Origin of the sequence: Streptomyces sp. NBC_01306 (genome assembly GCF_026340465.1) — a bacterium.
In the GTDB taxonomy this organism is placed as follows: Bacteria; Actinomycetota; Actinomycetes; order Streptomycetales; family Streptomycetaceae; genus Streptomyces.
Window position 1 is genome coordinate 4448984 of sequence record NZ_JAPEPC010000001.1, and the last position, 201017, is coordinate 4650000.

Sequence of the window (201017 nt, forward strand, 5' to 3'; positions counted from 1 at the left end):
CATCACCGAGCTGACGCCGGTGGCCAGCACCCGGTCGACGACGGTCGTGAAGCCCTCCGGGTCCAGATCGCCGTTGTCGCGGAAGGGCACTTCGAGCACGGGCGAGACGCCGCGGACCAGTGCCTCGGTGTTCTTGGGTGTGTCGGTCATGGCGGACAGCTCCTCAGAAGGCCTGGCGCGGCGGGGCGGAGTCGGTCGAGCCGACCAGGAAGTCCAGGTCGACGCCGGTGTCGGCCTGCGTGACGTGCTGGGTGTAGAGGTACGTCCAGCCGCGCTCGACGGGCGGCTTCGGCGCCGTCCAACCGCTCCTGCGCCGTGCCAGCTCGGCATCGTCCACCAGGACGTCGAGACGACGGCCCGGGACATCGAGACAGACCTGATCGCCGGTCCGTACGAACGCGAGCGGGCCGCCGACGGCTGCTTCTGGCGCTACGTGCAGCACACAGGTGCCGAAGGCGGTCCCGGACATCCGGGCATCGGAGATACGGACCATGTCGCGCACGCCCGCGTCGAGCAGCTTCTTCGGCAGGGCGAGGTTGCCCACCTCCGGCATACCGGGGTAACCCCGGGGGCCGGTGTTGCGGACGACCAGGACGGTGTCGGCCGTGACATCGAGATCCGGGTCCTCGACGACGTCCAGATACTCCTCCAGTGAGTCGAAGACCAGAGCGGGACCGGTATGGCTGAGCAGCCGCGGCTCGGCTGCGGACTGTTTGATGACGGCGCCGTCCGGGGCGAGATTGCCGTGCAGCACGGCCGTCCCGCTGCCCGCGGGCAGCACCGGATTGCCGAAGGAGCGGATGACCTCGCGGTCGTACACCTCGACGCCTTCGCAGTTCTCCAGGAGAGAGCGGCCGGTGACGGTGACCGTGTCGCGGTGGAGGTGTTCGCGCAGATCGTTGATGAGGGCGGGCAGGCCACCCGCGTACGCGAACTCCTCCATCAGGAAGCGGCCGGACGGCATCAGGTCGATCAGCAGCGGAAGTTCGGCGCCCAGCCGGTCGAAGTCGTCGAGGCTGAGCGGCACGCCGAGCCGTCCCGCGATGGCGAGCAGATGCACGACGGCATTGGTGGAACCGCCGATGGCCGCGTTGACGCGGATGGCGTTCTCGAAGGCGTTGCGCGTCATGATCCGCTGGGGGGTGAGGCCGCTCGTCGCCAGCTCGACGGCGCGGGCGCCGGTCTCCTCGGCGAGCGTGCCGCGCCGGGCGTCGACCGCGGGGAGACCCGAGCCGCCCGGCACCATCATGCCCAGGGCCTCGGCCAGACAGGCCATGGTGGATGCGGTGCCCATGGTCATGCAGTGACCGGCCGAGCGGTTCAGCGAGGACTCGAACTCGGTGAACTCCTCCTGGGTGATCGTCCCGGCCCGCAGCTCCTCGGTCATCCGCCAGATGTCCGTGCCCGAACCCACGTTGCGGCCCTTGAAGCGGCCGTTGAGCATCGGGCCGCCGGTGAAGACCATCGAGGGCACGCCCGCGCTGGCCGCGCCCATCAGCGCGGCCGGCGTCGTCTTGTCGCAGCCGGTGAGCAGGACGACGGCGTCGATCGGGTTGGCCCGGATCTGCTCCTCTATCTCCATCGCGGCCAGGTTGCGGTAGAGCATGGAGGTCGGACGCAGGAACGGCTCCCCGAGCGACATCGCGGGAAATTCGAGGGGGAACCCGCCGGCCTGGAGCACCCCGCGCTTCACCGCGTCCGCGAGGAGCTGGAGATGCCCGTTGCAGGGCGTCAGCTCGGAGAAGGTGTTGCAGATGCCGATGACCGGCCTGCCGTCGAAGTTGTGGCCGCCGCGCCCCATGGCCCGCAGGTGATGGCGCGAGATGAAGCCGTTCTTGCCGCCGTCCCCGAACCAGGCGCGGCTGCGCAGCTGCGGTGCCATGTGGTGGTCCCTTCAGTGCCGTCATCTATGCGGTGGAGAGCGCTGACCCAGCCGTTCTGTGACCTAGTCGTGTCGTGCCCGCTCTTAATGGTGCTATCAAATCACGATACGGTCCATGCGTGTCCCGAGGACGCACCGAAAGGGTCAATGATGATCGCCACACCCGGGAGGAACGCCATGGAGACCGGCCCAGAATCCGGCACGGAGACCGGCTCAGAGCCCGGTATGGAGACCGGCCCAGAGTCCAGCACGGAGACCGGCACGATGAAGGCGGTGACCTGGCGGCTGATGCCGTTCCTGGTCCTGCTCTATCTGGTCGCCTATGTGGACCGCTCGAACATCGGCTTCGCCAAGCTGACGCTCCAGAACGAACTGGGCCTGTCCAATGCCGCGTTCACCCTCGGCCAGGTGGGGTTCTTCGTCGCCTACGCGATCTTCGAGGTGCCCAGCAATATCTTCCTGGAACGGTTCGGGGCCCGCCGCTGGTTCACCCGCATCCTGATCAGCTGGGGCCTGGTCACCGCCCTCACCGCGCTGGTCAGCACCGGCTGGCAGTTCTACACCGCCCGGTTCCTGCTGGGCGCGGCCGAGGCCGGCTTCTATCCGGGCGTCCTCTACTTCCTGACCAAGTGGTACCCGTACCGCTACCGCGCCCGGATGACGGGCTGGTTCATGATGTCCACACCGCTCGCCTTCATCATCGGCAATCCGCTGATGGGCGCACTCGGCGGCCTCGACGGCGTGCTCGGCATCAAGGGCTGGCAGTGGATCTTCATCGCGACCGGTGTTCCCGCGGTGCTCCTCGGCTTCCTCACCCTGCGGGTCCTGCCCGACGGCCCCGAGCGGGTCGGCTGGCTCAAGGACGGCGAGAAGAAGTGGATCGCCGACGAACTGGCCGTCGAGAGCAGCACGCTGGGTGGCACCCATGAATCCCCGCTGAGGACCCTCCGCGACAAGCGCGTGGTCCTGATGTCCCTGTACTTCCTGTGTTTCCCGCTCGGTGCGTACGGACTCAGCTTCTGGCTGCCGACGATCGTGGACGGCTTCGGCGGGCTGTCCGGGACGGCCGTCGGCTTCGTCACGGCCATCCCGTACGTCTTCGTGGCCATCGGCCTGTACGTCGTTCCCAAGCTCGCCGACCGCAGCGGCTCCCGCTACCCGTGGATCGCCGGTAACGCGGCGGTCGGCGCCGTCGGGCTCGCGGGCTCCGCGCTGGTCCCGGCGGGCGACCATGTGCTCCAGATGGCCTTCATCAGCCTCGCCGCGATGTGTATCTTCGCCGGTCAGCCGGTGCTCTGGTCACTGCCGTCGCGGTTCCTGACCGGGGTGCAGGCCGCCTCCGGCATCGCCATGATCAACGCGGTCGGCAACCTGGGCGGTGGATTCGGCCCGATGGGAATCGGTGTGATCGTGGACCGCACCGGGTCCGCGGTGGCCGGACTGTGGTTCCTGGTGGCCGCGATGGTGGTGGCCGCGGTGGCGACGTACGGCATCAAGCGGCTGATCGAGAACGGCAGGGTCGTCGACCACGTGCCGGACGTGCCGGTGGAGAGCGGGCTGTAGCCGAGGAGGCTCAGGCCGTGTCCGCCGGTGCGCGCCCGGCGCGCGGTCGGGCGTGATCCACCGGACAGCCCCTAAGCCGCCGTATGCAGCATCAGCCCGATACCGACCACCATCAGCCCGGCCGCCGCGATCCTCGGCGCCCCGAACTTCTCCTTGAAGAAGAGCGCGCCGATCGCCGCGCCCACGATGATGGACGACTCCCGCAGCGCGGCGATCGGGGCGAGCGGGGCGCGGGTCTGGGCCCACAGGACCAGCCCGTACGCGACCACCGACATCGCCCCGCCGACCAGCCCGGTGGCGGCGTACGGGCGTAGCTGGGCGGCCAGTTGGCCACGGCGCCGGTACAGCGCGTACGCCGGGATGGCGATTCCCTCCAGGATCATCAGCCAGGCGATATAGCCCAGCGAGGAGCCGGAGTCGCGGACACCGACGCCGTCGACCGTGGTGTACGAGGCGATGGCCAGGCCGGTGGCGAGGGCCGCGATGATCGCCGGCCACTGCGGGCGGGACCCCTTCAGGCCCCAGAGGGCCACCCCGACGAGTCCGGCGCAGGCGACCGCCACCCCCGCCAACTGCCAGCCGTTCGGGATCTCATGGACGAAGACCGCGGCCAGCACGGTCACCACGAGCGGCGCCGTGCCGCGCGCGATCGGGTACATCTGGCCGAAGTCGCCGAGGGTGAACGACCGCATCAGCAGCAGCATGTACGTGACGTGCAACGCGGCCGAGACCAGCAGGAACGGCCACGCTGCGGCGGCCGGGAAGGGGACGAACAGCGCGCCCAGCACCCCGACCAGCAGCCCGCCTCCGGAGATCAGCGCGAAGGAGACCAGCTGATCCTTGATGTGGTGGGCGATGGCGTTCCAGCTGGCGTGCGTTATCGCCGCGATGACGACGGCGAGGATGACCGTGGGGGTCACGCGGCGGACTCCAGGACATCGGTGGGGGCGGCGCCCGGGTACTCCGCTGGTTCGCGCAGCGCATCGGCGAACCGGGGACTGACAGTGGGTTCGGAAGTACTCATGGCCCGTAACGCTAACGTCCGGTGTAGGTACCACGCGAACCCGTTAACGGCTCCCGGCCGCTGCCCCCAGGACCCCGCCGCCAGAACTAGGAGCCCGCTGCGAGCACTGCCGCGACCACCGGACCCGCGGCGTCCCCGCCGTGGCCGCCGGACTGGACGACCGCTGCGGCGGCCAGGTCGTTGCTGAATCCGGCGAACCAGCTGTTGGACTTGCCCTGGGCGTCGACCTCTGCGGAGCCGGTCTTTGCGCCCTTGTACCCGCCGACCCCGGACATCGCCACGGTGCCCGTCCCGTACCCCGCCGTCGCCGTCGTGTGCATCATGTCGCGCAGCTGCTGTGCGGTGTTGGCGGGCAGGGGCTGCGCGGTGGCCGTGTCCCCGTCGCGCAGTGAGCCGGGCACGATCACCGGCTGGTGGAACGCGCCGTTGCGGGCGGTCGCGGTGACGGACGCCATGTTGAGCGGGTTCATCTGGACCAGCCCCTGACCGATCATCGCCGCCGCGGTGTTGGGGCCTGTCGTCTTCGGCACGCTGCCGTCGAAGGTCGGGATGCCGACGTTCCACTCCGAGCCGATGCCGAAGTACTTCTTCGCCGTGTCCGGCAGGGCGGTGTCCGCGATACCGCGGTCATTCAGCTTCCCGACCGGCTTGATGAAGGCGGTGTTGCAGGAGCGGGCGAAGCTCTGCTCCATGGTGCCGTTGGCTATGGAGAAGTTGTCCAGATTGTGGAACGTCTGCCCCTGCCAGGTGACCGACTCCGGGCAGAGGATGGGGCTCTTCTCGGCGGCCAGGCCGTTGTTGATGAGCATCGTGGCGGTCATGATCTTCATCGTGGAGCCGGGCGCGAGCTTGCCCTGCGTCGCCGCGTTGAAAGCGTCGTCACGGTTGTTGGCGATCGCGCGTATCTCACCGGTGCTCGCCTTGACCGCCACCACCGAGGACTCGCTGAACTTCTTCACCGCCGTCTCGGCCGCCGCCTGTGCACCCGCGTCGAGCGTGGTGTGCAGCAGCGCCGGGGTGCCTTTGGAGAGGGTCAGCAGGGTCTTCGCCGGAGCGGGGCTGTCCGAGGATGAGGTGCTGTCCGAGGATGTGGTGCCGTCCGCGGAGTCGGCGGCCCCGATGTACGTCTCGATGCCCGGTTTGCCGCCCGCCTTGTCACCGTACTTCTGCCGCAGCGCGTCGAGCACCGGCCCGAGCGAGGGGTACTTCTCCTTCGTCAGCTCGGCGCCGTTGTGGTCGACGGCCTTGATGGGCGCCGACTCCGCCTCGCCCGTGGTGAGCGTCTCGCCCTTCTTCAGGTCCGGATGGATCACCGACGGATCCCAGTCCACCAGCGCCCGGCCGGTCGTCAGCCCCCGTACGACGCTCAGCGACGACGTGTACGACCAGGGCTTGGTCTTCCCCTCGTACGAGATGGTGGCCTTCACCGTGAACGGCACCTTCGCACCCGAGGCTGCTCCGGGCGTCAGGGTCACCCTGGTGACGTGCGCGTCCGCGCGGTAACCGGCCAGCAGCGGCTGCGAGTCCGCCGCGTTGTTGGTCAGCTGCGACGCCTTGTCCGCGTCGCCCTTCGCCCAGGCGGCGAGGAAGTCCTTCGCCGCACCGCTGATCTCGTCCGCGGTCGGCGGGCCGGTGCGGGCGGGCGCGGCCTGGGCCGTATCCGTGGAGCCGCCGCCGCCGCCGTCCGAACCGTTCAGCCCGTTCCAGATGTTGTACGCGCCGTAGCCGACCCCACCGGCCACCACCACGAACGCCCCGCCCACGATGCCTATCTTTACCCCGTTGCGCACTGCCGCGTCCCCTCCCCAGGAGCCTCTTGGGACATGTCTCTTTGAACATGTTCAAGAGAGTTACGTCCAGCAGCGTACGGGACCCGGGTGGCCCCGGGGGCGTCGTTACCCGACCGGGACCATGGGGCGCACCACAGGGGGGAGTTGCCGGAAACGGGGGTCCGGACCCGGCATCAGATCCAGGTACTCAGCCACATCCGGTTGTTCCACTGGCTCAGCGGGATCGCGTCGCCGGTGAACAGGGGCCAGAAATAGATGAAGTTCCACACGATCAGCAGCACCAGCACACCCGCGCCGATCGCACCCACCGCCCTGCGCCGCTCGCTCGACCCGGGCGGCCCCAGGATCGCGCCGATCATCATGGCGACGGCCAGACACAGGAACGGCACGAAGACGACCGCGTAGAAGAAGAAGATCGTCCGCTGCTGGTACATGAACCAGGGCAGATACCCGGCCGCGATCCCGCACGCGATGGCCCCGGCCCGCCAGTCCCGGCGGAAGGCCCAGCGCCACAGGATGTACAGGACAGCGAAGCACGCCGCCCACCAGAGCAGCGGGGTGCCGATCGCCAGCACCTCACGGGCGCAGCTCTCGGTGCCCTGCGGGCAGCCGTCGACGCCCGGCTTCGGGGACTCGTAGAAGTACGAGACGGGGCGGCCCACCACGAGCCAGCTCCACGGGTTCGACTGGTACTGGTGCCCCTCGGTCAGATTGACGTGGAAGCTGTAGACCTCGGCCTCGTAGTGCCAGAAGCTGCGCAGCGACGCCGGGACCCAGCTCATGTCGAACTGCGGCAGATGGACCGTGCCGAGCACCGGCAGCTTGACGTGGTCGGGGGAGAGCCCGGCGCGCTGGTTCGCCCAGTCGCGGAAGTACCCGCCCTTGGTCACGAACCAGCCGGTCCAGGACAGCATGTACGTCACCACGGCGACCGGCACCGTCGAGACGAAGGCCGGCAGCACGTCGTGGCGCAGGACGGCCCGGTGCGGGCGGACGGCGCCCGCGGTGCGGCGGGCGCCCACGTCCCAGAGCACCGTCATCACCGCGAAGAAGACCAGGACGTAGAGGCCGTTCCACTTGGTCGCGGCCGACAGGCCGAGCAGCACACCGGCGGCGATCCGCCAGGGCCGCGGACCCAGCCGCAGCGTGCTCGCGACACCGCTGTCGGGCCGCAGCCCGCCCTCCTCGCCCACCGGAAGGGCCTCCGCGAGCCGGGCCCGGCTTCTGTCCCGGTCGATCAGCAGCGCCCCGAAGGCCGCCACGACGAAGAACATCACGATGAGGTCGAGCAGCGAGGTGCGGCTCATCACGAAGTGCAGTCCGTCGACCGTCAGCAGCGCTCCGGCCAGACACCCCAGGAACGTCGAGCGCAGCAGCCGCCTGCCGATCCGGCAGATCATCAGCACCGAGAGCGTGCCGAGCAGCGCGGTCATGAAGCGCCAGCCGAACGGAGTGAACCCGAAGAAGTGCTCGCCGATCCCGATGAGCCACTTGCCCATCGGAGGGTGCACCACATAGCCGGGGTCGGACGGCACCGAGACGTGCGAGGGGTTGGCCAGGATCGCGTTGTTGATGTTGTCCGGCCAGTGGCCCTCGTACCCCTGGTGGATCAGCGCCCAGGCGTCCTTCGCGTAATACGTCTCATCGAATATCACGGCGTGCGGGCTGCCGAGATGCCAGAACCGCAGCACCCCGGCGACCAGCGTGACCAGCAGCGGACCGCCCCAGGCCGACCAGCGCAGCAGCCGCTCCGCGAAAGCGGGGGAGAAGCCGAGCACGCGCCACAGCTGCGGGCCGGGCGAGGCGTAGGGCGGCACCAGCCGCTCGCGCAGGCCCGTCTCGCGCGGGCCCCCGTACCCGAACCGGCGCAGCCTGCGCCCCCAGGCGGGCGGCTGTTCCCCGGCGTCGTGGCCCTTCAGGGCTTGAGGCGCTGTACTCGTCACCGCGCCATCGTAGGGAACCCGACTGTGAGAGTGGTGTGCACGGGGCTGGGAGAATGGAGTCGTGACAGGAATGCTGGTACTCGCAGGGACCCCCATCGGTGACGTGTCGGACGCGCCGCCCCGGCTCGCCGAGGAACTGGCGACGGCCGATGTCGTCGCCGCCGAGGACACCCGGCGGCTGCGCCGGCTGACCCAGGCGCTCGGCGTCCAGACCACGGGACGCGTCGTCTCGTACTTCGAGGGCAATGAGACGGCCCGCACCCCGGAGCTGGTCGAGGCGCTGACCGGCGGTGCGCGGGTGCTGCTGGTCACGGACGCCGGGATGCCGTCGGTCTCCGACCCCGGCTACCGGCTGGTCGCCGCGTGCGTGGAGCAGGACATCAAGGTCACGGCGGTCCCCGGCCCGTCCGCGGTGCTGACCGCGCTGGCGCTCTCCGGGCTGCCCGTGGACCGCTTCTGCTTCGAGGGCTTCCTGCCGCGCAAGGCGGGCGAGCGTCTTGGCAGGCTCCGGGAGGTCGCGGCCGAACGTAGGACGCTGGTGTACTTCGAGGCCCCGCACCGGCTGGACGACACCCTCGCAGCGATGGCGGAGGTCTTCGGCGACGACCGCAGGGCGGCGGTCTGCCGTGAGCTGACCAAGACGTACGAGGAAGTGAAGCGCGGGCCGCTGAAGGCGCTCGCCGAGTGGGCGGCGGACGGCGTACGGGGCGAGATCACGGTCGTGGTCGAGGGCGCCCCCGACACCGGGCCGCAGGAGCTCGACCCCGTTGAGCTGGTGCGCAGGGTGCAGGTGCGCGAGGAGGCGGGGGAGCGGCGCAAGGAGGCCATCGCCGCGGTCGCCGCCGATGCGGGACTGCCGAAGCGGGAGGTGTTCGACGCGGTGGTCGCGGCCAAGAACGCGGCCCGCACGGCGCCCGGCGGCGGTCCTGTGCCACCGGGAGGCAAAGGACCCGCGTGATTGGCAAAGCGGGCAACGTGGCCACGGGCCCTTTGGCCACGAGCAGGCCAAAACCGGTCCAATAGTAGGCAGCACCTGATGCATTCCGGGAGCCGGAGGCGTCCACTGGGAAGTGGGACGGAATCGCCCCACGGAAGGCTTGTCCGTCGGACAAGAGGAGCTGGCATGAGTGAGATAGTTGAAAGCACCGCCCATGAGGCGTATTCCTTCGCCTGTATGCGGTGTGGCCATGGCTGGGAGCAGTCGTACGATATTGAGCACCACGTCGGCGCTTCCGGTGAGGCCTTTGTTGTATACCGGGCCGACGGAGAGCGTGTGCCCTCGCCCCTTTCCGATCCGAACTGTATGAACTGCGGCGGCCACGTCGTACGCATCATGAGGTCCGGTCGGGTCTCATCGGTACAGAATCTGCTCCATTACTCGGACAGCGTCACGTCCGTGCCGGCCGGAGCCGTCACGTCCGGGGCTGACCGGAGCACCGCACACCGGGGGGCCGGGTCCGCGGCGGCCGCCGCGACCGTGGGCGGGGCGACCCCCGCACCCGGCGAGCGCCACCACTGGCAGCTCCGGGACCTGCTGCACCCCTTCCATCGCGGCGAGTAGGCCGCTGCCACCGCGGCTCGGTCCCGCGCGCGGCGGCCCTCCCCCAGCCCCGGTGGGCCGGGAGGTGCCCCCATAGGATCGGGCCCATGAGCAAGGACACCGCCCCGCCGCTGCCCGCACCGCTCGCCGTGCCGGTGGCCGACTCGCACACCCATCTGGACATGCAGGACACCACCGTGGACGAGGCCCTGGCCAGGGCCTCGTCGGTCGGAGTGACCACGGTGATCCAGGTGGGGTGCGACCTGAAGGGATCCCGCTGGGCGGCCGAGACGGCCGCCGCGTACGAGAACGTGCACGCGGCGGTCGCCCTGCACCCGAACGAAGCGCCCCGCATCGTGCTCGGCGATGAGGGCGACTGGTCGCGGCAGGGGGCGCGTGCCGCGGGCGGTGACAGCGCCCTGGACGATGCGCTCGGCGAGATCGACCGGCTGGCCGGGCTCCCGCAGGTGCGGGCCGTCGGTGAGACCGGCCTCGACCACTTCCGTACGGGACCGGATGGCGTGGCTGCCCAGGAACGCTCGTTCCGGGCGCACATCGAGATGGCGAAAAGGCATGGCAAGGCGCTGGTTATTCACGACCGCGAGGCCCATGCCGACGTACTCCGCATTCTGGCGGAGGAAGGGGCTCCGGACCGCACCGTATTCCACTGCTATTCCGGTGACGCCGAAATGGCCGAAGTCTGCGCGGACCGGGGCTATTTCATGTCCTTCGCGGGAAACATGACCTTCAAGAACGCCCAGCCGCTGCGTGACGCACTCGCCGTCGCCCCGCTGGAACTCGTCCTTGTCGAAACGGACGCGCCTTTTCTTACCCCCGCCCCCTATCGGGGAAGGCCGAATGCGCCGTATCTCATTCCGGTGACGGTCCGGGCAATGGCGGCGGTGCGGAACATCGGCGAGGACGAACTGGCCGCCGCGATCATGGCCAACACGGTCCGGGCGTTCGGCCTGGACGGCGACACCGTGTGAGACCGGCGCGCGCGGGTGCGAGTGGGGTGCGAACGGGGTGCGCGCCCAGCGCGCGCCCCGGGCCCTCCGCACGGCCGTAGGCTTGACGGGTGAGCAGCACTGAACCCGAGGTATCCGAACCCGCGGCCTCCGAAGTCTCCGACGCCCTGCTGGGCCCCGCCGACATCCGTGAACTGGCCACCGCGCTCGGCGTACGCCCGACCAAGCAGCGCGGCCAGAACTTCGTCATCGACGCCAACACCGTGCGCAGGATCGTCCGGACCGCCGAGGTGACCAGGGACGACGTGGTCGTGGAGGTCGGACCCGGCCTCGGCTCGCTGACCCTGGCACTCCTCGAAGCGGCCGACCGGCTGGTCGCCGTCGAGATCGACGACGTGCTGGCGGGTGCGCTGCCCGCGACGGTCGAGGCCAGGCTGCCCGCCCGCGCCGACCGTTTCACGCTCGTCCACTCCGACGCGATGCAGGTCACCGAACTCCCCGGCCCGCCGCCCACGGCGCTGGTCGCGAACCTCCCGTACAACGTGGCGGTCCCGGTCCTGCTGACGATGCTGGCCCGGTTCCCCTCGATCGAGCGGACGCTGGTGATGGTCCAGGCGGAGGTCGCCGACCGGCTCGCGGCCGAACCCGGCAGCAAGGTGTACGGGGTGCCCTCGGTCAAGGCCAACTGGTACGCGCACGTCAAGCGGGCCGGATCCATCGGCCGCAATGTGTTCTGGCCCGCACCGAACGTCGACTCGGGCCTGGTGTCGATGGTCCGGCGCACCGAACCGGTCGCGACCACGGCCACCAAGGAAGAGGTCTTCGCGGTCGTCGACGCGGCGTTCGCACAGCGCCGCAAGACCCTCCGTGCCGCGCTGGCCGGCTGGGCGGGGTCGGCGCCGGCTGCCGAGGCCGCGCTGGTCGCCGCCGGGATCTCGCCGCAGGCGCGCGGGGAGTCGCTGACGGTGGAGGAGTTCGCCCGGATCGCGGAGGGCAAGCCGACCGCGCAGGGCAAGCCGGCCGCGCAGGACAAGCCGACCGCGGAGGGCACGGCATGACGGTCCACGAAGGTACGGGCCACGAAGGTACGGTCCACGGCGGTACGGCCCACAGCAGTACGGGGAGTACCGCGGGCGTCACCGTCCGCGTCCCCGCCAAGGTCAACGTCCAGCTCGCGGTGGGCGGCGCGCGCCCCGACGGCTTCCACGATCTGGCCAATGTCTTCCTCGCGGTGTCGCTCTACGACGAGGTCACCGTCGCCCCGGCCGACACCTTGCGCATCACCTGCACCGGCCCCGGCGCCGACCTGGTCCCGCTGGACCGTACGAACCTGGCGGCGCGGGCGGCCGAAGTGCTCGCGGCCCGGCGCGGTATCGAGCCCCGTGTGCACATTCACATCGACAAGGACATCCCCGTCGCGGGCGGCATGGCGGGCGGCAGCGCGGACGGCGCGGGCGCCCTGCTGGCCTGTGACGCCCTCTGGTCCACGGGCGCCTCGCGCGACGAACTCCTCGGCATGTGCGCCGAGTTGGGCAGTGATGTGCCCTTCAGCCTGGTCGGCGGAGCGGCGCTCGGCACCGGCCGGGGCGAGCGGCTGACGCCCCTGGAGGTGGGCGGCGCGTTCCACTGGGTGTTCGCGATGGCCGACGGAGGGCTCTCCACCCCGACGGTCTTCCGCGAGTTCGACCGCCTCACCCCGGACGCCGGCCCGCCGCAGGCGTCACCGGCGCTGATCGACGCGCTGCGCACCGGCGACACGGTGGCCCTGGCGGGCGCCCTGTCCAACGACCTCCAGCCGGCGGCGCTCTCCCTGCGCCCGTCCCTGGCGGACACACTCGCAGCGGGCACGGCGGCCGGCGCACTGGCCGCACTGGTCTCCGGCTCCGGCCCGACGACGGCGTTCCTGGCGAAGGACGCGGACGCGGCGGAGCGGATCGCGGCGGAGCTCCTGGAGTCGGGGACGTGCAGGTCGGCGCGGGTCGCGGCGTCGGGGGTGGCGGGGGCGACGGTCCTCTGAGCCGCCCGGAACCGGCTCCGCAGGGGGACGGAAGCGACAGAGGGGGATGGAAGCGACAGAGGGGGGCGGAAGCGACCGGAGACCGCCCTGGCTCCCGATCTGAAGAGGCCGGTCAGCGCCCGTAGTGGTAGCGGCAGGCGCCGATCCTGACCTCGTCGTCGACCACCTTGTAGATCAGCCGGTGCTCTTCAGCGACTCGTACTCGACCAGGGCCACCAGCACGACCGGATCGTGCCCGGCCCGGGGACGAGGAGGTGTCGCAAAGAGCCCGCCCGCGGCGCCGTACCCTGGGAGATCGATCTACCCCCGTCCCAGGAGCGTCAATGGCCGTCAACCTCGTCAATGTCGAGGCCGTCAGCAAGGTCTACGGCACCCGTGCCCTGCTGGACGGTGTCTCACTCGGCGTCTCCGAGGGCGACCGTATCGGCGTCGTCGGCCGCAACGGAGACGGCAAGACGACCCTCATCCGGATGCTCGCCCGTCTTGAGGAGCCCGACAGCGGGCGGGTCACCCACAACGGCGGCCTGCGCAGCGGTGTCCTCACCCAGCACGACTCCCTCGACCCGCAGGCCACCGTCCGGCACGAGGTCATCGGTGACCTCGCCGACCACGAGTGGGCGGGCAACGCCAAGATCAGGGACGTGCTGACCGGCCTGTTCGGCGGGCTCGACCTGCCCGGATTCGCCCAGGGCCTGGACACCGTCATCGCCCCGCTCTCCGGCGGTGAGCGCCGCCGGATCGCGCTGGCGAAGCTGCTCATCGCCGAGCAGGACCTGATCGTGCTCGACGAGCCCACCAACCACCTCGACGTCGAGGGCATCTCCTGGCTCGCGGGACACCTCCGCGCCCGCCGCTCCGCGCTCGTCGTCGTCACCCACGACCGCTGGTTCCTGGACCAGGTGTGCACCCGGATGTGGGACGTCCAGCGCGGCGCGGTCCACGAGTACGAGGGCGGCTACAGCGACTACGTCTTCGCGCGCGCCGAGCGCGAACGCATCGCGGCCACCGAGGAGTCCAAGCGGCAGAACCTGATGCGCAAGGAGCTGGCCTGGCTGCGGCGCGGCGCCCCCGCCCGTACGTCCAAGCCCCGCTACCGCATCGAGGCCGCCAACGAACTGATCGCCGACGTGCCGCCGCCGCGCGACACCTCCGAGCTGATGAAGTTCGCCAACGCGCGGCTCGGCAAGACCGTCTTCGAGCTGGAGGACGTCACCGTCCGGGCCGGCGACAAGCTGCTGCTCCAGCATCTGACCTGGCAGCTCGGTCCCGGCGACCGGATCGGCCTGGTCGGGGTCAACGGCGCGGGCAAGACCTCGCTGCTGCGGGCGCTGGCGGAGGCGGCCCGTACCCAGGGCGACGCCCAGCCCGCCGCCGGGAAGGTCGTCGTCGGGAAGACCGTTAAGCTCGCCTACCTCTCGCAGGAGGTCGCCGAACTCAAGCCCACCCTGCGGGTGCTTGAGGCGGTGCAGCAGGTACGGGACCGGGTCGACCTCGGCAAGGGCCGCGAGATGACCGCGGGTCAGCTCTGCGAGCAGTTCGGTTTCTCCAAGGAGAAGCAGTGGACGCCGGTCGGCGACCTGTCCGGCGGTGAGCGGCGGCGCCTGCAGATTCTGCGGCTGCTGATGGACGAGCCCAACGTCCTGTTCCTCGACGAACCGACGAACGACCTGGACATCGAGACCCTGACCCAGCTGGAGGACCTCCTCGACGGCTGGCCGGGCTCGATGATCGTGATCTCGCACGACCGGTTCTTCATCGAACGCACCACGGACCGCGTCTTCGCACTGCTCGGCGACGCGAGCCTGCGGATGCTGCCGCGCGGTGTCGACGAGTATCTGGAGCGCCGCCGGCAGGTGGTCGACGCCCAGACCCCGGCCGCCGTGCAGGCCGTGGCCAAGGAGGCCCCCGGTGCGGTGTCCGCCAAGGACGGCCGCGCCGCGAAGAAGGAACTCCAGAAGATCGAGCGGCAGCTGGACAAGTTCTCCGACCGGGAGAGCAAGCTGCACGCACAGATCACCGAGAACGCCACGGACTTCGGGAAAGTGGCCGAACTGGACGCCGAGCTGAGGGAACTGGCCGGTCAGCGCGAAGAGTTGGAGATGCGCTGGCTGGAGCTCGCCGAAGACGCGTAGGTCCGCCGCGCGGGCCGCGTAACGGAGGCATTACAGCCCGGTTCTCCCTTGGGCACAGGGGCGGACCGGGCCCTCTCACGCCGTTCTTCGGGTGATAGAAAGAACTCCCGCTCGACTGACGTTGATGTGTGGGATCCACACCCGATTCGCTCCATTCCGACGGCCATGGCTGCCGGAATTGCGGGGGAGGCCGGTCGGGCAGTGGACCCCGCGTAAAGAGGTATGTGCTGATGACTCAGCCGCCCGACCAGCAGCCGCCGCAGGGCGGTTTCGGGGCCCCGCAGGACCCTCCACCGGGTGGTTTCGGCGCTCCGCCGCCGCCCGCCCAGCCGCCGCAGATGCCGCCGCCGCCCCAGGCGCCGCCGGGGCAGCCGTCCACACCGCCGCAGGGCCAGCCGCAGGGACCGCCGTCCGGGCCGCAGCCCGGTTACGGATATCCCCAGCAGGCCCCCCAGCAGCCGCAGTCCGGCCCTTACGGGCAGCCGCAGCAGCCCGGCCCGTACGGCCAGCCCCAGCAGCCCGGCCCGTACGGCCAGCCCCAGCAGCCCGGTCCGTACGGACAGCAGCCGCCGCAGGGCCCGTACGGCCAGCAGCAGGGCCCCTACGGCTACCCGCAGCAGCAGTACCCGGGTGCGCCGGTCCCGCCGCAGGGCGGGGGCAAGAACCCCTTCAAGGGCAAGCCCGGCGTCATCATCGGCGCGGCTGTCGCGGCGCTGCTCGTCGTCGGTGCCGGTGTCTTCTTCGCCGTCGGCGGTGGTGACGGCGGCGACAAGAAGCCGGTCGCGAGCGACAGCAAGAACACGGACGGCAAGCCGTCCGTGTCCCCGAGCGTCGACCAGGGCGACGGAAACGGCGACGGGCGCTCCGGCGACGACAACCTCAACGCCGGACGCAAGCCCGGCGAGGACAAGGTCCTCTGGCTCCAGACCAACGACGTCGCGCTGCCGCAGGACGGCGCCCAGAACTACGGCATGTGGTTCTCCGGCGATGTCGTCGTCCGCGCGATGTACAAGAAGGTCACCGCGTACGGGGTGAACGACGGCAAGGAGAAGTGGAGCGTGCCGACGCCGCACGCGATCTGCGCGGCGCCCCGCCAGACCACTCCCGACGGCAAGATCGTCATCGCGTACAAGAGCAACGACACCGACAGGGCCGACTGCAACCAGATGCAGGTCATCAACCTGAAGACGGGCAAGCCCGGCTGGAAGAAGCCCATCCCGAAGGAGGGCGCCTTCGACATCATGAGCTCCCTGGAGCTGACGATCGCGGGCGACACCGTGACCGCCAGCCGGATGGGGCCCTCCAGCGCCTTCTCGGTCAGCGACGGGCACAAGATCTTCGGGAGCATGCAGGGCGCGTGCCAGCCCGACGCGTTCGCGGGCGGCGCCAAGCTGATCGCGGTCGAGTCGTGCACCAAGAACAGCCAGCCGGACGCGACCGAGCAGGTGCAGGAGCTCGACCCGTCGACCGGCAAGTCCAAGTGGACGTTCCCGCTCCCCGCGGGCTGGCAGGTCAAGAAGGTCTACTCGCTCGACCCGCTGGTCATCTACTCGACCAACGAGAAGAAGAAGTCCTGGAACATCTCCGTCCTCAAGAGCAACGGAACCCGGCGCTCCCAGCTGACCACGAAGGACAGCTTCCAGCCCGAGTGCGGTCTGTCGATCATCGACCGTGACCTCCAGGGCTGTGTCGGCACGGCGGCCGACGCCAACACGCTGTATCTGCCGACCGAGGTGAAGAGCGGCGCGAACGACGTGGTCGCGTTCGACCTGAACACCGGCAAGGAGAAGTGGCGGGTCCCCTCGGGCAGCGACCGTACGATGCTGCCGCTGCGGATGGACGGCTCCAACCTCATCGCGTACAAGGAGCCCTCGTACGACGGGGGCGGCGCGGTCGTCAGCATCCCGTCGACGGGCGGCAAGGCGAGTGTGCTCCTCCAGAACCCGGAGTCGACGTCCACCATCGAGAACTCCTTCTTCTCGAAGCTGGTCGACTACCGGGACGGCCGGTTCTTCCTGATGTCGGGCCAGGTCAGGGGCAAGAAGGGCGACACCACCGAGAAGACGATGCTGGTCTTCGGCAAGTGAGCTGTCCCCGGATCCCCAACTCCCCCTCAGCGAAGGCATAACGATGACTCAGCCACCACAGCCACCACAGCCGCCTCAGCCACCCAACGGACCGCCGCAGGGAGGGTACGGCGCGTCCAAGCAGTCCCCGGCAGGCGGATACGGCGCCCCGACCCCGCCCCCCAACAACCCGCCCGGCAACACCCCGCCCGGCAGCGCCCCTTCGGTCCCGCCGCAGATGCCGCCCCAGGCACCGCAGATGCCGCCGGCACCGCAGTCCCCGCCGCCCGGTGGCCCGCCCGCCGGTCCGCCGCAGGCGGGTCCCCCGCAGGGCGGCCCGGTGTACGGCTACCCGCATCCGCAGCAGCCCGCCCAGCCCGGCTACGGCTATCCGCAGCAGCAGCCCGGCCCCGCGTACGGCTTCCCGCAACAGCAGCAGCCCGGCGTACCGGCGCAGCAGCAGTACGCGACGCAGCCCATGCCGCCGCAGCGCGGCAGCCTGGGAGGCGGCGCGGGCGGGAAGTTCGGCATCGACGCGAAGATCATCACGGCCGCGGTCGTCGCGATCGTGCTGATCGTCGGTGCGGGCTTCGTCTACTCGTCCAGCAAGGGCGACAAGGAGCCCAACGTGTCGAGCGCGGGCCCGACGGGCGGCGGCGACAAGAACGGCGGGGACACCGCCAAGGGCGCGGGCGGCAAGGAGAAGGTGCCCGCGAACACCAACTCCAAGGTGCTCTTCCAGATGCCGGCCCCGAAGGTCAGCGACGTCACCGGCGTCAACGGCTCCTGGACCACCGACAAGCTGTACGTGAAGTCCGGCGTCAACGCGGTCTACGGCTATGACGCGGTCACGGGCAGCCAGGTCTGGAAGCTTCCGCTGCCGGGCCCGCTCTGCGCCGCGACGAGCCACGTCAGCAAGGACGACAAGACGGCCATCGCCTTCCAGCCGAAGGTGCCGACGAAGGCCAAGCAGTTCTGGGGCTGCTCGGAGGTCGCCGCGCTCGACCTCGACAGCGGCAAGCTCCTCTGGCAGAAGTCGTACAAGGACGGCGACGGCAAGGTCAGCGTCGACGAGGTCACCCTCGGCGGCGACACCGTCGCCACCGGCAGCACCAACGGCGGCGCCGCCTGGGGCCTGGAGAAGGGCGAGGTGCGCTGGCTGCCCAAGGTCAGCACCGACCAGTGCGAGGACGCCGGATACGGCGGCGGCGCCACCACCCTGGTCGCCGTCCGCAAGTGCGGCGACTACGACAGCCCGCAGGTCAGCGTTCAGAACCTGAACCCGAAGACCGGCGCGCCGATCTCCTCGTACAAGATGCCGTCGGGTGTCGAGTACGCCCATATCGTCTCCACCGACCCGCTGGTCGTGGCCGCCGACGTCGGTGACACCGCGGGCGACGGCAGCGGCATCTCGGACTACTTCTCCATCGACGCGAAGACCGGCAAGCTGCGTGCCCGGATTCCGGCCGACGCGGACAAGTACGCCGGCAAGTGCGACAGCACCACGGTCGAGCAGTGCAACGACCTGGTCGTCGGCGACGACCGGCTGTACGTGCCGACGGAGCAGCACGACGGCGTCGGCGACGCGATCGGCCAGACCAACGAGATCGTCGCCTTCGACCTGGCCACCGGCAAGCCGGTCCCGGGGCGTGCCGACGCGGGCGCGGGCTACTCGGCCTACCCCGTACGGATGGACGGCTCCAACGTCATCGCGTACAAGACGGGTCCGTACAACAAGGGCGGCCAGGTCGTCTCGATCAACGGCTCCACCCTCAAGCAGACGCTGCTGATGAGCAACCCGGGCCAGGAGTCGGTCCGCGGGGCCGAGTCCAGCTTCCTGGCGGACAGCGCGGAGATCCGGTTCACCGACGGCCGGCTCTATCTGGCCGACGACACACTCAGCGACTACACGTCCGACTCGGAGAAGCACTACCTGGCCATCGCGTTCGGCACCAGCTGACCGCAGCGGCCCGGGGCTCTTCCCGGACACCCGATGGGGGCGCCACCCGGTGACGGGCGGCGCCCCCATCGTCGTGCGCCGGGCGCCTTCCGGCGGCAACAGACCCTCGCACTATGCCCGTCCGGGGCGCGCGGCACCGGACAAGCGTGTAACTTGCCGGGGCAGGAAAGCCGGGCCCGCTCCCGGCGGGGGAACAGGGGGGACTGCTCCATGGGCGTGCGGTTGATGGTGGTCGACGACCACCGACTGCTCGCCGAGGCACTCGCCTCGGCGCTGAGACTCCGCGGGCACCGGGTGCTCGCAGCGGCCGCGCCCACCGGGGGCGCGGCCGACCTCGTGGTGAGCCGGGCGCCCGACGTCTGCCTGTTCGGGACGGCCGCGCCCGCCGAGCCAGGGGTGTTCGACCCGGTCGCGCGGATCAGGAAGGAACGGCCGCAGGTGGCCGTGGTGGTGCTGGGTCCGGTGCCCAACTCACCCGGTATCGCCGCCGCGTTCGCCGCGGGCGCCTCCGGCTACGTACGCCACGACGAGCGCATCGAGGGGGTCGAGCGGGCCATGGCGCAGGCGTGCGCGGGGGAGACCGCGGTCGCGCCGCAGCTGCTGCAGGCCGTCTTCACCGAGCTGCTCAACCCGGTGGCGCAGCCCGACGACGAGGGGCAGCGGCTGCTGGGTCTGCTCACCCCGCGCGAGGCCGAGGTACTGGCCCGGATCGCGGAGGGCGAGGACACCCGGCTGATCGCCGCCGGGATGTGTATCGCGCCGAGCACCGCCCGTACGCATGTGCAGCGGGTCCTGGTGAAGCTCGGCGTCGGCTCCCGCCTTGAGGCGGCCGCGCTCGCGGCCCGCACCGGGCTGCTCGACCACGCGGCGGCGCGGGGGCTGCTGACCGGGATGCCGAAGGGGCCGGACCCACGGGAGTGAAGTCCGGCCCCTCGGAAGGCCGTTGCGGGATCTCCCGCAACGGCCCGTGGCCTACGGCGTCTTCTGCTCGGCCGGTGTGGCATCCGGCGTGGGCGGCGCCACCGGGCGCAGCCACAGCCAGACCAGGAAGAACAGGCCGAGTGCGAGCATCGCGAGCCCGGTCCAGAGGTTGATGTTGATCCCCTGGGCCTTCTTCAGATCCGCGTCGGACGCGGTGAACCCGGCGATCGTCACGATGATCCCGTAGACCACGAACAGTCCGCCGATGATGCGCCGGATGTCGAAGAGGCGGGCCGCCGTCGCGGACTTCTGCTCCAGTTCGGAGACTTCGTTCTGCATTTCAGACATGGTGGGTGCCTCCGATCAGAGCGAGTAGGGCAGGTAGCAGAGGGCCGCGAGGACGATCGCGCCCCAGCCGAGCAGGGCCGGCTTGCGGTACCAGGCGTCGTCGCCCTCGGCCGGCACCTCCGGCGCGTCCGGCGACTCCGTTCCGTATACCAGACCGGCCAGTTCGGCCACCGGCTTGGGTGCGGTGAAGAGCGTGACGAGCACCATGACGACCGCACCGGCGACGAAGCCGACGATCGCCGAGACAAAGTTGGCGCCCTGGTCGGTCGGGATGTCGATGATGCCCTGCTTGTAGATCCAGAAGTAGTTGATCATCGCGGCGCTGGTACCGGCGAGCAGGCCCCACACACCGGACTTCATCGAGGCGCGCTTCCAGAACATACCGATGATGAAGACCACGAACAGCGGGACGTTGAAGAAGGAGAAGAGCGTCTGGAGGTAGCTCATGATGTTGGAGAAGCTGGCGGCGATGAAGGCCGTGCCGATGGAGGCCAGCACACCGACCGCCGTGATCATCCGTCCGAAGCGCAGGTAGTACGCGTCGGGCTTGTCCTTCTTCACGTACCGCGCCCAGATGTCCGTCGTGAAGACGGTGTTGAACGAGGAGACGTTGGCGGCCATACCGGCCATGAAGGCGGCCAGCAGACCGGTCACCGCGATGCCGAGCACACCGTTGGGCAGCAGTTCCTGCATCAGCAGCGGGATCGCGTCGTTGTACGTGAGGTCCGAGCCGGGGGTGCCGATCTTCGGGGCGATGACGGCGGCGACCAGGCCGGGGATCATCACGAGGAAGACGATGAACATCTTCGGGAAGGCGGCGATCAGCGGGGTGCGCTGGGCGGCCGAGAGGTTCTTCGCGGAGAGCGCGCGCTGCACCTCGGCGAAGTTCGTCGTCCAGTAGCCGAAGGAGAGCACGAAGCCCAGGCCCAGGATGATCGTCAGCCAGTTCGCGCCGAGCGGGTTCGCGTGGCCGATCGAGGTGCCGCCCCAGGCGGTCATGAAGTCATGGCCGTGGCTCTTGGTGAGGGTGTTGGAGAGGCCGTCCCAGCCGCCGACCCGCTTGAGGCCGAGGATGGTGAGCGGTATCAGCGCGGCGAGGATGACGAAGAACTGGAGCACTTCGTTGTAGATCGCCGACGAGAGCCCGCCGATGGTGATGTAGACGAGGACGAAGAGGCCGGCGACGACGATCGCGACCCACTGCGGCCAGCCCAGGAGCGCCTCCACGACGATCGACAGGGCGTAGAGGTTCACGCCCGCGATGAGGATCGCCGAGAAGGCGAAGAGTATGGAGCTCAGCAGGTGCGCCGACTTGTCGAAGCGGTGCAGCAGGAACTCCGGTACGGAGCGCACCTTCGACTTGTAGTAGAAGGGCATCATCACCAGGCCGAGGAAGACCATGGCGGGGATGGCGCCGATCCAGTACCAGTGGACGACGGCCACACCGTACTGCGCGCCGGTCGCCGCCATGCCGAGGATCTCGGTGGCGCCGAGGTTGGCGGCGACAAAGGCCAGGCCGGTGACCCAGGCGGGCAGTGAACGGCCCGACAGGAAGAAGTCCAGGCTCGTCTTCACGCTCGCTCTGGCGGCGAATCCGATGCCCAGGACCACGATGAAGTAGATCGCCAGAATCGTGTAGTCGAGCCCGTTCGTGGGGAGCCGGAGTCCGGCAGCCAGGTATTGCATGAGTACTCGCTTCGTTGCCAGAACTTTTCCGCTGCGGAACCTACGCTCCCGTGTTCAAAAAATGAACACTTGGCTGGTGTTCTTTGTTTGATTGTGATCGGGCTGGTTGGTATGTCCTGATGAAAGCGCTTGCTCCCGCTCCATTGACTGTTCTGTTGACTTGTGGTTTGTTGTGTGCGGTTCTGTTTGGGTAGGTAGCAGTGGGCGAGGAGCGCCAGAGTGAAGAAGACATCGACCCGTCTCGCCGACGGTCGTGAGCTGCTCTACTACGACGGCCGGGACGACGTGGTCCGCGACGCCGTGGACCGGCGCCCCCTCGGCCCTGTCGCCACCGCGTCCGAGATCCGCACCGACCCGCTGCTCGGCGACGCGGTCGCCATCTCCTCGCATCGCCAGGAACGCACCTACCACCCGCCGGCCGACGAGTGCCCGCTCTGCCCCTCGCGCGACGGACGGCTCAGCGAGATCCCGGACTCGGAGTACGACGTCGCCGTCTTCGAGAACCGCTTCCCCTCGCTCGCCGGGGACTCGGGCCGCTGCGAGGTCGTCTGCTTCACCTCCGACCACGACGCCTCCTTCGCCGACCTCACCCCCGAACAGGCCGCCCTGGTCCTGGAGGCCTGGACCGACAGGACCGCGGAGCTTGCCGAACTCCCTGCGGTCAAGCAGGTGTTCTGCTTCGAGAACCGCGGCGCCGAGATCGGCGTGACCCTCGGCCACCCGCACGGCCAGATCTACGGCTATCCCTTCGTCACCCCGCGCACCGCGTTGATGCTGCGCTCCGCCGACGCGTTCCAGGAGAGCAGCGGCGGCCGGAACCTCTTCGATGAGACCGTGGCACGCGAAGTGGCCGACGGCTCCCGGGTGGTGCTGGAAGGTGAACACTGGGTCGCGTTCGTCCCGTACGCCGCGCACTGGCCGTACGAGGTGCACCTCTACCCGAAGCAGCGCGTCCCCGACCTGCGCTTCCTCGGCGACGAGGCGCGCACAGAGTTTCCACAGATGTATCTGGAACTGTTGAGGCGCTTCGACCGGATCTTCGACGGGCCGGGCGGCGGGAAGGGAGGGGCGGGTGAGCCTCCGACGCCGTACATCTCCGCCATCCACCAGGCGCCCTTCGGTGAGCTGGAGGGATACGGCATTAACCGGGACGAATTCGCCCTGCATCTTGAGCTTTTCACCATTCGCCGCACTTCGGGCAAGCTGAAGTTCCTCGCGGGTTCCGAGTCGGGCATGAACGTCTTCGTGAATGACGTGCCGCCGGAGACCGCGGCCGAGCGACTGCGAGAGGTAGCGAGCAAGTGAGCAAGAAGTATCTGGTCACCGGTGGCGCGGGATACGTCGGCAGTGTCGTGGCCGCCCATCTCCTGGAGGCCGGTCATGAGGTGACCGTGCTCGACGACCTCTCCACCGGCTTCCGGGTGTCCGTCCCCGAGGGCGCCGCGTTCATCGAGGGCCGCATCCAGGACGCCGCCCGGTGGCTCGACTCCTCGTACGACGGGGTGCTGCACTTCGCCGCGTCCTCGCAGGTCGGCGAGTCGGTCGTCAACCCCGAGAAGTACTGGCTGAACAACGTCGGCGGCACCACCGCGCTGCTCGCCGCGATGCGGTCCGCCGGCGTCCGCACCCTGGTGTTCTCCTCCACGGCCGCGACCTACGGCGAGCCCGACACCGTACCGATCAGGGAGAGCGCCCCCACAGCGCCGACCAACCCGTACGGCGCGACCAAGCTCGCCGTCGACCACATGATCAGCGGTGAGTGCGCGGCGCACGGCCTGGCCGCGGCCAGCCTCCGGTACTTCAACGTCGCGGGCGCCTACAAGACGTACGGCGAGCGCCACGACCCCGAGTCGCACCTCATCCCGCTGGTGCTCCAGGTCGCCCAGGGCAGCCGGGACGCCATCTCGGTGTACGGCGACGACTACCCCACCCCGGACGGCACCTGCGTCCGCGACTACATCCATGTCGCCGACCTCGCGGAGGCGCACCTGCTCGCCCTGGACGCGGCCACCGCGGGCGAGCACCTGATCTGCAACCTCGGCAACGGCAGCGGGTTCTCGGTCCGCGAGGTCATCGAGACCGTACGCAAGGTCACCGGCCACCCCGTCCCCGAGCGGGCCGCGGGCCGCCGCGCGGGCGACCCGGCCACGCTCGTCGCCTCCGCCGACACCGCACGCGAGCGGCTCGGCTGGACCCCCTCGCGCTCCGACCTGGCCGGGATCGTCTCCGACGCCTGGGCCTTCGCGCAGAACACCGCGCAGAACACCCGCACATCCGCTCAGACAGTGTTGTCCGACAGTGTTGTCCGACCCCAGGGGAGTTGCTGAGGAATGAGTTTCGAGGAGCTGTACGGCGGTGCCCCCGAGGGCACCTGGGCCGCGCCCGGTCGCGTCAACCTCATCGGTGAGTACACCGACTTCAACGACGGCTTCGTCATGCCGCTCGCCCTGCCGCACACCGCCGTCGCCCAGGTCTCCCGGCGCACCGACGGCGTACTGCGGCTGTACTCGGCGGACATCGAGGGCGGCATCGTCCAGCTCCGCACCGACGAACTCGAACCGCTCACCAACACCAGCTGGGCGGCCTACCCGGCGGGCATCGTCTGGGCGCTGCGCGAGGCGGGCCACCCGGTGACGGGCGCCGACATCCACCTCAGCTCCACGGTCCCCACCGGCGCCGGACTCTCCTCGTCCGCGGCCCTGGAGGTCGTCACCGCGCTCGCCCTCAACGACCTGTACGAACTGGGCCTGGACTGCGGCCAGTTGGCGCTGATCGCGCAGCGCGCCGAGAACGCCTTCGTCGGGGTGCCCTGCGGCGTCATGGACCAGACGGCGTCGGCCTGCTGCGCCGAGGGCCACGCGCTGCACCTCGACTGCCGGGACCACTCGGTCCGCCAGGTCCCCTTCGACCTGGCGGCGCAGGGGCTGCGGCTGCTCGTCGTGGACACCAGGGTCAAGCACGCCCTGGGCGACGGCGCGTACGCGGAACGGCGCGCGGGCTGCGAGGAGGGCGCCCGGATCCTGGGCGTCCCCGCGCTGCGCGACGTGCCGTACGAGCAGCTGGCCGACGCGCTGGCGAAGCTCTCCGATCCGAAGGTGCGCGGTTACGTCCGCCATGTCGTATCGGACAACCACCGGGTGGCGCGTACGGTCGCGCTGCTCGACGCGGGCGACGTACGCGGCGTCGGGCCGATCCTCACCGACGGCCACGCCTCACTCCGCGACGACCTGCTGGTCTCCTGCGACGAGCTGGACCTGGTGGTGGCATCGGCGAACGCGGGCGGCGCGCTGGGTGCGCGGATGACCGGCGGCGGGTTCGGCGGTTCGGCGATCGTGCTCGTCGAGGAGGTGCACGCGGAGGCGGTGGCCAAGGCGGTGACCGAGGCGTTCGCCGCGGCCGGGCACACGGAGCCGCGGATCTTCACGGCCACGGCATCGGCGGGTGCGCGCCGGCTGTCCTGAGGTAAGCCTGTCGAGCTGAGAAGCCGTATTCCTCCCGGTCCACGTCAACGGCGGCGCCTTCACCACGGGCCGGCGCATGCCGCCCGGCGCGGCAACCCCACCCAGATGCGGGCCGCGCCCCCCGGTGCAATGGTGGGGTGAGACCGGAAGCGCGGGTGACGGGGGAATCTCAAGGCCGGGACGGCACGCGTCGCCGTGCGTCGCCGACGACGACGCCGCGGGCTCCGATCTCGCCGCACCGTAACGGGGCACGCACCCCGCGCACCGGCTTTTCGCCGCTGCGCGGGGACACAAGCCGACCCTCCCTCCATCCCGATGCCGCACATAAGTGCGAGGAGGAGCTGTGAGCACACCCTCCGACGTCAGACTTGCCAACACCACGGCCCTGTCGGGGGGTGACCAACTGCTCGATGTCTTCTACCGGGCGGACGACGCCTCCCTCCACCACTGGCAGTACGCCCAGGGCAGTTGGCAGTTCGAGAACATGGGCGGTCGCCTGCTGTCAGCTCCGGTCGGCATGGCGCTGCGGCCCGACTCCCTGCACCTGTTCGTCACCGAGCTGGACAACGACCTGAACCACGGCCTCTACAGCCGTACCTCAGCCGAGGGTTTCTGGGAGCCTGAGGAGATCGAAGTCAGCTGGGTCAGTCACGATCCGGTGGTCCTGCCGATTACGACGGACCGCTACGAGCTGTTCTCCGCCTCGGTCGAGGGTGCGTTGCGGCATTGGAGCTTCTCGCCGGGCACCCGGTCGCACAGGGCCGACATCGTGGGCGTCGGAGCAGAACTCGGCGCGGTCTCGCGCACCCCCAACCTGCTCGACGTGTTCTACCCCGGCGACTCCGGGAAACTGCAGCGCTCCACCTTCTCCGGTCTGGTGACCGACGACGCGCAGGCGTGGACCGCTCCGGTCGACATGGGAGGGCAGCTGGCGGGAGCGCCGGCTGTCGCGTCCTTCGGACCGGAGCGCCTCGACATCATCGGGCGTCAGCCGGACGGACGGTGGGTGCACTGGGGCTGGAACGGCGGACGGTGGTTCGGGCCGGAGAACAACGCCGCAGGCCAACTTGCCTGCGACCCGGTCGCCGTGACCCGCGTGCCGGAGCACGTCGACGTCTTCGCCCGTGACACGGACGGGTTCCCGGTGCACTGGCGCTTCAACTCCGGTTCGCAGGTGTGGGAGGGGCCGGAGCGTCTCGGCTCGGACCAGATCCTGGGATGTCCCAGCGTGGTGTCGTGGGGCCCGGACCGGCTCGACGTCTTCGCCCGCTCGGCTGCGGGCCCGCTGCTGCACTGGTGGTCATCGGACGCGGTCACCTGGGGTTCGGAGCAGCTGGATGCCTCACTCCTGCCGGCGCGCCCGCCTCCCCCGGGGCCTCGGCTACCCGATGCTCAGTTCCTTCTGGTGCGGCCCGATGACCTGGTCATTCTGGGAGTGCGGTTCTCCGGGTTCCAGCAGCAGGCGAGCCGCACAGGCGGCGGAACCGAACTCGTTTCCATGGATGACAACGCACGGCTGGTGCTCACCTTTCCGCCCCAGCACATCGGCGAACAGACCTGGCCTGCGATCGGCGGCCCCCAGGACCTCAGCGAGGGGCGCCTGGCAGGGCCCAGCCAGCTGGCGTTCTCGGTGCCGGCCGGCACCGTCGTCACCCCCACAGCCGAGCGGGTGCTCGATGTGTGCACCGCGCTGGCCCGCTCGGACGGCCAGTGGACGCCCGACGACTCGGCCGTCGAACTGCCGTGGCGGCTGCTGTCGGCGCCGGAGAGCCGCGACAGCGCGGCAGGCGTCGTATCCGACCACCGCTCGCAACCTGTCGCCACCGACGTCGGCGCCGTCGGGCTCTGGCGCAGCCGCCTGCTGGCGGTCGGCCGGGCCGACGACGGTTCGGACGCGGGGCTCGCCCTGCGCCCCCTCGACGTCGAACTCGCGTCCCACACCGACGAGTTCACGGCGCCCCTGTCGGTCGCGGAGCGGCTGACCATCGCACAGCAGGGCGACCCCGCGGCAACGCAGCGGCTGGAGTTGAGCTCTCTCGGCGGCTCTTTGACGGTCCACCAGCAGTGGGAAACCTTCGGCTGGGACCACGAAGCGGTGCTCGGCCGCGACGAAGTGGTCCGTACCGTGCAGCATGGCGTGCTGTTCCCGCTGGGGCATCGCGCCCAGTACGAGCGGATCACCCGCCGCGTCGTGGACCCCGGCTCCGGTATGCCCGCCGAGCTGGTCACGCAGCAGATCCTCACCGTCACCGAGCCGGTCAGACACGCCCCCAGCGATCCCCAGGCCGCCCGCGCGTTCCCTTTCTCCGACGTGGAGATCACCACCCTGCGGTTCACGGACCTCGAAGCCGACTGGCACACCGTCGACCGCACGGCCTCCGACGTCGAAGAACTGGAGCAGGAACTCGCGCAGGCGGACTACAAGATGAGGACTCTCAAGGCACGGATCTACGGCGGGGACATGGGCTGGCAGCCGGGCACGCCGACAGCCGAGGACATGGCGCCCGGCAGCAGCGACGCGGCCGACTACCTCAGCCAGATCGTCACGACCGACCAGCTCAACGCGGAGATCCAGGCTGCTGAGCAGCACCCGGCAACGCGTCCCGTGCCGCTGTACTTCTGGCCGCTCAGGCAGACCGGCGACGAGAGCGAGCCCATACGCTTCCCCGTCCGGTGCCAAGGCGCCGCCGGAGAGGTGCACTTCGAACTGCCACTGGTCTTCTACGCCGATGTGCGGTTCCCCCGGGGATCGGGGTACCCGGCGTTCACCTCGTTGCGGGACTTCTCCGCACAGTGCGAGGTGATCCGTGCCTACGAGAACTCCCTCCAGGGCATCGTCGAACTCCCCGGCGTCACGGTCGACCTCATCGGCGCCGCCACACCGGCCCCGGGGGACCTGCACGAGGTTCACGCCCTCCACATCGCCGGCGTTCCGGACCCCGTCGAGGACACCTTCCGGCCCCGGCTCGGGACGCCGGATCCCGACCCCTACGCGCTGCCGCCGGCCGCGACGACGGCTACGGAAACCGCCGCCGCCCAGGCCTGGGGCGTCCGCGTCGGCATGCCCGCCCTGCGCACCATCATGGGCGACGCGCCCCAGCCTCCGGCGGTCCTGGCGCAGTACGCGAAGGACACCGCCCTGTCCTACTCCAAGGACTACCTGGCGCAGGGAAGCGATGCGGTGGACGCCGTGCTGGAGGTGGCCGGAGGCACACTGCCGATCACGTTCTCGGGCGTCGCCGACCGCTCGGGCGGACTGGTGACGCCCGATCTGGTCGCCGACGGAATCTCCCGCAAGCACGGGCCCGTCCAGCTGGCCGGGCTGACCACATCCGACCCCAAGGACGTCCTCGCGGACGGCGCCACCCTGCTCGGGTTCGACCTGCGGGACGTGGTCTCGGGACTGACTGGTCCTCCACAGATCCTCTCGGACCTCACCCACACGCCACCGACGACCAAGATGACCTGGGGCGACCTCACGCTGCAGGACAAGCCCCCGTTCAAAGGCGGACCCCAGTCGACACTGGAACTCACCGTGGAGCGTTCGGCGGACAGCGTCACGACCACGTGCGACGTGACGGACTTCGACCTGGAGATGCCCCCGGGCGCGGCTGCGCTGCTCACGCTGCACTTCGGAGAGCTGAAGTACAGCCAGGTCGCGGGGAAGGCACCCGACCTGGCCGTGAACCACGTGACCGCCGCCTTCGAGGGCCAACTCCTGCTCCTGCAGAAGCTCCAGGAAGCCGTGGACCTCGGCAAGGCCGGTCCGGACATCCGAGTCACCGGGACGGACATCGTCGCGAGCTACCAACTCCCCGTACCTCCGGTGGAGACGGGTGTCTTCGTGATGGACGGGATGGTTTTCCGGGCCGCGGTTCTCGTGCCCTTCGACGGGCGGCCCGTCTCGGTGATGCTGGGCTTCGCCAGCCGCGAGCACCCGTTCACCTTGAGCGTGTTGGCCTTCGGCGGGGGCGGCTACGTCGAGCTGGAGATGGACAAGTCGGGGCTGCGGAGGCTGGAGGCGTCGCTGGACTTCGGGGCGGCCGTCGGCGTGGACTTCGGCGTCGCCCGGGGCGAGGTGCACGCGATGGGGGGTGTGCGCTACGAGTTGGCCGACGGAGAGGCCAAGTTGAGCGGGTTCTTCCGCATTGGTGGAACAGTCGAGGTGCTGGGCCTGATCTCCGTGTCCGTGGAACTGGTGGTGACACTGGCCTACGACGACACCACCAACGTGCTGTCCGGCCGGGCCACCCTCGTGATCGACATCGATCTCACCCTGTACTCCGACTCGGTGGAGCTGGACAGCGGGGTGTGGGTCCTCGCAGGTGATCCGAACGCCGCGCACCCCGCCCCGCCTCCCCTGCCACCGTCCAGGCCCGTGGCCGGCGAGCCCGGAGAGCTGCGCCCGCCGGGCGGAGCGTTCACCGAGCCGCCGACGCAGGCACGTGCCGCGGACGCGCCGAACGCGGAGGACGCCGATCCGGCATCTCTGGCCGCTTCGTGGACGGCCTATCGAGCCGCCTTCGCCCCCACCCCGACGGACGCACTCACCGACCGGAGGACCCCATGAGTCGACTGCTGTGGATCGCGGTGCCCGGCGGTGCGGTCACCGGCGGGCAGGCCACCCTGCGCATCCTGATCGTCCCGCAGCTGACCGAGGGCACGCTCAAGGACAACGGGCTGGCGGACTGGCCGGCGGTGCTGGGCCACGCGGAGCTCTCGGTGGAGGTGCGCCAGCCCGACGGCAGCGGCAGTGAGGTGCCGTACACGCTGGTGAGCAGCGGCAGTTCGGACGTGTGGCAGCAGTTCTTCAGTGCCGTCGACGTACGGGGCTGGCAGCAGCCGCCGACCTATGACCCGCCCACCGTCGAACCCTCCACGGTGCAGCACGACAACATCCGGAAGACGTATGCCACTTCCGCCAAGGCCGTCGCCACACCCGACGTCGTCCACGACCAACTGGCGTCCTGGCACGCCGGCTCCCCCGACGGGGTCGCCTCGGACGGAGCTCCTTCGCCGCCGCCGCGCACGGGGCGGAGCGACGTGGACTTCCACCGCGCCGTCGCCATGCTGCGCGAGCACCCGGCCGTCCTGCGCGAGCTCGGCCTGATCGCGGAACTCACCGTCGGCACCGGCGACAAGGGCCTGCCGCCCGCCACCCCGACCGCCCCGGGCGCCGTCCGGGTCCGTTGGCCCGCCTCGACGATCGCTCCCGAGGTGGTCTCGCCGTGGACGGCCTACGAACTCGACAGCGGACTGTTCCTGCCCGCGTCGACCGCGACGATCAGCTCAGGCCTGGTCGACCTGGACGTGAAGGACCCGGCCGGGAATCCGCGTTGGCAGGTGGCCACCGTGGACATCGACGGTGCCGTGAGCCGGCTGCGGGACGCCGCACGCACCTACGCAACGGACAGGACGGACGGGCAGACCCCGCCGGCCAACGACGCGACGCTTCCCGCCCTGCGATCGGCGGGGCTGCTGCTCATGCGGCGCGACCGGGCCGAGCACTTCGCCGCGCGCTCCGACGCGGCGCGGGCCAACGCGGCGCGCGACGACCTCAGCGACGGGCCCCCGTTGACCGCGGACGACCTGGTGCTCGGATACCGGATGGACGTCAGGCTCCATGGGGCCGGTGACTCGCTGTCACTGTGCCGGCGGAACGCAACGTACTTCCTCAACAAGAACCCGATCGGTCCGCAGCAACTTGAGGAAGGGCATGTGAAGGCCAACGCCGCCATCCGCGACGAGCGCACCGGCGAGCTGCGCGCCGACGAGGTCGTCAGCCGCTGGAGCGGCTGGAGCCTGGCGGTGCCGCGCCCGGCCCTGGGCGCACCCCTGCCCCCGGCCCCGAACCCCGCACCGGCCCTTCCCTTCGACTTCTCATGGCAGTTCGAACCCGTGCCGGGGTCGCTGCCGGAGTTGCGCTTCAACACGTCGTACAGCGTGCGGCTGCGCGTCGCCGACATCGCCGGGGGCGGTCTGGAACACGATGACCCCGCCGCAGACCGCTGCTTCAGTGACTTGACGCCGTACGCCCGCCATGAGCCGCTCTCGGCACCGCAGATTCCACCCCCCGACGGCCTCGTGGTCACCGGGGCGGACGGGAAGCCGGTCGTCCACCCGGACGCGCTGGGCCCCGGAGGCAGCATCGACCAGTTGGTCATCCGCAGTGATCTCGGAGCGACCTCCTACGTGGACAATGCCGAACGCACGCTCCTGCCACCGCGCACCACCGTCGATCTGGCCGAGCAGCACGGCAGACTCGACGGATCGGACGAGGAGACGACGGGCCTGGTGCAGCGGGCCGTGCAGGCGGACGGCACGGGACTGCCGGAACCGCTCGCCGCCGGCGTGGCCGTGTACTTCGTACGCGAACAGCCCACCGGGCAGGACGACCAGATGACGGACACGAGGGACTGGAACGGCATATGGCCGGACTTCGCCGCCAAGTCACTCCGCTTGGTCCCGGGCGCCGCCGGCAGCGATCCTGAACTGCGCTGGGCCAATGACGATGGTTTGCTGGCCCTGGCCCCCGGACGACAGGTCACCGTCGAGCTGGCCTCGTACCTGAAGCTGCAGGACCTCGACAACTTCGTGATCAAGAACTGGCTCTCCGACTCGTCGGTCCCGGATCCGCCCGGCGACCACGATTCGCCCGAATCGGCGGTCCTCAACGGCCGCCACCCGATGGTCACCCCACCCCATGTCGTGACCCTGGTCCACGCGGTACGGCATCCGCTGCAGGCGCCGGACGGCGACCTCGTCCCCGTACGCAACGAAGGAGATCCCTTCGCCGTGCTGGCACACGACCAGGCGCCGCTGCTCTCCCTCGATGCGGGGAGCACAGCACAGCTCGACATCGTCGCCTCCTGGCAGGAGGTGAACGACAGCACCGCCCCGCAGCAGGTGTCCCAGGGGCTCCCCTCGCTGGCGATCGGCCGTCGTGACTCCGAACTCGCCACGATCAGGCACGAGTTCGGCGACACGCGACACCGGCGGGTGAGCTACACCATGACCGCCGTCACCAGGTTCCGGCAGTTCTTCGCGGCTGAGGAACCCGACGACGCCTTCGTCAGGACGCAGACCCTGGGGCCGGTGAGTGTGCCGAGTTCGGCCCGGCCGGTACCGCCCCAGGTCCTCTCGGTGCGCCCCGCTTTCCTGTGGCAAGGTGAGGTGCCCGACCAATGGGACGTGGTCGAACGGACCAGGCTCGGAGACAGGCTGCGGGTCGAGCTCGCCCGCCCCTGGTTCACGACCGGGGAGGGCGAACGGCTCGCCCTGGTCGTGTGCCCCGACGCGGCCGGCGCCGGCGATCCCGTGCTGACGGTCCCGGAGTTGCTGACCTGCACGGCCAGAGATCCGCTGTGGTCCACGCCGGGACCGTCCGGGATCGTGCGGACCTCGTCGTGCGTCACACAGGCAGCCGGGGCCAGGAGTGTCCACCCCGCCGGCCGGCCCGACCTCGACGTGGACGTGGTGGGGTTCCCGGTGGCGGAGGAAGGCGGGCACTGGTTCAGCGATGTGGTCCTGCCGGGAGTGGCCGCGGCCTCGTACAGCCCGTTCGTGCAACTGGCCCTGGCCCGCTACCAGGAGGAGAGCCTGGCGGGGCTGGAGCTGTCCACGGTGGTGCGCACGTCCCTGGTGCAGCTCCTGCCCGACCGGACCCTGCGGCTCGAACGCGGCCCCGACGGAGTCCTGGTGACGCTCTCGGGCCTCGCTCCCCAAGGCCCTGCAGCCAACCGGGTCATCGCCACGCTGGAGGCGTACACCGAGCAACCGGGCGCGGGAGCTGACTCCGTCCAGCTCACCTCGCTGGCGGCGGACCCCGGTACGGCGGGCCTGCCGGCCTGGACGCGCGTCCAGGGATGCCAGGTCGAGGGAACACTGAACGAGACACTCACGCCGCTGCCCCCCGTGCCTGCCGGTCCGCAGACCGGGACGCCCTCGCGCGCGCCGGGGGCCGGGCGGCTGCGGGTGGTCGTACGCGAGGTGGAGAGCATTCCCGCCGACCGCACGGACATCGACGTCTCCGTCGAACTGACCGAACGCACGGTCTTCGTGGACGCCATCCCCCTTCCCGTGAACGTCTGACCCTTGTGAACGTCTGACCCTCGGACACCAGGAGGAGAACAGCCATGGCCACTGTCACCACTTTGGTCGCCGCAACCGTCACCGGAATGAGCGAAGCCAACGGCCTGAACGCCACAGGTTCCGTCGTGGGCCAGGAAGACACCGTCTTCGCCTACGTCTGGAACCCCACCCAGCCCAACGGCACGACCGGAACACCGACCCAGCTGCCGGCGCTGCCGACAGTAGGTGCGCCCGGGAAGGCGCGGGCCCGCTCGATCAACGCCAACGGGGTGATCTGCGGAGAGTCCGAAGGGCTCGACGCCTCCGGAAACCCGGTCACCCGCGCTGTCCTGTGGACCTCGGCGGGGATCCAGGACTTGGGGACCCTCATTCCCGACCCCGGCAATCCCGGGTTCTTCGTCGGAAACAGCCGAGCTCTCCACATCAACGACAACGGCCAGATCGTGGGGGCTTCGGATTCCGCGACGGGTGCAGAGCACGCCTTCCTCTTCGATCCCACAACGGCGTCCATGACTGATCTGGGCGCCCTGGTCCTTGCCGGGGCGTCCGGAACGACCGATACGAGCCGGGCCACGAGCATCAACAGCCAAGGTGACGTCGTGGGCGTCAGCAACTCCCTGGACACGAGCGGAACCCCGGTCGAGCGCGCCTTCCTCAGCACGGCGGGATCGGGCTTCCTGGCGGATCTCGGTACTCTGCTCCCCGACCCCGCCAATCCGGGCAGCTTCCTCGGCAACAGCAGCGCGTTCGGGATCAACGACAACGGCACGATCATCGGAACCTCGGACGGTGGAGGCGGGCTCACCGGCGTAACCCGGTTCTTCAGCGGGTCGCCTCCCGCGCCGGTGATCCCCAGCGACAGCGCAGGATCCGATGTGGGTCCCAACGACGACATCGTGGGGTCCATCGGCAGCCCCGCCGTGGGCTTCACGGAGAACAACACCAGCGGCCTGGTCGATCTCACCACTCTCGCCGCCACTGCCGGCATGACGGTCGACAACGGCACAGGCGTCAGCGCGTCGGGCCAGATCACCGCGAGCGCGACCGTCGGCGGCTCCAGCGTCGGAATCCTCATCACGCCCTGACACGGCCGCCCGACCGCGATCCATCACGGATCGAGCTGGCAGAGGGAGCCGGGCCGGAAGTCCTGAGGTACGCGGCCACCAATACCCGTCACCCACTGGCGCCCGTCACCCACCGGTGTTCGCCAATCACCGGACGCGCCCGATGTACGCCCGTACGCTGAATCAGAGTCACCGGTGGGGGCCGGTGCGCGGGCGTGGGGGTACCTATGGGTCATATCCGTGTTCTCGTCGTCGACGACCACCGCATCTTCGCCGAATCGCTCGCCGCGGCCCTCGCCGCCGAACCCGACGTGGAGGTCACCGCCGCGGGCAGCGGACCGGCCGCGCTGCGCTGCCTGGACCGGGCCGCGGCGGACGGGCGCGCCTTCGACGTGCTGCTCGTCGACGCCGACCTCGGGGTCACCGCGGGGTGGGGCGCCCGCCCGGCGGTCGTCCCCGCCGCAGGGGAGAGCGCCCCGGCGGACGGCATCTCGCTGGCCGCCGCGGTGCGCGCGGCCCGGCCCGCGCTGCGCACCGTCGTCCTCGCGGTGCGGGACGACCCGCGCCGGGCCGCGCTGGCCCTGCGGACCGGGGCTTCGGGGTGGGTCGCCAAGGACTGTTCGCTGCAGCGCCTGCTCGCGGTGGTCCGGGGTGTCCTGCGGGACGAGACCCATCTGCCGCCCGCCCTGCTCACCGGTGTCGTACGGGAGCTGACCGCGGCCCACCGGCACCGCTCCGAGGGTGAGGTGCTGGTCGAGGCGCTGACGCCCAGGGAGCGCGAGGTGCTGCGGTGCATGGTCGCGGGCCTGGGGCGCAAGGCGGTGGCGGAGCGGCTCTTCCTCTCCCCGCACACCGTCCGTACCCATATGCAGAACGTGCTGGGGAAGCTGGGTGTGCACTCCACACTGGCCGCGGTCGCCCTGGCGAGACGGGCGGGCGTGGGGCCTGCCGATCCGGTACAGCCCCTAACCGGGGATGTTGTCGAACGGGGCAGTCAACTGGCGTAGCAGGCTGGCCAGTTCACCTCGCTGGGTGCGGGAGAGCTCGGCGAGCAGGGCGCGCTCCTGGGCGAGCAGTCCGGCCAGTGCCTGGTCGGCCCGGTCGCGCCCCTCGGCGGTGAGCCGGACCAGTACCCCGCGCCGGTCGCTGGGGTCGGGCAGCCGCTCGACGAGGCCCTTGGTGGCGAGCCGGTCGATGCGGTTGGTCATGGTGCCCGACGTGACCAGGGTCTGGGTCAGCAGCTGCCCGGGGGAGAGCTGGTACGGGTCGCCCGCGCGGCGCAGTGATGTCAGGACGTCGAACTCCCACGGCTCCAGGCTGTGCTCGGAGAACGCGAGCCGGCGGGCGCGGTCGAGGTGGCGTGCCAGCCTGGACACCCGGCTGAGGACCTCAAGTGGTTCCACGTCGAGGTCGGGGCGCTCACGGCGCCACGCAGCTACCAGCCGGTCGACCTCATCCTCCATGTGGATCAGTGTAGAGGGTCTGTCGACATGAAGTCTCTTGGTATCAACTATCTCGGGAACAACTATCTTGACATCAAGAGATTTTCGGGGGAATGCTGGTTCCATGACCGCACCCACCTGGGATCCGCAGCAGTACCTGCGCCACGCGGACCACCGCACCCGCCCCTTCCACGACCTCCTCAGCCGCATCCCCGGCACCCCGGCCACCATCGCCGACCTCGGCTGCGGCGCCGGGAACGTCACCGCCCTGCTCGCCGACCGCTGGCCGGACGCCCGGATCACCGGCTTCGACAACTCCCCGCAGATGCTGGAACAGGCCCAGCGGTACGCGGGGCCCGGGCTCGGCTTCGCCCACGCCGACGCCGCCACCTGGACCCCCGCGGTCCCGTACGACCTGCTCGTCTCCAACGCCCTGCTCCAGTGGGTCCCCGGCCACGCGGACCGCTTCGCCGACTGGCTGGACGGCCTCGCCCCCGGCGGCACCTTCGCCTTCCAGGTGCCCGGCAACTTCACCGCCCCCAGCCACACCCTCCTCGCCGCGCTGCGCGAATCCCCGCGCTGGAAGTCCCGGCTCTCCGGCGTCGGCGACCGCGCCGGAGCCGTCCTGGAACCCGCCGGATACCTCTCCCGCCTCACGGACCTCGGCTGCACCGCGGACGTCTGGGAGACCGCCTACCTCCAGCTCCTCACCGGCGACGACCCGGTCCTCGACTGGGTCAAGGGCACCGCCCTGCGCCCGGTCCTCACCGCGCTCGCCGAGGACGAGGAGGCCGCGGCGGCCTTCCTCACCGAATACCGCGACCTGCTCCGCGAGGCGTACCCGCCGGGCCCGCACGGCACGGTCTTCCCGTTCCGCCGCATCTTCGCCGTCGCCCGCAGGGGGAACCAGTGATCACTGCTCTCGACCACGTACAGCTGGGCGCCCCGCCCGGTACGGAGGACGAACTCCGCGCGTACTACACAGGAGTGCTCGGCATGACGGAGATCCCCAAGCCCCCGGTGCTCGCTGCCCGGGGAGGCTGCTGGTTCCAGTCGGGCCAGGTCCAGCTGCACCTCGGTATGGAAGAGGGCCACCGCCCCTCGGCGAAGGCGCACCCGGCGCTGCGCGTCACCGGTATCGAGGCGTACGGGCAGTTGCTGGAATCCCGGGGCGCGAAGATCACCTGGGACACCGGCCTGCCGGGCCACCGCCGGTTCTACTCGTGGGACCCGGCGGGAAACAGGATCGAGTTCCTGGAGCCGGTGGCCTGACCCGGCCGCCCCGGCCCGGCTGCCCGGCTGCCCGGCTGCCCGGACGGCCGGGCAGCTCAGTGCCCTGAGCCGCTCACTGGCCGGCGCCGCCCGGCGTGGGACCGGAGTGGGTCTTCGACATGAGGGTCACCAGGTCGAAGGCCACCGTGGCTGCCGCCAGGCACGTGATCTCGGCATGGTCGTAGGCCGGCGCGGTCTCGACCACGTCGCCTCCGATCATGTTCAGTCCCTGCAACCGGCGCAGGAGGTGCAGCAGTTCGCGGCCGGTGAAGCCGCCCATCTCCGGTGTGCCCGTGCCCGGCGCGAACGCGGGGTCGAGCACGTCGATGTCGACCGACACGTAGACCGGGGCATCGCCCACCCGCCGGCGCACCGCGTCCGCCGCTCCGTCGATGCCGAGCACGTCGAGATCACCGGCGCGGATCACCCGGAACCCGAGCTTGGCGTCCTCGACGAGGTCGAGCCGGTCGTAGATGGGCCCGCGGATGCCGAGGTGGATCGACTTGTCCTGGGCGAGCAGGCCCTCCTCGGCGGCGCGACGGAACACGGTGCCGTGCGTCGTGGGAGCGTCGAAATAGGTGTCCCAGGTGTCGAGGTGCGCGTCGAAGTGGACCAGGGCGATCGGTCCGTGCTGCTGGTGGGCCGCCCGGAGCAGCGGCAGAGCCACCGTGTGGTCCCCGCCGAGCGCCACGATGCGCCGGTTCCTGTTCCCGGCGACGTCACGGGCGAAGCCCTCGATCGAGCGGAGCGCGGAGGTGGTGTCGTACGGGGTGCACGGCACATCACCCGCATCGACGACCTGGACCTGCTCCAGCGGGGCGACATCGAGGTCGACGTGGAACCGCGGCCGAAGGTGCCGTGACGCCTGACGGATCCCCATCGGACCGAAGCGGGCACCGGGGCGGTACGACGTACCGCCGTCGAACGGGACGCCCAACAGCGCGATGTCGTAGTCGGAGACGTCCCTGATCTCCGGGACGCGGGCGAAGGTTCCACGACCCGCGAACCGGGGCACCTGGGTGGCGTCGAGCGCGCCCATGGGGGTGAAGTCGGTCATGCTGTCTTCTCCTGTCGTGCTGGGGGTGGGTGTGCTGCTGCGGGCCCATGAGGATCGGCCGGACAGGCCCTAGTCGAGCGCCGCCAGTTCCACGTCGGTGTCGAAGGCGGGAGGGTCCTCCACCGCCGATTTCCTGGCCTGGTACCGCTTCATCACGAGGTAGTAGACGGGTGACGCGACGACCAGGCCGACGCACCACGAGATGTCGACACCGCCGAGCTTCGCGCCGAGGGGACCCGTGTAGATGGTCGTGACGAGGAACGGCACCTGCACCGCGGCGCCGACGAGGTAACACAGGACCGCCGGCCAGTTGATCCGGCCGTAGCGGCCGCCGTCGGCCTTGAAGAAGTCCTCGACCACGTAGTCGCCGTGGCGCACCAGGTAGTAGTCGACGAGGTTCACCGCGGTCCACGGGACCAGGGCGCTGAGCAGCAGGACGATGAAGTTGTTGTAGCTCGCCAGGAAGCCCTTCTCGCCGAGGAGGGCGATGGCCAGCGCGATCCCGCAGAGCACCGCGGCCACCACGGCGCGCTCGCGAGCCCGGGCGGACCAGCGGGGAGCGAAGGTCTGCGCGACGGTGATCGTCGACAGGGTGCTGCAGTAGAGATTCATGGCGTTGGTCGCCGCGATCCCCACGGTGAAGACGACAACGATCGGGACGGCGAAGACGCCGGTGAGCTTCGTGAGACCCGCGATCACATCCGCACCGGGCAGCGCAAGACCGACGGATGCACCGAGCAGCATCGGCAGGATGGAGCCGATGGTGCTGCCCCAGTAACTCATCCAGAAGGCCGGCTTCGCGCCGGTGCCGGCCGGCATGTAGCGCGAGTAGTCCGAGACGTACGGCGCGTACGCGATCTGCCACACGGCGGCTGCCGACACCGTGCCCATGAACCCTGCGAGTGTGGCGCCGCCGGTACCGAAGAAGTCGTGCGGCAGCGGGTGCACGAACAGGACCCACACAAAGGCGAGTGCCAGCATCGCTCCCGAAAGGTAGGTCATGATCCGGGTGTAGGCGTGGATGAGCCGGTAGCCGTAGATGGTCGCGATCAGGCTCGCGACCGCGATGATGGTGATGCCGCCCTTGGTACTGATCGGCGTGATGGTCGCCAGAGACTGCCCGCCGAACACCAGGTTCGCCACGAACCAGCCGATGTACATCACGATGACGACCAGGATGATCAGCACGGACCCGTAGGAGCCGAACTGGCCTCGGGTCTGCACCATTTGCGGGATGCCGAGGGTCGGGCCCTGTGCGGAGTGCAGCGCCATGAAGACCGCGCCGATCAGGTTCCCGACGACGACACCCAGCACCGCGGTCCAGAGCGGCTGACCGAAGAGCGTGGTCGACAGTCCACCGGTGACGATGGACAGCACCATGATGTTCGATCCGAACCAGATCGTGAACAGGTCGCGGTTCGTGCCGTGGCGCTCGCTGTCAGGGATCGGCTGGATGGTTGCCGACTCAATGGTCTTCGCCGAGTCGTGGTGAGGTTCAGATGTCCCACTGCGAGGTTCAGATGTCCCGCTCATTGCTCTGTCCTTCCGAAGCAAGGTCCATGACCTGCCGGCGCAGCTGCCGAAAACCGGTGTGGGGAGCGGCCGTTGACGTGAGCCATGACCAGGGATCCCGGTGTGCGCGCGGTGCGGATCACCCGAGCAGCGGGCGCAGGTGATCGTTGAGAAAGAGACCCCTGGGGTCGAACTGCTTGCGGATACCGATGAATCTGTCGAGCTCGGGAAACATCTGCTCCATACGAGCCCGGGTCGTGAAATGCAGCTTTCCCCAGTGGGGACGGGCGTTGTACGGCTGCAGGACGGCATCGACGTCGGAGAGGTAACCCCAGTAGTCGGTGCCTGCCGTGACGGTGATGGTGATCACCGTGTTGTCCCGCTTGTACTGCTGCGAGAGGTAGGCGTCGTCGGCGGCCACCCAGCGCACCTCGACGGGGTAGGTCTCGTTCGGGTACTTCCGGTGGATGAGTTCGCGGATCTCGCGGAAGGCGTCGAGCCCCTGCTCACGAGGTACGAAGTACTCCAGCTCGTTGAAGATGCGCCCGAAGCCGTCGGGGTAGATCCGGTAGGACCGGTCGGCACGGTGGCCCTCGGTGGTGTCGATGCCCTCCGGCTCACGGATCTCCGCGAGGTCGTACACCTTGGTGTACGCGCGGTCCGCCATGGGCCGGCCGGCCGGCGTGGGCAGCTCGAAGAGCTCGGCTCCTCCGTCCGTCGGGCACCACAGGAACGAGAAGTGCCGGTGGGCGTCAGGGTTGACGTCCCAGCCGCTGATCAGCTCGTCGACGTGCGGGTAGGTGATCGTCTCGCGCAGGTGGTACTTGGGCGACACTTCGAGCTCCACCTCGATGACGACGCCCAGCGAGCCCAGCGACACCTGTGCGGCGCGGAGCACGTCGAGGTCGTCCTCACCGATCTCCACCACATCGCCGTTCCCGTCGATGAGCCGGACATAGCGGACCGCTGCCGAGAAACTCGCGAGACCGGACCCCGAGCCGTGGGTGCCGGTGGCGATCGCACCGGCGATGGTCTGCTTGTCGATGTCCCCCTGGTTGGACAGTGCCAGTCCGGCCTCCCAGAGCGCATCGCCGAAGGCACTGATCGGAGTACCGGCCAGGGCCCGGGCCCGCCGCCGGGTCACATCCGTGCCGGTCACGCCGGAGAGATGCTTGAGGCTCAGCAGCAGGCCGCCGGTCTGCACCAGCGGTGTACTTGAGTGCCCGGTGCCGGCGACCCGGACACTGAGCCCCTCGGCGATCGCCCGGCGTACGACAGCCAGCAACTCGGCCTCGTTCGACGGCTCGGCGTACTGGGCCGGGCTGAAGACCTGGTTCTCTCCCCAGTTCTGCCAGACGATTCCGCGCTTGAGGCCGGTGCGGATGCCGCTCATCGTGCGTCGGCCCCTTCGCGTCCATCGGCCGCCGGGGCTTCCGGGCGTGACCGGTTCACCATCACGTGCTTGGTGCGGGAGTAGTCGTCGAGTGCGTAGGCCGACAGGTCCCGGCCGTAGCCCGACGCCTTGAAGCCGCCCCAGGGCATCTCGGTCGCGAACGTCAGATGGTCGTTGACCCACACCGTGCCGAAGTCGAGCTGCCGCGGCAGGTCGGCGGCGCGTCGCGCGTTCTCCGTCCACACCGATGCCGACAGGCCGTACGGCGTCGCATTGGCCGCCGTGACCGCGGCCTGCTCATCGGTGAACGTCTCGACGGTGACGACGGGACCGAAGATCTCCTCCTTCGTGCACTCGGCGCCGGCCGGCACGTCCACGAGAACCGTCGGAGGAAAGAACCATCCGGGCCCCTCGGGGGCGTGGCCGCCGATCGCCGCACGCGCGCCTTCCGCGACCGCGCGCTCCACGAACCCGGCAACGGTCCGGTGGTGCGCCTCGGACACGACGGGGCCCATCTCCACCTGGTCGCCGGCGGCGGGGTCACCCACCACGAGCGTCCCGGCCCGTTCGACGAGCGCGTCGACGAAGTCGGCCGCCACCGACTCATGGACCAGAACGCGGCAGGCGGCGCCACAGTCCTGGCCGCTGTTGCCGAAACCGGCGAAGCGCAGGGTCTCGGCAACAGCCGCGATGTCGGCATCGGGGAAGACCACGACCGCGGCCTTGCCGCCGAGCTCCAGGTGCACCCGCTTCACCGAGTCGGAAGCCGCCCGTGCGACGGCCTGGCCGCTGCGCACCGAGCCGGTGACCGAGATCATCGCGACCTGGGGGTGCCTGGCCAGCGCCTCACCCACGACAGCCCCTTCGCCCGTGACGACGTTGAGCACTCCCGGCGGTAGTACGTCGGCGAGGAGTCCGGCGAGACGGAGCGAGGTCAGGGGCGTGGCCTCGGACGGCTTGAGCACACAGGTGTTGCCGGCCGCCAGGATCGGCGCGATCTTCCAGAGCCCGGTCAGCAACGGGTAGTTCCAGGGCGTGATGGCGGCGACCACCCCCACCGGCTCGCGGACGATCATCGACGTCCGGCCCTCGGCGTACTCACCGGCGCTGAGGCTGAGCTGCGCACGGACGGCGCCCGCCATGAACTGCATGGTGTCGATCGACCCGTCGACGTCCTCGCGCGCGAGCCACAGCGGCTTGCCGGTGTTCACCGACTCAAGGGCAGCGAGCTCCTCCCGGTGTGCCTCCATCACCGACGCGGCCTTGAGCAGGAGACCTGCCCGGTCCTTGGGGGTCTGAGCCCGCCAGGTGAGGAAGGCGGCCTGGGCCGCTTGCACGGCGGCGTCGACGTCCTCCGCGGTGCCCCGGAGGACTTGGCTGATCCGGCAGCCGGTGGCGGGGTTGTACACCGGGATGGCATCGACACTCGCCCCCGAGGTGGAGACACCGTTGATGAAGTGCTTCATGGGTGCAAGCAGCTCCGTGGGAACCAGCGCCGGAGCGTCCGGTGAGGGACGGACCAGATGAGTCCCATTCGTGGTGTGCAGAGCCAGAGACATGGACGAAGCCTTTCTGCAGGTGCTGACCCCACCCGGCAGGTGAGGCCTTGCCCACGATGGTGCGCGCCACCGCGCTCATGAGCTCTGCTCAATCCGTCAAAGCGATGACATCGGATTTGTGCAGACGCACAGTCCTGTGGACTGGCTGCGGCTGCCACTTCTGTACAAATAGGTGATAACGATCGCCGCGTGAACTACCGTCCTGGCATGACGATCACCGTTGCAGAACTGCTGGAGATGCCGCACCTGCGGCTCCGTCTCCTGTCCGGCCGGGACGGGCTGCAACGGGAGGTCAGCTGGACGCACACCTCCGACCTGCCTGAGCCGTGGCAGTGGCTGACCGGCGGGGAGCTGCTGATGACCAACGGCATGTCGTTTCCGAAGACGGCCGGCGAGCAGGAGGAACTCCTGAGGCGGCTGATGGGAGCGGGCGCCAGCGCTCTCGCCATCGGCGAGAAGATGTACTGCCCACCGCTCACCGCGCGGTTCACCGAGGTCAGCGAGTCACTCTCGCTCCCGGTGCTCCTGGTGGACTATCCGATGCCGTTCATCGCGATTTCCCGCGCGGTGGCAGCCGCCAACCTGCTGGAACAGTCGGACCGGCTGATCCGGACCGAGCGAATATATTACGCACTGCAACGCGCGGTCACCGAAAAACGTAAGCCGTCCCAGCTGGCCACCGCGTTGTCGCAGCAGCTGGGCTGTGCGCTGCATGTGTGCCACCGCGAGTCCGCCGAACCGTGGTTTCCCGACAGCCCCGGACTCGACGAGAGGCTTCGCCAGGCCCTGTCGCAGGCCCACCTCGGGTCCCGGCAGGTCAGCGCCGGGGCGTTCGTCACGTATCTGGGCGACGGCCGGGAGATGCGGCTGGCGGACATTCCCACCCAGCCCGGTGCCGTGCTCGTCCTGGTCTCCGACGGGCAGAGCGTGCTCGACGCCATCCTCATGCAGCACGCCGCGACCGTGATCGCCCTGGAGATGTCCCAGGCCCTGGTGGACCTGGAGCACCGCCGCCGGCAAGGTGCCGAGTTCCTGGCCCGGCTCATCGACGGCAGCGCCGAGCCCAGGGGCGGCCGCAGCCAACTCCTCGAAGCCGGGATCGATCCGGCGTCCGCGGTCCTGTACGCCGTCTCATCCGACGACAGCGCCCGGCTGCGTGAAGTGCACGTCGCTCTGTGGCGCAACGGGATTCCGCATCTGGTCGTGCACCGCTCCGGGGTGCTCTACCTGCTGGCGCACGACAAGGAGAGGGTGCTGCGCATCGTCCATTCCCACGTCGGCCCCTCCGCGTCGGTGGGGGTGAGCAGCCCGGTCAAGACCATGGACCGCATCCCCGAGGCGGCACGGGAGGCACGCTGGGCGAGCCAGTCGGCCGAGCACAACAAGACGCCTACCTTCCGCTACGGGGAGGCCACGCCGTTCCTCGGTGTTTCCGGCATCGACGACGCGATGGCACTCGTCGACCGTGTACTCGGGCGGCTCCTGGAGCATGAGTCCAAGCACCGGGGTGAGCTCCTGCCCACCCTGGAGAGTTTCTTCGACCATCAGCGCTCCTGGCAGAAGACGGCGAATGCCTTGCATGTGCACCGGCAGACAGTGCTCTACCGGATCCGCAAGGTCGAAGACATCACCGGGCTCAACCTCGACCGCACCCGGGACATCGCCGAGCTGTGGCTTGCCCTGCAAGCGCGTTCGATGCTGCCGGGCGCCGCTGAACCGGCAGGCACCGGCAGGAACGCACATCGCGCTCGGGGGAGTGATGACAGGGCCGGGGACGACCGATGATCCCGGAACGGGGGGCACTTGACGGCCGCGTTGCGAGCTCGTATGTTCCTCGCAAGATCCGGCCATCCGCCGGCAACTCTCCGGCGGACTCCGGAAGAGCAGACGCTCAGGCGTCTCACCCACGGTGCGGGCCGCGGCATCGCGGCGAAGCTCTCAGGACCGTTCGGCACATGAGAAGTGACGAAGGATCCCGTCGCCGGCCCTGTGCTCGCATCCGCAAACCGCACCTCACTTCACCTGACCTTTCGGTCAGGCCCGACAACTCCACATCGTGCCGTTCGAACCGAAGCGGGAGAGCCCTCGCCCATCCTTGGCGAGGCGCCGAAGGAGCAACCTTCCCCAGAATCTCTCAGGCCCAACTACCGCTTCGGTGAGGCAACTCTGGAAAGTCAGGACCGCGTGTCCTGCGCCCACGGTGCAAACCGCCCGACCCGGCGGTGAAGCTCTCAGGTACCGATGACAGAGCGGGGAGGTCACCCATCCACGGCGCCGCTTCCGCGGTGCCCTCATGAGGGAGCCTCCCGCCATGACCTCACCCGGTGCCTCCGCGTCCGGAGAGTTCGCCACCCGTCACATCGGTGTCAGCGAAACCGACCAGGCCAAGATGCTGGCCGAAGTCGGTTACCCGACACTGGCCGGCCTCATGGACGCCGCCGTTCCGGGCGGCATCCGGAACACCTCCGAACTGAACCTGCCCGCCGCCGCCACCGAGGCGGAGGCACGCGCCGAACTGCAGGAGATGGCGAGCAGGAACACCGCGGCCGTCCCGATGATCGGCCTCGGCTACCACGCGACCACTACGCCCGCGGTGATCCGGCGCAACGTGCTGGAGGACCCGGCGTGGTACACCGCCTACACGCCGTACCAGCCGGAGATCAGCCAGGGGCGGCTCGAAGCGCTGATCAACTTCCAGACCATGGTCGGCGACCTCACCGGGCTGCCGACCGCCAACGCGTCGCTGCTCGACGAAGGCACCGCCGTCGCCGAAGCCGTCACCGTCATGCGCCGCGCCGTACGCGGAGGCCGCCCCCGCGTCCTGGTCGACCGCGACACCCTGCCGCAGACCCTCGACGTCCTGCGCACGCGCGCCGTCGCGGTCGGCATCGAGGTCGTCGGGATCGATGTCGACGAGCCGCTGCCCGATGGGGACTTCTTCGGAGTGGTGCTGTCCTACCCGGGCTGCTCGGGCGCCGTCCGCGACCTGCGCGAGGTGACCGCTGCGGCACGGGCCCGCGGGGCGCTGGTCACCGTGACCGCCGACCTGCTGGCGCTCACCCTGCTCGTGCCACCGGGTGAGTTCGGCGCCGACATCACCGTGGGCTCGTCCCAGCGGTTCGGTGTCCCGCTGTTCTACGGCGGGCCGCACGCCGGCTACATCGCCGTCCGCGCAGGGCTGGAACGTCATGTGCCCGGCCGGCTCGTGGGCGTGTCCGTGGACAGCGCGGGCCGGCCGGCGTACCGCCTCGCCCTGCAGACCCGAGAGCAGCACATCCGGCGCGACAAGGCGACGTCCAACATCTGTACCGCGCAGGTGCTGCTGGCCGTGGTCGCATCGATGTACGCCGTCCACCACGGCCCCGAAGGCCTGGCCGAGATCGCCCGGCGAACGCACCGGCACGCCACGCTCATTGCCGCCGGCCTGCGGACGGCCGGGATCACGGTGGTGCACCGTGCGATCTTCGACACCCTGCTGGTACGGGTCGACGGCCGCGCCGAAGAGGTCGTCGCGGCTGCGCACGGCAAGGGCCTGCGGCTGCGGCTGGTGGACGGCGACCACGTCGGCGTCTCCTGCTCCGAGGTCACGACCGAGGACCATGTCCGCCTCGTACTCGATGCGTTCGCCCGGTCCGGGGGCGACCAGGAGGAGCCGGCGGCCGACGCTCCGGTGACGATTCCGCCGGGACTGCGCCGTACCTCCCCCTTCCTCACCCATCCCGTCTTCCACCAGCACCGTTCCGAAACCGCGATGCTTCGCTACCTGCGCAAGCTCTCCGGCCGCGACTTCGCGCTGGACCGCGGCATGATCCCGCTCGGGTCCTGCACGATGAAGCTCAACGCGACCACAGAGATGGAACCGGTCAGTTGGCCCGGCTTCGCGGACCTGCACCCGTTCGCGCCGGTCACCGACGCGGCCGGGTACCTGGCCCTGATCGCGCAGCTGGAGACATGGCTGGCCGAGGTCACCGGCTACGCCAAGGTCTCCGTCCAGCCGAACGCCGGATCACAGGGCGAACTCGCGGGCCTGCTGGCGATCCGCGGCTACCACGGCAGCATCGGTCAGGCCGGACGCGACGTGTGCCTGATACCGGCAAGCGCCCACGGCACCAACGCGGCGTCCGCCGTCATGGCCGGGATGCGTGTGGTCGTGGTGGCATCACGGCCCGACGGCACGGTCGACCTCGACGACCTCAAGGCGAAGTGCGCCGAGCACGCCGAAGCCCTGGCCGCGATCATGGTGACGTACCCCTCGACGCACGGTGTCTACGAGGAGAGCATCACCCGGCTGTGCGAGCTGGTGCACGAGCACGGCGGACAGGTGTACGTCGACGGGGCCAATCTCAACGCGCTGCTCGGCGTCGCCAAGCCCGGTGAGTTCGGTGGCGACGTGTCCCACCTCAACCTGCACAAGACGTTCTGCATCCCGCACGGCGGCGGCGGGCCAGGCGTCGGCCCGGTCGCGGTGGCCGAGCACCTCGCGCCGTACCTGCCCACGCACCGGCTGCACCCCGACACCGGGAGCCGCGCCGGGACCGGACCGGTGAGCGCCGCACCGTTCGGCAGCGCCGGCATCCTGCCGATCCCGTGGGCCTACATCCGGATGATGGGCGGGGAAGGGCTGACCAGGGCGACACAGACAGCCGTGCTGAGCGCCAACTACGTCGCCCGCCGGCTCGCGCAGCACTTCCCCGTCCTGTACGCGGGGGAGGACGGCCTCGTCGCTCACGAGTGCATCCTCGACGTACGCCCGATCACCGCTGCGACGGGTGTGACGGTCGACGACATCGCCAAGCGGCTCATCGACTACGGCTTCCACGCGCCGACGATGAGTTTCCCGGTCGCCGGCACGCTGATGGTCGAGCCGACGGAAAGCGAAAGCCTGGCGGAGCTGGACCGCTTCTGCGAGGCGATGATCGCGATCCGCGCGGAGACCGACCTGGTGGACAAGGGCGTCTGGACCCTTGACGGGTCCCCCCTGCGACAGGCACCGCACACCGCGGCCGCGCTCGCCGGTCGGTGGACCCACGCCTACTCGCGCGAACGGGCCGTCTTCCCGGCGGGCGTCACACCGGACAAGTACTGGCCGCCGGTCGGCCGGATCGACCAGGCACACGGCGACCGGAACCTGGTCTGTTCCTGCCCGTCCCCCGAGTCGTTCGAGTCGATCTGACCGGTCACGGTCCGAGGGGAAACCACCATGTCCACCCTGTCCAAGAAGTCACCACTGCACGACGTCCACACGGAGCTCGGTGCGCGGTTCACCGACGTCGCCGGCTGGTCCATGCCGCTGTGCTACGCCTCCGGACCGGCTGAGCACCACGCCGTACGGACCACCGCCGGAATCTTCGACCTCACCCACCTGGGCGAGATCGAACTGTCCGGCCCCGAGGCGGGCCGGGCCCTCGACCACGCCCTGGCCGGGGAACCGTCGAAGACCGCCGTCGGCCGCACCAGCAGCTCCACGCTGGTCCACGAGACCGGCGCAGTACTCGACGACCTCCTCGTCCACCGCCTGGCCGGGCAGCGATACCTCGTCGTGGCCAACGCCGCCAACACCCTGATCGTGCTCTCCAGCCTGCGTGACCGGATCGACGGCTACGCCGCCACGATCCGGGACGCGTCCGGCGACTGGGCACTGATCGCGGTCCCGGGCCCGAAGTCGCCGGAGATCGTCAGCGAACTGGCCGACGTCGACGTGCCGTTGCTGCGGTACGACGCGATCGGACCGGTACGGCTGGCGGACCACGACGTGCTGCTCGCCCGCACCGGCCGCACCGGCGAGGACGGCCTGGAGATCTACTGCCGCCCCCAGGACGCGGTGCCCCTCTGGCGGGCCGTCAGCGCGGCGGGCGCGGAACACGGCCTGGTCCCGTGCGGCCTGGCCTGCCGCGACACGCTGCGCCGTGAGGCCGGCCTGCCGCTGTACGGCAGGGAACTCACCGTCCGCACCACGCTGTTCGACCCAGGAACCGGCCGCCCTTCCACCGCCGCCGGGCCTGACCATTTCCGGAGGGAACAACCATGAACCTGCCCACCGACCTCATGTACACCAGCGACCACGAGTGGATCGCGACCGACGGTGACCTGTCGACCATCGGGGTCACCGCCCACGCCGCCGACGCGCTCGGCGACGTCGTCTACCTCGACCTGCCCGCCGTCGGCGCGACGGTCAAGGCCGGCGACGTGTGCGGAGAGATCGAGTCGACCAAGTCGGTGAGCGACCTGTACGCGCCGGCCGACGGCGAGGTCGTCGAGATCAACGAAGACGCGGTCGCCGACCCCGGCCGGGTCAACGCCGCACCTTTCGGGGCGGGTTGGCTGTTCCGGATGCGGATCACCGGCTCGCCGGACCTGCTGGACGCCGCCGCCTACGCGGCCCTCACCGCAGGAGCCTGAGATGTCCGTACCGGACCTCGGCCCTCCCGCTTCCCCCGACGGCCGCAGGCTGCTGCGTCTTGAGGTGCGGAACAGCCGGACCCCCGTCGAGCGCAAGCCCGAGTGGGTCAGGACCCGGGCCAGGATGGGCCCCGAGTACACGAAGATGCGAGCCCTGGTGGAGTCCGATGGGCTGCACACGGTCTGCCAGGAGGCGGGCTGTCCCAACATCTACGAATGCTGGGAGGACCGCGAGGCCACCTTCCTCATCGGCGGCGACCAGTGCACCCGGCGCTGCGACTTCTGCCAGATCGACACCGGCAAGCCCCGGCCCCTGGACCGGGACGAGCCGCGCCGGGTGGCGGAGTCCGTGGCCGCGATGGGGCTGAGGTACGCCACCATCACCGGGGTGGCCCGCGACGACCTGCCCGACGGGGGTGCCTGGCTGTACGCCGAGACGGTCCGGCAGATCCGCGCACTGAACCCCGACACCGGGGTGGAGAACCTGGTCCCGGACTTCAACGGTGTCCCCGAACTGCTCACCCAGGTCTTCGAGTCCCGTCCGGAGGTGCTGGCGCACAACGTGGAGACGGTGCCACGGATCTTCAAACGGATCCGGCCCGCGTTCCGCTACGACCGGTCGCTCGGTGTGCTCACCGCGGCACGGGAGTCCGGGCTGGTCACCAAGTCGAACCTGATCCTGGGCATGGGCGAGACCCGGGACGAGATCTCGACCGCGTTGCGGGACCTGCACGACGCCGGATGCGACCTGATCACCATCACCCAGTACCTGCGGCCCTCCGTACGGCACCACCCGGTGGAGCGGTGGGTCAGGCCCGAGGAGTTCGCCGAGCTCAGGGAAGAAGCCGAGGAGACCGGCTTCGCCGGAGTGATGTCCGGCCCCCTGGTCCGCTCCTCCTACCGCGCCGGACGGCTCTACCGGCAAGCACGCGACAGGAAGCACCGGCAGGACCCGGCCGGCTGAACACCGCTGACGACGCTGCGCGGGGGGCCACGCCCACGTCGCACCTGCATCCCTTTCCCTCCGCCCACCCTTCACTTCCACAGGAGGCACCGCCATGCCCATCTCCGTCTTCGATCTCTTCTCCATCGGCATCGGCCCCTCCAGCTCACACACGGTGGGCCCGATGCGGGCCGCCCGGATGTTCGTCGGCCGGCTGAAGGAGGACGGTCTGCTCGCGCAGACGGCCTCGGTGCGGGCGGAACTCTTCGGCTCGCTCGGCGCCACCGGCCACGGCCACGGCACACCCAAGGCCGTACTGCTGGGCCTGGAAGGCCACGAGCCGCACACCGTGGACGTGGACAGCGCCGACGATGAGGTCACCCGGATCCGTACCGCCCGGCGCCTGCGGCTGCTGGGCACCGACCTCGGCGACGCCCACGAGATCGCCTTCGACCCCGACACCCAGCTGGTGCTGCACCGCCGCCGCTCCCTGCCCCACCACGCCAACGGCATGACCCTCTCCGCCCACGACCACGGCGGGCCACCGCTGCTCGACAAGACCTACTACTCGGTCGGCGGCGGCTTCGTCGTCGACGAGGACGCGGTCGGCGAAGACCGGATCAAGCTCGACGACACCGAGCTCAAGCACCCCTTCCACACCGGCGACGAACTGCTGCGCCGCTCCCGCGAGACCGGGTTGTCGATCTCCGCCCTGATGCTGGAGAACGAGAAGGCCTGGCGCACCGAGGACGAGATCCGCACCGGCCTGCTGGAGATCTGGCGCGTCATGCAGGCCTGCGTGGCACGCGGCCTGTCCCGCGAGGGCATCCTGCCCGGCGGGCTGAAGGTCCGCCGCCGCGCGACCACCTCCGCCCGCGCGCTGCACGCCGAGGGCGACGCGGCCGGCCGGGCCATGGAGTGGGTCACCCTGTACGCCATGGCGGTCAATGAGGAGAACGCCGCCGGCGGCCGGGTCGTCACCGCCCCGACCAACGGCGCGGCCGGCATCATCCCGGCCGTCCTGCACTACTACCGCACCTTCGTGCCCGGCGCCGACGACGACGGCACCGTGCGGTTCCTGCTGGCGGCCGGGGCGATCGGCCTGCTGTTCAAGGAGAACGCCTCGATCTCCGGGGCCGAGGTGGGCTGCCAGGGCGAGGTCGGCTCAGCCTGCTCGATGGCCGCCGGCGCCCTGGCCGAGGTGCTCGGCGGCTCCCCGGAGCAGGTGGAGAACGCCGCGGAGATCGGCATGGAGCACAACCTGGGGCTGACCTGCGACCCGGTCGGCGGTCTGGTGCAGATCCCCTGCATCGAGCGGAACGGAATGGCCGCGGTCAAGGCGATCACCGCCGCACGGATGGCGCTGCGCGGCGACGGCCGGCACCACGTGTCCCTCGACAAGGTCATCAAGACCATGAAGGAGACCGGCGCGGACATGAAGATCAAGTACAAGGAGACGGCGCGAGGCGGGCTCGCGGTCAACGTCATCGACTGCTGACGCGCACGGACCGCGCCAGCGGGGGGTGCGTAGTCCGGTGCAGCCGAACGGAATGCCACTGCCCCGGCACAGCTGGCCAGCTGTGCGGCTACAACTGCGTGAGAGCGTCCGTCGTGATGTCGATGCCCAGGTCGTACGGGACACCGAGCTTGAGCTGGTCGTGGTGAATACCGGTCAGCGCGTACGCCTTGGTCACCGGGTCGAGCTCGTACACCCGCACCACCGGATGCCGGCTCTCGCCGGTCATCTCCACCAGCCAGAAGTGCTCGATGCCGGCGGCCGCGTACTTGCGCGGCTTCGTGCCGCGGTCACGGGCCTCCGAGTCGGGGGAGACGACCTCGACTGCGAGCAGAACATCCGCGGCTTCGAAGCTGGTCTGCTCCGGACCGGTGACTGCACTGGCCCGGATGACGGAGATATCGGGCTCGGGACCATTGCGGCGGTCCAGGACGACCGTCATCTCCCGGCGGACCTTCAGGTGCCCGGGCACTGTGCTGCGCAGGCCGGTCATCAGGAGATCGATCATGCGGCTGTGGAAAATCCGCTGTGGACTCACGAAAACAAGGCTCCCGTCGAGCAGCTCGGTGTGCGGCGGGAGGCCGGGCAGCGTGAACAGGTCGTCCACGGTGTATCCGTCCTGGGGCGGCACGGGCCAGCGGAAGCTGTGCCCGGCGAGCGGCTCGGCGGTCATGGTTCCTCCCATAGGCGGAATTCTCGGCCTATGGCCACCACGGGAGCGGCCGAAAACCACATGAGTCATCACAACGGGTGACGCCACGGCCTTCGCACCACGGCCGGAACCGTCACCCCTTCCGGTGGCCTATCAGCCGCGGCTTCGGCTCCAGGCCGTCCAGACCGTGCCATGCCAGGTTCACCAGATGCGCCGCCACCTCCGCCTTCGGCGGCTTGCGGACGTCCAGCCACCACTGGCCCGTCAGCGCCACCATGCCGACCAGCGCCTGCGCGTACAGCGGCGCCAGCTTCGGGTCGAAGCCGCGCGCCTTGAACTCCATCCCCAGGATGTCCTCCACCTGGGTGGCGATATCGCTGATCAGCGACGCGAACGTCCCCGTCGACTGCGCCACCGGCGAGTCCCGCACCAGGATGCGGAAACCGTCCGTGTACTCCTCGATGTAATCCAGCAGCGCGAAAGCCGCCTGCTCGCACAGCTCACGCGGATGGCCGGCCGTCAGCGAACCCGTCACCAGATCCAGCAGCTGACGCATCTCCCGGTCGACCACCACCGCGTACAGGCCCTCCTTGCCGCCGAAGTGCTCGTACACCACCGGCTTGGAGACCCCGGCCTTCGCCGCGATCTCCTCCACCGACGTGCCCTCGAACCCCTTCGCGGCGAAGAGGGTGCGGCCGATGTCCAGCAGCTGCTCGCGGCGTTCCTTCCCGGTCATACGGACCCGGCGCGCACGCCGGGCCGCGGGCGGGCGGTTCTTGCCACCGCTGGTACTGCTGCCTTCGATCGCCACGTCTGTCATCATGCCGTTTCTGTGAGCGCGCTCTTACGCCGTGCATCGATACGGGAAGCCGACGGCCAGCGCACATCGGTCGCCCAGCCCAGCTGCTCGCACCAGCGGATCAGACGCGCACTGGAATCCAGCTGGCCCCGCAGGACACCGTGCCGGGCGGACGTCGGGTCCGCGTGGTGCAGGTTGTGCCAGGACTCCCCGCAGGACAGGATCGCCAGCCACCACACATTGCCCGAGCGGTCACGCGACTTGAACGGCCGCCTGCCCACCGCGTGACAGATCGAGTTGATCGACCAGGTCACATGGTGGAGCAGCGCCACCCGGACCAGCGAACCCCAGAAGAACGCCGTGAAAGCGCCCCACCACGACATCGTCACCAGACCGCCCACCAGCGGCGGAATCGCCAGCGACACAGCCGTCCAGTAGATGAAGTTCCGCGAGATCCAGCGGATCGCCGGGTCCTTGATCAGATCCGGGGCGTACTTGTGCTGTGGCGTCTGCTCCTCGTCGAACATCCAGGCCATGTGCGCCCACCACAACCCCTTGAGCAGGGCAGGGAAGGTCTCGCCGTAACGCCACGGAGAGTGCGGGTCACCCTCCGCGTCGGAGAACTTGTGGTGCTTGCGGTGATCGGCCACCCAGCGGACCAGCGGCCCCTCGACCGCCAGCGAACCCATCATCGCCAGCACGAGACGCAGCGGACGGTTCGCCTTGAAGGCGCCATGCGTGAAATACCGGTGGAAACCGATCGTGATGCCATGGCAACCGACGTAATACATCACCACGAGCAGACCCAGATCGAGCCAGCTCACACCGCCCCAGCTCCAGGCCAGCGGCACCGCCGCGACCAGAGCGAGAAACGGCACGATGATGAAGAGCAGCAGACCGAACTGCTCGACGGAGCCTTTGCTGTCCCCGCCCAGCGTCGCGCGGGGGACTACAGGTCCGGTCGGGGTCTGGGCGTCATCGATCAGATCGGGACCAATGGTCATAAGGGACGTCCCCCGTGGGGTGAGGAATGCGGCTGATGCCCGGCTACGGTTCCGTAACCTACGGCCTCGTAAGTATGTCAGCGAGCAGCCTCGCGGCAAGAGGGCTGTGGACGCCCCGGCGAGCCGGACAACCGGACACCTATCCTGTGTGCGTGTCGTCGGACAGCGCGGTCCGTTCTGTGACTTCTGGGAATGACACCCAGACCCCTTTGCCAGTCGTGCCAACACTGCAAGGAGCCGCACCTGTGAGCAGTGCCGACCTGAACTCCACCCCGACCGCCAGCCCCGAGCTGCGCGCCGACATCCGCCGCCTCGGTGATCTGCTGGGCGAGACCCTCGTACGCCAGGAGGGCCCCGAACTCCTCGAACTGGTCGAGCGCGTCCGCGCCCTCACCCGCGAGGACGGCGAAGCAGCAGCCGAGCTGCTCGGAGACACCGGCCTGGAGACCGCAGCCAAGCTGGTGCGCGCCTTCTCCACCTACTTCCACCTGGCGAACGTCACCGAGCAGGTGCACCGCGGCCGCGAGATGCGCGCCGTGCGGGCCGCCGAGGGCGGGCTCCTCGCCCGCACCGCCGACCGGCTCAAGGACGCCGACCCCGACCACCTGCGCGAGACCGTACGCAACCTCAACGTACGGCCCGTCTTCACCGCGCACCCCACCGAAGCCGCACGGCGCTCCGTACTCAACAAGCTGCGCCGCATCGCCGAGCTCCTGGAAACCCCCGTCATCGAGGCCGACCGGCGCCGCCACGACCTGCGGCTCGCCGAAAGCATCGACCTCATCTGGCAGACCGACGAACTGCGCGTCGTACGGCCCGAACCCGCGGACGAAGCGCGCAACGCGATCTACTACCTTGACGAACTCCACGCAGGCGCCGTCGGCGACGTCCTGGAGGACCTCGCGGCCGAACTCGAACGCGTCGGCGTCGAACTGCCCGCCGGCACCCGCCCCCTGAGCTTCGGCACCTGGATCGGCGGCGACCGCGACGGCAACCCCAACGTCACCCCCGCCGTCACCTGGGACGTGCTGATCCTCCAGCACGAACACGGCATCACCGACGCCATCGACCTCGTCGACTACCTCCGCGGCCTGCTCTCCAACTCCATCCGCTACACCGGCGCCACCCAGGAACTCCTCGACTCCCTCCAGCTCGACCTGGAACGCCTCCCCGAGATCAGCCCCCGCTACAAGCGCCTCAACTCCGAAGAGCCCTACCGGCTCAAGGCCACCTGCATCCGGCAGAAGCTCGTCAACACCCGCGAACGCCTCGCCAAGGGCACCCCGCACCGCGTCGGCCGCGACTACCTCGGCACCGCCGAACTCCTCAGCGACCTCACCCTCATCCAGGCCTCGCTCCGCGACCACCGCGGCGGACTCTTCGCCGACGGCCGGATGGACCGCACCATCCGCACCCTCGCCGCGTTCGGCCTCCAGCTCGCCACCATGGACGTACGCGAACACGCCGACGCCCACCACCACGCCCTCGGCCAGCTCTTCGACCGGCTCGGCGAAGAATCCTGGCGCTACGCCGACATGCCCCGCGAATACCGGCAGAAGCTCCTCGCCAAGGAACTCAGGTCCCGGCGCCCACTCGCCCCCAGCCCCGCCCCGCTCGACGCGGCAGGCGAGAAGACACTCGGCGTCTTCCACACCATCAAGCAGGCCTTCGAACGCTTCGGCCCCGAAGTCATCGAGTCCTACATCATCTCGATGTGCCAGGGCGCCGACGACGTCTTCGCCGCCGCCGTACTCGCCCGCGAAGCCGGACTCATCGACCTGCACGGCGGCTGGGCCAAGATCGGCATCGTGCCGCTCCTGGAAACCACCGACGAACTGCGCGCAGCCGACGTCATCCTCGACGAAATGCTCGCCGACCCCTCCTACCGGCGCCTCGTCTCCCTGCGCGGCGACGTCCAGGAGGTCATGCTCGGCTACTCCGACTCCTCCAAGTTCGGCGGCATCACCACCAGCCAGTGGGAGATCCACCGCGCCCAGCGCCGGCTGCGCGACGTCGCCCACCGCTACGGCGTACGACTGCGGCTCTTCCACGGCCGCGGCGGCACCGTCGGCCGCGGCGGCGGCCCCTCCCACGACGCGATCCTCGCCCAGCCCTGGGGCACCCTCGAAGGCGAGATCAAGGTCACCGAACAGGGCGAGGTCATCTCCGACAAGTACCTCGTGCCGTCCCTTGCCCGCGAGAACCTCGAACTGACCGTCGCCGCCACCCTCCAGGCATCCGCCCTGCACACCGCGCCCCGCCAGTCCGACGAATCACTCGCCCGCTGGGACGCCGCCATGGACGTCGTCTCCGACGCCGCGCACGCCGCGTACCGCAAGCTGGTCGAGGACCCGGACCTGCCGACGTACTTCCTCGCCTCCACGCCGGTCGACCAGCTCGCCGATATGCACCTCGGCTCCCGGCCCTCCCGTCGCCCGGGATCGGGCGTCTCGCTCGACGGCCTCCGCGCCATCCCCTGGGTCTTCGGCTGGACCCAGTCCCGGCAGATCGTGCCCGGCTGGTACGGCGTCGGCTCCGGCCTCAAGGCGCTGCGCGAGACCGGACTCGACACCGTCCTGGATGAAATGCACGAAAAGTGGCACTTCTTCCGGAACTTCATCTCCAACGTCGAGATGACCCTCGCCAAGACCGACCTGCGGATCGCCAAGCACTACGTCGACACCCTCGTGCCCGACGAACTCAAGCACGTCTACGCCGACATCGAGGCCGAACACGAACTGACCGTCCGGGAAGTACTGCGCATCACCGGCGGCCAGAAGCTGCTCGACTCACACCCGGTGCTCCAGCAGACCTTCGGCATCCGCGACGCCTACCTGGACCCGATCTCCTACCTCCAGGTCTCCCTGCTCGCCCGCCAGCGGGCAGCGGCCGAACGCGGCGAGGAGGCGGACCCGACACTGGCACGGGCCCTGCTGCTCACCGTGAACGGCGTCGCGGCGGGACTGCGCAACACCGGCTGACACACCCCGGCCGGGGCGGGGGGCCCGGGCGCGCACGTCGCGCCGGGCCCCCCGGTCCCGGGGACTGCTCACAGCGCGACGAACGCCGCCACCAGCAGCCCCGCGCCCGCCGCCCCCACCGCCCACGCCGTACGTGTCATCCGCAGCCCGCCCCCGATCACCAGCGCCGCCAGCAGCAGCGCGCCGCCCAGCGGCACCCACGCGTGCAGCCCCCCGGCCCAGCCCGTCCTGATCGCCTCATGGCTGCCCGGACGGACCACCACCGGCAGCCGCTCGCCCTTCTCCGCCGCCGTCGACTTGTCGATGACCAGCCCGCTGTGCGCAGCCGAACCGGCCGCCGGCACAAACGGCCCCGAACACGTGTCACCCGCACACGAGGCCACCGTCAGAGTCCCGTGGTCACGGCCCTTCGCAAGAATCACATGCTGCGCCGTCCCCCACGACGACCAGAAACCGGCCACCAGGATCAGCACCGCGACACAGCCCATCGCTGCCCGGCACGCGTACAGCAGGACGCCACGACTCCGCTTCATGGGGCGCGATCCTTGGCCATAGGACCACGCCAGGTCAACCCATCAGGGAACCCGGCAGCACCAGCCGCACAAGGAGCAGCCTCAGGAGTTGTACGTGGTCTGCGCCCGGTCGAGGCCCTCGATGATCAGCGCTTCCACCGCGTCCGCCGCCCGGTCCACGAAGTACCCCAGCTCCTTGCGCTCGGCCGACGAGAAGTCCTTCAGCACGAAGTCGGCGACCTGCATCCGGCCCGGCGGACGGCCGATACCGAACCGGACCCGGTGGTAGTCCGGACCCAGCGACTTGGTCATCGACTTCAGACCGTTGTGGCCGTTGTCCCCGCCACCCAGCTTGAGCCGCAGCGTCCCGTAATCGATGTCCAGCTCGTCATGGACGGCGACGATGTTCGCCGTCCCCACCTTGTAGAAATCGCGCAGCGCCGTGACCGGGCCACCCGAGAGATTCATGTACGACATCGGCTTGGCCAGCACCACCCGCCGGCCGGCCGGCCCCGGCGGCCCCAGCCGGCCCTCCACGACCTGGGCGCGGGCCTTGTGCGCCTTGAACCGGCCCCCGATGCGCTCGGCGAGCAGATCGGCCACCATGAAGCCCACGTTGTGGCGGTTGGCCGCATAGTCGGGGCCTGGATTGCCGAGGCCCACGACGAGCCAGGGAGCGGTCGGGTCGGGCGTCGTCATCTGCACGTCTCCATCTGCACGTGTCCGGCCACCTGTTGAGCCGGCAGGCCGGTGAAGCCGGTGAACAGCCAGCCGCCGCCCGCACCTTGCGGCACGGACGGCGGCTTCGGACACACTCCGGGACTCACTCCGGGAACTCCGGGACAACAGGACCCCGGGCCGCCGGAACAGTCGGCGGAATCAGCGCGAGGCTCAGGCCTCGGCGCCCTCAGCCGCCTCGGCGGTCTCCGCAGCCGGCTCCTCGGCCTGCGCGGACACGACCTGGATGACCACCGCGTCCTCGTCGGTCGCGAGAGTCGTGCCGGACGGCAGCGGAACATCCTTGGCCAGGATCGAGTCGCCCGCGTCCATGCCCGCGACCGAGACGGTGACCGACTCGGGGATGTGGGTGGCCTCGGCCTCGACGGTCAGGGTGTTCAGCACGTACTCCAGCAGGTTGGCGCCCGGCGCCAGGTCGCCCTCGGCGTGCACCGAGACCTCGACCGTGACCTTCTCGCCCAGCTTGACCGCGAGCAGGTCGACGTGGGTCAGGTTGCGCTTGATGGCGTCACGCTGGATCGCCTTCGGGATGACCAGCTCGGTGCGGCCCTCGATGTCCAGACGGAGCAGCGCGTTGGCGGTCTTGAGCGCCATCATGAGCTCGTGGCCCGGGAGGGTGATGTGCACGGTGTCGGCGCCGTGGCCGTAGATGACCGCGGGAACCTTGTTCTCGCGACGGATCTGGCGGGCAGCGCCCTTGCCGAACTCGGAACGGACTTCAGCGGTGAGCTTGACCTCAGCCATGTGGCACTCCTCGGAGGTGACGAAAACGGATGGGTCACCCGGCCACGTATCGCGGCCTGCTACGAAGAGCGCGTCGATAACGGAGTCCCGTACCCATGAGTACGGCCTCCCTCGCCGAGCAACTCCGTGAGTCTACCCGGCGGGGAGGCCGTCCCAGAAATCGATCTTCGGACCGCTGTTATGCCTGCTCCTCGAAGAGGCTGGTGACCGAGCCGTCCTCGAAGACCTCACGCACCGCGCGGGCGATCGTCGGCGCCATCGAGAGCACCGTGATCTTGTCGAGCTCCAGGTTGTCCGGGTCCGGCAGCGTGTTCGTGAAGACGAACTCGCTCACCTTGGAGTTCTTCAGACGGTCCGCGGCCGGGCCGGAGAGCACACCGTGCGTCGCCGTCACGATGACGTCCTCGGCGCCGTTCGCGAACAGTGCGTCCGCGGCGGCACAGATCGTGCCACCGGTGTCGATCATGTCGTCGACCAGGACACAGACGCGGCCCTTCACCTCACCCACGACCTCGTGCACGGTGACCTGGTTGGCGACGTCCTTGTCACGGCGCTTGTGCACGATGGCCAGCGGCGCACCCAGCCGGTCGCACCAGCGGTCGGCCACACGCACCCGGCCGGCGTCCGGGGAGACGATGGTCAGCTTCGAACGGTCCACCTTGGCGCCCACGTAGTCCGCCAGTATCGGCAGCGCGAACAGGTGGTCCACCGGGCCGTCGAAGAAGCCCTGGATCTGGTCCGTGTGCAGATCGACCGTGAGGATACGGTCCGCACCCGCGGTCTTCATCAGGTCCGCGATCAGCCGGGCCGAGATCGGCTCACGGCCGCGGTGCTTCTTGTCCTGCCGCGCGTAACCGTAGAACGGCACGATCACGGTGATGCTCCTGGCCGAGGCCCGCTTCAGAGCGTCGATCATGATCAGCTGTTCCATGATCCACTGGTTGATGGGAGCCGTGTGGCTCTGCATCAGGAAGCAGTCGGCGCCACGGGCCGACTCCTGGAAGCGGACGTAGATCTCGCCGTTCGCGAAGTCGAAAGCCTTAGTCGGCACCAGGTCGACCCCCAGCTGGGACGCGACCTCCTCGGCCAGCTCGGGGTGGGCGCGGCCGGAGAAGAGCATCAGCTTCTTCTCGCCGGTCGTCTTGATCCCGGTCACAGCACAGTCTCCTCAGACGTGTTGATCGCTGCTGGGCGAGCCAGCCGGCGGTATGTACGGGGGCGTATCCCGGAGTCCCGGCCCGTAAGCCGAGCATGCGTCTATCACGGTACGCGCAGATGAACGCACGTGTTTCCGGTCAGCTTTCGTCACGGGGCTGATCAGAGGCGGCCTGAGCGGCCCGCGCGGCAGCACTTCCCGGCCGCTTCCTGGCCACCCAACCGTCGATATTCCTTTGCTGGCCCCGGGCGACGGCCAGCGCACCGGCCGGCACGCTCTTCGTGATCACGGAGCCCGCAGCGGTGTAGACACCGTCCCCGACCGTGATGGGAGCCACAAACATGTTGTCCGAACCGGTCCGGCAGTGCGACCCGATCGTTGTGTGGTGTTTGTCCTGTCCGTCATAGTTCACGAAGACACTCGCCGCACCGATGTTGCTGAACTCACCGATCGTCGCGTCACCGACATACGACAGATGCGGCACCTTCGAACCCTCGCCGATCGTGGCGTTCTTCGTCTCCACATACGTCCCGATCTTGCCCCGCGTACCGAGCCGCGTACCGGGCCGCAGATAGGCGTACGGGCCCACCGTCGCGCGCTCCCCGACCTCCGCACCGTCCGCCACCGTGTTGTCCACCCGGGCGTACGCACCCACCACGGTGTCCTTCAGCCGCGAGTTGGGCCCGACCTCCGCACCCTCCGCGAGATGCGTCGTACCCAGCAGCTGCGTACCGGGATGGATCACCGAATCCGGCTCGAACGTCACCAGCACATCGACGAAAACCGACGCGGGATCGATCACACTCACACCGGCGAGCATCGCCCGCTCAAGCAGCCGGGCATTCAGCAGCGCACGCGCCTGCGCCAGCTGCACCCGGTTGTTGATCCCGACGATCTCCCGGTGGTCACCGGCCACCGACGCCCCGACCCGGTGACCGGCCGTCCGCAGGATGCCGAGCACATCGGTCAGATACTCCTCGCCCTGGCTGTTGTCGGTGCGCACCTTGCCCAGGGCCTCCGCCAGCAGCCGCCCGTCGAAGGCGAACACCCCCGAGTTGATCTCCCGGATCGCCAACTCCGCCTCGGAAGCGTCCTTGTGCTCGACGATCGAGATCACCGCGCCGGTGGCGTGGTCGCGCACGATCCGCCCGTACCCGGTGGCGTCGGGGACCTCCGCGGTCAGCACGGTGACGGCGTTGCCGTCGGTGGTGTGCGTGGCGGCGAGCGCCGCCAGGGTCGCCCCGGTGAGCAGCGGGGTGTCGCCGCAGACGACGAGAACGGTGCCTTCGGGGGACGCGCCCAGCTCTTCGAGGGCGGTACGGACGGCGTGCCCGGTGCCGTTCTGTTCGAGCTGCACGGCGGTCCGTACGTTCGCGTCGGTCTCGGCGAGATGCGCCTGGACCTTCTCGCGCTCGTGCCCGACGACCACGACGAGCTGCTCCGGCTCCAGCTCACGGGAGGCGGCGACGACATGCCCGACGAGCGAGCGCCCGCTGACCTCGTGCAGGACCTTCGGCGTGGCCGACTTCATCCGGGTGCCCGCACCGGCCGCGAGCACGACGACGGCGGCGACCGAGGGAGCCTCTCCCCCTGTTCGCGCGGATCCGAGGCCTTGGGGGGGATTGGCGCTCACGGTGGTGCCCTTCGGGTGCGGGTGGGTGGATATCCGCAGAATACCGGGGGGCCGGGGGGTGGAAATGGGGGCGGGGCTTGACCAGGTAGGTCAAGCCCCGCGTTGCCGCTCCCCCACCAGGATTTGAACCTGGACATACGAGACCAAAACTCGCAGTGCTGCCTGATTACACCATGGGGGAATATATCGAGCTAAACCGGACATCGGGTCGGGTCGCTCAATTGCCATCCAACACTATGCCGTACCACCAGCCCTCGATGCGACGGTATAGGTCAGCGCTTTGGTTCACGCGGACCATCAGGCAGCCCTGATAGTGCTCACCGATGTTCTTGCGGTTGGTCAGCGGGTTGTGCTTCTTGATGCTCGTCTTGCCGAACGAGCCGATCCCGCCCACCACATCGGCCCAGTACCGCTCGGCTGCGGAGGTGTCGGCCGTCTCGTGAATGTGTACGTGAAACTTCAGGTTGTCCGGATCGACTTTCAGCAGGCGCAGCCACGCGAGGAAGACCTTGATCATGTGGGGGTCGCTGTTGATGAAGACCACCCGCTCCTGGGGTCGATGAGGCTTGCTCTTGGTCCCTTCTGCCCAGTAGAGCGCGGTCCCCACAATCATTAGCTCCCGTTCGGACAGGGTGCCGATTTCCTCCGTGGCGGCTCGCTTGGTCCGCCGGCGCTCCACCTCGCGCCGCTGGAGCGTGACCTCCCAGCCGCGCTTCGCGATCGCCGACGCGTCCTCCCGGGTGCGTCGCGGTGGCTTCGGCAGATCCCGTACCCACAGCGAGATCGAACTCTTCGAGCACCCCAGCTCCAGCTGTATCTGGTCGTACGTCATGCCCTGCCGTCGGAGTTCGCGGGCCTCTGCCCGCAGGTCGTCCTTCGCGTTCGGGCGCTTGGTCCAGTCAGGGGCGGGCTCGCCGTCCAGCAGGCGGTTGAGGATGTCGTTGTTGTCGACGAAGAGCCGGTCGCGGATCTGGCGGCGGCTGAGCCCCTCGCGGCGCAGCGCGATGGCCTGTTCGCGCAGTCCTTCGAAGTCGGAGTACTTGCTGTTTTTGTTGCGGATACCGGTCACAGAATCAGCATCGTCCGGAATGCGGACGTCCGGTTCGAATGTCTGCTCGATTCACTGGATCGAGTGATCCGGGCGTATTGCGCGTAACCTCCCACATCGAAATTCGTGGGGCAGGGGGTGCGCCCGCCCGTACGCTGGTTGCCATGACCGCAACGGGGGCGCACGACGCCACGGCCACGGGGCTGACCGCCCGTGGCTGGTGGTGGTGGGAACGGCGGCGCAGTGCCGTGCTGGATGTGGGGCTGGGTGTTGTCTCGGCTCTTGAGTGTGCGTTGGAGGGTGTCGATTTCTCCGGGCAGGCCGGGCTTCCCGTGCCGTTCGGGGTGGTGTTCGGGCTGTTGGCCGGATTCGTACTGGTGCTTCGGCGGCGGTGGCCGATCGCTGTGGTGCTGGTGTCGATCGCCACCACGCCCGCCCAGATGGGTTTCCTGATGGGCATCGTCGGGCTCTACACGCTCGCCGCGTCCGATGTGCCGCGCCGGCTGACCGGTGCGCTGACGGTGATGGCGACGCTCGGCACGCTCATCGTGACGTTCGTGCGGCTGCGGCACGGCATGGGGGCCGAGGACGGCAGTCCGGGATCGCAGTTCGTCGTGCTCGGGTCCGTCTTCATGTCGCTGGGGCTGACGGCCCCGCCCGTGCTGCTGGGGCTGTACACCGGGGCGCGCCGCCGGCTCATGGAGAGTCTGCGGGAGCGGGCGGACAGTCTGGAGCGTGAGCTGTCGCTGCTGGCGGACCGGGCCGAGGAGCGGGCCGAGTGGGCGCGTACGGAGGAGCGGACGCGGATCGCGCGGGAGATGCACGATGTGGTCGCGCACCGGGTGAGTCTGATGGTGGTGCACGCGGCGGCTCTGCAGGCGGTGGCGTTGAAGGATCCGGCGAAGGCGTCGAAGAACGCGGCGCTGGTGGGGGACATGGGGCGGCAGGCGCTGACCGAGTTGCGGGAGATGCTCGGGGTGCTGCGTTCCGGTGAGCCGGTGAGGGCTCCGGCGGCGGTGCCGCTGGCGGCGGTCGGGGTGGCTGCTGCGGCGGCTGCTGCGGCAGCGGTGGAGGACGGGCCGTGCCTGGATGAGCTGGATGTGCTCGTGGGGCAGTCGCGGGCGGCGGGGATGGTGGTGGAGCTGCTGGTGGAGGGTGTGGCCGGGCCGTACGACGCGCTGGTGGAGCAGACGGCGTACCGGGTGGTGCAGGAGGCGCTGACGAATGTGCACAAGCACGCTGCCGGGGCGAAGACCCGGGTGCGGCTGGCGCATCGGACGGCCGAGGTCGCTCTGCAGATCGAGAACGGTCCTTCGGACGCGGGTGCGGCCGATGCGGGGCTGCCCAGCGGGGGGAACGGGCTGCTGGGGATGCGGGAGCGGGTGACCGCGCTGGGCGGGGTGTTCGTGTCGGGGCCCACGGAGGCCGGGGGGTTCCGGGTGTCGGCGGTGTTGCCGGAGCAGCGGCCGGCCGGACAGAGCTGAGCTGACCTCACCGGACCTGACCTCACCGGACCTGACCTCACCTCATCGGACCGGACCTCACCTGACAGGGGCCCTCTGTCACCGCTTCCGTTACCCCGAGCCCAGTCTGACTGCCTGGAGTCCGGTGATGAGGGTGACGAGGCCCTGGTCGATGTCGTGGCCGAGGTACCAGTCGCCGGTGTGGTCGATGCTGTAGATGCGGCCTTCGGAGTCGATGGCGAGCAGTGCCCGGCCGTCTCCTTCGTCGCCGAGCGGGGCGATCTCGGTGTCGAGTGCGCGGCCCAGGTCGGCGAGGGTGCGGGCGAGGTGCAGCCCGCTGAGCGGGTCGATCAGGACCGGAGCGGGTGCTGTCTGGCGGCCGGGTGCGGGGCCGGTGATGCGCAGTCCGCCGAATTCGGCCCAGGCTTCGACGGCCGCGGGGAAGACCGCGTGCTGGTGGCCGGCGGGTGAGACGTGGGCGCGCAGGGTGTCGGCCCACTGTTCGGCGCCCCGGATGTCCCAGCGGCCGGGCAGCCAGCCCGCTTCGCGCAGCGCGGCGTCCACGGTGTCGGGGAAGCGGGTGCTGGGGACGGCGGGTGCGTCCGGCGCGTCCTGCGGGTGCGGCGGCATCGGCGGTGGTTCAGCCCTTCTCGGTGGTGGGGTCGACTGCGCGTACGCCGAAGTGGGCGAGCATCGCCGTACAGGAGCGGCAGGGCGGTGCGTAGCTGCCGTGGAGGGGGTCGCCGTCCTCGCGGATGTGGCGGGCGGTGACTTTGGCGTGTTTGAGGGTGCGGCGGGCTTCGCCGTTGGTGAGGGGTTTGCGGGAGGCCCGTTTGGAGCGGGTGCCTTCTACGGCGGTGAGGTGGCGGGAGAGCAGGATCGCTTCGGGGCAGCGTCCGGTGAATCGTTCGCGCTGGCCGCTGGTGAGGGTGGTGAGGAAGTCGTGGACCAGCGGGTGGAGTGTGGGGGGCTGGTCGGCCTTGCCCGCGGTGGAGGTGAGGGTGTCGGCGCCGCGGACGGAGAGTGCCGCGGCGACTGTGGGGAGGATGCCGTCTCTGCGGTGGAGGAGTTCGGGCGGGCGGGTTTCCGTACTGCTCCAGCGCAGACGTGGGTCGCCGGCCGGCCCGGTCTGCGGTGACGGCGCTCCGGTCTGCGGTGACGGCACTGTGTGTGGCGTGTGCGGTGTCTGTGCGGTGTGCATGGTTGTGCTGCCCCTCCCACCCCCGCGGCGGCTGCCGCCGGTGTTGCGCCCCCGTGTTGCGGGGTCAGCCTGCCAAATGGGGCGCCGGGTGGGGAAGCTGGGGCCTGTGATCGGCGTGGTGTGTCGGCTGCGGGTCACTCGAACGTGACCGTCCGTTACGTCGGTGTGCGGGGTGCCCGACAGTGCGGTGACGGGGCGGGACCGCCTCTTGCACCACCGCATAGGCTGTCGTTCCACGCCATTCGCAGCAGGGGGCAACCGCCATGACGACAGGTCGGCTCGGGCAGCAAGCCGCGCCACCGAACGCGGCTTATGCCGGGCAGCTCGTGAGCTTCCCGGACCCGGTCCGGGCCGCGCGCCACCCCCGCGGGGTGCGGGTGGACGGGAACGGCTTCCCGGATTTCTCGCCGTACGCGCGCGCGGCCGCGGAGATCGCGGAACCCCCGGAGGGGTTCGGCGTCGACGAGTTGCGGCTGACGGACTATGTGTCGGCCAATGCCGCGCTGGCGGCCTCGGGGCACGAGCTGTGGGACACGATCCCGGCCGTTGCCACGCCGCACGGCTGGACCTGGCACCACGTGCCCGGTGCGCGCCGTCTGGAACTCGTACCGGTCGAGGTCAAGGCGCTGTTGCGGCATCACGGCGGGCTGGCGACGGCGGCCGTCGACCAGAACAAGCGGGGTACGCGTCCGCTGCAGGACACCCGGCCGGTCCATTTCGGGCTGCCCAGGGGTGCGGTGGCGGTCGGCGAGCAGCTGGTTCTGGCCGCTGAGGAGGATCTGGGGTACCGGCTGCCTGCCGCGTACCGGTCGTTCCTGAAGGCGGCGGGCGGCTGTGCGCCGGTCGGGACCGCGCTGGACGCGGAGTTGGGCCTGCTGGTGGACCAGCCGTTCTTCACGGTGCGCGACGAGGCCGCTGTCAATGACCTGGTGTACGTGAACAAGTGTCTGCGGGACCATCTGACGAAGGACTATCTGGGCGTGGGTTTCGTCCAGGGCGGGATCGTCGCCGTGAAGGTGAAGGGCGGCGCTGTCGGCACGGTCTGGTTCTGTGCGTACGACGATGCCAGGGACCAGGACGCGTGGCCGCCGGCGGAGCGGGTGGAGCGGTTGCTGCTGCCGTGCGGTGAGGATTTCGACGCGTTCCTGGAGCGGCTCGCGGGGAATCCGCCGGAGCTGGAGACAGTGGCGAACCTGATGGTGGACGGCGGCTTCGCGCAGGCCGTCCCGGTCTCGGCCGAGGGGTGAAGAGCCGATGGTGACCTTTGCGCAGGCGCAGGAGCGCGCGGAAGAGTGGGTCAACGGGGACGTGGCCGCGTATCAGCACCGTGAGGTGCGGGTACGGGAGTTCGACCTCGGTTTCGTGGTGTGGGCGGAGGACCGCGCGGAGGGCCCTTCGGGTGGTGGCGGCCGTCAGCGGCTGGTGATCGCGCGGGACGGCGGTGAGGCGACGCTGTGGCCCGGGCTGCCGGTCGGCGAGGTGGTGCGGCGGTACGAGGAGGAGTACGGGGTGGCGGGCGATGCGCCTGCGGCGCCGGAGCCGCCGCAGCGGATCGATCTGAACCAGACGTCGTTCCTGCTGACTCCGCCGGAGTGGTTGCAGGACGCGGCGGACAAGCTGGGGATTCCTGACCGGCGGTCGGGGTCCGGGGCTGGATCCGGGGATGGTGCGGGTGCTGGTGCGCCTGCTGCGGGGGGCAGTTGGGGTACGTCGGGTGGGAGCCCGTCGGCCGGCGGCGGTGCGTCGCCTTCCTGGCCGGGAGCGGGCGTGGGCGCGGGTGCGGGCGCGGGTGCGTCGGCGGGGGCCGACGTGTCCGGTGGTTCCAGTGCGTCCGGTGGTGCCGGCGGGGGCCATGCGCCCGCAGCCGTTGCGGGCGTCCCGGCGGACGGGACCCCGTGGGCCGGGACCGACACCAATGCGGCGCCGGGTGGTCCGGACGGTTCGGTTCCGCTGCCCGGGACCGTGTTCGCGCCGCCGCTGGCCGGTTCGGACGACGAGGGTGCCCCGCCGCCCGGTGTGGCGCCCGAGGCCAAGACGGCGCTGATGTCCGGTGGCAGCGGGCTGCCGAGGACGACCATCGCGCCCGCGCTGAGCGGACCCCAGCAGCAGCCCCAGCCGCCGCAGCAACCTCAGCCGCCGCAGCAGTCCCAGCAGCCTCAGCCGCCGCAGTTCCCGCAGCCCTCGCCGCTGCCTCAGCAGCCGTCGATGGGGGGTCAGCAGCCGCCGCAGTCGTTGCCGCAGCCCCCGTCGCAGACGCCGCCGGGTCCGGGTGCGCCTCTGCCGCCCGCCGCCGGTCAGGTTCCGGGCCAGGGCCCCGCTGCCGGCCCCGGTGCCGGTGACATCGCCGACGCCGCGACCAGCAAGGCCACCGCGCCCCCGCGGTCGGCGCGCGGCAGTGGTGTGACCACGCCGCCCCCGCCCGGCGCCCCGGGCACCCCGGGTGCGCGGCCCGATGCTGCTCCGCCGCTGCCGCCGGGTGTTCCGGCCGGTGGTTACGTACGTACGCAGCTGGTCTCGCACCTCGGCCCCGAGGGCCCGCAGCCGCCCGGACCGCCCGGTGCCCCGGGTGCGCCGCAGACTCCCGGTCAGCAGCCGCCCGGTCAGCCCGGCGTGCCGCAGCCGCCCGTGCCGCCGACGCCTCCGCCGCCCGGCGGAAGTACCGGTGGGGGCTCCGGTGGCGATGTGCACCAGGCGGCGACGATGCTGGCGGGTCCGAGTCTGGGCGGCCAGGGCAGTCTCGGTGGTCGCGGTCCCGGTGGCCAGGGCAGTCTCGGCGGTGCCAGGCCTGCCGGTCCGCCCGGTGCGCCGCAGCCGCCGGGTCCGCCCGGTGTGCCCGGTGCGGGTGTGCCGCAGCCGCCCGGTCCGCCGGGCCGGCCCGGTCAGGCCGCTCCGCCGACGCCTCCGCCGCCCGGTGGGAGCATCGGTGGCGATGTGCACCACGCGGCCACCATGCTGGCCGGCCCCGGGGGCACGCCGCCGCCCGGCCGGATTCCGCCTCCCGGTCCTGCGCAGCCGCCCGGTCCCGTGCCGCCGCCGCAGGGTGCCGCGTACGGGTATCCGCAGCAGCCCCCCGGCGGGCTGCCGACGGTGGGCCCCGGCTATCAGGCCGTGCTGCGCTACCGCGCGCAGGACGGTTCCGAGCAGCAGCTCATCCGCCGTTCCGCGCCCGGCACCCCGCACCCCGAGTGGCAGATGCTGCACGAGCTGCGGGCCATGAACGTGCCGCCGCAGCAGGTCATCGAGCTGCACACGGAGCTGGAGTCGTGCGAGCTGCCGGGTGGGTACTGTGCGCGGATGATCCGGGAGACCTGGCCGCAGGTCCGGATCACCAGCGTCGCCCCGTACGGCAAGGATCACGCCAGCCGCCAGCAGGGGATGCAGCATCTGCTGACCCATCAGGGCGAGTTGCACCAGGTCGCGGACGGTCCGGCGCGGCCGGCGCCGGTGCGGGCCCCGCTGCCGGCGGTGCAGCCGGCGCCGCCGGTCCCGCCTCAGGGTGTCGCGCACGAACTGGCGCAGGCCTTCGGGCCGCAGGGCGTCTTCCGTTTCGACCAGCGGGCCGTGTCCCGCCAGGGTGTGCCGGAGGCCGTGGCGCAGACGCTGGTGTGGGCGGGGCTGCCGGTCGATTTCGGCCCGTTCTTCTGGGCGCAGGCGGTGCCGGGCCAGCCGGTGCCGACGCTGGCCGAGCTGGCCGCGCAGCGCCAGGTGCAGCCCGCGTCCGACGCGGGGTCGTATCTGGTGATGGGCTCCGACTTCGGGCGGGCGATCTGTGTGCAGTACGGCACGGCGAACATCGTGGCCGTGCCGGTGGAGGCGGGTCCTGACGGCCGTCCGGTGGCGCCGCAGTTCGTGAACTCCGGGCTGCCCGAGTTCGTACGGTCGCTGGCGCTGCTGGGCCGGATGTGGCGGCTGCGCTTCGGCCTCACCCCGGAGCAGGCCGGCCGGTGGACGGTCGACTTCCAGGCGCAGTTGCTGATGCTGGATCCGGCGGCGCTCGGTTCGCCGGAGAGCTGGTGGTCGGTCCTGCTGGAGCAGATGTGGGACGGGCTGCTCTGACGTAATCCCTGGCACGGCCCCCGCACGCCGGAGGAGGCGCCCGACCGCGAGCCGCGGCCGGGCGCCTCTGCTGTGTGTGCGCACGCGTGGGGTTGCCCGGGGGTCCGTCCGTACGGCAGGTCTGTCCGTACATCAGGTCCGTCCTTACGCCGGGGTCCGTCCGTACGGCGCGGTTTGTCCGTACGCGCGGACCGTCCGTACGCGCGGACCGTCCGTACGCGCGGTCCGTGGGGTCCGAAATCAGCCGTCCCGGACGGCGATGCCGACTTCCTGCGCCGAGTGACGCATCCTGGGTGGATGGGATGGGCGGAGTGTCGCGGTATGGGCACTTCGCGATGATCTACCAAGATGTGCGCCGGGACGCGTGGGGCGGCCCGTCGCACGTCGTGTGGGAAGAGGGGCTTGAAGGATGAGTTCAGCAGCGGTGTCACCTCATGGCTTCACGGGTGTGCGGGGTCGTGGGTACCGGCCCGAGCAGGTCGACCGGTTCGTCGCGGAACTCTCGGACGACCGCGACGGGGCCTGGGAGCGCGCGGCGCGGCTGACCGTCCTCACCAAGGAGATGGAGGCCACGTCCGCCGCGCTGGCCGAGCAGGTGGCCGGGCTCGCCCCGCAGACGTACGAGACGTTGGGGGAGCGGGCCCGGACGCTGATCACGCTGGTCACCGAGGAGGCTGCCGGGCTGCGCGGCGAGGCGCTGGCGGTGGCCCAGCAGCTCCATGACGAGGCGGGCGTGGTGGAACGGGGGCTGCGGGACGCGGCGCGGGCGGACGCGGACGCGGCGCTGGCCGCGGCCGAGGCGCACGCCCAGCAGGTGCTGGCGGCCGCGCAGGGCACGTCCGACGAGCTGCGGATCGGTTCGCGCAAGGACGCGAAGCAGTGGCGCGGTGAGGCGCTGGGCGTGCTGCGGGAGATGCGGGAGCGCACGGCGGCTGCGCTGGCGGAGCTGGAGAAGGAGCACGGCGAGCGCGCCGATGCGGCTGAGCGTGAACTGGCCGCCAGGGAGGCCGACTTCGATGCCCGTCATGCGGATCTGATCGCCCGGGCCGAGGCCCGTCTGGCGGAGGCGCGGCGGGCGCTGTCGGTGACGGAGGAGTCGGCGCGGCACGGCCAGGAGGATGCGGAGGCGCAGGCGGCGGAGCTGGTTGCGCACGCCCGGGCCCGCGCGGAGCGCACGGCACGGGAGACGGATCGGGTCCTGCGCGAGAACGGCGAGGCGCAGGACGAGCTGCGGGCGCACATGTCCCATGTGAGGAGCAGCCTGGCCTCGCTGACGGGAAGGGCCCCGGCGACAGAGGGCAGCTGACCGACGGACGGCCCTGCCCTCACCGCGACAGAGGGCAGCTGACCGACGGACGGCCCTGCCCTCCCACCGCGGCAGAGGGCAGGGCGGCAGACGCGGCCGGTCAGGGGCGGGCGAAGAGTTCGTCGGCCACGCCGGCCGTCCAGGCCCGGTCCAGCCGGTCGGCGAGCGTGGTGAGGTCCGTGCACGCGGTGACGCGGGCCCGTGTCGCGGGGGCGGCGGCGAGGCCGCGCCGTTCAAGCACCCTCAGCACCGCCCCGGCCTGCGCCTCCGCGCGGCCTTCCGCGCGTCCCTCTTCCCGCCCTTCTTCGCGCCCTTCTTCGCGTCCTTCCTCGCGGACCTGCTGCGCGGCGAGTCCTGCCCGTCCCCGGGTTGACGTCACCACGTCCCCACCCCCGCAGACGCGTTCCCCGTACACCTTTTCCGGCCGGGTGGCAGCCTCTTGCGTCTCCAGCGGTGTCAGGGTTCAGCCTTCCCTGAGACGCCGTGTTCCCAGGGGTGAAACCCCCTAGGGGCCGACCCCTGCTTACGGCCGGGGCGCGTTCGTCCGGCCGGAGGAGGTGGCGAGGCGGGCTGGTCCTTAGCGTTTGTTTATGGCCGCCCGCAGTGGTGGGGGTGGGGAAAAACCCAGGGCGGATGCGGCTACGTGCACCAGTGTGCCGCGCACTCCGGATCGACAGACTTCAACCATGCCTGCTGACAAGCAAGGCAAGACCGATATAGGAGACTTACCGTGACAACGGCTGTGACCATTCCCAGGCACGGGGGTACTGGAGGGCGTACGGCCGTTGCCGCGCGAGCGCGGCAGGTCGTCAAGGCGTACGGATCGGGCGAGACCCGGGTCGTCGCGCTCGACCACGTCGATGTGGACATCGCCCGCGGCCAGTTCACCGCGATCATGGGCCCTTCGGGCTCCGGCAAGTCGACGCTGATGCACTGCCTCGCCGGCCTCGACACCGTGAGCAGCGGCCAGATCTATCTGGACGAGACCGAGATCACCGGGCTCAAGGACAAGAAGCTCACCCAGCTGCGCCGGGACCGTATCGGCTTCATCTTCCAGGCGTTCAACCTGCTGCCCACGCTCAACGCCATCGAGAACATCACGCTGCCGATGGACATCGCGGGGCGCAGGCCGGACGCGCAGTGGCTGCGGCAGGTGGTGGAGACCGTCGGGCTCGCGGACCGGCTCAAGCACCGGCCGACGCAGCTCTCCGGCGGTCAGCAGCAGCGGGTCGCCGTGGCGCGTGCCCTGGCCGCGCAGCCCGAGATCATCTTCGGTGACGAGCCGACCGGGAACCTCGACTCCCGTGCGGGGGCCGAGGTGCTGGGCTTCCTGCGCAAGTCGGTCTCCGAGCTGGGCCAGACCATCGTCATGGTCACGCACGACCCGGTGGCCGCCTCGTACGCGGACCGGGTGCTCTACCTCGCGGACGGCAGGATCGTGGACGAGATGTACGGCCCGACGGCCGACCAGGTCCTCGACCGGATGAAGGACTTCGACGCGCGCGGGCGGACGTCATGACCGTCTGGAAGACCTCGATGCGCAACTTCTTCGCGCACAAGGGGCGGATGGCGCTCTCCGCCGTCGCGGTCCTGCTGTCGGTCGGCTTCGTGTGCGGCACGCTCGTCTTCACCGACACCATGAACACCACGTTCGACAAGCTCTTCGCGGCCACCGCGTCGGACGTCACGGTCAGCCCCAAGTCCGTCAAGGGCGCCGACAACAGCACCCAGAACGGCAAGCCGGACTCGCTGCCCGCCTCCGCGGTGCGGCAGGTCGAGAAGGCCGACGGGGTGCGGTCGGCGCAGGGCGGCGTCAGCAGCATGAGCGTGACGGTCGTCAACGGCCACAACAAGGACGTGGGTTCCAGCAATGGCGCCCCGACGATCGCCGGCAACTGGACGCCCAACGAGACCAAGTCGATGGAGATCACCTCCGGCCACGCGCCGCGCGGTCCCACGGAGGTGATGGTCGACGCGGACACCGCGAAGAAGCACCACCTCAAGCTGGGTGACGAGCTGCGCACGATCACCGTCAGCGGTGACATCAGGGCCCGGATATCCGGTATCGCCACCTTCAAGGTGACCAACCCGGGCGCGGCCGTCGTGTACTTCGACACCGCCACCGCGCAGCACGAACTGCTGGGCGGTCCCGGCCTCTTCACGAACATCTCCGTCAACGCCGAGCCCGGTGTGAGCGATGCCCGGCTGAAGCAGAACGTGGAAGCGGTGCTGCACGGCCCGTACAAGTTCGAGACGCAGAAGGAGAACGCGGACGCCAACCGCTCGGAGGTCGGCTCGTTCCTCGACGTCATGAAGTACGCGATGCTCGGCTTCGCCGGAATCGCCTTCCTCGTCGGCATCTTCCTGATCATCAACACCTTCTCGATGCTGGTCGCCCAGCGCACCCGTGAGATCGGCCTGATGCGGGCGCTCGGCTCCAGCCGCAAGCAGGTCAACCGCTCGGTACTGGTCGAGGCACTGCTGCTCGGTGTCTTCGGCTCGGTCCTCGGGGTCGGTGCCGGTGTCGGCCTCGCGGTCGGGCTGATGAAGGTGATGAGTTCCGTGGGCATGGACCTGTCCACGGAGGATCTGACGGTCAAGTGGACGACTCCGGTCGTCGGCATGCTGCTCGGTGTCATCGTGACGATCGTCGCCGCGTACGTCCCGGCCCGCCGGGCCGGGAAGATCTCCCCGATGGCCGCGCTGCGGGACTCCGGTATGCCCGCAGACGGCAGCGCCGGCCGGATCAGGGCGGCGATCGGCCTGGTGCTCACCGGAGGCGGTGCGGCGGCGCTGCTCGCCGCGGCCGCCGCGAACAAGTCGGGGCAGGGTTCGCTCTACCTCGGCCTGGGTGTGGTCCTCACGCTCATCGGCTTCGTGGTCATCGGCCCGCTCCTCGCGGGTGTGGTGGTCCGGGGGATCAGCACGGTCGTGCTGCGGATCTTCGGCCCGGTCGGGCGGATGGCCGAGCGCAACGCGCTGCGCAACCCGCGGCGTACGGGAGCGACGGGCGCCGCGCTGATGATCGGGCTCGCGCTGGTCGCCTGCCTTTCGGTCGTCGGCTCGTCGATGGTGGCCTCGGCCACCGATGAGCTGGACAGGTCGGTCGGCGCGGACTTCATCATCCAGAGCGGCAGCGGCCAGCTGATCGTGCCGCAGGCCCAGAAGGCCCTGGAAGCGGCGCCGGGCATCGAGCACGTCACCAACTACAAGGCGGTCGACTCCCGGCTGACCGGGCCCGACGGGAAGAGCGAGGACCAGTCGGTCATCGCGGCCGACCCGACGTACGCACAGGACCTGCGGCGCGAGACCGTCTCGGGTGACCTCTCGGCTGCGTACGGCAAGGACGCCATGTCGGTCGGTGACGCCTACGCCAAGAAGCACCACATCAAGGTCGGCGACACCATGTCCGTCGCGTTCAAGGGCGGCCGGACGGCGAAGCTGAAGATCGCGGCCATCACCTCGGACGACACGAACGTCGACAAGGGCGCGATGTATCTGAACATCACGACGGCCGCGCGGTACGTGCCCGCCGACAGGATGCCGCCGAACGTCATCATGTTCGCCAAGGCCAAGGACGGCCAGGAGAAGGCCGCCTACGCCGGGCTGAAGAAGTCCCTGGCCAAGTACCCCCAGTACAAGGTGCAGGACCAGACCGACTTCAAGCAGGACCTGAAGGACCAGATCGGGCAGCTGCTCAACATCGTCTACGGGCTGCTGGCCCTGGCGATCATCGTCGCGGTGCTCGGTGTGGTGAACACGCTGGCCCTGTCGGTCGTCGAGCGGACCAGGGAGATCGGCCTGATGCGGGCGATCGGCCTCTCGCGCCGGCAGCTGCGCCGGATGATCCGGCTGGAGTCGGTGGTCATCGCGCTCTTCGGTGCGCTGCTCGGTCTGGGGCTCGGGATGGGCTGGGGCACGTCGGCCCAGAAGATCCTCGCCCTGGAGGGCATGGGGGTCCTGGAGATCCCGTGGTCGACGATCATCACGGTCTTCGTCGCCTCGGCGTTCGTGGGCCTGTTCGCCGCCCTGATCCCGGCGTTCCGGGCGGGCCGGATGAACGTACTGAACGCGATCGCGACCGACTGACTGACCGACGCGGTGCGCTTCTGTTCACTTCACGGCTCGGTACGCATGACTGTCCGGGATGACCGGGCCCGCTGACCGGGGGAACGGGGGAACGGGGGTACGGGGGACGACGGGGGTACGGGGGAAGATCCAGCCCCGGTTGACGCCAGGTGCGTCGGCCGGGGCTGGGCCGTGTCCACCGCCACGAGCGGGCCTGCTGTCACCAGGTGGGCGGGGGCGACCACCCGGGCGTGGTGGCCGGGGCGGTGGGTGTCGTCCCCAGCGTGCTGGCGGGCGTGGCGTCCTCCGATCCGGAGGGTGAGGCCGAGCCGGACCCCATGGACGGGCCCGGGCGCTCGCCGACCGCGGAGTGCCGGGGGCTCGGCGGCGCGGCGGGGAGTGCGGGAGCGCTGGGCTGGAGCTGCAGCACGGCCGCCACGACCCCGCTCGCCAGGACGCACACGGTGCCGGCGGCGGCCGACGCCAGGACCCGGCGCCTGCGTCCGGCGCCCCGCGCCGAGACATACGCGGCCGGTGCGGGGGTGGCTCTCCGGCCCGCCGATTCGGCGGCCTGCTTCATCGCACGGGCGAGGGCGAGGTCGGACCTGTGAGCGCCTGCACGGCCCGGCCCGTTCTCGTACGCGGGCTGGTACTCGGTCTCAGACACCGTGTTCCTCCTCGGAGAGATGCGGCGCGAGCGAGGCGCGGGCGCGGGAGAGATGGGTCTTGACGGTTCCCGCCGATATGCCCGTCTCGGCGGCCACCTGCTCGACGGTGAGGTCGCACACGTAGTGCAGGACCGCCACCCGCCGCTGCCGCTCGGTCAGCTGCCGCAGTGCGAAGACCATGGCCACGGTGCCCGGATCGGGCTCGGGCACCGTCGCGGGGCGGGCGTCGCTGTGGCGGCGCCAGGCCTCGGCGCTCCGGCCCCGCCTGCGCCAGCGGCTCACCGCGAGCCGCCAGGCCACGGTCCGTATCCACGCCTCGGGGCCCGCGTCCCGGTACAGCGCGGAGCGCCGGCCCCAGGCCCGTACGAACGCCTCCTGCACCACGTCCTGGGCCTCATGGAGGTCGCCGGTCATCAGGTAGACCTGTCCCACCAGCTGTTTCGCGGAGTGAGCGTAGAACTCCTCGAACTCCTCGACGGTCATGCGGCTCCCAGGCGTGGACAGATCTCAGACGTGGACGGTCAGCGGGCAGGACATCGGACGGGACATTGGTCAGGACATGGGTCAGGGTCAGCGGGCGGGGCATCGGCAGGGCATCGGACCTGGACGGGTCTCATGGATGAATACGTCGGGGAGGCCGGTCCGGTTGACAGGGGACGCCGACTTCTTCGTGAAGTCGTACGCTGGAGAGCCCCCGGCCCGTAAGACGTGTCGGGCCCTTCGCGTTGCATACCGCACCACCCGCACCACCTCCCCGGACGGAAAGCGTTCTCCATGAGCCTGCACGGTCTGCTCGATGCCGCCATCTCGGACCCCGCGCTCGCCGAAGCGGTGAAGGCCGCGGGCGACGGGCACCGGATGCATGTCGATCTGGTCGGCCCGCCCGCCGCCCGGCCCTTCGCGGTCGCCGCGCTGGCCCGCGAGACCCGCCGTACGGTGCTGGCGGTGACCGCCACCGGCCGCGAGGCCGAGGACCTGGCCGCAGCCCTGCGCTCGCTCTTCCCGGCGGACCAGGAGGACGCGGTGGTGGAGTACCCGTCCTGGGAGACGCTGCCGCACGAGCGGCTCTCGCCCCGGTCCGACACGGTGGGGCGGCGGATCGCGGTGCTGCGCAGGCTGGCGCACCCGCGCTCCGACGACCCGTCCGCCGGTCCGGTCAGCGTGGTCGTCGCGCCGATCAGGTCCGTACTCCAGCCGCAGGTCAAGGGGCTCGGCGACCTGGAGCCCGTCGCACTGCGCCAGGGGGAGTCCGTCGATCTGGGCGAGATCACCGAAGCGCTGGCGGCGGCCGCGTACGCGCGGGTCGAACTGGTCGAGAAGCGCGGCGAGTTCGCTGTCAGGGGCGGCATCCTCGATGTGTTCCCGCCGACCGAGGAGCACCCCCTGCGGGTGGAGTTCTGGGGGGACGAGGTCGAGGAGATCCGTTACTTCAAGGTCGCGGACCAGCGCTCCCTGGAGATCGCCGAGCACGGGCTGTGGGCGCCGCCCTGCCGCGAGCTGCTGCTGACCGACGACGTACGGGAGCGGGCGGCCGCGCTGGCGCTGGCCCACCCCGAGCTGGGCGAGCTGCTCGACAAGATCGCCGAGGGGATCGCCGTCGAGGGCATGGAGTCCCTGGCTCCGGTCCTGGTCGACGACATGGAGCTGCTGATCGATGTGCTCCCCGCCGGTTCGATGGCCGTGGTCTGCGACCCGGAGCGGGTCCGGAGCCGGGCGGCCGACCTGGTGGCGACCTCGCAGGAGTTCCTCCAGGCGTCGTGGGCGGCCACCGCCGGCGGAGGGGACGCGCCGATCGATGTCGGCGCGGCCTCGCTCCGGGGTATCGCCGAGGTCCGCGACCGGGCGCGGGAGCTGGGCATGATGTGGTGGGCGGTGAGCCCGTTCGCCGCCGACGAGGACATCGCCGACGACACGATCAAGCTGGGGATGCACGCGCCGGAGACATACCGGGGCGACACCGCGCGGGCCCTCGCCGACACCAAGGGCTGGATCGCCGACGGCTGGCGCACGGTGTACCTCACGGAGGGCCACGGTCCCGCGAGCCGTACGGTCGAGGTCCTGAGCGGCGAGGGCATCGCGGCCCGGCTCGACGCCGACCTGGCCGGGCTGACGCCCTCGGTCGTGCACGTCTCGTGCGGCTCCATCGACCACGGGTTCATCGACCCGGCGATCAAGCTCGCGGTGCTCTCCGAGACCGACCTCACCGGCCAGCGCACCACGTCCAAGGACCTGGGCCGGATGCCGGTCAGGCGCCGGAAGTCCATCGACCCGCTGACGCTGGTGACGGGCGACTTCATCGTCCACGAGCAGCACGGCGTGGGCCGCTACATCGAGATGGTGCAGCGCACGGTGCAGGGCGCGACCCGTGAGTATCTGCTCGTCGAGTACGCCCCGGCCAAGCGCGGCCAGCCCGGCGACCGGCTGTACATCCCCACCGACCAGCTGGAACAGGTCACCAAGTACGTGGGCGGTGAGGCCCCGACGCTGCACCGGCTCGGCGGCTCCGACTGGACGAAGACCAAGGCGCGCGCCAAGAAGGCGGTCAAGGAGATCGCCGGGGACCTCATCAAGCTCTACTCGGCGCGGATGGCGGCGCCCGGCCACTCCTTCGCCCAGGACACCCCCTGGCAGCGCGAGCTGGAGGACGCCTTCCCGTACGTGGAGACGCCCGACCAGCTCTCCACGATCGCCGAGGTCAAGGAGGACATGGAGAAGACGGTCCCGATGGACCGGCTGATCTGTGGCGACGTCGGCTACGGCAAGACCGAGATCGCGGTGCGCGCCGCGTTCAAGGCCGTCCAGGACGGCAAGCAGGTGGCGGTCCTGGTGCCGACGACCCTTCTCGTACAGCAGCACTTCGGCACGTTCACCGAGCGGTACGCGCAGTTCCCGGTGGTCGTCAGGGCGCTGAGCCGGTTCCAGTCGGACACCGAGGCGAAGGCGACCCTGGAGGGCCTGCGGGACGGCTCGGTCGACATGGTCATCGGCACGCACCGGCTCTTCTCGGCGGAGACGAAGTTCAAGGACCTCGGGCTTGTCATCGTGGACGAGGAGCAGCGGTTCGGTGTCGAGCACAAGGAGCAGCTGAAGAAGCTGCGCGCCAACGTCGACGTGCTGACGATGTCCGCGACGCCCATCCCCCGTACGCTCGAAATGGCTGTGACCGGCATCCGCGAGATGTCGACGATCACCACGCCCCCGGAGGAGCGGCACCCGGTGCTGACCTTCGTCGGGCCGTACGAGGAGAAGCAGATCGGCGCGGCCGTCCGCCGTGAACTGCTCCGCGAGGGGCAGGTGTTCTACATCCACAACCGGGTCGACTCGATCGACCGTGCCGCCGCCCGGCTGCGTGAGATCGTCCCGGAGGCGCGCATCCAGACCGCGCACGGGCAGATGGGCGAGAGCGCCCTTGAGCAGGTCGTGGTCGACTTCTGGGAGAAGAAGTTCGACGTGCTGGTCTCCACGACGATCGTGGAGTCCGGGATCGACATCGCGAACGCCAACACGCTGATCGTGGAGCGCGGCGACAACTTCGGCCTCTCCCAGCTGCACCAGCTGCGCGGCCGGGTCGGCCGTGGCCGCGACCGCGGGTACGCGTACTTCCTGTACCCGCCGGAGAAGCCGCTCACCGAGACCGCGCACGAGCGGCTCGCGACGATCGCCCAGCACACCGAGATGGGCGCGGGGATGTACGTCGCGATGAAGGACCTGGAGATCCGCGGCGCGGGCAACATGCTCGGCGGCGAGCAGTCCGGCCATATCGCGGGCGTCGGCTTCGACCTGTACATCCGGATGGTCGGCGAGGCGGTGGCCGACTACCGCACGGCGGTCGACGGGGGAGTCGAGGAGGAACAGCCCCTGGAGGTCAAGATCGAGTTGCCGGTCGACGCGCACGTCCCGCACGAGTACGCGCCCGGTGAGCGGCTGCGCCTCCAGGCGTACCGCTCGATCGCGTCCGCGACCACGGACGAGGACATCAGGGCGGTACGGGAGGAACTCACCGACCGGTACGGCAAGCTGCCCGAGCAGGTCGAGAACCTGCTGCTCGTGGCGGGCCTGCGGATGCTGGCGCGGGCCTGCGGCGTCGGCGAGATCGTCCTCCAGGGCTCCAACATCCGGTTCGCACCGGTGGAACTGAGGGAGTCCCAGGAGCTGCGCCTCAAGCGGCTCTATCCCCGTACGGTCATCAAGGCGGCGGCCCACCAGATCCTGGTACCGCGCCCGACGGCCGGGAAGATCGGCGGGAAGCCGGTGGTGGGCCGCGAACTCCTGTCGTGGACCGGGGAGTTCCTGGCGTCGATCCTGGGGTCGTGAGGCGGGGCTGCGGCGTTCCGCGCGGCTCTCCACGCGGCGTTCTCCTGTGCGGGAGGCGCGCCCGACAGACGGTCAAACCGGTCATTGTGCCCTAAAAAGCTATAATCACCGCATTTGTCTCGGCTGTCGGATCTCCGCACCCTCCAGGGGAACGCATGAGCGCGCAGAACGGTACGGACGCGGGAGCGACGGCGGCGCCGGGTGCCGGGGCCGGGGCGGGCCGCCTGTACCGGCTCGGCGCGTGGTGCGCCCGCCACTTCGTCATCGTCATCGTGGCCTGGCTGGTCGCACTCGGCGCGCTGCACGCCCTCCAGGGCAGCTTCGGCGGCACGTACTCGGACGACTTCTCGCTGCCGGGTACGCAGTCGAACAACGGCGCCGAGGTGCTCAGCCGCCACGACCCGGCGGCGGGCGGGATCGGCGCGCAGGTGGTGCTGCACGACGGGCAGAAGGCCCTGACCGGCTTCCAGAGCCAGATCGACCAGACCGTCAGTTCGCTGCAGAAGCTCCCGCACGTCCTGTCGGCGGTGAACCCGCTGCCCGCCTCTTCCTCGTCACCGCCCACCGGTGCGCTGTCGTCCGACGGGAAGACCGGCTACATCACCGTCCGCTTCACCGCCAACCCCACCTCGTTCGGCACGTCGTACCTCCATGGTGTCGACTCCGCGGTGGAGCCGCTGCGGGCCGCGGGCGTCGAGGTCGAGTACGGCGGACCGCTCGGGGAGCTGGCCCGGCCCAAGGCCACCGATCTGACCAGCGAGGCCATCGGGTTCGCGGTGGCCATCGTCGTCCTGCTCGTCGGCTTCGGCAGCGTCATCGCCGCGGGGGTGCCGCTGGTCACCGCGCTGATCAGCGTCATCGTCGGGCTGAGCTGTCTGGCGCTGCTCGCCGCCGCGTTCACCTTCGCCAGTGTCTCGCCGACCCTCGCCACGATGATCGGGCTCGGCGTCGGGATCGACTACGCACTGTTCCTGATCACCCGTCACCGGCAGCAGCTCATCGACGGCGCCGACCCGGTCACCGCGGCGGGGCGGGCCGTCGCCACCAGCGGCCGGGCCGTCCTGGTCTCCGGCTGCACGGTCGTCGTCGCGCTGGCCGGGCTGTATGTGTCGCAGGTCGGCTTCATCGGCAAACTCGGGGTCGCGTCCGCCGTCACGGTCGTCACCGCGGTCGCCGGCGCCATCACCCTCGTACCGGCGCTGCTCGGGCTCGCGGGGCGCCGGATCGACCGCTACCGGGTACGGAAGCCGGTCGCCGAGGGCCGGGCCGCGCCGGGCACGGAACCGGCCGCGGGGCCCGCGGGCCGGGGCAGTGACGCTGACGCCCGTGGAGGTGGCGGCTGGCACCGCTACGCGCAGCGTGTCGAGCGCCGGCCGTGGTGGTTCCTGGTGACCGGAGTGGTGATCGCCGGGGTGCTGGCGATTCCGCTGTTCTCCATCCGGCTCGGGCACATCGGGGACGGCGCCGACCCCAGCAGCTTCACCGACCGGCGCGCGTACGACCTGATCGCCACCGGTTTCGGACCCGGCGCCAACGGCCCGCTGACCCTTGTCGTCGACCAGAGCAAGGTGCCGTCGGGCGACCGGTCCGCGCTGTCGGACAGCCTCAAGAAGGCGCTCACCGACGTCCCGGGCGCGGCGAGCGTCAGCAGCCTCACCCCCACCAGCGACGGCCAGGTGCTGACGGGCACCGCGGTCTCCCGCACCTCACCGCAGGACGCCGGGACCAGCACGCTGTTCAAGAACCTCAAGAACACCATCCTGCCCAACGCGGTGGCCGGCACCGCCGCCACGACCTATGTGACCGGCACGACCGCGGCCCAGCAGGACTTCCTCGACATCATCGCCGCCCGGCTCCCGCTCATCATCGCCGTCGTCGTCGCGGTCGCCTTCGTCATCATCCTGGTGGTGTTCCGCGGGCTGTTGGTGGCGCTCAAGGCCGCCGTGCTCAACCTCCTGTCCATCGCGGCGTCCTACGGGGTGGTCGTCGCCGTCTTCCAGTGGGGGTGGGGCGGCCCTTCGCTGGGCGTGCACGGGACGGTGCCGATCGAGAGCTACGTACCGATGATGATGTTCGCCATCGTCTTCGGGCTCTCCATGGACTACGAGGTCTTCCTGCTCGCCCGGGTGCACGAGGCCTGGGTGCGCACCCGCGACAGCAGGGGCAGCGTCGCGCACGGCCTGGAGATCACGGCGCGCGTCATCAGCTGCGCGGCGCTCATCATGGTCAGCGTCTTCGCCGCGTTCATCCTCAGCGACAACATCGTGGTCAAGATGCTCGGCCTCGGACTGGCCGTCAGCGTCCTCATCGACGCGACGGTCGTCCGGCTCCTGCTGGTCCCGGCGGTGATGACTCTGCTCGGCAGGAGCGCGTGGTGGATGCCGGGGTGGCTCGACAAGGTGCTGCCGCACATCGACACCGAGGGCGAGAACCCGGGGGCTGCGGCGGCCCGCTGAGCCGTATCTAGGATTGTGCGGTCCCGCCCCCTATCTATCAGGACGGCTCTCCTTGATACGTACGCGCTCCGCCCTCCCCGCAGTTGTGGCCGTCGCCGCCGCACTCGCCCTCGGCGGCTGCAAGGCCGGCTCCTCCGGTTCGTCCGGCGCTCCCGCCGGGAAGGCGCCGCACGGTTCCGCGCTCGCCGCCGCCGACGCCCTGACCGTCAAGGGGCGCGCGCCCAAGACCGGTTACGCGCGCAAGGAGTTCGGCAGCGCCTGGTCGGACACCGACCACAACCACTGCCCGACGAGGGACGACGTGCTGAAGCGCGATCTGCGCGACGTCCGGTACAAGAGCGGTGACTGCCAGGTCGCTTCGGGAACGCTGGTCAAGGACCCCTACACCGGGACGACCATCACGTTCGTGCGCGGTCACAGCAAGGTCGACATAGACCATGTCGTGGCGCTCTCCGACGCCTGGCAGAAGGGCGCGCAGCAGTGGGACAGGGCCAAGCGGACCGCCCTCGCGAACGATCCGCTGAACCTGCTGGCCGTCGACTCCTCCACCAACCGCAGCAAGGGCGACGGTGATACGGCGACCTGGCTGCCCGCGTACAAGCCGTCGCGGTGCGGCTATGTCGCACGGCAGGTGGCGGTGAAGAAGAAGTACGCGCTGTGGGTGACGAGCGCGGAGAAGAACGCGATGAAGCGGGTCCTCTCCGGCTGCCCGTCCGAGAAACTACCCACCGGCTGACCCGGCCGCCAGGCTGACGCGGGGGCCGGCTGACGCAACCACCCGACCCCCGCGGTCAGTTCTCGGCCACCGGCACCCAGCGGATCCGGGTCGCGCACACGGAGACCAGGAGGGCCGCGGCCGCCACGGCGCCCATGCCCCACACCAGGCTGCCGGCGTTCGCGATGAAACCGATCATCGCCGGTCCGGCCAGCAGGCCGACGGTCCCCATCGCGGCGACCAGTGCCAGCGCCTCCGGGCCCTGCCGCGCGGCGGCGACGTACACACAAGGCGTCACGGCCGCCACCCCCAGGCCGACGCAGGCGAACCCGACGAGTGCCGGGACCACGCCGCCGACCAGCAGGGCGACCGCGAGGCCCGCGCCCGCCAGCACGCTGCCGGTCAGCACGATCCGCCCGTCGCCCCAGCGGGTGCGCCAGCCGTCGGCGAAGATCCGGGCCAGCACCATCATGACCGAGACGACGGCGATGCCCAGCGGGGCCACCGAAGCCGCCGCCTTGAGCACGTCCTTCATATAGAGCGCCGACCAGTCGTTCATGGCGCCCTCGGTCACGGTGCCGAACGCCATCGCGCACCCCATCCACAGCGTCATGCGCGACGGTACGGAGAGCCGGCGCCGGGCCGTCTTCTCCGCCGGTTCCTGCCGTTGGTCCTCCGTCAGCAGCCCGGTCTGGGCGAACCCGACCAGCAGGAGCAGGATCACGGCCGCCACACCGAAGTGGACGGCCAGCGACGTGGTCAGCGTGTTCACACCTGACGCCAGCAGCGCCGCGCCCAGCGACCCGGCGCTGAACGTCGCGTGCAGTCTGGCCATGGCCGTACGCCCGTACGCGGTTTCGAGCGCGGCTCCCTGCGCGTTCATCGCCACGTTCAGACAGCCGACGGCGATTCCGTCGCAGCCCACGATGACCACGGCGACCGGGTAGTCGGGCACCGCGGCCAGCGCCAGCAGGAGCAGCCCGAGGCAGAGCGCGGACAGCGACGCGAGGCGGCGGGAGCCCAGGCGTCTCATCAGCACGGTGACGAGCGGGAAGGAGACCGCCGCACCCGCACCGCAGGCCATCAGCAGCAGGCCCAGTTCCGCCTCGGTCAGATGGAGTTGTGTCTTGAGGGTGGGCAGCCGCGATGCCCAGGTGCCGTACTGGAAGCCCAGGAAGCAGAACAGCGCGGCGATCGCCACCTGCGCCCGGCGGAACGGATCGCGGACGCGGAGCAGACCGGTCCGGTGCGGTGCGGCTCCGATGTCTTCACCGGTCGTGTCGTTGAGGCTCACGTCATACCGCCTTGGACATGTACACCGCGTTCGTCCCGTAACTCCCCGGGAGTGCGATGTCGCGATGGGCCGCGTATCCGTTCGCCGACCAGAAGGTCTCGCTGCCCGCGACGGAGATGAGGGAGATGCGCTCGTGCGTCGTCGACCTGGCGGTCGCCGTGAGGTGGTGCAGCAGACGCTTCGCCAGCCCTCTGCCGCGCAGTCGTTCGGCGATGACGAGATCGTGCAGATGCAGATTGGGCGAGCGGAAGACGGTCTTCTCCGGCCGGTTCAGGTCGGGGTACTGGAACAGCGGGTAGGGCATGGCCAGCAGATAGCCCGCTGTGCGGCGGTCGACGCGGAGCACGAAGCAGGTGGCCGGTGACGGGCGGGCCCGGGACTCCAGCGCGGCCCGCCCTTCCGAGAGGGCACTGTCGGTGTACGTACGGGCTTCCAGCTCCGTGATGCCGTTCCAGTCGTCGGCGGTGATGTTCCGTATCTGAACGTCCTGGCTCATGACGGCAGCCCCTTCGTGACCGGCGCACCGGGCCCGGTCGGCAGCCCGCGTATCACGGTGTACGGAAGCGGGCTGAAACCGTTGAAGCCCTGCGTCGCGTAACTGGTGGCGTAGGCGCCGGACGACAGGACCCAGACCGGGTCCCCCGACGCGACGGCCTCGGGGACCTGGACGAGGCGGTGCTGATGGGCGTAGGCGTCGTCGCTGTCGCAGGTGGGGCCCGCGACCACGGCCGGCACGGAGGGCGCTCCCGGGCGGGAGGGGAAGACCAGCCGGTACTGGAGCTGGTCCATCTCGTACAGGCCGTTGAACTTTCCGCAGCTCAGATACAGCCAGTGCTGACGTTCACCGTTCAGCTGCTCCCTCGTGGACAGCCGCGCCACATGGGCCCGGATGGCGCCGTGATCGGCGACCAGATGGCGCCCCGGCTCCATGACGAAGTCCAGCGGGGTGCCGGACACCGCCCGCAACTGCCGCATACCCTCCCGGATCGCCGCGAAGATCTTGTCCAGCGGCGGATCCAGCGGTGTGCCCCGGCTGTCGAGATATCCGAGTGCGGGCAGCCCGCCGCCGAGATTGATGTGGTCGAGGTGAATCCCCCGGCCCCGCAGGGCCACCAGCACGCCGGCGAGGCTCGCGAACGCGCTCTCCCAGGCCTCGGCCGTCATCTGCTGGGAGCCGACGTGCACGGAGAGACCGGCAGGCGTCAGCCCCGCGTCCCGTGCCGTCTCCAGCACCCGTACGGCGTCGGTGCCCGAGCACCCGAACTTCTTGCTGAGCCCCCACAGCGCACCTTCGCCGCTGGTGGCCAGCCTGCAGAACACCCGGGCGCCGGGGGCACGGGCCGCGATGGCCGCCACGTCCTCCACGCTGTCGGTCGCGAAGTCCCGGACGCCGAGGCGGTAGGCGTCGGCGATGTTCCGGTCGGACTTGATGGTGTTGCCGTAGTGGATCCGGCCGACCGGCACTCCGGTCCTGATGGCCCGCTCGATCTCGTGGGGGCCCGCCGCGTCGAACCCGGCGCCCTGCTCCGCCAGACAGGCGAGCACTTCGTCCACCGGGCAGGCCTTCATCGCGAACCGGACGGCGACGCCCGGCAGTTCCCAGGTCAGCGTCTCGTACTGCTGCCGGATTCCGCCGAGATCGAAGATGATCCGGTCGTCGGAAGCCGCTGCCAGCGCTTCGTGCAGAGGCGCGCTCAGGGGGGTGTGGAGGTGGCTGGTGCTCTTGAAGTGCCTAGTGCTCATGGATGCCCGCTTCTCTGCTCACCCGTATCAGTGGTCCCCACGCCTGGATCAGCAGGGCGAAATCCTCCATGTCCTGCTGGGCCTCGTTGAGCAGCCGGTCGCCGCGCGCCGCCAGCTCGTCCGCGAACTCGACGTATCTGCCACCGAGTTGACGGTAGGAACGGTCGAGACCGCGCAGCCGCTCCTCGTTCTCCTCCCGGTCCAGCCAGCAGCTCTCCCGTACGAGCTCGGCCACCGTGTCCGCGCGCGGGCGCAGCCGGTCGTCGAGCAGCGAGTCGCCGGCCTCCGCCATCCGCTCGTACACCGAATTGAAATAGAGCATCGACAGGAAGAACTTCACCAACCGCAGCTGGTACGCCATGAATCCGGCGTCGGTGCGCCGCTCCCCGGTGTAGAAGTTCACGATGTGGCGGTTGTGCAGGACGCCGGGCAGTCCGGCGTCGTGGACCAGGTGCATCAGGAAGTAGTCGCTGCCGATGGTGTCGGTCGCGGGGGGCAGCGGCACGCTCTCGTACACGTCGCGGTGGAAGCTGATGTTGCACATGTCCACCCGCATGGGATCGACCAGGCCGACCGCCGAGTGATCGTGCGTGAACAGGTCGGTGCCCGCGCCCGTGAACGCCTCGGCGACCAGCTGTCGCCTGGCCTCGTCCGACCATGCGCGCGGGGCCCACAGGCCGACGACGTCATGGTAGACGGCCGGGTCGAGCTGCTGGATCTCGCTGACGTCCACGGACAGTTCGCCCACGAAGGAGGCGCCCACCAGGGACACTGTCCGCTGCGCGTGAGCAGGGTCGAGGCGTGTCTCGGACACGCCGTCCACCGCGTCGAGGGCGCGCTTCCCGAGCGACATCAGCTCGTGGTGGACAGGGAACACCGGCTCGCCGTCCAGCGCCTGATAGGTGCTGTCCGAGTCCCTGCGGTGCAGCGAATCGCAGCCGAGCGCGGCCGCGATCAGGAAGGCGCGGTTCGTGCAGGCGCCGTACGAGACCCCGGAGGGCAGCATGAGGTCGAGCAGCAGATCGGGCTTGGCCACATCGGCCAGGCTGATCAAATGCCGCAGTAAGGACCGCTGTGCCGCTTCGTCCAGATGGTGCACGACCACCTGCGGTGTTCCGGTGGCCTCGCCGGCGACTTGCGCGTGCTCGGCGAAGTCCCGCTCGTCCGACGAGTCCAGGATCAGCAGATGCACTTCGACGTCGAAGTGCGCGGCCGCGTACCGCGCCTCGGCCCGCATCGCCGATATCGTCGCGGCGCACGCCCTGTTGGTGGGAAGGGTCAGACAGATTCGGTGCATGTCAGTTCTCCGGTTGACCGCTCGGCGTTCCGGCCGCCCCAGGATTCGAGTCCCAGAAGCCTGGCGCCGAGGTCGCTCAGTTCGGCGGCGCCGTACCTGAGGGATTCGTGCAGGACCGCGTCGCCGACCAGCGTCGTGTTCCAGTCCGGTGTGCTGAGACTGCGCCAGGATTCGATGCGGGACTTCCGCATCTCCTGGTGGGTCTCCAGCGCGGGCATCATCGAGAGGTACTGGACCGCGCGGACGCCGCTCTGCGAGATGTTGCGCGCCACACCGTGGGCGAGCAGACCGTTCCAGATCAGCAGATCGCCCGCCTTGAGTTCCGGCTGTACGACGGGGAACTCGGCGCGGTCGGTGCCGGGCCTGATCGGATCCCGGTCGGCGGGCTGGGTGATCTTCCACCGGTCGAACTGCCGGAACAGCTCGGGCGAGCACTGGAATCCGCCCCGCTCCGGCTCGGTGTCGTTCAGCGCGATGATGCCCTGGACGCGCTGGGGCAGCACGCTGAGCGTGGTGTCGACATCCCAGTGGAGCTCGATGTCGAACCCCTCGTCCGTGGGCGCGATCAGCGCGCGGTCACGGTTCTTGATGTTGGGCGGGTTCAGGTTGAGCCGGTCCAGGGTGACCCACAGCTCCTCGCAGTCCCACACGTCGGCGAACGCGTCGTGGACGCGCTGCGCCTGGCGGCTGTCCCAGATGAGCTGGTGGTGGTACGCCTCCACGAAACCGTAGATGTGCAGTTCGCGGTCCAGATCCGACCGGAACTCCCGGTCCGCGTACCAGGTGTCGGGCCGGTCCGGATCGAGCCCCTGGAAGTCCCAGGTGAAGTCCAGCAGGCGCTGCGCCGCGGCAGCCGGTATCGCCTCTTTCACGACGACGTAGCCGTAGGTCTGCCAGAAGGCGAAGTCCTCTTCCGACAGCACGCGCAGCGGCTGCGACTTCTTGATGTCCCGCAACGGTGTCTGCGCCAGGTACGACTCCCCGTCCGTACTGAAATAGGGGATGTCCGATGCGGCTCGATACAGATAGGGGTCGGACGTCGACATGCAACCACTCCAGGTATGAAGGTGCTGGTTCTGGTTCTGCTTCTCGTTCTGGACAGAGGGGATTCGAGCGCGGCCGTCCGGCGGCGCGTCACGCGCGGCCGGAGCCATGGGCCGGGCCGCGGGAAGGGCGCCGTCGGCGGGACCAGTGGGTCCGGCGGGACGGCTGCGGGGGTGGGGAGTTCACCCGCGCGACGGCGGATGCGGCGGCGTTGCCGCGTACGCGCTCCGGGCCCGCACCGCACGGCGGGAGACAGTCCCGCGGGGCGGTGGGTGCCGGGGGGTGTGCGGGTGGGACGTGGTCCTGCGGATGGGGTGGGTCGGTTGGGGCGTGGTGTCCGTACGGGGGTGGGTCGTTGGGGCGTCGGGTGCGGTCAGCCGGCCAGTACTTCGGCCGCGGCCACACCCGATGCGGTGGTGGCTCCGTAGGTCGTGATGTGCACCGCTCCCTGGGCCGCGGCGGCCGGCAGGCCCATCTCGATCACGACCGAGTCGGGCCGGGCGGTCAGCAGGTGCTTGAGGGAGTCCGTCATCCAGGTGTGCCGGCAGGCGTCCCGGACCACGACGACCAGCGGACGTTCGGTGGCAGGGTCCAGCGCGTACTGGTCGAGAACGGTCAGGTCCGCCGCCACGTCCTCCTCGTGGATCCCGACCGAGGTCGTGCCGGCCAGCCGCTCGCGCAGCGGGGCCGCGACGCCCCAGGGTGTCTCCTTGGCGATGGCGAGGTTCATCGTCGGGATGAGCTCCACGACGTGCGGCGCCGCGTCGAGCGGCAGGGACCCGCCGTCCGCCACGGTCAGGCGCAGCGCGCGCCGGGCGGCCGCGAAGCCGATGTCCGACTTGATCCGGTGCGGCGGCGTGGCGTGGAAGATGCCGTTCGACCAGGCCGAGAACTCCTCGACGCGTGCGGCCGCTTCTCTCAGCCGCTCCTCGGACAGCTCACCGTTGTGGACGGCGGACACCAGGGCCGCGCTCAGCAGGCCGACCACCTCCGGGTCGGCGCTCTCGCCGCCGACGCACACCGCGTCGGCGCCGCCCGCCACCGCGCGCACCGTGGCACCGTCGATGCCGTAGAGACCGCTGACGGCCCCCATCTCGATGGCGTCCGTGATGACCAGGCCGTCGAAGCCCATCTCCTTGCGCAGCAGGTCGACGAGGAGGCGCGGGCTCAGCGTGGCGGGGAGGTCGGCATCGTAGGCCGGCACGAGCAGATGACCGCTCATGACGGCCCGCACTCCGCTCTCCATGGCCGCGTGGAACGGCGGGAGCGCCTGCTCCCTGACGTCTTCGGCGGTCGCGTCGTAGCGGGGCAGCCCGAGATGGGAGTCCACCGCGGTGTCGCCGTGCCCGGGGAAGTGCTTGGCGCAGGCGGCCACTCCGGCGGACTGGAGACCGCGGATCCAGGCGCCGGTGTGCCGGGCCACCAGATCCGGGGTCGAGCCGAACGATCTGACGCCGATGACCGGGTTGTTCGGATTCGAGTTGACGTCCGCACTGGGGGCGTAGGTCAGGCTGATGCCGGCGGAGTGCAGCTCGTGGCCGATGTCCCGGCCGACCGCTTCCGTCAGTTCCGTGTCGTCGATCGCGCCCAGCGCCAGATTCCCCGGGCGGGTGCTGCCGGTCAGCGACTCGATCCTGGTGACGTCGCCGGCTTCCTCGTCGATGGCGATGATGAGGTCCGGGTTCTCCGCGCGCAGTTGCCGGGTGAGCCGGATCAGCTGACCCGGGTTGGCGATGTTGCGGGAGAAGAGAACAACGCTGGACAGTCCCTCACCGATCCGGCGGAGCAGCCAGTCCGGTGCCTCGGTGCCCTTGAAGCCAGGCTGGAGGATCTTGTAGGCGAGGTGCGTCAGTTCACTGCTTGGTGTGCTGGGCAAGGTCAGCCGGGCCTTCCTGGCGTGCCGATAGGGGACCGAGCCGCCATGTGCTTGGCCATGCGCTTGGTCCAGACCAATTGGATAGTGGCCTGGACCAGGCGTCACGTCAAGTGCCCTGATGGTGCGTGCTCGCCCCTGTTCGCCCGAAATGACATACCGTCAAGACCGGTCACATACCTGCCCGTAGGATGTGTTACTCGCCGTGCCCCCGAACGATCTCCTTCACCTTCGCCACCGCGAAGCCCCAGCCCTGTTCGACGGTCGGCTTGGCCGGTACGGCGATCTCGTCCGGGTTCGTCAGTACGTCCAGCAGGACGGGTCCCGGCGTGCTGAAGGCGCGCTGCACAGCGTCCTCCAGATCGGCGGGGTCGGTCACCCGGATCCCGGTGATGCCCATCGCGGTGGCGACGGCGGCGAAGTCCGGGTTGTCGAGCACCGTGCCGAACTCCGGCAGGCCCACCTGCTCCTGCTCCAGCTTCACCATGCCGAGCCGGCGGTTGTCGAACACCACGAGTTTTACCGGTAGTTCATTGGTCTTGAGCGTCATCAGATCGCCCAGCAGCATGCTCAGCCCGCCGTCACCGCAGAAGGCGACCACCTGCCGCTCCCGGTCCAGGCACTGTGCTCCGAGTGCGTGGGGCATGGCGTTGGCCATGGAGCCCAGGTTGTACGAGCCGAGCAGTCGCCGCGCCCCGCGCATCTCGACGAAGCGCGAGAGCCACACGGTGGCCATCCCGGTGTCGGAGGTGAAGACCGCGTCGTCCGCGGCGAGCCGGTCCACCGCGGCGGCCAGCGCCTCGGGCCGGACCCCGTGCTCCGGATTGTCCAGAGCCGAACGGGCCCGCCCGGCCGCCCTCTTGTCGTGCTCCGGGTCGGCGAGCGCGGCCTGGCCCTCGCGCCAGGTCTCGAAGTGCTTGCGGGCATGGTCCAGATGGCCGCGGTCGCGGTCGCTCCCGGCGCCGAGATGCTTGAGCAGGTCCCGCACGGTGGCGCCCACATCGCCGACCAGGCCGGTCTCGACCGGGACACGCCGCCCTATGTGCGTGGGCTCGGTGTCCACCTGGATCACGGACTTTCCCTCCGGGTACCACTCCCGGTACGGGAAGTCGGTCCCCAGCAGCAACAGGGTGTCGGCGTCGTGCAGGGCCGAGGCGGCCGCGGGATTGCCGATCAGCCCGGTCTGTCCGACCTGGTACGGGTTGTCCGCGCCCTCGAAGCCCTCCTTCGCCTTGAGCGTGAGCACCATCGGCGCGGCGAGCCGGTCCGCCAGGGCCAGCACATCGGTGCGGGACGCGCGGGCGCCCCGGCCGACGAGCAGGGTGACGCGTCCGGCGCGGTCGAGCAGCCCCGCCGCCTCACGGGTGGCCGACTCCTCGGGCCGGGTCACCGCCGGGCCGATCGAGAAGCGGGCCCTGCGGTCGGTGCCCAGCTTCCGGTCCCCGATGTCGGCGGGCACGGTGAGCACGGCAACACCCTTGTGCCCGAGGGCGTTCCGGACGGCTGTCTCCAGCATCTGCGGCAGCTGGTCGGGCGAGGAGAGGGTCGCCCGGAAGACCGCCACATCGCTGAAGAGGGCGTCGTTGTCGACCTCCTGAAAGGCGTCGCTGCCGACGTCGGCCAACGGCACCTGCCCCGCGATCACCAGGACCGGTGTGCGGCTCTTGGCCGCGTCGTACAAGCCGTTCAGCAGATGGATGGAGCCCGGGCCGACGGTGCCCATGCAGACACCGAGGCGGCCGGAGAGCTGGGACTGGGCGCTCGCGGCGAAGGCCGCGGCCTCCTCGTGGCGACAGCCCACCCACTCCACGCCCTCGGTGGTACGGATGGCCTCGGTCACGGGATTGAGTGCGTCCCCGACGACGCCGAACACCTGGTGGACGTCCAGTTCGCGCAGGGCGTCCACGATGACACGGGCAACAGTACGGCTCACAGAAGCCTCCGGTTCGGACGGGCAGAGAGGGGGATCAAGGGCTGGGTCGGGGGATCGGAAGGGCTGAGGCTGTCTCAGACGGTGAAGCGGTCGGGGTCGGCGGCCCGCCAGTCGGCGGCCCAGGACTCGGGCGCCTCCGCGAGCAGCTGCCCGGGTGCCAGCCACTCGTACATCTCCTCGTACGAGCGCACGGTGAAAGGGTCTGTACGGCGCCGCAGCATGTGCGGGCGCAGGTCTGCCGGGTCCGCCACACCCATGCTGGCCATGATCTGCTGGGCGCTCGCCACGGTCGCGTGCTGGAAACGCTGGACTCGGAGCGTCTTGTCGCCGACGTGAAGCGCGCGGGCACGCCGGGGGTCCTGGGTGGTGACACCGGCGGGGCAGGTGTTGGTGTGGCAGCGCTGCGCCTGGATGCAGCCCACGGCGAACATCATCGCGCGCGCCGCGTTGCCGTAATCCGCGCCCTGCAGCAGCCGCTTGACCAGATCGGCGCCGGTGGCGATCTTGCCGCTCGCGCCGATCCTGATGCGGTCGCGCAGCCCGGTGCCGACGAGGGCGTTGTGTACGTCGAGCAGGCCGTCGGTGAGCGGGGTGCCGAGCTGGTCGGCGTATTCCAGCGGGGCCGCGCCGGTGCCGCCCTCGGCGCCGTCCACGATGATGAAGTCCGGTGCGGTGCCCTCTTCCAGCATGGCCTTGCACACGGCGAGGAACTGGCGCCGCGACCCGGGGCAGAGCTTGAATCCGGTGGGCTTGCCGCCGGACAGTTCCCGCATCTGCACGAGGAAGCGCACCAGTTCGCGGGGGGTGGAGAACTCCCGGTGGTACGGGGGCGAGATGACGGTCTCGCCCTGCGGCACTCCCCGTGCCCGGGCGATCTCCGCGTTCACCTTGGCCCCCGGCAGCACCCCGCCGATCCCCGGCTTGGCGCCCTGCGACAGCTTGAGCGACACGCACTTCACCTGATCGTGCGCCGCCTTGTCGGCGAACTCCTCCGGCTTGAACCCGCCGTCATCGGTGCGGCAGCCGAAGTACCCGGTGCCGATCTCCCAGACGAGGTCGCCGCCCGGCCGCAGATGGTATTCCGACAGGCCGCCCTCACCCGTGTCATGGGCGAAACCGCCTGCCGCGGCACCGCCGTTGAGCGCCAGGACCGCGTTCGCCGACAGGGAGCCGAAGCTCATCGCCGACACGTTCAGCAGCGCCATGTCGTACGGGCGGGTGCAGTCGGGCCCGCCGATCCGTACCCGGGGCGTGGTCTGCGGGACCGGGCAGGGCGCCATCGACGGCACAAGGGACTCGTAGCCCGTCTCGTAGACATCGCGCTCGGTCCCGAACGGCTCCTCGGCCGCGGTGCCCTTCGCGCGTTCGTAGACGATGCTGCGGGTGTCGCGGTCGAAGGGCCGCCCGTCGTAGTTCCGTTCCACGAAGTACTGCTGCAGCTCGGGGCGTACGCGCTCCAGAAGGTAGCGGGCGTGCCCGATGATCGGGTAGTTGCGCAGCACCGTGTGCCTGCGCTGGCTCAGGTCCCACACGCCGAGCGACCCGAGCAGGGCGAGTGGCACAGCGGCGGACAGCCACCACCACGAGACCCACCCGGCAGCTCCCCATGCGGCGAGAGCTGCAAGGACCGTCATACCGACACAGCCGATTCGTTTCACTCGGGACGGGTTGCCCGGTTCGGTTCTTCCACACCTCGGGAAACCCCCAGGGGCCCCTCAGCGACGTGTGCGATACGCCTCACCGGGCCTTCGGGCCGTCCGGGGTTCCTCCTGTGAACGCCATGGTCACCTCGCCGTTCACCATTCAATTGAAGCCTTGAGGACCGGGCTGCCTGGCTCCCTTTGCGTGCGTCCGCTTCCTGAGTTTGACTGAGACCGCAAGGAACGAATCCCCCTATAAGGATGGGAAGCGTCATGAACTCCACTGAATCGGTGACCGACCGCCTGGCAACCGACCTCGATGAGGATGTCGAGGCCGCGCTCAACCCGGGCGAGGCCGAAGGCGTCTTCCGTGACTCGCGTGAATGCGCGAGCCTGGCGCTCATCGGCGGAACAGGCGCGCTGCTGCTCTCGCCGCCGACTCCGCGCCCGAAGAAGGCGTAAGCAGTCGCACATGGACCAGTCAAGTGCGTCCTCCCGCATCGCGGGGGCTGTGCGTGACCTGGCGTCCGAGGTGGTCTTCGCTCTGCAGAGCGGAGACCACCTCTCCACGGTCTGCGGCGCCGCCGGAATCGGCGAGGACGACAGAACCGGGATCGCCGCGGTCAGGGTCATCGGGGCAGATCTGCTGCTGCCGAGCCTGCTGTACGGACGTGATCCGCACCCCGGCGACGTGGCGGTGCTCCAGCGTGCCGTGATCGACTTCCCGCCGCGCGCGGGCGGCCCGGCGGCGACCGCCTGGAGCCACTGGGCGATGGAGTCGGCGCTCGGCACGCCCCGGATGGGTGAGACGGTGGGGGAACCCGACGCCGCGTGGCTCGAACAGGCCCCGTGGCAGGCGTTCACCCACCAGCTCTCCGTGCTCGCGCCGCTCGCCCGGCCCGCTTCCGCCTCGGCGGTCAACCGGGTCGCGAGCCGCCGGCCGGCCGATGTGGCCCGCGGATTCGTCCGGGCCGTACGGCGCCGGGACTGGCTCCAGGCGGCCGGGGCCGGCCGCTGGCTGGCCACGCTCGACGGGGTGCCCGACACCCTGGGCCTGGCCGCCGGTCTGGACTTCGTCCAGCTCATGGGCGGTCAGGATCCCCGGGTGGCCCTCCATCTGCGCGCGGCCGGCCTGATCAGGTCGGGACAGGCGCGGTGACGGCCGCCCCGGAAGCGCGAACACAGGCCCCGGGCAACGGACTTGTGGACGGTATCGCGGGTGCCGCCCTGGGCTGGGTGCGGGAGAACCGCTCCGGGTTCGTGCTGCCCGACGACGTCCTCGAACCCCACACCGACGTCAACCGCACCATGAAGCCCCTGGGCGAACTGGCGCAGCTGTGCACCACGGTCCGCCGCCGCACCCGCCCCGACGACCCGCACCATGCGGCCGCCGCCGCTCTCGTACGGTTCGCCTGGGAGCAGGTCCGCGAGGGCGAACTGCTCCTCGACCTGGCCCGCAACGAGCCGTTCGCCACGTACCCCTTCGAGATCTACGCGGCCTTCGCCGGCGAAGGCCTGCGCCACGAGGGTTTCGAACGCCTCGCCTCCGTCGTCGCCACCACCCGGGGCTGGGCGCTCACCGAGCAGCACGCCAACCGCGAGCTGGGGCTGCTCAACTCCGAGCGGCGGATCGGCGTCCCCCCGCACACGGCGGCGGACCCGGTCCTGCGCCGCACCTGGCTCGGCGGGCTGCCCGAGCCGTGGACCTTCGAGCGGGCTTCCGGGTACGCCCTGACGCATGTGGTCTTCCACATCACCGACTGGGGCAACGCCCCGCACCGGATGCCTGATGACGTCGCCGGGTATCTCGGTACGTGGCTCCCGGCGTGGATCGACGGCTGCTTCGAGAACGGCCAGTGGGATCTGGGCGGCGAACTGCTCGCCGTCGCCGCCTGTCTGCCGGACCCGCCGCCGGTGGCGCTCGTGGAGACCTGGTGGCCGGTGCTCGCCGCCGTACAGGACGGCACGGGCGCGGTTCCGGAGACGGGCCCGCCGCTCGTACGGGGCGGGGGAGGGAGCCGGGCCGGCGGGCCGGGAGCCGGGGCCGCAGCCGAGCCCACCGAACCCACCGGACCCACCGAAACCCGTGAGGCTCCCCGTGAGTTCGTGAACTGCTACCACTCGACACTGGTCACGGCCTTCGCGGCCGCCCTGACCCTGGCCAGGAACAGCCCGGCGGACCCGGCCGCGGATCCCCGGCGGATCCCGGAGACCGGCGTCGCAGGGCAGCAGCCGGACCTGGTCGGCCCACCGGACGGAGGCGCCGTATGAACGACAGCCGGCAGACGGAGAGCGGCGACGCGGACGGTGTGGGCGGCGGGACCCCAGCAGGCGCGGCAGCCGGTACCGGCACGGACGCCGGCACCGGCGCCGCCACCGGCATCCGGCAGATCCACGCTGTCGGATCCCGCGCCCTGGAGTGGCTGTACGCCCACCGGGACGGCTTCCGCCTGGAGGACGACCCGGACCCCGAGACCGGCGCATTGGACCGCTTCAAGCCGCTCGGCGAGCTGGCCCTCATCGGGAAGGTCATCTTCCGCGAGGGCGTCGCGGGCTCGCAGCAGGCCACGACCGCGCGCAAGCTGCTGGACCACGCCTGGCACGAGCTGCTGGCGTCCGGGGCCAGGCTCGCCGAGGGCCAGACCCACGAGCCGCTGTCGCCGGTGCCCTTCGAGGTCTACGTACCGTTCAAGGAGCTCGGTTACAGCAACCCGCAGGTCGAGGCCGCGGCCCGGCTCAACCACCGGCTCGTCAGCCGGCAGGTGATGGAAGTGCTGCCGGTCCGCCGGCTCGGGCTCTCCGCCATGGAGCGCCGCTTCGGTCTCCCGCCCGCCGTGCCGGAGGACGAGGCCGCTGCCCGCACCTGGCTCGCCCACCGCCCGGAGCCCTGGACGGTGGAGGGCCACATCGGCTACGACATCACGCACACGGTCTTCCACCTGACCGACTGGGGTGAGAACCCGTCCGGTCTGCCCCCGGCCGTCGCCGACTATCTGGCCACCTGGCTGCCGGTCTGGCTGGACGACTGGCTCGACCTCGGACGGTGGGACCTGCTCGGCGAACTGCTCGTCGTGGACGCCTGCCTGCCGGAACCGACGCTGGACCCGGCGGCCTGGCGCGGCTTCGCGGCAGCCCAGCAGCCCGACGGCGCGATGCCCGTGCTGGGCCCGATGCCCGAGGGCGACGCGGAGCACGTCTTCGATCTCGTCTACCACCCGACCCTGGTGGCGGCGTTCGCCTCCGCGCTGGCGGTCTCCCGCGCCATGGCGGACCTGACCGCACCGGCCCCCTCATGACGGGACCGGCACCGGCACTCACGCGAACGGGGGCCGCGAGCCGGCTGGCCGCGGCCGCCCGGGCCGTCGACGCCCCGGGCATCGTGATCGCGGTGAGCCACCGTGGCCACCGCACGGTCCACTGCGGGGGCAGCGCCCCTCCGCAGGCCGTCCCGCGCGACCAGCAGCGGTACGAGATCGGCTCGGCGTCGAAGACGTTCACCGGCCTCCTCCTCGCGGAACTCGTGGGCACCGGCCGCCTCTCCTACGACGACGTGGCGGCCCACCACCTGGCGCCGGGACGGACGCCGGAATCCGCCCCCGGGAACCCGGCGACCCTGCGGCACCTGATCACGCACACCGCCGGGCTGCCCGCGCTGCCGGCCGACTTCTACCCGCAGGCGGTCCGGCACTGGTCGACCGACCCGTACGGGGGCTACCCGGCCGAACGCGTCGTGGCCGCCTACCTCCGTGCCCGGCCCCGCCACCGCCCGGGCACCCGCTGGCACTACTCCAACTTCGGCGCATCGGTCCTGGGCCACACCCTCACCGCCGCGACGGCCACCCCGTGGGAGGAGCTGATCGCCCACCACGTCCTGGCCCCGCTCGGCCTGACCGGCACCCGCCTGCACCCGGAGGGCGCGTACGGGCCGGGCGCCGACGCCACGGGGCACCGGCCGGACGGCAGCACTCCCGTACCGGGTCTGGCCATGGGCGGCTTCCAGCCCGCAGGCGCCGTACGAGCGACCCCCGGAGACCTCCTGACCTACCTGGAAGCACACCTGGACCCGGCAGGCAGCCCGCTGGAGACCGCCCTCCGCACGATCCGCCGGCCCGTGCTCCGCCGTGGGCTGGGGCACCGCCACCTCCACACGCTCACCTGGTTCCAACACCCTTCGCCGCAAGGGCCGTTGTACTTCCACGCGGGCGCCACCACCGGCCAGCAGGCCTTCCTCGGCTTCCGGCCCGCCACTCATACGGCGGTGGTGGCCGTGACCACCCGCCGTATCCGCCTCAGGGACACATTCATCGCGACGGCGTACGGACTGCTCAGCGAGGAGCCGGGCTGAGCCCCGACTGAGAATCCCACCCGCATACAGCCTTCTTGATGCAGTCGATGCAGTTGATGCACTTGATGCAGCTGCGGCTGCACTTGCAACAATTCCTGGAAACGGGCCGGTTGAGGAACACCGGGATTCGGGTGATCGCGGCCGACCGCGAGGATCAAGCCGAAATGGCCGATGGCCGGTCCTTCCCATGCCGAAAATGGCCGATGGGCCGACGGCCGGGCCCATCTGGGGGCGAGGTACCGGCTATCTGATTTCTGCTCGCAAAGAGATCCAGATCCTTGAGCCCCGCTTTCGGATCATCCGTGTGCGGGCCCTTCCGCTCACGAATCGCTGGTCCCCATCGCCGGTTCCCTGGCCGCCTATTGGTGCTCGGGTGTCGGTAACCTCCACCATGCGGAGGTTACTTTCCGAACTTGCACCATCACGTGTAGTGTTTGGCGCGCCGCTGTCGACGCGGCCGCATTCCGTGAACGTCTGCTCTGCACGCCCCGATGGGAATGAGTAGCCAATGTCCACAGGCACTTTCACAGCACACGGTCCGAACAGGACTGGATGGCACACTGTGTCAGGTCGCCCGCCGACTGACCCGGCGGTGACCGTCGAACCGATTTCCCATGGGCGATGGATGCTCGCGGCTCAGGGGTATGTCCCCGTCTCGGTGCGCCAGACATCCTCAGAGGTCCATCTCGTGTTTGCGCCCTCCCCGGAATCGGAGGCCATTCCCGGGTACATGGCTGAAAGAGCCGAATCGGCCGCACCCCCGGAATCCCTTACGGACCCCGTCCAAGTCGACCATGGTGCCCGCACGGTGCACGTAGCGGGGCGTCAACTCGAACTCCCCAAGCTGGAGTTCGACCTGCTGGCCTATTTCATTTCGCGGCCGCTCCACGTCCACGCACGCCATCAGCTCATCGCTGCGCTCTGGCCCGATTCAGCAGGCAGCGAGCGCACGGTGGACGTGCATGTCGCCCGTCTGCGCCGGCGCCTCGGCCCGCAGTACCGAAAGGTCATCGCGACGGTCGTCGGCGTGGGCTACAAGTACGTTCCGGCCCTCGCGGGGTAGCGAAGGCCGGGCGCGGAGGCTTGTGCCGGCGGCAGGTGCGGCGGCCCCCGGCTACCGGCCCTGCCCGCGCCGCCGCGCGGACGCCGCCGCCCTGGTGAGGAACGGGGGCAGGACGTTCGCCGCGAACCGGTGCAGCGGTGGGTGGCTGCGGGATGCCGTGCCCGGGCCGGCTGTGCGGGCTGTCGCGGTGCGCGAGGGCGCGCGATGGCGGGAGACGGGCTGTGGCGGGAGCTGGGCCTTCTTGCCGCTGATGCGGATGAGCGGTTCGCCCGCGACGGACTCCTCCCCGTGCCAGAGGTCCTTACGGGTCGCGAGCCAGGCCGCCAGCTCGGTGCGCAGGGCGGTGGGGTCGCCCCAGGTCCCGTAGAGCTTGGTGCCGGTGATGCAGAGGACGTGCAGCCCCCCGCTGGTCACGGCCTGCCAGGCCGCTGCGGCGACGCCGGGGCAGTGCTCGGCGCGGAAGTCGTCCAGCACGACGACGCCGTACGGCTTCAGCGCGGCCCGGGCCGTCGCGATGTCCGCGTGGACGTGTTCGTACAGATGCGAGGCGTCGACATGTACGAAGCGGCAGCTGCCGTCGGCCACCTGGCCGGGCACCATCGATGACAGGCCCTGCAGGACGGTCGGCAACTCGTCGTGGAAGGACAGGTAGTTCGCCTCGAACGCCCGCCGGGTGAGCGTGGAGTACGACTTGGCCATCTCGGCGCCGTTCGCGGAGTCGTCGGCGGGGGCGTCGAACAGGTCGCAGACGGTGAAGCGTTCACCGGGGCGCAGATAGGAACCGGTGAAGATCGCGCTCTTCCCCAGATACGCACCCACTTCCAGCAGATCGCCCGCCTCGGCGAGGCCCTTCTGCCGGGTCAGGAGCCAGTCGAAGAGCAACTGGTCCGCCGCGAAGAACCACCCCTTCACCTCGTCCAGCCCGGCGGGGGCCGGAAGCTGCTCGGTGCCGTCCGAAGGCGTGCCGTCCGAAGGCGTTGCGCCGGGTGTGCTGCTGGTCATGAGGGATCCGTTCGGAGATCGCTGAACCCGCCAGTACGTGTGCGTCGGGCGCCGGACACGCCACGCTCCGGGTTCGGCGGGCCGCGCCGGTTGCCGGAGAGCCTGGTAGCTGCCGGTGTCGCCGCGGTGAGATCCACCCGTCCGCCCCGTGAATGGGCGGTGCAAGGTCCGGTCACCCTTCACTCAACCTGTTGTCCGCCTGGCAGAACTGACCACCGTGGCGACTCCGCTCCCCACGGCCGGTGTTGCGGCGGAGAGCGGTGGTCCTGCGGCTGCCGTCGACGCAGCAGCTGCCCGTCCGGGTCCCCGGCGCCGCACCCTCCGTACGACCGCCGCCCCCACCAGCAGCGCCAGCGCCAGGCCCCCCACCGCTGACCCGATCCGCAGTCCGGGCGGGCGGAAAGTGCAGCTCACGGCTGTCGCGTTGCCGGTCAGGGGGACCGCTACCAGGCCCAGGTACGAGCGCGCCGGGTGGTCGGCCCCGTGGCCCGTGCGGCACTGCCAGCCGGAGATGCGGGGCATCGCGAATACCGCCGTTCCCCTGGACCCCGGCGGGAGCTGGGCCCGTACCGCGTCGTCCGTGACCCGGACCGATGTCGCGCCCGTCTCCGTCAGATGGCGTACCGCCGTGGCCAGTTCCGTGCGGGACAGGCAGCCCGTCCTGCCGTGCGGGTGCGGGGTGACGGCCACGCCGCCCGGCGCCCGGCCCATCGGCTGGAGTGCCGCGCGCCGGCCCCGCTGTCCGCCGCGCAGCTCCACCGGTTCGCCACTGCCCAGCCGGACGAAGCCCGTGAAGTCCGGTGCCGAGTAGAAGACGTCGGTGCCGGCCGGGCACCTGTCCGCGTCTGTGTACACGTGCGCGCCCAGCAGGAGTTCCTGGTTCCGGAACGGGGAGCGTCCGAAGTGCGGTACCGGGCCGGGCGGCCGTACGGTCACCAGCGGAGGCGCGGCCTCCCGCGTCACTGTTACCGCTCCGGCGCCCTTCCGGCCCGGCGCCGACCGTACCCGCGCGCCCACCGAGAAGATCGCGTCCGTCACCGGGTTGTCCAGCGACTGCATACTCCGGCCGCGCGAGGTCCAGCCGGCCCCGAGCGCGGCCATCGTCCGGGTGTACGGGTCCGGCGTCATGCTGCTGTAGTACGAACCGCCCTCCCCGCCGACCAGCAACGGGTCGTTCCCGGTGGTCTGTTCACGCCCCGGGTCGGTGCGGTAGCGCGGCCAGTCGTCGGCCCCGGCGACCGCCGCCGCCTCCTCGTCCAGGTGGCGGCCCCAGGGCGCGTAGTCGTCGAGCCGGTGGATCTTGACCCGGTCCGCGTACGCCGTCGTCGCGGCCGCCTGTCCCGCCTGCGCCCCCACCAGCAGCAGCGCGGCGACAACCGGCTGCCAGCGGTGGGCCCGCACCCGCCCCGCCCTCCCCAGCAGCACAAGACCGCCCACCGCCGCGGCCAGGCCGAGACCGAGGAGCGGATACGTATATACAGTCACCGTCCGCGAGAGGGCCGCGAAGGACGCCCCCGCCGCGAGCACCGCCGCCCCGCCGGTCAGGGCCCGGCCGCCCGGCACCCCGTACGAGAGCGCTGTCCAGGCCGCGATCACCAGCAGGCCGCTCAGGACGAACGTCTGCCGGTACGGGCTGCCGTTCGGTGTCGCGAACACATGCCAGATCAGATGCGTGGGCTTCCACTGCATCGACAGCGCGACCAGCACCACGAGCCCCGTCCACGCGGCCCGTTCCCGGCGCGGCACCGCCCGGTGGAAGGCCAGCGCGCAGACCAGCAGCAGGGTGCCCGCGCCGAGGAACAGCGCGGGCGTGGAGAAGCTGTAGGTGGCGGGGAGCGTGCGCGCGAACACATCCGTCCAGGAGGCGGGTGCGAAGTTCCGGGTCCAGCCCGGGTACGCGTGCCGGGTCCCGAGGAAGACCGTGAAGAGGAGCGGCGCGGCGAGGCCGATGCCGAGCAGGACCGTCCCGGCCGCCCGCAGCAGCACCCGGACCGGCCGGTGCGCCCCCGCCGCCTCTCCCTTCACCAGCAGCAGCCGGACCAGCAGCACCAGCGCCGCCCCGATCGTCGCCATGTACGCGGTGTAGAAGTTCGCGGTCCAGGCGAGCGCGACGACCACCGGCCCCAGCAGCGGTCTGCGCCCGCCCCGCACCCACTCGCCGACCAGGCACAGCAGCGGGAAGGCGACAAGACCGTCCAGCCACATCAGGTTGTACGAGGCCTCCAGGACCGACCAGCCGCAGAGCGCGTACGACGCGCCGAGCAGCCCGGCCGCCCACCAGCGGCCGGGCCGCAGGGTGAGCAGCAGCGAGGTCATCGCCGCCGCGGCCGCCGCCATCTTGAGCAGCGTGACCAGATACACCGCGAGGTCGATCCGGTCCTTCGGGAAGGCCGCCACCAGCAGCGCGAACGGGCTGCTCAGATATGTCCCCAGGTCCGGCAGGAAGGACGTGCCGTACCCCGACTGCCAGTTGAGCAGCAGCCCGCCGTGCGCACTGCCGTGCAGCAGATCCTGGAGGTGGGCGTGGAAGGGGATGTACTGGTTGCCCAGGTCGCTGATGCTCCGGTGGCGCGGACCGTAGGGGTAGATACGGGCGGCGGCATCCCCGGTGCACACGGCCAGTACGGTGAGCAGCGTGGCCAGTACGGTGGCGCGGAGACGGGGCGTCACTGCCGGACGGCGGGGTTTCATGCCCCGAATATGGCAGCGAATACGCGGAATTGGCCTGGAATATGGTGAGTTCACTCAGCCGTCGCCGGGATTTCACCGAGAGCCGGGCAGGGCCGCCGGATCAGGAGCGCGTACGCAGATGAACACCGCACGGTTGGCCTCCACCGCGAAGCTGGGCCAGCTGGTCCGCTTCGCGCTCGTCGGCGTGGTGAACACCGGCACGTACTACGGCTGTTACCTGCTTCTGCTCACACGGCTCCCGTACCTCGCCGCGCACACCATCGCCTTCTGCCTCAGCATGGTCGGCTCCTTCTTCATGAACGCCCGGTTCACCTACCGGATCCGGCCGACCTGGCGGAAGTTCCTGCTCTTCCCGCTGACCAACGCGGCCAATTTCGCGATCACCACCGGCGGGGTGTACCTGCTGGTGGACGTGGCCCGCCTCAGTGCCGGCTACGCGCCACTGATCGCGGCGGCGGCAGCCATTCCGCTCACTTTTGTCATCTCGCGGACGATCATGCTCCGCCCCGACAACCGGGAAGCTCCTGAATCGTTGGTCGAACCAGTGGCCCCCGCCACGCCAAATGCCTAACATCGATCAACGCAAGGCCTTGTGCTCCCACGCGTCGCCCGACCGCCATCCCTCACGGAGGCGCCGGGCGCCGCACCAAAGTTTGCACAGACTCGCCCGCCAGGAGGCTCCTTTGCACCGCCGCCGTCGCACTGCGCTCTCCGTATCCGCCGCGCTCGTCGCCGCAGCCCCGCTTCTCGCCGCCTGCGGCAGCCAGCCCCATCCGGGCGCCGCGGCCGTCGTGGGCAAGGACCGGATCACGGTCGCCGCCCTCCAGACGCAGGTGAACGACGTACGCGCCGCGCAGAACAAGTCCCCGCAGGCCGCCGAGCTGATCAGGAGCAGCAACAACCTCAGCGGCATGAAGCTCGGCAACATGATCTTCGACCGGGTGCTCGCGAAAGCAGCGGCGGACGCCGGGGCGAAGGTCACCCGCAAGGACATCCAGGACGCACGCGCCCAGCTGGTCAAGCAGGCGGGCAGCGAGCAGCGGCTCCAGCAGGTCTACCTCCAGCAGAACGGCATCGCCCCCGGCCAGATCGACCAGGCGCTCCAGGAGCAGGTCACCGCGTCGAAGCTGGCCGAGAAGCTGGGCGCGTCGCTCAGCACTCCGCAGGGCCAGAGCGCCGTGCTCCAGGCGATGATGAAGACGTCCAAGGCGATGGGCGTGGACGTCAATCCGCGTTACGGGGTCTGGGACGTCAAGAAGAGCCAGCTCGGTCCGTACAAGACGCCGTGGATCACCCAGGTCACCAAGGAACAGGCCGCACCGTCCGCCGGAACCGGAGTCAGTGCGGCGGGGTAGTTTCGACGGGTGACCGCTGAAAACACCCCTGATAACACCCCCGGCAACACCCGCGCCGCTGCCGCGCCCGCCCCCGCCGTCGTTCCCGAGGCGCTCGACGCGCCCGGCCGGGTCGTGCTGCTCACCACCAGCCACCGGGTCGCGCCGGGGCTGCTGTCCTGGCCGGCCTGGCAGCTGCTGCACACGGCGGACCGGGTGCTCTGTGTGGACACCGAGCACCCGCAGCTGCCGTATCTGCGCGAGGCGGGGGTGACCGTCGAGCACGCGGCGCCCAACGCGCACCAACTGGTCGAGGAGTGCGCGGGCGGCCGCACGGTCGTCGTCCTCCCGTCGGGCGAGGGCGACCAGCAGCTGACCGACGGTCTGGCCAGGCTCGCGGGCAGCGGCCGGGTGCGGATGCCGGACCTGGAGCTGCTGCCCGGGTCGTACGATCTGCCGGGCGCGCGCCTGCTCGACCTGGTGCAGGTGATGGACCGGGTACGGCGCGAGTGCCCGTGGACCTCCCAGCAGACCCACCGGGGGCTCGCCAAGTACCTGATCGAGGAGGCGTACGAACTCGTCGAGGCGATCGAGGACGGCGACCGGGACGAACTGCGCGAGGAGCTGGGGGACGTCCTGCTCCAGGTCGTCTTCCACGCGCGGATCGCGCAGGAGGGCACCGGGGAAGAAGGGGACGAGCCCTTCTCGATCGACGACGTCGCGGGCGGCCTGGTCGAGAAACTGATCCACCGCCACCCGCATGTGTTCGGCGACGAGACGGCGGAGACCGCCGAGGACGTCCACGCCCACTGGAACCGCACCAAGGCGATCGAGAAGCAGCGGGAGTCGGTGACGGACGGCGTCCCGGTCGGTCAGCCGGCCCTCGCACTCGCGGCGAAACTGACCTCGCGGGTGCGCGGCTCGGAGCTCGACGTACCGCTGCCGGCAGGGGAGGGCGTCGGCTACCAGTTGCTCGCCCTGGCCGCGAGCGCGGAGGCGGCGGGCACGGACCCGGAGGCCGCGCTGCGCGCCGCGGCGCGGGCGTACCGGGACGCGATCCGGGCCGCGGAGAAGGCACAGCGCGGTACGGCTCCCGTCGAGGAGTGACCGACCGGGGCGCGGAGAGGGCGCAGGGCGGTACGGCTACCGTCGAGGAGTGACCGACAACAGCACCGCAGGCCCGGCCCCCACCCTTTTCACCTGGGAGTTCGCGACCGACCCGTACCCCGCGTACGCCTGGCTCCGCGAGAACGCGCCCGTCCACAGGACCGCGCTCCCGAGCGGAGTGGAGGCCTGGCTCGTGACGCGGTACGCGGACGCGCGGACGGCGCTCGCCGAGCCCCGGCTGTCGAAGAACCCCGCGCACCACGCGGAGTCCCCGCACGCCAAGGGCAAGACCGGCATTCCGGGGGAGCGCAAGGCGGAGCTGATGACGCATCTGCTGAACATCGACCCGCCGGACCACACCCGGCTGCGGCGTCTGGTCTCCAAGGCGTTCACCCCGCGCACCGTCGCGCTCTTCGCACCGCGCGTGCAGGAGCTGACGGACCAGCTGATCGACGCCTTCGTGGCGAAGAGCGGGGAGCAGGGCACGGCCGACCTCATCCATGACTTCGCCTTTCCGCTCCCCATCTACGCCATCTGCGATCTGCTCGGCGTCCCCCGCGAGGACCAGGACGACTTCCGCGACTGGGCGGGCATGATGATCCGTCACGGCGGCGGACCGCGCGGCGGGGTCGCACGGTCGGTCAAGAAGATGCGGAACTACCTCGCCGAACTCATCCACCGCAAGCGGGAGAGCCCCGGCGACGACCTCATCTCCGGGCTCATCAGGGCGAGCGACCACGGCGAGCACCTGACCGAGAACGAAGCCGCGGCGATGGCGTTCATCCTGCTCTTCGCCGGGTTCGAGACGACGGTCAACCTCATCGGCAACGGTATGTACGCGCTGCTCCGCAATCCGGACCAGCGCGAGCGCCTGGAGGCGTCACTGGCGGCGGGGGAGACCGCCCTCCTCGCCACCGGTGTGGAGGAACTCCTGCGCTACGACGGGCCGGTGGAGCTGGCGACCTGGCGGTTCGCCACCGAGGCGCTGACCCTGGGCGGGCAGTCCATCGCGGAGGGCGATCCCGTACTGGTCGTCCTGGCCGCGGCCGACCGCGATCCCGAGCGCTTCACCGAGCCCGACACGCTCGACCTCTCACGCACCGACAACCAGCATCTGGGGTACGGGCACGGCATCCACTACTGCCTCGGCGCGCCGCTCGCCCGGCTGGAGGCGCAGACCGCGCTCGCCACCCTGCTGCGCCGCCTGCCGGACCTGCGACTTGCGGCGGAACCTGGCGATTTGCGCTGGCGCGGCGGGCTCATCATGCGGGGATTGCGCACGCTTCCGGTGGAGTTCGATATCCCGCCCAACTGATGGCCTGACCAGTACATGGCTGACAGGGCGTCAAGAATGTGACTTTCATGTGATCTCCGCTGCATCGACTTGTGACTGGTGTTCGAGTGCGGCTACGTTCACCCCTCGACTCATCCGTCACACGGAAGGCCACCGCATGCGCACCGGGAACGGTCGGCACCGCCGCCCCCGTCAGGCTCCAGCTCTTGTCGTAGCGGCAGGAGTTACGGGCTCGGCCATCGCCCTTCCGCTGCTGGCGTCGACCGGCGCCCACGCTGCCGACGCCACGACCTGGGACCGGGTGGCGCTGTGCGAGAGCGGCGGCATCTGGAGCACCGACCTTGGCAACGGGCACTACGGCGGCCTCCAGTTCTCGCAGGCGACCTGGGACAAGTACGGAGGCGGGCAGTACGCGGCCCGCCCCGACCTGGCCAGCCGCTCCCAGCAGATAGCCGTCGCCAAGAAGGTGTACGCGGCCGAGGGTGCGACTCCCTGGGCCAGCTGTGCGGCCATCGCCGGGCTGACGAAGGACGACGCGGACAGCGCCTCCGTGGACCCGGGCTCCCCGGACACCGCGAGCCCGAGCCCCGCGAAGCCGAGCGATTCGGCCAAGCCGACCGGTTCCGCCAAGGACCCGGCGGGCGGGGACACGGACGCGGACGGTTCGAAGCAGACACCGTCGAAGCACGCGCCGTCGAAGCAGGCGAGTCCGAGCCCGTCCGATTCCCCTTCGGGCGCCCCGTCCTCCTCATCGGCCCCGTCATCCCCCACATCTGACCCCTCATCGGACACATCAGACTCTTCCGGCGATTCAGGCACTTCGGGCACTTCTGGCCCCAGCGCATCCGCCACGCCCGGCCCCTCGGACTCGGCGGCGCCCGCCGGTCCTGCTTCCGGTGACGCCCCGGGGGCCGGCAAGCACCGGGGCGGCGAGGCCGCCGGGGGCTCCGGAGCGAGCCATGACGAGACCGGGCGGCACGCTTCACGCGGCGGGGAGGTGTCCCGCGATGACGCCCGTACGGACGGCAGCTACACCGTCCGCGCGGGTGACAATCTGTGGTCCATCGCGGAGGCGCACGATCTGCCCGGCGGATGGCCCGCGCTCTACGCGGCGAACCATCGGACCGTCGGGGGCGATCCGGACTTCATCGTTCCTGGCCAGAGCCTTGATCTCGACCGAAATCAGGGGTAGTTCGGACCTGTATGTCCGCTTCTGTTCGAGTGAGACATGGCTCTCGTCGGCGCTGCTGAATGTCCGGACTGTCCGCCCGGCGTACGCCGCACCTCACCTGCGGAAACAGGTCAGGCGGGGTCGTAAACCAGGGATTTGCTCCCCGATGTTCATCTTTGAATATCGGGGGGTCCTGTGATTACGGTCAGACCGCTCGCACCGCGGGCCTCTTCGATCGCCACGCCGAATCCTGCCATCGGTCGAAGGGAAACAGTGACGCTAAGAAGCGCCGCAGGCAGGAGCGGGGGACCCAGGTAAGCGCCGGGGCCGGCCGTCCGTTCAGAGTCAGAGAACGGCACGAACCGGGACCGGCTTGGGGTGAAGCTGTGCGCTAGGCCGCGCAGCCGGGCAACTCATTGGCCCGAACCCGACAGCTCACCTCGTAGGCGTCGGTGAGGAGATTCTTCATGCTGTTTTCCAGCAAGTCCAAGCACCGTCGCCCCTCGAAGGCCGTCCGCGTCGCCACTCTCGCCGGTGTTGCCGGTGCCGCTGTGGCCGTACCGCTGATCGGGGCGACCTCGGCCTCCGCCGCTTCGGTCTCGACCTGGGACGCCGTCGCGCAGTGCGAGTCCGGCGGCAACTGGTCCACGAACACGGGCAACGGCTACTACGGCGGCCTCCAGTTCAACAACTCCAGCTGGGCCGCCGCCGGCGGTACGCAGTACGCCCCGCGTGCCGACCTCGCCACCAAGGGCCAGCAGATCGCCACCGCCGAGAAGCTTCTCGCCATGCAGGGTCCGGGCGCCTGGTCCTGCGCCGGTGCCGGCGGCCTGACCAGCGGCGGTCCGAGCCCGGACGTCTCCACCGGTTCGAACAGCGGCTCCTCCTCGTCGAGCGCCGACCAGCAGAGCAGCCACAGCGACCAGCAGGCCGCTTCGCGCAGCGAGGCCCGCACCAGTGCGCCGGCCGCCCCGAAGCACGCCGCTCCCCGGCACGCCGCCCCCGCCAAGATCCAGAAGGGTGACGGCGAGTACAAGGTCAAGGCCGGCGACACCCTCTCCACGATCGCCAAGGCCGAGCACGTCTCCGGTGGCTGGAAGAAGGTCTTCGACCTGAACAAGGACGTCGTGAAGGACGCCAACCTGATCTACCCCGGTCAGCAGCTCCACCTGAGCTGATATCAGCTCTCCCCAGCACCCCCGGCCCGGCGCGACTCCCCCGTACGCGCCGGGCCGGGGGTCTCTCCGCCGGAGCCGCGTCCCGGTTCCGCCCGTCGGCCCGGCCCGGCGGGGACGGTGAGGTGGTCACAGTCTGGTAAATTTGGTGACTTTCACACCGTCATACGATCTTTTGGGCCCTTTTTCGTCCCAGGGTCCGGGCGCCCTGCGGGCCTATGGCTCCGAGCCGGTTAGGCTCGTGCCGCAAGGCCAAAGAGACCCTGCGCCCATAGCGTCACATCCCAGAAGGAGATGCTAGTGCCGTCCATCGACGTCGTCGTAGCCCGGGAAATCCTGGACTCCCGAGGCAACCCCACGGTCGAGGTCGAGGTCGGCCTCGACGACGGCAGCACGGGCCGTGCCGCCGTCCCGTCCGGCGCCTCCACCGGTGCGTTCGAGGCCATCGAGCTCCGCGACGGTGACCCCAACCGTTACCAGGGCAAGGGCGTCGAGAAGGCAGTCCTCGCCGTCATCGAGCAGATCGGGCCGGAGCTCGTCGGCTACGACGCCACCGAGCAGCGCCTGATCGACCAGGCGATGTTCGACCTGGACGCGACGGAGAACAAGGGCTCGCTCGGCGCCAACGCCATCCTCGGCGTCTCGCTCGCCGTGGCGCACGCCGCTTCCGAGGCTTCCGACCTCCCGCTCTTCCGCTACCTGGGCGGCCCGAACGCGCACCTGCTGCCCGTTCCGATGATGAACATCCTGAACGGCGGGTCGCACGCCGACTCCAACGTCGACATCCAGGAGTTCATGATCGCGCCGATCGGCGCCGAGTCCTTCTCGGAGGCGCTGCGCTGGGGCGCCGAGGTTTACCACACCCTCAAGAAGGTCCTGAAGACCAAGGGCCTGTCGACCGGTCTCGGCGACGAGGGCGGCTTCGCGCCGAACCTGGAGTCGAACCGCGCCGCCCTCGACCTCATCCTTGAGGCCATCAAGGAGGCCGGCTACGCGCCGGGCAAGGACATCGCGCTCGCGCTCGACGTCGCCGCCTCCGAGTTCTACAAGGACGGCAAGTACGAGTTCGAGGGCAAGTCCCGCTCGGCCGCCGAGATGACCGAGTACTACGAGGAGCTCGTCGCCTCGTACCCGCTCGTCTCCATCGAGGACCCGCTGTACGAGGACGACTGGGACGGCTGGAAGGTCATCACCGACAAGCTGGGCGCCAAGGTCCAGATCGTCGGCGACGACCTCTTCGTCACCAACCCGGAGCGGCTGGCCCGCGGCATCGAGGAGGGCTCCGCCAACGCCCTGCTCGTCAAGGTCAACCAGATCGGTTCGCTGACCGAGACCCTGGACGCCGTCGAGCTCGCGCAGCGCAACGGCTTCAAGTGCATGATGTCGCACCGCTCCGGCGAGACCGAGGACGTCACCATCGCCGACCTCGCGGTCGCCGTGAACTGCGGCCAGATCAAGACCGGCGCCCCGGCCCGCTCGGACCGCGTCGCCAAGTACAACCAGCTGCTGCGTATCGAGGAGATCCTCGACGACGCCGCGGTCTACGCGGGCCGTTCGGCGTTCCCGCGCTTCCGCTCCAGCTGACACCGCCGCAGAGCTGACACCGCCGAAGAACTGAATAAAGCGCTGAATCAGCAGCAAAGGCGCAGCCACGCGCAGCCGTCCCCGTGCCCGGTCCCGTACCGTGTCCGGGGACGGACGTGCGTGTGTAACGGGGAGGCGGCATGGCAGGGAACCGGGACCGGTTCTCCACCGCGACCAGACTCAAGGTGCTCGGTGAGCAGACCGCGGCCCGTGTCTACCGCTCCCAGTCCAGGCGCCAGGCGCGCAGGCCCCGGCTCACCGGCCGGGCGGCGATACTGCTGATGGTGCTCTGCACCCTGGTGGTGGCGCTCGCGTATCCGATGCGGCAGTACGTCTCGCAGCGCGGCGACATCGCCGACCAGCGGCGCCAGGTGAGCGAGGCGAGGGCGCGTGTCGAGGAGCTGCGGGACGAGAAGGCCCGCCTCCAGGACAACGCGTACGTGGAGCGGCTGGCCCGTGAGCAACTGCACTACGTACGGCCGGGGGAGACCAACTACACGATGGTCGACCCCGACGCCCGCACCCGGCGCACCGCCGGCAAGGGCGCGGCGGACCGGCCGTGGTACTCGAACCTGTGGGACGGCGTGGACAGCGCGGACCGCACCAAGGCCCCCTAGGCGGGGCCGGCACCGGCCGTGCGCCCCACCGGCTGCTGCCGGCCACACGTCTCACAGCCACTCAGTTCACAGCCACTCAGCTCACCGGCACTCACTTCACCAGCACTCAGATCCAAGGCAGGCATGGAAACGCCCCCTCCGCAGACCGACCGTACCGAGCCCACCGACGCGGACATCAGCGCGTTCAAGGAGCAGCTCGGCCGACCGCCCCGCGGGCTGCGCGCCATCGCGCACCGCTGCCCGTGCGGCAACCCTGACGTCGTCGAGACGGCCCCGCGTCTGGAGGACGGCACGCCGTTCCCGACGACGTACTACCTGACCTGCCCGCGTGCGGCCTCCGCGATCGGCACGCTGGAGGCGAACGGCGTCATGAAGGAGATGACCGAGCGCCTGCGCACCGACCCCGAACTGGCCGCCGCCTACCGGGCCGCGCACGAGGACTACATCGCCCGCCGCGACGCGATCGAGGTCCTGGAGGGCTTCCCGAGCGCGGGTGGGATGCCCGACCGGGTCAAGTGCCTGCATGTCCTGGTCGGTCACTCACTGGCCGCGGGGCCCGGCGTCAACCCGCTGGGGGACGAGGCGATCGCGATGCTGCCCGAGTGGTGGGCGAAGGGCCCGTGCGTGCCGCGGGCCCGCGACGGCGAGGGCTCCGCCCCGCTCGGCGACTGAGGAACCGGGCCGGGACCGGACCCCCACCCCCCTTTCACACATCCGTGAGGACACCCATATGACCCGCGTCGCTGCCATTGACTGCGGTACGAACTCCATCCGTCTGCTCGTCGCGGACGCCGACCCCGCCACCGGTGAACTCGTCGACCTGGACCGGCGGATGACCATCGTCCGGCTCGGCCAGGACGTCGACCGGACGGGCCGGCTCGCCCCCGAGGCGCTGGAGCGGACCTTCGCGGCCTGTACGGAGTACGCCGAGATCATCAAGGCCCATGGCGCCGAGCGTCTCCGCTTCGTCGCCACGTCCGCGTCCCGCGACGCCGAGAACCGGGACGAGTTCGTCAGCGGGGTGCGCGACATCCTCGGCGTCGAGCCCGAGGTGATCACCGGCGACCAGGAGGCCGAGTTCTCCTTCACCGGCGCGACGAAGGAACTGGCCGGGCAGGGCGGCGAGTACCTGGTGGTGGACATCGGCGGTGGCTCGACCGAGTTCGTCGTCGGGGACGAGAACGTCAAGGCGGCCCGCTCGGTGGACATCGGCTGCGTACGGCTCACCGAGCGGCACGTCCGCCACGACCCGCCGACGCTCGGCGAGATCACCGCGATGCGGGCCGACATCGACGCCGCGCTGGACGAGGCGGCGGAAACGGTCCCGCTGTCCGGGAACCGCACGCTCGTCGGTCTCGCCGGTTCGGTGACCACCGTCAGCGCCATCGCGCTGGGCCTCGACGCCTACGACTCGACGGCGATCCACCACTCACGGATCACCGCGGCGCAGGTCGGCGAGATCGCCGGAACCCTGCTGATCTCGTCCCACGACGAGCGTGCGGCGATCCCGGTGATGCATCCGGGGCGGGCCGACGTCATCGGCGCGGGAGCGATGATCCTGCACTCGGTCATGAAGCGGACCGGCGCCGGCGAGGTGGTCGTCAGCGAGCACGACATCCTCGACGGCATCGCGTGGAGCTGTGCGCGCGACGCCGAGTGACCTTGGTGCTGCCCGCTCTCAGATGTTGCGGTGGACGTCGCGCCGGTCGCCGACTTTGACGACGAGGATGATGAGTTCGCCGTCTTCGACCTGGCAGGCAGCCCGGTAGCTGCCGACTCGGAGCCGATAGAGGCCCGACGGGCCGGTGAGCTTCTTGATGTCGGCGTCCTCGCGGTACGGATCGTCACCGAGTGCGGTCAGCGCGGCCAGAATGCGCATGGCGGCAGGCCGGTCGATGGCTCGAAGCTGCCGTAGGCGTGCCACCCTCGGCACGGTTGATGTGGTCCGACAAGGTGTGCGCGGGCTTCCCGCACGGTCACAGTGTTCTCAGCCATGAAGAAGGTGTACGCGTAATTGTGTACACGCGCCTGGGGTGCGCCCGGGGTGCGCCCGGGAGGCCGCTCGGGCGGCCGGGAAGCACGTCCGGGAGGCCGCTCAGGGGATGACGATGACAGCGTTGTCAGGCTTCTGGGGCGCGCCCGTGAGCCGTCCCGGCGGTCGGCCGCGAGAAAGTTCGTGAAGTTCTTCACAAGGAATTGGGGCCTGTCGGCCGAAGATCTGAGGACATCGGGCCCAGTCGGGTGCCCGTAGGTCTCTGTTCCGCGTATCGCGCACGGTGTCGTACGTGTTGCAGGGGGATGTCATCGGGCAGTGGTCCAGTCGGCGCGACGCCGTGAGGGCCAGCTCAAGTGGGGTGGACAACGTCCCCCGAGGTGTGTTGGTTCCCTTGCGGAGGAGTGACCTCCGTCATGTGAGCCGCGCAGTGTAGCAGAGGTGCCCTTCGACCTTGTGAAGGGGCGCACGAGGTCCCCCCCCTCAGGAGGTGGATACTCGTTGCCATGAGCACCACGGAGCGTCCCAGGATCCTCGTAGTTGGAGGCGGGTACGTAGGCCTGTACGCAGCTCGACGCATTCTCAAGAAGATGCGCTACGGCGAAGCGACCGTCACGGTCGTGGACCCGCGCTCGTACATGACGTACCAGCCCTTCCTCCCCGAAGCTGCTGCCGGCAGCATCTCGCCCCGGCACGTCGTCGTCCCGCTGCGACGCGTGCTGCCGAAGGCCGAGATCCTCACCGGCCGAGTCACCACGATCGACCAGGACCGCAAGGTCGCCACGGTCGCGCCGCTCGTCGGCGAGGCCTACGAGCTGCCCTTCGACTACCTGGTCATCGCGCTCGGCGCGGTCTCCCGTACCTTCCCGATCCCCGGCCTCGCCGAGCAGGGCATCGGCATGAAGGGCGTCGAAGAGGCGATCGGTCTGCGCAACCACGTCCTTGAGCAGCTCGACAAGGCCGACTCGACGACCGACGAGGATGTCCGCCGCAAGGCGCTGACCTTCGTCTTCGTCGGCGGTGGCTTCGCGGGTGCGGAGACCATCGGCGAGGTCGAGGACATGGCCAGGGACGCCGCGAAGTACTACACCAACGTCAAGCGCGAGGACATGCGCTTCCTGCTGGTCGACGTGGCGGACAAGATCCTTCCCGAGGTCGGGCCGAAGCTCGGCGCGTACGGCAAGGAGCACCTGGAGTCCCGCGGGGTCGAGGTCTACCTCAAGACCGGCATGGACTCCTGCATCGACGGCCACGTGGTGCTGAACAACGGCCTGGAGGTCGACGCCAACACGCTCGTCTGGACCGCCGGCGTCAAGCCGAACCCGGTCCTGGCGCGTTACGGTCTGCCGCTCGGCCCCCGCGGCCACGTGGACACCTCGGAGAAGCTCCAGGTGCAGGGCACGGACTACATCTGGGCCGCGGGTGACAACGCGCAGGTCCCGGACATGGCCGCCCGCAAGGCCGGTGTCGAGAACGCCTGGTGCCCGCCGAACGCCCAGCACGCGCTGCGTCAGGCCAAGGTCCTCGGTGACAACGTCATCTCGGGTATGCGCGGCTTCCCGCAGGGCGACTACGAGCACGCCAACAAGGGTGCGGTGGCGGGCCTCGGCCTCCACAAGGGCGTCGCGATGATCGTCATGGGCAAGATGAAGATCAAGCTCAAGGGCCGTCTCGCCTGGTACATGCACCGTGGTTACCACGGCCTCGCGGTGCCGACCTGGAACCGCAAGATCCGCGTCGTCGCCGACTGGACGCTCGCGATGTTCCTCAAGCGCGAGGTCGTCTCGCTCGGCGCGATGGAGACTCCCCGCGAGGAGTTCTACGAGGCGGCCAAGCCGGCGCCCCGTCCCGCGGCGCCGAAGGCCGAAGCGGGCAAGTCCGACGCCGAGAAGGCCAAGGCCTGACTCGGTAGCACAGCAGGTTCGTTCAGGTCCGAGAGGCCGTCCGCCATCCGTGGTGCGGGCGGCCTCTTCGACGTACCGGGACAGATGTACATGTATCCACCACGGATTTTACGCTCCCGTTATGTGGTATTGGGACTGTGGCGGCGGGTGTTCGGTGTTTACCTACTGCTGAGCCTTTCCCATCTGTTGTACGGAGGTGTGCGCCATGGCCGACGCCGCGCTGCGGCTGACCACTCTCGCCGAGGAGCTTCTGGGAGCCCCGCTCCCGGTCCGCATCCGGGCCTGGGACGGCAGCGAGTCCGGGCCGCCGGGGACGCCCGTCCTGGTGATCCGTCACCGGCGCGCCCTGCGGCGGCTGTTGTGGAAGCCGGGGGAGCTCGGCCTCGCCCGCGCCTGGGTCGCCGGTGAGATCGACGTGGACGGCGATCTGTACGCGGCGCTCGACCTGCTGGCCGGGCTCATCTGGGAGCGCGACGACCCGGCGGAGCTCAAGAAGGCGCGCCTGCCGCTGTTCGACCCGAAGTTGCGGGCAGCCGCCCGCGGACTCCTCGACATCGGCGGGCTGCTGCCCCCGCCACCCCCACCGGCTGAGGAGATCAGACGCCGCCGGGGCCCGGTCCACACCAAGCGCCGTGACCAGCAGGCCATCAGCCACCACTACGACGTCGGCAACGACTTCTACGAGCTGGTGCTCGGCCCGTCGATGGTCTACTCCTGCGCCTACTGGGCCGAGGACTCCACACTGGAGACCGCCCAGCGCGACAAGCTCGACCTGGTCTGCCGGAAGCTGGAGCTCCAGGAGGGGATGCGGCTGCTCGATGTCGGCTGCGGATGGGGCTCGATGGCCATCCACGCCGCCCGCGAGTACGGGGCCCGGGTCACCGGTGTCACCCTCTCCCGCGAGCAGGCCGCGTACGCGCGCAAGCGCATCGCCGAGGAGGGGCTGACGGACCGGATCGAGATCCGCGTCCAGGACTACCGGGACGTCAAGGACGGTCCTTACGACGCGATTTCGTCGATCGGGATGGCCGAGCACGTCGGCTCGGTCCGCTACCGGGAGTACGCGGACGATCTGTTCGCCCTGCTCAAGCCCGGCGGCCGGCTGCTCAACCACCAGATCGGCCGCCGCCCCGAGCGGGACGAATCGGCGTACGAGATCGACGCGTTCATCGACGCCTACGTCTTCCCGGACGGCGAGCTGTCGCCGGTCGGCCGGACCGTGGAGCTGCTTGAGGAAGCCGGTTTCGAGGCCCGCGACGTCGAGATGCTCCGTGAGCACTACGCGCTGACGCTCCGGGAGTGGGTGGCCAATCTGGAGGCGCGCTGGGCGGAGGCGGTCCGGCTGACGAGTCCGGGCCGGGCCCGGATCTGGCGGCTCTACATGGCCGCGTCCGCGCTCGCCTTCGAGAAGAACCGGATCGGCGTCAACCAGGTGCTGGCCGTGAAGACCCCGGAGAGCGGGGCCTCCGGGATGCCGCGCCGGGCCCGCGACTGGCGCTGAGGGCCGCGTACCCGCCCGGCCGGCGCCGGGCACACGCAAGGGAGGCCCGGGACACTGTCGATGTCCCGGGCCTCCCCGTCTGCGTATGACCCGCGCCGGGCGGGCTACTCCGCCCGCTCCGGCTGGTCCGGCTACTCCGTCTTGATCGCCGTCAGCATGTTCAGCCGCGCCGCGCTGCGGGCCGGCCAGAGCGAGGCCAGCACTCCGACGAACGCCGCGAGCACCAGGAAGATACCGATCCGACCCCACGGCATGACCAGCACGTAGTGCGGGATGTCCGACTTGATGGTCTGGCCGACCGCCCAGGCCAGGAAGGTTCCCAGCGCGATCCCGACCACCGCGCCGAAGAGCGAGATCACCACGGCCTCCAGCCGGATCATCCGCTTCACCTTGGCCCGGTCCAGGCCGATCGCCCGCAGCATCCCGATCTCCTGCTGCCGCTCGAAGACCGACATCGCCAGGGTGTTGACGACGCCGAGCACCGCGATGATCAGGGCCATCGCCAGCAGCCCGTACATGATGTTCAGGGTGGTGTTGATCATGCCGCCCATGGCGTTGCGGATGTCCTGCCGGCCCAGGACGGAGATGGCCGGGTTGCCGCCCATCGCGTCCACCAGGGCCTGCTCACCGGAGCCGCTGCCGCCGTCCGTCTTCACGTAGATCTGCGTGATGTCCTGCGTCTTCTCGTGCGGGGCGAGCACCGACGTGGGGGCCAGGACGGAGGAGACGAACTGGTTCTCCTTGAACACCGCGCCGACCGTCAGCGAGCCCTTCTTGTCGTCCAGGTACTTCGCGGACACCTTGCTGCCGGGCTTCCAGCCGTTCTTCTCCGCCGTCTTCTGCTCGACGGCGATCTGCCCCCTGGCGAGTGAGTCCAGTGAGCCCGAGACCACCGGGAGGTTGAGCACCTGCTGGATGTCGCCGGGCTTCACACTGGAGACCGACTCGTCACTGCCGTCGATGACGATCTGGGTGCCGCCCTGCGGGGAGACCGCGGTGACGCCCTTCGCCTTCTCCAGCGCGGTGACCGTGGAGGGCGTGAGCGACATGCCGTTGGCCATCTCGACCATGTAGTCACCCTTGAAGTTGTCCGTGGTCATCCGGTCCACGGACTGGCCCACCGTGACACCGATCACCGAGAGTCCGGTGACCAGCGTCAGACCGATCGCCAGCGCGGAAGCGGTGGCCCCGGTGCGGCGCGGGTTACGGACCGCGTTCTGGCCCGCGAGCTTGCCCGACACCCCGAACACCCCGGTCAGCAGCGGCCGTACGAGCGCGATGACGGGACGGGAGAGCAGCGGGATCAGCACGATCACGCCGATCAGGGCGAGGAAGGCACCGGCCCCGATCATCATCCGGCCGCTGGAGCCGGCCGACGCACCGGCGACGATCACCGCGGCACCGGCCAGCGTGATGACGGCGCCGATCGAGTTCCGTACCACCAGGGACTTGGTCGTGGCGGGCAGATGTGCACTGCCCATCGCCGCGACCGGCGGGATCTTCGCCGCCCTGCGGGCGGGCAGCCAGGCGGCGAGCATCGTGATCAGTACGCCGACGAGCAGCGCGATCAGTGCGGTGCTGGGCGACACGATCAGCGGGCCGCCGGGCACCTTCGCCCCGAACGAGCCCATCGCGGAGCGCAGCCCCACGGCCAGGCCGATGCCGAGTCCGAAGCCGACCACGGAGGCGACCGTGCCGACCACCAGCGCCTCGGCGAGCACCGAGCGGGTGACCTGTTTACGGGATGCGCCGACGGCGCGCAGCAGGGCCAGCTCCTTGGTGCGCTGGGCGACCAGCATGGTGAAGGTGTTGGAGATCAGGAAGATCCCGACGAAGAGCGCGACCGCTGCGAAGCCGAGGAGCATCTGGCTCAGCCCCGACATCTCCCGCTCGATCTGCTTGGCCTGCTTGTCGGCGACCTGCTTGCCGGTCTGGGCGTCGGCGTTCTTCGGGAGGAGCGGCTTGACCTCGGAGAGGAGCTTCGCCTGGGAAGTGCCGGGAGTGGCCGCGATGTTGACGTCCTCGTACCAGCCGGGCTTCAGATAGAGCTTCTGCGTGACCGCGGTGTCGAAGAGGACCAGGCTGCCGCCGGCGCCGACCGCGCCGTCGTCGGTGGTGAAGATCCCGGCGAGGGTGTACTCGCGCACCGGCCCGTTCGTCGCGACCCGCACGGTGTCACCGACGTGGTAGCCGCCCTTGTCCGCGGTGTCCCGGTCCAGCGCGATCTGGCCGTCCCGTACCGGGCCCGAGCCGTCGGTGAACGCGTACTGGCCGTCCTTGCCCCCGGCGCCGGGGGAGAAGTTCCCGCCCTTGTTGGACCAGCCGTCGCCGATCAGCTTGCCCCGGTGGTCGGCGACACCGGCGAACCCGGAGACGCGGCCGGTGGCCGAGGCGACACCGTCCAGGCCCCGGATCCGGTCCAGGGTCTTCGTGCTGACTCCGGGGGCCTCCTTGGGGTTGTCCGAGTCGGAGTACGAGGTGACCGCGACAGCCACGTCGGAGTAGTTCTTGGCCGACTCGTTGCGGAAGGCGTGGCTGAGGGTGTCGGTGAAGACCAGGGTGCCGGAGACGAAGGCCACGCCGAGCAGCACGGCGAGGACGGTCATCAGCAGCCTGGCCTTGTGCGAGAGCACATTGCGCAGGGCGGTACGGAACATGGCGGGTGTCAGTCCTGAGGTGAGGAGCAGGCGGGGCGGGCGGAGTCGCCCGTACGGAGTGGGGCCGGCCGGGATGCGGACCCCGGCCGGGGCGGGGTCAGCTGGTACGGCCCCGGGCGTCGAACTCCTTCATCCGGTCCAGCACCGCGTCGGCGCTGGGCGACAGCATCTCGTCGACGATCCGGCCGTCGGCGAGGAAGATCACCCGGTCCGCGTAGGCGGCGGCCATCGCGTCATGGGTCACCATGACGACGGTCTGGCCCAGCTCCCGTACGGAGTTGCGCAGGAAGCCGAGCACCTCGGCGCCCGAGCGGGAGTCCAGGTTCCCGGTCGGCTCGTCGCCGAAGATGATCTCGGGCTGCGAGGCCAGCGCACGGGCCACGGCGACGCGCTGCTGCTGGCCGCCGGAGAGCTGGGTGGGCCGGTGGCTGAGCCGGTCCTTGAGCCCCACCATCTCGATGACATTCGCCAGCCACGCCTTGTCGGGCTTGCGGCCCGCGATGTCCATCGGCAGCGTGATGTTCTCGGCCGCCGTCAGGGTGGGCAGCAGGTTGAAGGCCTGGAAGATGAAGCCGATCTTGTCCCGGCGCAACTGCGTGAGCTGCTTGTCCTTGAGGGTGCTCAGCTCGGTCTCACCGATGCGTACGGATCCCGATGTGAAGGTGTCGAGCCCCGCGACACAGTGCATCAGCGTCGACTTCCCGGAACCGGACGGGCCCATGATCGCGGTGAACTCGCCCTGCCGGAAGTCCACGGACACGCCGTCCAGGGCGACCACCTGGGTCTCCCCCTGGCCGTACACCTTGGAGAGGTCGGATGCGCGGGCGGCCACCGCGGTGGCGCGGCGGGCGGTGGTGGTCGAGGTCACGTGGGGCTCCTGTTCGGAACGGGATGCGGGGACCTCTTCATCCTTGCGGCCGCCCGGCGGCGAAACGTCCCTCCGCGTGCCCGTTCCCGTGGCCCTCTTGAGAGTGACCGGGAGGGCGCCGCCTCCTCCTCCGGTATGACACCGCCCCTGAGGCCGTCCCCCGCGGGTACCCCGGCCCGGCGGCCGGGCCGGGGCGGCGGGGCCGGTACGGCGACTTTCCGTCAATCCCGTACGCCCCGGTACGGGGCCGCCACCACATGTGGCATGTGCCGATGGCGCATCCACTGGCTGACGCACCTTCAGGCATCAATAAAATAAGACAACATCGGGTTAAGGGTCCGCTGTCCGGGCGGCGCGTCCGGATAGTCTCTGAAACGCGAATGCGGTGCCGCGCGTCTTGCCCGGATGGTGGAATGCAGACACGGCGAGCTTAAACCTCGCTGCCCCTCGGGGGCGTACCGGTTCAAGTCCGGTTCCGGGCACCTCGCCGGGCACCGGGCTCGGCCGGTGTCACGATCGCGGAAAGATCCTTCCCAGGCACTACGCCCTTTTCTTTGCTGTCCCATTACTCTGTTCACGAGGCCACGCACGGTGGCCACTGAGGAGTGAGATGAGGAGCAGCAACCCGGTCTTCTCGCGACGGGGCTTCAGCCGCGACAACGGCTACGCGGGGTTCAACTCGGCGCTGCTGGCCGGGGACCCCTCCGTAGCGGGCAACCCGTACGCGCAGAGCCCGTCCGGCCAGAACGCGTACGCCAACCCGTACGCCGCCAATCCGTACGCGACCGACCCCAACGGCCCCCAGGCGCCCGCGCGCGCCGGCGCGATGACGATGGACGACGTCGTCTCGCGTACGGCCCTCACGCTCGGCACGGTCGCCGTCGGCGCCACGCTGGCCTGGATGCTGCTGCCGGTCTCATCGACCAGCTACGGACTGGCCATCGGCTCCGCGCTGGTGGCCTTCGTCCTGGCGATGGTGCAGTCCTTCAAGCGGACGCCGACGCCCGCGCTGATCCTCGGCTACGCGTTCTTCGAGGGCATCTTCCTCGGCGTGCTCAGTGAGATGTACAACAGCCAGTGGTCGGGCGCGCCCTTCCAGGCGGTGCTGGGCACGATGGCGGTGTCGGCCGCGAGCCTGCTGGCGTACAAGCAGCGCTGGATCCGGGTCACCGCCCGGTACGCCCGCATCGGCATGACCATCGCCATGGCGTTCCTGATGGTGATGGTGGTCAATCTGCTGCTGGTCGCCTTCGGTGTCGCCGGTGACGGCGGGCTGCGCGACTTCGGTCCGCTCGGTGCGCTCGTCGGGGTGCTGGCGATCCTGATCGGCTGCTTCTTCCTGACGCTGGACTTCAAGCAGATCGAGGACGGCATCACCTATGGCGCCCCGCGCCAGGAGTCGTGGCTGGCGGCGTTCGGCCTGACCATGTCGCTCGTCTGGATCTATCTGGAGATGCTGCGGCTGGTCGCGATCTTCACCGGCAACGACTAGAGCGGTGTCAGTGAGCACCTGAGTGAGCATCTGAAGGGGCCCGTCCGGAACACTTCCGGACGGGCCCCTTCGGGTGTACTGGTGTGGTTGGAGTCGCTTGATACCGCTGTGCGGTGCCTTGGTGCCCGGAGGGTGCCTAGAGCAGCCGCCGCGCGGCTCGTCTCAGGTCGTACTCGTGGATGATCGCCTTGGCGTGGCCGTAGGCCAGGTGGTGTTCGGTCCTGAGCCAGCTGACCTTCTCGTCGAAGCGGACGAGGGTGGGGCCCTCGTCGACGGCGCGGAGCCAGTCGGACACTTCACGGCCGGTGCACTCGGGGATGCGGGAGAGCAGGTTGCGATGGGTCTCTTCGGAGAAGACTTGGGACATCGGCGCCTCCGGAGGCATTGCGCTGAGTCGGTATTGCTGTGCCTTCACTGCACCGTGCCTCAGCATCGGCCCGTTGGCAACAGTCCGGGGCGGGCGCGTAGGGTCGCGGCGTGCTCGATACGACGCCCCTCACCGCCGCCGCCGACCGCTTCGCCGACCGGCTGCGCTCCGCTCCGCAGAGCCGGCTCCAGCGCGGCGCCGCAGCCGTCGGGCTGGCGCTGGCCAGGGAACTGTCGTCGCGCGCCCAGCGCCTGGAGTCCCCGGACGCCGCCGTGCGGATCATGCCGGACGCCGGGCTGTTCGCCGTCGCCGACCAAGTCGCCGTCGCGGCACACGACTTGGCGGAGGAGCTGCGAACGGCCCCGTCCGTCGAGCTGGACGAGGCCGTGAAGTCGGTGGAGGCGGCCGAGGCCGGTTCGGGGCTGTGAGGGGCGCGAGGGGCCTTGCGGTGCTGGGCGTTACGGCCTTGGGCGGCTGCGGCGCTACGGAGACGGGCGCTGCGGCGAGGCCCTGACGCGTCCGGTGTGACGCGGTCCGGTGTGACGCGTCCGGTGTGACGCGGTCCGGTCCTACAGCGACGCTATGACGCGGTCCGCGAGGATGTAGACGTTCTCCTCGCCGCAGGTGAAGGTCAGCGCGTACGCGCCGGAGATGCCGGAACCGCCCAGCAGGACCGGGTTGTCGCCCGCGCGCAGGGCCTCGGAGAGCCGCTCGGCGGTCTCGCGGTGGCCCGGCGTCATGCAGAGCGTGGTGCCGTCGGTGAAGACGTACACATCGAGCGTCCCGAGCGGGCCCGGACGGACGTCGGAGAGCGCGGTGCGGGTCTCGGCGAGCTCTTCGAGGCGGGTCACCATGCGCTCGTGCTCGGTCACCACGGGGGTCTGCACCGGGACGAAGTCGGGGTGCGAAGGGTGCCGGCGGCGGGCCGCGGCCAGTTCGGCGCTGTCGGCCGCGTACTCGTCGGGGCCCGGCTCGTCGTCCGCGTCGACGCCCGACTCGACGGCCGGTTCCAGCTCCGGGCCGAAGCCGGTCTCGAAGGCCGGGTCGACGCCGGTGAAGTCCGTCTGGCGCGGCAGGAAGAACGCGGCGTCCTCGCCGAGTCCGGCCAGGCCGCCCAGCAGGGACGGGGCGTCCGCCGCGTCGCGGGACTCCTGCGCGGCCCAGAAGGCGCGCGCCTCGGCCAGCTCGCGTTCACGTTCCTCGGCCAGCGCTTCCGCGACGGCCGCCCGTATCTCGGCCGCCGGGGTCTCACGCGCGGCCGGTACGGTCGCGCCCCGGGTGCTGCCGCCGGTGGCGCCGGCGAGGTCGTCACGCAGGGCGGCGATCTGGCGGCGGAGGCCGTGTGCGGCATGAAGGGACGCAGCGCCGACGGCCGTGGCGGTGGCCGTCGTCAGCAGCAGGGCAATCGACAAAGTGCTCACTGACTTACTCCCGGATTCAATCGGTCCCCGACTTCCTACATCAGCTTGTCGTGAGAGTGTGTCCGCTGTCAGTGCATTACGTCATGAATTGGACAGGTCTTTGGGCCCTGTTTTTCCCACTGATGCCGCTGTGACCTGCAGGAATGGAAGACCCTCGGGAGATAGGTCACATCCTGGGGGAGATTCGGTCACGACTGGGTGGCGAGAGGCTTGGACGGAGGGGAGTTGTGACAGTGGCGGCATCAACCGTGCCTCTCGGTAGCGGAGTTGCGAACGCCCCGACCCCTCCTGCGGGAGGGATCGGGGCGATTTGGCCGACGCAGCGTTATTCGGCGGACGCGCTGCGTGCGTGTCTGTGATTCCGCTGTGCAAGCGCTGTGTGTTGCTGTGTTTCGCTGTGGATCCGCTGTGGATTCACGGGCTGACGGATTCCGTGACGCATTCCGTGACGGATTCCGGCGGGGGCTGCGGAATCAGCTCAGGCGCTCGATGACCATCGCCATGCCCTGGCCGCCGCCCACGCACATCGTCTCCAGGCCGAACTGCTTGTCGTGGAACTGCAGGCTGTTGATCAGCGTGCCGGTGATGCGCGCGCCCGTCATGCCGAAGGGGTGGCCGACGGCGATGGCGCCACCGTTCACGTTCACCTTGTCCAGGTCGAGGCCCAGGTCCCGGTAGGACGGGATGACCTGCGCGGCGAACGCCTCGTTCAGCTCGGCCAGGTCGATGTCGCCGATCGTCAGGCCCGCCCGCTTCAGCGCCTGCTTGGACGCCTCGACCGGTCCGTACCCCATGATCTCGGGGGAGAGGCCGGTGACACCGGTCGAGACGATCCGGGCCAACGGGGTGAGGCCCAGCTCGCGCGCCTTGGTGTCACTCATGATCACCAGGGCCGCCGCGCCGTCGTTGAGCGGGCAGCAGTTGCCCGCGGTGATGCGGCCGTCGGGGCGGAAGACCGGCTTCAGGCCCTGTACGCCTTCGAGGGTCACGCCGGCGCGCGGGCCGTCGTCCGCGGAGACGACCGTGCCGTCGGGGAGCGTCACCGGGGTGATCTCGCGGGCCCAGAAGCCGTTCTTGATCGCTTCCTCGGCGAGGTTCTGCGACCGCACGCCGAACTCGTCCATGTCCTGCCGGGTGATGCCCTTGAGCCCCGCCAGGTTCTCGGCGGTCTGGCCCATCGCGATGTACGCGTCCGGCACGAGGCCGTCCTCGCGGGGGTCGTGCCAGGAGGCGCCCTCGCTCTTGGCCACGGCCTCGGTGCGCGCCTCGGCCTCGGCGAAGAGCGGGTTGTGGGTGTCGGGAAGGCTGTCGGAGTTGCCCTTCACGAACCGCGACACCATCTCGACACCGGCCGAGATGAAGACATCGCCCTCGCCCGCCTTGATGGCGTGCAGCGCCATCCGTGAGGTCTGGAGGGACGACGAGCAGTAGCGGGTGACCGTACAGCCGGGGAGGTGGTCCATCCCCATGGCCACGCTGACGATGCGGCCCAGGTTGTTGCCCTGCTCGCCGCCGGGCAGCCCGCAGCCCAGCATCAGGTCGTCGATGTCCCGGGGGTCCAGCTCGGGGACCTTGGCGAGGGCGGCCTGGATGATGGTGGCGGTGAGGTCGTCGGCGCGCAGGTCCTTCAGCGAACCCTTGAAGGCGCGGCCGATGGGGGAGCGGGCGGTTGAGACGATCACGGCTTCGGGCATCACGGCTCCATGAGGCTGAGAAAGCGGGCTGGCTGGGCGGTAGTGCTTGGTCCGGCGGCAGTTCTGGTCGGTCTGCGGGGCTGACTGGGAAGTTACCCGGACGTACCGCCGAGGTCACCGGAGAGGGTGTGTGATGCGGGACTCTTTTCTAAGCGACCGCTCAGGATGGTGGCGCGGGGGGCTGCGCAACCCCCGGCTCCCGGCCCGGCCCCGGGTCGGGAGCGACCGGCGGCCTGGGCCCGTGGCGGGGCTCCCCGGGTGGCGCGGCGTGGGCCGTTCCGGGCGGCTGGGTTTCGGACGACCGGGTTCCGGATGACCCAGTTCCGGGCGGCTGCTTTTCGGGCGGCCGGGTGTCGGACGACGGGGTGTGGGAGGGCTGGGTTTCGGACGACCGGGTGTCGGACGACTGCGTTTCGGACGACTGCGTTTCGGAGGACTCCGGCAGGCGCCGCCGCCTGCGGTGCTTCAGCAGGGCCCAGGGCGCGCGGGCGCCCGTGACCTCGGTGCCCGCCTCGGACGCGGCGGCCGACGCGGCCTTGGCCACCGGCAGCATGTCCTCGTCGCGGGTGGCGTCCAGGTGATCGGTCTCCGGCCACAGGCCCAGTACCGCGCAGAGCGTGGGCAGCACCGCCATCGCGGCCGTCGCATACCCCTCGGCCGATGGGTGGTAGTTGTCCGGGCCGAACAGCTCCCGGGGGTTCGCCGCGAACTCCGGGCCCAGCATCTCGCCGAGCGACACCGTCCGCCCGCCCTGTTCGACCACCCCGATCGTCTGGGCCGCCGCCAATTGCCGGGAGACCCGCCGGGCCAGCCACCGCAGCGGCTGGTAGACGGGCTCGACCGTGCCCAGGTCGGGGCAGGTCCCGACGACGACCTCGGCCCCCGCCGTCCGCAGCCTGCGGACCGAGGTCGCAAGATGGCGTACGGACTGCGTGGCCGGCATCCGGTGGGTCACGTCGTTCGCGCCGATCATGATCACGCAGACCTCGGGCAGTCGCGCGGGATCGGCGAGCACCAGCCCCACCTGCCGGTCCAGATCGTCCGACATCGCACCCGGCAGCGCGACGTTCCGCAGATCCACCGGCCGCTCGGCCACCGCGGCGAGACCGGAGGCCAGCAGCGCGGCCGGGGTCTGGCCCGCCCGCCGTACGCCCTGGCCCGCCGCCGTCGAGTCGCCGAGCATCGCCAGCCGTAACGGCTCCAGGTGCCCCGTGCGGCCCGCGAACGCCAGCCCGTACCGCCCGTCCGCGCTCGGCGCCTGAGGGGCCCGCCCACCGCCCACGGAGCGTTTCGCCAGCTGGACCTCCGCCAGCACCACCCCCACCGCGGCCGCTCCTACCAGCCCGATGCTTCCGCCTCCGTACGCCGCGCCCGCGGCGATCCGTCGCGCCACCCTCGCCCTCGACACTGCCACCTCCTCATAGCCGTACACGTGCCAGGCGGTGTCCGGCCGGCCAAGCCGCACATCACCTAACTGCCCGTACACCGGTGCTGCCCAATCTTGTCCAATACGCTGACCGCCATGGTGCAATTCCACGACTCGATGATCAGCCTCGTCGGCAACACCCCGTTGGTGAGGCTCAACAATGTGACCGAAGGGATCAGGGCGACCGTCCTGGCCAAGGTCGAATACTTCAACCCCGGCGGTTCTGTGAAGGACCGTATCGCCGTGCGCATGATCGAGGCGGCGGAGCAGAGCGGTGAGCTGCTGCCCGGCGGCACGATCGTGGAGCCGACCAGTGGGAACACTGGTGTCGGGCTGGCGATCGTGGCTCAGCAGAAGGGCTACAAGTGCATCTTCGTCTGCCCGGACAAGGTGTCAACGGACAAGATCAACGTGCTGCGGGCGTACGGGGCCGATGTCGTCGTCTGCCCCACCGCGGTCGACCCCGACCACCCCGACTCGTACTACAACGTCTCCGACCGCCTGGTCAGGGAAACCCCGGGTGCGTGGAAGCCCGACCAGTACAGCAACCCCAACAACCCGCGCTCGCACTACGAGACCACGGGCCCCGAGCTGTGGGAGCAGACGGAGGGGCGGATCACCCACTTCGTCGCGGGCGTCGGCACGGGCGGCACGATCAGCGGGACCGGCCGGTACCTCAAGGACGTGTCCGACGGCCGGGTCGAGGTCATCGGCGCCGACCCGGAGGGCTCCGTGTACTCGGGCGGCTCGGGGCGGCCCTATCTCGTCGAGGGCGTCGGTGAGGACTTCTGGCCTTCCGCGTACGACAGGACGGTGACCGACGGCATCGTCGCCGTGTCCGACAAGGACTCCTTCCAGATGACGCGCAGGCTCGCCAAGGAGGAGGGCCTGCTGGTCGGCGGCTCCTGCGGGATGGCGGTCGTGGCGGCGCTGCGGGTGGCCGAGGACCTCGGACCCGACGACATCGTCGTCGTGCTGCTGCCGGACAGCGGACGCGGCTACCTCTCGAAGATCTTCAACGACGAGTGGATGAACGACTACGGGTTCCTGGAGCAGCCCGGCACCGAGCCGCGCGTCTCCGATGTGCTGCTCGGCAAGGAGGACGGCATCCCTCACCTGGTGCATATGCACCCGGAGGAGACCGTCGGCGAAGCGATCGACGTGCTGCGCGAGTACGGCGTGTCCCAGATGCCCATCGTGAAGCCGGGGGCCGGGCACCCGGACGTGATGGCCGCCGAGGTCATCGGCTCGGTGGTGGAGCGCGAGCTGCTCGACGCGCTGTTCACCCAGCGGGCCTCGCTGGGCGACGCGCTGGAGAAGCACATGTCCTCGCCGCTTCCGCTGGTCGGCTCGGGCGAGCCGGTCGCCGACCTGATGGCCGTCCTGGGCAAGGCGGACGCGGCGATCGTGCTGGTGGAGGGGAAGCCGACGGGTGTGGTCAGCCGCCAGGACCTGCTGAGCTATCTGGCACGCAACGCCGAGGCCCGCTGAGGATCGCGGAGGGCCGCTGATCCGGTGGTCGCGGGCGGGATTCGCCCAAGTGGTACACGGGTGACACGCCCGCGCAGCACCGTCTTAACACTGCTGCGGCAGATTGGTGGGTGCCGGCAGGGAGACCCGCCGGCACCACGATCGGCGTCACGGACCTCCGGAGCGGCTCCCGGCCTCCAGGACGCCATGGACGCGGCACCCCGGCCCTGACCCGGACCCGCGTCCCTCGCGGGGACCGCTGTCGTCCCGGCCCCCGGTCCGCCGGGGGTGCGGCGGCCCCCGCGATCACCCTGCTACGGCGGCCGGCTGCCGTACCAGGCCGTGAGGGGCACGGCGCACGGCGACCGGACCCGCGGTCAGCCCGGCCTGCGGCAGTCCTCGCACGACCGGGCCAGCGTCAGCCCGGCCAGTGTCTGTCAGTCCGACCCGCGTCGGTCCGAACCGCGTCAGTCCTCCCAGTCGGATTCGGACGAGGACTTCGAGCGGTGACGCAGACCCTGGAACAGGCCGCCGTCGCGCGCGGCGTGGACCATGTTGACCCCCGCGATCCCCGCCCAGGTGACGATGAGGCCCGCCAGGCCCGCGTTCACCACGCCGATCGCGGACAGCGGGACGGCCAGGATCATCGTGACGATCCCGAACCCGAACCGCTCGCCGAACCCGCTCTCGGGCTGCTGCGGCCGGCTGCCGCCCCGGGCGACGACCATCTGCTGTTCGGCCATCTGCCGGCGCATCCGCCGGTCCACCGTGCTGTCGAGCCGCTGCTCGACCTTCTCCAGGAACGATTCGACCAGGGCCGAGTCGTAATCCTCGCCCAGGTCCCTGCGGGCGTGCAGGGCGGCGTCGAGTTCCTTCTTCAACTCCGGGTCGCTGGCTTCCATGGTGTCCACGGTACGAACCCGGAGCGCGGGGAGCAGTGGGGCTAACCCCCCAATTCAGTGGGGGTACTCCCACCCACCGCGCCGTCCTGCCCCGCCCTACGGGGACGGCACCTGCTCCGGTACGGGCTCGGCGGCCGGCGCCAGGATGGTGGCCGCCGGGATGTGCGAGGTGTTCCGCCGCGCCAGGATCCAGTACAGCGCCGCCGGGACCACCAGCCCCACGATCCAGGAGATGTCGGCGCCGCCGAGGTGGCTGACCACCGGTCCGGTGTAGAAGGACGTGGCCAGGAAGGGGAACTGGGCCACCAGACCGATCCCGTAGACCACCAGGGCGTCCCAGCGCCAGGCGCCGTAGCGGCCCTTCGGGTCGGAGAGGGCCGGGATGTCGTAGCGCTCGCGGGAGACCAGGTAGTAGTCGACCAGGTTGATCGCGGACCACGGCGTGAAGAAGGCCAGCAGGAAGAGCAGGAAGTCCTTGAAGGAGTCGAGGAAGCTGTCCTTGCCGGCCAGGGCCACCACCGTGCCGGCGACCATGATGATCAGGATGTAGAGCGTGCGGCCGCGCGTGGTGAGGGTCTTCTGGCCGCGGAAGCCGCTGATGCTCGTCACCATCGACATGAAGCCGCCGTAGGTGTTGAGCACGTTGATCGTGAGCTTGCCCAGCGCGATGACGAAGTACAGGACCGAGGCCATCAGACCGGTGCCGCCGAGGCCGACCACGTAACCGACCTGGCTGTTCAGGAAGGCGTCGCCCGCTGTGGCCGCCACCAGGACGCCGAAGGTCATCGACCACTGCGAGCCGAGCGTCGTGCCGCCGAGCGTCCACCAGAAGGTGGCGCGGCCGCTCGTCGTACGGGGCAGATAGCGCGAGTAGTCCGCCACGTACGGGCCGAACGCCAGCTGCCAGGAGGCCGAGAGCGAGACCGCGAGCAGGAACAGCGGGAACGAGAAGCTGTGGTCGTGCAGGACCGTGCCCAGGTCGATGCGGTCGAGCAGCCGGATACCCAGGTAGATGAAGGCGATGGCACAGATGACGCTCGCCACCCGGCCGAGCGTGTGGATGACCCGGTAGCCGATGACGGCCATCGCCGCGGTGATCACGGCGAAGATGACGATGCCAGGGGTGTCGCCGAGGTGGGTCAGCTTGCCCACCGCCTGGCCCGCCAGGACGGTGCCGCTGGCGAAGAACCCGACGTACATCAGGATCACCAGGGCCAGCGGGACCACCGCGCCCTTGACCCCGAACTGCGCACGGGACGAGATCATCTGGGGCAGTCCGAGCCGTGGGCCCTGCGCCGAGTGGAGGGCCATCACGGTCCCGCCGAGCAGATTGCCGAGCAGCAGCCCGACGATCGACCAGAGCGCGCCGCCGCCGAAGACCACGGCGAGCGCGCCGGTCACGACCGCGGTGATATGCAGGTTCGCGCCCACCCAGAGGGTGAACTGCGAGAAGGCGCTGCCGTGGCGCTCCTCGTCGGGGACGACATCGATCGACCGCTGTTCCACCAGGCCTGCCACTGGACGGCCTCCCTCTCACCACTGCGCTGTCATCACGGCGCTGCCATCGCTGGCCGGGTGTGTACCGACCGACGTTGTATCGATCTATGCAGACTGTGCCGTGATGAATGGAAGGTCAATAGGTCCAGGCGAATTAGTGCAGGTTGGTTAGCTGATTCTTCAGGCGGCGGGACTGTCCATTGGGCGTAGTTCGTCCGCATATGAGACAGAAATCCGGCGCATCAGACCGTCGTCGCTGATGTCGTACTGGCCGAGCCGCCAGAGCGGTGGCGAGTACGCGTGGATCGAGACCGCGTCGTCCGTCGCCCCGGTCAGGCGGTGGATGTGGTCCGGACCGAAGCAGAAGGAGGCGTCCGCGCCGACGGCTGTCGCGAGGTGCTTGCCGCCGATGCGCGGATTCGACTCGGTCAGCACGCCCTGGACCACCCGGACCGCGCCGGACGAGATGTCGTGGTCGTGCCAGCCGGTGTCGTTCTGCCGGGTCCAGCAGAGCAGCCAGATGTCGACGTACTCGTCGCGGTGCAGCGAGGCGTAGTGCCGGTCGGTGTCCGAGAAGGCGACCTCGGAGCGCCAGAGCTCCGGGCGGGTGGCCAAGTCGTCGACAAGTGCCCGGAGTTCACGCTTGTCGAGATTGCGGTCGGGCAGCGCGGCGTCGTACGTCACGGGGTTGCTCCTTCCAGGAGGTGGGCGGGGTTGGCGGCGCGGAGCGCGTGGACGGCCGCTTCGGCGCCGAGGTCGGGGATCACTGGGCGGGCGTACGGACGGTCGCTGCCGGTCACGACCACGTCGATGCCGACCGCTCGGACCAGGGCGTCCACCGCCCGGGTGCCGTACGAGGAGGTCTCGTAGAAGGCGTTGGAATCGACCTGGCCCCGGCCGCCGCCCCGGGCCGCGAGCCGCTCGCCGTGCAGCGGGGCGAGGCCCGCGAGGGCGGCGAAGCAGACCCGGAGCCGGGGGTGGCGCGGCCGGCCGAACGCACGGAAGGCGAACCAGGAGGCGTGCAGCTGCTGGACGTACGGCACCAGCGCGGGCCACCACGGCGGGGTGCCGGGGCCGCTGGGTGCGGCCGCGCCCGGATGGACGAAGAGCGGTTTGCCGGCGCGGGCGAGCGTGTCGAGCAGTGGCGCGCAGTGCGCCCAGCCGGCCTCGTCGAGCAGTGCGGTGGCGGGCAGTTGGAGCCCCGCGCACCCTCGGTCCAGAGTGCGGCCCAGCGCTTCGGGGTCCGGTGCGACGAGTCCCGCCGACGCCCAGACGCCGAACGGTGCGGGGAGGGCCAGCGCGCCGTCGTGGAAGGCGGCCAGCAGCGGGTCCGCTTCGGCGGGCGGCAGATATTCGATACCGAGCGGGCTGGAGAGCGAGACGAGCGCCAGCCCGAGCCCGTCGGCATGGGCGAGCGCGGTGCGGGCCGCGATGTCGTGATCGGCAGGATCGACCGCGTACGGCGGCTCTCCTTGCAGGTGGAGCGTCCAGCCGTCGAGGTGCGGGGCGGTGGTGCGGGCGCGCAGCAGCTCGGTGAAGGCCGGTGGCCAGAGGTGCTGGTGGACGTCTACAAGCAAGATTCACCTTTGCGTTAAGCGGTTAACTGATGCGGTTAAGTGAAGCGGTTAACCGAGTGGTGTGTCAAGGCTGGCTGTCAAGGCTGGGTGTATGCCTGGGTGTATGGCTGGGTGTGCTGGGCCGGCGCCGGTCGGGCCGGGCGGGGCCGGGAAGACCCGGTCGCGGGTCTGCGCAATGGCGCGGCGGGCTGTCGGGGGTGGCCGGTAGGCTTCCCGTCATGGCCAGGCCGAGCAAGCGCACCACCCTCCGCGAGGTGGCAGAGGCCACCGGCCTCTCCACTGCCGCCGTCTCGTACGCCCTGCGTGGCAAGCAGGTCTCCAAGGAGACCGAGGAGCGGGTCCGCAAGGCCGCGGCCGAGCTGGGGTACGAGGCGGATCCCATCGCCCGCGCCCTCGCCAGCGGCCGTACGAGCATGGTCGGCGTCCTCGCGGGCGACCTCCAGGACCTCTGGCAGCAGCAGCTGATGGCGGCGATAGGGCGCGAACTCCTGGCGGGTGACCGCTATGCGCTGATCCTCGACGCGGGCGGCGATCCCGCACGGGAGCTGGTCCTCGCCAAGCAACTCCGCGACCAGCGGGTGGACGGTCTGCTCGTCTCGCCGGTCGACCCATCGGCCGAGGGCTGGTCGAAGATCGCCGAGGCGGTGCCGGTGGTCTCCATCGGTGACTCGCTCCAGCAGGCCAGGACCGCCGGGGAGGTGCTCTTCGACAACCGCGCCGGGATCGACGCGGTGCTGGCGTATCTGGGCGGGCTCGGGCACCGGCGCGTGACGGTGCTGACCCCGACGGGGCCCAGCACCCCCGACCGCCCCGCCGACGTCTATGTGCGCGAGGCGGCGGACCGGCTCGGCCTCGACGTCGAAGTGGTGCCGTGTGCCCAGGAGTTGGGCGAGGCGACCGGGGTCGCGCGCGGGGTGGTGGGCGGCCGCTCCACCGCGGTCTTCTGCTTCTCGGACTCGATCGCGTACGGCGTGTACGCGGCGGCCGCCGAAGCGGGCCTGGCGATCGGCCGGGACCTGTCGGTGGTCGGCTTCGACGACCACCCGGTCTCCCGGGTCCTGACGCCCGCGCTGACGACCCTGGACTGGGGCCTCGCGGAGATCGCGGCGGAGGCGGCGCGGCTGGCTGTGGCAGCGATCGAGGGGCGGCGGGTGCGGCGCAAGCGGATTCTGTGTGCGCCGCGGCTGGTGGAGCGCGGGTCCGCCGCGGGGGCGCTGCCCCCGGGCCCGGCTTGAGTGTGGCCTCGAACTCCCCCGGCTACCGCTGGGAGGCGCCCTCAGGGCGGGCTTGAAAACCAAGCCCGTCCTGAGGGTCCCTCCGTATGAAGTCCGGGGGAGTTCGAGGACCGGGGGGCCGGGGGCGGCCCCCCCCAGCAACAGCCTGCTACGCCATCAGCCTGTGCTGCTTCAGCCACGCGTCCGCGACCCGGTCCGGGTCCTTCTTGTCCTTGTCCACCAGGCTGTTCAGCTTCGTCAGCTCCTCCGTCGTCAGCGCGTTGCCCAGCAGGGCCAGCGCCTTGCGGACCTTGCCGTCCGCCTTGCGGGCGGCGATCAGCGGGACGATGTGCTGCGCGGGCACCAGGTGCTTCGGGTCCTCCAGGACGACCCAGTGGTTCGCCGCGACATCCACATCCGTGGTGAAGACGTTGGCGACATCCACATCGCCCTTCTTCAGCGCGCCCTTGACCAGCGGGCCCGACGAGTCCAGTGCCTTGAACTCCTTGAACTCCACGCCGTACTGGTCCTTCAGGCCGACGACCCCCACGACCCGCTTCTGCATCTCGGCCGCCGCGCCGAACACCAGCTTGCCGTTGGCCTTCTTCAGGTCGGCGAGGGTCTTGAGTCCGTACTTGTCGGCCGTCTCACGGGTCACCGCGAAGCTGTCGCGGTCCTCGGCCGCCGCGTACGGCAGGACCTCCAGGCTCGCGGGCAGCACGGCGGCCAGCGCGTTCTGCATGGCGCCCGCCTCCGTCTCGGTGGCCTTCTTGTTCAGATAGAGCAGCAGACTGCCCTGGTATTCGGGGAGCAGATCGATGTCGCCCCCCTTCAGCGCGGGGACGATGATCTCGCGGGAGCCCAGGTTCGGCTTGACCGTGGACTTGATGCCCGCGGCCTTGAGCGCCCCCGCGTAGAGGTAGCCGAGTATCTGGTTCTCGGTGAAGTTGGCGGTGCCGATGACCAGCCCGCCCGAGCTGCTTCCGGCGTCGCCGCCGGAGCCACCTCCGTTGAGGGACGTGATGCCGGACGAGCAGGCGGCGAGCATCGGCGCCGATGCGCCGGCCAGCAGGGCGGTGAGTGCGGTACGTCGGTTCATCTCGGGTCTCCAGAAGTCAGCGGGCGGTGTCGGGTCGGCCGCGCAGCAGCAGCCGCTGCACCCCGCCCAGGGCCAGGTCGGCGATGACGGCCAGGACGGCGACCAGCACCGCACCGCCGAGCACCTGTACCAGGTCGCGCTGGGCGAGCCCGTCGAACACGTACCGGCCCAGGCCGCCGAAGCTGACATAGGCGGCGATGGTGGCGGTGGCCACGACCTGCACGGTCGCCAGCCGGATGCCGGTCATGATCAGGGGCAGCGCGAGCGGGAGTTCGACCTGCCAGAGGACCTGGTGGCCGCGGAGCCCCACCCCTTTCGCCGCGTCCTTGACCTCCGGGTCGACGGCGGCCATGCCCGCGTACGTGTTGGTGATGATCACCGGCACGGCGAGGGCGACCAGTGAGACGTACACCGGCCAGATGGAGAGCCCGCCCGCGAGGAAGACCAGGGTCACCAGGCCGACGGTGGGCAGCGCGCGGCCGAACGACGCCAGGTTGACCGCGATGAACGCGCCGCGCCCGGTGTGGCCGATCAGCATTCCGATGGGGAGCGCGATGACGGCCGCGATGACGGTGGCGAGCAGCGAGTACTGAAGGTGCTCGACCAGCCGGTGCGCGATGCCTTCCTGGCCGGACCACTGGGCGGGGCTGGTCAGCCAGGACGCGAGGTTCTTGAGGAGTTCCAGCATGGGTCAGGCGCCCCTCTTCATGGAATGGCGCTGCCTGGTCCAGGGCGTGCACAGCCACTGGACGGTGACGAGCAGCGCGTCCGCCACCAGCGCGAGCAGCAGGGTCAGGATCACTCCGGCGACGACCGGGGTGGGGTAGTTGCGCTGGAAGCCGTCGGTGAAGAGCTGGCCGAGGCCGCCGTACCCGATGTAGCTGGCGACGCTCACCAGCGAGATCGACATCACCGTGGAGACCCGGATACCGGCCATGATCACCGGGAGCGCCAGCGGCAGTTCCACGGTGAGCAGGGTGCGCAGCGGCCGGGTGCCCATGGCGGTGGACGCCTCGCGCACCTTGGCGGGCACCGCGTCCAGGCCCTCGACGGTGTTCCGTACGAGCACCACCAGGGTGTACGCGGTCAGGCCGGTGATCGCCGTCGTCCGGGTGAGCCCGGTGATGGGCAGCAGCAGGACGAAGAAGGCCAGCGACGGGATCGTGTAGAGGATGTTGGAGATGCCGAGTACGAAGCCGCGCAGCGCCCGTACCCGGTGGGCGACGACCGCCAGCGGGAGCGCGATCAGCAGGCCGATGAGGACGGCGGGCACCGCGGTGGAGAGATGGTCCGCGGTCAGGTGCGCCATCTCAGCGGTGTGGTCGGGGAACCAGCCCCAGTCGACGGTCATGCGGCGGAACCGGTCTTCGTGGCGTCGGTGGGACCGGTCTCCGTGGCGTCGGTGGTGCCGGTCGCCGCGGGGGTGCCGGCGGCTCCCGCGCTCGTGTGGGCCTCGCCCGCACGGTCGTGTATCGCGTCGCGCGAGGTGACGCCGGTCAGTGCGCCGTCGGCGTCCACCCGGGCCACCAGACCGGCCGGGGACGAGACGGACTCGTTGAGCGCCGACAGCAGCGAGTCGGTGTCGCGCAGCGCCCGGACGGGCAGCAGCGGGGCGTCGCCCGCCGTCCCGGCCGCCGGTGCGGCGTCCGTGTCGAGCCAGCCGAGCGGCCTGTTGTCGGCGGATGCCACCAGCTGCCAGCGGCCCGAGCCCTTCCCCTGGGATATTCGCTCATCCATCCGCTCATCGGCGCGGACGACCGGGGCAGGGGTCTGGGGTATCCCCGCGAGGGTGGAGAGGGACAGCAGCTTCAGCCCGCGCTCGGCGCCCAGGAAGTCCGCCACGAAGTCGTCGGCGGGCCTGGCGAGCAGTTCGGCGGGCTCGGCGCACTGGACGAGATGGCCGCCGGTACGGAAGACCGCGATGCGGTCGCCGAGCCGGACGGCCTCGTCTATGTCGTGGGTGACGAAGACGATGGTCTTGTTCAGGTCCTTCTGGAGCCGCAGCAGCTCGTCCTGGAGCTGGGTGCGGACCACCGGGTCCACCGCGCCGAACGGCTCGTCCATCAGCAGCACCGGCGGGTCGGCCGCGAGCGCGCGGGCCACCCCGACGCGCTGCTGCTGGCCGCCGGAGAGCTGGTGCGGATAGCGCTTGCCGGTGTCGGCGTTCAGCCCGACCGTCTCCAGGAGCTCCGCAGCGCGGGCACGGGCCTTCTTGCGGCCCCAGCCGAGGAGCAGCGGGACGGTGGCCACGTTGTCCAGGATCGTCCGGTGCGGGAAGAGCCCGGACTGCTGGATGACGTACCCGATGCCGCGCCGTAGCTCGGCGGCGTCCGCTTCGAGGATGTCCTTGCCCGCGAGGCGGATCGTCCCCGACGACGGGTCGACCATGCGGTTGATCATGCGGAGAGTGGTGGTCTTGCCGCACCCGGACGATCCGACGAGGACCGTGATCTGCCCCTCCGGCATGTCCAGGTTGAGGTCGTGGACCGCGGTGGTGCCGTTCGGGAAGCGTTTGTGCACGGAGTCGAATTTGATCATCGGTCATCCCTTGCCCGGCTGCATATGGTCATGCAGAGTTCTCGGTGTCTGAATAATTTGTCAATGGGCTGCGCTGAAACTCTGGTGGTGCCGGTCCATGAGGCAAGACCGAATGTCGGGAAAAGGAGGCGTTCGCGCATGATGTCGTACCGCACGGTGGACACCGGGACCGGCAGCCCCCGGACCACCGGCAGCTCCCGGACCGGCAGCGCCCCGACCGGCATCGTGGTCCTCGACGGTGAGTCCCTTCCGGTCGCCGACGTGGTCCGGCTCGCCCGTGGCACGGCCAGGCCCGTACCCGGTACCGAGGCGATGAAGCGTGCCGAACAGTCGTGGGACGCGGCGCGTGAGCTCGCCGCGTCGGGTCGGGTGTACGGCCGTTCCACCGGTGTCGGCGCCAACCGTAACGAGTCGGTGCCGTCCGGCGCAGCCGCCGACCACGGGCTGCGGCTGCTGCGCTCGCACGCCGGGGCCATCGGGGATCCGCTGCCGGGCCACGAGGTCAGGGCCATGCTCGCAGTACGCGCCAACCAGCTGCTCGCCGGAGGGGCCGGACTGCGGCCCACCGTCGTCACCGCGCTCTGCGAAGCCCTGGAGTCCGGCGCCCACCCCGTCGTCAACGAGTTCGGCTCGGTCGGGACCGGTGACATCGCGGCCCTCGCCCAGATGGGCCTCGCGCTGGCCGGCGAGCACCCCTGGCAGGGCGGCCCGCCGCCCGCCGCGCTGCGCCTCGACAACAACGACGCACTCGCCCTGATCAGCAGCAACGCCCTCACGCTCGGACAGGCCGCGCTCGCACTCGACGAGCTGCGCGCACTGGTCGACGCGACCCAGGTGGTGGCCGCGCTGTCGCTGCTCGCCGTGGACGGCTCCTTCGAGGCGTACGCGGAGCCGGTGCACGCGGCCCGCCCGCACCCCGGCTCGTACGCCGTCGCCGCCCGCAGCCGCCGACTGCTCGGCGCACCCGAGCGGCCCACCCCGCCGCTGGGCCGCATCCAGGACCCGTACGGCTTCCGCTGTGTCCCGCAGATCCACGGACCCGCCCAGGACGCGGCCGACCTGCTGGAACGCACCATCGCCGTCGAGATCAACGCGGCGGCCGAGAACCCGCTGATCCACGCGGAGGACATGGCGGCCTACCACCACGGCGGCTTCTACATGGCCCAGCTGGCCCTGGCGCTCGACCACTTCAGGCTGGCCCTCACCCAGACCGCCCGGCTCTCCACCTCCCGGCTCTCCGAGCTGAACGAACCCGGGTTCACCCGGCTCAGGCCCTTCCTCGCCGACGGCGAGGCGGCGTCGTCGGGCGTGATGATCCTGGAGTACGCGGCCGGAGCGGCACTCGGCGAGCTGAGCGCCCTGTCCGCGCCGGCCTCGCTCGGGCACGCGGTCCTCTCCCGCGGTGTCGAGGAACAGGCCAGCTTCGCCTCGATCGCGGCCCGGCAGGCGCTGCGGGCCGGACGCGCGTACCGCTATGTCGTGGGCTGTGAACTGGTCTCCGCCGTACGGGCGTTGCGCCAGCGCGAGCTGCGGATCGACCCGGACCTGCCGGTCGGCCGTGCCTTCGCCCTGGCGGACGAGGTGCTCGACCCGGACCACGCGGACCGGCCGCTCACCGACGACGTCGAGACGGCGGCCGCGCTGCTCGACCGGTTCCATGACCTCTGAGGGACCGGGCGGTTCAATGACCTCCGAGGGTCCGGGACCTGAGGGGCCGCCGAGGGACATCCGAGGGGCTTCCGAGGGTCCTCCGACGCGGGCGGTGCCCCGGAGCGGGCGTCCGGGAGGCGGGCGGTTCAATGAACTCTGATCTGGATGTGGAACTTGAGGGGGATGACGGCATGAGCGACAGCCCGGCCGCACGGCTGCAACAGCTCTTCGAAGGGCATCGGCTGACACCGACCCAGCGGCGTATCGCGCACTGCATGGTGCGGCAGGCTGCCGAGGCGCCTTTCCTCTCCTCCGTCGAACTGGCCGAACTGGCCGGGGTCAGCCAGCCGTCCGTCACCCGGTTCGCGGTGGCGCTCGGCTTCGACGGCTACCCGGCGCTGCGCCGGCACCTGCGGGAGGTCGCCCCGGCCGGACGTGAGGCGGACGACGACAGCCTCAACGAGTATCAGCAGGCCGTCCACTCCGAGATGGAGAATCTGCGCCGGCTCGCCGAGGTACTGGCCGATCCCTCACTGGTGGAGCGCGCCGGCCGGCTGCTCGCGCAGTCCCCGACGCTGCCGGTACTGGGGCTGCGCGCCGCCTCCTCGCAGGCCAGGGGGTTCGCGTACTTCGCTGCCAAGGTCCACCGGGATGTCCGGCTGCTCGACGAGGGCGGCACGATGCTGGCCGACCGTATCGACGCCTCGGTACGGGCGGGGGCCACGGTGCTGCTCTGCTTCGCGCTGCCGCGCCACCCGCGTGAGGTGGTCGAGGCGCTCGCGTACGCCCAGTCGGCCGGGCTGACCGTGGTGACGGTCGCCGACTCGGCCTTCGCGCCGGTCGCCCGGCACAGCGACATCCTGATCCCCGCGGCCGTCGGCACCGGCCTGGCCTTCGACACGGTGTGCGGGCCGATGCTGCTGGGGCGGGTGCTGCTTGAGGCGATGTGCGACGACCTGCCGGAGGCGCAGTCGCGCCTGGAGGAGTTCGACACACGGGCGGCGGCGCGGGGGCTGTTCGTGGAGTAGCTGTTCGGCGTGGGGTGGCTGCTCGTGGGGTAGCTGTTTGTGGCGTGGCCTCGGGCTTCTCACGGCGTACTCAGAAACCGTCGCTAATCTCCGCTCGGTCCGGAGCAGGCGTGCGGAGGGAGTACGGACGTGGGGCGCGGCAGAGCGCAGACGCAGACACAGGTGCGGAAGCAGACGCAGACGCAGGGGCAGGGGCAGGACCGGCGGCCGGAGCGGCCCGGGAAGGGTCGGCCGCGGACCGTGGCGAGGGTCGCGGTGCTGGTACGGGCCGGGGCCGCGCCGCTGTGGTGGCTGGGGCTGGTGGCCGCGGCCGCCGGGGCGCTGCTGCCCGGACTGACGGGGCGCAGGATCGGGCTCCTGGCCGGGGCCGCGCTCGCGCTGGTCACCTGCGCGCTGGTGGCCCTGGTCCGCAGGCGCCGGTTCGCCCATCTGTCGAAGTCGCCCTCGCGCGCGGGCCGTTCGGACTTCCTCCAGGACCGGGCCGTGACCGTACGGAACTGGCGGCGCGCTCACCGCTGGTGGCTGCTCGCGGCCTTCGCCGCGGCGCTCGGCTCGTCGTTCGCGCTTCCCGCCGCGGGCGGGCTGACCCTCGCCGGGGCGGGCGCCGGGCTCTGGCTCAAGGCGGTACGGCTCGGCCGTCGCGAACACGCGGACGACCTGCTGTTCTGGGTCCGTACCGACTGGATCGCGCGGGGCCCCGCGGGGAAGCCGGTCAAGGGCTACAGCTCGACGGGTGTCCTCGCGGGCGACGCCGCACCTGGCGGGGCGCGGCGTCGCTGACAGGGCCGCCGGGGTGTGGCAACGGCCGGGTCACACCTCCAGTTCGGCCTCGATCTTCTTCAGCTGGTGACGGGCCATCGCGAGGTTCGCCCGGGACTTGTCCAGCGCCAGATAGAGGAACAGGCCGTTGTTCCCGCGTCCCTTGAGCAGCCGGATCAGGTGGTACTGCTCGCCCAGGGTGATCAGGATGTCCTCGATCTCGTCCGTGAGGCCGAGGTGCTCCATGGTCCGCACCTTGGCACGGACCACATCCGTGTTCCCGGCTGCGGCCACGGCCAGATCGAGGTCCTTGCCGCCGCCGAGCGTGCCGAGGGCCATTCCGCTGGTGTAGTCGACGAGGGCCACGCCGATGGTGCCCTCGATCGAGCTCATCGCGTCCTTGAGTGCGGTTTCGGTGTTCGCCATGAGAGGCGCACTTCCCTTCTTCTGGTGGGTGGCAGAACGAGTGGTGTCCGAGTGGCTGGATTCCGATGCCGGAGTACGAGTACGAGCACGGGTGCGGGCGGCCCGGGAGCGGGGTGTGTCGGTCATGGGCTCTCCGGTCATGGGCTCTCCGGGCGTTGGCTGCCCGGGCGTGGGCTTTCCGGCCGGTCGAGGGCGCCGTCGACCAGTTCCCCGATCCGGGTGCTCGATCGGCGGGCCTCCAGATGCAGCCGGCCCACGTTGATGCGCGGCTGGGCGAGCAGGGTGAGCACCGCGGACGGCCCCGCCGCGTACGTCGCCACATAGCCGTGCTCGCCGCGGACCAGCAGCTCACGGAAGGCGCCCTGGCCCGTCGTCTCGGTCAGCCGCTGCGCGACACCGAGGGCCGCCGCGGTGAGCGCGGCGACGGACTCGCCCTCGGCCGACGTGGTGTCCTGCGCCAGCACCAGGCCGTCGGCGCTGGCCGCGAGCGCCCCGCTGATCAGGGGCACCCGGGCTCTCAACCGCCTCAGTTCTTCCAGCACTTCGGCCTCCGCGGACATCAGTTGTCTCCTCTCGGCGCGCTGCCGCAGAGCGCGGATCACAGCGTGGCCTCCAATGCGTCTCGCAGCCGGCGGAGCAGGGCGACATCCGGGTCCGGCGACACACCGGCGACCGCGCCGGCGTACCGGGCGGGAACCGCGGGCGCCTGCGGTACGGGTGCGCGCGGGGTCTCGACGGCGCCGGCGGCTGCCAGCCTGCGGACGTCGATGAGGGTGTGGAAGGCCGGGCGGCCCAGCGCCCTGGCGATGCCGGGCGGGGTGCGGACCCCGTCCACCAGGTCGAGCACGGCGCGCTGGCGCGGGGTGACCGGCGCGTCGGGGCGGCTCGGGACCCGTACCACCGGGGCGGTGTCGATGTCCGGGTACGGCCAGAGCCGGTCGAGCAGTTCCCGGCGGCGGGCGGCCTCCCGCTCCACCGCTTCGGCCGGCACCGGGTGCACCGTGCCGATCCAGTGGGCGACGCCGTAACGGAAGCGGGTGGGGCCGCTGCTGGGGGCGAGGGCGAAGTACGCCGCGTCGTGCAGGGCGCCGAGGTGGCAGATCTCCAGCTCGCCGTCGGCGACCTGGCCGCTCTCGACCAGGAACCGGCCGACCCGGCCGTGGGCCCCGGCGCGGTCCAGGGCCTGCCGCCACCCCTCGGGGTGCAGCCGTCCCGAGGTCGTCAGCAGGACGTCTATCCCGGGGGCGACCGGGCTCTCGGCGTGCACCACCTGGCCGTCGACCAGATAGAGCGTGCCGCGGTCACGCAGCAGGGCGCCGGTGGCACGTTCGCCCGCGAGGCGGACGAGCATGGGCGAGACGCCCGGGGGTCTGGCCGGAGGTCTGTCCGGCGGTCCGGTGCCGGGGCCTGTCGTGGTCGCGGCGGTCATCACAGCACCAGTCGCCCGGCCAGGTCCCGCAGCCGTAATCGGGCGAGCGCCAGATTGCCCTCGTCGCGGTCGAGCCAGAGATGCAGGAAGACGCTGCTGTCGAAGGTCGTCTCGACGAAGCGCAGGATGTGGTAACCGGTGCGGTTGGTGACGATGACGTCCTCGACCGGAAGTCCCTCACGCGGGGCGGGTGTTGAGAATCCCGGCAGCTCGCCGGTGGCCTCCGTGGCCGTGGCCGGTGCCGGGGCGAACGCGGGTTGTTCGGCGGCCATCCGGGCCAGCTCCGCGGTCTCGGCCGCGGTCGCCTCGTGGTCGTTGTTCGGTGACTCGCCGATGGTGCCGAGTGCGAGTCCGCTGGTCCAGTCGACCACGGCGGCACCGAGGGAACCGGGCAGCCGCATGGCTTCCAGCAGACACTCGTCGATTCCGGGCACGCGGAACTCCCCTCCCAGCGTGGTGCGCGTGGCCGCGGGGGCGGCCGTGCAGCAGTGACGGCCAAGTTACGCAACGTTCAGCACTCTGAGGGGAGTTCTGGCATTTTCCAGCGGAACATGCGCGGCGGGATTAGGGTCTGCGTTCCGGCTGTGCTCGCGCCTTCGGCCGGTGCGTGTCAGAGCAGCGCGTCCGTGTGCGCCCCGCCCGACTCGGCGACGATCTCCGCCACGCTCTGCGCGTCCCGCACCGTCGCGAACCGGACACCCCGCGCGCCGGACGCGGTCTCGGCCGCCGCCCCCGCCGCGAACCCGTAAACCGCGGGCCTGGCAAGGCTGTTGTACGCGTAGTGGTGCGCGAAGTAGTACGCCCCGGTGTCCAGCACCGCCACGTAGTCCCCCTGACCGAGCAGCGGCAGCTCCCGGTCCTCCGCCAGCAGGTCGCCCGCGAAGCAGGCGGGGCCCGCGATGTCCTGAGCGGTGACGGGGGCCGTACTGGGGCGGCCCTCACTGTCGTACGCGGCGATCCGCAGCGGCCAGGAAGCGGGCGCGTACACGGTGCGGGTGGCCACCTGGACCCCGGCGTGGGTGACAGCGATGGCCCGGCCGCCCGCCGACTTGGCGTACTCGACGCGGGCCAGGATCGTGCCGTGCTTGGCGAGCAGCGAGCGGCCGAACTCGGTGACCAGGCCGTAGCGGCCGTCGAGCAGGCCGGGCGCGGTCGCCTTGAGGAGCCGTGCGTACTCGGCGTACGTGGGGGTCTCGCCGTCCGACGAGAAGTTCACCGGGAGGCCGCCGCCGATGTCGATGGTGTCGATCTGCTGCCTGCCCGCCGCCGCGTTGATCTCCTCGGCCAGTTCGTGGACGGCCCGTACGCCCTCGGCCATGAGCGCCAGCGGTACGCCCTGTGAGCCCGAATGGGTGTGCAGCCGGTTCAGCCAGGGGCGGTCCAGGAAGGCGCGGACGACCCACTCGCGGGCGCCCTCGTCGCGCAGCGCCACCCCGAACTTGGAGGTCGCGGTGGCCGTCGACAGCGCGCCGATGGAGCCGGCGCCGGTCTGTGGATTGACGCGCAGGCCCAGCGGTGAGGCCGTCGGGGCCGACCGGACGAGGGCGTCGAGCCGGGCCAGCTCCTGCGGGTTGTCGGCGTTCACGGCGATCCCGATGGCGAGCGCCTCGCGCAGCTCGGCGGGGGTCTTGGCGGGGGAGTCCAGCACGGTATGCGCCGGGCGCACCCCCGCGGCGCGGGCCAGCGCCAGCTCACCCGGGCTCGCGACCTCCGCGCCGATGCCCTCATCGGCGAGCAGCCGCAGCACGGGGACGAGCGGGGCCGCCTTCACGGCGAAAGCGTGCAGAACGGAGGTACCCGGCGGGGTGACCTCCTCGAAGGCGGCCCGCAGGGCGGCCGCGCCGGAGCGGATGCCGTGGATGTCCAGGAGCCCGACGACGGGGCTCTCCGGCCCGGCGAGACCGGTCGCCACCGCGGCTCGTACGGCCTGCTCACGCCGTGCGACGGCACCCGTCTCGGAACCCGCACCGGCGCCCGTAGCCGAACCCGTACGCGAACCCGTGCCGGAGCCCGTCTCGGCGGCTGTTCCAGAACCCGTTTCAGAAGCCATGTGATCCAGCCAATCATCGACTGGGGTGGGGTGGGATGCCCGAGCGTATTGACTAGTTCTATTCATCTGGTCAAGATGTGAATAGAACGTGTAACAGTGTGGCATCGAGGAGGCAGACCATGTCAGGACCCCGGCCGGTACGAGCGCCGCGCGGTACGGAGCTGAGCACCCTGGGATGGCAGCAGGAGGCCGCCCTGCGCATGCTCCAGAACAACCTGGACCCGGAGGTCGCCGAGCACCCCGACAAGCTCGTCGTCTACGGCGGCACCGGCAAGGCCGCCCGCGACTGGTGCTCCTTCGACGCCATGGTGCGCACGCTGCAGACGCTCAAGCAGGACGAGACGATGCTCGTCCAGTCGGGCCGCCCGGTCGGCGTGATGCAGACCCACGAGTGGGCCCCGCGCGTGCTCATCGCCAACTCCAACCTGGTGGGTGACTGGGCCAACTGGGAGGAGTTCCGGCGGCTCGAATCGCTCGGGCTCACCATGTACGGCCAGATGACGGCCGGCTCCTGGATCTACATCGGCACCCAGGGCATCCTCCAGGGCACCTACGAGACCTTCGCCGCCGTCGCCGCCAAGCGCTTCAACGGCACGCTCGCCGGGACCATCACGCTCACCGCCGGGCTCGGCGGCATGGGCGGCGCCCAGCCGCTCGCCGTGACGATGAACGACGGCGTCGCGATCTGTATCGACGTCGACCCGCGTGCCATCGAGCGCCGTATCGAGCACCGCTACCTGGACGTCCGCGCGAACTCCCTGGAGCACGCCCTCCAGCTCGCCACCGAGGCGCGCGACGCCCGCAAGCCGCTCTCCATCGGCCTCCTCGGCAACGCCGCCGAACTGCTGCCCCGGATGCTCGCCGAGGGCGCGCCGATCGACATCGTGACGGACCAGACCTCCGCCCACGACCCGCTCGCCTACCTGCCGCTCGGCATCGACTTCGACGACATGGCCGCGTACGCCGCCGAGAAGCCCGCCGACTTCACGGTGCGCGCCCGCGAGTCGATGGCCCGGCACGTCGAGGCCATGGTCGGCTTCATGGACGCCGGGGCCGAGGTCTTCGACTACGGCAACTCCATCCGCGGTGAAGCCCAACTCGCCGGTTACAGCCGGGCGTTCGACTTCCCCGGCTTCGTGCCCGCCTATATCCGCCCGCTCTTCTGCGAGGGCAAGGGACCGTTCCGCTGGGCCGCGCTCTCCGGTGAGGCCGCGGACATCCACAAGACGGACAAGGCGCTCCTGGAGCTGTTCCCGGAGAACGAGTCGCTGCACCGCTGGATCAAGATGGCCGGTGAGCGCGTCCACTTCCAGGGCCTGCCCGCCCGCATCTGCTGGCTCGGCCAGGGCGAGCGCGACAAGGCCGGCGCCCGCTTCAACGACATGGTCGCCGACGGCACCCTCGCCGCCCCGCTGGTCATCGGCCGCGACCACCTCGACTGCGGCTCGGTCGCCTCTCCGTACCGCGAGACCGAAGCCATGCTCGACGGCTCCGACGCCATCGCGGACTGGCCGCTGCTCAACGCCATGGTCAATGTCGCGTCCGGTGCCTCCTGGGTCTCCATCCACCACGGCGGCGGGGTCGGCATGGGCCGCTCCATCCACGCCGGGCAGGTCTCGGTGGCCGACGGCACCCCGCTCGCGGGCGAGAAGATCCGCCGGGTGCTCACCAACGACCCGGGCATGGGCGTCATCCGCCATGTCGACGCCGGATACGACATCGCCGAGCGGGTGGCCGACGAGCGCGGCGTCCGCATCCCGATGCGTGAGGGCGGGCAGCAGTGACCTCCTCGTTCCACGAGATGTGGGCGGAGCTGCTGCCCATCGGCCGCAGCTCCGAGTCCGGCGGGTACCGCCGGCACGCCTGGACCGGCGCCGACGCCGACTGCCGCGCCTGGTTCAAGGACCAGGCGCTGGCCCGCGGTCTCACCTACGAACTCGACCGCAACGGCAACCAGTGGGCCTGGCTGGGTGACCCGCTGGGCACCGACGCCGTCGTCACCGGCTCGCATCTGGACTCCGTACCGGACGGCGGTGCCTTCGACGGCCCTCTCGGGGTGGTCTCCTCCTTCGCCGCGCTCGACGAACTCCGCCGCAGGGGAGCCGAGTTCACCAGGCCGCTGGCGATCAGCAACTTCGGCGACGAGGAAGGAGCCCGCTTCGGGCTCGCCTGTGTGGGCTCCCGGCTCGCCGCCGGACAGCTCACCGTCGACCAGGCGCACCGGCTCCGCGACGGCGACGGCATCTCGCTGCCCGACGCCATGGAGCAGGCCGGGTACGACCCCGCCGGTATCGGCCCCGACCCCCAGCGGCTCGCCCGGATCGGCGCCTTCGTCGAGCTCCATGTGGAGCAGGGGCGCGCCCTCGACCTCAGCGGCGACCCGGTCGGTATCGCCTCGGCGATCTGGCCGCACGGCCGCTGGCGGTACGACTTCCACGGCGAGGCCAACCACGCCGGGACGACCCGTCTGGTGGACCGCCGCGACCCGATGCTGACGTACGCCGAGACGGTCATCGCCGCCCGCCGCCAGGCGGAACTCGCGGGCGCCGTGGCCACCTTCGGCAAGGTCTCCGTCGAGCCGAACGGGGTCAACGCGATCCCCTCCCTGGTGCGCGGCTGGCTCGACTCGCGCGCCGCCGACCAGTCGACCCTGGACACGGTCATCGCCGGTATCGAGCAGGCGGCCAGGGAACGCGGCGAGCGGGACGGCGTGGACGTCCGCGTCACCCGGGAGTCCTTCACCCCCGTCGTCGAGTTCGAGCACGCCCTGCGCGACGAACTCCGCAAGATCCTCGGTGGCGACGGCACCGACGTGCCCGTTCTCGGAACGGGCGCGGGACACGACGCCGGGATCCTCTCCGCGTCCGTCCCGACCGCCATGCTGTTCGTACGCAACCCCACGGGCGTCTCGCACTCCCCGGCGGAGAACGCCGGTGAGGACGACTGCCTGGCCGGGGTGACCGCACTCGCCGATGTACTGGAGGGCCTGGCGTGCAGGTGACGTACTGGCTGGAACACGCCTGGCTCGACACACACGTCGAGCCGGGCGTCGTCCTGGAGACCGACCAGGGCCGGATCACGGCTGTCCGCAAGGAGGTGCCGGCGCCACCGCCCGGCGCGACGGCCCTGCGCGGCCTGACCATCCCGGGCCTGGCGAACGCCCACAGCCACGCCTTCCACCGCGCCCTGCGGTCCGCCGCCCAGGTGGGCTCCGGCACCTTCTGGACCTGGCGCGACGTGATGTACGGCGTGGCCGCCCGGCTGACCCCGGACACCTACCACGCGCTCGCCCGCGCGGTGTACGCCGAGATGGCGATGGCCGGGATCACCGTGGTCGGTGAATTCCACTATGTGCACCACACGCCGGGTGGCGCCGCCTACGACGACCCGAACGCGATGGGCGAGGCGCTGATCGCCGCCGCCGACGACGCGGGCATCCGCATCACCCTCCTCGACACCGCCTATCTGGCGTCCGGGATGATCGACAAGTACCGCAGCGCGGAGCCCGAGAAGCACCAGCTGCGCTTCTCCGACGGCTCGGCGCAGAGCTGGGCCGAGCGGGTGTCCCTGCTGAAGGACCGCGACCACGCCCGGATCGGCGCGGCCGTCCACTCCGTGCGCGCGGTCCCGGCCGACCAGCTCGGCACCGTGGCCGCCTGGGCCGGGAGCCGGCGGGCCCCGCTGCACGTCCACCTCTCCGAGCAGACCGCCGAGAACGAGTCCTGCCTGGCGGCGCACGGCTGCACGCCCACCCGGCTGCTCGCCGACCACGGAGTCCTCGGGCCCCGCACCACCGGCGTCCACAACACCCATCTCACCGACGAGGACATCCGCCTCCTCGGCTCCTCGGGGACCGGCACCTGTATGTGCCCCACCACCGAACGCGATCTCGCCGACGGCATCGGCCCCGCCGCCCGGCTCCAGCACGCGGGCAGCCCGCTCTCCCTGGGCAGCGACAGCCACGCCGTGATCGACATCCTCGAAGAGGCCCGCGCCCTGGAGCTCAACGAACGGCTGCGCTCGCGCACCCGGGGCCACTGGACGGCAGCGGCCCTGCTGCGCGCTGCCACCGACGACGGGCACAACGCGCTCGGCTGGCCCGAGGGAGGCGTCATCGAGACCGGCGCGCTCGCCGACCTCACGACGATCGCACTCGACACGGTCAGAACAGCGGGGCCCGTACCGCGCCTCGGAGCGGAGACCGCGGTATTCGCCGGCTCCGCAGCCGACGTACGCCACACGGTCGTGGGCGGCCGCCATGTCGTACGCGACGGAGTCCACGCACTGGTCCAGGACGTCCCGCACGCACTGGCCGAGTCGATCGCGGCGCTGCGTCCCTGACCCCGAACCCGTACACGTAGGAGCACACCGCGATGACGAACCCCGCCACCGCCCTCACCCACATCGGCAGTCTGGTCACCAACGACCCCTCCCTCGGGGACGGATCCCCGCTCGGTCTGATCCAGGACGCGGCGCTCGTCATCGACGGCGACCGCATCGCCTGGGTCGGTGAATCCAGCAAAGCACCCGCCACTGACAACGCGGTCGACGCGGGCGGCCGGGCGGTGATCCCGGGGTTCGTCGACTCGCACTCCCACCTGGTCTTCGCGGGCGACCGGACGGCCGAGTTCAACGCGCGCATGTCGGGCCGCAGTTACTCGGCGGGCGGGATCCGCACCACGGTCGCCGCCACCCGCACCGCCACCGACGAGCAGCTCTCGGCGAACGTCGCCGCGTACCTCCACGAGGCGCTCCGCCAGGGCACCACCACGCTGGAGACGAAATCCGGCTACGGCCTGACCGTCCAGGACGAGGCGCGGGCCCTGCGGATCGCGGCCCGCCACACCGAAGAGGTCACCTACCTGGGTGCCCACATCGTCGCGCCCGAGTACGCCGACGACCCCGCCGGCTACGTCGATCTGGTCACCGGCGAGATGCTCGACGCCTGTGCGCCGCACGCCCGCTGGGTCGACGTGTTCTGCGAGAAGGGCGCCTTCGACGGCGACCAGGCCCGCGCGATCCTCACCGCCGGGCGGGCCAGGGGCCTGCATCCGCGCGTCCACGCCAACCAGCTCGGTCACGGGCCGGGGGTGCAGCTGGCCGTCGAGCTGGACGCCGCTTCGGCCGACCACTGCACCCATCTCACCGACGAGGACGTCACGGCCCTGGCCGACGGCGACACCGTGGCCACACTGCTGCCGGGCGCCGAGTTCTCCACCCGCGCAGCCTGGCCGGACGCCCGCCGCCTCCTCGACGCCGGGGTGACGGTCGCGCTCTCCACCGACTGCAACCCGGGCTCGTCGTTCACGTCCTCCATGCCGTTCTGTATCGCCCTGGCGGTACGGGACATGGGGATGAGCCCGGACGAGGCGCTCCGGGCGGCCACCGCGGGCGGCGCGCAGGCGCTGCGCCGCACGGACATCGGCCGTCTCGTGCCGGGGGCCAGGGCGGACCTGACCCTGCTCGACGCCCCGTCCCACGTCCACCTCGCCTACCGGCCCGGTGTCCCGCTGGTCTCGGGGGTGTGGCAGCGCGGAACCCGGGTGGTCTGACCCCGGCCCGGTCTCACTCAGCCCGCGTGCCAGCTCCGTTCACGAGCGGCGTACGCGGGCTGCACGAGCGCCGTACGTGCGCCTGTACCGGCTCCGTACGCAGGTCGGCTGGACCGGGCCCCGCACGCGGAAGAGCCGGTCCCGGCGAGCGGGACCGGCTCTTCCGCCGAGGCGCTGCCCGGCCGGTGTACGGACGGACGCTCCTCGTGACGGTGCCTCACTGCTCCAGGGTCAGCCCCTTGCGCAGCTTCACCAGAGTGCGCGACAGCAGCCGCGACACATGCATCTGCGAGATGCCCAGCTCTTCGCCGATCTCCGACTGCGTCATATTGGCGACGAAGCGCAGCGACAGGATCTGCCGGTCGCGCGAGGGGAGCCCGGCTATGAGGGGCTTGAGCGACTCGATGTACTCGACGCCTTCGAGGTCGTGGTCCTCGTAGCCGATCCGGTCGGCCAGCGCGCCCTCGGACTCGTCCTCCTCGGGCTGGGCGTCCAGCGAGCTCGCGGTGTACGCGTTGCTCGCCGCCATCCCTTCGACGACCTCTTCCTTGGTCAGGTCGAGGCGCGCGGCGAGTTCCGCCACGGTCGGGGAGCGGTCGAGCTGCTGGGCGAGCTCGTCGCCTGCCTTGGCGAGGTCGAGACGGAGCTCCTGGAGACGGCGCGGCACCCGCACCGACCAGGACGTGTCACGGAAGAAACGCTTGATCTCGCCGATGATCGTCGGCATCGCGAATGTGGGGAATTCCACGCCCCTGCTGAGCTCGAAGCGGTCTATCGCCTTGATCAGACCGATCGTGCCGACCTGGATGATGTCTTCCATCGGTTCGCTGCGTGAGCGGAACCGGGAGGCGGCGAACTTGACCAGGGCCAGGTTGAGCTCGACGAGCGTGTTGCGGACATACGCGTACTCGTGCGTTCCCTCTTCGAGGGACTCCAGCCGCGAGAAGAGCGTCTTCGACAGGGCCCTGGCGTCCAGCGGGCCCACTTCGTCGTACGGCGGAATCTCAGGAAAATCCTCGATTCCGGACTCGATCCGGTGGGGCTGGGTAGGACGTGCAGTCGACGTATCGCTGCGGGATTCGTCGAGCCGGGGTGACATGGTGTCCTCCATGGTTCTCGGCATATGGCTGCCGATGCCTGTGTTCAGCGGTGTAGCGGCGCCTCCGAAGCCGGCCATGTTCGAATGATGTCGCTACTACCCCTATCGGCTTGTGACGGACAAGCGCAAGTGTTAAATGTCCGTATTGGTAAGGTTTGTTGTGGTTGTTCGGCTACCGGTCGGCGTACGGAAGGCGTAGTCTTCGTCGCACGTCAGCGACATCTCCAACACGGCGAAGAGGAACGGACATGGACCGCGAGACGGTCGGCAGCATGAACCGGGGCCGGCTTCAGGTCGAAGTCAGGTCCGTGGGCCGGAGTGAGGTCGTGACTCCGGCAGGTGAGCTTGATCACCACACTGCCGAATTGCTGAGCGAGCCGCTGGATCAGGCGCTGGAGCGCGGCCGGTCGAGACTGGTCATCGACTGCTCCCGGCTGGAATTCTGCGACTCGACCGGACTGAACGTGCTCCTCGGGGCCCGTCTCAAGGCGGAGGCCGCCGGGGGAGGGGTTCACCTGGCCGGGATGCTTCCCGTGGTGGCCAGAGTGTTCGAGATCACAGGCGCCGAGGCGGTCTTCACCGTGCACGATTGTCTCGAAGACGCGCTGCGCGACTGATCCGCACACTCTGTTGAAAGAAATGAGTGTTGTCACCATTAGGCAGGGCAGGAGTCCCTCCGCAATCTCTGTACCGCTGACTTTTTTGAACTGGTGAATCGGTGAGGTGAAGCGCTGATGAGCACCACCCGGCAGCAGCCGCCGGGGGACCTCGGCCCCGAGCGCGACGGCGCCGGACCAGCCTCTACCGTGTCCGCCGAAGGCCGCATCCGCACGCTCTCCCTGCAGAGTGCGAGCGGCATTGTTCCGCTGGCGCGTGATTTCACGCGCCAGGCGCTCTACGACTGGGCCTGGCTGCCCGCCGGGAGCGCCGACCGCCGTGCCGCGGCGGAGGACGTCCTGCTGGTCGTGTCCGAGCTGGTCACCAACGCGTGCCTGCACGCCGAGGGCCCCGAGGAGCTCCGCGTCTCGTACGGGCAGAAGGTGCTCCGTCTTGAGGTCGCCGACCGTGGCGCGGGCCAGCCCGCACCGCGCAGCCCGCACCGGGCCGGCCGGCCCGGCGGGCACGGCATGTTCATCGTGGAGCGGCTCTGCCTCGACTGGGGCGTGGTCCGTACGCCCGGCAGGCCCGGCAAGATGGTCTGGGCCGAGCTGGCCGCGCTGGCGTAGGCCTCCCACCTCTTCTTTCTCCTCTTCCCCCTGAGCGCACCGATCCGGTGCGCTCTTTGTCTTCCCTCGGCAAGGGCTCCGGCGTACCTTGAGCGCCCAATCTGATGTGTCGTCAGTAACTTAGCGGCGGCATCCGGCATAAGGGGTTTCGAGGTGTCGTACCAGAAGCGGACAGCGTTTGCGCTGGCGGCGGCCGTCGCGGGCTCGGTGGTGCTGATGACCGCACCGGCAGCCCAGGCCGACGTGGTGGACGTCAACTACCAGTGCAAAACGCCGATCGGAAACAAAGGAGCCGTCTCGCCCATCGACATCAAGGGCGTCAAGAGCGGCAGCGGCTACACCCTGACCATGTCCTTCCAGAAGGGCGTCTCGTCCAGCCCGGTCGAACTGGGCAAGGGCGCCATGAAGCCCAGCGCGCTCATCAAGCTGGGCGGCGCCGAGAGCGGGACGGTCCCGGTATCGGGAGCCACCAACTCGGCGGCCATACCCGCCAACTCACCCATCAAGATCAGTGACCTGTCGGGCACCTACACGCCCAAGAAGAGCGGCAAGGTCACCTTCACCGCGTCGACGCTGACCATCAAGGCGCTCGGCACGACGACCACCTGCACTCCGTCCAACAGCCCCAAACCCTCACTGGAACTGACGGTCGCCGGATCGGGCGGCGGCGGTACGAGCGGGGGCAGCGGCTCGACGGGCGGCGGCAGTACGAGCGGTGGCTCCGGCTCGTCGCAGAGCACCGGCGGCAGCCTGCCGAAGACCGGGCCGCTCGACTCCACGATGGCGCTCGGCACGCTCGGCGGGACCGTGCTGCTCAGCGGGGCCGCGGGGGTGCTGTGGCTGACCCGGCGGGGCCAGCGGTCCGCCTGACACCTGCCGGGACCAGGGAGGCGGTCCAAGCAACAGGGAGTTCTCTCATGCTCACGCGCAACATCCGTTCCGCCGTGCTCACGGCTGCCGTACTGCTCTGCTCCGCCGTGCCCGCGCTCGTACCCGCGGCCGCGGCCGAGCCGGCGGCCGGCGGACCCGGCTGGACGGCGGCGCCCGCGTCCGGCGCCGGCACCAGGCCGAGCGCCGACGGCCGCCCGTACTTCTATCTGGAGGGCGCACCGGGGACCGTCCTGGAGGACACCCTGGCGCTGACCAACCCGGGGAAGAAGGCCGTGACCGTACGGCTGCGGGGGGCCGAGGCGTACAACACGGCATCCGGCGGGTCCGCGCTCCGCGCCACGGACCACAGCTGGATCACCCCGGCCGCCCGCACGGTGAAGGTCCCGGCGCGCACCAGCGCCCGGGTCCCCTTCAGCGTCACCGTCCCCACCACCGCCGAACCGGGTGACCACCCGGCCGCGATCGTGGCGGCGGCGGGCGGACATGAGACCGGGGTGCGGGTGCAGCTGCGGGTGAGCGGGCCCACGCTCTCGGCGCTGACCGTCGAGGACGTCCGGATCGACAAGGGCCGGGGGCTGATCCACTACACGGTGGTCAACCGCGGCAACACCGCCCTCACCCCGCACCTCGACATACGCACCGAAGGACCCATCAGCGGCGCTCACCACATCACCGGGCGCACGCTGCCGGTGGAACTGCTGCCCGGACGGCGCGCACAGCTCACGGAGAAGTGGCCGCATCCGCCGGCGCTCGATTCGGCGTCCGTGCACCTCGCGGTCACGGCCGGGGGCGGAGCGCACGGGACGGGGTCCGCGTCGGCGGTGTTCGTGCCGTGGTGGCGCCTGGCGGGGGCCGCGGTCCTGGTGCTCGCCGGTACGGGCGGCTGGTTCGCCGTACGGCGCAGACGCCTCCGCGGCAAGGGAGACGGAACGGGAACGGGGACGGGCTCAGGACCGGACCCGTACGAAGGCGACAGCAGCACCAGGGACATGACGTACACCGACAGCGAACCGGCGACGGCGGGAGCGGCAACGTGAAGATCGAACCCGCCCGTTGGCTGCGGGCCCTCGGGAGCTGGGGGGCCGCCCTGGCCTTCCTCCTGGCACTGCTCCCCGCCCTGGTCCTGGCCCCGGCCACCGGCGCCGCCGCGGCCGGCAAGCCGGGCGCCACACTCTCCCAGCAGCAGGCGGGCAAGGGCGGCGACATCACCGTCAAGGGCACGGGCTGGCGCCCCGACGCGCTGCTCATGATGCTGATCTGCGGTCAGGCCACCCCGGCCCGGGGCGTGATCGGCGGCACCAACTCCTGCGCCAACTCCGAGGGACGCGCCGTCACCACCGACTCCAAGGGCGGCTTCAGCAAGAAGCTGCCGGTGGCCGAGCCGCCCAAACCCTGCCCGTGCGTGGTGCACATCGCGACCGTGACCGGTGAACAGGCCGCGGCCGACGTGGTGTTCAAGGTCGCGGGGCATCCGGTCGCGGCTCTGCCGAAGCCCCCGCCCGGGAGGCTGGCGGTGCTGTCCGACGCCCGGCTCGAAGGGTCGAGCGGAGTCCTCACCTGGTTCGGGGCGCCGCCCGGCCGGACCATCGTGTTCACCGTCGGCAATCTCGGCTCGACGCCCGTCAAGGACCCGCTCTTCTCGCTGGGCACCTCGCACGGCGTGTTCGCCCCGCAGTGGGAGGACCGGCAGTGGCACGGCACGGTCGCACCCGGCAGGAAGGCGCAGATCAGACTGGATGCCGAACTGTCGGCCGGCGCCCACGGCGACTACCAGGTCGCGGTGAAGTACGCCGGCAAGGTGCTGGTCGAGCAGCCCTGGGGGGTGGGGCGCCCGTGGGGTGTCACGTTCTTCTGGCTGCTGCTCTGCGTGGTCGTACCGGCCGCCGTGTTCCGTATCGGCATGGCGATCGTCGACAAGGTCAGGCCGCGGGGCGCACGCGGTACGGCCGGTGGCGCCGGCCGCCACCGGAACGCGCTGCTGCCCGGACTCACCCTGAGAATGCCCGCGTTGCGCAGGCCCGAGCGGGCGGCACCGCCCGGCGACGGGACGCACCCCTCTACGACCACGGTTCTGCCGTGGTTCACCCCGGACACCGCACCGTCTGAGAACAACCCGTCTGAGAAACACCTGTCTGAGAACCACCCGGCTGAGAAGCACCCGACGACGAAGGGAAACTCGTGATCAGACAACGGAGGATGAGCGCGGCAGGATTCGCGCTGATGCTCGGCGGTGCGGGGATCATGCTGGCCGCGGGCCCTGCCCAGGCCGCGGACGTCTCGTACAAGACCGAGTGCATACCGCCCGCGATTTCCGGGCTGCCGCCCATCGAGGGCACGACCGAGGTGGCGATCACGGCGCCCGCCACGGCGAAGGTGGGCGACGAGGTCGACGTCGTGTGGAAGACGGTCTCGGCCGCCTCCAAGAACCCCGACATCCTCGATCTGGACGCCAACACCGTGCAGCCGACCGGCACGATCAAGGTCGGCGGGGCGCAGACAGCGGATCTCGCCATGCAGGGACCCCGGACGAACCCGCCCATTCCCAAGGGCGCCCCGATGGTCCTCTCCGACATGACGGCCAAGCTGAAGCTGACCAAGGCCGGGGACGTCACGCTGACGGCCGACAAGTACAACATCAACGTCAGCAAGCCGATCTCCACGGACACCAAGTGCTCGCCCAAGGAGACGGTGAAGTCGTCGGCCACCATCAAGGTCACGGACGGCGGCGGAACCACCACCGGCGGGACCACGACGGGCGGTACGACCACCGGCGGTACGACGGCCGGGACGACCACCGGCGGGACCACCACGGGCGGTACGACGGCCGGGACGACCACCGGCGGGACCACCACCGGCGGGACCACCACCGGCGGGACCACCGCCGGGACGACCACAGGCGGTACGAGCACCGGTGGGAGCACCACCGGCGGCAGCACCACGGGCGGCACCGGGGGCGCGACCGACTTTCCCGGCAAGCAGGTCTCCGTCGCCTACGCCTGCAAGACACCCATCGGCGACAAGAACGCCACATCGCCGGTGCAGATCAACGCGAAGAAGAGCGGCGGGGACTACGGCCTCACCGTGAAGTTCAGCAAGTCCGTGATGGACAGCCCGGCCGACATTCCCGCCGGTTCGGTCGTCCCGTCCATGGACGTCAAGCTCGGCGGCTCCGACAAGGGCACGGTCCATGTGGTGGGCCCGGCCAACAAGTCGGCCATCAAGTCGGGCGCACCCATCGAGATCCCCGACCTCACCGGCACGTACAAGCCGGGCGCGAGCGGCAAGACGACGCTCAGCCCCGGCGTACTGACGGTCAAGGCGCTCGGTACGACCACCACCTGCACCCCGCCGGCGAACGTCGCTGTCTCACTGAACCTGGACACGTCGGCCCAGCCGGGCGGCGCGTCGGGCGGCACGTCGACCGGCGGGACCACCGGCGGCACGGCGACGGGCGGCTCGGGCGGCAGCACCAGCACCAGCGGTGGCCTCGCCGAGACCGGTGCGAGTGACAACGGCGCCCTGCGGGCGCTCGGCCTGGTGGCCGGCACCGTGATCCTGCTGGGCGGCGCGGTGTTCACCTTCACCCCGTGGAGGAGGCTGCGCGGCACCCGCTGACCCGGCCGTGACGGCACCGGGCCCGCCGCCGTCACGGTGAGGGCCCGGTGTACGGGGGACAGGCCCCGGAGGCTCGGCGCGTACGACACAGGCCCCGCCGCACCTGACCGGTGCGGCGGGGCCTGCGTACGGATGGAGCGGGTACGGACCGCGTCAGCGGACGTCGCCCATGAGCTCCTTGACCTTGCCGCGGTACATCCAGACGGCTATGGCCGCGACCACCGCGAGCGCCGCTTCAAGGCCGACCATGCCGGACTTGTTGAGGTTCACCCCGGAGAGCGACATCAGGCTGGTGACGCAGTCGCCGGCCGTGACGGCGAGGAACCACACACCCATCATCTGGCTGGCGTACTTGGCCGGAGCCATCTTCGTGGTTACCGAGAGGCCGACCGGGGAGAGGCAGAGCTCGCCGACGGTCTGGACGAAGTAGATCGCCACCAGCCACATCGGGCTGACCTTCGAGCCGTCCGTCGTCGACATCAGCGGCAGCATGAAGACGAAGAAGGAGACGCCGATCAGGAAGAGACCCGAGACGAACTTGACGACCGTGCTCGGCTCCTTGCCCCTCTTGTTGAGAGCCAGCCAGATCCAGGCGACGACCGGGGCCAGCGCCATGACGAAGACCGGGTTCACCGACTGGTACCAGGACGTCGGGAAGTGGAAGCCGAGCAGGCTGTTCGTCGTGGAGTCCTCGCCGAAGAGCGACATGGTGGAGCCGCCCTGGTCGTAGATCATCCAGAAGACGGCCGCGGCCACGAAGAACCAGATGTAGCCGGAGATCTTCTTCTGCTCAAGGCCGGACAGCTCCCGGTCGCGCTTCATGCGCACCAGGACACCGATCGGGATGAGCAGACCGAGCACGGTGATCGGGTAGAGCGCCCAGTTCTGGGTGAAGGCGCCGCTGAAGACCACGATGCCGTAGAAGACCGCGGCGATGATCAGGCAGATCAGGCCCTTGGTCAGGACCGAGCTGCGCTCCTGCGCCGACAGGGGCTTCGGGACGACGCTGCTGCGCTCGCTCAGATGGCGCGTGCCGATGAGGAACTGGATCAGGCCCAGCGCCATACCGACCGCCGCGAGGGCGAAGCCGAGGTGCCAGTTCACGTTCTCGCCGACCGTACCGATGACCAGCGGCGCGAAGAAGGAACCGATGTTGATGCCCATGTAGAAGACGGTGAAGCCACCATCCCTGCGCGGGTCGTCGGGGCCCTTGTACAGGTGCCCGACCATCGTCGAGATGTTGGCCTTCAGCAGCCCGGAACCGAACGCGACGAGCGCCAGACCCGCGAAGAACGAGCCCGTGCCCGGCAGCGCCAGGGTGAGGTGCCCGACCATGATGATCGAGGCCGCGATGGTGACCGTCTTGCGGGCTCCCCAGACACGGTCGCCGAACCAGCCGCCCGGCATGGTGAGCAGGTAGACCATCGCCAGGTAGATCGAGTAGATCGCCGTGGCGGTGGCGGCGCTCAGATGCGGACCGGTGCTGGACACCAGGTACAGCGGGAGCAGAGCCCTCATGCCGTAGAAGCTGAAACGCTCCCACATCTCCGTCATGAAGAGCGGTGCCAGGCCGCGGGGGTGTCCGAAGAAGGTCTTTTCCGGGGTCTCCGGTGCCTTCGTCAGGCTTGACGCCATGGTCGTTCCTTGCTTTTCGGGACGCATCGCAGAACGGTGACGCGCCCGGTGGGGGGTGGCCGGCACCGGCATGGTCCGTCCCCGCCCCACGCCTGAGGGGCCAGCCGGATGTATTCCGTACCGAAGGGGGAGACCACACAGGGATCCACGCCCCGCGCGCTTCCTCGCACACAGGGCCCGGCCGCTAGGTCATTCACTGTCCACGCGGCCGGAGTGCCAACCGCGCACAGAATAAGAGGTCTTTAGCGCGTCATGGCAGGCCAAAGAACCCGAAGTACTGCAACAGGCGTCTCGCCACCATAAAGAGGCAGCTGCGGCATTTGAAAGGGGTTGAGACATGGATCACAGGTGAAGACAGGAACCGGCCGCTGTATCGAAGGTAACAACACGTATGGCCGCCCAGAGCCGCAGCCCTTCGCGATCACCTCACGAGCACGACCCGTCGCGGTCTACCATCACCTTCATGACCCGTGTACTGCTCGCCGAGGACGACGCATCCATCTCGGAGCCGCTGGCCCGCGCACTGCGTCGGGAGGGTTACGAGGTCGAGGTGCGGGAAGACGGACCGACCGCGCTCGACGCCGGCCTTCAAGGAGGGATCGACCTGGTCGTCCTGGATCTGGGCCTGCCCGGCATGGACGGCCTGGAGGTGGCCAGACGGCTGCGCGCCGACGGGCACACCGTGCCCGTCCTGGTGCTCACCGCCCGCGCCGACGAGGTCGACACGGTGGTCGGCCTGGACGCCGGCGCCGACGACTACGTGACCAAGCCGTTCCGGCTCGCCGAACTGCTGGCGCGGGTACGGGCCCTGCTGCGGCGCGGCGCCGCCGAGACCGCCCCGCAGCCCGCCACCCACGGCGTACGGATCGACGTCGAGTCGCACCGCGCGTGGATGGGCGACGAGGAACTCCAGCTCACGGCAAAGGAGTTCGACCTGCTGCGGGTCCTGGTCAGGGACGCCGGCCGGGTCGTCACCCGGGACCAGCTGATGCGCGAGGTCTGGGACACCACCTGGTGGTCGTCCACCAAGACGCTCGACATGCACATCTCCTGGCTGCGCAAGAAGCTCGGCGACGACGCGGCGAACCCGCGCTATATCGCCACCGTGCGGGGCGTCGGCTTCCGCTTCGAGAAGAGCTGAGTCCAGGACGAGCTGAGTCCAAGGCGAGCTGAGCCCGAGAAGAGCTGAGGCCGCGGGCCGGGCCGTCGCCGGTGCGGCCCGCCCCGGCACCCGCAGCCACCCGGCCCCGAGGGCGCACCGCCCCGGCCCCGCGGGCGCCGACTGCGACACTTGGCGCATGCGCCGCCGACTCATCAACTCCACGCTCGCCGTCGTACTCGTCGTGATCGCCGTCTTCGGCGTCTCGCTCGTCATCGTCGAGACGCGCACCATCAGCAGCAGTGCCCAGGAGAGCGTGGACTCCGAGGCCCTGCGCCTCGCGAGCATCGTCGAGAGCCGGATCGTCGGCAAGGAACGGGTCACCGGGTCGGTCCTGCACGATCAGGTCGAGGCCCACCGCTACGCAGTGATCAAGATCCCCGGCCGGGACACCGTCAGGCTCGGCACCGAACCGCAGGGCAACGTCATCCGGTCCAGGGCGACCGGCGCCCACGGCGAGGAGGTCACGGTCGAGGAAGCGGGCTCCACCGTGACCCGCGAGGTCGGCCGCACCCTGCTCATCATCGGCGCGGTGGCCCTTCTGGCGATCATCTCGGCGGTGCTCCTCGCCGTACGCCAGGCCAACAAGCTCACCTCGCCGCTCACCGACCTCGCCGAGACCGCCGAACGCCTCGGCTCCGGCGACCCGCGCCCCCGGCACAAGCGGTACGCGGTTCCCGAGCTGGACCGGGTCGCCGATGTGCTGGACTCGTCGGCCGAGCGGATCACCCGGATGCTGACCGCCGAGCGCCGGCTGGCCGCCGACGCCTCGCACCAGCTCCGTACGCCGCTGACGGCGCTCTCCATGCGGCTGGAGGAGATCACCCTCACCGAGGACCTGGACACGGTGAAGGAGGAGGCGACCATCGCGCTGACCCAGGTCGAGCGGCTTACGGACGTCGTGGAGCGGCTGCTGACCAACTCCCGCGACCCGCGCACCGGCTCCGCCGTCACCTTCGATCTGGACGAGGTCGTCACCCAGCAGCTCCAGGAGTGGCGCCCGGCGTACCGCAGCGCGGGGCGCGCGATCGTACGGTCGGGGAAGCGCGGGCTGCGGGCCATCGGCACGCCCGGCGCGGTGGCCCAGGTGATGGCCGCCCTGATCGAGAACTCGCTGATGCACGGTGGCGGCACCGTCGCGGTCCGTACGCGGGTCACCGGCACCCAGACGGTCGTCGAGGTGACGGACGACGGGCCCGGTGTGCCGCCCGACCTGGGGGCGCGGATCTTCGAGCGGACCATCAGCGGCCGCAACTCCACCGGCATCGGCCTCGCCGTGGCCCGTGACCTGGCGGAGGCGGACGGCGGACGGCTCGAAATGCTCCAGCAGCACCCTCCGGTCTTCGCGCTCTTCCTGAGCCGGGTGTCGAAGAACCCGCCGCAGCAGAACAGCGCCCCGGACCCGCAGCCGACGATCCGGTGACGGGGAGACCTACTCCGGGCCGGCCTCGACCAGGGCGGGAGACGGGGCTGCCGGTTCCCGGGCGGGCAGCGTCCGGAAGACCCAGGTGCGGTAGGACCAGAAGCGGAAGAGCGTCGCGACGGCGATACCGAGGAACTTGAAGAAGTTGCTCTGCAGCGGGGAGTTCCAGTCGGCGCCGTATGTCGCCGCGTAGAGGACCCCGTTCTCTATGACCGCGCCGACCAGGCTGAACAGCAGGAACAGCCCCATCTCCCGGGCCCGGCCGCTCTTCTCACGGTCCCGGTAGGCGAAGTACCGCAGGCCGACGTAGTTGAAGACGACCGCGATGACGGTCGCCAGCACGCTGGCCCGTACCACCTGCAGGGAGGTCGTGTGGCGGAGCAGGTTGAACGCCGCCATGTTGACCAGCAGGCCCAGGGCGCCCACCGCGCCGAACTTGGCGACCTCGCGCCAGAGCCGCTGCACCCGCGTCCGCATCCCGCCGGAATCGCTCATGGTGGTCGATAGCCCCGTTCGGTCGAGTGAGTCAACGGTCGGTCGAGTCCGTCAACTCGCCCATGCTAGCCAGTGCTCCGTTCGGGTGCCCGGTCAAGGCTGTGACGTGCTGGCATGCGGGCTACGGGGCTGCGGATACCCTGGGGTACGTGACGTTCCCCGTAGTCGGCATGGTCGGTGGCGGACAGCTCGCCCGGATGACCCACGAGGCGGGTATCCCCCTCGGCCTCAAATTCAAGCTGCTCAGTGACACCCCGCAGGACTCGGCGGCCCAGGTGGTCAGCGAAGTCGTCATCGGCGACTACCGCGACCTGGACACGCTGCGCGACTTCGCACGCGGCTGCGACGTGATCACCTTCGACCACGAGCATGTGCCCGCAGGGCATCTGCGCGCCCTGGAGGCGGAGGGCATCCCCGTCCGGCCGGGCCCGCACGCGCTGGTGCACGCGCAGGACAAGGGGGTGATGCGCGAGCGGCTCACCGCGATCGGGGCCCCCTGCCCCCGCCACCGCATCGTCTCCGACCCGGCCGACGCGGTCGCCTTCGCGGACGAGGTGGGCGGCTTCCCGGTCATCCTCAAGACGGTCCGGGGCGGCTACGACGGCAAGGGTGTCTGGTTCGTACGCTCCCTCGCGGACGCCGAAGCCCCCTTCAAGGCGGGCGTCCCGGTGCTGGCCGAGGAGAAGGTCGACTTCGTACGGGAGCTGGCGGCGAACGTCGTACGCTCCCCGCACGGCCAGGCCGTGGCCTACCCGGTGGTCGAGTCCCAGCAGGTGGACGGGGTCTGCGACACCGTGATCGCCCCCGCCCCCGGCATCAGCGAGGAGCTGGCGGGCGAGGCCCAGCAGCTCGCCCTGCGGATCGCCGCCGAGCTGGATGTGACCGGCCACCTCGCCGTCGAACTCTTCGAGATCCGGGGAGCCGACGGCACGCCCGGCATCCTCGTCAACGAGCTCGCGATGCGCCCGCACAACTCAGGCCACTGGACCCAGGACGGCGCGATCACCTCGCAGTTCGCCAACCACGTGCGCGCGGTCCTGGACCTGCCGCTGGGCGACCCGCGCCCGCGCGCCCGCTGGACGGTCATGTGCAACGTCCTGGGCGGCGACTACCCCGACATGTACCAGGCCTATCTGCACTGCATGGCCCGCGACCCCCAGCTCAAGATCCACATGTACGGCAAGGACGTGAAGCCGGGGCGCAAGGTCGGCCACGTCAACACCTACGGCGACGACCTCGACGACGCACTGGAACGCGCCCGTCATGCCGCCGGATACCTGCGAGGGACGATCACCGAATGACCTCTCCGTCAGCTTCCCCGGCCCCTGCGGCTTCCGGGGCCCCCGTCGTCGGCATCGTGATGGGCTCGGACTCCGACTGGCCCGTCATGGAGGCCGCCGCCAAGGCCCTGGACGAGTTCGGGGTGGCGTACGAGGTGGATGTCGTCTCCGCCCACCGGATGCCGCGCGAGATGATCGCGTACGGCGAGCAGGCGGACGGCCGGGGGCTCCGGGTGATCATCGCGGGCGCCGGGGGAGCGGCGCATCTGCCGGGGATGCTGGCCTCGGTCAGCCCGCTGCCGGTCATCGGCGTCCCGGTGCCGCTGAAGTACCTGGACGGAATGGACTCGCTGCTCTCCATCGTGCAGATGCCGGCCGGCGTCCCGGTGGCGACGGTCTCGGTGGGCGGCGCGCGCAACGCGGGGCTGCTCGCCGTCCGCATCCTGGCCGCGTCCGACCCGCGACTCCAGGACAAGATGCGGGAGTTCCAGCAGAAGCTGAACGACGAAGCGACGGAGAAGGGCACCCGGCTGCGCGCCAGGGCGGCGGGCGCGGAGACCTTCGGATTCGGAAAGTAGGCGGTTCCCATGAGCAATCACCTCACCGAGGCGCTGGACCTGCTCGCCGAGTACCCGGTCGTGGACGGCCACAACGACCTGCCCTGGGCGCTGCGTGAGAACGTCCGGTACGACCTCGACGCGCTGGACATCGCCCGCGACCAGACCGGCCACCTCCACACCGACCTGCACCGGCTGCGCAAGGGCGGCGTCGGCGCGCAGTTCTGGTCGGTCTACGTCCGAAGCGACATGGCGGGCGAGGACGCGGTCAGCGCGACGCTGGAGCAGATCGACGTCGTGGACCAGCTGCTCACCCGCTACCCCAACGACCTGGTCCGCGCGCTGACCGCCGACGACATGGAGAAGGCCAGGAGCCAGGGCCGCATCGCATCCCTGATGGGCGCCGAGGGCGGCCACTCCATCAACAACTCGCTGGGCACCCTGCGCGCCCTGCACACGCTGGGCGTGCGCTACATGACGCTCACGCACAACGACAACATCGCCTGGGCGGACTCCGCGACCGACGTCGTGAAGGCCCGCGGGCTGACCGCCTTCGGCCACGAGGTCGTCCGCGAGATGAACCGCACCGGGATGCTGGTGGACCTCTCTCATGTGGCGGCGTCCACGATGCGCGACGCGCTGGCGACGTCGACGGCGCCGGTGATCTTCTCGCACTCCTCGTCCCGTACGGTCTGCGACCACCCGCGCAACATCCCGGACGACGTCCTCGCGCTGCTCCCGGCGAACGGTGGCATCGCGATGGCCACGTTCGTCCCGAAGTTCATCCTCCCGGAAGCGGTCGCCTGGACCGCCCGCGCGGACGAGAACATGCGCACCCACGGGCTGCACCACCTGAACACGACGCCCGCGGGGCTGAAGGTCCAGCGCGCCTTCGAGGAGGCGCACCCCCGCCCGATGGCCACCGCGTCGACGGTCGCCGACCACCTGGACCACATGCGTGAGGTCGCGGGCGTCGACCACATCGGGATCGGCGGCGACTACGACGGCACGGCCTTCACCCCGGCGGGCCTGGAGGACGTGGCGGGCTACCCGAACCTGATCGGTGAGCTGATCGCCCGCGGCTGGTCGAAGCCGGACCTGGCGAAGCTGACCTGGCAGAACGCGGTACGGGTGCTGCGCGCGGCGGAGGACGTGGCCCGCGGCCTCCAGGCCGAGCGCGGCCCGTCCAACGCGACCCTCGCCGAGCTGGACGGCTGAGCCGGGCCTGACGCGGTACGGCTGGGTCGCGCGACCCAGCCGTACGCAACAGCCTTACGCAGCAGCCGACCCCGGGCTCAGCAGGCGCAGAGGCAGAACGGGTGCCCGGCGGGATCCGCGTACACCCGGAAGGTCCGCGACCTGTCCGCCGCGTCGAGCGCCTTCGCGCCCAGCGCCAGGATCTGCTGCTCGGCCGCGTCCAGATCCTCGACGGTCAGGTCCAGATGGAACTGCTGCGCTGCGTCGTCCGAGGGCCACTGCGGCGGTACGAACCCGGGTGACCGCTGGAAGTCGAGCTGTGTGCCCGGAAGGCCGGTGAGGCTGACCCACTCCGGGTCGTTGCTCTCGACCGTGCCGCCGATAACCGCCGCGTAGAAGGCGGCGAGCGCGGCTGGGTCAGGACAGTCCAGAACGACGGCGCCGAGCTTGGCTACGGCCATGGTGATCTCCCCGGTCGGTTTGACTACCGGCCCACACCTTCGACCGGTAACGGCCACCTCATGCTCCCCCATGGGCGGACGGACCACGAGGGAGTTTCGGCTTCCGGAAGAACCTAGGCCCGCGGGCGTCCCATCGCCCGGTACACCCAGCCGGCCTCCCGCCACGCCACCGGGTCCAGTGCGTTGCGGCCGTCCAGCAGTATCCGCTCGGAGGCCACCGCGCCCAGTGCCGCCGGGTCCAGCTCGCGGAACTCGCGCCACTCCGTGAGGTGCAGGACGACGTCCGCGCTCCGTACCGCGTCCAGCGCGGTCTCCGCGTAGCCGAGCGTCGGGAAGAGGCGGCGGGCGTTCTCCATGCCCTTGGGGTCGTAGACCGTGACCTGGCCGCCCTGGAGGTGGATCTGGCCGGCGACGTTCAGCGCGGGGGAGTCCCGTACGTCGTCCGAGTCCGGCTTGAAGGTCGCGCCGAGCACCGCGACCCGCTTGCCCAGGAAGGAGCCGCCGCCCACGGCCTCCCGCGCCAGCTCCACCATGTGGCCGCGGCGCCGCATGTTGATCGAGTCGACCTCGCGGAGGAAGGTCAGCGCCTGGTCGGCGCCCAGTTCGCCCGCGCGGGCCATGAAGGCCCGGATGTCCTTGGGCAGACACCCGCCGCCGAAGCCGATCCCGGCCCGCAGGAACTTCTTGCCGATGCGCTCGTCGTGCCCGAGCGCTTCCGCGAGCTTCGCGACGTCACCGTCGGCGGCCTCGCAGACCTCGGCCATCGCGTTGATGAAGGAGATCTTCGTGGCGAGGAAGGAGTTCGCGGCGGTCTTCACCAGCTCGGCCGTGGGGAAGTCGGTCACCACGAACGGGGACCCCTCGCCCACCGGCCCCGCGTACACCTCGCGCAGCAGCTTCTCGGCCCTCCCCCAGCTACCGCTGGGAGGTGCCCCCACGCTCTCCACACCGACGACGATCCGGTCGGGGTGCAGGGTGTCCTTGACGGCGAAGCCCTCCCGCAGGAACTCCGGGTTCCACGCCAGCTCCACACCCTCACCGGCGGGCGCGAGATCCCGGAGCATCCCGGCGAGCCTGGCCGCGCTGCCGACCGGCACGGTCGACTTGCCGACGACCAGCGCGTTCGCCTTCAGATGCGGTGCGAGCCAGCGGAAGGCGTTGTCGACGTACGACATGTCGCAGGCGTACTCGCCGTGCTTCTGCGGGGTGTTGCAGCACACGAAGTGCACATCGCCGAACTCGCCCGCCTCCTCCCACGAGGTGGTGAAGCGCAGCCGTCCGGTCGCCCCCTCGATGCCCGCGACGTGCCGCTGCAGAAGCTCTTCGAGACCGGGCTCGTACATGGGGACGCGCCCCTGCGAGAGCATCTCGATCTTCTCGGGGACGATGTCGAGACCGAGCACCTCGAAGCCCAGCTCAGCCATGGCCGCGGCGTGGGTGGCACCGAGATAGCCGGTACCGATCACGGTGATTTTCAGGGCCATCAGGAAGCTCCAGGGGGCGTACGGGATCGGGTGCGCGCCCGAGCATAGTCGGGCCGTTCGATGCCTGGCCCTACCCCTGTCGTGCAGCTCACGTATCCCTGGGGGCGGGCAGCCCCTAAAATCGGGTTACTTAACGGTAGTTAGCATCTTTGGGGAGTGAGTGACCTTGGCAGGTTCGCCCGATTTCGACCTGTACCGCCCGGCTGAGGAGCACGACATGCTCCGCGACTCGGTCCGCGCCCTGGCCGAGGCGAAGATCGCACCCTTCGCCGCCGCGGTGGACGAGGAAGCCCGCTTCCCGCAGGAGGCGCTGGACGCGCTGACCGCCGCCGACCTGCACGCCGTCCACGTACCCGAGGAGTACGGCGGCGCCGGGGCCGACGCGCTCGCCATGGTCATCGTCATCGAGGAGGTGGCCCGCGTCTGCGCGTCCTCCTCCCTGATCCCGGCCGTGAACAAGCTGGGCTCACTCCCGGTGATCCTCTCGGGCTCCGAGGACCTCAAGAAGAAGTACATGAGCCGCCTGGCCAAGGGCGAGGGCATGTTCTCGTACTGCCTGAGCGAGCCCGACGCCGGTTCGGACGCGGCGGGCATGAAGACCAGGGCCGTGCGCGACGGGGACTTCTGGGTGCTCAACGGCGTGAAGCGCTGGATCACCAACGCGGGCGTCTCCGAGTACTACACGGTGATGGCCGTCACCGACCCCACCAAGCGCTCCAAGGGCATCAGCGCCTTCGTCGTCGAGAAGTCCGACGAGGGCGTCTCCTTCGGCGCCCCCGAGAAGAAGCTCGGCATCAAGGGCTCCCCGACCCGTGAGGTCTACCTCGACAACGTTCGCATCCCCGCCGACCGCATGATCGGCGAGGAGGGCACCGGCTTCGCCACGGCGATGAAGACCCTGGACCACACCCGCATCACGATCGCCGCCCAGGCCATCGGCATCGCGCAGGGCGCGCTCGACTACGCCAAGGGCTACGTCCAGGAGCGCAAGCAGTTCGGCAAGCCGATCGGCGACTTCCAGGGCATCCAGTTCATGCTCGCGGACATGGCGATGAAGCTCGAAGCGGCCCGCCAGCTCACCTACTCGGCCGCCGCGAAGTCGGAGCGCCTCGACGGCGACCTGACGTTCTTCGGCGCGGCCGCCAAGTGCTTCGCGTCGGACGTCGCGATGGAGGTCACGACGGACGCGGTCCAGCTCCTCGGCGGGTACGGCTACACGCGCGACTACCCGGTGGAGCGCATGATGCGCGACGCGAAGATCACCCAGATCTACGAGGGCACGAACCAGGTCCAGCGGATCGTGATGGCCCGCAACCTGCCGTAGCGGCCAGGGCGCTGCCCGAGCACGCACACCATCGGACAGGGGTGAGCCCCCGGACCGCGGTCCGGGGGCTCACCCCTGTCTTCGGCCGGTCCGGACGGGGCCGGACAGCCCCTAGTTGCCCGAGACCGTCACCGTGTCGTCGTCCTTCAGCTCCTGCACCAGCTGCTTGACCTTGGTCTTGTCCCAGACCAGGTTGCCGCCGGTGGAGCCCGAGATCGGCATGTTCATCTGCTTGCCGTCGCCGCCGCCCTGCACACCCTTCATGGCCCAGAACATGGACGCCAGGTTCCACAGGCTCATGTCCTTGTCCACGATCACCGTGTCCAGGCCCGCGCCCATCACCGGGTAGAGCTTGAAGGGGTTCAGGATCGTGGACGGGGTGGCCGTCTGGGAGGCCAGGGCCGACAGGAACTTCTGCTGGTTCTTCGTACGCTGGAGGTCGCTGGCCGCGAAGGCGTGCCGGGTGCGGACGAAGGCCAGGGCCTGGCTGCCGTTGAGGGTCTGCTTGCCCGCCGGGAAGTCGGCGCCGGAGTCCTTGTCCTTGAACGCCTGCGGAATGTCCAGCTGAACCCCGCCGACCGCGTCCACGATGCTCGCGAAGCCGTCGAAGCCGATCTCCGCGTAGTGGTCGATGTGCAGCCCGGTGTTGTACTCGACGGTGCGCACCAGCAGCTCCGGGCCGTCCTCCGCGTACGCGGCGTTCAGCTTCGTCTGCCGGCCGGTGTTCGGGTAGAGCTTGCCGGACGACGAGCCCTTGTACGACGGGATCGTGACGTTCGAGTCACGGGGCAGCGAGACCATCGTGTCCCCGTGGTCACCGACGTGCAGGATGATCATGGAGTCGGTGCGCTTGCCCTCGGCGGAGCCGGTGTGCAGCTTCTTCTTGTCGGCCGCGGACATGCCGTCGCGGCTGTCCGAGCCCACGATCAGGTAGTTCGTGCCCTTGCCCGATGCGGGGCGGTCGATGACCTTGGAGAGGTCGACCTCGCGGCGCAGCTTCCCGTCGGCCCAGAAGTACGTACCGATGGAGGTGCCGAGGATCGCGATGATCAGGACCAGCGCGCCGATCTTGATGCGGCGGCGCCAGTTCGGAGGGGTACCCGGACGTGCGGTGGGGCGCGGGCCGCCGGTGCCCTGACCGCCCTGGCTTCTCTGGCTGCCGGGGCCCGAGGGGCCGCCCTGCCCGTAGACCTGGCCCGTGTTGTAGCCACTGTCGTACGGGGTGTCGTACCCGCCGTCGTAGCCCTGGCCCTGCTGCTGCCCGCCGTACTGCCGCTGGCTGGGTGGCGTTGAACGCTGCACGTGCGGCATGACCCGAGCACCGTCGGGCTGTGCGTTCTCGCTGCCGCGTCCGTAGCGGTCCCTGTCGTCCATGTGGACCAGTGTGCCGTCACGGTGCGTATGTATTACAGGGCGGGTGTGGAATCGGGGCAGTGCTGTTGCAGATCTGATGCAAAGTGCTGCGGCGCGGGCCCCGCCTAAGCTGGCACGTATGACAGATCTTCCGGGCAAGCCCACCTCGGCCTCACGAACCACCCTGAGTCACATCATGACGGGCAACGACACCAATCTCCTCGGTACCGTGCACGGTGGCGTGATCATGAAACTGGTGGACGACGCGGCGGGCGCCGTGGCCGGCCGGCACTCCGGCGGGCCCGCGGTCACCGCGTCGATGGACGAGATGGTCTTCCTGGAGCCGGTCCGCGTCGGTGACCTGATCCATGTGAAGGCCCAGGTGAACTGGACCGGACGGTCGTCGATGGAGGTCGGCGTACGGGTCCTGGCGGAGCGGTGGAACGAGTCGTCCCCGGCCCAGCAGGTCGGCAGCGCCTACCTCGTCTTCGCCGCGGTCGACGCGGACGGCAAGCCCCGGGCCGTACCGCCGGTGATCCCCGGCAGCGAACGCGACAAGCGGCGCTACCAGGAGGCGCAGATCCGCCGTACGCACCGGCTGGCCCGGCGCCGCGCGATCAAGGAGCTGCGGGAGCAGCGCATCGCCGACGGCATCGACGACTGAGCGAGCGGCACCGGCTGCACCGGCCGCGCGTCCCGAGGCCGCCGGCGGCCGCTTGCCGCTACTTGCAGACCACCTGGTCGCCCGTGACCGCCGCGAACCTGCCCGGATCCGGCTCGTCCGCCCGGACCGGTGTCACCGTGGTGAAGTCCGACCCGAGCGTCACCTTCAGCGTGGAACCGATCCCCGCCACCGACCGCAGTTCCGCGTGCGGCAGCGCCGCCGCCAGCGAGCGCACCGAACGGTTCCAGCGCGGGTCGTACTCGATGACCGTGCGCTTGACGTCCGACGCCACCGGCCGGCCCGGTACCGTCGCCGCGACCGAGGAGAGGAAGCCGGTGGAGCGCAGGCTCTTGTCGGCGCGGGCGGCCAGGCCGCTGGTCGACGTGCCGTTGGTCACCTGCACCCTGATCTGGCTGGGCGGCACGTCGACCTTCTGCGCCTGCGACGCCGTCGGCCGGTGCACGGCGATCGGCACGTCCTCACGGATCTCCCGGAAGAGCTTCCCCGCCTTCACCGGGTCCCATTTCACCGTCGAGCCGATGCCCTTGACCCGGTAGTTCATCTGCCCGATGGGTACGGAGGTGAACTCCGACGACGCCGGCTTGAAGCCCCGCATCGCCTGCCCGATGGAGAGCATCTCGTCCGGGCCGAAGCCCTTGTCGGCCCGGACCGAGCCGAAGACCGTGGACGCGACATCGCGGAACTTGACCGGGTTCAGCAGGACACCGCTGCTGGTCGTCTTGGCGATGAGGGACGCCATGAAGCGCTGCTGGCGCTGCATCCGGCCCAGGTCGGACGCCGCGTCGAGGTGGCGGGAGCGTACGTACTGGAGCGCCTTGCCGCCGTCGAGCTTGCTGGTCCCCACCGGCAGGTCGAGCCCCGTGTAGGAGTCCTTCAGCGGGCGGGCGGTGCAGATGTCGACGCCGCCCAGCACATCCACCGTCTTCATGAAGCTCGTGAAGTCGACCTCCAGATAGTGGTTGATCTGGACGCCGGTCATCCGCTCCACGGTCTGCACGGTGAGCTGGGGGCCGCCCTGGGCGTACGCCGCGTTGAGCCTGACCGGATGGGCGGGGTAGCGCTTCCTGGTGGCGGGGTCGGTGTGCTCGGGCACCACCGCGTAGCTGTCCCGCGGCAGGCTCACGACGCTCACCCGGGAGCGGTCGGCCGAGACGTGGACGAGCATGATCGTGTCGGTGCAGTGGCAGGGGGCACCGCCCAGGTGGTACTTCCGCTTCTCCGCCGGTGTGATCTTGTCGCGGCCGTCGGTGCCGACGAGGAGCACGTTCATGCCGCGGCCCGGCGCGGGACGGTTCTTCATGTCCTTGAACGGGTCGATGCGGCCGATGCCGTCCAGCTCGCCGATGAGCGCATGGCCGATCCCCCCGGCGCCCAGCACCAGGACGGACAGCGTGGTGGTGATGCGCATACCCCAGCGGGGGCGGGGCGGGCGGCGCGGCGGCGGCCTTCGGCGGCGGGGCGGGGGCACGGCGGAAACTGGGACACCTCCGCGGGGGACGGGCAGGGAAGCGACCACGGTAGGCCGCTGTGATCAACATCCCGGGTAGGCCACCCGGCCGACGCGCCCGGTGTCCCTCGTTCGCGGTAACGTGACCGTCCTATGGACGCCACGCACGCCACGCCCGCCGTTTCTGTGATCATGCCGGTCCTCAACGAGGAGCGGCATCTGCGCAACTCGGTCCGCCACATCCTGGAGCAGGAGTACGACGGCGAGATGGAGGTGGTGATCGCCATCGGCCCGTCGTCCGACCGCACCGAGGAGATCGCCGCCGAGCTGGTACGGGAGGACCCCCGGGTCCACACCGTCGCCAACCCCACCGGCCGTACACCCGCCGCGCTCAACGCCGCCATCAAGGCGTCCAGCCACCCCGTCGTGGTGCGCGTCGACGGCCACGGAATGCTCTCGCCGAACTACATCGCCACCGCGGTCCGCCTGCTGGAGGAGACCGGCGCGATGAACGTCGGCGGGATCATGCACGCCGAGGGCGAGAACGCCTGGGAGGACGCGGTCGCCGCCGCGATGACCTCCAAGATCGGCGTCGGCAACGCGGCGTTCCACACCGGCGGCAAGGCGGCCCCCGCCGAGACCGTCTACCTGGGTGTCTTCCGGCGCGAGGCGCTGGAGCAGCAGGGCGGGTACAACGAGGAGTTCATCCGCGCCCAGGACTGGGAGCTGAACTTCCGGATCCGCGAGGCCGGCGGCCTGATCTGGTTCTCGCCCGAGCTGCGCGTCCAGTACCGCCCGCGCCCCTCGGTCCGGGCGCTCGCCAAGCAGTACAAGGACTACGGCCGCTGGCGCCACGTCGTCGCCCGCTACCACGAGGGCTCGATCAACCTCCGCTACCTCGCCCCGCCGACCGCGGTCTGCGCGATCGCGGCGGGCATCGTGGTCGGCGCGGCCGTCACCCCGTGGGCCTTCCTGGTGCCGGCCGGCTATGCCGCGGCCATCGTGGCGGGCTCGCTGCCCGCCGGTAAGGGTCTCCCGGCGAAGGCGCGGGTGCAGATCCCGGTGGCCCTGGCCACCATGCACATGTGCTGGGGCTTCGGCTTCCTGACCAGCCCGCGCGCGCTGGCCCGCAAGGTCATCGCCAGCCGCCGCCCGGCGGTCCGCACCGCCGTCTGAGCATGGCGAAAGGGCCGGTCCGGCCGCCGTGAGGCGGTCAGGACCGGCCCTTTCCCGTGTGGGCTCCTGCCTGCGGACCCGGGCTACCAGGTGTACGCCGGGTCGACATGCATGCACGCCGACTTGTCGTCCCCGCGCAGTGCGTTGGCGGATTCCGGCGTCTTCCCGTCGTCCGCCGTGGACTTGGGGTAGACCGTGCCCGTACGCCAGTCGCTTCCGACGACCACCGTGACCCCGGTGACCTGGGTGGACTTCTTGGCGGACTTCAACGGAACGCCCAGGGCCTTCGCCACCGCCTGGGCGTCGCCCTCCAGATCGGCGCTGGGGAAGAGCACCTCGGTGTTCTTCTGCGGATCCAGCGTCTGATCGGCCACGGCGCGCGAGAAGCCCTGCCCGGTCAGCAGCGTTGCGATCTCGCCCGCCCGGCCCTTCGACGGCAGCCCGCCGTCGCCCGCCGTGCCGTTCCGCACGGTGATGCCGATGTCGCCCTTGGGCGCCGCCGGATCCTTGGAGACCTTCTCGGCGGGCTTCTTCTTCGAGCCCTTGCCGTCCAGCGGGGTGTCGTCCCTGATCATCGCGAACAGCTTGTCCGCGTCACCCGCCTTGGGGTCGACCTTCTCCTCGAACCCGGGCCGCACGGAGTTCACGTTCGGCATGGTCGTCATGGTGATCCGCGCCGTCGGGACCTTCTTGAGCTCCCCGGCGAGGTCGTACAACGACTTGCCCGAAAGGCCGTTGTCGACCTTGAGCGCGTGGGTGGCCGCCTCGGCGAGGTCCATCAGCTTGCCGGGGTCGGTGAGCTTGGTGCCCTTGCGCAGCTGCCGGACCATGGAATTCATGTACTCGTGCTGGGCCTTGGTCCGTACGACGTCGGTGTCGGGCCAGAATCCGTACCGCGTCCGCAGCCACTGGAGGGCCTGCTGCCCCTTGACCGACGTGGTGCCCTTCTTCAGCTTGAGCCCCGAGCCGTGGCCGTCATGGGTGTGCGAGTACACGTTGGCGTCCACGCAGACCGGCACCCCGCCGATCGCGTCGGCCATGGAGACCACGCCGGAGAAATCGATCCTCATGAAGTGGTCGATGTGGATGCCGGTGAGGGATTCCCAGGTGGCGACGGTGCAGCCGGCGCCGCCGCGGCCGAGCGACTCGTTGGCCAGGGTCCAGCCCGTCGCCGGGTAGGTCTTGCCCTTCTCATCCGTGCACTTGGGGATCTTCAGCACGGTGTCGCGCGGCAGGCTGACGACCGACATGTTGCTGCGGTCGGCCGAGACGTGCAGCAGCATCTGCACATCCGCCAGGGGAGTGCCGCCGAAGGTGCTCTTGGCGCCGCCGAGCTTCTGGTTCTCCTTGGTGTCCCGCGCGTCCGAGCCGATCAGCAGGATGTTCAGCGGGGTCTGGCCCGCCGCGTTGGCCGTCGGCTTCGGGGCCTGGTGGTCTCCGAGGTTGAGGGCGCTCTTCTGCAGATTTCCGTTCAGGTGGCGGTAGTAGAGATATCCCGCGCCCGCAGTGCCGATGATCAGCAGTGCCGCTGCGCCCGCCACCCAGCGGAGTATTCGGCGTTTCCCGCGCCGCGCGCGCCGCCGCGACGTCTGCTGCCGGTGACTCCCGCCGCCGCCCCCCGGACCGGCGGGGGACGGCCGGGCGCCCTCCTGTTTGTACAGGCTCTCGTCCCAGCCGAGTTGGCCCGCCCCCGGACTGCGAGGCCGAGTCCCCTCCCCTCGCGTGCTGCTCTGTCCCACCAGGTCCCCCCTGCTACTCAGGTATAGGTATGGCCCGGTGACCTGGCGTCACCTGGCGCATATGCTCTTGTCGGCTTCGACCTTCTGTATGTCGGCCGGCGCCTTCGTCGGCGCCGCGATCGGCGTGCCGGCGGCCTTGAAGTCCGCCCCGAGGACGAGCGTCATCGGGGTGAGCCCCACGGAGTCCTTCGTGCCCGGCTTGAGCGCCGACGCGGGAAGCCCCATGATGTCGGCGAGCTTGCGCGCCTGGTCTGCCTGGTTCGGCGCGTAGGTGAGGGTCGTCTTGGCCAGATCGGGCTTGTAGTTGCCGCCGTTCTCCGACTTCAGTACGCCCTCGGAGTTCTGCAACCAGGTCAGCGTGGTCTGCGCCGATCCCGGCTGGGCCCCGCCGTTGAGCACCTTGACCCGGACGTCGGACGCGTTGGCCTGCGAACCCTTGAGGAGCGCCTCCTGCTTGCCCGCGGCCGCCTTCTTCTCCTTCTTGACCTCGGTGAGCGAGACGTCGTCGCGCATCATCGAGAACAGCGGGTCCGCCTGGGCGTGGTTCACGACGACGGTGGCGTGGACCTTCTCCGCCGGGTTGTCGAGGACCGGCAGCGTGGTGAAGGTGACGTTCTTCGGGTTCACCGACTTCAGGTCAAGCGCGAGGCTCTTGAGGCGGTCGATGCTGCCGATGCCGCTGTCGACGGTGAGCGCCTTGGTCGCCGCGTTCGCCAGGCTGTAGAGCTTGGAGGGGCTGGTCAGCGTGTCGCCCGATGTCATCTTGCGTATCAGCGAACCCAGGAACTGCTGCTGCACCTTGATGCGGTCCAGGTCGCCCTGGTTGCCGAAGCTGTGCCGGGTCCTGACGAAGGCCAGCGCCTGCTCGCCCTCGACCTTGGACGTCCCCGCCGGGAGCTTGAGATGCGACTCCTTGTCGTCCACGGGGTGCGCCACACAGACGTCGACCCCGCCCACCGCGGTGCTGAGCGTCTTGATGGCGTTGAAGTCGGCCATCATGAAGTGATCGACCGTCAGGCCAGTTATTGCCTTGACCGTCTTCATGGTGCAGCCGGGGTCGCGGTCGTCCTGCCCCAGACTGGTGTTGAAGCGGACCTGCGGCGTACCGGGGATCGTCCTGGTCGACCCGTCGGACTGCTTGACCTGGCAGTCCGGGATGTCGGTGATCAGGTCGCGGGGGATGGAGAGCGCGGTCGCGTTCGTCCGGTCCTTGGAGACGTGGAAGAGGATGTTCGTGTCGGCGTGGCCGACGCTCCCCTTGTCGCCGTAGCCCTCGTTGCCCTTGCCGGTGCGCTTGTCCGTACCGATCAGCAGGATGTTGACGGCCCGGTCCTTGGTGGAGCCCGAGGTGCCGCCGACCACATCGATCTTGTTGATGTTGTTGTTGAAGTGCTCGTAGAGCAGATACGTGGCGACGGAGCCGCCGACGAGGACGAAGGCCGTCACGCCGCCGGTCCACATCAGCGCCTTTTTCCTGCGCGACTTCTGCTGCTTGCGCTTCCGGCGGCCGGCCGCCGTCTGCGGCCCGCTCCCGGGACCGGCGTCCTGGCCGTTGCCCCCGGCCCGGCGGCTGCGCTGGCCGGGCACGTCGCGGCGCGGCGACTGCGGCGGCGACTGCTGCTGCGAGCGCCTGCGCGAGGACTGCTCGGGCAATGAATCCCTGCGCCGTGTGCGGCCGGTCGCGGGCTCGGAACCGGACGGCGATCTGTCCCCCGACTGCGGTCCGGAGGGGTTCAGTCGCAGTTCGTAATTGCCGGTTTCCGGGTTGAGCACCCACTGGTCTGCGGGGTCGATATCGTCCCGACCACGGCTATGCGCGTCCACGGTTGCCTGTGTCCTCCGTCGGTGCCACGCGAGGCGCCCTCCCCCCGGGCGCTCGGTCTTTCGTCCTGCAGTGCGCGACCACATGGCCGGACGCACCGGATCGCGTCACACTATCTGCCCGGATCAATGTCCAGCGACGTCCGGGACACATTCCTTGGCGCTTACAACTGGGCATACCACCCAATCCACATGTCCTGCGGATACGGGTTTGAGAATTGTTTACCCGCAGGCCGCGGCAGCCGCATTCGTCCCCGGGAAAGTGGCCTGCGGAGAAGGAGACGGTTTGCCCTTCCCGCCGGCGCCCGCTGCGCCTCCGGTGCTCTCCGCGCCCGGGGTCCCCGCGAAGGTGCCGGTGCTGCCCTTCGTCACGGTGACCGGGTCGTCGTCACGGAGCCGCTTGAAGAGCCGGTTCGCGTCCGGCTGTACGAGCTGGTCGCGGTTGCGGTTGGCGGTGTACGGCTCACGCGGCACTGTCAGGAACTGGACCCGGTCGGTGGGGATGCCGCGCAGCCGCCGCGTCAGGTCGTACAGGTCCTTGAGCGTGTCCAGACCGGGGTCCGTGGTCAGCGACTTGGTCGCCGCGTCCAGCACCGGGTAGAGCCGCGTCGGGTTCAGCAGGACGCCGTTGCTCTGCACCTTCTTCACCAGCGAACCGAGGAACTCCTGCTGGCGCTGCATGCGTTCGGTGTCGCTGCCGTTGCCGATGGAGTGCCGGACGCGTACGTATCCGAGCGCCTGCTCCCCGTTGAGCGTCTGGCGGCCCGCGGGCAGCTTGAGATGGGCGTCCTTGTCGTCCACCGGCTTCTTGAGGCAGACCTCGACGCCGTCGACCGCGTCGACCATGCCCTTGAAGCCGTTGAAGTCGACCACCATGTAGTGGTCGATCCGGATCCCGGTCATGTTCTCCACGGTGCGGACGGTGCAGGCGGTGCCGCCGAACTCGTAAGCCCAGTTGAACTGCACGAACTGCTTCTTCGTACGGGTCTTGTTCGCCGTGATGCAGCTCGGCACGTGCGACATCAGGTCGCGCGGCAGGGAGACCGCCGTCGCGTTCTTCTTGTCGGTGGACAGGTGCAGCAGGATCGTGGTGTCGGAACGCTGCGAACCCTCGTCCCTGCCGTACTTCTTGTTGTCGCCCGCGCGCGAGTCGGACCCGATGAGCAGGATGTTCTCGGCGCCGTTCGCGACGGGGGCGGGGCGCTCCTTCTCGTACGCGCGAAGCTCGGCGGTCGCGGTGTTGTCCGTCCTGATGTTGTGGTCGAGCTTGTTGTAGAACCACCAGCCGGCGCCCGCGGCGACGAGCACGAGGAACGCGACTCCGAGGGCGGCCCAGCGCACCCAGTGCCGCTTGCGCCGGTTCGGCGGCTCGGGGGCGGCGCTCGACGGGTCCGTGTCCTGGGCGTCCGTCTGCGGCTCGTCGTCGGGCGTGCCAGCACTGTCGGTCACGTCTGCGTCCATCCTTCACGGAGTCGGCGACGCGCTGGGCCGCCGATCGAACGGACGGGCGACTGAACCGCGCGCGTGGTTGTGCTCTCTCCTGATCATGTACCGGAGACCGCGCCTGATCCTGGGGGCTCGTCCTGCGGTGGGCCAGACGGGTGGCCGGTCAGTACGTGACGGAGTGGGTGCCGTGCCTGCTTCAGTGCCCGACCGAGTGCGTGACCCGCTTGTTTCAGTGTGCGACGGAGTGGGTGACCCGCTCGCTCTCGACGCGCTTTTCGAGGTCGCCGTCGGACAGTTGCCCGAGGTTGCGGCAGAGCACCACCGACGCGCCCGCCGCGAGCGGGGCGTAGAGACCGGTCGAGAGGCCGTCCCAGCTGTCGTACGGCCGCCCCGACAGCAGCCGTGCGCCCGGGGCGAGTCCGACGCCCGCCGCGTCGTGCATGGCCCGGTCCACCACCTGCGCACCGGACAGCTCGGTCCCGCCGACCGCGAGCGCGGGCGCGTCCGGGTCGACCGGGGCGTACGGCACGAAGCGGTCGCCCTGGCTGGGGACCTCGACCGCGTAGTCGGCGAAGCCGGCCGGCGGCTGCGGGAAGCGACCGCCGAGCGGACGCAGCGCCAGCGCCACCCGCTCCCCGCCGCAGGCGCGCGCCTGCTCCAGGGTGTCGGGGCCGCTGACCACCAGGTCGGCCCCGGCCGGGTCGCCGCCGATGTCGGCGAGTACGCCCACCGACGAACAGGCGAGCAGCCAGACGGCGCTCTGCCAGTGCGCCGGGAGCAGCAGAGCGAGCCGGTCGCCCGGCTCCGCCGACAGCTCGCCCTGGAGCAGATTCGCCGTCTTGGCCACCCAATTGGCGAAGGTGGCCACGGAAAGTTCGACGCGCTCGCCGGTCGCATCGTCGTAGAACGTGACAAGGGGGCGCGCCGGTTCCAGGGCAAGTGCGGAACGCAGCAGGTCGGCGGGGGTGTGGTCGCTGGCAGTCATGCGCGAAGCGTACGTCGCGGGGCGTGCCGGGGAGGGCTGCCTCCGCGGAATCCGTGACGCCGTATCGGCTCGTCCGACCCGCCTGTGAGCCGATACGGCGTCAGTTGCGGGATGGACAGGGACAGGTGGGTATGTCCAAATCGTAACTATGCGTGCTCCTATGACTGCCTCTGTGCTCTCCGCCTCGATCGCCGTGGCATGTGCCGCCGCGCTTGCCCTCCCGACCGCCGCACCGGCCGGCGCGGTCACGCCACGCGCCGACTCACCGGCCACGACGTTCCCCGGCTCCACCCAGTCGCTGCGCCTCAACCCGGTCTCCGCCGACCGCTCCACGGACACCTCGGCCACCGCCGGTCTGTCCAGGCAGAAGGTCAAACCGTTCTCGCTGGTCGGCGTGGTCTGGAGCGACAAGAACGCTCGCCTGAACGGCACCGTCCAGGTGCGGACCCGTCCCGTGGGCTCCACGGCCTGGACGGGCTGGCAGTCCGTCGAGGCCCAGAACGACGGCCATGCGCCCGACCCCGCCACGGCGGAGGCCGAGTCCTCGGCCGTGCGCGGCTCCACCGCCCCGCTCTGGGTGGGCAACTCGGACGCGGTCCAGGTCCGCGTACGTGCCAAGGCGCCCACCGGTTCCACCCGCGCGGCCGAGCCGCTGCCGAAGGGACTGCGGCTGGACCTGGTCGACCCGGGCCCCGACCCGAAGCCGAAGCCGAAGCCACAACCGGCTGACCCCACCGCGGCCGACCCGACCGCGTCCGGCCCCACAGCGACTGAGCCGACCGCAACTGATCCCACCGCGGCCGACCCGACGGCGGCCGATCCCACAGCGGCTGACCCCACCGCAGCCGACCCGACGGCGGCCGACCCGACGGCGGCCGACCCCACCGCAGCCCGCCCGCACACCGCCGGCTCCAAGACCGCCACCCAGCCCGACCCCACCGAACTGCCCGCCCTCAGCAAAGAAGCCACCGTCGCCGAGCTGGAGTCCACCGGTGCCAAGGCGGGCCCCTACGTCGCGCCCCGGCCGCGCATCGTCACCCGCCAGGGATGGGGCGCCGACGAGAGCGTCCGTGAGTCCGGGTTCAGCTACACGGACACCGTGAAGGTCGCGTTCGTCCACCACACCGCGACGGGCAACAACTACACCTGTGAGCAGGCCCCCGCGCTGCTGCGAAGCATGTACCGCTACCACGTGAAGAGCCTCGGCTGGCGGGACATCGGCTACAACTTCGCCATCGACAAGTGCGGAACCATCTACGAGGGCCGCGCGGGCGGGGTGACCAAGCCCGTGATGGGCGCCCACACCCTCGGGTTCAACGCCGACAGCACCGGCGTCGCCGTCATCGGCACCTTCACATCGACCGAGCCGTCCGCCGCCGCCGTCACCGCGCTCTCCCGCTTCACGGCGTGGAAGCTCGGGCTGACCGGCGCAGACCCGGAGGGGAAGGCCACCCTGGTGTCCGACGGCGGCAACCGCTACGACAAGGGCACCGAGGCGGAGCTGAACGTGATCTCCGGACACCGCGACGGATTCGCCACCGAGTGCCCGGGAGCCAAGCTCTACGACAAGCTCGGCGAGATCCGCACCGCAGCCGCCCGCTACCAGGGCCGCTGAGTCCCGGCAGCTCCGTACGGCCTTGCCCGCAACCGCAACTCCGTACGGCCTGCCCGCATCCGCACTTCACCGTCTGCATACACTGGCCAGCCGTTCACGGCCCGCCCCAGCAGGAAGCAGAGACGTCAAGGTGACAGAAGCGATTCTCCTGGTCGGCGGCAAGGGCACGCGGCTGCGGCCGCTCACGGTCAACACACCCAAACCGATGGTCCCGGCGGCGGGAGTCCCGTTCCTCACCCACCAGCTGGTCCGCGCACGGGCCGCCGGGGTCGATCACATCGTGCTCGCCACGTCGTACCTCGCGGAGGTCTTCGAGCCGTACTTCGGCGACGGGTCCGCCCTGGGCCTGCACCTGGAGTACGTCACCGAGGAGGAGCCGCTGGGTACGGGCGGCGCCATCCGCAACGTCGCGGAACGCCTGCACTCGGGTCCGGACGAGCCGGTCCTCATCTTCAACGGGGACATCCTCACCGGTCTGGACATCGAGGCCCTCGTCACCACCCACGAGACCTCGGGCGCCGACGTCTCCCTCCACCTCACCCGGGTGGAGGACCCGCGCGCCTTCGGGCTCGTCCCCACGGACGTGACCGGCCGGGTGACGGCCTTCCTGGAGAAGCCGCAGACGCCCGAGGAGATCGTCACCGACCAGATCAACGCGGGCGCGTACGTCTTCACGCGCTCGGTCATCGACACCATCCCGGCCGGGCGGCCGGTCTCGGTGGAACGGGAGACCTTCCCCGGCCTGCTCGGCTCGGGCGCCCACCTCCAGGGCATGGTCGACTCCACCTACTGGCTCGACCTGGGCACCCCGCAGGCCTTCGTGCGCGGCTCGGCCGACCTCGTACTCGGCCACGCCCCGTCCCCGGCCGTCCCGGGCCGCTGCGGCGAAGGGCTGATCCTGGACAGCGCCACGGTGGCGCCCGACGCCAAGGTGACGGGCGGCACGGTGATCGGTGCGGGCGCGGTCGTCGGCGAGGGCGCCAGGATCGACGGCAGCACGGTCCTCGACCACGCGGTCGTCGAGCCGGGGGCGGTGGTCACCGACTCGCTGATCGGGGCCGGTGCCCGGATCGGGGCCCGCTCGGTGCTGACCGGCGCGGTGATCGGCGACGGCGCACGGGTGGGCGCGGACAACGAGCTGCGCGCCGGGATACGGATCTGGTGCGGGGCCGTGCTGCCCGACGGCTCCGTGCGTTTCTCGTCGGACCAGTAGCCTCTACGGAGTGGCAGGACGTTTCATCGCCCGGGCCCCGGGCCAGTACAGCCCCGTCGACCTCGCTCTGGTCCTCGGGGTGCTCCGCCGTGGCCCCTGGGACCCCACGTACCGGACGACACCGGACGGCGCGGTGTGGCGGGCCAGCCGTACGCCGCAGGGGCCCGGCACACTCCGGATCACCGTGGACGGGGCGGAGGCCTGGGGCCCCGGCGCCGACTGGCTGCTCGCGGGGCTTCCCGGGCTGCTGGGTGAGCTGGACGACCCGTCGGACTTCGTACCGCGCCACCGGCTGGTCGCCGACGCGCACCGCCGCCGCCCCCACCTCAGGCTCTGCCGCACCGGTCTGGTCCTGGAGTCGCTGATCCCCTCGGTCCTGGAGCAGAAGGTCACGGCCGACGAGGCGTACCGCGCCTGGCGCCGGCTGCTCCGCGCGTCCGGCACACCGGCGCCGGGCCCGGCGCCGGAGCACATGTACGTGATGCCGGACCCGCGCGGCTGGTCGCTCATCCCGTCCTGGGAGTGGCACCGCGCGGGCGTCGACAACAAGCGCGCGTCCACGATCCTGCGCGCGGTACGGGTGGCCCGCCGGCTTGAGGAAGCGACGGCGATGGCACCGGCCGACGCGGCCCGCCGCCTGGAACTGATTCCCGGCATCGGCCCCTGGACCTCGGCGGAGACGCTCCAGCGCGCCATCGGAGCACCGGACGCGGTCACGGTCGGCGACCTGCATCTGCCGGGCATCGTCGGCTACGCGCTCACGGGGCGCCGGGGCGTGGACGACGACGGGATGCTGGAACTCCTGGAACCGTACGCGGGCCAGCGCCACCGTGCGGTCCGGCTGATCCTGCTGACGGGCCGGGTACCGCCGAGACGCACACCGAAGATGCCACGAACGGACATCGCGCGGCTGTGACCGCCCGCGGGGCACCACACCGCACCCCGCACCCGCGGCCCCGCACCCCGCCACAAGGCTCACCGCACCGTGATGAACGCCTCCACATCGCGCCCCGGGCGCGGAGCCGCAGGCGTGGCCGGATGCCCGACCGCCACAGCCCCCATCGGCTCCCACTCCGCGGGCAGCGCCAGCACCTCCCGCACCACGTCCCGGCAGAACATCGTCGACGAGACCCAGGCGGACCCCAGCCGCTCGCCCGCGAGCGCCACCAGGAAGTTCTGCACGCCCGCACCGGTCGCGACGGAGAACATCTCGCGCTCGGCCGCGTCCCGCCGGTCGTCCCCGTACGTGTGCGAGCCGTCGAGCACCATGCAGGGCACCGCCAAGTACGGTGCCCGCCGCAGCACTTCACCGCGGCGCACCCGTTTGGCGATGGACTCGTCCGACTTGCCGTCCCGCCGCAGATCCGCGATCCACGCGTCCCGCATCGCGTCCAGCAGCCGGGTGCGCGCCGCCGCCGACTCCAGCAGGACGAAACGCCACGGCGTCGTGTGGTGCGGGGCCGGCGCGGTGACCGCCGCGGCGACCGCCCGGCGCACCGCGCCCGGGTCCACCGGCTCGTCGGTGAAGTCGCGGACCGTACGCCGCTGGGTGACCGCTTCCCGTACCGCCTCGGACGTACCGAGCCGGAACATGTCGTCGGCGGCGACACGCACCATGGCACGGGCGCCCCCGGCAGCGTCATCACCGGCACCGGACGCCGTGACGACGTGCGGCAGCCCGCGGACCACCGCGACCGGCAGCCCCGCCGCCTTGCCCTTCACCAGGTCGCCCGCGGCGGCCAGTTCGTCGGCGGTGGCGACGACCGTGGCGCTCAGCGGGTTGCCGTGCGCGTCCGTGCCGCCGCGCAGATCGTCGAGGACCCGCACCCCGGCGGCCCCGATCGCCACATCGGTGAGGCCGTTGCGCCACGGCCGCCCGAAGGTGTCCGTGACGACCACGCCCACCTCCACGCCCAGCGCGTCCCGCAGGCCCTCGCGGATCGCCCGCGCCGACCTGTCGGAGTCCTCGGGGAGCAACAGCACGGTGCCGGACGGGGTGTTGGAGGCGTCGACCCCGGCGGCGGCCATCACCAGGCCCTGCCGGTTCTCGACGATACGGAGCGTGCCGCGCCGCGCCACCACCCGTACCGTCTCCGCGTCGATCGCCGCCTCGCGGTCCTCGGCCTGCACGATCCGGCCCTCGGCCTTGGAGACGATCTTGGAGGTGACGAGGACGACATCGCCGTCCGCCAGGTCGGGCGACGCGGTCGCGATCAGCTTGGCGAGGTCGTCGCCCTGGCACACCTCGGGCAGTCCGGGCACGGCCCAGACGCGGAAGGACGTCACGCCCTGACCTCTTCGGCCAGGGTGAGCGCCGCATGGGCCATCGCGGCGGTCGCGTCCAGGTCGGTCATCATCAGCGGCACGGCCCGGCAGCGGATCCCCGCCTCCTCGACCCGGGCCACGGACGCGGCGTCGACGGTGTCGACCAGCCAGCCGTCCAGCAGACCCGAACCGTAGTGCTCGGCCACCGCTGCCGCCGTCGAATCGACGCCGACGGCGGCGAGGACCTTGTCGGCCATCCCGCGCACGGGGGCGTCCCCGACGATGGGCGAGAGCCCGACGACCGGCACACCCGCGTCGGCGATGGCCTCCCGGATGCCGGGCACGGCGAGGATGGTGCCGACCGAGACCACCGGGTTGGACGGCGGGAAGATGACGACGTCGGCGGCTGCGATGGCGTCGAGGACGCCCGGCGCGGGCTTCGCCCGGTCGGCGCCGACCGGCACGACCGCCGCCGCCTCGACCGACGCGCGCAGCCGCACCCAGTACTCCTGGAAGTGAATGGCCTTGCGCTCGCCGTCGATGTCGACGGCGACATGTGTCTCGATCCGGTCGTCCGACATCGGGATGAGCCGCACCCCGGGCTGCCACCGCTCGCACAGGGCCTCGGTGACGGCGCTCAGCGGATAGCCCGCGCCGAGCATCTGGGTACGGACGATGTGCGTCGCGAAGTCACGGTCGCCGAGCCCGAACCACTCGGGTCCGACGCCGTACGCGGCGAGTTCGTCCTTGACGGTGAAGGACTCGTCGGTACGCCCCCAGCCCTGCTCCTCGTTGATGCCACCGCCGAGGGTGTACATCACCGTGTCGAGGTCGGGACAGACCTTCAGCCCGAACAGATGGATGTCGTCACCGGTGTTGCCGATGACGGTGATGTCCGCGTCAGGCGCGGCCTGCTTGAGGCCACGCAGGAATCGGGCACCACCGATGCCGCCGGCCAGAACCACAATGCGCATGCAGACAGTCTGTCAGGCGAAGCCTGATCCGTTGAGGGGTGGTGGTCGGGCGACGGGCGGGACTGTCAGGCGAAGCCGGAACCTTTTAGGGGCGGTGGGGGGTCACGGGCACGTGGCTGTCAGGCGGGTACGGCGTCCTGCGCGGCCGGGACCGCGCACTGCGGGCTGTGCATCGGCATCTCGGTCAGGCCCGGGTAGTAGATGTGCAGGCTGACGGCCGGTTCCAGCGAGTCGTTGACGACCTCGTGGGCGTACCCCGGCGCGAAGACGCGCTGAGCGCCCGCGGCCAGGGACCGTACGCCACCTTCGGTCCGCTCGGTCAGCGTGCCGTCCAGGACGGTCAGCACACCGGACGAACGCCCGTGGCCGTGCGGCCCGCTGCCCTGCCCCGGGACCCAGCTGAGCAGCCAGACCTCGTAGCCGAGTGACCCGAGTGACGCGGGCGGGGCCTCCCCTGCCCGGTCGGAGCCGGGAACCTGGGGAACGGTGTGCAGCCGGTGGTACCAGCGGGAGACCGCGTCGTACTCGACGAGATGGGCCCACTGGCCGCGGTCCGCGGCGATGGACCGTGCGAGCCCGGCGAACTCGGCCACCGTGGCCGGGTGCTCGCGGGCGGGCTGGAGCAGGTGCTGGACGGCGAGGATGTCGCCGGCGATCTGGAGGTCGCTGTCGCTGTTCATGGTGCGGGGGTTCCTCGGCAGTGAAAGTGCTGGGGTGTCGCAGAGAGGTGCAGTCAGGGCTGCGGAAAGACGCTGGAGCTCGGTGGCATCAACAGCTGGAACAGCAACAGCACGCCTGGACAGCGCTGCGGAACCCACGGGCGTGGGTCACGGAGAACGCTGCGGTCGCTGGCATGGGACCAGGAGAGCGGCTCTCGCCCTCGCTGTCAACCCACTGCCCGATTTGGGCGTAATGTTTCACCTCATCCGGTTACTCCGTACGGAGAGAGGTTTGTTCGTCCGCCGCCGCGGAGATGTGGCGCAACAAGCCCCACCGCAAACATCAAACATCGCAGGGATCTCGTGACCTGACTGTGATCTTGATCGCTTCGGCGGGCGGAGTGAGAACGGGACCGGCCTCGGCGGAGTCTCAGTCTGAGAGGGCATCGGTCCTCACGGGCCGGGAAGGTGCAGGTATGGGCCAGTGGCATGTGTCAGGTTTTTAGTGATTTGAACACTTTCCGCATAGCCTTGGTTCCGCAGAGTGAATAAGGGACCCAATAGCAGATCTCGGCTTGACTGGCCCGGATCCACACACTTGTAATTTCACTCGTGTCGTTCGGCCGAAATCGGTAGCGACAGCAACACGGGGACGCAAAGACGGACAAGGGGCGCACATGACCGAGCTGTTCCAGCAACTGCTGGTCGAGGACGCGGACGAGGAATTCGGCTGGCAGGAGCGCGCGCTGTGCGCCCAGACCGACCCCGAGTCCTTCTTCCCCGAGAAGGGCGGTTCCACCCGCGAGGCCAAGAAGGTCTGCCTCGCCTGCGAAGTCCGCTCGGAGTGTCTTGAATACGCCCTCGCCAACGACGAGCGGTTCGGCATCTGGGGCGGTCTGTCCGAGCGGGAGCGGCGACGGCTGAAAAAGGCCGCTGTCTAGCCACCGCTGACCACGAGCGCCGACCACGAGCGTCGGCCGCGCTCTCCGGCCGCGCTGTCCGGCCGCCCGGCCGGCGCCGGCCCAGGCGCCACATCCGGTCCGCCGTCCGTCCCCCTGGGGCGGGCGGCGGACCGCTGTCCGAGTCAGCCGTTAGTGTGGGGCCCCGTCCGCGATGCACCAACGCCCCCACGGGGCGCGTGCGTCCACCGCATCCGCACACCAGCCTTCCGGGGGGCAACGCCACCCGGACTCCGGCCGGAGGGGCCCGTACCTCGATGTCCGTGCACAGCCAATCGACGGCCCCTTACGAGGCCGCAACGCCTGCGTTCGCTCCCGCACACCCGCCCGAATTCCCGCAGCATGTCGTCACCGCCGTACTCGTCACCCACGATGGCGCCCGCTGGCTGCCCGACGCGCTCGCCGGGCTGCTCGGCCAGGAGCGCCCCGTACAGAACGTCGTCGCGGCCGACACCGGCAGCGCCGACGCGTCCGCGAGCCTGGTCACCGAAGCGCTCGGCGCCGACCGGGTGTTGCACCTCGCGCGCCGCACCGGCTTCGGTGCCGCCGTCGACGAGGCGGCCCGCACCGCGGGAGTCCTCACCCCCGAGGAACTGCCGTATCTGAAGCGGCCCAGCGGCTGGGACCCCGTGAGCCGCAGCTGGCGCGACGAGACCTATGACATGCCCGAACTGCCGCACGGCGAACCGGTGCAGTGGCTCTGGCTGCTCCACGACGACTGCGCGCCCGACCCCGACGCGCTCACCGAGCTGCTGCGCGTGGTCGACAACGACCCGCACGCCGTCATCGTCGGACCCAAACTGCGCGGCTGGTACGACCGTAAGCAACTGCTCGAAGTCGGCGTCTCGATCGCCAACAGCGGTCGCCGCTGGACCGGTCTCGACCGCCGCGAACAGGACCAGGGCCAGCACGACCAGGTCCGCTCGGTGCTGTCCGTCTCGACCGCCGGAATGCTCATCAGGCGGGACATCTGGGAGGAACTGGGCGGCTTCGACCGCAGACTTCCGCTGATGCGTGACGACGTCGACCTGTGCTGGCGCGCACACGCCGCGGGCCACAGCGTCGTCGTGGCACCCGACGCCGTACTGCGGCACGCGGAGGCATCGGCCCGCGAGCGCAGGCCCATCGACTGCGTGGGCCGCTCCGTCGCCAGCCCGCACCGCGTCGACAAGGCGGGCGCCGTCTACACCCTGCTCGTCAACACCCGCGGCCGCGGGCTGCCGTACGTCCTGCTGCGGCTGGTCATCGGCACCCTGCTGAGAGTGGTCGCGTATCTGGTCGGCAAGGCGCCGGGACAGGCGCTCGACGAAGTCGCCGGGCTCGTCGGCACCCTGCTGCGCCCCGAGCGGATCCTCGCCGCACGGCGCAAACGCGGAGAAGGCGCGGTCGAGGCGAGCGAGCTGCGGCCGCTTTTCCCGCCGCCCGGAGCCACCGTCAAGGCCACCGCCGAGCAGGTGGCCGGCCATTTCGGCGGTAGCTCCGACGTAGAGGCCGGTTCGCGGCACGGCGCCGTCGAATCCGGTCCGGGCGGTGACGACGCCGACTTCCTGGAGATCGAGCAGTTCGCCCGGCTGAAGCGGATAGCCCGCAAGCCGGCCCCGGTGCTGTTCGCCGTGCTCCTGCTGGTGTCGGTCATCGCCTGCCGGGCGCTGCTGGGCGGAGGCGCCCTCGCGGGCGGCGCCCTGCTCCCCGCGCCCGATCACGTATCGGAGCTGTGGAACCGCTACGCCGACGTATGGCACCCCCTCGGCACCGGCGGCACGCAGTCCGCCCCGCCGTATCTCGGCATCCTCGCCGTGTTCTCCACCGTCCTGCTCGGCCACACCGGACTCGCGCTCACCCTGCTGCTGGTCTGCTCGGTCCCGCTGGCCGGTCTCACCGCGTACTTCGCCTCCCGCCCGCTCACCGAGTCGCGGCTGCTGCGGGCCTGGGGAAGCATCGCGTACGCCTTCCTGCCCGCCGCCACCGGCGCCCTGGCCTCCGGGCGGCTCGGCACGGCGGTACTCGCCGTCCTGCTGCCGCTGATCGCCCGCTGCGCCGTCTCCGCCGCCGGAGTGCGCGGGGAGCGCGGAAGCTGGCGGGCCGTCTGGGCCTACGCGTTCCTGCTCACCCTCACCATGGCCTTCACGCCCGTCGTGTGGCCGCTCGCCGTCGTCCTCGGGATCGCCGTCCTGGCGCTGCACCGCGACGAGATCACCGCGTACGGGCTGCGCCTCCTCGCGATCGCCGGCACGCCCCTCGTACTGCTGGCACCCTGGTCGCTCTCGCTGCTCGCCTCCCCCTCCGGCTTCTTCCGCGAGGCGGGCATGGAGTTCGGCAAAGGCTCGGCATCCGCGCTCGACCTGCTGGGCATGAGCCCCGGCGGTCCGAAGACCGCGGGCGGGGTGCTGCTCATCGGAGTGGTGCTCGCCGCGCTGGCCGCCCTGCTGCGCGGGGAGCGGCAGTTCGCCGTCCGCGGCGCCTGGGCGGTGGCCCTGCTGGGTCTCGTCTTCTCGGTGCTGGCCAACAGGTCGGGCTGGGCCGGTCCCACCACGCTCGTCTACGGGCTCGCGCTGCTCGCGGCCGCCGTGCTCGGCGCGGAGGGCGCACGCGAGCGCGTGGCCACCCAGAGCTTCGGCTGGCGGCAGCCGGTCGCCGGGCTGATCGCCGTCGCCGCGCTGCTCGCCCCGGTGATCGCCGCCTTCAGCTGGATGGTCAGCGGTGCGGACGGGCCGCTGGAGCGGCGCGACCCGGTGCAGGTCCCCGCGTTCGTCGCCGAGGAGAGCGGCACCCGCGACCAGGCCCGCACCCTGATCCTCGGCGGGACGTCGCCGTCGGAGGTCTCGTACACACTGGTGCGCGGCTCGGGCGGCAGGCTCGGCGACGCCGAGCTGGCCCGCGCGGGCGGCAGCAGCCCCCGCCTCGACAAGATCGTCTCCAACCTGGTCGCGGGCTCCGGCGCCGACCAGTCCAGCCAGCTCAGCGGGTACGCCATCCGCTATCTGCTGGTCAGGGACGGAGCGCCGCGCGAGATGAGCCGGGTGCTCGACGCGACCCCGGGGCTGAGCCGGCTCAGCCAGCTGGACGGCAGCGAACTCTGGCGCGTCGACCGGCAGGTGGCACGCGCCACCATCGTCTCCGGTACGTCGCCGGACGCGAGCTCCGAGCCGCAGTCCGTCGCCGCCGGCCCGGTGGACATCCACACCACCGTCCCGGCCGGCAAGTCAGGCCGCGTCCTGCGGCTCGCGGACGCCACCGCGCCGGGCTGGCAGGCCACCCTGGACGGCCGCGCGCTGACCAGGACGACCGTCGACGGCTGGGCGCAGGGGTTCGAACTCCCCGCACAGGGCGGGAAGCTCGACGTCACCTACGACGAGCCCCTCACCCACACCCTCTGGGTCTGGGCGCAGGTGCTGCTCGCGGTCGTGCTGCTGGTGCTCGCCCTGCCCGGCCGCCGTGAGCGGATCGACGACGACCTCCCCGATGAGGAACTCCCCGTACCCGCCGAGCCGGTGGCGGGCGAGGGCCGCAGGGCCCGCAGGCTGCGCGCCGCCGCCCAGGCCGAAGCCGAGGCGGCGGGAGGCCCGGACGGCCCGGACGCGACGGCCGCCATGGGCACCACGGGAGCCGCGGACGACGGCCCGGCCGGCGAACCCGGCGAACCCGGCGAGCAGAATCCGTACGCCCCCGCCGGAGACCCCGCGGCGGATCCGTCGGCCTCCGCAGCCGATGACGGCTTCGCCCCGCAGTACGGGACGGAGATCCCGCAGCAGCCCGCGTACGGCGACTGGGAGCAGCCCGCGTACGCGACGGGTGACTACAGCCAGTACCCGGCCGGGCAGTACGGCAACGAAGGCCACTACGCCAACGACGGCACGTACGCCCCCGGCCAGTACGGCCAGGACGGGTACGGCGGCGAAGCGCAGTACGGCAACGAGGCGCAGTACGGCAACGAGGCGCGGTACGGCGACGACGGCCAGGGCGGAAGCGGCCGGCCGGGCCAGCCCGGCCCGTACCCCGACGGGCAGCAGCAGTACGACCCGTACCAGCAGCAGCCCGACGGCCAGTACGACCCGTACGGCTATGTCCAGCACCCGCAGCAGCCGCCCTACCTCGACGAGAACGAGCACCGCCCCGACGGGAGCAACCAGTGAACCGCACCGCCATCGCCCTCGCGGCGGCCGTCGCAGCCCTCGCGGTCATCACCGGTTTCGCCGTGGTCGCCGCACCGTCGGACGCCGCCACCACGCAGCAGCCCGCCGCCAGGCTGCCCGTCGAGCGCTCCAGCCTGGTCTGCCCGGCGCCCAGCACGTCCGATGTCGCCGAGACGTCGTACACCGCCTTCACCCCGGCCGGGAAGGGCGGCGGGTCCGCCGGGTCCGCCCAGTTGCTGCCGTCGGTCACCGGCGCCGGGACGGACGGGAAGAAGAACGCCAAGGGCAAGGGCGGCGCACCCGACCCGGGGAAGCCCGTGGTCTCGCTCAAGCAGCCGGGCAAGCCCGTCGTCGACAAGGAGTCCGGCGGCGACTCACCGGCTCTGATCGGTTCGGCGGACGGCCCACTGGCCCCCGGCTGGACCGTCCAGCAGACCACGACGGTCGACGCCGGCGGCTCACGCGGCGTGCTCGGCACCAACTGCACAGCACCGGACACGGACTTCTGGTTCCCCGGTGCCAGCACGGCGGCCTCCCGCCAGGACTATGTGCACCTCACCAACCCCGACGACAGCGCGGCCGTCGCCGACATCGAGCTGTACGGCAAGGACGGCGCCATCAAGTCCGAGGTGGGGGAGGGGATCACGGTCCCCGCGAAGTCGACGGTTCCGGTCCTGCTCTCGACACTGACGCCCGACCCCGCCGACAACCTGACCGTCCATGTCAGCACCCGTACCGGCCGGGTCGGCGCCGTGGTGCAGTCCCTGGACAACAAGCTCGGCAGCGACTGGCTGCCCGCTTCCACCGCCCCGGCCGACAAGCTGGTCATCCCCGGGATCCCGGCGGACGCCACCTCCGTACGGCTGGTGGCGCTCGCCCCGGGCTCGGACGACACGGACCTCAAGGTCCAGCTGGCCGGCGCCGACGGCACGATCACCCCGGCCGGACACGAGACGCTGCACCTCAAGGCGGGCATGACCTCCTCCGCCGACCTGGGTGCCGTGACCAGGGGCGCGGCGGGGTCACTGGTGCTCTCCCCGTCGGGCGGCAGCAAGACGCCCGTGGTGGCCGCCCTGCGCGTGGTACGCGGAAAGGGCAACAAGCAGGAGGTCGCCTTCATCCCGGCGACCGCGCCGGTGGGCGATCGGGCATCGGTGGCCGACAACCGCTCCAAGGGCTCGGTGCTTTCGCTGGTCGCCCCGGGCGCCACGGCCAAGGTGAAGGTCACCTCGTCGCCGGGCAGCGGCGGCGGTTCCTCGGCCGTCAAGACGTACACGGTCAAGGGCGGTACGACGCTCGCGGTCAAGCCGACCCCGCCGCCCGGGCTCAAGGGCTCGTACGCACTGACCGTCGAGCCGATGGCGGGCAGCGGCCGGTTCTACGCCTCGCGGATGCTCGAACTCCCGCAGGACGGGATCCCGATGTTCACGGTGCAGACGCTCCCCGACGACCGGGGGACGGTCTCGGTGCCGCGTGCCCAGCAGGACCTGTCACTGCTGGACGACTGAACGAGGAGGCCGGGCCCGCCGAACGGAAACGGCGGGCCCGGCCGCGTCCGGTCGTGTCCGTACCGTCCGTGTTGTCCGTACCGCCAGTACCGTCCGTCCGGCGGACCGTCAGTCCTGTCCGTACCGCGGATCGACCGACTCCGGTGCCAGGCCGAGCAGTTCGGCGACCTGCTCCACGACGACCTCGTGCACCAGCAGCGCCCGCTCGTCGCGGTTCTTGGTGCGGATCTCGACGGGGCGCCGGTAGACGACGATCTGCGCGGGCCGGTCCTTCTCCGCGGAGACCGCGCTGCCCAGCGGCACCGATGTCTCGCCGGGCCACTCGTCGACGCTTTCGGCGCCCTCGATCCGCGGGACGTCGAGCACCAGGAAGTCGACTTCGGAGAGTTGGGGCCAGCGCCGTTCCAGGCGCTCGACGGAGTCCGCGACAAGATCGCGGAAGGAGTCCCCGCGGCTGGTCGAGAGCGGAACCTGCGGCGGGGCCACGGGCCCGCGCATCCCCCGGCCGTGCCGGTCGCGGCGGCGCGGCCGGGGCTCGGCGGGCTGGGGCGGAAGTGAGCTGTCCATCACTGACGCAGGGTAGCTCTCCGTACGACGCGACGTGTGATGCGGCGAGGCCGACGGCCGCGGCGCAGCCGGCATGTCGCGGGATGAGCGTTCCGGACACGTTCACGATCGGTGGCCCAGCTGCTTTCGACCGGTGATCTCGCTCCGGCTGACTGGATATCGACGGGCGAATGACTGGATTCGATTCGTCACTCGCTGTATGCGCCTGTACCCGTGCAGGTCAAGCGAGTTGCCGCCGGGCCGGGCGGGGCAGGCTCCGTGCCACGACACGGTGGAGTGACGCCGGGGCGAGTCGTCGCGGCCCGCTCAAGAGTGCGGTACCGTCCAATACCGTGAGCCCTGTACGTCGCTGTTCTCGCACTGCGTGCGGCCGCCCCGCCGTCGCGACGCTGACGTACGTCTACGCCGACTCGACCGCGGTTCTCGGTCCGCTCGCGACTTACGCTGAGCCCCACTGCTACGACCTGTGCGCCGAGCACGGCGAGCGGCTGACCGCCCCGCGCGGCTGGGAGGTCGTCCGTCTCACCGACGGTTCGGCCCCCGCCAGGCCCAGCGGTGACGATCTCGAAGCGCTCGCCAACGCCGTACGGGAAGCCGCCAGACCGCACGAGCGCGCGCCCGAGCCCGGTGGCGGCGCACGCCAGGCCGCTCCGGCCGAGAGCGGGCGCCGCGGCCACCTCCGCGTACTGCGCTCTCCGGAGTCCTGACCCGGCTCTCCCTCCCCGCTTCCCGGGCCCTCGCGGCCCGGGCGGGATCCCGTGGCCCGCATCCCGTCCGGATCATTGACTTCCGGTTGCCATGAACATGAGCATTCCTCCACCCGTGAGGATCGAGGCCCTGTGTTTGTGCAGCCGCTGGAACCCATAGCCGATTCGCTCGCCCTGTCCGCCCTCGTCGCCGCTCTGCCGCTGCTCACCGTCATGGCGCTGCTCGGCGCCGTACGGATGAAAGCCCACTGGGCCGGCCTGACCGGGCTGGCCGTCGCCGTCCTGGTCGCGCTGATCGCGTACGGGATGCCGCTGGGCCAGACGCTCTCCTCGGGCGCGCAGGGGGCGCTCTTCGGTCTCTTCCCCATCCTGTGGATCGTCGTCAACGCCCTCTGGGTGTACCGGATGACGGTCCGCACCCGGCACTTCGACATCCTGCGGCGCTCCTTCGGCCGGTTCTCCGACGACCCCCGCATCCAGGCCCTCGTCATCGGCTTCTGCTTCGGCGCGCTCCTCGAAGCGCTCGCCGGATTCGGGGCCCCGGTGGCGATCTGCGCGGTGATGCTGGTGGCACTCGGCTTCGATCCGACGCGCGCGGCGGTCGTCGCGCTCGTCGCCAACACCGCACCGGTCGCCTTCGGCGCCATGGGCACACCCGTGGTGACGCTCGCACAGGTCAGCGGATTGCCGCTGGACACGGTCGCCTCGGTCGTCGGCCGGCAGACTCCGCTGCTCGCCCTCGTCGTGCCGCTGCTGCTCGTGGTGATCGTGGACGGCAGGCGCGGACTCCGCGAGACCTGGGCGCCCGCGCTCGTCTGCGGAGTCGCCTTCGCAGCCGCCCAGTTCGCCGCGTCGAACTTCGTCTCCGTCCAGCTCGCCGACATCCTGGCCGCGTTGGCCGGTGCCGCGGCCCTGCTGGCGGTCCCCGGCGCCCGCAGGCCGGTCGCTGAACCGGTGAGGGCCGCCGTACTCACCGGCGAACGCAGCCAGGACCTCGACCAGGCGGACCCGCGGCGCGAAGTGGTGCGCGCCTACGCCCCGTACGGGCTGATCGTCGTGGTCTTCTCGCTCGCCCAGATCCCGCCCGTGAAGCGGCTGTTCGACGGCGCGACCCGGCTCTTCGACTGGCCGTTCCTCAACGTCGCGGGCCCGGGCGGCAAACCGGTCCCGGGCAACGCCTTCTCACTCCCGCTCATCTCCACCGGCGGGACGCTGGTCCTCTTCGCGGGGGTGCTGACGGCGGCGGTCATCGGAGTACGGGCGGGGCCCGCGCTCCGGGAGTGGGCGGCGACCGTGCACGAACTGCGGTACGCGATCCTCACGGTCACCTCCGTCCTGGCTCTCGCCTATGTCATGAACCTCTCCGGACAGGCCGCCACCATCGGCCACTTCGTCGCGGCGGCGGGCGCCGGACTGGCCTTCCTCTCACCCGTACTCGGCTGGTTCGGGGTAGCCGTCTCCGGATCCGACACCTCGTCCAACGCCCTCTTCGGCGCACTCCAGGTCTCCGCAGCCCATGAGTCCGGGCTCTCCCCGCAACTACTCGCGGCCGCCAACAGCTCGGGCGGGGTCCTGGGCAAGATGGTCTCCCCGCAGAACCTGACCATCGCCTGCGCGGCCGTGGGTCTCAAGGGGCAGGAGGGAGATCTGCTGCGCAGGGTGCTGCCGTGGACTCTCGGACTGCTGCTGGTGATGTGTCTGATCGTCATGGCACAGAGCACGGCGCTCCTGGGCTGGATGCTGCCGTGAGGGCGCGCTTCCCCCCGGCGCGCGCCGGGCTGCCGCTCCGATGTGCGGAGAGTCCCGATTCTCCCAGGTAGTTTGATGGGTGATGGGCCCGTAGCGGACAGAGCGGATATTCAGGAGGACCGACGTGGCTGGTGCTGTCGATTTGTCGCAGGTCGTGAAGGCGTACGACGTACGAGGTGTCGTGCCCGACCAGTGGGACGAGTCGCTCGCCGAGCTGTTCGGGGCCGCCTTCGTGCAGGTGACGGAAGCGTCGGCGATCGTCGTCGGCCACGACATGCGCCCCTCGTCGCCCGGTCTGTCCGGAGCCTTCGCGCGCGGTGCGGCGGCGCGCGGTGCGGACGTCACCCTCATCGGCCTCTGCTCGACCGACCAGTTGTACTTCGCGTCCGGGCAATTCGACCTGCCGGGAGCGATGTTCACGGCCTCGCACAACCCGGCCCGGTACAACGGCATCAAGATGTGCCGCGCCGGGGCCTCGCCGGTCGGGCAGGACACGGGCCTCGCGGAGATCCGTACGCTCGTGGAGACCTGGTCCGCCACGGGCGCCCCCGAGCCCGCGCCAACTCCGGGAACTGTCACCGAGCGTGACACGTTGAAGGAGTACGCGGCCCACCTCCTCTCCCTGGTCGACCTCTCGGCGATCCGCCCGCTGAAGGTCGTGGTGGACGCGGGGAACGGCATGGGCGGCCACACGGTCCCCACGGTGCTCGCCCCGCTCCCGCTCGACGTGGTCCCCCTCTACTTCGAGCTGGACGGGACATTCCCCAACCACGAGGCCAACCCGCTGGACCCGGCGAACCTCGTCGACCTCCAGGCGAAGGTCCGCGAGACCGGCGCGGACCTGGGCCTGGCCTTCGACGGGGACGCGGACCGCTGCTTCGTCATCGACGAACGCGGAGAGGGCGTCTCGCCGTCCGCCATCACCGCCCTGGTGGCCGCCCGCGAACTGGCCGCGCACCCCGGCGGCACGGTCATCCACAACCTGATCACCTCCTGGTCGGTCCCCGAGGTCGTACGGGAGAACGGCGGCACCCCCGTCCGCACCCGGGTGGGGCACTCCTTCATCAAGCAGGAGATGGCCACGACCGGGGCGATCTTCGGCGGCGAGCACTCGGCGCACTACTACTTCCGCGAGTTCTGGAACGCCGACACCGGCATGCTCGCGGCGCTCCACGTCGTGGCCGCCCTCGGCAACCAGCCCGGCACGCTCTCGGAGCTGGTCGCGCCGTACGACCGCTACACCGGCTCGGGCGAGATCAACTCCGAGGTCACCGACCAGGCGGCCACCACGGCGCTGGTACGGGAGACGTACGAACACCGTGACGGCATCATGACGGACGGCCTGGACGGTCTGACGGTGACGTCCGCGGACTGGTGGTTCAACCTCCGCCCGTCCAACACCGAGCCGCTGCTGAGACTGAACGTCGAGGCACGGGACGAGGCGACGATGGCCGGGGTCCGCGACGAGGTCCTCGGGCTGGTACGCGGGACCGGCTGACGGCATCACCGACAGGACCGGCTGACGAGACCGGCCGACGGGGGCGGCCGACGGGACTGGCCGACGGGACTGGCCGACGGGGGCGGCACCCGCCCCCTCCGCCGGCCGCACCCCCGCTCCCACCCGCCCCACCCGAACCGCCCCGATGCCCCGCACCCGCCCCGCCCCGGCGGTACGCTGACCTGGCCCAAACCGTATGTTCGAAGGGACCACCCCCATGCCGCTCGAAGCCGGTCTCCTGGAGATCCTCGCCTGCCCCGTCTGCCACTCCCCGCTCAACGACCAGTCGGCAGCTGAGGAGAACCCGGAGCTGATCTGTACCGGTAAGGAGTGCGGACTCGCGTACCCCGTCCGCGACGGCATCCCGGTCCTGCTCGTCGACGAGGCCCGCCGGCCCGCATAAGGCGCCCCGCCCCACGCACGCACCCGTACGCAAGGCGAATCGGAGGCAGACCCCGATGCTCGACGAGTCGTTGCTCGACGCCCCGGAAGCCCTGGCCCGAGCCGACCGCCGCGGACTCCTCCGCGGCGCAGCCGAGGCCGGAGCCCGTGTCCGTACCGCCGCCCGGAACGCGGCCGAGGCCGGCCTCGCCGACCTGAACCCGGAAGGACGGCCCCGCGCCGTACTCGTCGCCGGTTCCGGCGCCGCCGCGACCGGTGTGGCCGACCTGCTCACCGCCCTGGCGGGTGCTGCGGCCCCCGTCACCCGGCTCCACCCCACGGGAGTGGCCCCCGCCGCCGGCGCACTGCGCTGGGCCCTGCCCGGCTGGGCCGGTTCCGTGGACCTGCTGCTCGTCGTCACCGCCGACGGCTCGGAGCCGGGCCTCGCGCTCCTCGCGGAACAGGCGTACCGGCGCGGCTGCACGGTCGTCGGCGTCGCCCCGCGCCGGTCGCCGCTGACCGAGGCGGTCAACGGGGCGCACGGCCTCGTCGTACCGATGGCCGAAGCACCGTACGAGGAGGAGACCGAGGTGCCGTTCACCGGGGTCGGCCCCGGTGCGCTGTGGGCCCTGCTCACCCCGCTGCTGGTCCTGCTCGACCGGGTCGGCCTGGTCACGGCACCGCCCGAGACCCTGCAGCGCGTGGCCGACCGCCTGGACAGCACGGCGGAACGCTGCGGTCCGGCCATCGCCACCTACAGCAACCCGGCCAAGACCCTGGCGTCGGAACTCGCCGACTCCCTCCCGCTCATCTGGACCGAAGGCGCCTCCGCGGCCCCCGTCGGCCGCCGCTTCGCCGCCGTACTGACCGAGCTGGCGGGCCGCCCCGCTCTCGCCGCCGAACTGCCCGAGGCCCTGCCCGCGCACGGCGCGCTGCTCGTCGGCCCCTTCGCGGGCGACGCCGACCCGGACGACTTCTTCCGTGACCGGGTGGACGACCCGCAGGCGCTGCACGCCCGGGTGGTGCTCGTCCGCGACCGCCCGGCTGGGGGCCTCACCGCGGCCCCGGCCGCCCGCGAGATCGCCCTCGCCCAGGACACCCCGATCAGCGAGCTCGAACCGGCGGAGGGCAGCGAGCTGGAATGCCTCGCGGAGCTCCTCGCGGTCACCGACTTCGCCGCCGCCTACACCGCTCTTGCCACGGCCTGAACGAGAACACCCCGGGCTCTCGCACCCGATCGCACCCCGCGCACCCCGCGCACCCGAGTGCACCCGGGCGCGAGAACCGCCGCACCCCGTACAGCACCACCCCCGAACGCCCGCCGGGCGACCCGTACCCGCCGTCCTCAGCAGCCCGGAAAGTAGCCTCATGGACCGCCTCGCCAACACCGTGCGCCCCTACGCCTGGGGTTCGACCACTGCCATCCCGGCCCTCATCGGCACCGAACCCACCGGCGAGCCGCAGGCCGAGATGTGGCTGGGCGCCCACCCCGGAGCCCCGTCCCGTATCGACCGCGGTACCGGTGACCAGGCGCTCTCGGCCGTCATCGAAACGGACCCCGAAGCCGAACTGGGTGCGCCGGCGGTAGCGAAGTTCGGCCCGCGACTGCCCTTCCTGTTCAAAATCCTCGCGGCCGGAGCCCCGCTCTCCCTCCAGGTCCACCCCGACCTCGCCCAGGCCAAGGAGGGATACGCGGACGAGGAGCGCCGCGGCGTCCCGATCGACGCCCCGCACCGCAACTACAAGGACGCCAACCACAAGCCCGAACTCATCTGCGCGCTCACCCACTTCGACGGCCTCTGCGGCTTCCGCGCCCCCGCCGAATCGGCCGACCTGCTGGCCGCTCTCGACGTGGACTCGCTCAAGCCGTACGTGGACATCCTGCACGCACACCCCGAGGAGGCGGCGCTGCGCGAGGTCCTGACAGCCGTCCTGTCCGCGGACCCCGCCGGGATGAAGACCACGGTCACCGAGGCCGCCGCCGCGGCCGAACGCCTCGGCGGCGCCCACGCCCCGTACGCCTCGCTCGCCCACCACTACCCCGGCGACCCGGGCGTCATCGCCGCGATGCTGCTCAACTACGTACAACTCCAGCCAGGTGAAGCACTGTTCCTCGGCGCCGGCATCCCGCACGCCTACCTCAACGGCCTCGGTGTCGAAATCATGGCGAACTCGGACAACGTGCTCCGCTGCGGTCTGACCCCGAAGCACGTCGACGTCCCCGAACTGCTCCGTATCGTCCGCTTCGAGGCGACCGAACCCGGCATCCTGCGCCCGGAAGCGGCCCCGGACGGCGAGGAGCTGTACGAGACCCCGATCGACGAGTTCCGGCTCTCGCGCTACGTACGCGCCGAGGACGCTCTGCCCCTCCCGCTGCCCGCGGCCACCGCGCAGATCCTGCTCTGCACGGCAGGCGCTCCGCGCGCGGGCGAACTCGCCCTGACACCGGGTCAGTCGGTGTTCGTACCGGCGGGCGAGGCCGTCACCCTGAGCGGTACGGGGACGGTCTACCGCGCCACTGTTGTGGCCTGATGCAACAATGTGCGGCCGAATAGCGGCACCAAGGCCGCGGCACCGACGAAGGGAACACGTCCACCCATGAGTGCGTCAGGTGGAACCAAGGCGATCGTGGCGGCGCTCGGCGCCAACCTCTCGATCGCGGTAGCGAAGTTCGTGGCGTTCCTCTTCAGTGGCTCGTCGTCGATGCTCGCAGAGAGCGTCCACTCACTCGCCGACTCGGGCAACCAGGGGCTGCTGCTCCTCGGCGGCAAGAAGGCCCAGCGCGAGGCAACCCCGCAGCACCCCTTCGGCTACGGCCGTGAGCGCTACATCTACGCCTTCCTCGTCTCGATCGTGCTCTTCTCGGTCGGCGGGATGTTCGCGGTCTACGAGGGATACGAGAAGGTCAAGCACCCGCACTCGCTGGACAACTGGTACTGGCCGGTCGGCGTCCTGGTCTTCGCGCTCATCGCGGAGGGCTACTCCTTCCGTACGGCGATCAAGGAGTCCAATCAGACACGCGGCACGCTCTCCTGGGCCCAGTTCATCCGCCGCGCCAAGGCCCCCGAGCTTCCGGTGGTGCTGCTGGAGGACTTCGGCGCACTGATCGGTCTGGTCCTCGCACTGGCCGGCGTCGGACTGGCCGTGGCGACCGACAACGGCGTCTGGGACGGCATCGGCACGCTCTGCATCGGCACCCTGCTCATCCTGATCGCGATCGTCCTGGCAGCGGAGACCAAGTCCCTGCTGCTCGGTGAGGCGGCGGGCACCGAGGAGGTCGACAAGATCAAGGAAGCCATCGTCGACCACGACACCGTCACCTCCGTGATCCACATGCGCACGCTGCACCTCGGTCCCGAGGAACTCCTGGTGGCCGCCAAGATCGCGGTCCAGCACGATGACACAGCGGCGGAAGTGGCCCGCGCGATCAACGCAGCGGAGGCCCGTATCCGCGAAGCCGTCCCGATCGCCCGGGTGATCTACCTGGAACCGGACATCTACAGCGAGGCGGAGGCCGCGGCGGGCGAAGACTCGAAGGCGACCCCGGGCGGCCCGTCACCGGTACCGCACCACTGACGAGGACCGGAGCCGCGCACGCCCCGGCGGCCCTGCCACGGAATCGCTCCGACGCACGGTCGGCGGCCTGTCCCGAGGCTCGTCCCGAGGTACGGATTTCAGCCGGACCCCCCGGTGGGCTGGGGGTCGCTGGGCCGATCGGTGTAGATTCGACGGGAGCCAGACGTCGCTGCTGATGGCGGTCGGGCGGTCCGTCCTGCGGACCGGCCGAGGGAGAGAGGGCCTCCGACGGACTGCGCCGCGAGCGCTCGGGCATTCGTGTGCCTTTTCGCCCGTCGCCGCAGCATCCAGCCCATCACCCTCGACCAACCTTCCGAGGAGCAGCTCGTATGACGACCGACGCCATCACCCAGGACTTCAAGGTCGCGGATCTTTCGCTGGCCGCCTTCGGGCGCAAGGAGATCACGCTCGCCGAGCACGAGATGCCGGGTCTGATGTCGATCCGCAAGGAGTACGCCGCGGCGCAGCCGCTGGCCGGTGCTCGCGTGACCGGTTCGCTGCACATGACGGTGCAGACGGCCGTGCTGATCGAGACCCTGGTCGCTCTCGGCGCCGAGGTCCGCTGGGCCTCCTGCAACATCTTCTCCACCCAGGACCACGCTGCCGCGGCGATCGCGGTCGGCCCGAAGGGCACCCCGGAGGCGCCTGCGGGCGTGCCGGTGTTCGCGTGGAAGGGCGAGAGCCTGGAGGAGTACTGGTGGTGCACGGAGCAGGCACTGACCTGGCCGAACACCCCCACCGGCGGCCCGAACATGATCCTCGACGACGGCGGTGACGCCACCCTCCTGGTCCACAAGGGCGTCGAGTTCGAGAAGGCCGGCGCGGCCCCGGACCCGGCGACCGCGGACAGCGAGGAGTACAGCTACATCCTCAAGCTCCTCAACCGCACCCTGGGCGAGAACCCGCAGAAGTGGACGCAGCTGTCGTCCGA

General features: G+C 70.5%; 163 protein-coding genes, 1 tRNA gene, 1 pseudogene and 2 riboswitches (2 of these 167 running past the window's edge). Of the genes and pseudogenes, 93 read left to right on the forward strand and 72 right to left on the reverse strand.

Annotated features, from left to right (window positions below; genetic code table 11):
- Both OG385_RS19695 and OG385_RS19700 read right to left on the reverse strand, forming a co-directional pair.
- Positions 1-150, reverse strand: the 5' end (the start) of a protein-coding gene (locus OG385_RS19695; RefSeq protein WP_266856119.1) for a dihydrodipicolinate synthase family protein. It extends 813 nt beyond the left edge of the window; 150 of the gene's 963 nt are visible here — the first part of the coding sequence; the start codon lies at positions 148-150; its stop codon lies beyond the left edge, outside the window.
- Between the two features lie 13 nt (positions 151-163).
- Entirely contained in the window at positions 164-1882 is a 1719-nt protein-coding gene (locus tag OG385_RS19700; RefSeq protein WP_266856121.1) for an IlvD/Edd family dehydratase, read from the reverse strand.
- A gap of 177 nt (positions 1883-2059) precedes the next feature.
- Between OG385_RS19700 and OG385_RS19705 the strand changes: the two genes are divergently transcribed.
- Complete coding sequence (locus OG385_RS19705) at positions 2060-3445, forward strand: MFS transporter (protein ID WP_266856123.1); 1386 nt, start codon at positions 2060-2062, stop codon at positions 3443-3445.
- A 71-nt stretch (positions 3446-3516) separates the two neighbouring features.
- Here OG385_RS19705 and OG385_RS19710 read toward each other — a convergent pair whose 3' ends face one another.
- From OG385_RS19710 to OG385_RS19720, 3 genes are all read right to left on the reverse strand, one after another.
- The gene (locus OG385_RS19710; RefSeq protein ID WP_266856125.1) at positions 3517-4365 is read right to left on the reverse strand and encodes an EamA family transporter; all 849 of its coding nucleotides are present in this window, start codon (positions 4363-4365) and stop codon (positions 3517-3519) included.
- 190 nt (positions 4366-4555) lie between these two features.
- Positions 4556-6259 carry a penicillin-binding transpeptidase domain-containing protein gene (locus OG385_RS19715; protein ID WP_266856127.1) on the reverse strand — a complete coding sequence of 568 codons (1704 nt, stop codon included), beginning with the start codon at positions 6257-6259 and terminating at the stop codon, positions 4556-4558.
- A 173-nt stretch (positions 6260-6432) separates the two neighbouring features.
- Positions 6433-8202, reverse strand: a complete 1770-nt coding sequence (locus OG385_RS19720; protein WP_266856129.1) for a dolichyl-phosphate-mannose--protein mannosyltransferase — start codon at positions 8200-8202, stop codon at positions 6433-6435.
- A 61-nt stretch (positions 8203-8263) separates the two neighbouring features.
- Here OG385_RS19720 and rsmI point away from each other — a divergent pair, with 61 nt between their 5' ends.
- The 5 genes from rsmI (at position 8264) to OG385_RS19745 (ending at position 12727) form a co-directional block, all read left to right on the forward strand.
- Entirely contained in the window at positions 8264-9160 is an 897-nt protein-coding gene (gene rsmI / locus OG385_RS19725; RefSeq protein ID WP_266856131.1) for a 16S rRNA (cytidine(1402)-2'-O)-methyltransferase, read from the forward strand.
- A 165-nt stretch (positions 9161-9325) separates the two neighbouring features.
- The gene (locus OG385_RS19730) at positions 9326-9763 is read left to right on the forward strand and encodes a hypothetical protein (protein WP_266856133.1); all 438 of its coding nucleotides are present in this window, start codon (positions 9326-9328) and stop codon (positions 9761-9763) included.
- A gap of 86 nt (positions 9764-9849) precedes the next feature.
- Positions 9850-10731, forward strand: a complete 882-nt coding sequence (locus tag OG385_RS19735) for a TatD family hydrolase (RefSeq protein ID WP_266856135.1) — start codon at positions 9850-9852, stop codon at positions 10729-10731.
- Positions 10732-10820: 89 nt separating this feature from the next.
- Positions 10821-11768, forward strand: coding sequence for a 16S rRNA (adenine(1518)-N(6)/adenine(1519)-N(6))-dimethyltransferase RsmA (gene rsmA, locus OG385_RS19740; protein ID WP_266856137.1), 948 nt, complete (start codon positions 10821-10823; stop codon positions 11766-11768).
- Complete coding sequence (locus tag OG385_RS19745; protein WP_266856139.1) at positions 11765-12727, forward strand: 4-(cytidine 5'-diphospho)-2-C-methyl-D-erythritol kinase; 963 nt, start codon at positions 11765-11767, stop codon at positions 12725-12727. The genes rsmA and OG385_RS19745 overlap by 4 nt, the downstream gene beginning before the upstream one ends.
- A gap of 112 nt (positions 12728-12839) precedes the next feature.
- Here OG385_RS19745 and OG385_RS19750 read toward each other — a convergent pair whose 3' ends face one another.
- Complete coding sequence (locus OG385_RS19750; RefSeq protein WP_323183804.1) at positions 12840-13088, reverse strand: type II toxin-antitoxin system YoeB family toxin; 249 nt, start codon at positions 13086-13088, stop codon at positions 12840-12842.
- On the opposite strand from OG385_RS19750, the gene OG385_RS19755 reads away from it, so the two are divergent.
- From OG385_RS19755 to OG385_RS19770, 4 genes are all read left to right on the forward strand, one after another.
- Positions 13051-14859 carry an ABC-F family ATP-binding cassette domain-containing protein gene (locus tag OG385_RS19755; RefSeq protein WP_266856143.1) on the forward strand — a complete coding sequence of 603 codons (1809 nt, stop codon included), beginning with the start codon at positions 13051-13053 and terminating at the stop codon, positions 14857-14859. The two genes, OG385_RS19750 and OG385_RS19755, sit on opposite strands and share 38 nt — an antisense overlap.
- 230 nt (positions 14860-15089) lie before the next feature.
- A complete protein-coding gene (locus OG385_RS19760; RefSeq protein ID WP_266856145.1) occupies positions 15090-16946 on the forward strand; it encodes a PQQ-binding-like beta-propeller repeat protein in 1857 nt (618 codons plus the stop codon).
- A gap of 43 nt (positions 16947-16989) precedes the next feature.
- Positions 16990-18885 carry a PQQ-binding-like beta-propeller repeat protein gene (locus tag OG385_RS19765; RefSeq protein WP_266856147.1) on the forward strand — a complete coding sequence of 632 codons (1896 nt, stop codon included), beginning with the start codon at positions 16990-16992 and terminating at the stop codon, positions 18883-18885.
- A 210-nt stretch (positions 18886-19095) separates the two neighbouring features.
- Positions 19096-19806: a response regulator transcription factor gene (locus tag OG385_RS19770; protein WP_266856149.1), complete on the forward strand. Its 711-nt coding sequence runs from the start codon at positions 19096-19098 to the stop codon at positions 19804-19806.
- Positions 19807-19857: 51 nt separating this feature from the next.
- Here OG385_RS19770 and OG385_RS19775 read toward each other — a convergent pair whose 3' ends face one another.
- Both OG385_RS19775 and OG385_RS19780 read right to left on the reverse strand, forming a co-directional pair.
- Positions 19858-20154 carry a hypothetical protein gene (locus OG385_RS19775; protein ID WP_266856151.1) on the reverse strand — a complete coding sequence of 99 codons (297 nt, stop codon included), beginning with the start codon at positions 20152-20154 and terminating at the stop codon, positions 19858-19860.
- Between the two features lie 15 nt (positions 20155-20169).
- Entirely contained in the window at positions 20170-21840 is a 1671-nt protein-coding gene (locus OG385_RS19780; protein ID WP_266856152.1) for a sodium:solute symporter family protein, read from the reverse strand.
- Positions 21841-22059: 219 nt separating this feature from the next.
- Here OG385_RS19780 and galT point away from each other — a divergent pair, with 219 nt between their 5' ends.
- The 7 genes from galT to OG385_RS19815 all read left to right on the forward strand — a co-directional run bounded on the left by galT (position 22060) and on the right by OG385_RS19815 (position 35463).
- The gene (gene galT / locus OG385_RS19785; protein ID WP_266856153.1) at positions 22060-23145 is read left to right on the forward strand and encodes a galactose-1-phosphate uridylyltransferase; all 1086 of its coding nucleotides are present in this window, start codon (positions 22060-22062) and stop codon (positions 23143-23145) included.
- Positions 23142-24167: a UDP-glucose 4-epimerase GalE gene (galE, locus tag OG385_RS19790; protein WP_266856155.1), complete on the forward strand. Its 1026-nt coding sequence runs from the start codon at positions 23142-23144 to the stop codon at positions 24165-24167. Before galT ends, galE begins: the two co-directional genes overlap by 4 nt.
- 3 nt (positions 24168-24170) lie before the next feature.
- Entirely contained in the window at positions 24171-25301 is a 1131-nt protein-coding gene (gene galK, locus OG385_RS19795; RefSeq protein ID WP_266856157.1) for a galactokinase, read from the forward strand.
- A gap of 343 nt (positions 25302-25644) precedes the next feature.
- Positions 25645-29871, forward strand: a complete 4227-nt coding sequence (locus OG385_RS19800; protein ID WP_266856159.1) for a hypothetical protein — start codon at positions 25645-25647, stop codon at positions 29869-29871.
- Positions 29868-33392, forward strand: a complete 3525-nt coding sequence (locus OG385_RS19805) for a hypothetical protein (RefSeq protein WP_266856161.1) — start codon at positions 29868-29870, stop codon at positions 33390-33392. The genes OG385_RS19800 and OG385_RS19805 overlap by 4 nt, the downstream gene beginning before the upstream one ends.
- Positions 33393-33436: 44 nt before the next feature.
- Positions 33437-34477, forward strand: a complete 1041-nt coding sequence (locus tag OG385_RS19810) for a hypothetical protein (RefSeq protein ID WP_266856163.1) — start codon at positions 33437-33439, stop codon at positions 34475-34477.
- Positions 34478-34683: 206 nt separating this feature from the next.
- Positions 34684-35463, forward strand: coding sequence for a response regulator transcription factor (locus tag OG385_RS19815; protein WP_266856165.1), 780 nt, complete (start codon positions 34684-34686; stop codon positions 35461-35463).
- Here the strand turns inward: OG385_RS19815 and OG385_RS19820 are convergent.
- Positions 35422-35919: a MarR family winged helix-turn-helix transcriptional regulator gene (locus OG385_RS19820; RefSeq protein ID WP_266856167.1), complete on the reverse strand. Its 498-nt coding sequence runs from the start codon at positions 35917-35919 to the stop codon at positions 35422-35424. The two genes, OG385_RS19815 and OG385_RS19820, sit on opposite strands and share 42 nt — an antisense overlap.
- 103 nt (positions 35920-36022) lie before the next feature.
- On the opposite strand from OG385_RS19820, the gene OG385_RS19825 reads away from it, so the two are divergent.
- Together OG385_RS19825 and OG385_RS19830 are read left to right on the forward strand one after the other, a co-directional pair.
- The gene (locus tag OG385_RS19825) at positions 36023-36811 is read left to right on the forward strand and encodes a trans-aconitate 2-methyltransferase (protein WP_266856169.1); all 789 of its coding nucleotides are present in this window, start codon (positions 36023-36025) and stop codon (positions 36809-36811) included.
- Complete coding sequence (locus OG385_RS19830; RefSeq protein WP_266856171.1) at positions 36808-37170, forward strand: VOC family protein; 363 nt, start codon at positions 36808-36810, stop codon at positions 37168-37170. The genes OG385_RS19825 and OG385_RS19830 overlap by 4 nt, the downstream gene beginning before the upstream one ends.
- 73 nt (positions 37171-37243) lie before the next feature.
- On the opposite strand, the gene speB is transcribed toward OG385_RS19830, so the two are convergent.
- From speB to OG385_RS19850, 4 genes are all read right to left on the reverse strand, one after another.
- Complete coding sequence (gene speB / locus OG385_RS19835) at positions 37244-38227, reverse strand: agmatinase (protein ID WP_266856173.1); 984 nt, start codon at positions 38225-38227, stop codon at positions 37244-37246.
- Positions 38228-38296: 69 nt separating this feature from the next.
- The gene (locus OG385_RS19840; RefSeq protein ID WP_266856175.1) at positions 38297-39760 is read right to left on the reverse strand and encodes a cytosine permease; all 1464 of its coding nucleotides are present in this window, start codon (positions 39758-39760) and stop codon (positions 38297-38299) included.
- A 118-nt stretch (positions 39761-39878) separates the two neighbouring features.
- Positions 39879-41132 (reverse strand): D-arabinono-1,4-lactone oxidase, encoded by a 1254-nt coding sequence (locus OG385_RS19845; RefSeq protein WP_266856177.1) that lies wholly within the window; start codon positions 41130-41132, stop codon positions 39879-39881.
- A complete protein-coding gene (locus OG385_RS19850; RefSeq protein ID WP_266856179.1) occupies positions 41129-42598 on the reverse strand; it encodes an aldehyde dehydrogenase family protein in 1470 nt (489 codons plus the stop codon). Before OG385_RS19850 ends, OG385_RS19845 begins: the two co-directional genes overlap by 4 nt.
- Positions 42599-42898: 300 nt before the next feature.
- Here OG385_RS19850 and OG385_RS19855 point away from each other — a divergent pair, with 300 nt between their 5' ends.
- From OG385_RS19855 to OG385_RS19880, 6 genes are all read left to right on the forward strand, one after another.
- On the forward strand, positions 42899-44476 hold the full coding sequence (locus OG385_RS19855) for a PucR family transcriptional regulator ligand-binding domain-containing protein (protein ID WP_266856181.1): 1578 nt from the start codon (positions 42899-42901) through the stop codon (positions 44474-44476).
- Positions 44477-44755: 279 nt separating this feature from the next.
- Positions 44756-44851, forward strand: a riboswitch (glycine riboswitch).
- 151 nt (positions 44852-45002) lie between these two features.
- On the forward strand, positions 45003-47864 hold the full coding sequence (gene gcvP / locus OG385_RS19860) for an aminomethyl-transferring glycine dehydrogenase (RefSeq protein WP_266856183.1): 2862 nt from the start codon (positions 45003-45005) through the stop codon (positions 47862-47864).
- Between the two features lie 27 nt (positions 47865-47891).
- On the forward strand, positions 47892-48719 hold the full coding sequence (locus tag OG385_RS19865) for a glycine cleavage system protein T (protein ID WP_266856185.1): 828 nt from the start codon (positions 47892-47894) through the stop codon (positions 48717-48719).
- The gene (gene gcvH / locus OG385_RS19870; protein WP_266856187.1) at positions 48716-49090 is read left to right on the forward strand and encodes a glycine cleavage system protein GcvH; all 375 of its coding nucleotides are present in this window, start codon (positions 48716-48718) and stop codon (positions 49088-49090) included. Before OG385_RS19865 ends, gcvH begins: the two co-directional genes overlap by 4 nt.
- Position 49091: 1 nt before the next feature.
- Positions 49092-50054 (forward strand): lipoyl synthase, encoded by a 963-nt coding sequence (lipA, locus tag OG385_RS19875; RefSeq protein ID WP_266856189.1) that lies wholly within the window; start codon positions 49092-49094, stop codon positions 50052-50054.
- Between the two features lie 94 nt (positions 50055-50148).
- Positions 50149-51531 carry an L-serine ammonia-lyase gene (locus OG385_RS19880; RefSeq protein ID WP_266856191.1) on the forward strand — a complete coding sequence of 461 codons (1383 nt, stop codon included), beginning with the start codon at positions 50149-50151 and terminating at the stop codon, positions 51529-51531.
- An 88-nt stretch (positions 51532-51619) separates the two neighbouring features.
- Here OG385_RS19880 and OG385_RS19885 read toward each other — a convergent pair whose 3' ends face one another.
- The 3 genes from OG385_RS19885 to OG385_RS19895 all read right to left on the reverse strand — a co-directional run bounded on the left by OG385_RS19885 (position 51620) and on the right by OG385_RS19895 (position 54004).
- A complete protein-coding gene (locus OG385_RS19885; protein WP_266856193.1) occupies positions 51620-52222 on the reverse strand; it encodes a Uma2 family endonuclease in 603 nt (200 codons plus the stop codon).
- A gap of 112 nt (positions 52223-52334) precedes the next feature.
- The gene (locus OG385_RS19890) at positions 52335-53024 is read right to left on the reverse strand and encodes a TetR/AcrR family transcriptional regulator (protein WP_266856195.1); all 690 of its coding nucleotides are present in this window, start codon (positions 53022-53024) and stop codon (positions 52335-52337) included.
- Positions 53021-54004: a fatty acid desaturase gene (locus tag OG385_RS19895; RefSeq protein WP_266856197.1), complete on the reverse strand. Its 984-nt coding sequence runs from the start codon at positions 54002-54004 to the stop codon at positions 53021-53023. The genes OG385_RS19890 and OG385_RS19895 overlap by 4 nt, the downstream gene beginning before the upstream one ends.
- Positions 54005-54249: 245 nt before the next feature.
- On the opposite strand from OG385_RS19895, the gene ppc reads away from it, so the two are divergent.
- A complete protein-coding gene (ppc, locus tag OG385_RS19900; RefSeq protein ID WP_266856199.1) occupies positions 54250-56985 on the forward strand; it encodes a phosphoenolpyruvate carboxylase in 2736 nt (911 codons plus the stop codon).
- A 68-nt stretch (positions 56986-57053) separates the two neighbouring features.
- On the opposite strand, the gene OG385_RS19905 is transcribed toward ppc, so the two are convergent.
- The 6 genes from OG385_RS19905 to OG385_RS19930 all read right to left on the reverse strand — a co-directional run bounded on the left by OG385_RS19905 (position 57054) and on the right by OG385_RS19930 (position 62837).
- On the reverse strand, positions 57054-57518 hold the full coding sequence (locus OG385_RS19905; RefSeq protein WP_266856201.1) for a hypothetical protein: 465 nt from the start codon (positions 57516-57518) through the stop codon (positions 57054-57056).
- A gap of 81 nt (positions 57519-57599) precedes the next feature.
- Entirely contained in the window at positions 57600-58196 is a 597-nt protein-coding gene (pth, locus tag OG385_RS19910; protein WP_266856203.1) for an aminoacyl-tRNA hydrolase, read from the reverse strand.
- A gap of 192 nt (positions 58197-58388) precedes the next feature.
- Positions 58389-58979, reverse strand: coding sequence for a 50S ribosomal protein L25/general stress protein Ctc (locus tag OG385_RS19915; protein WP_266856205.1), 591 nt, complete (start codon positions 58977-58979; stop codon positions 58389-58391).
- A gap of 178 nt (positions 58980-59157) precedes the next feature.
- A complete protein-coding gene (locus OG385_RS19920; protein ID WP_164266846.1) occupies positions 59158-60135 on the reverse strand; it encodes a ribose-phosphate diphosphokinase in 978 nt (325 codons plus the stop codon).
- Between the two features lie 139 nt (positions 60136-60274).
- Complete coding sequence (gene glmU, locus OG385_RS19925) at positions 60275-61768, reverse strand: bifunctional UDP-N-acetylglucosamine diphosphorylase/glucosamine-1-phosphate N-acetyltransferase GlmU (RefSeq protein ID WP_266856209.1); 1494 nt, start codon at positions 61766-61768, stop codon at positions 60275-60277.
- Between the two features lie 217 nt (positions 61769-61985).
- Positions 61986-62837 carry a hypothetical protein gene (locus OG385_RS19930; RefSeq protein WP_266856211.1) on the reverse strand — a complete coding sequence of 284 codons (852 nt, stop codon included), beginning with the start codon at positions 62835-62837 and terminating at the stop codon, positions 61986-61988.
- A 143-nt stretch (positions 62838-62980) separates the two neighbouring features.
- On the opposite strand from OG385_RS19930, the gene OG385_RS19935 reads away from it, so the two are divergent.
- Positions 62981-64300, forward strand: coding sequence for a sensor histidine kinase (locus tag OG385_RS19935; protein ID WP_266856213.1), 1320 nt, complete (start codon positions 62981-62983; stop codon positions 64298-64300).
- 90 nt (positions 64301-64390) lie between these two features.
- Here OG385_RS19935 and OG385_RS19940 read toward each other — a convergent pair whose 3' ends face one another.
- A complete protein-coding gene (locus OG385_RS19940; protein WP_266856215.1) occupies positions 64391-64909 on the reverse strand; it encodes an SUKH-3 domain-containing protein in 519 nt (172 codons plus the stop codon).
- Between the two features lie 10 nt (positions 64910-64919).
- Positions 64920-65480 carry a YwqJ-related putative deaminase gene (locus OG385_RS19945; RefSeq protein WP_266856217.1) on the reverse strand — a complete coding sequence of 187 codons (561 nt, stop codon included), beginning with the start codon at positions 65478-65480 and terminating at the stop codon, positions 64920-64922.
- A gap of 263 nt (positions 65481-65743) precedes the next feature.
- Between OG385_RS19945 and OG385_RS19950 the strand changes: the two genes are divergently transcribed.
- The 3 genes from OG385_RS19950 (at position 65744) to OG385_RS19960 (ending at position 70842) form a co-directional block, all read left to right on the forward strand.
- Complete coding sequence (locus OG385_RS19950; protein ID WP_266856219.1) at positions 65744-66727, forward strand: SMI1/KNR4 family protein; 984 nt, start codon at positions 65744-65746, stop codon at positions 66725-66727.
- A gap of 7 nt (positions 66728-66734) precedes the next feature.
- On the forward strand, positions 66735-69536 hold the full coding sequence (locus OG385_RS19955) for an SUKH-4 family immunity protein (protein ID WP_266856221.1): 2802 nt from the start codon (positions 66735-66737) through the stop codon (positions 69534-69536).
- Between the two features lie 409 nt (positions 69537-69945).
- Positions 69946-70842: a cellulose-binding protein gene (locus tag OG385_RS19960; protein ID WP_266856223.1), complete on the forward strand. Its 897-nt coding sequence runs from the start codon at positions 69946-69948 to the stop codon at positions 70840-70842.
- Positions 70843-70942: 100 nt separating this feature from the next.
- On the opposite strand, the gene OG385_RS19965 is transcribed toward OG385_RS19960, so the two are convergent.
- Positions 70943-71224, reverse strand: a complete 282-nt coding sequence (locus tag OG385_RS19965; RefSeq protein WP_266856225.1) for a hypothetical protein — start codon at positions 71222-71224, stop codon at positions 70943-70945.
- Between the two features lie 348 nt (positions 71225-71572).
- Between OG385_RS19965 and OG385_RS19970 the strand changes: the two genes are divergently transcribed.
- Both OG385_RS19970 and OG385_RS19975 read left to right on the forward strand, forming a co-directional pair.
- Positions 71573-72361 (forward strand): ABC transporter ATP-binding protein, encoded by a 789-nt coding sequence (locus OG385_RS19970; RefSeq protein ID WP_266856227.1) that lies wholly within the window; start codon positions 71573-71575, stop codon positions 72359-72361.
- Positions 72358-74931: an ABC transporter permease gene (locus tag OG385_RS19975; protein ID WP_266856229.1), complete on the forward strand. Its 2574-nt coding sequence runs from the start codon at positions 72358-72360 to the stop codon at positions 74929-74931. The genes OG385_RS19970 and OG385_RS19975 overlap by 4 nt, the downstream gene beginning before the upstream one ends.
- 199 nt (positions 74932-75130) lie before the next feature.
- Here OG385_RS19975 and OG385_RS19980 read toward each other — a convergent pair whose 3' ends face one another.
- Together OG385_RS19980 and OG385_RS19985 are read right to left on the reverse strand one after the other, a co-directional pair.
- Complete coding sequence (locus OG385_RS19980) at positions 75131-75577, reverse strand: hypothetical protein (RefSeq protein WP_266856231.1); 447 nt, start codon at positions 75575-75577, stop codon at positions 75131-75133.
- A complete protein-coding gene (locus OG385_RS19985; protein ID WP_266856233.1) occupies positions 75570-76061 on the reverse strand; it encodes a SigE family RNA polymerase sigma factor in 492 nt (163 codons plus the stop codon). Before OG385_RS19985 ends, OG385_RS19980 begins: the two co-directional genes overlap by 8 nt.
- A 291-nt stretch (positions 76062-76352) precedes the next feature.
- Here OG385_RS19985 and mfd point away from each other — a divergent pair, with 291 nt between their 5' ends.
- The 3 genes from mfd to OG385_RS20000 all read left to right on the forward strand — a co-directional run bounded on the left by mfd (position 76353) and on the right by OG385_RS20000 (position 83084).
- Entirely contained in the window at positions 76353-79892 is a 3540-nt protein-coding gene (mfd, locus tag OG385_RS19990; RefSeq protein ID WP_266856235.1) for a transcription-repair coupling factor, read from the forward strand.
- Positions 79893-80047: 155 nt separating this feature from the next.
- Positions 80048-82348, forward strand: coding sequence for an MMPL family transporter (locus OG385_RS19995; protein ID WP_266856237.1), 2301 nt, complete (start codon positions 80048-80050; stop codon positions 82346-82348).
- A gap of 52 nt (positions 82349-82400) precedes the next feature.
- The gene (locus tag OG385_RS20000; RefSeq protein ID WP_266856239.1) at positions 82401-83084 is read left to right on the forward strand and encodes an HNH endonuclease family protein; all 684 of its coding nucleotides are present in this window, start codon (positions 82401-82403) and stop codon (positions 83082-83084) included.
- Positions 83085-83139: 55 nt separating this feature from the next.
- Here the strand turns inward: OG385_RS20000 and OG385_RS20005 are convergent, their stop codons facing one another.
- From OG385_RS20005 to OG385_RS20040, 8 genes are all read right to left on the reverse strand, one after another.
- Positions 83140-84300, reverse strand: a complete 1161-nt coding sequence (locus tag OG385_RS20005) for an MFS transporter (RefSeq protein ID WP_266861012.1) — start codon at positions 84298-84300, stop codon at positions 83140-83142.
- 58 nt (positions 84301-84358) lie between these two features.
- On the reverse strand, positions 84359-84853 hold the full coding sequence (locus OG385_RS20010; RefSeq protein ID WP_266856241.1) for a GNAT family N-acetyltransferase: 495 nt from the start codon (positions 84851-84853) through the stop codon (positions 84359-84361).
- Complete coding sequence (locus OG385_RS20015; protein ID WP_266856243.1) at positions 84850-86100, reverse strand: type III PLP-dependent enzyme; 1251 nt, start codon at positions 86098-86100, stop codon at positions 84850-84852. The genes OG385_RS20010 and OG385_RS20015 overlap by 4 nt, the downstream gene beginning before the upstream one ends.
- On the reverse strand, positions 86090-87397 hold the full coding sequence (locus OG385_RS20020; protein WP_266856245.1) for a DUF6271 family protein: 1308 nt from the start codon (positions 87395-87397) through the stop codon (positions 86090-86092). The genes OG385_RS20015 and OG385_RS20020 overlap by 11 nt, the downstream gene beginning before the upstream one ends.
- Positions 87379-88443, reverse strand: coding sequence for a phytanoyl-CoA dioxygenase family protein (locus OG385_RS20025; protein ID WP_266856247.1), 1065 nt, complete (start codon positions 88441-88443; stop codon positions 87379-87381). The genes OG385_RS20020 and OG385_RS20025 overlap by 19 nt, the downstream gene beginning before the upstream one ends.
- 371 nt (positions 88444-88814) lie before the next feature.
- Complete coding sequence (locus OG385_RS20030) at positions 88815-90317, reverse strand: glycoside hydrolase family 3 protein (RefSeq protein ID WP_266856249.1); 1503 nt, start codon at positions 90315-90317, stop codon at positions 88815-88817.
- Between the two features lie 193 nt (positions 90318-90510).
- Entirely contained in the window at positions 90511-92247 is a 1737-nt protein-coding gene (locus OG385_RS20035) for a thiamine pyrophosphate-dependent enzyme (protein WP_266856251.1), read from the reverse strand.
- 74 nt (positions 92248-92321) lie between these two features.
- Positions 92322-93881, reverse strand: coding sequence for an FMN-binding glutamate synthase family protein (locus OG385_RS20040; RefSeq protein ID WP_266856253.1), 1560 nt, complete (start codon positions 93879-93881; stop codon positions 92322-92324).
- A 279-nt stretch (positions 93882-94160) separates the two neighbouring features.
- Here OG385_RS20040 and OG385_RS20045 point away from each other — a divergent pair, with 279 nt between their 5' ends.
- From OG385_RS20045 to OG385_RS20070, 6 genes are all read left to right on the forward strand, one after another.
- Positions 94161-94349, forward strand: coding sequence for a hypothetical protein (locus OG385_RS20045; RefSeq protein WP_266856255.1), 189 nt, complete (start codon positions 94161-94163; stop codon positions 94347-94349).
- Positions 94350-94359: 10 nt separating this feature from the next.
- Positions 94360-95046 (forward strand): hypothetical protein, encoded by a 687-nt coding sequence (locus OG385_RS20050; RefSeq protein ID WP_266856257.1) that lies wholly within the window; start codon positions 94360-94362, stop codon positions 95044-95046.
- A complete protein-coding gene (locus tag OG385_RS20055) occupies positions 95043-96158 on the forward strand; it encodes a hypothetical protein (RefSeq protein ID WP_266856259.1) in 1116 nt (371 codons plus the stop codon). The genes OG385_RS20050 and OG385_RS20055 overlap by 4 nt, the downstream gene beginning before the upstream one ends.
- Positions 96155-97183, forward strand: a complete 1029-nt coding sequence (locus OG385_RS20060) for a hypothetical protein (protein WP_266856261.1) — start codon at positions 96155-96157, stop codon at positions 97181-97183. Before OG385_RS20055 ends, OG385_RS20060 begins: the two co-directional genes overlap by 4 nt.
- Entirely contained in the window at positions 97180-98232 is a 1053-nt protein-coding gene (locus OG385_RS20065) for a serine hydrolase (RefSeq protein WP_266856263.1), read from the forward strand. Before OG385_RS20060 ends, OG385_RS20065 begins: the two co-directional genes overlap by 4 nt.
- Positions 98233-99040: 808 nt before the next feature.
- Complete coding sequence (locus OG385_RS20070; RefSeq protein ID WP_323183808.1) at positions 99041-99295, forward strand: winged helix-turn-helix domain-containing protein; 255 nt, start codon at positions 99041-99043, stop codon at positions 99293-99295.
- Between the two features lie 51 nt (positions 99296-99346).
- Here the strand turns inward: OG385_RS20070 and OG385_RS20075 are convergent, their stop codons facing one another.
- Both OG385_RS20075 and OG385_RS20080 read right to left on the reverse strand, forming a co-directional pair.
- Positions 99347-100297 (reverse strand): class I SAM-dependent methyltransferase, encoded by a 951-nt coding sequence (locus OG385_RS20075; protein WP_266856265.1) that lies wholly within the window; start codon positions 100295-100297, stop codon positions 99347-99349.
- Between the two features lie 183 nt (positions 100298-100480).
- Positions 100481-102988, reverse strand: a complete 2508-nt coding sequence (locus tag OG385_RS20080) for a YfhO family protein (RefSeq protein ID WP_266856266.1) — start codon at positions 102986-102988, stop codon at positions 100481-100483.
- A 118-nt stretch (positions 102989-103106) separates the two neighbouring features.
- On the opposite strand from OG385_RS20080, the gene OG385_RS20085 reads away from it, so the two are divergent.
- From OG385_RS20085 to OG385_RS20130, 10 genes are all read left to right on the forward strand, one after another.
- A complete protein-coding gene (locus OG385_RS20085; RefSeq protein WP_266856268.1) occupies positions 103107-103559 on the forward strand; it encodes a GtrA family protein in 453 nt (150 codons plus the stop codon).
- 112 nt (positions 103560-103671) lie between these two features.
- Positions 103672-104343 (forward strand): SurA N-terminal domain-containing protein, encoded by a 672-nt coding sequence (locus OG385_RS20090; RefSeq protein ID WP_266856270.1) that lies wholly within the window; start codon positions 103672-103674, stop codon positions 104341-104343.
- 114 nt (positions 104344-104457) lie between these two features.
- Positions 104458-105429, forward strand: a complete 972-nt coding sequence (locus OG385_RS20095) for a nucleoside triphosphate pyrophosphohydrolase (protein ID WP_266861014.1) — start codon at positions 104458-104460, stop codon at positions 105427-105429.
- A gap of 49 nt (positions 105430-105478) precedes the next feature.
- Positions 105479-106744, forward strand: a complete 1266-nt coding sequence (locus tag OG385_RS20100; protein ID WP_266856272.1) for a cytochrome P450 — start codon at positions 105479-105481, stop codon at positions 106742-106744.
- Positions 106745-106880: 136 nt separating this feature from the next.
- Positions 106881-107915: a transglycosylase family protein gene (locus OG385_RS20105; RefSeq protein WP_266856274.1), complete on the forward strand. Its 1035-nt coding sequence runs from the start codon at positions 106881-106883 to the stop codon at positions 107913-107915.
- Between the two features lie 256 nt (positions 107916-108171).
- Positions 108172-108358: riboswitch (cyclic di-AMP (ydaO/yuaA leader) on the forward strand.
- A gap of 3 nt (positions 108359-108361) precedes the next feature.
- Entirely contained in the window at positions 108362-109072 is a 711-nt protein-coding gene (locus tag OG385_RS20110) for a transglycosylase family protein (RefSeq protein ID WP_266856276.1), read from the forward strand.
- 291 nt (positions 109073-109363) lie between these two features.
- Entirely contained in the window at positions 109364-110653 is a 1290-nt protein-coding gene (gene eno / locus OG385_RS20115) for a phosphopyruvate hydratase (RefSeq protein WP_164260962.1), read from the forward strand.
- Between the two features lie 140 nt (positions 110654-110793).
- Positions 110794-111270, forward strand: a complete 477-nt coding sequence (locus tag OG385_RS20120) for a septum formation initiator family protein (RefSeq protein ID WP_266856281.1) — start codon at positions 110794-110796, stop codon at positions 111268-111270.
- Between the two features lie 123 nt (positions 111271-111393).
- A complete protein-coding gene (locus tag OG385_RS20125) occupies positions 111394-111942 on the forward strand; it encodes a DUF501 domain-containing protein (protein WP_266856283.1) in 549 nt (182 codons plus the stop codon).
- A 58-nt stretch (positions 111943-112000) separates the two neighbouring features.
- A complete protein-coding gene (locus tag OG385_RS20130; protein ID WP_266856285.1) occupies positions 112001-112930 on the forward strand; it encodes a Ppx/GppA phosphatase family protein in 930 nt (309 codons plus the stop codon).
- Positions 112931-112948: 18 nt separating this feature from the next.
- Here the strand turns inward: OG385_RS20130 and OG385_RS20135 are convergent, their stop codons facing one another.
- Positions 112949-113194, reverse strand: coding sequence for a type II toxin-antitoxin system RelE/ParE family toxin (locus OG385_RS20135; RefSeq protein WP_323183809.1), 246 nt, complete (start codon positions 113192-113194; stop codon positions 112949-112951).
- 575 nt (positions 113195-113769) lie between these two features.
- Here OG385_RS20135 and OG385_RS20140 point away from each other — a divergent pair.
- A complete protein-coding gene (locus OG385_RS20140; protein WP_266856287.1) occupies positions 113770-115167 on the forward strand; it encodes an NAD(P)/FAD-dependent oxidoreductase in 1398 nt (465 codons plus the stop codon).
- A gap of 205 nt (positions 115168-115372) precedes the next feature.
- The gene (locus tag OG385_RS20145) at positions 115373-116668 is read left to right on the forward strand and encodes a cyclopropane-fatty-acyl-phospholipid synthase family protein (RefSeq protein WP_266856289.1); all 1296 of its coding nucleotides are present in this window, start codon (positions 115373-115375) and stop codon (positions 116666-116668) included.
- A 131-nt stretch (positions 116669-116799) separates the two neighbouring features.
- Here OG385_RS20145 and OG385_RS20150 read toward each other — a convergent pair whose 3' ends face one another.
- Together OG385_RS20150 and OG385_RS20155 are read right to left on the reverse strand one after the other, a co-directional pair.
- A complete protein-coding gene (locus tag OG385_RS20150) occupies positions 116800-119325 on the reverse strand; it encodes an ABC transporter permease (RefSeq protein ID WP_266856291.1) in 2526 nt (841 codons plus the stop codon).
- Positions 119326-119422: 97 nt separating this feature from the next.
- Positions 119423-120193, reverse strand: a complete 771-nt coding sequence (locus OG385_RS20155) for an ABC transporter ATP-binding protein (protein WP_266856293.1) — start codon at positions 120191-120193, stop codon at positions 119423-119425.
- Positions 120194-120592: 399 nt separating this feature from the next.
- Between OG385_RS20155 and OG385_RS20160 the strand changes: the two genes are divergently transcribed.
- Both OG385_RS20160 and OG385_RS20165 read left to right on the forward strand, forming a co-directional pair.
- Positions 120593-120675, forward strand: a tRNA-Leu gene (locus OG385_RS20160).
- Positions 120676-120803: 128 nt separating this feature from the next.
- Positions 120804-121685 carry a Bax inhibitor-1/YccA family protein gene (locus OG385_RS20165; RefSeq protein WP_266856295.1) on the forward strand — a complete coding sequence of 294 codons (882 nt, stop codon included), beginning with the start codon at positions 120804-120806 and terminating at the stop codon, positions 121683-121685.
- Between the two features lie 136 nt (positions 121686-121821).
- On the opposite strand, the gene OG385_RS20170 is transcribed toward OG385_RS20165, so the two are convergent.
- On the reverse strand, positions 121822-122052 hold the full coding sequence (locus OG385_RS20170) for a DUF4287 domain-containing protein (protein WP_266856297.1): 231 nt from the start codon (positions 122050-122052) through the stop codon (positions 121822-121824).
- A gap of 110 nt (positions 122053-122162) precedes the next feature.
- On the opposite strand from OG385_RS20170, the gene OG385_RS20175 reads away from it, so the two are divergent.
- Positions 122163-122480 (forward strand): hypothetical protein, encoded by a 318-nt coding sequence (locus tag OG385_RS20175; RefSeq protein ID WP_266856299.1) that lies wholly within the window; start codon positions 122163-122165, stop codon positions 122478-122480.
- A gap of 141 nt (positions 122481-122621) precedes the next feature.
- On the opposite strand, the gene OG385_RS20180 is transcribed toward OG385_RS20175, so the two are convergent.
- The 3 genes and pseudogenes from OG385_RS20180 to OG385_RS20190 all read right to left on the reverse strand — a co-directional run.
- Positions 122622-123473, reverse strand: coding sequence for a hypothetical protein (locus OG385_RS20180; protein ID WP_266856301.1), 852 nt, complete (start codon positions 123471-123473; stop codon positions 122622-122624).
- 473 nt (positions 123474-123946) lie between these two features.
- Positions 123947-125167, reverse strand: a complete 1221-nt coding sequence (locus tag OG385_RS20185; RefSeq protein WP_266856303.1) for an acetyl-CoA C-acetyltransferase — start codon at positions 125165-125167, stop codon at positions 123947-123949.
- 427 nt (positions 125168-125594) lie between these two features.
- A pseudogene (locus OG385_RS20190) lies at positions 125595-126560 on the reverse strand (SGNH/GDSL hydrolase family protein); the annotation flags it as partial.
- Between the two features lie 132 nt (positions 126561-126692).
- Between OG385_RS20190 and OG385_RS20195 the strand changes: the two are divergent.
- Positions 126693-128084, forward strand: a complete 1392-nt coding sequence (locus OG385_RS20195; RefSeq protein WP_266861018.1) for a cystathionine beta-synthase — start codon at positions 126693-126695, stop codon at positions 128082-128084.
- 446 nt (positions 128085-128530) lie between these two features.
- Here OG385_RS20195 and OG385_RS20200 read toward each other — a convergent pair whose 3' ends face one another.
- From OG385_RS20200 to OG385_RS20215, 4 genes are all read right to left on the reverse strand, one after another.
- On the reverse strand, positions 128531-128965 hold the full coding sequence (locus OG385_RS20200; RefSeq protein WP_266856305.1) for a hypothetical protein: 435 nt from the start codon (positions 128963-128965) through the stop codon (positions 128531-128533).
- A 96-nt stretch (positions 128966-129061) separates the two neighbouring features.
- Complete coding sequence (locus OG385_RS20205) at positions 129062-130483, reverse strand: cytosine permease (RefSeq protein WP_266856307.1); 1422 nt, start codon at positions 130481-130483, stop codon at positions 129062-129064.
- A 159-nt stretch (positions 130484-130642) separates the two neighbouring features.
- Entirely contained in the window at positions 130643-131146 is a 504-nt protein-coding gene (locus tag OG385_RS20210) for a cysteine dioxygenase family protein (RefSeq protein ID WP_266856309.1), read from the reverse strand.
- Positions 131143-132039, reverse strand: a complete 897-nt coding sequence (locus tag OG385_RS20215) for an amidohydrolase (protein WP_266856311.1) — start codon at positions 132037-132039, stop codon at positions 131143-131145. The genes OG385_RS20210 and OG385_RS20215 overlap by 4 nt, the downstream gene beginning before the upstream one ends.
- A 218-nt stretch (positions 132040-132257) precedes the next feature.
- On the opposite strand from OG385_RS20215, the gene OG385_RS20220 reads away from it, so the two are divergent.
- Positions 132258-133274, forward strand: a complete 1017-nt coding sequence (locus OG385_RS20220) for a LacI family DNA-binding transcriptional regulator (RefSeq protein ID WP_266856314.1) — start codon at positions 132258-132260, stop codon at positions 133272-133274.
- Between the two features lie 148 nt (positions 133275-133422).
- On the opposite strand, the gene OG385_RS20225 is transcribed toward OG385_RS20220, so the two are convergent.
- Genes OG385_RS20225 through OG385_RS20240 form a run of 4 tightly spaced genes read right to left on the reverse strand, consistent with a single transcriptional unit; the run spans position 133423 to position 136890 of the window.
- Positions 133423-134352 carry an ABC transporter substrate-binding protein gene (locus tag OG385_RS20225; protein WP_266856316.1) on the reverse strand — a complete coding sequence of 310 codons (930 nt, stop codon included), beginning with the start codon at positions 134350-134352 and terminating at the stop codon, positions 133423-133425.
- A gap of 16 nt (positions 134353-134368) precedes the next feature.
- Positions 134369-135040, reverse strand: coding sequence for an ABC transporter permease (locus OG385_RS20230; protein WP_266856318.1), 672 nt, complete (start codon positions 135038-135040; stop codon positions 134369-134371).
- A 3-nt stretch (positions 135041-135043) separates the two neighbouring features.
- Positions 135044-135703: an ABC transporter permease gene (locus OG385_RS20235; RefSeq protein WP_266856320.1), complete on the reverse strand. Its 660-nt coding sequence runs from the start codon at positions 135701-135703 to the stop codon at positions 135044-135046.
- The gene (locus tag OG385_RS20240) at positions 135700-136890 is read right to left on the reverse strand and encodes an ABC transporter ATP-binding protein (protein WP_266856322.1); all 1191 of its coding nucleotides are present in this window, start codon (positions 136888-136890) and stop codon (positions 135700-135702) included. The genes OG385_RS20235 and OG385_RS20240 overlap by 4 nt, the downstream gene beginning before the upstream one ends.
- A gap of 141 nt (positions 136891-137031) precedes the next feature.
- Between OG385_RS20240 and OG385_RS20245 the strand changes: the two genes are divergently transcribed.
- From OG385_RS20245 to OG385_RS20255, 3 genes are all read left to right on the forward strand, one after another.
- Positions 137032-138558, forward strand: coding sequence for an aromatic amino acid ammonia-lyase (locus OG385_RS20245; protein ID WP_266861020.1), 1527 nt, complete (start codon positions 137032-137034; stop codon positions 138556-138558).
- A 173-nt stretch (positions 138559-138731) separates the two neighbouring features.
- Entirely contained in the window at positions 138732-139568 is an 837-nt protein-coding gene (locus OG385_RS20250) for a MurR/RpiR family transcriptional regulator (RefSeq protein WP_266856324.1), read from the forward strand.
- 240 nt (positions 139569-139808) lie between these two features.
- The gene (locus OG385_RS20255) at positions 139809-140348 is read left to right on the forward strand and encodes a hypothetical protein (RefSeq protein ID WP_266861022.1); all 540 of its coding nucleotides are present in this window, start codon (positions 139809-139811) and stop codon (positions 140346-140348) included.
- A gap of 30 nt (positions 140349-140378) precedes the next feature.
- On the opposite strand, the gene OG385_RS20260 is transcribed toward OG385_RS20255, so the two are convergent.
- The 5 genes from OG385_RS20260 to OG385_RS20280 form a co-directional block, all read right to left on the reverse strand.
- A complete protein-coding gene (locus OG385_RS20260) occupies positions 140379-140753 on the reverse strand; it encodes a hypothetical protein (RefSeq protein ID WP_266856326.1) in 375 nt (124 codons plus the stop codon).
- Between the two features lie 137 nt (positions 140754-140890).
- Positions 140891-141313, reverse strand: coding sequence for a roadblock/LC7 domain-containing protein (locus OG385_RS20265; RefSeq protein WP_266856328.1), 423 nt, complete (start codon positions 141311-141313; stop codon positions 140891-140893).
- 38 nt (positions 141314-141351) lie between these two features.
- On the reverse strand, positions 141352-142104 hold the full coding sequence (locus tag OG385_RS20270) for a transcriptional regulator (protein ID WP_266861024.1): 753 nt from the start codon (positions 142102-142104) through the stop codon (positions 141352-141354).
- 77 nt (positions 142105-142181) lie between these two features.
- Positions 142182-142616 (reverse strand): hypothetical protein, encoded by a 435-nt coding sequence (locus OG385_RS20275; RefSeq protein ID WP_266856330.1) that lies wholly within the window; start codon positions 142614-142616, stop codon positions 142182-142184.
- Between the two features lie 176 nt (positions 142617-142792).
- A complete protein-coding gene (locus OG385_RS20280; RefSeq protein ID WP_266856332.1) occupies positions 142793-144232 on the reverse strand; it encodes a diaminopimelate decarboxylase in 1440 nt (479 codons plus the stop codon).
- Positions 144233-144351: 119 nt separating this feature from the next.
- On the opposite strand from OG385_RS20280, the gene hutU reads away from it, so the two are divergent.
- From hutU to hutI, 4 genes are read left to right on the forward strand one after another with little or no spacing between them, the layout of a single operon-like run.
- Positions 144352-146016, forward strand: a complete 1665-nt coding sequence (gene hutU / locus OG385_RS20285; protein WP_266856334.1) for a urocanate hydratase — start codon at positions 144352-144354, stop codon at positions 146014-146016.
- A 17-nt stretch (positions 146017-146033) separates the two neighbouring features.
- The gene (locus tag OG385_RS20290; protein WP_266861025.1) at positions 146034-147233 is read left to right on the forward strand and encodes an allantoate amidohydrolase; all 1200 of its coding nucleotides are present in this window, start codon (positions 146034-146036) and stop codon (positions 147231-147233) included.
- Positions 147224-148573, forward strand: coding sequence for a formimidoylglutamate deiminase (locus tag OG385_RS20295; RefSeq protein ID WP_266856336.1), 1350 nt, complete (start codon positions 147224-147226; stop codon positions 148571-148573). The genes OG385_RS20290 and OG385_RS20295 overlap by 10 nt, the downstream gene beginning before the upstream one ends.
- 32 nt (positions 148574-148605) lie before the next feature.
- Positions 148606-149784, forward strand: a complete 1179-nt coding sequence (gene hutI / locus OG385_RS20300) for an imidazolonepropionase (RefSeq protein ID WP_266856338.1) — start codon at positions 148606-148608, stop codon at positions 149782-149784.
- Between the two features lie 217 nt (positions 149785-150001).
- Here the strand turns inward: hutI and OG385_RS20305 are convergent, their stop codons facing one another.
- The gene (locus tag OG385_RS20305; RefSeq protein ID WP_266861026.1) at positions 150002-150895 is read right to left on the reverse strand and encodes an RNA polymerase sigma factor SigF; all 894 of its coding nucleotides are present in this window, start codon (positions 150893-150895) and stop codon (positions 150002-150004) included.
- Between the two features lie 236 nt (positions 150896-151131).
- Between OG385_RS20305 and OG385_RS20310 the strand changes: the two genes are divergently transcribed.
- The 6 genes from OG385_RS20310 (at position 151132) to OG385_RS20335 (ending at position 156615) form a co-directional block, all read left to right on the forward strand.
- Entirely contained in the window at positions 151132-151500 is a 369-nt protein-coding gene (locus OG385_RS20310) for an STAS domain-containing protein (protein ID WP_266856340.1), read from the forward strand.
- Positions 151501-151617: 117 nt separating this feature from the next.
- Positions 151618-152109, forward strand: a complete 492-nt coding sequence (locus OG385_RS20315) for an ATP-binding protein (protein ID WP_266856342.1) — start codon at positions 151618-151620, stop codon at positions 152107-152109.
- A gap of 153 nt (positions 152110-152262) precedes the next feature.
- Positions 152263-152979, forward strand: a complete 717-nt coding sequence (locus tag OG385_RS20320) for a peptidase (RefSeq protein ID WP_266856344.1) — start codon at positions 152263-152265, stop codon at positions 152977-152979.
- A 47-nt stretch (positions 152980-153026) separates the two neighbouring features.
- Positions 153027-154037 (forward strand): hypothetical protein, encoded by a 1011-nt coding sequence (locus OG385_RS20325; protein ID WP_266856346.1) that lies wholly within the window; start codon positions 153027-153029, stop codon positions 154035-154037.
- A gap of 2 nt (positions 154038-154039) precedes the next feature.
- Positions 154040-155182, forward strand: coding sequence for a hypothetical protein (locus OG385_RS20330; protein ID WP_266861027.1), 1143 nt, complete (start codon positions 154040-154042; stop codon positions 155180-155182).
- Positions 155183-155196: 14 nt separating this feature from the next.
- A complete protein-coding gene (locus OG385_RS20335) occupies positions 155197-156615 on the forward strand; it encodes a hypothetical protein (RefSeq protein WP_266856348.1) in 1419 nt (472 codons plus the stop codon).
- A 153-nt stretch (positions 156616-156768) separates the two neighbouring features.
- Here the strand turns inward: OG385_RS20335 and OG385_RS20340 are convergent, their stop codons facing one another.
- Complete coding sequence (locus OG385_RS20340; protein WP_266856350.1) at positions 156769-158250, reverse strand: peptide MFS transporter; 1482 nt, start codon at positions 158248-158250, stop codon at positions 156769-156771.
- A 463-nt stretch (positions 158251-158713) separates the two neighbouring features.
- On the opposite strand from OG385_RS20340, the gene OG385_RS20345 reads away from it, so the two are divergent.
- Entirely contained in the window at positions 158714-159391 is a 678-nt protein-coding gene (locus OG385_RS20345; RefSeq protein ID WP_164261518.1) for a response regulator transcription factor, read from the forward strand.
- Positions 159392-159548: 157 nt separating this feature from the next.
- Entirely contained in the window at positions 159549-160832 is a 1284-nt protein-coding gene (locus OG385_RS20350; protein ID WP_266856356.1) for an ATP-binding protein, read from the forward strand.
- Between the two features lie 9 nt (positions 160833-160841).
- Here OG385_RS20350 and OG385_RS20355 read toward each other — a convergent pair whose 3' ends face one another.
- Positions 160842-161327 (reverse strand): GtrA family protein, encoded by a 486-nt coding sequence (locus OG385_RS20355; RefSeq protein ID WP_266856358.1) that lies wholly within the window; start codon positions 161325-161327, stop codon positions 160842-160844.
- A 149-nt stretch (positions 161328-161476) separates the two neighbouring features.
- Here OG385_RS20355 and OG385_RS20360 point away from each other — a divergent pair, with 149 nt between their 5' ends.
- Genes OG385_RS20360 through OG385_RS20370 form a run of 3 tightly spaced genes read left to right on the forward strand, consistent with a single transcriptional unit; the run spans position 161477 to position 164382 of the window.
- Positions 161477-162628 carry a 5-(carboxyamino)imidazole ribonucleotide synthase gene (locus OG385_RS20360; RefSeq protein WP_266856360.1) on the forward strand — a complete coding sequence of 384 codons (1152 nt, stop codon included), beginning with the start codon at positions 161477-161479 and terminating at the stop codon, positions 162626-162628.
- Complete coding sequence (gene purE, locus OG385_RS20365) at positions 162625-163185, forward strand: 5-(carboxyamino)imidazole ribonucleotide mutase (RefSeq protein WP_266856362.1); 561 nt, start codon at positions 162625-162627, stop codon at positions 163183-163185. The genes OG385_RS20360 and purE overlap by 4 nt, the downstream gene beginning before the upstream one ends.
- Before the next feature lie 9 nt (positions 163186-163194).
- Positions 163195-164382: a dipeptidase gene (locus OG385_RS20370; protein ID WP_266856364.1), complete on the forward strand. Its 1188-nt coding sequence runs from the start codon at positions 163195-163197 to the stop codon at positions 164380-164382.
- A gap of 77 nt (positions 164383-164459) precedes the next feature.
- On the opposite strand, the gene OG385_RS20375 is transcribed toward OG385_RS20370, so the two are convergent.
- On the reverse strand, positions 164460-164822 hold the full coding sequence (locus OG385_RS20375; RefSeq protein ID WP_266856366.1) for a VOC family protein: 363 nt from the start codon (positions 164820-164822) through the stop codon (positions 164460-164462).
- Between the two features lie 113 nt (positions 164823-164935).
- Positions 164936-166306 (reverse strand): UDP-glucose/GDP-mannose dehydrogenase family protein, encoded by a 1371-nt coding sequence (locus OG385_RS20380; protein WP_266856367.1) that lies wholly within the window; start codon positions 166304-166306, stop codon positions 164936-164938.
- Between the two features lie 166 nt (positions 166307-166472).
- Between OG385_RS20380 and OG385_RS20385 the strand changes: the two genes are divergently transcribed.
- On the forward strand, positions 166473-167630 hold the full coding sequence (locus OG385_RS20385; protein ID WP_164261492.1) for an acyl-CoA dehydrogenase family protein: 1158 nt from the start codon (positions 166473-166475) through the stop codon (positions 167628-167630).
- A gap of 111 nt (positions 167631-167741) precedes the next feature.
- On the opposite strand, the gene OG385_RS20390 is transcribed toward OG385_RS20385, so the two are convergent.
- A complete protein-coding gene (locus OG385_RS20390; protein ID WP_266856369.1) occupies positions 167742-169004 on the reverse strand; it encodes an LCP family protein in 1263 nt (420 codons plus the stop codon).
- Between the two features lie 118 nt (positions 169005-169122).
- Between OG385_RS20390 and OG385_RS20395 the strand changes: the two genes are divergently transcribed.
- Positions 169123-169647: an acyl-CoA thioesterase gene (locus OG385_RS20395; protein ID WP_266856371.1), complete on the forward strand. Its 525-nt coding sequence runs from the start codon at positions 169123-169125 to the stop codon at positions 169645-169647.
- 58 nt (positions 169648-169705) lie between these two features.
- On the opposite strand, the gene OG385_RS20400 is transcribed toward OG385_RS20395, so the two are convergent.
- The gene (locus OG385_RS20400) at positions 169706-171076 is read right to left on the reverse strand and encodes an LCP family protein (RefSeq protein ID WP_323183812.1); all 1371 of its coding nucleotides are present in this window, start codon (positions 171074-171076) and stop codon (positions 169706-169708) included.
- 192 nt (positions 171077-171268) lie between these two features.
- Here OG385_RS20400 and OG385_RS20405 point away from each other — a divergent pair, with 192 nt between their 5' ends.
- A complete protein-coding gene (locus OG385_RS20405; protein ID WP_266856375.1) occupies positions 171269-172291 on the forward strand; it encodes a glycosyltransferase family 2 protein in 1023 nt (340 codons plus the stop codon).
- An 83-nt stretch (positions 172292-172374) separates the two neighbouring features.
- On the opposite strand, the gene OG385_RS20410 is transcribed toward OG385_RS20405, so the two are convergent.
- From OG385_RS20410 to OG385_RS20425, 4 genes are all read right to left on the reverse strand, one after another.
- Complete coding sequence (locus OG385_RS20410; protein ID WP_266856377.1) at positions 172375-174030, reverse strand: LCP family protein; 1656 nt, start codon at positions 174028-174030, stop codon at positions 172375-172377.
- 48 nt (positions 174031-174078) lie between these two features.
- Positions 174079-175854, reverse strand: a complete 1776-nt coding sequence (locus tag OG385_RS20415; RefSeq protein ID WP_266856379.1) for an LCP family protein — start codon at positions 175852-175854, stop codon at positions 174079-174081.
- A 219-nt stretch (positions 175855-176073) separates the two neighbouring features.
- Positions 176074-177312 (reverse strand): LCP family protein, encoded by a 1239-nt coding sequence (locus OG385_RS20420; protein WP_266856381.1) that lies wholly within the window; start codon positions 177310-177312, stop codon positions 176074-176076.
- 214 nt (positions 177313-177526) lie between these two features.
- Positions 177527-178282, reverse strand: coding sequence for a TIGR03089 family protein (locus OG385_RS20425; protein WP_266856383.1), 756 nt, complete (start codon positions 178280-178282; stop codon positions 177527-177529).
- 160 nt (positions 178283-178442) lie between these two features.
- Between OG385_RS20425 and OG385_RS20430 the strand changes: the two genes are divergently transcribed.
- The 3 genes from OG385_RS20430 to OG385_RS20440 all read left to right on the forward strand — a co-directional run bounded on the left by OG385_RS20430 (position 178443) and on the right by OG385_RS20440 (position 182026).
- Complete coding sequence (locus OG385_RS20430) at positions 178443-179897, forward strand: N-acetylmuramoyl-L-alanine amidase (RefSeq protein WP_266856385.1); 1455 nt, start codon at positions 178443-178445, stop codon at positions 179895-179897.
- Between the two features lie 130 nt (positions 179898-180027).
- Positions 180028-181110, forward strand: a complete 1083-nt coding sequence (locus tag OG385_RS20435; protein ID WP_266856387.1) for an NDP-sugar synthase — start codon at positions 180028-180030, stop codon at positions 181108-181110.
- A 10-nt stretch (positions 181111-181120) separates the two neighbouring features.
- Positions 181121-182026 (forward strand): DNA-3-methyladenine glycosylase, encoded by a 906-nt coding sequence (locus OG385_RS20440; RefSeq protein WP_266856389.1) that lies wholly within the window; start codon positions 181121-181123, stop codon positions 182024-182026.
- 59 nt (positions 182027-182085) lie between these two features.
- Here the strand turns inward: OG385_RS20440 and OG385_RS20445 are convergent, their stop codons facing one another.
- From OG385_RS20445 to OG385_RS20455, 3 genes are all read right to left on the reverse strand, one after another.
- Positions 182086-183396 carry a coenzyme F420-0:L-glutamate ligase gene (locus OG385_RS20445; protein WP_266856391.1) on the reverse strand — a complete coding sequence of 437 codons (1311 nt, stop codon included), beginning with the start codon at positions 183394-183396 and terminating at the stop codon, positions 182086-182088.
- A complete protein-coding gene (gene cofD / locus OG385_RS20450; protein WP_266856393.1) occupies positions 183393-184349 on the reverse strand; it encodes a 2-phospho-L-lactate transferase in 957 nt (318 codons plus the stop codon). Before cofD ends, OG385_RS20445 begins: the two co-directional genes overlap by 4 nt.
- 119 nt (positions 184350-184468) lie before the next feature.
- Complete coding sequence (locus OG385_RS20455) at positions 184469-185029, reverse strand: cysteine dioxygenase family protein (RefSeq protein WP_266856395.1); 561 nt, start codon at positions 185027-185029, stop codon at positions 184469-184471.
- A 656-nt stretch (positions 185030-185685) separates the two neighbouring features.
- Here OG385_RS20455 and OG385_RS20460 point away from each other — a divergent pair.
- From OG385_RS20460 to OG385_RS20470, 3 genes are all read left to right on the forward strand, one after another.
- A complete protein-coding gene (locus tag OG385_RS20460) occupies positions 185686-185949 on the forward strand; it encodes a WhiB family transcriptional regulator (RefSeq protein WP_164266780.1) in 264 nt (87 codons plus the stop codon).
- 275 nt (positions 185950-186224) lie between these two features.
- Positions 186225-190100, forward strand: coding sequence for a glycosyltransferase (locus OG385_RS20465; RefSeq protein WP_266856397.1), 3876 nt, complete (start codon positions 186225-186227; stop codon positions 190098-190100).
- Positions 190097-191608, forward strand: a complete 1512-nt coding sequence (locus OG385_RS20470; RefSeq protein ID WP_266856399.1) for a DUF5719 family protein — start codon at positions 190097-190099, stop codon at positions 191606-191608. The genes OG385_RS20465 and OG385_RS20470 overlap by 4 nt, the downstream gene beginning before the upstream one ends.
- Positions 191609-191716: 108 nt before the next feature.
- On the opposite strand, the gene OG385_RS20475 is transcribed toward OG385_RS20470, so the two are convergent.
- A complete protein-coding gene (locus OG385_RS20475; RefSeq protein WP_266856401.1) occupies positions 191717-192175 on the reverse strand; it encodes a metallopeptidase family protein in 459 nt (152 codons plus the stop codon).
- Positions 192176-192507: 332 nt separating this feature from the next.
- Between OG385_RS20475 and OG385_RS20480 the strand changes: the two genes are divergently transcribed.
- From OG385_RS20480 to ahcY, 8 genes are all read left to right on the forward strand, one after another.
- Positions 192508-192882 carry a DUF3499 domain-containing protein gene (locus OG385_RS20480; RefSeq protein ID WP_266856403.1) on the forward strand — a complete coding sequence of 125 codons (375 nt, stop codon included), beginning with the start codon at positions 192508-192510 and terminating at the stop codon, positions 192880-192882.
- Positions 192883-193014: 132 nt separating this feature from the next.
- Positions 193015-194631: an L-lactate permease gene (locus OG385_RS20485; RefSeq protein ID WP_266856405.1), complete on the forward strand. Its 1617-nt coding sequence runs from the start codon at positions 193015-193017 to the stop codon at positions 194629-194631.
- A 124-nt stretch (positions 194632-194755) separates the two neighbouring features.
- On the forward strand, positions 194756-196129 hold the full coding sequence (locus OG385_RS20490) for a phosphomannomutase/phosphoglucomutase (protein WP_266856407.1): 1374 nt from the start codon (positions 194756-194758) through the stop codon (positions 196127-196129).
- A gap of 217 nt (positions 196130-196346) precedes the next feature.
- A complete protein-coding gene (locus tag OG385_RS20495) occupies positions 196347-196532 on the forward strand; it encodes a Trm112 family protein (protein WP_266856409.1) in 186 nt (61 codons plus the stop codon).
- Positions 196533-196587: 55 nt separating this feature from the next.
- Complete coding sequence (locus tag OG385_RS20500; protein WP_266856411.1) at positions 196588-197718, forward strand: SIS domain-containing protein; 1131 nt, start codon at positions 196588-196590, stop codon at positions 197716-197718.
- 160 nt (positions 197719-197878) lie between these two features.
- Positions 197879-199042, forward strand: coding sequence for a mannose-6-phosphate isomerase, class I (gene manA, locus OG385_RS20505; RefSeq protein ID WP_266856413.1), 1164 nt, complete (start codon positions 197879-197881; stop codon positions 199040-199042).
- 66 nt (positions 199043-199108) lie between these two features.
- Complete coding sequence (locus OG385_RS20510) at positions 199109-200086, forward strand: cation diffusion facilitator family transporter (RefSeq protein ID WP_266856415.1); 978 nt, start codon at positions 199109-199111, stop codon at positions 200084-200086.
- A 329-nt stretch (positions 200087-200415) separates the two neighbouring features.
- Positions 200416-201017, forward strand: the 5' end (the start) of a protein-coding gene (gene ahcY, locus OG385_RS20515; protein WP_266856417.1) for an adenosylhomocysteinase. It continues 856 nt past the right edge of the window; 602 of the gene's 1458 nt are visible here — the first part of the coding sequence; the start codon lies at positions 200416-200418; the stop codon falls past the right edge of the window.

What these genes read in the sequence shown, in the direction of transcription:
- OG385_RS19700 (WP_266856121.1), bottom strand. Translation starts at nt 1,882, where the DNA reads ATGGCACCGCAGCTGCGCAGCCGCGCCTGGTTCGGGGACGGCGGCAAG.
- OG385_RS19705 (WP_266856123.1), top strand. Translation starts at nt 2,060, where the DNA reads ATGGAGACCGGCCCAGAATCCGGCACGGAGACCGGCTCAGAGCCCGGT.
- OG385_RS19730 (WP_266856133.1), top strand. Translation starts at nt 9,326, where the DNA reads ATGAGTGAGATAGTTGAAAGCACCGCCCATGAGGCGTATTCCTTCGCC.
- OG385_RS19735 (WP_266856135.1), top strand. Translation starts at nt 9,850, where the DNA reads ATGAGCAAGGACACCGCCCCGCCGCTGCCCGCACCGCTCGCCGTGCCG.
- OG385_RS19745 (WP_266856139.1), top strand. Translation starts at nt 11,765, where the DNA reads ATGACGGTCCACGAAGGTACGGGCCACGAAGGTACGGTCCACGGCGGT.
- OG385_RS19755 (WP_266856143.1), top strand. Translation starts at nt 13,051, where the DNA reads ATGGCCGTCAACCTCGTCAATGTCGAGGCCGTCAGCAAGGTCTACGGC.
- OG385_RS19760 (WP_266856145.1), top strand. Translation starts at nt 15,090, where the DNA reads ATGACTCAGCCGCCCGACCAGCAGCCGCCGCAGGGCGGTTTCGGGGCC.
- OG385_RS19765 (WP_266856147.1), top strand. Translation starts at nt 16,990, where the DNA reads ATGACTCAGCCACCACAGCCACCACAGCCGCCTCAGCCACCCAACGGA.
- OG385_RS19770 (WP_266856149.1), top strand. Translation starts at nt 19,096, where the DNA reads ATGGGCGTGCGGTTGATGGTGGTCGACGACCACCGACTGCTCGCCGAG.
- OG385_RS19775 (WP_266856151.1), bottom strand. Translation starts at nt 20,154, where the DNA reads ATGTCTGAAATGCAGAACGAAGTCTCCGAACTGGAGCAGAAGTCCGCG.
- OG385_RS19780 (WP_266856152.1), bottom strand. Translation starts at nt 21,840, where the DNA reads ATGCAATACCTGGCTGCCGGACTCCGGCTCCCCACGAACGGGCTCGAC.
- galK (WP_266856157.1), top strand. Translation starts at nt 24,171, where the DNA reads ATGAGTTTCGAGGAGCTGTACGGCGGTGCCCCCGAGGGCACCTGGGCC.
- OG385_RS19805 (WP_266856161.1), top strand. Translation starts at nt 29,868, where the DNA reads ATGAGTCGACTGCTGTGGATCGCGGTGCCCGGCGGTGCGGTCACCGGC.
- OG385_RS19810 (WP_266856163.1), top strand. Translation starts at nt 33,437, where the DNA reads ATGGCCACTGTCACCACTTTGGTCGCCGCAACCGTCACCGGAATGAGC.
- OG385_RS19815 (WP_266856165.1), top strand. Translation starts at nt 34,684, where the DNA reads ATGGGTCATATCCGTGTTCTCGTCGTCGACGACCACCGCATCTTCGCC.
- OG385_RS19820 (WP_266856167.1), bottom strand. Translation starts at nt 35,919, where the DNA reads ATGGAGGATGAGGTCGACCGGCTGGTAGCTGCGTGGCGCCGTGAGCGC.
- OG385_RS19825 (WP_266856169.1), top strand. Translation starts at nt 36,023, where the DNA reads ATGACCGCACCCACCTGGGATCCGCAGCAGTACCTGCGCCACGCGGAC.
- speB (WP_266856173.1), bottom strand. Translation starts at nt 38,227, where the DNA reads ATGACCGACTTCACCCCCATGGGCGCGCTCGACGCCACCCAGGTGCCC.
- OG385_RS19840 (WP_266856175.1), bottom strand. Translation starts at nt 39,760, where the DNA reads ATGAGCGGGACATCTGAACCTCGCAGTGGGACATCTGAACCTCACCAC.
- OG385_RS19845 (WP_266856177.1), bottom strand. Translation starts at nt 41,132, where the DNA reads ATGAGCGGCATCCGCACCGGCCTCAAGCGCGGAATCGTCTGGCAGAAC.
- OG385_RS19850 (WP_266856179.1), bottom strand. Translation starts at nt 42,598, where the DNA reads ATGAAGCACTTCATCAACGGTGTCTCCACCTCGGGGGCGAGTGTCGAT.
- OG385_RS19855 (WP_266856181.1), top strand. Translation starts at nt 42,899, where the DNA reads ATGACGATCACCGTTGCAGAACTGCTGGAGATGCCGCACCTGCGGCTC.
- gcvP (WP_266856183.1), top strand. Translation starts at nt 45,003, where the DNA reads ATGACCTCACCCGGTGCCTCCGCGTCCGGAGAGTTCGCCACCCGTCAC.
- OG385_RS19865 (WP_266856185.1), top strand. Translation starts at nt 47,892, where the DNA reads ATGTCCACCCTGTCCAAGAAGTCACCACTGCACGACGTCCACACGGAG.
- gcvH (WP_266856187.1), top strand. Translation starts at nt 48,716, where the DNA reads ATGAACCTGCCCACCGACCTCATGTACACCAGCGACCACGAGTGGATC.
- lipA (WP_266856189.1), top strand. Translation starts at nt 49,092, where the DNA reads ATGTCCGTACCGGACCTCGGCCCTCCCGCTTCCCCCGACGGCCGCAGG.
- OG385_RS19880 (WP_266856191.1), top strand. Translation starts at nt 50,149, where the DNA reads ATGCCCATCTCCGTCTTCGATCTCTTCTCCATCGGCATCGGCCCCTCC.
- OG385_RS19885 (WP_266856193.1), bottom strand. Translation starts at nt 52,222, where the DNA reads ATGACCGCCGAGCCGCTCGCCGGGCACAGCTTCCGCTGGCCCGTGCCG.
- OG385_RS19890 (WP_266856195.1), bottom strand. Translation starts at nt 53,024, where the DNA reads ATGATGACAGACGTGGCGATCGAAGGCAGCAGTACCAGCGGTGGCAAG.
- OG385_RS19895 (WP_266856197.1), bottom strand. Translation starts at nt 54,004, where the DNA reads ATGACCATTGGTCCCGATCTGATCGATGACGCCCAGACCCCGACCGGA.
- OG385_RS19905 (WP_266856201.1), bottom strand. Translation starts at nt 57,518, where the DNA reads ATGAAGCGGAGTCGTGGCGTCCTGCTGTACGCGTGCCGGGCAGCGATG.
- pth (WP_266856203.1), bottom strand. Translation starts at nt 58,196, where the DNA reads ATGACGACGCCCGACCCGACCGCTCCCTGGCTCGTCGTGGGCCTCGGC.
- OG385_RS19915 (WP_266856205.1), bottom strand. Translation starts at nt 58,979, where the DNA reads ATGGCTGAGGTCAAGCTCACCGCTGAAGTCCGTTCCGAGTTCGGCAAG.
- OG385_RS19935 (WP_266856213.1), top strand. Translation starts at nt 62,981, where the DNA reads ATGACCGCAACGGGGGCGCACGACGCCACGGCCACGGGGCTGACCGCC.
- OG385_RS19940 (WP_266856215.1), bottom strand. Translation starts at nt 64,909, where the DNA reads ATGCCGCCGCACCCGCAGGACGCGCCGGACGCACCCGCCGTCCCCAGC.
- OG385_RS19945 (WP_266856217.1), bottom strand. Translation starts at nt 65,480, where the DNA reads ATGCACACCGCACAGACACCGCACACGCCACACACAGTGCCGTCACCG.
- OG385_RS19950 (WP_266856219.1), top strand. Translation starts at nt 65,744, where the DNA reads ATGACGACAGGTCGGCTCGGGCAGCAAGCCGCGCCACCGAACGCGGCT.
- OG385_RS19955 (WP_266856221.1), top strand. Translation starts at nt 66,735, where the DNA reads ATGGTGACCTTTGCGCAGGCGCAGGAGCGCGCGGAAGAGTGGGTCAAC.
- OG385_RS19960 (WP_266856223.1), top strand. Translation starts at nt 69,946, where the DNA reads ATGAGTTCAGCAGCGGTGTCACCTCATGGCTTCACGGGTGTGCGGGGT.
- OG385_RS19975 (WP_266856229.1), top strand. Translation starts at nt 72,358, where the DNA reads ATGACCGTCTGGAAGACCTCGATGCGCAACTTCTTCGCGCACAAGGGG.
- OG385_RS19985 (WP_266856233.1), bottom strand. Translation starts at nt 76,061, where the DNA reads ATGACCGTCGAGGAGTTCGAGGAGTTCTACGCTCACTCCGCGAAACAG.
- mfd (WP_266856235.1), top strand. Translation starts at nt 76,353, where the DNA reads ATGAGCCTGCACGGTCTGCTCGATGCCGCCATCTCGGACCCCGCGCTC.
- OG385_RS19995 (WP_266856237.1), top strand. Translation starts at nt 80,048, where the DNA reads ATGAGCGCGCAGAACGGTACGGACGCGGGAGCGACGGCGGCGCCGGGT.
- OG385_RS20010 (WP_266856241.1), bottom strand. Translation starts at nt 84,853, where the DNA reads ATGAGCCAGGACGTTCAGATACGGAACATCACCGCCGACGACTGGAAC.
- OG385_RS20015 (WP_266856243.1), bottom strand. Translation starts at nt 86,100, where the DNA reads ATGAGCACTAGGCACTTCAAGAGCACCAGCCACCTCCACACCCCCCTG.
- OG385_RS20020 (WP_266856245.1), bottom strand. Translation starts at nt 87,397, where the DNA reads ATGCACCGAATCTGTCTGACCCTTCCCACCAACAGGGCGTGCGCCGCG.
- OG385_RS20025 (WP_266856247.1), bottom strand. Translation starts at nt 88,443, where the DNA reads ATGTCGACGTCCGACCCCTATCTGTATCGAGCCGCATCGGACATCCCC.
- OG385_RS20040 (WP_266856253.1), bottom strand. Translation starts at nt 93,881, where the DNA reads ATGACGGTCCTTGCAGCTCTCGCCGCATGGGGAGCTGCCGGGTGGGTC.
- OG385_RS20045 (WP_266856255.1), top strand. Translation starts at nt 94,161, where the DNA reads ATGAACTCCACTGAATCGGTGACCGACCGCCTGGCAACCGACCTCGAT.
- OG385_RS20050 (WP_266856257.1), top strand. Translation starts at nt 94,360, where the DNA reads ATGGACCAGTCAAGTGCGTCCTCCCGCATCGCGGGGGCTGTGCGTGAC.
- OG385_RS20060 (WP_266856261.1), top strand. Translation starts at nt 96,155, where the DNA reads ATGAACGACAGCCGGCAGACGGAGAGCGGCGACGCGGACGGTGTGGGC.
- OG385_RS20065 (WP_266856263.1), top strand. Translation starts at nt 97,180, where the DNA reads ATGACGGGACCGGCACCGGCACTCACGCGAACGGGGGCCGCGAGCCGG.
- OG385_RS20075 (WP_266856265.1), bottom strand. Translation starts at nt 100,297, where the DNA reads ATGACCAGCAGCACACCCGGCGCAACGCCTTCGGACGGCACGCCTTCG.
- OG385_RS20080 (WP_266856266.1), bottom strand. Translation starts at nt 102,988, where the DNA reads ATGAAACCCCGCCGTCCGGCAGTGACGCCCCGTCTCCGCGCCACCGTA.
- OG385_RS20085 (WP_266856268.1), top strand. Translation starts at nt 103,107, where the DNA reads ATGAACACCGCACGGTTGGCCTCCACCGCGAAGCTGGGCCAGCTGGTC.
- OG385_RS20105 (WP_266856274.1), top strand. Translation starts at nt 106,881, where the DNA reads ATGCGCACCGGGAACGGTCGGCACCGCCGCCCCCGTCAGGCTCCAGCT.
- OG385_RS20110 (WP_266856276.1), top strand. Translation starts at nt 108,362, where the DNA reads ATGCTGTTTTCCAGCAAGTCCAAGCACCGTCGCCCCTCGAAGGCCGTC.
- eno (WP_164260962.1), top strand. Translation starts at nt 109,364, where the DNA reads ATGCTAGTGCCGTCCATCGACGTCGTCGTAGCCCGGGAAATCCTGGAC.
- OG385_RS20120 (WP_266856281.1), top strand. Translation starts at nt 110,794, where the DNA reads ATGGCAGGGAACCGGGACCGGTTCTCCACCGCGACCAGACTCAAGGTG.
- OG385_RS20125 (WP_266856283.1), top strand. Translation starts at nt 111,394, where the DNA reads ATGGAAACGCCCCCTCCGCAGACCGACCGTACCGAGCCCACCGACGCG.
- OG385_RS20130 (WP_266856285.1), top strand. Translation starts at nt 112,001, where the DNA reads ATGACCCGCGTCGCTGCCATTGACTGCGGTACGAACTCCATCCGTCTG.
- OG385_RS20140 (WP_266856287.1), top strand. Translation starts at nt 113,770, where the DNA reads ATGAGCACCACGGAGCGTCCCAGGATCCTCGTAGTTGGAGGCGGGTAC.
- OG385_RS20145 (WP_266856289.1), top strand. Translation starts at nt 115,373, where the DNA reads ATGGCCGACGCCGCGCTGCGGCTGACCACTCTCGCCGAGGAGCTTCTG.
- OG385_RS20150 (WP_266856291.1), bottom strand. Translation starts at nt 119,325, where the DNA reads ATGTTCCGTACCGCCCTGCGCAATGTGCTCTCGCACAAGGCCAGGCTG.
- OG385_RS20165 (WP_266856295.1), top strand. Translation starts at nt 120,804, where the DNA reads ATGAGGAGCAGCAACCCGGTCTTCTCGCGACGGGGCTTCAGCCGCGAC.
- OG385_RS20170 (WP_266856297.1), bottom strand. Translation starts at nt 122,052, where the DNA reads ATGTCCCAAGTCTTCTCCGAAGAGACCCATCGCAACCTGCTCTCCCGC.
- OG385_RS20185 (WP_266856303.1), bottom strand. Translation starts at nt 125,167, where the DNA reads ATGCCCGAAGCCGTGATCGTCTCAACCGCCCGCTCCCCCATCGGCCGC.
- OG385_RS20200 (WP_266856305.1), bottom strand. Translation starts at nt 128,965, where the DNA reads ATGGAAGCCAGCGACCCGGAGTTGAAGAAGGAACTCGACGCCGCCCTG.
- OG385_RS20220 (WP_266856314.1), top strand. Translation starts at nt 132,258, where the DNA reads ATGGCCAGGCCGAGCAAGCGCACCACCCTCCGCGAGGTGGCAGAGGCC.
- OG385_RS20225 (WP_266856316.1), bottom strand. Translation starts at nt 134,352, where the DNA reads ATGAACCGACGTACCGCACTCACCGCCCTGCTGGCCGGCGCATCGGCG.
- OG385_RS20230 (WP_266856318.1), bottom strand. Translation starts at nt 135,040, where the DNA reads ATGCTGGAACTCCTCAAGAACCTCGCGTCCTGGCTGACCAGCCCCGCC.
- OG385_RS20235 (WP_266856320.1), bottom strand. Translation starts at nt 135,703, where the DNA reads ATGACCGTCGACTGGGGCTGGTTCCCCGACCACACCGCTGAGATGGCG.
- OG385_RS20240 (WP_266856322.1), bottom strand. Translation starts at nt 136,890, where the DNA reads ATGATCAAATTCGACTCCGTGCACAAACGCTTCCCGAACGGCACCACC.
- OG385_RS20245 (WP_266861020.1), top strand. Translation starts at nt 137,032, where the DNA reads ATGTCGTACCGCACGGTGGACACCGGGACCGGCAGCCCCCGGACCACC.
- OG385_RS20250 (WP_266856324.1), top strand. Translation starts at nt 138,732, where the DNA reads ATGAGCGACAGCCCGGCCGCACGGCTGCAACAGCTCTTCGAAGGGCAT.
- OG385_RS20260 (WP_266856326.1), bottom strand. Translation starts at nt 140,753, where the DNA reads ATGGCGAACACCGAAACCGCACTCAAGGACGCGATGAGCTCGATCGAG.
- OG385_RS20265 (WP_266856328.1), bottom strand. Translation starts at nt 141,313, where the DNA reads ATGTCCGCGGAGGCCGAAGTGCTGGAAGAACTGAGGCGGTTGAGAGCC.
- OG385_RS20270 (WP_266861024.1), bottom strand. Translation starts at nt 142,104, where the DNA reads ATGCTCGTCCGCCTCGCGGGCGAACGTGCCACCGGCGCCCTGCTGCGT.
- OG385_RS20280 (WP_266856332.1), bottom strand. Translation starts at nt 144,232, where the DNA reads ATGGCTTCTGAAACGGGTTCTGGAACAGCCGCCGAGACGGGCTCCGGC.
- hutU (WP_266856334.1), top strand. Translation starts at nt 144,352, where the DNA reads ATGTCAGGACCCCGGCCGGTACGAGCGCCGCGCGGTACGGAGCTGAGC.
- OG385_RS20290 (WP_266861025.1), top strand. Translation starts at nt 146,034, where the DNA reads ATGTGGGCGGAGCTGCTGCCCATCGGCCGCAGCTCCGAGTCCGGCGGG.
- hutI (WP_266856338.1), top strand. Translation starts at nt 148,606, where the DNA reads ATGACGAACCCCGCCACCGCCCTCACCCACATCGGCAGTCTGGTCACC.
- OG385_RS20305 (WP_266861026.1), bottom strand. Translation starts at nt 150,895, where the DNA reads ATGGAGGACACCATGTCACCCCGGCTCGACGAATCCCGCAGCGATACG.
- OG385_RS20310 (WP_266856340.1), top strand. Translation starts at nt 151,132, where the DNA reads ATGGACCGCGAGACGGTCGGCAGCATGAACCGGGGCCGGCTTCAGGTC.
- OG385_RS20315 (WP_266856342.1), top strand. Translation starts at nt 151,618, where the DNA reads ATGAGCACCACCCGGCAGCAGCCGCCGGGGGACCTCGGCCCCGAGCGC.
- OG385_RS20325 (WP_266856346.1), top strand. Translation starts at nt 153,027, where the DNA reads ATGCTCACGCGCAACATCCGTTCCGCCGTGCTCACGGCTGCCGTACTG.
- OG385_RS20335 (WP_266856348.1), top strand. Translation starts at nt 155,197, where the DNA reads ATGAGCGCGGCAGGATTCGCGCTGATGCTCGGCGGTGCGGGGATCATG.
- OG385_RS20340 (WP_266856350.1), bottom strand. Translation starts at nt 158,250, where the DNA reads ATGGCGTCAAGCCTGACGAAGGCACCGGAGACCCCGGAAAAGACCTTC.
- OG385_RS20345 (WP_164261518.1), top strand. Translation starts at nt 158,714, where the DNA reads ATGACCCGTGTACTGCTCGCCGAGGACGACGCATCCATCTCGGAGCCG.
- OG385_RS20350 (WP_266856356.1), top strand. Translation starts at nt 159,549, where the DNA reads ATGCGCCGCCGACTCATCAACTCCACGCTCGCCGTCGTACTCGTCGTG.
- OG385_RS20355 (WP_266856358.1), bottom strand. Translation starts at nt 161,327, where the DNA reads ATGAGCGATTCCGGCGGGATGCGGACGCGGGTGCAGCGGCTCTGGCGC.
- purE (WP_266856362.1), top strand. Translation starts at nt 162,625, where the DNA reads ATGACCTCTCCGTCAGCTTCCCCGGCCCCTGCGGCTTCCGGGGCCCCC.
- OG385_RS20370 (WP_266856364.1), top strand. Translation starts at nt 163,195, where the DNA reads ATGAGCAATCACCTCACCGAGGCGCTGGACCTGCTCGCCGAGTACCCG.
- OG385_RS20375 (WP_266856366.1), bottom strand. Translation starts at nt 164,822, where the DNA reads ATGGCCGTAGCCAAGCTCGGCGCCGTCGTTCTGGACTGTCCTGACCCA.
- OG385_RS20380 (WP_266856367.1), bottom strand. Translation starts at nt 166,306, where the DNA reads ATGGCCCTGAAAATCACCGTGATCGGTACCGGCTATCTCGGTGCCACC.
- OG385_RS20390 (WP_266856369.1), bottom strand. Translation starts at nt 169,004, where the DNA reads ATGGACGACAGGGACCGCTACGGACGCGGCAGCGAGAACGCACAGCCC.
- OG385_RS20395 (WP_266856371.1), top strand. Translation starts at nt 169,123, where the DNA reads ATGACAGATCTTCCGGGCAAGCCCACCTCGGCCTCACGAACCACCCTG.
- OG385_RS20400 (WP_323183812.1), bottom strand. Translation starts at nt 171,076, where the DNA reads ATGCGCATCACCACCACGCTGTCCGTCCTGGTGCTGGGCGCCGGGGGG.
- OG385_RS20405 (WP_266856375.1), top strand. Translation starts at nt 171,269, where the DNA reads ATGGACGCCACGCACGCCACGCCCGCCGTTTCTGTGATCATGCCGGTC.
- OG385_RS20420 (WP_266856381.1), bottom strand. Translation starts at nt 177,312, where the DNA reads ATGGACGCAGACGTGACCGACAGTGCTGGCACGCCCGACGACGAGCCG.
- OG385_RS20425 (WP_266856383.1), bottom strand. Translation starts at nt 178,282, where the DNA reads ATGACTGCCAGCGACCACACCCCCGCCGACCTGCTGCGTTCCGCACTT.
- OG385_RS20430 (WP_266856385.1), top strand. Translation starts at nt 178,443, where the DNA reads ATGACTGCCTCTGTGCTCTCCGCCTCGATCGCCGTGGCATGTGCCGCC.
- cofD (WP_266856393.1), bottom strand. Translation starts at nt 184,349, where the DNA reads ATGCGCATTGTGGTTCTGGCCGGCGGCATCGGTGGTGCCCGATTCCTG.
- OG385_RS20455 (WP_266856395.1), bottom strand. Translation starts at nt 185,029, where the DNA reads ATGAACAGCGACAGCGACCTCCAGATCGCCGGCGACATCCTCGCCGTC.
- OG385_RS20460 (WP_164266780.1), top strand. Translation starts at nt 185,686, where the DNA reads ATGACCGAGCTGTTCCAGCAACTGCTGGTCGAGGACGCGGACGAGGAA.
- OG385_RS20465 (WP_266856397.1), top strand. Translation starts at nt 186,225, where the DNA reads ATGTCCGTGCACAGCCAATCGACGGCCCCTTACGAGGCCGCAACGCCT.
- OG385_RS20475 (WP_266856401.1), bottom strand. Translation starts at nt 192,175, where the DNA reads ATGGACAGCTCACTTCCGCCCCAGCCCGCCGAGCCCCGGCCGCGCCGC.
- OG385_RS20495 (WP_266856409.1), top strand. Translation starts at nt 196,347, where the DNA reads ATGCCGCTCGAAGCCGGTCTCCTGGAGATCCTCGCCTGCCCCGTCTGC.
- OG385_RS20500 (WP_266856411.1), top strand. Translation starts at nt 196,588, where the DNA reads ATGCTCGACGAGTCGTTGCTCGACGCCCCGGAAGCCCTGGCCCGAGCC.
- manA (WP_266856413.1), top strand. Translation starts at nt 197,879, where the DNA reads ATGGACCGCCTCGCCAACACCGTGCGCCCCTACGCCTGGGGTTCGACC.
- OG385_RS20510 (WP_266856415.1), top strand. Translation starts at nt 199,109, where the DNA reads ATGAGTGCGTCAGGTGGAACCAAGGCGATCGTGGCGGCGCTCGGCGCC.